The organism is Pantoea anthophila (genome assembly GCF_026104315.1).
GTDB classification, from domain to species: Bacteria; Pseudomonadota; Gammaproteobacteria; order Enterobacterales; family Enterobacteriaceae; genus Pantoea; species Pantoea anthophila.
Genome location: NZ_CP110473.1, coordinates 1607490 through 1834956 on the forward strand (window position 1 = coordinate 1607490; position 227467 = coordinate 1834956).

Genomic DNA, 227467 nt, shown 5'->3' on the forward strand with positions numbered 1-227467 from the left:
TCACGCTGCGCCATGGCGTAGCGGGTCAGGGAGTCCATAATCAGCAGCACATGCTTGCCGCGGTCGCGAAAATCTTCCGCGATACGGGTCGCGTAGGCGGCACCCTGCATACGCAGCAGCGGTGAAACGTCTGCCGGGGCGGCGATGACCACCGAACGGGCGCGACCTTCAGCCCCGAGAATGTTCTCGATAAAATCTTTAACTTCGCGACCACGTTCGCCAATCAGGCCAACCACGATCACGTCCGCTTTGGTGTAGCGCGCCATCATGCCAAGCAGCACGCTTTTACCCACGCCTGAACCGGCAAACAGGCCCATACGCTGCCCGCGACCCACCGTCAGCAGGGCATTAATGGCACGCACGCCGGTATCCAGTACGTCGGTAATCGGCGTACGCTGCAGCGGGTTAAAAGGCGGCGTGATCAGCGGGGCGCGATAGCCGGTATCCGGTGATGGCAGACCATCCAGCGGTCGGCCACTGCCGTCGAGTACGCGGCCCAGCAGTTCGGGGCCCAGCATCAGCTGTTTGCCCGCCTGCGGATTGTCGCCGCTCTGGCGCGCATAGACCCGCGCACCGGGTAAAATGCCGTCCACCTCTTCCAGTGGCATCATCAGCAGCTTCTGACCGTTGAATCCCACCACTTCGCTTTCGATTTCGCTGATGTTTTTGCCATCGTTGCGTTCAATGATGCAGGTTGCGCCCAGCGGCAGCTGTAAGCCTGTGGCTTCCAGCACCAGGCCGGTGGCGCGGGTCAGACGGCCATAACGGCGTACCGGCTGCACCTGGGAAATGCGTTTTTCAAAAGCGTCCAGCGAGCCCAGCCAGCGGTTCAGACGGGTGGTCATCAGATTTCTCCCGGTGCGGCGAGGCGGCAGAGTTCCTGCCAGCGTGTCGCGACGCTGGCATCCAGATCGCCATCTTCCGCGCTGAGTTTGCAGCCGCCAGGGTGCAGGGTGCTGTCAGCGATCAGCCGCCAGCCGTGCAGATCCAGCGTCGGACCCAGGGTCTGTTCAATGCGCTGCAGATCGTCAGGGTGGACGCGCAGCTGAGGTTTGCCGCTGAACATCGGTTCCTGTTGCAGTAAACCCTGAATCTGACGCAGCAGGGCGGTGCCATCCACCGTGGTGGCCTGGCCAATCACCGAGCGCGCGGCTTCCAGCGCCAGCTGCATCAGGCGGGCAGCGATGACGCTGTCCAGCGACTCCAGCGTGTTCTGAAACTCGGTGACCAGCTGGGACATCCGCGCCTGCAGGGGGGCCTGCTGCTGCTGAGCATCGGCCAGACCCTGCTGAAAACCGGCGTCGTAGCCCGCTTTCTGGCCTTCGGTGACGCCCTGCTGAAAGCCTTCGTTGTAACCCTGACCCTGCGCCTCTTTGCGCATCTGCTGCTGCAGACGTTCAAGCTGCTGCTGCTGCTCATCAACGCCGTCGTCAGATTCAGCGATCTCCGGCAGTGCCTCCGGTTCAGGCTCATCAAAACGACCCAGATCGGTAGGCTGCCACAGCTGCCACGGGCGGGCAGAAAATGCATCAGACATAGGTTTCCTCGCCACCACCAATCACCATCTCGCCAGATTCGGCCAGGCGGCGAACAATCAGCAGGATTGCTTTCTGTTCGTTCTCTACAGCAGACATCCGCACCGGACCGCGGTTGGCCAGATCGTCGCGCAGAATGTCGGCCGCACGGGCTGACATGTTTTTGAGGAACTTCTCGCGCAGCGGCTGTTCGGCCCCTTTCAGTGCCACCAGCAGCTGCTCGGACTCCACTTCCTGCAACAGGCGCTGGATGCTGCGGTCGTCCACTTCCACCAGGTTTTCGAACAGGAACATCTCGTCGATAATTTTCTGCGCCAGCTCGCCATCGAAGTCGCGAACGGCTTCGATAACCGCCTCTTCCTGCTGGGTTTTCATCAGGTTGATGATCTCGGCTGCGGTTCTCACGCCGCCCATCTTCGCGCGCTTGAGGTTGGTGCCATCCAGCAGGCCGTTCAGCACTTCGGTCAGTTCGGCCAGCGCGGCAGGCTGCACCCCACCAAAGGTCGCGATACGCAGCATCACATCGTGGCGCAGACGCTCGTCGAACAGCGCCAGAATATCGGCCGCCTGACCCCGTTTGAGGTGAACCAGGATGGTGGCGATGATCTGAGGATGCTCGTCGCGGATAAGGTCGGCAGCGGCCTGCGGCTCCATAAAGTTGAGCGTTTCCATCCCGCTGGTGGTTTCCCGCGTTTCGAGAATATCTTCCAGCAGACTGGCGGCGCGCTCCTCGCCCAGCGCACGGGTCAGCACCGAGCGCAGGTATTCGTTGGAGTTCAGGCTCAGCGCCGCAAACTGCTCGGCATCGGTTTCGAACTCACGCAGTATCTCGGTCAGCTGCTTGTGTGACACCTGACGCATGCTGGCCATCGCGGCGCTGAGGTGCTGCACTTCGCGCTGGTTCAGGTGTTTAAACACTTCCGCGGCGCGCTCTTCGCCAATGGTCATCATCAGGATGGCGCTTTTTTCAGTTCCGGTCAGACTCATAGCTCTTTACTCATCCATTCGCGAATCACCAGCGCAACAACGCGCGGATCGTTTTCTGACATGTCGCGGATGCGTTGACTCATCACTTCTGCGCTCATGCGGTTGTTAGACTTACGTTCCTGCTCCAGCTCATCTTTGCTGAGCTGCACACTAAAGGCTTCCTCTTCTTCCTGCTGCGTGGCGCGGGCGGCAACGGCTTCGGCGGCGGCTTTCTCGGCAGCCTGCTTACGCACCAGATGCGGACGCACCATCTTGCGGTAGAGAATGAAGGCCACCAGTGCAATCAACAGCCATTTACCCGCACTCATCAGCTGATCAAAGAAGGACTGCTGCTGCCAGAAGGGCAGGTCGGTGCTCACCGGCTCAGTCGAGTTGAACTGCGAGTTCACCACGTTGATGCTGTCGCCACGCGTCTGGGAGTAACCCATCGCTTCACGGGTCAGATCTTCAATCTGCTTCAGCTGCGCTTCGTTCAGCGCGACCGTTTTACCTTTGTCGTCGGTACGGAAGTTCACCACCACCGCAACGGAAAGCCGCTGCACGTCACCTACGTTGAGTTTGGTATGACGAATGGTGCGGTCCAGCTCGTAGTTCACGGTGTCGTCACGACGTGAGTTGGTCGGCGTCGCGCTGGCTGTGGCCGTGCTGGTGGTCTGGCCGGCGTTGTTCTGTCCGTTAGCATTCTGACCATTGGCGTTCTGGCCATTGGCCGCAGTGTTATTTGGCGTTGTGACCGGCGCTGAGTTAGCTGGCGCAGGCTGGTTAGAGAGTGCGCCCGGCACGCCACCCGGATAGGGGCTGCCCGACTGATCGCTGGTGCTGGTCTGACGCGAACGGATCGCCGTATTCGACGGATTCGCGTTAGGCTGATATTTCTCGTCAGTCTGCTCGCTGGTATCGAAATTAATCTGCGCGGTGACCTGCGCATGCACGTTGCCCTGGCCCACGATAGGGTTCAGGATCGCTTCAATACGTTGCTGATAACGCGCTTCCACTTCAGAGGCATATTTCAGCTGTGCATCATTCAGATCGCGACCAACTGAGTCGGAGCGGGTCAGCAGGCGACCGGTCTGATCAACGACCGTCACGTTGCCCGGCGGTAAACCGGCGACGCTGCTGGAGACCATGTGGACGATGGCCTGAATCTGGCCTTCATCGAGCGCACGGCCCGGCTGCAGCGTTAAGGTGACAGAGGCAGACGGGGCTTTCTGCTCACGCACGAACAGGGTCGGTTTTGGCATCGCCAGATGGACACGGGCGCTTTTGACCGGGCCGAGTGATTCGATCGTGCGGGCCAGTTCGCCTTCCAGCGCGCGCTGATAGTTAACCTGCTCGCTGAACTGGCTGATGCCGAACTTCTCTTTATCGAGCAGTTCAAACCCCACCGAGCCGCCTTTCGGCAGACCCTGCTGAGCCAGACGCAGACGCAGCTCGTGCACGTTAGCCTCAGGCACCATCAGTGCGCCGCCGTTTTCAGCGAAGCGATAGGGGATGTTCATCTGCGTCAGCTGCGTGACGATAGCCCCGCCATCTTCATCAGAGAGGTTGTTGTAAAGCACGCTGTAGCTGGGCTGCTTTGCCCACAGCACCATCGCGATGACGATCGCGATAACGGCGGCGGCGGCGACGATAAGAGGAATACGCGGATTGGCGCGCAGGCGAGCGAGCAGGTCACCGAAGCCTTTCTTTTCTTGATCTGGTGTGGCGGCTGTACTCGCATTCATGACCGATTCCTGCCTGACGTAATTGACCGGGTAAGTTGAGATGGCAAAACAGACTCCCTGACCTGCGTAGATAAAATTTCCACTTCAATGCCAGGCATTATTAGGTGATAAGCAAAATTCGATGCGTGGATAAGGTAGGTTTTTTGCTGTCATTTAGCGCCTTTGTCTCATTGACAACGTGTTAACTTTTGCCCACAGAAAAAATCCCACCCTCTTTTATAAGGTATCGTTCATGTCTATTCAGGCTATTGACGGCGTACTCCAGCAGCTTCAGGTCACCTCACTGCAGGCCAGCAACCGCAGCAGTGAAGCCACAAATCAGATCGACTTTGGTGCAACCATGAAGGCCGCACTGGATAAGATCAGCGAAACGCAGACGACCGCACGCACCCAGGCGCAGGATTTTGAGATGGGGAAACCCGGCGTGGCGCTGAATGATGTGATGGTCGATCTGCAGAAATCCTCTATCTCCATGCAGATGGGGATTCAGGTCAGGAACAAGCTGGTCTCGGCGTACAGCGAGATTATGAATATGCAGGTGTAGCAAAGCTGAACCGGCTGGACGGGTAAAAACAGCGTGTGAAGGTTGAGGTCGCATAACGGATCGCCCTCCCAGGTCTGCACAGAAGGGTGGGGCTGAGAACGGTGGCATCAGCAATCGCGCCACCCTTCGCTATACTCCTTCACATCCCGGGCGGCGAGGGAGGAAACGCGCTTTCTCCTGTATCGCTGCTCTGTTTCCATTTGCTCCAGCAGGACGCCAGCATTATGAATAAAAGAGTCACCCTGATAGCCTGTCTTTTCGCCTTGTCAGCCCCCGCCTTCTCTGCGACGCAGTGCGGGCCGTTCTATCTGAAAGCGGATAAGAATCACTGGTTCTCCGTCAATGGCGAACGTGCGAAAACGCAGAAAGTGACGTTCAGTAAGGAGAAGGGGGATTACGAAAACGCAACGGTAAAGCTGCGGGCCAAAAACGCCCGGGCGCCGGGCATGGTTGATTTAGAGCAGACAACGCGCGCGGGGAAAGCAGAGCTCAGGGCTGAAATCGTCCGAACCAGCCAGAATCAGATTCGGATACGCGGTTCGTACGATTGTGTACAGGCGGAGTAAGCCGGGCTGCCATAACCGCTTCTGTCAGCGTGTCGCCGCTTCCGGTGGTCAGCATCGAACCAGGGCAGGCCATGATTCACTGCCTGCGTGCAAACGCCGTGGTCATGGCCAGGCTATCAGACTATCGTGATGTCCGGCACGCTGTGACCATGTACGAAATCGCGGCCTGAACGTCAGACGCCTTCGGGTCAGCGTAGAAGGTGGCACTGGTCTGGTTGCGGCTAAACCTGTCAATCTCGACCCACGCGACCGTTTCGCCATCCTGTTCAAGGTTAAATCTTTTTGTTCCTCCCGGCAGCGGATCATCCTGAGCCAGGTAAAGCTGCTGATTCTGTGCCGCCTCACTCAGGCAGGACTCAAGCTGCCAGGGATGCCCGTCAAAATACGCCATTTTTACCTGAGGATGCAGTCCGACGCGTCCCATGTCCACACATCCGCTCAGCAGAATCAGGCTCAGGGCAATAACGCTTTTTTTCATTCCATATACTCTCATCGTTGCTGACGCTCTGCGTCGTGACAAAGAAATCAGTTCCCTGTCATTCCGGACAGATAATAGCGAATTACACAATGATAATCCGGCTGCATCACGATATTCGTGTGCTGTTAAGGCGTCGTAAAGAGAAGGGGGAAAGCGGGCAGCGCATCAGACGCGTTAATCTTCAGCGGTCAATTACAGTGGGGAGGGCGACAGAGAGCGTGACAGACCAGCGCGCCCGGAGGACGCGCCTCACAGGAGTTACTGCGCCTTAAAAGGATCTTTTTTATCATCCTGGCTGTCGTCATTTTTGCGCGGCACTTCCCCGTGATCTTTTGGGGCATCCGTCGCAGGGTGATCATCTTCCTCATAAGCGTTGCCCACGTGCGGCGCTGCTTCCGGCAGACTCTTGCTCACATCACCTTCATGCTTACGTTCTTCGTTCGTTTTATGCTTAAACATCATTCGCTCCTTTTGGTTCCCAGTGCTGTAAGTCTAGACCAGCGCTGAGATCTCGCCTCCGGCCCTGTCAGAGACATCGACGTGAAGGGATCTCTCTTCACTGCGGGTAACGCCAGCACCAGGCTGCCAGTGACTTCGATTAAAATATTCGATTGAACTGATTAATAAAAGGCATATAGTGAGCTGCGTTACCAGGAGATAGAGATTATGTTACGAGATCATTTAAAGATTGAAGCGGAAGACCAGTTAATCGAGCAGCGGTCGCTGAGCCTGCGAAATCGGGGGCAGGAAGAGGTCACCGAGTGGATTATTGTTAACCGCGAAGGGATTAAAAAGGGCGGCGTCACGCTGTTCGATAAACTCACAACCCGCCGTTCATGGCCGGTCAGCTACCGGATTATGCAGACCGACCTGCAGGGCAATGTGGTTGTCGATCGTCTCACCGACGCACTCTGATTTCCCGACATATTGCCGCCACGGTTAAATGCAGAACCGATAACCCGCACCCGGCGGGTTTTTTTTATGGCTGACGAAAGCGGCGCAGTTCGACCAGCGTACCAATCAGCTTCAGGTTATCGCGCCGGGAGTGCAGCTCAGGGAAATTGATATTGACCGGCGCGAGTTCAAACTGCGAGACACCCTCTTCACTGCCTCGCTGACGCCAGGTTCGCAGCAGGGCGACCTGTTGCTGTAGCGCCAGCACGCTGTCGCCAGGCTGCGGTGACAGGCTGGGATCGATAATCACCACATCATCGCGCAGAATCGCCGGTGCCATCGACTGATCCTCTACCCGAAAGGCAAAACTCTGCTGAGACAGCGCCATATCGTTATGCATCAGACGATCCTGCCGGACAGAAGCGGGATCACTCAGCCATTGCGCCACATCGCGCTGCGCCAGCAAAGGAATCTGGTGCAGTCCGGCCCAGGCGCTTTCGCTGAAAACAGGACCATCACCCTCTATCAGAAAGGCCGGTGCGCAGCCCAGTGCTTCAGAGAGCCGAAGCAGGTTTTCGCCGCGCGGCAGAGTCTCCTCTTTTTCCCATTGCGAAACGGCCACATGGGACACGTTTACCTGCTGCGCCAGCTGCTTCTGCGTTAACTGCAGTGACTTGCGTCGGAGTCGGATGCGATCACCCAGGGTTTCGTTTTTCATCTGCTTGACTTTTTGGTTAAGAGTGACTTAAGTATACTTAAACCTGGTATTTAAGCAATCTTAAATTCGTGGGGGAAAAGGTGGCTGTTAAGCATGCCGTGAGTTCCAGAGACCTTACCGGAAAAAGGGGTGTGGCATGGAAAGTAGTCTGATTACCAGTATGGGTGCGTTAGTTCTGGGTGGGGGCGCCGCAGCACTTTTCTGGAAACCGTTGTTGGCGGGTATCGCCTCAATCGTGACCAGTAATCGGGCAGGCGGCGAAATTATTACCAGTTACAAAGAGCAGGTGGTGTTGCTGAAAGAGAGCAATGCGCTGATACGGGAGGAGAATGATGAGTTACGCGAACGGCACGACAGAAATCTGCGGCGTATTGCCACGCTTGAAACCGATCTCCGGTTAATCAAAAACGCAGTGGGTATTTTACTGGCTATGACCGAAACCGATCAGAACGATAAGTTTCGTAATGAAATTGATCGGCTTATCTCAACTCTGGAGGATCGCAGCGATGACACCGATAAATAGTCCTTTGACCGTTCTGACATACCGGCGAAAAGTGATTCTCGGCGGAATTCTGCTGAGCTGTTCGATGATCTGCATCCTGATGACCATCATTTTTCTCTATGTCAGCAACACCGCAAATAAACGGGTGGAGGAGATCCGGGCGGATTACCGGGTGATCGCCGCCCGCCGTGAGGACAAAGTCGATCTGCTCACGGATCAGGTTGCGGCGTTGCAGCATAAGCTTGATGCGCTGCCCGATCGCACAGCAGATAAAACGGTCAACAAAGTCAAAGAGGTGGTAAAAGAGGGCGATTTACCTTCGGCCGAAACGGGGCAATAGCCGTAACTTCCGATTATTCTTAGAGCGGCTTCGCTATTATCAACTACGTTTAAATCTCCGGGCGACATTTTCTATCTTAAATGCAGGCCCGCTGATTGGCTGGTTGATGAACCGCAAAGCCTAATCACTTTGGAAAACTGACCAGAAGGAAAATTAGCATGAGCGATTCAACTGAAACCAAGACCAAAAATGATTATCTGCGTGACGTAGCGTCGCAGCTGAAAGAGATGCGCCACTATGCGCAGACCAACACTGAAACCCTCTCCAGCCACTGGTTAGCCTTTGATGCCGGTGAATATAAAGACAAGACCAACGCTGACCGAATCGACGCGTTGCTCAACAAACAGGGTAAACTGCTGGACGACCTGGATGCCGCCATTCAGGATATTGAGATTGAAATTAATCACAGTGAGCAGGAGAGCTGATTCCTCTCCCGCTAACTGATGCGGTGGCCGATCAGGGATTAATCGGCCACCAGCCACATTTCCGCTTCGTCAAACATCTCTTCCACGATACGCGCAACCGTCGCTTTATCGTTCTTACTCAAATCTGTGTCAATCGCATTACGCTCCATCGGTTTAACCTTAACTTCAATGTCAGGAAAGACCCGATGCACCCGCTTTTCCAGCTCCTCAAGAATCATCTCGCGAGCACCCGGTAAACCGGCAACGTTGCGCTTGTCATAAATCAATTCAACAAACATGATGGCAATCCATTCAGGGCAAAATCGCTGATCTATAATACTGTAAATAAAAACAGTAGCAAGGTTGTGCACCGGTTTTGACGCAAATTTTTATGCCGTCCGGGCCGCTATCTTCAGCTGGAAAAATGCGCGCGCATCGCGACATAATGGCGGCTTACTCTTAAGGAGGCCTGCGCGATGCGACAACTGGTAATCGATATTCTGCTTAAGCTGGCGAAAATGGATGTGGATGCGAAAGAGCTGACCGCTCAGATTGAAGCCCAGTCGCTGCTGGTTGCGGCGCTGCTGGTACAGGCAAAACAGGATAACTCCCTGACCATTACCGAAACCGTACAGGATGCGATTGTCACCGCCTCCCGCTCTTCAGCCGAATTTATGCAGTCCGATGTTGATTTGCTGCTGACCCACATTAATCGTCTGCTGGCCGTTGCCAGTTATGTTGAGGTGAAGGGCAGGACCCCCTGAACGCGCGGGCAGGGTGAAACTGACCTCTGAAGAAGATTAACCGGCACGCGTCTTCAGAGGTCGCCTCAATCAGAGTTCGTTTTTAATGCAGAACTCTTCCCAGCTCATCCCAAGTGACGCAGCATGCGATTTGAGATAAGCCTCGATAGCTTCAGCCGCCACCGCTTTATCCGGCTCAGCGAGCTGGATAGAAAAAATCATGCCATCCAGATTCTTCTGACGCAGGAAGGCCGCATAGATGCGTTCAGCATGCCATTCGCGCAGCTCTCGCAGTGAGAGATTGGCCGCGCGGGCATCGCTTTCAGTCAGTTCATCAAGGGCAGCCTGAAAGTCCGGGTGGGCGGTAAAAAACATCTCGCGTGCCTGCGCGTAGTAGGCTTCTGGGGTTTTCATCATTCTGTTCCTGAAAGTCTGTTGCAGCGCGCCAGTGTAACGGGTTGTCTTACGGTTGTCAGGCACCGTCGCGCCGGAATGTCGCGGCGGTGGCCGCCCGCAGACAGCCGCGCCGGGAACGCCAGGTAACGGATAAGGTGAGAAATAGGGTGCAATCCGGGGGGAAGCAGCAGCCCGAACCGTCAGATATCTTGCGCAGCGCGGGGAAAAAATTATAACGTAGCCGCCATTAACGCGATTTTAGGGATTAAACATGAAAAAGTGGATGCTGATTGCGGCGCTGGCACTGGGTGGCTGTGCGCAAATCAACGATTATGAAAATGCGGTGCAGACCCCGGCACCTGCCGATTTGCAGGGCAACTGGCAAACCGTCGGACCGCAGAGCGGTCTGATCAGCAGCCAGGCGACAGGCAGCATCATTATTAATGCGGATGGCAGCACGCTGGATTGCCGTCAGTGGCAGCGGGTGATCGCCAAGCCAGGCAAGCTGACCCGACTGAATGGCGACTACGTTAATGTGACACGTCAGCTGCGTGTGATGCCGCTGGATGTCGACAATGGCGAGCTTAGCTACGATGGCCTGACGCTGCGAAAAGTGGCCCGTCCGACGGTTGAGTGTCAGCAGGCGCTGGAGGAGATGGCAAAGCAACCTAAAGCCACGGTGATCCAGAATATCGAACCCCAGTTGCTGCGTACATCGATTACCGAGCACAACGCTCAGTCATAACGCCACCTGTAAAACAGCCCCGGCAGGGCAGAGCCACCCTGATGCTCTGTCTGCCGGGGCTTCATACTGAGGTCAGCAGAAAATCAGTCCGCCACTACCCAGACGCTGACGCTGCCGCCGTTGCAGGCAAACACTGCGGTGCCGTGCTCGTCGGCGGTGATTGTCTCTTCACGGTTACCCAGATAGTCGCGCCACACCTTACCGGCAAAGCCTTCACCCATGGGCACGCTTTTCTCACCCGCATCACCGTTTGACATAATCACTACGCAACCCGGCTGGGTTTCCGTGCCGCTGCGGCTGAAGGCGACACAGTTGGCATGATCAAAGTAGTCGGTCTGAACACCCCAGCCATACTGCTGCCGCGCCCGGATCAGGCCTTCGAGTTCCGGGATCACCGGCATCTCAATCTTGTGCGTTTCACCGTCGCCACCCTCATCTTCGTAGGTCGCGCCGAACAGGTCAGGATAGAAAACGGTTGGCACGCCCTGTTCACGCAGCAGGATCAGGGCATAGGCCAGCGGTTTGAACCAGGCTTCAACCGGCGCCTCCAGTGACTGCAGCGGCTGAGTATCGTGGTTCGCCACGATAGTCACGGCGTGCCACGGGTCAGCGACCACCAGGGAATTGGCAAAAATCTGGCTCATATCGTAGGCACTGCCTGCGGTTGACGCCTGATGGAAGTTCATGTGCAGCGGGGCATCAAACAGCATGGTCTTGCCCTCCACCTGATGCACATACTCCTGCAGCTTCTCGGTTTCAAACGACCAGTATTCAGCGACGATAAACATCGGCTCTTCGGCCACCTCCTGAATATGGTCGATCCACTCCTTGTAGAACCACGCCGGGATATGTTTTACCGCATCCAGGCGGAAACCGGTGCAGGGAACCTGTTCCATGACCCAGCGCGCCCAGTATTTCAGCTCCTCTCTGACCGCATTGTTTCGGAAATCGATGTTGGCCCCCATCAGATAATCGAAATTACCCAGCTCGTTATCCACCTGGTCGTTCCAGCCTTCCGCGGTGTAATCGTTGATGATTTTAAACACACCGTTTTCGTCCGGATTTTCAATGTGGTCTACGCCGCTGAAACATTTGTGATCCCAGATGAATTTCGAATACTCCCCGGCGCGCGCCGGAAAGGTGAATTTCGTCCAGGCTTCACACTCGACGACCTCATCGTCAATTTCATCGCGGTTGTCCGGATTGACGCGGTTAACGCTGATCGCCTCTTTCTCGTCCGCGCCCATTTTGTGGTTCACCACCACATCGAGCAGCACCCCGATGTTATGGCTGCGCAGCGCCTCTGTAGCGGCCAGTAATTGCTGTTTGTCGCCATATTTGGTGGCAACCCCGCCTTTCTGATCGAATTCCCCAAGGTCAAAAAGATCATAGCTGTCGTAACCGACAGAATAACCACCCGAACCCCCTTTGTAACACGGTGGTAACCACGCCATCGTAATGCCAGTTTCGCTGAGCCACGCCGCGCGATCGGCGACTTCAGGCCACAGTTTGCTGCCATCCGGGTAATACCAATGGAAAAACTGTAATAACGTTGGGTTTTGCATGTACCGCTCTCCAGGGGGATGATGAAAATCAAGTATGGAGTAAGCGGCAGAAAAGAGACGCCGCGCAGAAAAATAAATCTGGCGGCGTGATAAGGCAGGGGATCAGGAGAGGGTTTCGCGGGGCACCATCACCACACCGCCCTGGTTACCATAGGCGGACATGACAGATTTCTGGCGGCTGCTCTGACCCACCAGCGCGGCCAGCTCATCCATCCGCGCCTGCAGCAGACGTTTCACTTCACTTTCGTTATCCAGGATATGCCGCAACACCGGGCGCAGCTGCTCCTGCGTCTGCGCCGACGGCGAGGCCTTATCTGTCGACTGGGCTAAATTCTGCACCGCGCTGACATACTCCATCTCCCTGCTGATCAATTCATCCCATTCGCCCTGTGCTGCGTGACGCAGCATACCCTGGCTGAGATTGAGTAACTGTTGGTAAACGGCAATCAGATGCGGTGCAGTAGTCATTAAACGGCGTCCTGAATCAGGTTAGATTGAACCACTTCTTTCCACGCGTCCGCGATGTTGCGCAGCAGGCCTTCGACCTCCCCGACCGCTTCAACATCGTTGTGCAGGTTGGCCTGCAGCAGGCGACGCGTCATGTAGTTGTAAAGATCCAGCAGGTTATCTGCCAGTTCGTCACCACTGTTTTCAGCAAGCCCCTCTTTCAGGCCAGCTTCGATAATATTGATAGCTTTAGAAATTGAGGTGCCTTTACCTTCAATATTGCCATCCTGCATAAACAGACGGGCGCGGATCAGCGCGCTCAGTGCGCCGTCGAACAGCATCACAACCAGCTGCTGCTGGCTGGCGCTCATCACGGCGCTTTCGACGCCAATTTTTGCATAGGCTTTGGTGCCTGTAGCGGTGTACATGGTCACTCCTATGATTTATCAGAAGAACTTGACGTATCGAACTGCTGCGTCAGATAAGAACTGGTTGAGTTAAGTTTACTGATAGCCAGATCCAGCTGAGTAAACTGCGTTTTATAGCGTGCGATATCCGCGTCGATGCGGTCGCTGGTGGTGTTGTAAAGGGCGGTCAGGTTTTTCAGCGTCTTACTCACGCCATCTGTAGCAGACTGAACGATTCCTGTGGATGAGAGCCATCCGGTAACGCTAGTCGCAATTTTGGTGGTAATGCCGGTGGTCTTACCGTCACCCACAATCATCTCTTTGACGCCTGCAGCGTCTTTATCCAGTGCGGCACTCACCTTAGTGGAATCAATGACCAGAGAGCCGGTTTGAGGATCGGTGGTAATGCCAATCTGCCCCAGAGATTTATAGGCAGATGTGCTCTGCGCATTGGTCAGCATGCTCTTCAGCTGAGTCTCAATGGTCCGCAGGGTACTGTCACCCAGCAGGGCGCCATTGCTGGAGTCCTGCGAATCGGTGTTGGTATCCACCTGGGTGTATTTGGTCAGGGTATTAAACTGATCCAGCAACGTATTGTAGGCATCAACCCAGCTGCTGATGGCACTGGAGGCTTTGGACGTATCCTTGGCGATAGTTAGCGTCTGGGCGCCAGTGGTCTGCGCGGTAAGATTCAGGGTAATCCCTTCCAGCGCATCGCTGATCTGGTTGCTGCTGTTCTCAATTGCAACGTTGTTAACGGTCAGCTGGGCATTCTGCGCCGGGACGCTTTGCGTCATCGCATTGCTGCTGGCGGAGGCATCATAGCCCACGATCCCCTGCAGGGTGTCATCACCGGTCACGGCAATCTTCGTCACCGCATTGTCGCTGCCGGTTTTGTTGGCGCTCATGGAGAGGCGGAAACTGCCATCTGACACCTTGATAATTGTCGCGGTGACGCCGGCATCTGCGCCGTTAATCGCGTCACGCATGCCGGTCAGCGAAGTCTGATCGCTGCTCAGCGTCACGCTTTTGCTGGTGCCATCTTTTAAGGTGATAGCAATGCTGCGGCTGGATGCGGAGCTGTCGCCCAGTGCGGCGGTGTTGCTGCTCTGCACTGCTGATGTCAGCACCTGCGCCTGCGCCAGCTGCGTTACACTGATAGAGTATTTACCCGCCACGGTGCTGCCAGAAGTCGTGGCGCTGAATGCCGTTGAGCTGCTGGTCGCGGTGGTTGCGGTAAACAGGTCGGCACTGTTCAGCTTGGTGTTGGCAGTCTGGAAGGTCGTCAATGCGCTCTTCATGGTGGCGTAGGCACTGAGCTTGGCAGTATAAGCAGACTGCTGTGTTGAAATCGGTTTGAGCGCCGCTTTTTCAGCGGTCTGCAGGTTATCAAGCATGGTACTGAGTGGCAGGCCGGAACCCACACCGAGATTGCTAAAACTAGCCATGGTTCTTCCTTTATAAGGTCGACAGGGAAAGTGAATAGCTGGGTTATCGGCCTTGAATGCGGAAAGTTTAAAGGTATTTGCCTTAGGGTAATGAGTTAAATAAGGACTATAGAGAAGGGTAATTCAGCGGCTAGAAAATTAATGAATCAGGCCTAAAGAAGTCGGAAAGGGTGGCGATAACCTCAAACGTGACAGGCAGAAGCAAAAAATTTCGCCTGGTACTAAAAAAATTCTAAAGGTTGTTTGACGACAGACGATAACAACTTTGACGGCGCTGAAGCCGGCGGGTTGAAGCCCACACCTTAACCGAAAGACTTGATTAACAGGAAAATTTATCATGGCCCAAGTCATTAACACCAACAGCCTCTCGCTGATCACTCAGAACAACATCAACAAGAACCAGTCAGCTCTGTCTACTTCAATGGAGCGTCTGTCTTCTGGTTTACGTATCAACAGCGCGAAAGATGACGCTGCTGGTCAGGCGATTGCCAACCGTTTCACCTCTAACATCAAAGGTCTGACTCAGGCTGCCCGTAACGCCAACGACGGTATCTCTGCTGCGCAGACTACTGAAGGCGCGCTGTCAGAAATCAACAACAACTTACAGCGTGTTCGTGAACTGACCGTACAGGCTCAGAACGGCACTAACTCTGATTCTGACCTCTCTTCAATCCAGGACGAAATCAAATCCCGTCTGGACGAGATTGACCGCGTTTCTGGTCAGACTCAGTTCAACGGCGTGAACGTACTGGCTAAAGACGGCAAAATGTCTATCCAGGTTGGTTCTAACGACGGTCAGACTATCGACATCGACCTGAAGAAAATCGACTCTTCAACTCTGGGTCTGTCAGGTTTCGGCGTCTCTAAAAACGCACTGAAAACCAGCGATGCAATCACTCAGGTTGGCGCAAGCGGTTCACTGAAAGATGTTAACCTGTCAGCTGTTGCCACTGCTCTGAAAGTAGATGCAAGCTCACTGTCACTGAGAAACGTACAGACTTCAGCTGGCGCAGCCACTGCAACTTACGTTGTTTCTTCTGGCAACGACAACTACGCCGTTTCTGTTGATGACGCGACAGGTAACGTTTCACTGAACACCACTGACGTCTCTTACACCGACTCAGCTAACGGCGTGACTGCTGGTACCATGTCTGGTCAGTTCGTTAAAGTTGGTGCAGATTCAACTGGCGCAGCTCAGGGTTATGTGACTGTTCAGGGCAAAGACTACAACACCGCAGCAGGCGCAATTGTCAATGGTAGCGCAGGTGGTACTACTGGTGTTGCAAGCAACATCGGCGACATCGCTGACGCAGCTAACGCTAACGCTCACAAAGGTTCAGCGACTGCTAACCCACTGGCACTGCTGGACAAAGCTATCGCATCTGTTGATAACTTCCGTTCAAGCCTGGGTGCGGTACAGAACCGTCTGAACTCAGCGGTCACTAACCTGAACAACACCACCACCAACCTGTCTGCAGCACAGTCTCGCATTCAGGATGCTGACTACGCGACTGAAGTGTCAAACATGTCTAAAGCGCAGATCGTTCAGCAGGCTGGTAACTCCGTGCTGGGCAAAGCGAACCAGGTTCCACAGCAGGTTCTGTCTCTGCTGCAGGGCTAATCGCTTCTGTCAAAATTCAAAACCCTGCTTCGGCAGGGTTTTTTTTGATCTTTTTCTCCTGCGCCGGGCTGAAAGCCGGAGAATGCACTGAGCCTGAAGTCGCCTCTGCCGGTACTTTATTACCCCACAACTTCCCCCGCCCGTTACAGTTCCCGCCACGCTTGCCGATAACTCTTCACAGAACACTATAACTTTCGATGTTAACTTTTGTGGAGTGTCTATGCGCTTCAACTATGACCTGCTGCCGGGTGAGCGGCTGACGTTTGAAGAGATCGCCCGGCGTTATGCCCAGCAATACCCTGATGAAAAAGAGCTGACGGCACGTGCACTGCTGAGTCCCTCAACCGGGTTGCGAACCCTGAAGATACGCGCGGTCTTCGCCCAGGAAGAGAGCAACAGCCCGCTGGAGGATCTGCTGTTTATCTCCAGTGATAACGAGCGCAAGAATTACCTGCGCCGCTTCGAGCACTATCTGAAGCAGAATCTCTCTTTCCTCTATTTCCGCCGCAGTGAGAACGAAAAGCGCGACAACCTGTGGAAAGTGATGGGCAGCAGTCAGGTTTTTGCCATGATCGATCCGCAATCTGCCACGGCGCAGAATCTGCTGCAGAGTCGCGGCTATAAACTGGTGATGATGCATCAGGATGAGGATGAGGCCTACTGGCAGCTCTTTAACCCGCAGGCGAACCCCTGTTTTCCGCAGTCGCAGACTATCCAGTTTATCGTGGTGCTGAGTACGCCAGAGCACAAGGTGCCTGCGGCTGTGATGCCGGGGACGGAAGTCGGACGACGCGTCAAGGCGCGGGTGCTGCAGCGGGCCAGCCAGGCGGAGTTTATCGCCGGTGTAAAAGCCCGCTACGGTGCCTGTGTCATGACCGGCACAGAGCTGACCGAACGGCATAGCTGGCCCTGGGTCGAAGCCTGCCATATCGACACCCAGGAGAGCGACGACGGGCTGGTGGCGGACAACAGCATCGATAACGGCCTGTTTTTACGCAGTGATTTGCAGCGGTTGTTTATTAATCGATTGATTAGCATTGATGGTGAGTCGGGACAGATTACCGTGCATCCCGGCGAGGATGCACAACAACATATTTTGCCCTGGTATCAGGAGCTGGATGGCCGGATTTGCAGCCTGTGGGCTGCGGTGCCACCCGCCACGCGGCAACGGCTGCGCGCCCGTCGATAATCCCCGCTGAAGAGTGCAGAAGGATCTGCATTCTGAGGTAACAAAAGTGAAATAGCCTCGTTTTACCCCGCCTATTCCCCCAATCGAAAACGCTACAGAATTGGATAATCATGCCGATAACATCATTAACGCAGGGTAGTCAACGTGAACGATTTCTATACCGCCGAAGGCGTGATGGACAAGCATTCGCTCTGGCAGCGCTACGTGCCGCTGGTGCGCCATGAAGCGCTGCGTCTGCAGGTTCGCCTGCCGGCCAGCGTTGAACTTGACGACTTGCTGCAGGCCGGGGGGATAGGGCTGTTGAATGCCGTAGAGCGTTATGACGCGCTACAGGGAACAGCCTTTACCACCTACGCCGTGCAGCGTATTCGTGGCGCAATGCTCGACGAGCTTCGCAGTCGGGACTGGGCACCGCGCAGCGTGCGCCGCAACGCGCGTGAGGTGGCCGGAGCGATGCACAAGGTAGAACAGTCGCTGGGGCGTTCCGCCTCCGAGCAGGAAGTGGCGCAGCAGCTGAACGTTTCCATGGAGGAGTACCGGCAGATCCTGCTGGACACCAACAACAGTCAACTTTTCTCCTACGACGAGTATCGGGAAGAGCACGGCGACAGTGCGGAGCTGGTGACGGAAGGCCATGAGGAGGCTAATCCGCTTCATCAGTTGCTTGAAGGGAGTCTGCGTGAGCGCGTCATTGAAGCGATCGAAGCGTTACCCGATCGTGAAAAGATGGTGCTGACACTGTACTACCAGGAAGAACTGAACCTGAAAGAGATTGGCGCGGTGCTTGATGTGGGTGAATCCCGCGTCAGTCAGCTGCACAGTCAGGCGATTAAACGCCTGCGGGCCCGGCTTACGGGAGCGCGCTAGCAGTATCAGTTCCTGGCGATTCAAAAATATAAGAAACCGGGGACTCAGTAATGGGAGCCAAGACCAAGGCCAGACCGTTAAGTCGTTATCTTAAAGACTATAAACACAGCCAGAGCAACTGTTCGCATTGTGGCAAGGTATTAGATCGAATGGCGCTCGTTTTTCGTGGTCAGATCATCAATAAAGAGGCCATCGCTCGGATGGACCAGATGATTGATGAACAACTTTGGCTGAAGCTTCAGCCAGAGCTGACCGCGCTCTGTCGCTTCTGCAGCGATATTTTTTGCAATACTCATCCGAATTATTTCGACATTATGGCGTTTAAACAGTACCTGTTTGAACAGACAGAAATGAGCCCCAGCACGATTCGCGAATATGTGGTGCGGCTGCGTCGGCTGGATGAGATGCTCAAAGCCAAAAATTTCCCCGCCGACAGGCTTAAGGGAGAGAGCTGGCATCAGTGTCTGGAAAGCGATCTGCCGGATGCCGGAAATAATAATTACCGCATCGCGCTGCGCAAGTACGATCAATTCTTAGGCTGGCAGCAGGGGTAACCCTGGTCTGCACCGAGGACTCCCCCCGCGTGCCTGCGGCACGTTACTCTGTTATCCGCCTGCCGGGTAACGGAGAAGGGGGGAGCACGGCGCCGCTTCCTCACCGCATCGACGGTCACCTGAATCAGAGTGATCCTTTGCGCATCTTCTGCAACACTGTAAGGATAATTTGAATGCCCGAACGGAGGCAGCATTGTCTTTACATCTGTTACACCAATTCCCGCGTCTTGAACTGCTGGGCGCCCCGACACCGTTAGAACACCTGCCACGCCTCTCCGACTATCTGGGTCGCGATATTTTCATCAAACGTGATGACTTCACGCCAGTGGCGATGGGCGGCAACAAGCTGCGTAAACTCGAATTCCTGGCGGCCGATGCGCTGCGCGAAGGGGCGGATGTGCTGCTGACGGCGGGCGCGATCCAGTCCAACCATGTGCGCCAGACCGCGGCCGTGGCAGCCCGCCTCGGCCTGAAGTGCGTGGCACTGCTGGAAAACCCGATTGGTACCCACGCTGAAAACTACCTGAGCAACGGCAACCGCCTGCTGCTGGATCTGATGGATGCGGAGGTGATCGCCGTGGATGCGCTGCATAATCCCGCCGAACAGCTGGCTGAAGAGGCTACACGTCTGGAAGCGCAGGGATTCCGTCCTTATATCGTTCCGGTCGGCGGCTCAAATGCGCTGGGTGCGCTAGGCTATGTGGAGTGCGCCCAGGAGATTGCACATCAGAGCGAAGGCGTGGTGGATTTTGCCGCCGTCGTGGTGGCATCAGGCAGCGCGGGCACCCATGCGGGGCTGGCGGTCGGCCTGGAGCAGCTGCTGCCGGAAACCGAGCTGGTGGGCGTCACCGTTTCACGTCAGACCGACGCGCAGTTGCCGCTGGTTGAGCGGCTGCGTCAGTCGCTGGCAGCCTCACTGGAGGTGCAGGCAACGGCCCCGATCACGCTGTGGGATGAGTACTTTGCGCCCCGCTATGGTGAGCCCAATGAGGAGGGCATGGAGGCGGTGAAACTGCTGGCAAGGCTGGAAGGCATTTTGCTGGACCCGGTCTATACCGGCAAGGCGATGGCCGGCCTGATTGATGGCATCAGTCAGAACCGCTTCCGTCGCGAAGGCCCGCTGCTGTTTATTCATACTGGCGGCGCGCCCGCGTTATTTGCTTATCATCCTTCGATCTGAGACAAGCGAATAAAACAGTTTATACTCCGGGCGTTATCATTCTGGACTGGCAGCGACTCGCCGTGCTGCCCTTATAAAAACACACACACAATACTGTCAAAAATGGGGTAAATATGTCCTTTTCTCGTGCAGGTCGTCAGATGGTGATGGGCGTTATGGCCGTGGCGCTGATTGCTGGCGTCAACGTTAAAACCTTTGCAGCGGAAAATCTGCTGAACAAGATTAAAGAGCGCGGCACGCTGCTGGTGGGTCTGGAAGGCACCTATCCGCCGTTCAGCTTCCAGGATGAGCAGGGCAAGCTGACCGGTTTTGAAGTGGAATTTGCGCAGCAGCTGGCACAGCACATGGGCGTTAAAGCGAGTCTGAAACCGACCAAATGGGATGGCATGCTGGCTTCCCTCGACGCGAAGCGCATCGATGTGGTGATTAACCAGGTGACCATTTCCGATGAGCGCAAGAAGAAGTATGACTTCTCTACGCCTTACACCATCTCCGGTATTCAGGCGCTGACCATGAAGGCCAATGCCAGCACCATCAGCAAACCGGCTGATCTGGCGGGTAAAAAGGTTGGCGTGGGTCTCGGCACCAACTACGAGCAGTGGCTGCGTGAGAACGTCAAGGGCGTGGACGTGCGTACCTATGATGATGACCCGACTAAATATCAGGATCTGCGCTCAGGTCGTCTGAATGCCATCCTGGTTGACCGTCTGGCGGCGCTGGATCTGGTGAAGAAAACCGGCGATACCATGGCGGTAGCGGGTGACGCTTTCTCCCGTCAGGAAGCGGGCGTTGCCGTACGTAAAGGCAACGACGATCTGCTGAAGGCGATCGACCAAGCCATTGCTGATATGCAGAAAGATGGCTCGCTGAGCAAGCTGTCTCAGAAATGGTTTGGCGCGGACGTGACGAAATAATGCAGGAAAGCCTTCAACTGGTGCTGGATTCAGCACCTTTTTTATTAAAGGGCGCGCTGTTCACGCTGCAGCTCAGCATCGGCGGGATGTTCTTCGGCCTGCTGCTGGGCTTTCTGCTGGCGCTGATGCGGCTGTCTCACTTCTGGCCGTTTCGCGTGCTGTCGCGGATCTATGTCTCGATTTTTCGCGGCACCCCGCTGATCGCCCAGCTGTTTATGATCTACTACGGCCTGCCACAGTTTGGCATTGAACTGGACCCGATCCCCTCAGCGATGATTGGTCTCTCGCTCAACACCGCGGCTTACGCCTCGGAGTCCCTGCGTGGTGCCATCGCTGCGATTGAGCGCGGACAGTGGGAGGCGGCGGCGAGTATCGGCATGACGCGCTGGCAAACCCTGCGCCGGGTTATCCTGCCGCAGGCGGCGCGCACCGCACTGCCACCGCTGGGCAACAGCTTTATCAGCCTGGTAAAAGATACGTCGCTGGCCGCGACCATCCAGGTGCCGGAGCTGTTCCGTCAGGCGCAGCTGATCACCTCGCGTACACTGGAAGTCTTTACCATGTATCTGGCGGCTTCGCTGATCTACTGGGTGATGGCCACGGTGTTGTCTGCGTTGCAGAGTCGTCTGGAACAGCATGTTAACCGTCAGGATTCGGAGTCGAAATGAGTGCCATCGAAGTCAGAAAGCTGGTGAAATCATTTAATGGCCAGACGGTGCTGCACGACATCGATCTTGATGTGGCCGCCGGTGAAGTGGTGGCGATTATCGGCCCCAGCGGCTCAGGTAAAACCACGCTGCTGCGCAGTATTAACCTGCTGGAAGTGCCGGACAGCGGCACTATCCGGGTCGGCGAGATTACGGTGGATGCCGCGCTGGCGCAGAGCAAACAGAAAGAGCAGGTGCGTCGTCTGCGTCAGCAGGTCGGTTTTGTCTTCCAGAACTTCAATCTGTTTCCGCACCGTTCGGTGCTGGAGAACATTATTGAAGGACCGGTGATCGTAAAAGGCGAAGCGAAGGCGGAGGCCGTCGCACGCGCCCGCACGCTGCTGGAGAAGGTCGGCCTGCACGGCAAAGAGGGAAGCTATCCGCGCCGTCTGTCGGGTGGACAGCAGCAGCGTGTGGCCATTGCGCGTGCGCTGGCGATGCGACCGGAGGTGATCCTGTTCGATGAACCCACCTCGGCGCTGGATCCGGAGCTGGTGGGGGAGGTGCTCAGCACCATCCGCGCACTGGCCGAAGAGAAACGCACCATGGTGATCGTCACGCATGAGATGAGCTTTGCCCGCGACGTGGCAGATCGCGCCATCTTTATGGATCAGGGGCGCATTGTGGAGCAGGGCGACGCGAAAGCGTTGTTCAGTAACCCGCAGCAGCCGCGTACCCGCCAGTTCCTCGACAAGTTCCTCAGTCAGTAATTCAGTGGCCTTCTCCGGAAGGCCGCATTGCTTTTTACTCCTCTCTGTTTAATCCGGACTAGCGCGCTCTCATGCTTTTTCGGATCGCCGTACCATAATGCGCTGATAAGCGGTTAAACCTTTTGCCACATCTGACAAATCTTTTCTTTTCATCAACGTCTGACTGGTTTTTATTTCTTCCGCTTTCTCTTATTTATCCCGTCAGCATTATCAAAGATTATTTTCCTTTAATTCATCGCTGCGGATGATATCGGGCGCAGAGCAGGGAAATCAATAAGTGTAAGGAAACGTTCTGCTAAGTAAATAACGGTAACGTCAGGGCCAGATAATGGGTTTTAGGAGTTTCGCTACATTCAATGCGGCATCAATGGCGAATAATCGCTGGATAATCATAAAAGCCACAGAGATTTCCTCGCTTTCCTTTTCCGCATTCTGACCTACGCAGCAGGAGTCAATTAATGAGCCAGACGAAATCAGACCAGATATTGTGGGTAGACACCCTGAAGGGGGCCTGCATATTGCTGGTGGTCCTGTACCACACCGTGTTACCCGGTTTTGAAGGGACAATAAAATATCTCTCCGCCGGATGGGTCCCGGCCGAAATATGGATACAGTTTAATACGGTTCTGTCACCCTTAAGGATGCCAGCCTTTTTCTTTGTTTCGGGACTGCTGGCCGCCAACGGTATTCTGAACCGGCCCTGGAAACAGGTATTTACCAGTCGTATTACCAATCTTTTTTATCTCTATATTCTGTGGGGCTTTATTCAGTGGTGGTCCATTATTGGTATCTCCACGGAAATTACCGGGCAGCGTATTTCACAGAACCTGAATGCTGCGTATGCCGGTTCGCTGTTTGAGTTTCTCAAGCTGACCTTTATGGCGATGAGTACCTCCTGGTATCTCTATGGCTTAGGACTCTATTTCCTCTGCGCTAAAATTTTCCGTGAATATAAGCTGGCCCTGGTGGCGGTGGCTATCCTGCTTAATTATCTGGCGGTTGAGAAAGTGATCCCGTTCTGGGGACCACAGAGCCTGGCCCAGTATTTCCTGTTCTTCCTGTTAGGCGCGTTCTGGAGCCAGACCATGCTGCGTCTGAGTGAATGGCGTCGTGAGAACGTCATGCCCTGGGCGATACTGGCCGCCGTGGCGGGTATCCATGTGATCTTCGGTCTGGATAAGAGTCTGTTCCTGTGTGTGCTGGCGGTGTTGTTCAGCATTGCGGCCTGTCGCTGGCTGAATCAGCATTTCAGCATGCGTTATCTCAACTGGGTGGGCCGCAATACCCTGCAGATTTATGTGATTCACCGCATCTTTATCGAGTTCTTTGGTATGTCTGCGATCCTCTTCGCGCAGCGGCATCACCTGTTTGAACAGGCGTGGTTTTCATTTTTCTGGGCCTGTTTCTATCCGGTGGTGATCGTGGCGCTCTGCTCGCTCTGTTCCGTGGCGATCTGGTCGCTGACCAACCGCGGGGTGGGGCAGTCGCTGTTTCTGTTTCCGACGCTGCTTAAGCGGCAGCGGAATGCGGTTTCGCAGTAAAAGGGGAGCGCCTGGCGGCAGGGAGTTATCACCTGGCGGTGGGATGGCTTTGAGAGGGCTTCGCCTGTCGGGCGTGGGAGTTATCACCTGGCGGTGGGCTGGCTCTGAGAGGGTTTCGCCCGCAGGCGTGAGGGAGTTTCAGGTTGCCCGTGCAAGCGGTCGCGTCAAGGGGCGGACGCCCGCCCCTTAACAATCCCGGCGTCCGGCAGCCTCCGCGCCCCGCGTTGCGGGGTGCCTTCGTCACGCCCTGCGGCCGACGGACCGTCCGGACTCGCCATCCCTGGCTCGTGCCGTCCTCTCGCCGACGTCCTGTCGGCTCATCCTGGCCTCCGGTTGCTCCTCAGCGCGCCGGATGCCTCTCCCACACCCCCGCCTTTGATATCTTCGTTTCTTCTGAATGGAGCGTTGTCTGTTTGCACCGAAGCCAAAGACATTCTTTGGAACTCACCGCAATGAAGTCCTTAACAGTGAAAGAAGAGATAACAGCGGGGAGGGAGGCCGTCTGAACCGCTGAGCGGATGAGGGATTTCAGGACGAGCGACAGGGATGTCGCGAAGAGGCAGGGTCGCGCCAGGGATGGCGCGTCCTGCCGGTCCGTGAGAAATCCGGAAGAAGCGAAGGGACCGCGAAGCGGCGGTGAGGCAGGCCGGAGCCCGGGGTCAAGGGGGCGCGGCGACTGGCGCCCCCTTGTCGGTCGCCTGCAGAGGCGAAGCTGAAACTGCCCAACCTGTTGGGCGAACGAAACCTGCTCAAAGCCCGTTCGCGCAGCAAACCCCATCAGTCCCAGCGACCCGGCGCACGAAACCTTCTCAGACTCCGCCCGCGCAGCGACCTCGCCGGCAACCCGCCCCCTTACCCGATGGTCATCAGGCTGGCGTTACCGCCTGCGGCCGCGGTATTTACACTCAGTGAGCGCTCAATCAGCAGACGCTCCAGCAGCAGATTCGTCTCGCCGCGGGCGAAGCCCTGCACCGACACAATCGCGCCGTCACGCGCGGCAATCTGTTCGCACAGGGCGCGCAGCTGATCGGCATCGCCGTGATAGATCACCGCATCAAACTCCGCCGTCAGCGGGTCTCGCGCCAGCGTAATGCGCGCTTTCACCGCGTCCGGCAGCGAGGCACGCAGGGTGCGATGCAGCTCATCATCCTGCCACAGCGCCTTACTGCCGACGCTGGTCACGGCCGCCAGCTGAATCAACGCATCCTGCTCGTTGTCAGCCAGGCAGAGCACCTGATCGCGTGGCAACAGCGAGAAGGTATTGCGCTCACCTGTCGGGCCGGGCAGCAGCCGTACCACACCGGCCTGAGCCAGCTGGTCATAGCGATCACAGAGTTCAGCCAGCGCCGGTTTATCTTTGGCCCAGCTGCTGAGTGCCTGATGCGGAGCCAGCAGAGCGTGACGCAGTGTGCTGTCAGCCGGGCGCTCCGCATCCTGACGATCGAAGGTCAGACGCAGCGCGCCATCCGGACGATGTGCCAGCAGGCGGTAGAGATAGAGCGGACCGCCCGCTTTCGGACCGGTACCGGATAAGCCTTCACCCCCAAACGGCTGCACGCCAACAACGGCGCCCACCATATTGCGGTTAACGTAGAGGTTACCGACCCGGGCGCTCGCCGTGACCTGCGCAATGGTCTCATCGATACGCGTATGGACACCCAGCGTCAGGCCGTAACCGGAAGCGTTAATCTGCTCAACCAGCTGCGGCAGCGTGTTGCGGGTGAAGCGCACCACGTGCAGCACCGGTCCGAAAATCTCTTTATCCAGGTCGCTGACCTGATCCAGCTCAATCAGCGTGGGTTTGACAAAGGTGCCGCTGTTCCACTCTTTGCTGTCCTGCGGATTATCCTGCACCGCCTGATAGACCGTGAAGCCCTTGTTACGCATCGCCTGAATATGGCGGTCGATATTGGCTTTGGCTTCGGCGTCAATGACCGGGCCGATATCGGTGGAGAAGCGCTCCGGGTTACCCATGCGGCACTCTGCCATCGCACCGCGCAACATTTTCAGCGTATGGTCGGCGACATCCTCCTGGATGCAGAGCAGACGCAGGGCGGAGCAGCGCTGTCCGGCGCTGTCGAACGCCGAGGCAACGATATCAACCACCACCTGCTCGGTCAGCGCGGAGGAGTCAACGATCATCGCATTCATCCCGCCGGTTTCCGCGACCAGCGGCACTGGGCGGCCGTGCTGGTCAAGACGACCGGCGAGATTACGCTGCAGCAGGGTTGCCACGGCAGTGGAGCCGGTAAACATCACACCGCGCACCCGGTTGTCGCCGGTCAGCTGTGCGCCAACGGTTTCACCCTGGCCTGGCAGCAGCTGCAGCACGCCTGGTGGTACGCCCGCATCCAGCAGGATCTGCACCGCCTGCGCGGCAATCAGCGGCGTCTGTTCGGCAGGTTTGGCCAGCACGCTGTTGCCTGCTGCCAGTGCCGCCGCAATCTGACCGGTGAAGATCGCCAGCGGGAAGTTCCACGGACTGATGCAGACCACCGGGCCCAGCGGGCGATGGGTTTCATTGTCGAAATCGTCGCGCACCATGCCGGCGTAGTAATAGAGGAAATCGACCGCTTCGCGCACTTCCGCGATGGCGTTGTTGTAGGTCTTGCCCGCTTCACGCACCAGAATGCCCATCAGCTTCTGCATCTGGCCTTCCATAATCTGCGCCGCGCGCTCCAGAATCGCGGCACGCTCCTGCGGCGGGGTGGCAAACCAGATTGGCCCGCTGTTCACGGCGGCATCCAGCGCCACAGACACTTCCTGGTCTGTCGCTTCACGCACCTGACCCACGCGATCGCCAGGCACGGCCGGGTTCAGCACGTCGTGCAGCTCACCGGTGCCCGCTTCGCCATCGATCATCGGTTCGGCCAGGTAAGGGTGGGCGGCGCTGCTCAGCAGGGCGCTGGAGAGTGAGGCGAGGCGGTGTTCGTTGGCCATATCCAGACCCGCAGAGTTGACGCGGTTCTCGCCATAGAGGTCACGCGGCAGCGGGATCTTCGGATGCGGCAGGCCGATCGCGCCTTCGCTGGCCCCGAGTTTTTCAACGGCGAGCACCGGATCGGCAACCAGCTCGTCAATCGGCAGTGAGGTATCCGCGATGCGGTTAACAAAGGAGGTGTTGGCTCCGTTCTCCAGCAGACGACGCACCAGATAAGCCAGCAGGGTTTCATGCGTCCCCACCGGCGCATAGATGCGGCAGGGGCGATTCAGCTTCCCGTCCGCCACTTTGCCGACCACCTGCTCATAGAGCGGTTCACCCATGCCGTGCAGACACTGGAACTCATACTGTCCCGGATAGTAGTTGTTGCCCGCCAGCTGATAGATGGCGGCCAGGGTATGGGCATTGTGCGTGGCGAACTGCGGATAGATCAGGTTCGGCACGGAGAGCAGTTTACGGGCGCAGGCCAGATAGGAGATATCGGTGTAGACCTTGCGGGTGTAAACCGGATAGCCTTCCAGACCTTCCATCTGCGCGCGTTTGATTTCGCTATCCCAGTAAGCGCCTTTCACCAGACGGATCATCAGGCGGCGGCGACTGCGCTGGGCCAGGTCGATCAGCTCATCGATGACAAACGGGCAGCGTTTCATATAAGCCTGGATGACGAAGCCGATCCCGTTCCAGCCTTCCAGCTCCGGCTCGAAACAGAGTTTCTCCAGCATATCCAGCGACAGTTCCAGCCGGTCAGCCTCTTCGGCGTCGATGTTGATGCCGATGTCATAGGAGCGCGCCAGCAGCGTCAGCGATTTCAGCAGCGGGTAGAGCTCTTCCATCACCCGCTCATACTGCGCGCGGCTGTAACGGGGATGAAGGGCTGACAGTTTGATGGAGATGCCCGGGCCTTCATAGATGCCCCGGCCATTGGAGGCTTTACCAATCGCATGGATCGCCTGCTGATAGGAGAGCAGGTAGGCTTTGGCATCGCCTGCGGTCAGTGCCGCTTCGCCCAGCATGTCATAGGAGTAGCGGAAGCCTTTCTCTTCCAGTTTGCGGGCGTTCGCCAGGGCTTCGGCAATGGTTTCGCCGGTCACGAACTGCTCACCCATCAGTCGCATCGCCATATCCACACCTTTGCGGATCAGCGGCTCGCCACTCTTGCCGATAATGCGGTTCAGAGAGCGTGACAGGTTCGCTTCATTGTGGGTTGAGACCAGGCGGCCGGTAAACAGCAGACCCCAGGTGGCCGCGTTGACAAACAGGGACGGGCTGCGTCCCAGGTGTGACTGCCAGTTCCCGTTGCTGATTTTGTCGCGGATCAGCGCATCGCGGGTTGGCTTGTCGGGAATACGCAGCAGTGCTTCGGCAAGGCACATCAGCGCCACGCCTTCATGAGACGATAATGAGAACTCCTGCAGCAGGCTTTGCACCATACCGGCGCGTCCGGTTGCACCTTTTTGGTGCCGCAGCTTGTCGGCAAGTTGATAAGCGAGCTGATGGGTTTTCTCTGCCAGCGGCGCCGGCAGGCGTGCCTGCTCCAGCAGCATCGGCACTGCATCCGTCTCCGGACGACGCCAGGCGGCGGTCACGGCGGAACGGGTTACGGACTGCGGTAAAATCTGCTCTGCGAAGTCAAGGAACGGCTGATGCAGCTCCTCTGGCTGAATGTCGTCAGACTCGGCGGCGGCCTGTGCAGTGAGAGGGATCTCCGGCACGGCATCCCCGGTTTCCAGCTGGCCCAGGTAGTTAAAAATCGCCTGTTTGATCAGCCAGTGTGGCGTGCGGTCGATGCGCTGCGCAGCCAGTTTGATGCGCTCACGTGTCGCGTCATCCAGTTTTACACCCATGGTGGTTGTACCCATGACTTCCAGGCTCCTTAATAGTGGTTCGATACGGCGTGGGCTGCACTATCACTTAAGTTGCAACTTTGTGCAACCGTGTTAAATGTGAGCCAGTTAACACCCCTGTGACATCGCCAATTGTTAAATCTGACAATTCGGCACGGATATTGCTGCAAGATCCTCGCCAGGTTGGCAGACCCGATAAAATGCGGGTTTCCGGCAGGTTACACGGTGGTGCAACCGGATAACTGTGAGCGAGTGCAACCTCTGGACACTTTTTCACAACCGGTTAGTGAAATCACTGTAACGCCTGTGTTAAATCCATTGTGCGCGCCACGCCTTTCCGGCAGGATACCGCGCCGCTGGGAAATGACTGACGCCCTGACGAAAACAATCGGCCCGTCCTGCCCCGTTCCGGCAGGCGGGTAGCTGGCGATTTCTCTGGGATATCAAAAAATAAGTGGAGAGACAGATGAGTGTAAGTACACCAATGCTGGTGACCTTTGTGGTTTATATACTTGGGATGGTGTTAATCGGTTTTGTGGCCTACCGTTCGACCAAAAACTTTGATGACTACATCCTGGGTGGCCGCAGTCTGGGTAGTGTGGTCACCGCACTCTCTGCGGGTGCCTCAGATATGAGTGGCTGGCTGCTGATGGGATTGCCGGGGGCGATCTTCATCTCAGGGATCTCTGAGAGCTGGATTGCGATCGGTCTGACCATCGGTGCCTGGCTGAACTGGAAAATCGTCGCCGGCCGCCTGCGTGTTCAGACCGAACACCATAACAATGCGCTGACGCTGCCAGACTTCTTTACCAGCCGCTTTGAAGATCACAGCAAAATTCTGCGCGTGATTTCGGCCATTGTGATCCTGGTGTTTTTCACCATCTACTGCGCCTCTGGCGTGGTTGCCGGTGCGCGTCTGTTTGAAAGCACCTTTGGCATGAGCTATGAGACCGCACTGTGGGCGGGGGCGGCAGCCACCATCCTTTATACGCTGGTGGGGGGATTTCTGGCGGTGAGCTGGACGGATACCGTTCAGGCCAGCCTGATGATTTTCGCCCTGATCCTGACGCCGGTGTTTGTGATTATCGCGGTGGGCGGCTGGTCTGATTCGCTGGCGGTGATTGAGGCGAAAAGCCTGGAAAATCTCGACATGCTGAAAGGGCTGAACTTCGTTGCGGTGATCTCGCTGCTCGGCTGGGGCCTGGGGTACTTCGGCCAGCCGCATATTCTGGCGCGCTTTATGGCGGCGGATTCGCATCGCTCAATCCGCACCGCACGTCGCATCGGCATGGCGTGGATGGTGTTCTGTCTGGCGGGGGCGGTCGCTGTTGGCTTCTTTGGTATCGCCTACTTCCAGAACAACCCGTCGCTGGCGACCGGCGTCAACGACAACGCAGAGCGCGTCTTTATCGAACTGGCACGCATCCTGTTTAACCCATGGATTGCCGGTATTCTGCTGTCAGCGATTCTGGCGGCGGTGATGTCAACCCTGAGCTGTCAGCTGCTGGTCTGCTCCAGCGCCCTGACGGAAGATCTCTACAAAGGTTTCCTGCGTAAAAACGCCAGCCAGCAGGAGCTGGTATGGGTAGGGCGTCTGATGGTGCTGCTGGTGGCGCTGATCGCGATTGCACTGGCGTCTAACCCGGAAAACCGCGTACTGGGTCTTGTCAGCTACGCCTGGGCAGGCTTCGGGGCGGCCTTTGGACCGGTCGTGCTGTTTGGCGTCTGCTGGAAGCGCATGAACCGCAACGGCGCGCTGGCCGGTATGATTGTCGGTGCGCTGACCGTGCTGGTGTGGAAACAGTATGGCTGGCTGGGTCTGTATGAAATTATCCCAGGCTTCATCTTCGCCAGTATCGCGATTGTGGTTTTCAGCCTGATGGGACGTGAACCTTCAGCCGAAGCGCAGCAGCGCTTTGCCGCCGCTGAGGCGGAGTTCCAGACCAAATAAGCAGAGCGTCAGGAGTGAAGGCCCGTCCCGCAGGGGGCGGGCCTTTTTGTTACAAAGATAAAAGCCTCAAAAATGCAATTATCTCCATCGGCAACTTGTTTTTTTCGCAGCGATAATGATAATCGGTATCGTTTACACTTTACCTGAATTTACCGTTAATTGACGCTGCTTAACATTCAAGAGGCTGGCAATGTTCGTTCCCTTTCTCATCATGCTGCGCGAAGGACTTGAAGCCGCGCTGATTGTCAGCCTGATCGCCAGCTACCTCAAACGCACCCAGCGCACCCAGTGGTTTCCGGCCATGTGGGCAGGCGTCTTTGTCGCCGCGGCACTCTGCCTGGGGCTGGGTCTGTTTATCAATGCCACCACCGGCGAGTTCCCGCAAAAAGAGCAGGAGCTGTTTGAAGGCATTGTGGCGCTGATCGCCGTCGTGATCCTCACCTCTATGGTGTTCTGGATGCGCAGGGTGGCGCGCAATATCAAAGTTGAGCTGGAGCAGGCGGTCGACCAGGCACTGCAGCGTTCGGGCCGGGGCGGTCTGGCGCTGGTGCTGATGGTCTTTCTTGCCGTGGCGCGGGAAGGCCTGGAGTCAGTCTTCTTCCTGCTGGCCGCTTTTACGCAGGATGTCGGTTATGCGCCGCCGATTGGCGCGGTGCTCGGGCTGGCGACGGCGGTGGTGCTAGGTATGCTGCTCTACTGGGGCGGTATCCGCCTGAACATGGCGCACTTCTTCCGCTGGACCAGCGTCTTTATTCTGTTTGTGGCGGCCGGTCTGGCCGCAGGGGCGATTCGCGCCTTCCATGAGGCGGGTCTGTGGAATCACTATCAGGATGTGGCCTTCGATCTCAGCAATACCTTATCGACCCATTCGCTGTTTGGCACCCTGCTGGAAGGCGTGCTGGGTTATCAGGAGGCCCCCAGCGTCAGTGAAGTGACCCTTTATTTCGTCTACCTGATCCCGGCCCTGATTCTGTTTTTTATGCCTGCGCGTCCTGCTGCGTCGGCCACTGTGTAATACGACCTTTAACGGGCGCATCTTACGCCCGCAACGTGATAGGGAAAAAGAGATGACAATGCGTTTCCGCCGCAAGGCACTGCTGCTTCCTCTGCTGGCGATTTCTGCTTCTGCGGCGGCAGCCGTTCCTCAGGTTACCGTAAGCGTCAACGACAGGCAGTGTGAGCCGATGAGCTTAACGGTGAAGGCCGGTAAAACTCAGTTTCTGATTAAAAATAACAGCCAGAAAGCGCTGGAGTGGGAGATTCTGAAAGGTGTGCTGGTGGTGGAAGAGCGTGAAAACATTGCGCCGGGCTTCAGCCAGAAGCTGACCGCTAATCTGGAGGCCGGGGAATATGAGATGACCTGCGGTCTGCTGAGCAATCCAAAGGGCAAACTGATTGTGCAGGCGGGGGAGAGCGCGACGCCCGGCGCAACCTCCGCGCGGATGCAGCTGGAAGGCCCGATCACGCAATACAAAGCCTGGGTGACGGAGCAGGTGAATCAGCTGGTGAGCCAGACGCAGGCCTTCACCGATGCGGTCAAAGCCGGGGATGTCGAGAAAGCCAAAGCGCTGTTTGCCCCGACCCGCCAGTATTACGAGCGCATTGAGCCGATTGCTGAACTCTTCTCCGATCTCGATGGCAGCATTGATGCCCGTGAAGATGACTATGAAAAGAAAGCGGAGGATCCTAAGTTCACCGGCTTCCACCGTCTGGAGAAAGCGCTGTTTGCGGAGAACAGCACTAAAGGGATGACGGGCTATGCCGATCAGCTCAACAAAGATGTGAAAGATTTGCAGGTGCGCATCAGTGAACTGGCCTTCCCGCCGGCCAAAGTGGTGGGCGGCGCGGCCGGTCTGATTGAAGAGGTTGCCTCCAGCAAGATCTCCGGCGAAGAAGATCGCTACAGCCGTACCGACCTGTGGGACTTCCAGGCAAATATTGATGGAGCTCAGAAAATCGTTGATCTGCTGCGCCCGCTGGTCAGCAAAGCCAATCCGCAGCTGCTGGCGAAGGTCGATGCTAATTTCAAAAAAGTGGATGCGATCCTGAGCAAATACCGCACGAAAACCGGTTTCGAATCGTACGAGAAACTGAGCACAGCTGACCGCAATGCGCTGAAAGGGCCTGTCACCGCCCTGGCGGAAGATCTTTCCTTACTTCGTGGCACGCTGGGTCTGGATTAATCATGAGTCGTAAGCCAGAGGACGCGCAGCAGCCTGCGCGTCGTCGTTTATTAAAAGGGCTGGGCCTGCTGGGGGGCGCCGCTGCTTTCTCCGGCGGTTGCCCGTTTCATGCCGCCGCCGCCGACACGTTTTCGCCGGGTACGGTGACGCCTCAGGCGCGGCAGCAAAAGCAGCCGTTTTATGGTCAGCATCAGGCGGGGATTATCACGCCACAACAGGCATCGATGATGCTGGTGGCCTTTGACCTGCTCAGCAGTGATAAAGCCGATCTGGAGCGGCTCTTCCGGCTGCTGACCCAGCGCATCGCCTTTCTTACCGCGGGCGGGCCGGCACCGGTCGTCACCAACCCGCAGCTGCCGCCAATGGATTCGGGCATTCTCGGCCCGACGATCGCGCCGGATAATCTCACCATCACCGTGTCGGTCGGCAGCAGCCTGTTCGATGAGCGTTTTGGTCTGGCCCCGCATAAGCCGAAAAAACTGCAGCCGATGACGCGCTTCCCTAACGATTCGCTGGATGCTGCTCAGTGTCATGGCGATCTGCTGCTGCAGATCTGCGCCAACACCCAGGATACGGTGATCCATGCCCTGCGCGATATCATCAAGCACACCCCCGACCTGCTTGGGGTTCGCTGGCGACGGGAAGGCTTTATCTCTGACCACGCGGCACGCAGTCAGGGGCAGGAGACGCCGATTAACCTGCTGGGCTTTAAGGATGGCACCGCGAATCCGGATACGCACGACGCTGCCCTGATGAATCAGTTGCTGTGGGTGACGGCGGATCAGGATGAACCGGTCTGGGCGCGTCATGGCAGTTATCAGGCGGTGCGGCTGATTCGCTTCCACGTGGAGATGTGGGATCGCACCCCGCTGGGCGAGCAGCAGACCATCTTTGGTCGCGATAAGCTGAGTGGAGCTCCGCTGGGGATGCAGCATGAGCATGATGTTCCTGACTATGCCCGCGATCCGGACGGGCAGGTGATTGCGCTGGATGCGCATATTCGCCTTGCTAACCCCCGCACGCCAGAGACGGCCAGCAGTCTGATGCTGCGCCGCGGCTACAGTTACTCCGCCGGGATCTCGGCGTCAGGGCAGCTGGAGATGGGCCTGCTGTTTGTCTGCTATCAGCACGATCTGGAGCGCGGATTTCTGACGGTGCAGGGGCGACTGAACGGCGAGGCGCTGGAAGAATATATCCGTCCCTTTGGCGGCGGTTATTTCTTTGCGTTGCCGGGTGTCCCGGACGCCAGCCATTATTTAGCGCAATCCCTGCTGGAAGCCTGATTAAATTTCAACCACTGCGGACGGCCCGATTTCTGGCCGTCCGGCTTTTCTTTCCCGTAACCTGACTGACTGAGTTTTAACTGAGAATCAGCCGGGGCTTCGCCGAATTAAAATAATCTAACTGACTGAAATAGCTGATTTTTACACGCAGTGGTAAAATAAAGGCTTACCCGCGAATAGCAATTCCTTTGCCAGCAGTTAAAATTACTGTTGCAAAGGTTCAGCAAAATGATGCACTTTATTAAACAGGCGTAATCGGACGTGTCGATGTATCACACTGGAGTTCGCGCATGGGTCGAGTCTTTTATGGAAAGTCATTGTCAGTAAATAGATTGCGCCTGACCGCGAGGGCCATTCTGCCTCGTTATTTCTTCCTTCCTTCAACCAACTCTTTTGTCTTACCGTTTCCTTTTTTATCCGGTGTTCAGCCACGCTTCTGCGCTGCTGCATACCCACTATCCTGTCCTGTCATGGCTCAAAAGGAAGCCAACTGAAACCTCTAAAGCGTTCACGTAATCGTAACGGGCCACCGGCCTGACACGGGAAATGAAACCAACTGAAAGGTGCCACTATGGGAAGACAGAAAGCAGTGATCAAAGCGCGTCGTGAAGCGAGAAGAGTGCTTCGCAATGACTCACGGAGTCATCGTCAGCGCGAAGAAGAGTCGGTCACTTCGCTGGTGCATATGGGCGGACTGGATTCGATTGGCATGGCACGCGATGCGCGCGACCGGCTGCCGATTGAAGCCCGGAATGAGGCTCAGGCGCACTATCTTAATGCCATAGAGACGAAGCAGCTGATCTTCGCAACCGGTGAAGCCGGATGCGGTAAAACGTGGATCAGCGCCGCGAAAGCGGCTGAGGCCCTGATTCATAAGGATATCGACAGGATTATCGTTACGCGCCCGGTACTGCAGGCAGATGAGGATTTGGGATTCCTGCCCGGCGATATTTCTGAGAAATTCGCCCCTTATTTCCGTCCGGTTTATGACATTCTGGTTAAACGTCTTGGCGCATCCTTTATGCAATATTGTCTGCGTCCGGAAATTGCCAAAGTTGAGATTGCGCCTTTCGCCTATATGCGAGGCCGCACTTTTGAAAATGCTGTGGTGATTCTGGACGAGGCGCAGAACGTGACCGCCGCGCAGATGAAAATGTTCCTGACCCGACTGGGCGAAAACGTCACGGTCATTGTTAACGGCGATATTACCCAGTGCGACTTGCCCGCTGGGGTGCCTTCTGGTCTCGCAGACGCGCTGGCGCGGTTTGAAGAGGACGAGATGGTTGGCATTGTGCGCTTCGGCAAAGAGGATTGTGTGCGTTCAGCGCTGTGTCAGCGCACCCTGCACGCGTACAGCTAGTGTTCGATTGAGTAGAAGTGTAGCGCCCAAACCCGGCTCCGGCCGGGTTTTCTTATTATGGAGGGCAGGCTGCGCCCGCTGTCGCACCCCGGCGGGGCTTCTCACCCCCTCTCCATGCAATATGCAAAAAAAAGCCTGAACTTTCGTTCAGGCTCTTCTTCAGAATGTGGCGGTGAGAGGGGGATTGATTCGCTTCGCTCACCCTGCGGGCAGCGTCGCAGGCTCCGCTGTCCATCGGGCTGCGCCCGCTGTCGAACCCCGGCGGGGCTTCTCACCCCCTCTCCGTGCAATATGCAAAAAAAAAGCCTGAACTTTCGTTCAGGCTCTTCTTCGGAATGTGGCGGTGAGAGGGGGATTCGAACCCCCGATACGTTGCCGTATACACACTTTCCAGGCGTGCTCCTTCAGCCACTCGGACACCTCACCACATTTATTTCGCTGACCGCGCTGGGTCAACGGGGCGGTACTATAGGGAGTCGGCTGAAAACGGTCAAGCACTATTTTTTTCTTTTGATCTATTCGCTTAAGCTCTGAACGAATTGATTTATTCCGGCCTGAAACTGGCCATTTCTCCGCCTGATTTCCCGTCCTGTCCGCGCAGTGGGACAGAGCAGGGCAGCGGGCAGGACGACATCCTGAGCAACATCTCAAACCGGATGCCGTCCCGCGGATGGCTGAAATCAGCTCTTCACCCGGTTAGCGAAGCTTTTGCGCAGCTTCTGCAGCTTCGGCGGGATGACCGCCATACAGTAGCCGTTGCGCTGACCCGCGCCTTCCCAGTAATCCTGATGATAGGCTTCAGCAGGATACCACTCCTTCAGCGGCTCGATGGTCGTCACCACCGGCACATCATGGTCGGCCTGAGCTCGTTCAATGGCGGCACGCGCTTCCGCTTCCTGCTCAGCATTAGCCGGGAAAATGGCAGAGCGATACTGGGTGCCGATATCGTTACCCTGGCGGTTAAGCTGGGTTGGATCGTGCGTCACGAAGCTGATATCCAGCAGGTCGCCAAAACTCACCTGCTCCGGGTCAAACCCAATGCGGATCGCTTCCGCGTGGCCGGTCGCGCCGCTGCAGACCTGCTCATAGGTAGGATTTGGGCGAGCGCCGCCGGTATAACCACTTTCAACCGACTCTACGCCGATCACATCCTTAAAGACCGCTTCGGTACACCAGAAACAGCCACCCGCGATAACTGCGTATTCGATTGCCATAATATTTTACTCCTGTCAGGTCGAAAGAGGTGAATGGGGGCGCAGCGGAGAGCTTTCAACTAGATCAGCATCTCCGGTTTAAAATCTCCGCTCTTATCCAGCATTTTATCGCTCATCACGCTGAAGCGGCCTTCGCCGGTGTAGTGCAGGGTCGCCGGGTATTCGGGCTGTTCGGCCACATGTGCCTTAACGATCTCAAAAATAAACAGGTTGTAGTTAGCCACCATCGAGTCGTCATAGAGCTGGCACTCAAAGCTGGCAAAACATTCGGCAATCATGGGGGCGCTGACCACCTGACCCGGCTCCGGCGTCAGGCCGAACGCGGCGAACTTATCCAGCTGGTCGCCGTGGCTGTTGCCGACCGCCACCACCTCATCAATCAGTGAAGCGGCCGGGATATTGAGGACGCACTGGCCACTGTTGCGAATCAGGGCGTGGCTGTGATTCATACCGGCAATCATGCAGCCCACCAGAGAGGGCGAGAACTCCAGCACCGTATGCCAGCCGAGCGTCATGATGTCCTGCTCATTGTTGTACTGCGAACTGAGCAGCAGCACCGGACCCGGTTCGAGATATTTACGGGCTTTACTGACCGGAAAGGCATATTTGTGCATGCGTTGGCTCATGGCTTAACTCCTTTAACGGAATGTCGCCATTAAGTGTAGAGCACGCAGCGCATGCAGCAGGGGGTAAGGCAGAGGGGCGAGGGCGGGCAGCGCGGATATTTTTTCGCCCGCGCCGCGATCTTAATGTTTCCTTAATCTGCAGTCGCGATACTGGCGGCTCCTGTTGAGGAGGTTACTATGAAAACTGTGTCTGCTTCCCTGCCCGTTGCGGCTCCGCGTCCGCTGAGTGAATATGCTGCCCTGCTGATTACCGCAGCGACCCTTATTCTGTTCCTCAGTGCCTGGTTCAGCGCCTAACATTTTACCACGGCCCGGCAACCGCTTCTGTCCCGGCGGTTCTCCAGAAAAAACTGAAACCGGTGTAACTGGACGATGCGGCTGACAATGCTCAGCCCAAGTCCGATGCCGCCGTAGCGGCTGTCCATGCGGATAAACGCTTTACTCAGCTCACCACTTTTACTCTCATCAATGCCCGGCCCCTGATCTTCCACCACCAGCATCGGTTGCGGAGACGCGAGCAGCTGGACGGTGATGGTACTGTTGTCCGGGCTGTAGCGATGGGCATTCTCGACCAGGTTGCGCAGCAGCATCTTCAGCAGCGTCGCATCCCCGCGCACAAACTGCTCTTCCGGCAGATCGAGCAGCAGCGTCTGCTGATGCGCCTCCAGCATGATACTCAGCTCCGCCTCCATCGGCAGGATCACATCTGCAATCAGTCCCACGTTCTGGTAGGTGCCGGAGGTAAAGGACTGGCCGGCGCGCGCCAGACTTAAAAGCTGCGAGACGCTGTGCGTCATCTGATCCAGTCGCTGCACCAGCGGCTGCACTTTCACATCGCTGTTGCGCTCGATTAACTCCAGATGCAGCCGTAAGCCGGCCAGCGGCGTGCGCAGCTCATGCGCCACATCGGCGGTAAACAGACGTTCACGCTCCAGGCTGGTGTTAAGGCGCGCCACCAGCTGATTGATCGCCAGGGTGACCGCCTCGATTTCATGAACCTGGCTGTGGCAGGTGATGGGGTGGAGATTATCTTCACCCCGACTTTCCAGCTCACGCTGTAGCTGATAGAGCGGCCGGGTGATCCATTTCACTGCCTGGTAGCAGAGCAGCAGCGTCAGTGTAATCATCACCAGGCTCGGCACCGCCAGGCTGGCGACCGCTTCATGGACCTCGCGCTTGACGTGGCTGTCCATGTTGCGCTTCTGCAGCTGCGCTTCCACCAGAAACTGAATCTGCTCTTTACTCTCATGCCAGAGCCAGACCACGCTGATCACCTGAAAGACCAGCAGGATCAGGCCGATGGTCAGGATCAGGCGAAAGCGCATACTGCGGTGATCGAATCGTCCTGTCATGTTGCCTCGCGCGGGGTCTCCTGCGTGACCAGCGCATAACCAAATCCGCGTACGGTGCGGATGGCGGTTTTGCCGATTTTGTCGCGCAGATTATGAATATGAACTTCCAGCGTATTGGTCGACGGCTCGGTCTCCCAGTTATAGATATCCTGGTAGAGAATTTCGCGGTGAACCGGATTGCCGGCCTTCAGCATCAGCCGTGACAGGATCGCAAACTCTTTGGGGGTGAGATCCAGCAGCTCATCGCTGAGCGTGATCTGACGGTGGGTCATATCCAGCGCCAGCGCGCCCACTCTGACCTGACTGTCGCCCTGATTGACGTGGCGGCGGATCAGCGCACGGATGCGCGCCAGCAGCTCATCCAGCGAGAACGGTTTGATCAGATAATCATCGGCACCCGCGTCCAGTCCGGCAATGCGTTCGCTGATGGTGTCGCGGGCGGTGAGGATCAGGACCGGGGTCATCTTCTTCTGCCGCCGCAGACGGATCAGGAAGTGCAGTCCATCCTCGTCCGGCAGGCCGAGATCCAGCACCACCAGACTGTAGAGGCCGCTGGCATAATGCGCTTCCGCATCCCGTACGCTGGTGACGCCATCGCAGACATAACCTTCACCTTCCAGCGCCAGTATCAGACCCTGCAGCAGCAGGGCGTCATCTTCCACTATCAGTATCTTCATTCGTGTTGGCTCCGACACGACGTCAAAATATCATCCGCAGGCACATATTCGTGGGTTGCGGTGCCGGTTAATCCCAGCAGCGTTGAGAACAGATTATCCTGTGAGAAATCGTCTGTCGCCGCCAGTTTATTCAGGCAGGTGCGGTTAACCGCATAACGCTGCTGATAATCCGGGGAGAGCCAGATCAGCAGCGGCACATGCTTCTGCGTATCGGGCGCTATCGCATAGGGCAGGCCATGCAGGTAAGCCCCGTTTTCCCCCAGCGACTCGCCGTGGTCAGAGAGATAGACCAGACTGGTGGTAAAGCGATCCTGATGCGCACGCAGCACGCCAATCGCCTTATCCACGATGTGATCCACATTGAGCAGCGTATTGTCGTAGGTGTTGATCAACTGCTGCTGTGAACAGTCCTGAATCTGATTCGTGTCACAGGTCGGCTCAAACTGACGGAACTGTGGCGGGTAGCGATGGCTGTAGGTCGGGCCATGACTGCCTATGGTGTGCAGAACGATAATCGCGTTGCCCTTTAACTGGCTGATGTACTCATCCAGGCCGTGGAACAGCACGTCATCATAACATTCGCCCTCAATACACATGCCGGGCAGGTTCAGGCTGGTCATATCCTGATGCGGCACCCGATCGCAGGCTCCCTTACAGCCACCGTCATTCTCATTCCACAACACGCTGACCCCGGCGCGCTGAATGACATCCAGCACCCCCTCTTCATGGGCCGCCAGCACATCATCATAGTGAGCACGCGGCATGTTGGAAAACATGCAGGGCACGGACACCGCCGTCGCCGTTCCGCATGAGGTGGTGTGCGGGAAGTAAATCACATCATCTTTCGCCAGCAGGGGGTTGGTCAGCCGGTCATATCCGCCCAGCGAGAAATTCTGCGCGCGTGAGGTTTCACCCAGCACCACAATCGTCAGGTTCGGTTTGCCCCGGCTGTGGCTGGCGTCCAGATGGGCATCTTCACCGATCCGCACCAGCGGCACATTCTGCAACTCATGATGCTTATACCAGGAGAGCGTGGCGGCGATGCTATTAGAGGGGCTCAGCGCTTTGACCAGCTCGCGGTTGTTGCGGAACAGCGAGGCGTAATCCTTATAGAAGAGCAGGGCGATCAGCGCGATCAGCACCGCTGACAGCACAATGCTCAGCAGGCGTGCCAGCACCCCGCGCCACTGCTGCCGTTTTATCCGCGGCCAGAACATCATCAGCGCCATCAGCACGCCTGAGGTGAGCAGGGTGAGGAGCAGCTGCGGTGTCAGCAGGGCAAAAGACTCGGAGGCGGTGGTATCCATCATGTTGGTGATCATCGAGCGATCGATCACGATGTTGTAGGTATGGATAAAATACTGCGCCGACGCGGAGAGCAGAATAAAAAGCGCCGCCAGCAGGCGATCCAGCCAGAAAAATGAGGCCAGCGTAAGCACGATATTGATGACGCTGAAGGCGACCAGCGGCATGGATAAAAACACCAGCGTGGTATGCAGGCTCGTCAGCGGCATCACCGCCAGCACCTGACGGTAATAGACCAGATTAAGGAAAACCGCGATATAGATCGCCGCCAGGAGGAGCAGAGTCAGGCGGCTAATCAGCGGCCTCTTCAGTGTAAACGCCATGTGTGCAGGCACCCGAGGAAAAGAAAGTGTGCTGAGAGTGCGCTTTCAATATTAGGAATACCTTAAGAAGCTTAAGCTTCGTTTCAGGCCGCCGGATTCCTGAAGCGAAACGGCCGCAGCTCTGGCCAGCACTGGCCCGGCGGGGCAGCGGGGGAAACAGGACGCCCCCTGTCTGGGCTACTTTTCTGCTTACTTAACCGCAGCGGCTGGCATGAAAAGTGCATCTTTCTGGCATTACCCCTATTAATGACTACACTTAATCTGAAGATGTTCTCAGTGAGTCAGTATTGTCAGCAACGCGTTTGCACGTTTGAGGAGAGTGACCTATCTATTCACCCAGCTTTGCCCCTCAATCACCGCTTTATCAGAATTTCCCGCTTGCTGACCTGACTGCGTCAGGACATTCTTGTTTCAACTCAATGTTTTATTAAATCTGATTTTCAGGAGAAGTGACGTGACCCAGGTGGAAGAGACACATCCCACGTATCCGGCATTACGCAGCGGACAGTACGCCTTCTTTTTTGATGTCGACGGCACGCTGGCAGCGATACAGTCCCGTCCCGAAGCGGTATTCATTCCTCAGCAGGTCATCGCGCAACTGCAACAGCTTTCTGACCATTGTCAGGGCGCCCTCGCGCTGGTTTCCGGCAGACCCATTGCACAGCTTGATGCGCTGGCCGCGCCCTGGCACGGACCCGCTGCGGGCGTCCATGGTGCAGAGCGCCGCAATGCGCAGGGTGAGCTGCATCGTATCAGCCTGCCCGCCGAGGTCGAGCAGGCGCTCCGGCAGGAACTGCAGGATGCCATGGCAGGCTGGCCTGGTACGCAGCTGGAGGTAAAAGGCATGGCCTTTGCACTCCACTATCGCCAGGCGATGCAGCATGAGCAGGATGTGATGCGACTGGCCGAACAGTCCGTGAAGCGTTTTCCCGGACTGGCTCTGCAGCCGGGGAAATGTGTCGTTGAAATTAAACCGGCAGGCATCGATAAGGGTGCTGCGATTAGCGACCTTATGCAGCAGGCCCCGTTTGCCGGACGTACCCCCGTTTTTATCGGTGACGATTTGACCGACGAGAAGGGCTTTGTGGCGGTTAACGCGCAGCAGGGCATCTCGATTAAGGTCGGTGAAGGTCCCAGTCAGGCCCATTATCGGCTTACTGATGTCGATGCGGTTTACGGCTGGCTGGAAAAAACATTATTACTATTAGAGCAAGACAACGTCGGTAAGGAGTTTAGGTTATGAGTCGTTTAGTGGTTGTATCTAACCGTGTCGCCATGCCAGATGGGTCTAAAACCAGTGCAGGCGGTTTGGCCGTCGGCATCCTTGATGCCCTGAAAAGCACGGGTGGATTGTGGTTTGGCTGGAACGGTGAAATCAGCGAGTTTTCTGGTGAAGAAGAGGAGCAGGTCAGCGTTCAGGAACATGAGGGCATTGAGTATGCCTCCTTCCCGCTCAACCAGAACGAATATGATCTCTACTATTGCCAGTTCTCCAATACCGTCATCTGGCCCGCTTTCCATTATCGTCTCGATTTGGTGCAGTTCCAGCGTGAAGCCTGGGAAGGGTATTGTGACGTAAACGATATGGTTGCGCAGCGTCTGAAACCGCTGATTAAGCCTGATGATATTGTCTGGATCCACGATTATCACTTTTTACCATTTGCCGCCGCGCTGCGCCGCGCGGGCATTAATAACCGCATTGGTTTCTTCCTGCATATTCCGTTCCCGACTCCGGAAATTTTCAATGCCCTGCCGCCGCATAAAGAGCTGCTGGAAATGCTGTGCGAGTATGATTTGCTCGGCTTCCAGACCGAATCTGACCGCGTGGCCTTCCTCGACAGCGTCAGCCAGCTAACGCAGTTGCAGAATAAGGGCGATAAAAAGCATCGTGCCTTTGGCAATACCTTTATGACTGAGGTTTACCCTATCGGGATTGAGCCGGACAGTATTAAAGAGATGGCCGAAGGACCTCTGCCGCCTAAAATGGCGGCGATGAAAAAAGAGCTGGGCGATGCGCGCAACATTATCGCCTGTGAGCGTCTCGACTATTCCAAAGGTCTGCCGGAGCGTTTTCTGGCTTACGAAGCGCTGCTGGAGAACTTCCCGCAGCACCGCGGCAAAATCCGCTACTCGCAGATTGCACCGACTTCGCGCGGCGATGTGCAGGCGTATCAGGATATCCGTCATCAGCTGGAGACCGAAGCCGGGCGTATCAACGGTAAGTACGGTACGCTGGGCTGGACCCCGCTTTACTACCTTAACCAGCATTTTGACCGTCGCCTGCTGATGAAAATCTTCCGCCTGACTGACGTCGGCCTGGTCACGCCGCTGCGTGACGGGATGAACCTGGTCGCTAAAGAGTATGTCGCCGCCCAGGACCCGGACGATCCCGGCGTTCTGGTGCTCTCCCGCTTTGCCGGGGCCGCCAACGAGCTGACCTCAGCGTTGATCGTGAACCCTTATGACCGCGATGAAGTGGCGGCGGCACTGGATAAAGCGATTACCATGCCGCGGACGGAAAGGATCTCGCGCTACAACGACATGATGGCGGTATTGCGTAAGAACGATATTACCGCCTGGCGTGAAAACTTCCTGAAAGACCTGGAAGCCATTTCCCCGCGCAGCGCTGACCACGGCACCGATAATAAGGTCGCGACCTTCCCGAAACTCGCCTGACCTCATCAACAACGGCGGCGATATCCCTGCGATATCGCCGCCGTTTTTCGTCCCACCGCTTTTCAAACCTTTCCGCAAGCACCACAACTTGTCTGATACGCCGTTTTCGGCGCATTTCGTCTGGCAGGCCGATCAGGGCGTGAGGCTGGCCCGATAAATGCAACCCACGCAGAAATCCCGCGCTGTGGGGCTTATCCGCTTTCTTTACCTTTTTAACTCAAGTTTTAGCCCGACGTGCCGATACTCATAGTGCCATCGTATGCGTACCCCTCAACTCATTCGGCTTTCTTATGTAAACCCTTGTTACATCAGGTGCCGGTTCCTTAGCGACCCCTTGTCACTGTTAACGCCAGGTTGTCAGAAGGCCTTCTCACAGCCGTTATACCCTGACGATTTATTTACATACCCGCAGCGTTGCTCCCCTTAAGTAACTAATTTCACAGCAAATACCCGCCCTGTATTTCAGCATAAAATGCTGATTACTCATCTTTAAATGGTTCTAAATAGGGTGTTAAAACGATTAACACCCATTATTCATTCCGGACTGCGCAAACCGTCGATTAACGCTGCTTTTACCCCCTATTAAACCTTTCTCAGGACAAATTGGACTTAAAATCGCTCTTTTTTGTTCAAAAAATGACCACTCGATAAGCAATGGTAAAGGGTTGCTGAAGAAATTTGCCTTAAAAGTGTGATCTGCGTCACACTTTATCTAAAATTTCTCCTGGCTGTCGTTGTAACCCGAAATCAGACGATATAGATTTGCGTTGTTTTCGGAATAGTCCTAAAAAAAGTAAGAAGGCGTCACGGAAGATGTCCGGAACTCGAAAATAAAATGGCATGGATTTTCGACCTTCGGTGGGTCTGAAACTCACAAAAAACAGAAGGCGAAAAACAGTGACATCAAATTTATGTGAAATTTTTTTGCCATCTTTTGATTTATCAAACAGCAGCTCGAACCGCAGATCATATTCTGCGATACAGTTACGTCGCATCTCTCAGGATGGAAAATAATGGGCACCTCTGAAGTACTGAAACATATTTACGATCTCAACTTGTCTTATTTACTGCTTGCGCAGCGTTTAATTAACCAGGATAAAGCTTCTGCAATGTTTCGCCTCGGCATTGACGAAAAAATGGCGAATGCATTATCAGAATTAACATTGCCTGAAATGGTAAAAATGGCGGAAACCAATCAGCTGGTTTGCCAGTTTCGTTTTACCGACAGCAGCACGATTAATCGCCTGACGCAGGAATCCCGCGTGGATGATTTACAGCAGATTCATACCGGCATTTTATTATCCAGCCGTTTACTGCGTAATGCGTCTAAAGAAGATCTGCCTGCTAAAAAGAGAGCAATGTCATGAGTGAGAAAAGTATTGTTCAGGAAGCGCGTGACATTCAGCTCGCAATGGAGTTGATCTCGTTAGGTGCACGCTTACAGATGTTAGAGAGCGAAACCCAGCTGAGCCGGGGTCGCCTGATCAAGCTCTATAAAGAACTGCGTGGCAGCCCGCCGCCAAAAGGCATGCTGCCGTTCTCCACGGACTGGTTCATGACCTGGGAGCAGAATATCCACGCTTCCATGTTCTGTAACGCCTGGAAATTTTTGCTGAAAACCGGCCTGTGCAGTGGCGTCGATGCCGTCATCAAAGCCTACCGGTTATACCTTGAGCAGTGTCCGCAATCGGACGAGGGCCCGCTGTTGGCGCTGACCCGCGCCTGGACCCTGGTCCGATTTGTTGAAAGTGGCATGCTGGAACTGGCTGACTGCAAATGCTGCAATGGCAGCTTTATTAACCATGCACATCAGCCGGTTGGCAGCTTTACCTGCAGCCTGTGCCAGCCACCATCACGTGCCGTAAAAAGACGTAAACTTTCTGCAGAATCTGCCGATATGTTTCCACAACTGCTGGATGAACAGGTTAAACACGCCGTTTAAGTTTGTTCGCACTGTGGAAGCCATCCAGCAGCGGTTAATACCGCTGCTTTTTTTTTGCTTCCGGTTTGAGAATAACGCCTGCGGCTCTCTGGCTTAACTTCCACCAACACGTTACGGACGTAAGGATTTTTTGTGCTGATAATTATAGGTTACCTGGTTGTTTTAGGCTCCGTGTTGGGCGGATATGCACTGGTCGGTGGCCATCTGGGCGCGCTTTATCAGCCAGCCGAATTATTAATGATCGGCGGCGCGGGTGCCGGTGCTTTTTTAGTCGGCAACAACGGCAAGTCGATTAAAAAGACCATGAAAGCGCTGCCGCTGTTATTTCGCGGCTCAAAGTACAACAAAGCGGTTTACATGGATCTGATGGCGCTGCTTTATCGTCTGATGGCCAAATCGCGTCAGCAGGGCATGTTATCGCTGGAACGCGATATCGAAGATCCCAGCCAGAGTGAAATTTTTGCTAATTATCCCCGCATTCTTGCCGATAAACAGTTAGTCGATTTCATTACTGACTATCTGCGTCTGATGGTCAGCGGCAACATGAACGCCTTTGAAATTGAAGCGTTGATGGATGAAGAGATTGAGACTTACGAACATGAGTGTGACGTACCAGCGCAGAGTATAGCGGCGGTGGGTGACGGACTGCCGGCATTCGGTATCGTGGCAGCGGTCATGGGCGTGGTGCACGCACTGGCGTCGGCCGACCGTCCGGCGGCGGAACTGGGTGCACTGGTGGCCCATGCGATGGTGGGAACCTTCCTGGGCATTTTGCTGGCCTACGGATTTATCTCTCCGCTGTCGTCCGTTCTGCGTCAGAAGTGTGCGGAAACCACCAAGATGATGCAGTGCATCAAGGTGACGCTGCTGTCGAGCCTGAACGGTTATGCCCCGCAGATTGCGGTGGAGTTTGGTCGTAAGACGCTCTATTCCGCCGAGCGCCCGTCGTTCAGCGAACTGGAAGAGCATGTGCGTAACGCGAAAAACCCGGCTAAACAGACTTCGGACGAGGCTTCATGAAACACGGCAATCGCCCAATTGTGCTGATCAAAAAGCGCAAACATAAAGGCCATGAAGGCAGCCACGGTTCGTGGAAGATTGCCTACGCCGACTTTATGACGGCGATGATGGCCTTTTTTATGGTGATGTGGCTGCTGTCGATCGCAAACCCGCAGCAGCTGGTGCAGATAGCAGACTACTTTAAAACGCCACTGAAAGTGGCGATCACCGGCGGGCAGCGCAGCAGCGACAGCGAAAGCCCGATCCCCGGCGGCGGGGATGATCCGACGAAAAAGATCGGTGAAGTGAACAAAAAGGTCGATATGGATGCGCAGAAACGTCAGCTGGATGAGATCCGTCTCAACCGGCTGCGGGAGAAGCTCGATCAGATGATTGAGGCCGATCCGCGTCTGAAAACGCTGCGTCCGCATCTGATTATTAACATGGTGGAAGAGGGGCTGCGTATTCAGATTATCGACAGCCAGAATCGCCCGATGTTTAAGACCGGCAGTGCCGAGGTGGAGCCTTATATGCGCGACATTCTGCGTGCGATAGCGCCGATCCTCAATGACATCCCGAACCGCATCAGCCTGGCCGGACATACCGATGACTTCCAGTATGCCGGCGGCGACAAAGGCTACAGCAACTGGGAACTCTCGACCGACCGCGCTAACGCCTCCCGCCGTGAACTGGTGATGGGCGGCCTGGACAGCGGCAAAGTTTTGCGGGTGTTGGGTATGGCCGACACCATGCGCCTGAAAAATCGCGGCGGGAATGATGCAGTGAATCGCCGCATCAGCCTGCTGGTGTTGAACCATGACACCGAAGCGGCAATAGAAAAAGAGAACGCAGAAAGTGATGCCGTCCAGATCAGCGATCCGGCGGCCATTGAAAAAATTACCGCACCGCCAGCACCCCAGGGCAGCGCGGTGAATACAGCAGCCCCCTCACAGCCGAGGTGATTCCCGTGAGTATGGACATCAGCGATTTTTACCAGACGTTTTTTGATGAAGCCGATGAGCTATTAGCGGATATGGAACAACACCTGCTGGGCCTTGACCCGCAGGAGCCAGATTCTGAACAGCTCAACGCCATCTTCCGTGCCGCTCACTCCATTAAGGGTGGGGCCGGAACCTTTGGTTTTACGGTATTACAGGAAACGACTCACATCCTGGAAAACATTCTGGATGGTGCTCGTCGCGGCGAGATGCAGCTCAGCACCGACATCATCAACCTGTTTTTGGAAACCAAAGATATTATGCAGGAACAGCTCGATGCATATAAAACCGCGCAGGAGCCGAACGCGGAAAGCTTCAAATATATCTGTGAAGCACTGCGCCAGCTGGCGCTGGAGGCTAAAGGTCTGCCGGCAGAACTGCCGGTCAGCGTGGTGCCTGTCAGTGAAGAACCTGTCAGCACCAGCACCAGCAGCAGTGGCCTGCGTGTTCAGCTGATCGACCTCAAAGAGAAAGAAGTCGATCTGATGCTGGAAGAAATGGGCAATCTCGGCACCCTGACCAACGTGCAGAAAGGCAGCACCACGCTGGATGTCTGCATCGATGGTGTGGGCAAAGATGACATCGTGGCGGTGCTCTGCTTCGTCATCGACGAAGCACAGATCCGCTTCCCGGAGGCGGACGACGCCGTTGCCGCACCGGTGGCGGCGGTTGCCGCGCCCGTGGTGGAAGAAGTCCACACGGCCAGCGTCACCGAACTGCCGGTGGCACCAGCGAAGCGTGAAAGCAAGCGCGCCGCGGCCCCGGCCAAATCAAGCGAATCCACCAGTATCCGCGTGGCGGTAGAGAAGGTTGATCAGCTGATCAACCTGGTGGGCGAGCTGGTGATCACCCAGTCCATGCTGGCGCAGCGTTCCGGCGAGCTGGACCCGGTCGCGCATGGCGACCTGCTGAACAGCATGGGTCAGCTGGAGCGTAATGCCCGCGATCTGCAGGAATCGGTGATGTCGATTCGTATGATGCCAATGGAATATGTCTTCAGCCGCTTCCCGCGTCTGGTGCGTGACCTGGCCAGCAAGCTCGGCAAAGAGGTTGAACTGACCCTGCTGGGCAGCTCGACCGAACTCGATAAGAGCCTGATTGAGCGCATCATCGACCCGTTAACGCACCTGGTGCGTAACAGCCTGGACCACGGTATCGAAACGCCTGAGAAACGCGTGGCGGCTGGCAAGGTTGCGACCGGTAACCTGACGCTCTCCGCGGAACACCAGGGCGGCAACATCTGCATCGAAGTCTCCGATGATGGTGCCGGCCTTAACCGTGAACGTATTCTGGCTAAAGCGCTCTCATCCGGCCTGCCGGTCAGCGAGAACATGAGCGATGAAGAGGTCGGCATGCTGATCTTCGCGCCAGGCTTCTCCACTGCAGAGCAGGTGACAGATGTTTCCGGACGCGGCGTCGGTATGGACGTGGTGAAACGAAACATTCAGGAGATGGGCGGTCACGTCGAAATCGCCTCGAAGCAGGGCAAAGGCACCACCATTCGCATCCTGCTGCCTCTGACGCTGGCCATCCTCGACGGCATGTCCGTTCGTGTGGCCGACGAAGTCTTCATTCTGCCGCTGAATGCGGTGATGGAGTCGCTGCAACCGCGCGCCGAAGAGCTGAAGCCGCTGGCGGGTGGCGAGTGCGTGCTGGAAGTGCGTGGTGAATATCTGCCGCTGGTTGAACTGTGGAACGTCTTTGATGTGCAGGGCGCGAAAACGGAAGCCACGCAGGGGATCGTCGTGATCCTGCAGAGCGCGGGCAAACGCTATGCGCTGCTGGTCGATCAGCTGATTGGTCAGCATCAGGTGGTGGTGAAGAACCTGGAGAGCAACTATCGCAAGGTGCCGGGCATCTCTGCCGCGACCATTCTGGGTGACGGTAGCGTCGCGCTGATTGTCGATGTCTCCGCCCTGCAATCTCTGAACCGTGAAAAACGTGTGGCCGGCGCTGCCGCCTGATTGAAAACGAAAAGGTAAATAACATGAATGGAATGGCAACCGTGACAAAAATTGCTGGCGAAACCGTAGGTCAGGAGTTCCTGGTTTTCACGCTGGGCGACGAAGAGTACGGCATCGATATCCTTAAGGTGCAGGAGATCCGCGGTTACGATCAGGTTACCCGTATCGCAAACACCCCTGACTTTATCCGTGGTGTAACCAACCTGCGCGGCGTTATCGTACCGATCATCGATCTGCGCGTGAAGTTTGCACAGCCCGATGTGGAGTACAATGACAACACCGTGGTCATCGTGCTGAATCTGGAAAACCGCGTGGTCGGCATTGTGGTTGACGGCGTCTCTGACGTGCTGTCGCTGACCCAGGATCAGATCCGTCCTTCCCCGGAGTTCGCGGTCACCATGTCTACCGAATACCTGACCGGTCTGGGTGCGCTCGGCGAGCGTATGCTGATTCTGGTCGACATCGAGAAGCTGCTGAGCAGCGACGAGATGGCGCTGGTCGATAACCTGCGCGCGTAAGGTGTTTATCACGGGCCGGTCTTAACCGGCCCGTGATCATTCTCACCGGTAATTATCCCTTTCTGTTCAGATAATAAACACGTCTCCCCCTCTGATTTTTTGCCTCCTCCTGCCGATACTTCAGACGTCACCTCAAATCACTTACTTTTTTCAGGGTTAATCATGTTAACGAAAATCCGTGTTGTCACCAGTCTGTTGCTGGTGTTGCTGGTGTTTGGGCTTTTACAGGCCATCTCCGGTTCTGTTTTTTACTCCGCGCTGAGCCACGACAAGCAGAGTTTCGCGGTCTCCCAGCTGGCGGCCAAAAATACTGAGGCACTGAACGACGCCTATCTCAGCCTGAATCAGAGCCGGGTCCTGCTGACGCGTGTTCAGTTACGTTTCGCCACCAGCAAACTGGAGGGCAAAACTGCCGACGTCGCGGGGCTGTTTGAAGAGAGCAAAGGATTCCAGCAGTCGGCAGAGGGCTTTTACCGGCTGTTCAAAGAGACACCGGACACTCCGGGACAGAATCAGCAACTTAACAGCCAGCTCGACCAGCGCTACGCGGATTATGCCGGGGCGCTGGGTGCCATGCAGACGGCGCTGCAGGCGGGCGATCTCACCGCCGCCGGTAAAATTCCGGTCGCCCCCAGTCAGAGTGCCTTTTTAACCCTCTATCGTGAGTGGCGTGCCGATCAGAATCGCCTGGCTTCGCTGGGCGCAGAGGCGAACAGCGCGGCCTACAGCCGGATGATGTGGATCCTGGGCACGATTCTGGTCGCCGTGCTGGCGGTGATTCTGCTCTGCTGGTCCGGACTGCGTAAAATCGTTCTGACGCCGCTGAACGAGAGCATCGATCACATCCGGCATATCGCCGGGGGTGATTTAACCCATACCATCGTCGTGGAAGGGCGCAACGAGATGACGCAGCTTGCCGCCAGTCTGCATGAGATGCAGCAGTCGCTGGTGCGTACCGTCAGCCAGGTGCGCGATGGCTCAGATGCGATTTTCACCGGTGCCAGTGAGATCTCCGCCGGGAATAATGATCTCTCCGCCCGGACGGAACAGCAGGCCGCCTCACTGGAGCAGACCGCAGCCAGCATGGAGCAGCTGACTGCCACCGTGAAACAGAACGCCGAAAACGCCCGTCAGGCGTCACAGCTGGCGCTCAGTGCCTCGCAAACCGCAGAAAAAGGCGGCAGCGTGGTGGATGGCGTGGTGAAAACCATGAGTGAAATCGCCGGCAGCTCGAAGAAGATTGCCGACATCACCAGCGTGATTGATGGCATCGCTTTCCAGACCAACATTCTGGCGCTGAACGCCGCCGTGGAAGCGGCCCGCGCCGGTGAACAGGGACGCGGATTTGCGGTGGTGGCAGGGGAAGTGCGCAACCTGGCGCAGCGCAGCGCCCAGGCGGCCAAAGAGATCAAAGGGCTGATCGACGACTCGGTCAACCGGGTCAGCATTGGCTCACAGCTGGTCGGCACCGCCGGTGAAACCATGAACGATATCGTCAGCGCGGTGACCCGCGTCACCGACATCATGGGCGAAATCGCCTCGGCCTCTGATGAGCAGAGTCGGGGAATCGATCAGGTGGGGGAGGCGGTCACCGAAATGGATCGTGTCACCCAGCAGAACGCCTCGCTGGTAGAGGAGTGTGCGGCCGCGGCGGCCTCGCTGGAAGATCAGGCCAGCCGGTTAAGCCAGTCCGTATCGCTGTTTAAAATCAGACGCGACGCTGCCCCACAGACCCTGACGAAGCATGTGCCGATCGCCGCCCCCGTGACCGCGCTGCCGGCCTCACGCAAAGCCCTGACGGCACCGGTCAGTGACACCCACTGGGAAACCTTCTGACCGCTGACAGAACGCCACACGCCAGTGAAACGCACTGGCGATCCGTGCGATTTAACGCTGCGCATCCTGCGAGCTGCGCAGCGCCCTCCGTGATTTTTCTGACTAAAGTCAAACTGATAGCCCTGCACTGATAAAAATAATTACAAAAGCCATTTTCGGTCTTCAGGTGCCGAAAAGCGTTAATTAATCCCGTAATCACGCCGATATAGCCGCTGCACCTTAATCAACCTGCAGGGGAACGAGATGTTAAAAAAAATAAAAGTGGTGACCAGTTTAATCGCCGTACTGGTTATCTTTGGCGCGCTCCAGTTAATGTCTGGCAGCCTTTTCTGGTCCGCTCTGAACAATGACAAAGCGGCTTTTGCACTGTCGCAGGTCTCTAACCGCAACGTCACCTCGATGACGGATGCCTATATCTCTCTAAACAACAGCCGCACCACACTGAACCGTGCCATGCTGCGGTTGCAGACCAGCATGGCGGCGCAGATGAACGGCGGTCAGCTGGATGATCTGATGAACCGCGCTAACAGTCAGTTAGCGGAAGCCGATCGTCACTTCAAAATCTACTACGATCTGCCTGCCACGCCGGGCCTGGAAGTGGCGCTGCGTGACAGACTCGAAGCGGATTATGCGCAATATGAAAAAGGGCTGAAGGGGATGGTGGCGAGCCTGCAGGCCCGCGATCTGGAAGGGATGTTCAAACAGAACATCGAGCAGAAGCAGGTTTCCATGCAGGAGAGTTACAGCGCATGGCGTGAACGTCAGACTGAGCTTTCCGATCAGGGCATGGCGCAGAACCAGCGTGCCTTCACCCAGATGATGTGGCTGCTGGGCGCGATTGGCGTTACGGTCATTGCCGTGATCGTCGCCTGCTGGTTTGGCCTGCGTCAGGTGCTGATTCAGCCGCTGCACCAGCTGCTGACCCAGATCCGTGCTATCGCGTCTGGCGATCTGACACAGCCGATTGTGGTTGATGGCCGCAACGAGATGAGCCAGCTGGCTGCAGGCATCCATGAGATGCAGCAGTCACTGGTGATGACGGTCGGCAATGTGCGCGACGGCTCTGATGCCATCTTTACCGGCGCCAGCGAAATCGCGGCCGGTAACAACGATCTGTCGGCCCGCACCGAAGAGCAGGCCGCCTCGCTGGAGCAGACCGCAGCCAGCATGGAACAGCTGACCGCCACCGTGAAGCAGAATGCGGACAACGCCCGCCAGGCCTCTCAGCTGGCGCTGACCGCCTCGGAAACCGCGCAGCAGGGCGGAAAAGTGGTCGATGGTGTCGTCAGCACCATGAAAGAGATCGCAGGCAGCTCGAAGAAAATTGCTGACATCATCAGCGTGATTGATGGCATCGCCTTCCAGACGAACATCCTGGCGCTGAACGCCGCCGTGGAAGCGGCGCGAGCCGGTGAACAGGGTCGCGGTTTTGCGGTCGTGGCCGGTGAAGTCCGCAGCCTGGCGCAGCGCAGCGCGCAGGCCGCCAAAGAGATTAAAGGCCTGATCGAAGATTCCGTGACGCGCGTCAACAGTGGTTCACTGCAGGTGGAAAGCGCCGGCAGCACCATGAGCGAGATCGTCGGGGCAGTCACCCGCGTCACCGACATCATGGGCGAAATCGCTTCAGCATCGGATGAGCAGAGCCGCGGTATTGAGCAGGTCGGACAGGCGGTGACGGAGATGGATCGCGTCACGCAGCAGAACGCCTCCCTGGTTGAGGAGTCGGCCGCCGCTGCCGCCGCACTGGAGCAGCAGGCCAGCGTACTGATGCAGGCGGTCTCCGTTTTCAAAATCTCCCGCGCCTGATTTTCCTTCCTTTGACTCTGGTGACGGCCTAAAGCCGTCGCCATCCATAAAGTTCCCTCACGTTGCGCCGATAAACAAAACGAATCGCAACCAATGAGGTGTTTATGTTTAGTCGAGTACGCGTTGTTTCCGGCCTGCTGTGTGTGCTGGCGCTGTTTGCGCTGCTGCAGCTGTTTTCCGGCGGAATGTTCTTCAAAACTGTCAGTTCAGATAAAGATAACTTTGCCTACAACCAGCGTCTGAATACGCTGCAGCAGGCTATGGGCACCTCATGGGTTTCGCTTGTTCAGGCGCGCAACACCCTCAACCGCGCCGGTATTCGTTTTCTGCAGGATGCGCAGATGGCGGGATCGGGTGCCAGCGTGAAAGAGCTGGTGGCACTGGCGGGTGAAGAGCTGAAACAGGCGGAAATCAACTATCAGATCTTTAACGATAACCTGTCGGAGAAGGGCAAAACGGCCGAAAACGTCCTGGCACTGCAGGCGAACTACAAGGCCTATCACGATGCGCTGGCGGAGCTGATGGTCTTCTTCACCACCGGCAACTTCAAAGGCTTTGTCGATCAGCCAACCCAGAGCTATCAGGACAAGTTCCAGAAAGATTACACCGCCTGGCTTGAGTACAACCAGGTCCTGGCGAAGCAGGGTGTCGAAGCTAACCAGCAGGCCTATACCCGCTCAATCACCATCGTGGTTGCCACGCTGGCAGTCACGCTGCTGATGATTATCCTGGTCTGGAATGTGATGCGCTCGGTGCTGATCCGTCCGCTGCGTCAGAGCATGGAACATATCCAGCACATTGCGCGTGGCGATCTGACTCAGCCGATTGAGATTAGCGTTCGAAACGAAATCGGTGAGTTGCTGACCTCTCTGCAGCACATGCAGCAGGAGCTGGTGCGTACCGTACGTACCGTGCGTGATGGCTCTGACGCCATCTACACCGGTGCCAGCGAAATCGCTATCGGCAACAACGATCTCTCTTCGCGTACGGAAGAGCAGGCGGCCTCTCTGGAGCAGACCGCGGCCAGTATGGAGCAGCTGACGGCCACCGTGAAGCAGAACGCCGAAAACGCCCGTCAGGCGTCGAAGCTGGCGCTGACCGCCTCGGAAACCGCTCAGCAGGGCGGCAAAGTGGTGGATGGCGTGGTCACCACCATGAAAGAGATTGCCGGCAGCTCGAAGAAAATTGCCGATATCACCAGCGTCATCGACGGTATCGCCTTCCAGACCAACATTCTGGCGCTGAACGCGGCGGTTGAAGCCGCCCGTGCGGGTGAACAGGGGCGCGGTTTTGCCGTGGTGGCCGGTGAAGTGCGCAGCCTGGCGCAGCGCAGCGCCCAGGCCGCAAGAGAGATCAAAGGCCTGATTGAAGATTCCGTGAGTCGCGTGAACACCGGCTCAGTGCTGGTAGAAAGCGCCGGTGACACCATGAGCAACATCGTCAGCGCGGTAACCCGCGTGACCGACATCATGGGTGAAATCGCCTCTGCGTCAGACGAGCAGAGCCGCGGTATCGACCAGGTTGGCCTGGCGGTTACCGAGATGGATCGCGTGACCCAGCAGAACGCCTCGCTGGTCGAAGAGTCTGCGGCAGCCGCTGCGGCGCTCGAAGATCAGGCAAGTCACTTAAAACAGGCGGTTTCAGTGTTCAATATTGGTAAAGAATTTGTCGCTCAGGCCGTTAACAAGACAACGGCGACAAAAACCCTACAGCTTGATGCGCCGTTAGCCGTTGGCCGTCAGTCTGCTGCGCGCAGTGACGACAACTGGGAAACCTTTTAATCGCCCGTCGTCCGGCCGCCGTTTCGCGGCCGGACATCGCAGCAGAGTTAATGTATTCAGTTCGGGCCAGGTGCAGAGATGAAAAAATCGACGATATTAGATCAAAATGAGACGACAACGCTGCTGTCACAGATGGTGCAGCGCCTGCCGCTCTCCGATGCGCATTTTCGCCGTATCAGCCAGCTGATCTATCAGCGTGCCGGTATCGTACTGGCCGATCACAAGCGTGAGATGGTTTACAACCGTCTGGTTCGTCGTCTGCGCACGCTGAACATCGACGATTTTGGTCGCTACCTGGCGCTGCTGGAGTCCGACCCGAACAGTGCCGAGTGGCAGGCGTTTATTAACGCCCTGACAACCAACCTGACCGCGTTCTTCCGTGAAGCGCATCACTTCCCGATTCTGGCGGAGCATGCACGTAAGCGTCAGGGCAATTTCAGCGTCTGGAGCACCGCGGCGTCAACCGGCGAAGAACCCTATTCGATCGCCATGACGCTGGCCGAAACGCTGGGGACCGGCCCCGGCAAATTTCAGGTTCACGCCAGCGATATCGACACCCAGGTACTGGAAAAAGCGGTTTCCGGCGTCTATCGCCAGGAGGAGCTGCGCACGCTGTCACCGGCGCAGATGCAGCGCTTCTTCCTGCGCGGAACCGGGCCGCATGCGGGCATGGTGCGGGCGCGCCCTGAGCTCAGTGGCCTGGTCACGTTCGCCCAGCTTAACCTGCTGGCTAACGAGTGGGCGCTGCCGGGGCCGTTTGACGCCATATTCTGTCGCAATGTGATGATCTATTTCGATAAAGAGACGCAGGAGAAGATTCTGCGTCGGTTTGTCCCGCTGCTGAAGCCGGGCGGCATTCTGTTCGCCGGTCACTCAGAGAACTTCAGTCAGATCAGTAAAGAGTTCTGGCTGCGCGGACAAACCGTCTATGGACTGACGAAGGAAAGATGATGAGCAAAATCACCGTGATGTGCGTAGATGACTCTGCGCTGATGCGGCAACTGATGACGGAAATCATCAACAGTCATCCGGATATGGAGATGGTCGCTACGGCGCCGGATCCGCTGGTCGCCCGCGATTTGATTAAGCAGTTCAATCCGCAGGTGCTGACGCTGGATGTGGAAATGCCGCGCATGGATGGCCTCGATTTCCTGGAAAAACTGATGCGGTTACGCCCGATGCCGGTCGTGATGGTCTCCTCGCTGACCGGAAAAGGCTCCGAGATTACGCTGCGGGCGCTGGAACTGGGGGCGGTCGATTTCGTCACCAAGCCCCAGCTCGGCATCCGCGAAGGGATGCTGGCTTACAGCCAGATGATTGGCGACAAGATCCGCGCCGCGGCCCGTGCCCGTCTGCATAACCGCGCCGCGATGCCGGCCCCGGTGACGCTGAAAGCAGGGCCGCTGCTGAGTAGTGAGAAACTGATTGCGATTGGCTCCTCTACCGGCGGCACCGAGGCGATCCGTCATGTGCTGCAGCCGTTACCGGCGACCAGCCCGGCGCTGCTGATTACCCAGCACATGCCGCCAGGCTTTACCCGCTCCTTTGCCGAGCGTCTGAACAAGCTGTGTCAGATCACGGTGAAAGAGGCGGAAGATGGCGAGCGTATTCTGCCGGGTCACGCCTATATCGCGCCAGGCGCGATGCATATGGAGCTGGCCCGAAGCGGTGCCAACTATGTTGTGAAGCTCAATGACGGCCCGCCGGTTAACCGGCACAAACCGTCGGTGGATGTGCTGTTCAAATCGGTGGCGATCAACGCCGGACGAAATGCGGTGGGGGTGATCCTCACCGGCATGGGCAACGACGGCGCCGCCGGGATGCTGGAGATGAACCGGGCGGGAGCCTGGACCATCGCCCAGAGCGAGGCCAGCTGTGTGGTATTTGGCATGCCGCGTGAGGCAATTGCCACAGGCGGTGTGAATGAAGTCGTGGATTTAAGCAACATCAGCCAGCACATGCTGGCGAAAATTAGCGCCGGACAGGCATTGCGTATTTAACAGGCCCGTCCTGCCGGGCGAGACAACTCAGGAGTAGATATGGCTGATAAAAACATGCGCTTTTTGGTAGTAGACGACTTCAATACGATGCGTCGTATTGTCCGTAACCTGCTGAAAGAGCTGGGCTTCAATAACGTAGAAGAAGCAGAAGATGGTGTGGATGCCCTTGGCAAACTGAAAGCAGGCGGTTTCGACTTCGTCATTTCTGACTGGAACATGCCAAACATGGATGGCCTGCAGCTGCTGCAGACCATTCGTGCCGACGCGGCGATGAGCACGCTGCCGGTGTTGATGGTGACCGCAGAAGCGAAGAAAGAGAACATTATCGCTGCTGCTCAGGCAGGCGCCAGCGGATATGTGGTGAAGCCTTTCACCGCCGCTACCCTGGAAGAGAAGCTGGGTAAAATTTTTGAAAAACTGGGCATGTAAGGAGATGTGATGAGCGACCTTCCGAAACCAACTATGGATGCCTCGGCACACGACATCATCAGTCGCATCGGGTCTCTGACCCGCATGCTGCGCGACAGCCTGCGCGAGCTGGGGCTGGATAAAGCCATCGCCGATGCCGCTGAAGCTATTCCTGATGCCCGCGACCGTCTGGATTACGTGGTGCAGATGACGGCGCAGGCCGCCGACCGTGCGCTGAACTGTGTTGAAGCAGCTCAGCCACATCAGGATAAAATGGAAGCCGGGGCAACTCAGCTGAAAGGGCGTTGGGATGAGTGGTTTGAGAACCCGATTGAACTGGGTGATGCGCGGGAGTTGGTGACGGATACGCGCGCATTCCTCGACGCTGTGCCAGAGCATACCTCCTTCACCAACAAACAGCTGCTGGCCATCATGATGGCGCAGGATTTCCAGGATCTGACCGGTCAGGTGATCAAGCGCATGATGGATGTGATCCAGGAGATTGAGCGCCAGCTGTTGATGGTGCTGCTGGAGAACATGCCGGAAGTCAGCGCAGAGAAGCGCCAGGAGGGCACCAGCCTGCTGAACGGGCCGCAGATCCACGCCGATGCACCGGGCGTGGTGGCGAACCAGGATCAGGTTGATGACCTGCTGGACAGCTTAGGGTTCTGACCCGATGTTGTCCGCCTGCGGGCGGGCAACAGCGCTGTACTCCCCTGAAACAGGGTCACCCTCCGGTGGCCCCGTTCCCCATTGCCAGATTCATCCCCGAAAGAACGCCCTTTTTCCCCATCTTATCTCCGCTTTGACTTAAGCCAGATTTGGCATCCTATGCTCAGAATTCCTGCCAGCTGAGGTTTGTCGTGGCTGAAGAAAGCGACGAAGACAAAACAGAATCGCCCACGGCCCACCGACTTGAGAAAGCGCGTGAAGAGGGCCAGATTCCGCGTTCGCGCGAACTGACGTCATTACTGATGCTGCTGGCCGGCATCATGATCCTGTGGGTAGGCGGCAACATGATGGCGCACCGGCTGGCCGCGATGGTGGCCACCGGCCTCCGCTTTGATCATGGCATGGTCAGAGATGACAAAATCATTGTCAGCCACATCGGCGGACTGATCACGCAGGCGCTGATGGCGCTGCTGCCCCTGATGGGCGGGCTGGTGCTGGTGGCGATTGCCGCCCCCATGCTGCTGGGCGGTATCGTGTTCAGCGGCAAATCGATCAAGTTCGACCTGAAAAAACTGAGTCCGATGGCCGGTTTCAAGCGGATGTTTGCCGCTCAGGCCTGGACCGAACTGTTTAAAGGCGTGCTCAAAACCATTCTCGTCGGTGCCGTGGGCTGGTGGTACATCTGGAGCCACTGGCCGGAGATGCTGCGGCTGATCAGCGAAGCCCCGATTAACGCGCTGATCCACGGCATGGAGATGATCGCCGTCTGCTGTTCGCTGGTGATGCTGGGGCTGGTGCCGATGGTGGGGTATGACGTCTTCTGGCAGCTCTACAGCCACTTCAAAAAGCTGAAGATGTCGATGCAGGAGATCCGCGACGAGCATAAGCAGCAGGAGGGTGACCCGCACGTTAAGGGGCGTATCCGCCAGCAGATGCGTGCCGCCGCGCGCCGCCGCATGATGGCGGATGTGCCGAAAGCTGACGTGATCGTCACCAACCCGACGCACTACTCGGTGGCGCTGCAGTACAACGAGAAGAAGATGAGTGCGCCAAAAGTCGTCGCCAAAGGCGCAGGCGAGATAGCCCTGAGAATTCGTGAACTGGGCGCGGAGCACCGTATCCCGGTTCTGGAAGCACCGCCGCTGGCGCGTGCCTTGTATCGACACACTGAGATTGGTCAGCACATCCCCGGCGCGCTTTATGCTGCCGTGGCAGAGGTACTGGCATGGGTCTGGCAGTCACGCCGCTGGAAGCGTGAAGGCGGCCTGATCCCAGCCAAACCAAAAAACCTGCCGGTTCCGGCAGAGATGGACTTTGCAGGAGAGAGCAAAAACGATGGCTAACAACCTGGCCGCAAAACTACGTTTACCGGGTAACTTTAAAGAGATGCAGTGGCAGGTGCTGGCAGGTCCGGTGCTGATCCTGATGATCCTGTCGATGATGGTGCTGCCTTTACCGCCATTCATCCTCGATCTGCTGTTTACCTTTAACATTGCGCTGTCAATCATGATCCTGCTGGTGTCGATGTTCACCCAGCGGACCCTGGAGTTTGCGGCATTCCCGACCATCCTGCTCTTCTCTACGCTGCTGCGCCTGGCGCTCAACGTCGCATCGACCCGTATCATCCTGATGGAAGGACACACGGGGGCCGCGGCGGCGGGGCAGGTGGTGGAAGCGTTCGGCCACTTCCTGGTGGGCGGAAACTTCGCCATCGGTATCGTGGTGTTTATCATCCTCGTCATCATCAACTTCATGGTTATTACCAAGGGTGCCGGGCGTATCGCGGAAGTTGGCGCGCGCTTTGTGCTGGACGGGATGCCCGGTAAGCAGATGGCAATCGATGCCGACCTCAACGCCGGTCTGATCGGCGAAGATGAGGCCAAGCGTCGCCGTGCGGAAGTGACCCAGGAAGCGGACTTTTATGGCTCGATGGACGGTGCCAGTAAGTTCGTTCGCGGGGATGCCATCGCAGGCATCATGATCATGGTGATTAACGTCATCGGCGGCCTGCTGGTCGGCGTGGTGCAGCACGGTATGGATGTGGGTCATGCCGCAGAAACCTATACCCTGCTGACCATCGGTGATGGTCTGGTCGCTCAGATCCCGGCGCTGGTTATCTCCACCGCGGCTGGTGTTATCGTGACGCGCGTCGCCACCGATCAGGATGTGGGCGAGCAGATGGTCACCCAGCTGTTCAAAGATCCGCGCGTGCTGATGCTCAGCGCCGGGGTAATCGGTCTGCTGGGCCTGGTGCCGGGCATGCCTAACTTTGTCTTCCTGCTGTTTACCGCGGCCTTACTGGGTCTGGCCTGGTGGCTGCGCGGCCGCGAAATGCAGCCGAAGAAGAAAGTGGACAGTGCAGGCAGCATCAGTAACAAAGCGGCGGCGGACACGCCTGCCACTACGGAAGCCTCCTGGACCGATGTGCAGCTGGAAGACACGCTGGGCATGGAAGTGGGCTACCGCCTGATTCCGATGGTCGATCATCAGCAAAATGGCGAGCTGCTGGGGCGTATCCGCAGTATCCGTAAGAAGGTCGCTCAGGATGTGGGTTTCCTGCCGCCGGTCGTGCACATTCGCGACAATATGGAGCTGCCGCCTGCACGCTACCGCATTCTGATGAAAGGAGTGGAGATTGGCAGCGGGGATGCGTACCCTGGCCGCTGGATGGCGATCAACCCAGGCACGGCGGCTGGCTCGCTGCCGGGTGAAGCGACAGTCGATCCCGCCTTTGGCCTGGCGGCGGTCTGGATTGACAGCGCGCTGAAAGAGCAGGCGCAGATTCAGGGCTTTACCGTAGTGGAAGCCAGTACCGTCGTCGCGACCCACCTGAATCACCTGATTGGTCAGTACGCCAGCGAGCTGTTTGGTCGTCAGGAAGCGCAGCAGTTGCTGGATCGGGTGACGCAGGAGATGCCGAAGCTGACCGAAGATCTGGTGCCGGGTGTGATCACGCTGACGACACTGCATAAAGTGTTGCAGAACCTGCTGGTTGAGCGGGTGTCGATTCGCGATATGCGAACCATCATTGAGACGCTGGCGGAGCATGCGCCGGTGCAGAGCGATCCGCAGGAGCTGACCAGCGTCGTTCGTGTGGCGCTGGGCCGTGCGATTACCCAGCAGTGGTTCCCGGGTAATGATGAGGTGCAGGTGATCGGGCTGGACTCGACGCTGGAGCGGCTGTTGCTGCAGGCCCTGCAGGGCGGCGGCGGGCTGGAGCCGGGGCTGGCCGATCGGCTGTTAAGCCAGGCACAGGCGGCGTTGCAGCGTCAGGAGATGCTGGGCGCGCCACCGGTGCTGCTGGTCAATCATCCGCTGCGTGCGCTGCTGGCACGTTTCCTGCGCCGCAACCTGCCACAGCTGGTGGTAATTTCAAATCTGGAGCTGAGCGACAACCGCCAGATCCGCATGACCGCCACTATCGGAGGCAAATAATGCGCTGGCCAATCGCTCTGTTGTTGCTTCTGCCGCTGATGGCACAGGCGGCCGGCGGGGCCTGGAGTGGCAGTGCCAGCGGGCCACCGCTGGCAAACCGGGGCAGCTGGATGCGGTCGCAGCCGCTGACGCCCCCCACCGGTGTCGGCGGTGAGGTCAGCGTAATCAGCTGGCGTTATGAGCTGAGCCGGCCGGCGCCTTCCGGTCTGGAGGTTCGGCTCTGCGGCGTGCAGCGCTGCGCAACGCTGGAGGGGGCCAGCGGGGTGACGCGCGGGCTGGCCCATCTGAGTGCCGATGAACCGCTGCATATGGTGTTTGGTTTTGCCGGAAGCGGGGCGCTGCCGCCAGGTTTGCGGGTGGTCAGCAGCGAAGTGATGGTCAACTACGAGTAGGGCGGTTACCGGAGAGCCTGAAAGAAGCCTGAGATCCGGGAGATGTGATATCAGGGCGCGCTCAGCGCGGCCCTGGTGTCCGTTGAAAGATTTGCCTGTAAACGCGCCGTCAGGGCGACGTTCTTCACTTTCACGCCACCTGATTCTCTTTCTGCGCCAGAAACATCTTCAGCGGGGTCACGCGACTGATCTCCTCCTGAGCGCGTGCATCGTGCATCACTTCCCAGACATCAACACTGTTCTGCAGGTTAAGCCAGAACTCCACACTGGTCTCAAAGGCCGCAGCCAGTCTGAAAGCCATATCCGGTGTCAGCTTCCTGTTATTGTTCACCAGAGCGCTGACGGTGTTACGGTGTACCTTCAGCATCTCTGCTAAATCAAGGATTTTCAGGCCAGCTGGCTCCAGGTATTCGTAAAGTAACACGTCGCCAACAGTGGTCGGTTTTCGGGTCGCCTGATTCATATCGTTGCTCTCTTCATCTCTTTCAGCGTCTGATGATGCTGCCGGCAGGGTGGCAGCGTCCGACATCAGGATGTCTGGTGATTATCATTTGTGTCTTTTGTAGCTATGCGGGTCCAGATAGAGATCAACAGCCTTACCGTCGATCCATTTGAAAATCAGCCGGTATTGCTCATTGACTCTGATTGCTGCATATCCTTTCAGGGGTGGGTTCAGCTCCTCATAACGATTGCCTGGTGGTGATCTCAGATCCTGATAGTTTACCGCGGCATTAATAATATCGAGCTTTCTGGCCAGGGCTGATGAGAGTGTCATCGGGATTTTTCCGGAATGTTTCCCATATAAAAAAAAGTCCCTGAGCCATTCATCCCTGAAACTGTCGATGTTCCTTAACGTTGCCACATCATGACCTCCCTGTATCATGTTGAAATCAGCTTAGCGCACCGTTGCACAGTGCGCAAGTGCTAATCGGGGTCAGCCATTTACCCCCTTCATTCCCTCCTCAGAGTAGCGGCCACCTTTGACTTCGATCTGCTGATGCAGGCCATTCAGCAGCCGGACATCGGCCTCTTCCAGTTCAATCTCTGCGGCCCCGGCATTTTCATGAAGCCAGACGAGCTGCTTCGTGCCCGGGATCGGCACCACTTTTTCATACTGAGCCAGTAACCACGCCAGCGCAATCTGCCCGCTGGTGGCGTGATATTTCTCAGCCAGCGGCGCGATCGCGTTAAGAAGGCTGAGATTGTGGTTGAGATTTTGTTGCTGGAAGCGGTCATTATTTTTGCGGAAGTCGCCTTCAGTAAAATCGCTGTTGTTACGGTATTTACCAGTAAGAAAACCTCTGCCCAGCGGCGAGTAGGGCACCAGTCCGATGCCGAGCTGTTTCACCATTGGCAGGATCGCCGCCTCAATGTCCCGCGTCCAGAGTGAATACTCCGTCTGTAATGCCGCCAGAGGATGCACGGCGTGCGCCCGCTTCAGCGTGGCGGCGGAGGCTTCGCATAATCCAATCTGTGCAATCTTGCCCTGCTGCACCAGACTGCTGAGGCACGCCATGCTCTCCTCAATCGGTGTCGCCGGACTGATACGATGCAGATAGAACAGGTCGATGCGCTCAACGCCCAGCCGTTTCAGCGACGCGTGGCAGCTGCGGATAATGTAGTCCGGCTCATTATTGATGGTGCGGGCATAGGCCTCATCCGCTGGCCGGGCGATGCCACATTTGGTGGCGACGGTAAATGTCTGCCGGTCGGCCTGGCTCAGCCCGGCAAGAAACTGACCGATCAACTGCTCGTTGTGGCCACGGCCATAAAGATCGGCGGTGTCGATAAAGGTGATGCCGGTTTCGCGTAGCTGGTTAAGCAGCTGCAGTGAGTGGCGGTCGTCGGTCTGACCATAAAATTCGCTCAGCCCCATTGCACCATAACCGATCGCGCTGACCTCCAGCCCCTGAGATAACGTGCGTGTTTTCATTGTCTCTCCTCGTGAGTGAGTCGCCATTGTTTCACTCGCGCCGGCAGCCATGAATTGCTGTTCTGGCAATACCAGAAAGGTATCAGGCAGGTGAATAATTAACCGGATAAGCGGCGGGGGGGGAGGTTATTAATTGCACAACTGAAAACGGCGGGAATGGGAAATTAACGCTTCTTTTTGAGAGCAGCGTAAATATATTTTCGCCGATGAAGTGCGGCTGTTTTTAAGGGATGGCTTACTTTTGAGGGGATAATTTTTCCAGCGCTGCGAGAACCGCCTCGTTTTTTTCATCGGCACGGATAGCGGCATACACATCAATTGCCAAGTGCCGGGCCGCGCGTTCGCTCAGCGGCCGGTAGCAGAGTCCGGCCTGATTGAAGGTACATTTTGAGCGGGGCATCAGGGCGAAACCCTTGCCTCTGGCGATATGGGACAGCATCAGCAGTGAATCTTCCGGCTCCCGCTGCCGTTTCAGCGCTACGCGAAGCGTGGCGAAGTAGCGCTCACATTTGTCGTAGAACAGCGGATTGGCACTGCGCGCGAACCAGAACAGGGGCAGGTCAGCCACGGCATCAGGCGAAACCTGTTCCGCCCGTGCGGCAGGATGGGAGGCGGGCAGGACGACCAGCAGCGGCTCGCGGTAAACCCAGGCGTAGTGGACGGCCTCATCAGCCTCCGCGTCTTTTTCTCCGGTGAGGATTAAATCGAGCGTGTTACGGGCCAGGTTCTGCAGCAGCTGCGCGGAGGTCAGGCTGGGCATCTCCATCTCGTCACTGGCATGAAGTGCAACGAGCTGCTGGTTAAGCGGCGTGATAGCTTCAAAGTTCAGCGTTCGGGTTACGCCAATACGCAGGCGCGAGGCAACAGGGCCCGCGTCCTGGGTTAAGGCTTCGAGGGCGATGAGGATCGCTTCCGCTTTAGCAACCAGGGCCTGCCCGTATTCGGTGAGCGTCACCTCGTGGGGCGTCCGGCTGAAGAGGGGCTGTCCCAGCAGATCTTCCAGACTCTGAATCTGGCGGGTCAGGGGAGGCTGCGTCATTCTGAGGCGTTCAGCGGCCCGGCGAAAGTTAAGCTCATGCGCGACAGCCAGAAAGCATTGCAACTGCTTTACCGCAGGAAGGTGACGGCTGATGAGATGCGCTGCTACAGACATGAGGTCGTTCTGCCACTCAGAGAAGGGGGAATAAGGCAGGCGGGGTCAGCGACGGAGAGGGAAGGCCCTCTCCGCCGCGACGATTACATGCGCTCGACGGTGTCGATGCCCAGCGTATCCAGACCCTGCTTCAGCGTCTTCGCGGTCAGCGCAGCCAGCTGCAGCCGGCTCAGGCGGGTTGACTCTGACTCTGCCGTCAGGATCGGGCAGTGCTCGTAGAAGCCGGAGAAAAGACCGGCCAGATCGTAGAGATAGGCACACATCACATGGGGAGTGCCGTCACGGGCAACCTGAGTGATAATCTCTTCGAACTGCAGCAGGCGGGTCGCCAGCTGGGCTTCGCGCTCTTCGCTGATGACAATCTCTGCATCCAGCGAATCGGCATCAATACCCGCCTTGCGGAACACCGAGAGTACGCGGGTGTAGGCATACTGCATGTAGGGCGCCGTGTTACCCTCGAAGGCCAGCATGTTGTCCCAGTCGAAGATGTAGTCGGTGGTGCGGCTCTTGGAAAGGTCGGCATATTTCACCGCACTGATCCCGACCACTTCTGCCAGCGTTTTGACTTGCGCTTCGCTCATCTCCGGGTTCTTCTCGCGCACCAGCGTGTACGCACGCTGATAAGCTTCATCCAGAAGGTCGGAAAGCTTGATGGTGCCACCGCTGCGGGTTTTGAACGGACGGCCATCTTTGCCCAGCATCATGCCAAAGGCATGGTGTTCGAGCGGCACCGACTCCGGAACATAACCGGCTTTACGCACGATAGTCCAGGCCTGCACCAGGTGCTGATGCTGACGGGAGTCAATGTAGTAAAGAACACGGTCAGCTTTCAGGGTCTCATAACGATATTTCGCACAGGCGATATCGGTCGTGGTGTAGAGGTAGCCACCATCCTTCTTCTGGATGATGACGCCCATCGGCTCACCTTCTTTGTTCTGGAACTCATCCAGGAACACCACGGTCGCGCCTTCACTCTCGACGGCTAACCCTTTCTGCTTCAGGTCAGCCACGATGCCAGGCAGCATATCGTTGTAAAGACTCTCACCCATCACATCGTCGCGGGTCAGGGTGACGTTCATGCGGTCATAAATCTTCTGGTTCTGACTCATCGTGATGTCGACCAGCTTCTTCCACATCTCACGGCAGTAAGGATCGCCACCCTGTAATTTCACCACGTAGCTGCGTGCGCGCTCGGCAAACTCAGGATCTTCGTCATAGGTGCGCTTGGCTTCACGGTAGAAGGCTTCGAGATCGGCCAGCGCCATCTCTGCGTGATTCTCGTTCTGCTGCTTTTCCAGGAACGCGATCAGCATGCCGAACTGAGTGCCCCAGTCGCCGACGTGGTTCGCACGGATCACCCGATGGCCGAGAAACTCCAGCGTACGAACGGCGGCATCACCAATGATGGTGGAGCGGACGTGGCCTACGTGCATCTCTTTGGCGACGTTAGGCGCAGAGTAGTCGACCACGATCGTCTGAGGCTCAGCCAGCTGCACGCCCAGACGCGGCAGACTCAGGGCTTGACGGGCATGCTTCGCCAGCCAGGCGTGATCAAGGAAAATATTGATGAAGCCCGGTCCGGCGATTTCGACTTTGCTGGCGATGCCGGTCAGGTCGAGATGCTGGATCACCGCTTCCGCTAATTGTCGCGGAGCCTGTCCCAGCTTTTTCGCTACGGCCATAATACCGTTGGCCTGATAGTCTCCAAACTGGACCCTGGCGGACTGACGAACCTGCGGTTCGCAATCGGCGGGTGCGCCGGCTAAAACCATTGCCTGACTGACTTTTGCGGAAAGAAGTGCCTGAATATTCACCGAGTTACCTTCATAAGCTGAACAACGCCCGAGCCTGCTAAGCCGGACTGTCATCATCTTGCCTGACAGCATCGCGTCACGGACGGGCAGAAACGGATGAGGCAGACAAAACGGAAAAAAATGAGGGGGAAAGTATACGTGAAATGTCAGTGGGCGTCAGTAGCTGGATGAAGCGGGGAAACAGAGCCAGAGAAGATGTTTCCCGGAGGCATTAACGACGTCTCAGATGACGGCGGGGGTTCTTAACGCTTTTATCTTCACGCACCTTCCAGTGGCGGGAAATTGCAAATCCCATCAGTGCGATCAGGACAGCGACAACGATGAGCATAGACATAGAGCCATTCCTTTTGGTTGTGTTAGGTCAAATTTATAGGAAGGCAGGGAGAGCTGCAATTGATTGAGGTTGAAATGAGAGTTATCTTATTGTAATAAAGAAGTCTAATTTAATCATATATATAATATGACTTCATCAAGGAACTCATGGTCCTAAACAGGAGATAAATCCGAAATGAAAGATGTTATTATGCGGTTTTGCGTTAAATTTCCGGTCAAATAAGATGAATCTTATCATTTATTACGCTTAACTCCCGGCGGACAATAAAGCAGACTGGTCACAAAAGTTAAATAAAGAGAGAGGAATAAGGGTTGTGAAGCATACTTTTCCGGCAGAATTGGATGATTTAAAGTCAGATTTAGAGCGTTTTGAAGAATCGTTGCAAAACTTTGCGCAGCGCCTGGGTTTGTCTCTTTGCGATCATGAAATCGACCATATTGCGGTGCGCTGTCATCAGGACACCACGGCGGCACGCTGGCAGCAGGGTCTGCAGCAGATGGGCACAGAATTTTCCTCCGCCGTCATCAACGGGCGACCGATTTGTCTGTTTAAGCTCGATCAACCCTTAACCGTGGCAGGGTGTCAGATTGATGTGGTGGAACTGCCGTGGCCGGGTGAAAAGCGCTATCGCCATGAAGGCTGGGAACACGTTGAGGTCGTGTTACGTGGCGATCCTGAGTCGCTGGGCATGCGCGCAATGGCCTTGCTCTCTGACTCGGCACTGACGCAGCCGGGCATTTCGTTTAAAACCAGCGCGCCGAAGGGAGAGAATGAGCGTCTGCCCAATCCGACGCTGGCGGTGACGGATGGACAGACGACAATCAAGTTTCATCCGTGGCGACTGGAAGAGATTGTCGCCAGCGAGCAGAACTAAATCCGGGCGGCGACCGCGCGTTTCAGGCGGGCGACCGCCTCGTCAAGCAGCGCGCGCGTGCAGCCGAAATTGAGCCGGACAAACTGGTCATTGCCAAATTCCCGGCCTGCGGTTAAGCCCAGACCGTGTTTTTCGAAGTAGAGCGCCGGGCTGGCGACGCCCAGTTCGCTGGCGTCGATCCAGGCCAGGTAGGTGGCTTCCGGTGCGGCGAGTGACAGGCCGGTCATTTTATTGACCTGCGACACCAGCCAGTCGCGGTTGCTGCGCAGGTAGAGGTTCTGCGCGTCCAGCCAGGATTCACCCTCGCGCCATGCCGCCGCCGCTGCCGTAATCGCCAGAATATCGACGTCAGGCACAATGCCGCGCCGCAACCGCGTAAAACGCGCGCGCAATTCGGGGTTCGGAATAATGGCGATGGATGCGCCAAGCCCGGCAATATTAAAGGTTTTGGACGGCGACATCAGGGTTACGCTGCGCTGTGCGGCGTCTTCGCTCAGGCTGGCAAACGGGATGTGCTGAACACCCGGCTCCAGCAGCAGATCGCTGTGGATCTCGTCAGAGCAGACAATCAAATCGTGCTTCTGCGCAAAGGCGAGCTGCGCCAGCAGTTCATCACGGCGATAGACGGTGCCGCCTGGATTCTGCGGATTGCAGAGCATTAACAGCCGCTCGCTGCCCGTCATCTCACCCTCGGCTGCCGTCAGATCCAGCAGCCAGCGTCCCGCGTTCAGGGCCAGCGGCAGATTCAGCTGACCACGCTCCGCCAGTTTTGACGCCCCGCGAAACGGGGGATAAATCGGGGTCGGCGCTATCGTGCGTTCGTCTGAGGCCGTAAAGGCACGGACAGCCAGGTTCAGCCCGCTCACCACGCCGGGCAGTACCACAATCCACTCCGGATTTACGTGCCACTGATAGCGTGAGGCAAGCCAGGCGATCGCGCTGTCGATAAACTCAACGGGCGTGTCGCCGTAACCAAAAATCCCATGTTCGGCACGGGCTTTTATCGCGTTGATGATGCAATCCGGCGATCGGAAATCGGTATCCGCGACCCACAACGGCAGAATGTCCTGGTCCGCATATTTGTTCCATTTGAGACTATCGCTGTGACGGCGGTCTATCCGTTGGTCGAAATTGAATGCCATAGTTAACTTTCCCGGTAAACTCATTCCAGCAGCCAGACTAACTGATGAATCTGCCTTGAACCAGAGTCATGTAAAGGAGAAGAGAATGACCACACTGGAAATTTGCTGCTATGGCGTGGACTGCGCCGTGACCGCACAACAGGCGGGTGCCGATCGGGTTGAACTCTGTGCCGCCCCGCGCGAAGGCGGTCTGACCCCGTCTGCGGGGATGCTGAAGGCGGCCCGTCAGGCGATTTCGATTCCGGTTCATCCTATTGTCCGGCCACGCGGGGGCGATTTTTGTTACACCGCACGTGAATTCGAAGCGATGAAATCGGACGTGGCGCTAATCCGTGAACTCGGTTTCCCGGGGCTGGTGATTGGTATGCTGGATGAAGATGCCCATATTCATCAGGGGCAGATGCGTCAGATTATGGCGCTGTGTGACGGCCTGAGCGTCACCTTTCATCGGGCCTTCGATCTCTGTCACAGCCCTAAGCGCGCCCTGGAAACATTAACCGATCTGGGGGTGGCACGGATTCTGACCTCCGGGCAGCAGCAGAGCGCCGAAAACGGAATTGCATTACTCCGGGAACTTAATGAGACCAGCACGGGTCCTACTATTATGGCGGGTGCCGGGGTACGTCTCAGCAACCTGCAAAAGTTTCTCGATATGGGCATTCGCGAAGTTCACAGCTCGGCCAGCCGCCTGATGGCCTCGCCGATGCGCTACCGCAAAGCGGGTGTTTCCATGTGTTCAGAAGCCGAAACCGACGAGTTCAGCCGCTACTGCGTCGACGGCGATGTGGTTGAGGCGATGAAAAGCGTGATGCAGATGAGCAGCGTCCGGGTCGCCTGAGCTACAACAGATTTTGCCGCGCAGCACGCCGATCATTGACGTGGTGTTTGCAAGTACCAAACCCCAGTATGCTTGCTGGGGTTCTTTTTGTCTGAAATTAAGGTTTAGGATCAAATCAGCGTCGGCTCAGGTTTTGTAAAAGCCTGAGGTTTCTTTAAAACGCACTACCTGTCTCTGACTGAATAGTCTGTACAAGTAAGGCCAGGACTATGCATTACGCGTACGAATTTCTGGCTCTCTTTGCGTCTGATAAAGGCGGGTTTCAAAATTGTGTGATGATAGCTTTCACTAAAGAAATTATTAAAAAAACGGCATACAAAAACAGCGATGAAAGTGAAAGGTAATAGTAATTATCAATCCATCCAGTGAGGTTGTAGTTCATGCCTTTCAGATGCTCGGTAATAGCGACGTGTTGTCTGGGCTGAAAAATGACCTTTTTTCCTTTTCTGAGTCTTGAGAAGAAATAGGACATGCCAAACGACCCCAAAAAACCCATAGACCCATAAAACCTGTAAAGGGGTGGTAATTCAAACCTGGCATCATGGTAAAAAGATAACAAAGATTCATATTTCTCTTTGTTAATGGAAAAGATCACGAACTGTATAATGGTAATAAAGAAAGGCACAAGGGCACAGCCCATAGCGAGATAAAAAAGCCTATTTTCCATATTATTGTAACCACATATCCATAAAATAATCGTTTACTGCACTTGCAGCGGTCCCGCCGACTAGCGAACCCACTGCAGCACAGGCAACCCCCCCGGCACCAGCGGTAACTATACCTGCTGCAAAGCAAACGCCCATACCAGCAGATGCACCCAGTGTGCCTCCAGCCATGCCAGAAAATGTACCACTGGCAAATTTAGCGTATTCCTTAAATGCTATCTTACTGCATTCACCTTCTCGCCCAATCTTGCAGGCATTAGCGACTTCATTTGTGGTTCCTAAAAAGGCAAAGCCTATTCCGATATATCCTCCGGATTTGAGGAATCGCGCCGCTCTGGCTGCATTGCCTACATAGAATGAATAACCGGGAATGCCGCCCAGGCCCACCGTTGACCACTCATGCACGATTGAACGACTGGAAAGATTTAAGGCTCGCTTCAGATTTTCGTACTGTCGGAACTTAACGACAGAACGTGATAGTGATTTTAACAGTGGCTTATTGACCAGTTCTCTAAGCTGGTTTAGCAACTGATTACGCTCGAGGAAAAACTGCTGGCTGATGAGCGTTCCCTGCGAACGGAACTGATTCTGATAACTGGCCTCAATTTTCGTCAAAGTTTGCTCAATGGCTCTGAAGTATCTTTCACCGGCATCGCCTGCTGTGCTGAAAATCTTATCTCCCGCGCCAGTCAAAGCGGCAATCAGACCGTAATGCTTTTGCAGAAAACTTGCATCGTCACCATCAATCCCTGTAAAGGCGTTGTTGGTCTTGTCTTTCGCCTGCCTGAGTGAATGCAACATTTGCAGGGTGATTTGAGCGGGTGTCTCTGGATCAGCGACAATCAGAATCTGCCCAGGCTTAAGATAGCGGGTATCTGCATTAAGTTTCATAAACAGGCTGACTGCTGGAGATTGAACGTCCCTGAACAATTCTCGCGCCTGGTATTCCAGTGTTCCGGGTCTCTCCACAACACAATATCCGGGGGCAATATTACGCGCCATGATTCCTTTCTCCGTTCGTTATAAACCCGATATGATGAGTAATACAGACAGACGGCAGTACCGGTATGGATAAAAAGCTGGAGTAAATATAAATAATTCCGTTAAGCAACGCAAAAGTGTTGAGCCCTGCCAGAGGCGATTATAGCGACAGCCTGAAAATAACTGTCTGACGGTTTTCAGCCCAATACTTGCTATCCAGCTTGATACGGAATGGCTCCCTCGCTTTCCCTGCTGAATCCGGACGAGGAAAATACGTGCCGCCGCTTCAGCGTGTTTTCATATCCCTTAAAGCCGATCAGCCGGGTAGACCACCCGTACAATGCGCAGCCGTCGTTCAGATGAATTATTCACTGCCATCCAGGACTTTTACCGCAGAGAGCCACGCAAACCGCCGCGCTATCCGTTACGCTTACATCACCGCACCGCTTGAGGCATAACTCCGGGCGGCAGCTTCAATTCGTCACCGGTTGCCACTGTTTTTCACGGCAGGGTTTACACTTACAGCAACGTTGCCCGGAACTGACCCTATGAATCGCAATCAGAGTGCCGCTCTCATCCTGTTGCTGACTGCGCTGTGCAGTGGCAGCGTGGCGGCCAGCGCATGCCGGCCGCAGAGTACAACCATCACCAACAGCAATAACCTGATTCTGCTCGGCGGCAATGCCAAAGGCGCAGTGAAGCAGGTGATTGCGGGGGAATTTGGTAAGGATGTGAATTCTCAAAAGCGGGTGCTGGGCCAGTTTGACGCCTGCGGCGACCTGACCGTGGCTGACGTCAGCTATGACAAAAATGAGCGCAACGTTATCCTCAGTATGGAGCAGCACATTGCCAGAGTGCAGGGCGGCTGGGTGGCGGAATATGCCTGGCTGGTGAAAGTGCTGAAAGAGGGCAAGGAAGTCGTGGTCGACAACCGACAGGGGACGATTAACTGGCAGAAAGGGGAGCATGGCAATATCACCAGCGCCTCTGACAAATTTATCAGCATGGGAAAAAGCGGTTTTACCGACACGACCTATCGCTATGATCGCCAGTTGCGCCTGGAGAAGAGCGTGGCGCGCGGCAGCGACCCGACGACCAACGGCGAGTTTCACTATCACTGGAATCCAAAGGGACTGGTGACACGCACCACTTCCGCCCGCAGCACGGACAACTACACCTACGATCCGCAATGGCGTGAAGTGCGTCTGAACGGCACGGCCAGCACGCCGCTGAGCACGATCCGCTCGGTGGACGAGTGCCAGTCATGGGATGAGGTCGGTAACTGCACCCTGAGCTACCTGCATGAGACCGAAATCTTCACGCGCGGCACCATCGAACGCCACCTCAGTTCTGCCTATAAATATGAGTACTGGGATCAGCCTGCGGCGGAGGAGTAACGGGCGATCGGATCATCGCCCGTTGGCGGCTTATTTCACTGTCTGACTAAAGGCATCCAGCGCCAGCAGGGCGTTGGCAATATCTTCCGGTGACAGATGAGGATTCAGATTTTTCAGCGTATCCCCCTCACTGTTGGCCAGAGCGCCCACTTTCACCAGATTCTCCCAGCTTTCATTTTCAAGATGCATCTCCCGGAGCGTGGTCGGCATGTTGATAGAGCGATAGAAACGGATGTAGCGCGCAATTTCCTCGTCCGGACGCTGCTCCAGCACCATCTGCGTCAGTGTGCCATAGGCAACTTTTTCGCCGTGGGTCAGATGATGAATGTCACCATCAATGGCGGTAAAACCATTGTGAATGGCGTGAGCGGCTGCCAGCCCGCCGTTTTCAAAGCCCAGTCCTGAGAGCAGCGTATTCGCCTCAACCACCGCTTCCACGGCGGGCGTGACCCGTTTTTCGCTCACGGCGATATAGGCGCTGTAACCCCACTTGAGCAGTGTTTCTTCGCAGGCACGGGCAATCGCCAGTCCGGCAAGGGTCGGATCGCCGTTGACCATGGATTTTGCATGGGAACGCGCCACGGCCTGCGCTTCAACCCAGGTGGCCAGCCCATCGGCAATGCCAGAGGCAAAGAGTCGCGCAGGCGCACTGGCGCAGACAGCCGTATCCACCAGCACCAAATCAGGGTTTTTGCTGTAGAAGCGATAGCTCTCAAAGACGCCACTGTCAGAGTAGATGACCGACAGGGCGCTGCAGGGGGCATCGGTAGAGGCAATGGTCGGCACGATGGCTACCGGCTGCTGAAGTTCGTCCGCCACCGCCTTAACCGTGTCCAGCGTTTTGCCGCCGCCCAGCCCGACAATCACGTTACAACCCTGGCGCTTCGCCAGCGCACTGAGACGGGTGATCTCATTGCTGGAGGCCTCGCCGTTAAATTGCTGCCAGCTGAATTTCACTCCCGCGGACTGCAACGTCTGTTGCGTCCGTTCACCAATCAGCTTCCAGACAACCTCATCCGCCACCAGAAAAGCCTGATCGCCCAGTTCAGTCAGCAACGTTCCCAGCTCGTCCAGTACACCTGCGCCCTGCACATATTTACGGGGTGATGAAAAAATAAATTTACTCATAATCACGTCTCCTTAATATGAATAGCCCGACCCGATCCAGCCTGGCACAATCCGCCCGGGGTGGCAGGTGATCCCGCACATTACGCTGTCAGGGCTGTTAAGCTGCCTGAACCCCCCTTACCGGGAGAAACAACGGAGAATTATCATGAGCGCCACGCTCTTTTCATTTCTGTTTGCGATAACCATTCTGACGCTCACGCCTGGGTTTGACACCGCGCTGGTGCTGCGAACGGCCATTGCGCAGGGCTGGCAGCGCGCCTGGGCGACAGCGCTGGGTGTGACGCTGGGTTGTCTGCTCTGGGGGATCGCCGTCGGGCTGGGGCTGGGGGCGCTGCTGATGGCGTCTGAGATTGCCTATAACCTGCTGAAATGGCTCGGCGCGGCCTGGCTCTGCTATCTGGGCGTCAGGTTGCTGGTCACCCCGCGCAAGCAGTCGCCTGCTGTAGCTCAGCCCGCGGTTCGGCAGCAGGGCTATCTGGCCTGCTTCAGTCGGGGATTGATGGGCAACCTGCTGAATCCGAAAGTGGGGGTCTTTTACGTCACCTTTCTGCCTCAGTTCATCCCGGCCGGAGCGTCAGTGGCGCTATGGTGCAGCCTGATGGCGCTGGCTCACATGCTGCTGGGGCTGGTCTGGAATGCGGTGCTGATTGGCAGCAGCCACTTTTTCGCCGGTCATCTGCAAAAACCTGCGGTGCTGAAGGTGATGGATCGTTTGACCGGCTGCGTGTTTATTGGATTTGCGGCGAAACTGGCCTTGTCCCGCCGCTGAGACGTCAGGGTTTGGTGGCGACCAGCACGGCACGCAGGGGAGCGGGGTAACCCTCAATCGTTTTGCTGGCGTCATCGGGGTCGAGAAACTCTGCCAGGGATTCGCTGGTCATCCAGTCGGTCCGGCGCTGCTCTTCCGTAGTGGTGCGGGCAAAATCAACGATCCGCACATCCACAAACCCGCTTTTCTCCAGCCAGCTCTTCAGGGCCTCGGCTGACGGAATAAAGAAGACATTGCGCATCTGGGCATAGCGCTCGCCGGGCACCAGAACCTGATTCACATCGCCCTCAATCACCAGCGTTTCCAGCACCAGTTCGCCGCCGCTGACCAGCTGGTTTTTGAGCTGTAACAGGTGATCCAGCGGGGAGCGACGATGATAGAGCACGCCCATAGAGAAGACGGTATCAAACGCCTGCAGTGCCGGTAACTGCTCGATCCCCAGCGGCAGCATGTGCGCCCGGCGATCGTCATTGAGCAGCTTGCGCACGGCTTCAAACTGCACCAGGAAGAGCTGCATCGGATCGATGCCGACCACCAGATGCGCACCGGCACCGATCATGCGCCACATGTGATAGCCGCTGCCACAGCCCACATCCAGCACGGTGCGGCCCGCCAGGGGGGAGATGTGCGGCAACACGCGCTCCCACTTCCAGTCAGAACGCCACTCGGTGTTGATGTGCGTGCCATAGAGGGAGTAAGGCCCTTTGCGCCACGGCATCAGGTTACGCAGTAATTTTTCAATGCCCTGGCGATGACGATCGCTGATGTCATCACGGTCGGCGGTGACGCTGTGCAGCAGGTCCAGCTTCTGGGGCGCGAGCAGCGGCAGATACTCCAGCGACTTGTACCAGTCCCGGAAGTGACCGTGCAGGTTTTCCCGCTGCCATTCGCTGATTTGAGCCGGTAATACTTCCAGCCACTTCGCCAGCGGGCCTACCGCAATTTGCTGATAAAAACGGCCAAAGTCGATCATTTCAACGCCACCAGTGAACCAAAATTAAAGCACTGGAACCAGAGTTCGGCGTGCGGGAAACCAGCCTGCTTCAGGCGGGCTTTGTGGGCTTCAACGCTGTCGGTCAGCATCACGTTTTCCAGCATGCTGCGCTTCTGGCTGATTTCCAGTTCGCTGTACCCGTTGGCGCGCTTGAAGTCGTGATGCATGTTAAATAACAGCTCACCAACTTCCGCATCTTCAAAGCTGAACTTCTCAGACAGCACCAGCGCGCCACCCGGTTTCAGTCCCTGCCAGATTTTCGTCAGCAGCGCCAGGCGCGCAGGCGGCTCCAGAAACTGTAACGTGAAGTTGAGCACCACCAGCGAGGCGTTCTCAATCTCAATATCGCGGATATCCGCTTCCAGCACCGTCACCGGCGTATCGGCGCGGAAGGCATCCAGATGACGACGGCAGCGCTCCACCATCGCGGGCGAGTTATCCACCGCGATGATCTCACAACCCGGCACATGAATGTTGCGGCGCACCGACAGGGTGGCTGCGCCCAGTGAGCAGCCCAGGTCATACACCCGGCTCTGCGGGGTAACAAAACGTTCTGCCAGCATGCCAATCATCGAAATGATGTTGGAGTAGCCAGGCACCGAGCGCTGAATCATGTCAGGAAAGACTTCAGCCACGCGCTCGTCAAAAGTCCAGTCGCCCAGTTTTGCAATGGGCGCTGAGAAGAGTTGATCGCGGTCAGACATATCGAAAATCCGAAGAGACGACGGAAAGGGCGCTATTCTGGCAGAAAGTGGGGCAGGCTGCACCCCTTAACCCCGCCCCGCTTAATGGAGCGACAGCACCAGATCCCAGGGGAGATAGATCAGGTTAAAAATAACCATGCCGCAGAGGGAAAAGAGCGTCAGCATCATGCCATATTTGCGGCCGGTCATTGCGCTGTTGCGTAATCCCCAGGCGTGCAGAAACCGGCCGATGAAAAACAGCAGCGCGGTGAGATGCACCATCCAGATATCCGCGCCGTTCATCTCCATCACGATCAGCAGCAGCAGCGCCAGGGGGATGGTTTCGATGGCGTTACCGTGAATGCGAATCGCCATTTTCAGGTCGTGATAGCCGCCGTCGCCATAGGCCACGCGATAAAAACGGCGGAAACGCACGACGTCCAGCGTGAATTTCATGATCAGTAAGGCACCCAGTACCACGTATAACGCGCTTATCATTGTCACTCCGGTACGCATTCAGAAGAGGGGCTATTCTATCCAGCGTTCGGCACGCTGTCCCGTATGGCGTTTAAAACAGTGATGCCTGCTGCGGCCAGTCTGGCCCGTCACCGATGGCCGGATCGATCTGTTGCAGCTGCGGCCACAGCGCCTGCACCAGTGGAAAAACCTGGCCCATATCGGGCGTGTGCAGAAACAGCATGGCGTCACCCTGCTGCTGCCACTCGGCCAGTTTGCTGCGCCAGATCTGAAACAGCGGCACACTCTCTTCCACGCTGTCGCTGCCGATAAAGCGCACCATCGGCTGTGAACCGGTGCGCAGCGCGTGGGGCGGCACCCGCGGCTTCTGCGCGCGGGCGGCCAGCGCGGCCGGACTCTGTGAGGTGGAAGCATGCACCGGACGGCTGTCGAGCATCACGCGATTGATGCCGCGTGCCAGCAGGCCGCGGTTCAGCGCCCGCTCCGCCTCGCCTTTGGCAAAGAACGCGGGATGGCGCACCTCTACCCCGTAGTGAAAACGGCGCGGCAGGCTGTCGAGAAAACGCCACAGGTCATCGAGCTGCGGCGGGGAGAAGCTGGCAGGCAGCTGCAGCCAGTACTGACCGATGCGATCGGCCAGCGGCTCCATCAGGCGCAGAAAATCGGTCAGCAGATCGTCGCTGTGCTGCAGCGCCGCCTGATGGCTGATGGTGTTGGGAAACTTAAAGCAGAAGCGAAATGCCTCGTGCGTCATGTCGCGCCAGCGCATCACCGTTTCGGCATTCGGCAGCGCATACAGCGTGGTGTTTCCCTCCACACAATGGAAATAGCGGGCATAGTCCGCCAGGCTTTCAATGCCCCAGCGTTTCCAGTGTGAGTGCTGCCACTGGGGCAGGCCAATAAGCAGTGTCACGCGCGCTCCTCGCGGCCGGTTAAGATACCCTATTATCTGTCAGGCTCAGGCAGGGGGGCAAATGCACAGAGGAAATCGGTGCTTTGGCGCGGATATGTTTATCCTGCCTGGCTTTTTCCATTATAATGGCCGCCATTTTTGCGACAGCATCGCATCAGGTAACGCGGCCGGATGCTGTCAGCTGCAGCGGCGAAGTTAAAAGGATAGTGTTATGCGTACAGAATATTGCGGACAGCTCAATCTGTCTCATGTGGGTCAGCAAGTCACGCTTTGCGGCTGGGTAAACCGCCGTCGCGATCTGGGCAGTCTGATTTTTATCGACATGCGCGACCGTGAAGGCATCGTACAGGTGTTCTTCGATCCCGATCGTCAGGACGCGTTTAAGCTGGCTTCTGAACTGCGTAACGAATTCTGCATCCAGATTACCGGAACCGTGCGTGCGCGTGATGAGAAGAACAAAAACAGCGACATGGCAACCGGTGAAGTGGAAGTGTTCGCCCAGGAACTGACCATCATCAACCGCTCTGAACCCCTGCCGCTGGACTCTAATCAGACCAACAGCGAAGAAGCGCGCCTGAAGTATCGCTATCTGGATCTGCGTCGCCCGGAGATGGTGGCTCGTCTGAAAACCCGCGCCCGCATCACCAGCTTTGTGCGTCGCTTTATGGATGACGAAGGCTTCCTGGATATTGAAACCCCGATGCTGACCAAAGCGACACCGGAAGGTGCGCGTGACTATCTGGTGCCAAGCCGGGTTCACAAAGGTAAATTCTATGCGCTGCCGCAGTCACCGCAGCTGTTCAAACAGCTGCTGATGATGTCCGGTTTTGACCGCTACTATCAGATCGTGAAATGCTTCCGCGATGAAGATTTACGTGCCGATCGTCAGCCTGAATTTACCCAGATCGATGTTGAAACCTCATTCATGACCGCGCCACAGGTGCGTGAAACCATGGAGCGTCTGATTCGCAACCTGTGGCTGGACGTCAAGGGTGTGGATCTCGGTGAGTTCCCGCAGATGACCTTTGCGGAAGCGATGCACCGCTACGGCTCCGACAAGCCAGACCTGCGTAACCCGATGGAGCTGGTGGACGTAGGCGACCTGCTGAAAAACGTCGAATTCCAGGTCTTCTCTGGCCCGGCCAACGATGAAAAAGGCCGTGTCGCCGCGCTGCGCGTGCCGACCGGTGCACAGCTGAGCCGTAAGCAGATTGATGAGTATGGCAAGTTTGTCGAAATATACGGCGCGAAAGGCCTGGCGTGGATGAAGGTCAATGTCCGTGCCGATGGACTGGAAGGCGTGCAGAGCCCGGTTGCCAAATTCCTGAATGCGGAGATCGTTGAGGGCATCCTGAGCCGTACCGGCGCGCAGGATGGCGACATCATCTTCTTTGGTGCTGACCGCGCCAGAGTGGTGGCTGACGCACTGGGTGCCCTGCGCCTGAAGGTAGGTCGCGAGCTGAACCTCACCGACGAGAACGCCTGGGCACCGCTGTGGGTAATCGACTTCCCGATGTTCGAAGAGGACGAAGAGGGCGGTCTGGCCGCGATGCACCATCCGTTCACGGCGCCAAAAGAGATGAGCGCCGAAGAGCTGGCGGCCGATCCGACCCGTGCCGTGGCGAACGCCTACGACATGGTGATCAACGGTTACGAAGTGGGCGGCGGTTCTGTGCGTATCCACAACGGCAACATGCAGCAGACGGTGTTCAGCATTCTGGGTATTGAAGAGCACGAGCAGCGTGAGAAGTTTGGCTTCCTGCTGGACGCGCTGAAGTTCGGTACGCCGCCGCATGCAGGCCTGGCATTTGGTCTGGACCGCCTGACCATGCTGCTGACCGGCACCGACAACATCCGTGACGTGATCGCCTTCCCGAAAACCACTGCAGCCGCCTGTATGATGACCGAGGCGCCAAGCGAAGCGAACCCGGCTTCCCTGCTGGAGCTGGGCATTCAGGTGGTTAAAAAAGAAAAGCCTGAGAATAAATAATGGGCTATAAACACCCGGTTTCAGTGCTGGTAGTGATTTCGGCGCGTGATACTGGCCGGGTGTTGATGCTGCAGCGGCGTGACGATCCCGCGTTCTGGCAGTCGGTCACCGGCAGCCTGGAGCCGGGTGAGTCTCCGCTGGCGACCGCCTGTCGCGAAGTGAATGAAGAGGTCGGTATTGATGTGCTGGCTGAGCGTCTGGAGATGGAAGATTGTCAGCGTCAAATCGACTTTGAAATCTTTCCCCATTTCCGCCATCGCTATGCACCGGATGTCACCCATAATCACGAGCACTGGTTTCGCCTGCAACTGCCAGCGGAGCGCGATGTGAGGCTGACCGAGCATCTGGCCTTTCGCTGGCTGGCAGCGGCGGAGGCGGCAGCATTGACCCGTTCATGGAGTAACCGCCAGGCAATCGAAGAGTTCGCCTGAAAACCTGTCGCCGCACGCTATTCCGGCGACGGAGAGATGATAAGTTGAATCGGGTGAGTGTTAACACAACGACACCACACTATTAAACAGTCGGGCGTCATCGCCGCCGCGACAATGTTCCCCGCCAGCAAGAGGGCACCCGCGTCAGGTTGACCGCGAGGATGACGCGCAGGCTCGCCCGTCACGGGCTGACAGGTTACGACCTGTCTGAGCTACGCCGGAGGACAGGATCGCAGCCAGATCGCCCGCACCCTGTAAAAGATCGGAGAGAAGAGAAAATGGCAGGACACAGTAAGTGGGCTAACACCAAACACCGTAAGGCGGCGCAGGACGCGAAGCGCGGCAAAATCTTCACCAAAATCATTCGTGAACTGGTGACGGCAGCCAAGCTGGGCGGCGGCGATCCGGGGTCTAACCCCCGTCTGCGTGCGGCGATGGATAAAGCGCTGTCTAACAACATGACGCGTGACACCATGGATCGCGCCATCGCGCGCGGTGTGGGCGGCGATGACAACGCCAACATGGAAACCATCATCTATGAAGGTTACGGTCCGGGTGGCTCCGCCATTATGATTGAATGCCTCAGTGACAACCGCAACCGTACCGTTGGCGAAGTGCGTCACGCCTTCACCAAAACCGGCGGCAACCTGGGAACTGACGGCTCCGTGGCCTACCTGTTTAACAAAAAAGGCGTCATCTCCTATGCGCCAGGCCAGGATGAAGATGCGGTCATGGAAGCGGCGCTGGAAGCGGGTGCTGAAGACGTGCTCAGCTACGACGATGGCGCGATTGATGTCTTCACCGCATGGGAAGAGATGGGCAGCGTGCGTGATGCACTGGAAGCCGTCGGCCTGAAAGCGGATACCGCAGAAGTGTCGATGATCCCGACCACCAAAGCGGAAATGGATGCGGAAACCGCACCGAAACTGCTGCGTCTGATCGACATGCTGGAAGACTGCGACGATGTGCAGGAGGTTTATCACAACGGTGAAATCTCCGACGAGGTGGCGGAAACGCTGTAATGGCGTTGGCCATCACCGCTTCAACCGGAGAGGCGTAATGTCGATTATCCTGGGTATCGATCCCGGCTCACGCATCACCGGTTATGGGGTTATTCGTCAGACTGGCCGCCAGCTCACCTACCTGGGCAGCGGCTGTATCCGCACCAACACCGCCGAGCTTCCCGCCCGCCTGAAGCTGATTTATGCGGGCGTCTGCGAAATCATCACGCAGTTCGCACCCGATTACTTCGCCATTGAACAGGTGTTTATGGCGAAGAATGCTGACTCCGCGCTGAAGCTGGGTCAGGCTCGCGGTGCGGCGATTGTTGCTGCGGTCAACCACGACCTGCCGGTGTTTGAATATGCCGCCCGTCAGGTTAAGCAGACGGTGGTAGGCATCGGCAGCGCCGAGAAAAGCCAGGTGCAGCACATGGTGCGGACCCTGCTGAAGTTACCGGCAAACCCGCAGGCGGATGCCGCTGATGCCCTGGCCATTGCGATTACGCACTGTCACGTGGCACAGAATGCGACGCGGATGAGTGACAGCAAGCTGGTACTCACGCGCGGACGATTGCGATCCGGTTAACGGCCGCGGCACCGTCTCACTCTCAGGCTGGATATTCATCCAGCCTTTTTTATGTTATAAAATCCGCCACATTCGTAAGTTAAGGAAGCATTCAGGTGATAGGTCGTTTACGGGGCAACATTCTGGAAAAGCAGCCGCCACTGGTGCTGCTTGAGGCACACGGCGTCGGCTATGAAATTTACATGCCTATGACCTGTTTTTATGAGCTGCCTGAACTTCAGCATGAAGCGGTGATTTTTACCCACTTTGTGGTGCGCGAAGATGCCCAGCTGCTGTTTGGTTTTAACAGCAAGCAGGAGCGCACGCTGTTCCGCGAACTCATCAAAGTGAATGGCGTCGGGCCAAAACTGGCGCTGGCGATCCTCTCCGGCATGTCGGCGCAGCAGTTTGTGACCGCGGTGGAAAAAGAGGAGATCGCGTCGCTGGTGAAACTGCCCGGCGTGGGTAAAAAGACCGCCGAGCGTCTGGTGGTGGAGATGAAGGACCGCTTTAAAGGGATGCACGGCGACCTGTTTGGCGGTGATTCAGCCTTTACACTCACCACGCCAGGGCCGGAAGCGGATACCAACGATGCGGAAGCGGAAGCGGTTGCAGCGCTGGTATCACTGGGTTATAAACCGCAGGAAGCGAGCCGTATGATCAGTAAAGTCGGTCGACCGGATGCGGATTGTGAAACCCTGATCCGCGAAGCGCTACGCGCCGCCATTTGAGGTAAGTGATGATAGAAGCCGACCGTCTGGTCTCCGCTGCCAGCGTTAACGAAGAAGAGATTATCGATCGCGCCATCCGGCCAAAGCTGCTGAATGAGTATGTCGGACAGCCACAGGTGCGTGAGCAGATGGAGATTTTCATCAAGGCCGCGCAGCTGCGCGGTGATGCGCTTGATCATCTGCTGATCTTCGGTCCGCCGGGGCTGGGTAAAACCACCCTGGCGAACATCGTCGCTAATGAGATGGGCGTTAACCTGCGCACCACCTCGGGCCCGGTACTGGAAAAAGCCGGGGATCTGGCGGCGATGCTGACCAACCTTGAGCCGCACGACGTGCTGTTCATTGATGAAATCCACCGCCTCTCGCCGGTCGTGGAAGAGGTACTCTATCCGGCGATGGAAGATTATCAGCTGGATATCATGATTGGTGAAGGCCCGGCAGCGCGTTCGATTAAGCTCGACCTGCCGCCGTTTACCCTGATTGGTGCTACTACCCGTGCCGGCTCACTGACCTCGCCACTGCGCGACCGCTTTGGCATTGTGCAGCGGCTGGAGTTCTATCAGGTTAAGGATCTGCAGCACATCGTGGGCCGCAGCGCCGCCTGTCTCGGTCTGGCGCTGAGTGACGACGGTGCGTTAGAGATCGCCCGCCGCGCCCGCGGCACGCCGCGTATCGCCAACCGTCTGCTGCGCCGGGTTCGTGACTTCGCCGAAGTCCGGGCCAACGGTGAGATGAGCGGTGAAGTCTCCTGCAGTGCGCTTGATATGCTCAATGTGGACAGTGAAGGCTTCGACTATATGGACCGCAAGCTGCTGCTGGCCATTATCGATAAGTTTATGGGTGGGCCGGTCGGACTGGACAACCTGGCGGCGGCCATCGGTGAAGAGCGCGAAACCATCGAAGATGTGATTGAACCCTTCCTGATTCAGCAGGGCTTCATTCAGCGCACACCGCGTGGCCGTCTCGCCACGCAGCATGCTTATCGTCACTTCGGCATCACGCGCGAAGATTAAACGGCGGGCTTGCGCACCATGCTGAAGATAAACAGGATGGCGGCGCACAGCACCACTGACGGGCCGGCTGGCGTATCATAGAACGCGGAGAAGGTCAGCCCGCCGGTCACAGCGATGACCCCGATCACCACCGCGACGGCTGCCATGCCTTCCGGCGAACGAACAAAACGCCGGGCGGTCGCCGCCGGTATGATCAGCAGCGACGTGATAATCAGCGCCCCCACGAACTTCATCGCGACACCGATGGTCAGTGCGGTGATCAGCATCAGGATCAGCCGGGTGCGCTGAATATTGACGCCATCCACCTGCGCCAGCTCCGGGCTGATGGTCATCGACAGCAGCGATCGCCACTGCCATGCCATCACCAGCAGCACAACCACCACGCCACCGCCCATCATCCAGAGATCGTCTGGCGTCACCGCCAGCAGATCGCCGAACAGATAGGCCATCAGATCGACGCGCACATTCTTCATCAGGCTGACGACCACCAGACCCAGTGACAGCGCGCTGTGCGCCATGATCCCCAGCAGCGTGTCGATCGCCAGATGGGGGCGCCGTTCCAGCCAGACCAGACCCAGCGCCAGGCAGACCGTCACCAGAATGACCGCATAGTAAGGATTAACGTTAAACAGCAGGCCAAACGCGACGCCGAGCAGGGAGGCGTGTGCCAGAGTGTCACCGAAGTAGGACATCTTGCGCCAGACGACAAACGAACCCAGCGGGCCGGCAGCCAGCGCTAACATCACGCCGCCTATCCAGCCCGGTAATAACAACTCAATCATGATGAACTCTGTCCTTTGCGTAAAACGATACGTCCCTGAAGGTCGTGACGGTGATTATGATGGTGACGGTAAATCGCCAGCTCCTGCGCACCGCGCGGACCAAACATGGCGATAAATTCGGGATGCTGTGACACCGCTTCGGGGGTACCGGAACAGCAGATGTGGTGATTCAGGCAGAGCACTTCATCAGTTTTAGCCATCACCAGGTGGAGGTCGTGAGAGACCATCATCACGCCGCAGTTCAGTTCAACGCGCAGCTGATTGATCAGATCATAGAGGGCGACCTGACCGTTGACATCCACCCCCTGCGTCGGCTCGTCCAGCACCAGCAGCTGAGGCTGGTTGAGCAGGGCGCGCGCCAGCAGCACACGCTGCGTTTCACCGCCCGAGAGTTTCTGCAGCGGCGCATTAAGTAAGTGGCCCGCCTGCACGCGTTTCAGGGCGGGGAGGATCTCCGCCTGTTTACTGCCGCGGGTCAGACGCATAAAACGTTCGACGGTCACCGGCAGCGTCGGATCGATATGCAGTTTCTGTGGCACATAGCCAATACGCAGATCGGCATGGCGCTGAACCGTCCCGCTGGTGGGGGCGAGCAAACCCAGCACCACACGGACGAGCGTAGACTTACCGGCGCCGTTAGGCCCGAGCAGGGTGAGAATACGGCCAGGCTGCAACGCCAGGCTGACGCCCGATAAGACGTTGCGCTGGTTAAATTTTATCGAAACGTTATCAAGTGTGACAAGTGAGGTCATAGTATTTACAGGTTGCACAGAATTTCGAATGTTATAATATCACATTCCACTTCATGGTCACGATGGAATGACGCAATATGTTACATAATAAAAAAGGCGCAATTTTCGCCTTATCGGCCTTCGCTGTTTCAGCTTCGTTAACCCTTCCTGCAGAGGCCAACGTCGTCGCCTCATTAAAACCGGTCGGTTTTATCGCCGCAGCCATTGCCGATGGTGTTACCCCGGTTGATGTTCTGCTGCCAGATGGTGCCTCTGAACACGATTATGCCCTGCGCCCCTCTGATGCAAAACGCTTAAAAAACGCGGACTTAGTCGTCTGGGTTGGCCCTGAAATGGAAGCGTTTATGGCGAAGTCTGCATCTGAACTTCCGGCCAAAAAAAATCTCGCTATGGTCGACATCGACGGCGTAAAACCGTTATTGATTAGCGGCGGTGAAGATGAAGATGAACACGCAGCGGAAAATTCTGAAGAACAGGATGCCGATGCACATCACCATCATCACGGTGAGTTTAATATGCACCTGTGGTTGTCGCCAGAGATCGCGCGCAAGACCGCGGTTGCAATCCATGGAAAATTATTGGAACTTATGCCGCAAGATAAAGCCAAACTTGACGCCAACCTCCAGCAGTTTGAGGTAGCGTTGGCAGACACGGACAAACGCGTTAGCGCACAACTTGCTCCGGTCAGAAATAAAGGATATTTCGTTTTTCACGACGCTTACACGTACTTTGAAAAGCACTACGGTCTCTCGCCTGCCGGGCATTTTACCGTTAATCCTGAAATTCAGCCGGGCGCACAGCGTTTACACCAGATACGAACACAGTTGGTTGAGCAAAAGGCGGTCTGCGTCTTTGCTGAGCCACAATTCAGGCCAGCAGTCATCGATGCTGTTGCCCGCGGAACGCAGGTGCATAAAGGCACGCTCGACCCGCTGGGGACAGACATCAGTCTGGCAAAAGACAGCTATGTGAAATTCCTCTCACAGCTGTCGGGCCAGTATGAAAGCTGCCTGAAAGGAGCATGAGGAATAGGTAAAAGTGCAGCAGATAGCCCGCTCTGTCGCCCTCGCATTTAATAATTTGCCGCGCCCCCACCGCGTAATGCTGGGTTCTTTAACTGTAGTCACTCTGGCCGTCGCTGTCTGGCGGCCTTATGTTTACCATCCCACCGATGACGTGACGCCTATCGTCAAAACGATTGAGCTGGACAAAAGTGAACTTCGTACGCTGCTGCCAGAAGCCAGTGAGCCTATCGATCAGAGCACACCGGAACCGGACGAAGAGCTGCCTGCAGACGATGTCGACACCGACGTGCCGGATACGGCAGGCGTGCATGACTACACCGTCTCTTCCGGCGATACGCTGAGCAGCGCCCTGAATCAGTATGGCATCGATATCGCTGACATCAATGCGCTGGTGGTGAGCGACCGCGATCTGCGAAATCTGCAGGTGGGTCAGCAGCTGAGCTGGACGCTGGATGATGATGGCGGTCTGAAAACCCTGAGCTGGGAAATCTCCCGTCGTGAAACCCGCACCTATGAGCGCACCCCGAAGGGTGGCTTCAAGATGGAAGCGGAGATGCAGAAGGGCGAATGGCGCAACAGTGTCATGCAGGGCGAAGTGCGTGGCAGTTTTGCTGCCAGTGCCATGCGGGCCGGACTGAGCGGCGCTGAAGCAAGCGCCGTCATCAAAGCGATGCAGTGGCAGATGGACTTCCGCAAGCTGCGTGCCGGTGATCAGTTCAGCGTTCTCATGTCGCGCGAAATGCTGGACGGTAAAAGTGCACAGAGCCAGTTGCTGGGCGTGCGCCTGCGCAGCGGGGGCAAAGACTATTACGCGTTCCGTGCCGAAGATGGCAAGTTCTACGATCGCAGCGGCTCCGGCCTGGCGCGCGGCTTTATGCGCTTCCCGACGGTTAAGCAGTATCGTGTCTCCTCTAACTTTAATCCGCGCCGTCTGAACCCTGTGACGGGGCGTATTGCGCCGCACAAGGGCGTCGACTTTGCACTGCCGATCGGCACGCCGGTACTGGCTGTCGGAGATGGCGAGATCGTCGTGGCGAAAAATGGCGGTGCCGCCGGTAACTATGTTGCCATTCGTCATGGCCGTCAGTATATGACGCGTTATATGCACATGAAGAAAGTGCTGGTGAAGCCGGGTCAGAAAGTGAAGCGCGGTGACCGTATCGGCTTGTCCGGTAATACCGGACGTTCAACCGGGCCGCACCTGCATTTTGAAATCTGGATCAATAATCAGGCGGTCAATCCATTAACGGCGAAACTGCCGCGCATGGAAGGCCTGACCGGTAAAGAGCGCAGCGAGTATCTGGCGCAGGTGAAATCCTGGCTGCCGCAGCTGGGCCTTAAGTAGCGATTTTCATCAGGTTGCACAAAAACCGACGGTTTCCCCGTCGGTTTTTTGTTATCCGGACCGTGATGATTGCAAATTTGTTTGCCGCCACTATCATTAGCCGGTCATTGCTTGAGGCGAGTGCATGGAAACCCGTAAAAAAAATAACACTGAATTCATTCCCGTTTTTGAACGATCTTTTCTCAAACCGAAATACTGGGGCAGCTGGCTGGCGATTGGCGCACTGGCCGGTCTGGCTTATTTACCGCCAAAAGTGCGCGATCCGCTATTAAGCCGCTTAGGCCGGTTCGCCGGTAAGCTGGCAAAAGGTGCGCGTCGTCGTGCGCTGATTAACCTCTATTACTGCCTGCCGGAACTCAGCGAAGCGCAACGCGCCACGCTGGTGGACGAAATGTTTGCGACTGCACCGCAGGCGATGACGATGATGACCGAGCTGGTGCTGCGCGATCCGGCCCGCATTCGTCAGCGTGTCGAATGGCATGGTCGTGAAATTATCGACCAGATGAAAGCCGCGCAGGAGAATGTGATTTTTCTGGTACCCCACGGCTGGGCGGTGGATATTCCGGCCATGCTGCTGGCGTCAGAAGGGCAGAAGATGGCGGCGATGTTCCATAATCAGAGCGATCCGCTGCTCGATTATGCCTGGAACACCGCGCGTCGTCGTTTCGGTGGCCGGATGCATGCCCGAAATGATGGCATTAAGCCGTTTATCAGTTCGGTGCGCCAGGGCTACTGGGGCTACTATCTGCCCGATCAGGACCATGGCGCCGAGCACAGCGAGTTTGTTGACTTCTTCGCGACCTACAAAGCAACGCTGCCCGCAGTCGGGCGGCTGATGAAAGTGTGTCGGGCCCGCGTGGTGCCGCTGTTCCCGGTCTATAACAGTGAGCGGCATATTCTTGAAATCTATGTGCGTCCGCCGATGGATGATCTGCTCGAAGCGGATGATCATCAGCTGGCTCGCCGGATGAATGAAGAGGTGGAAATTTTTGTCCGCCCGCATCCCGAGCAGTACACGTGGATCCTCAAGCTGCTGAAGACCCGCAAAGAGGGTGACATCGAACCCTACTCGCGCAAAGAGCTCTATCCACGCAAATAGTCAGAAGGCCGCGCAAGCGGCCTTTTTTATAACGCTTCCAGTTTGCTGCGACGCTTTCGCTCGCGCATAAACAGGATCACCAGACCAAACCACAGCACGCCGCTGATAAAGTTGATCAGGCAGAACCAGAGTGTGCCACCGCTGAAGTAGCTACTCTTCGCCAGCTCAATCCCCACTGCCAGCGTCAGAATACTGATCATCCCCAGCATCGCCGCCACGCTGCCTTTACCCTCATTGCTGGCGTACAGCGTCAGGCGGTAGAGCCCGGCGTTCACCATGCCTGCACCAAAAGCGTAGAGGCTGAGACCGGCCGTAATCAGCAGATAGCCATGGCTGTTCAGCAGGCTCGCCACCAGCGCCAGGCTCAGACCGGTCAGAATCGGCCAGGCAGCAAACTTCACCGGCTGCTCAATCGGCACACGTCCCGCCAGCTTACTCAGCGTCAGGTTACCGGCGATCATCGCCATAAAGACCGGAAGCTGCAGCAGGGCATACTGCATCCGCGACAGGCCTTCGTCATGCATCAGGATCACCGGCGAGAGGGCAACCCAGGTGAGGATCGGGATAAAGACCATGCCGATGGCAAAAGAACCGGACATCACCAGCCGATCCTTCATCAGCCGGCCATAGTTGCGCGCCAGACTGGGCAGGGCGACAGAGTGGCTGCGGTCGCCCGCGGTTTCGGGCATGACCCGCCACAGCACCGCGAACGCCACCAGGCTGCAGGCGGCAAACAGCCAGAACATGCTGCGCCAGCTGCCGACGGTCAGCCAGGCAGCACCGGCCAGCGGGCCGGCCAGGGGAGCCAGCAGCGCCACGTTGGCCATCAGCGCCATCATGCGCACCGCCAGCGCCTCATCAAAGGCTTCCTGAATCGCGGCATAACCCACTGCGCCAATAAAGCAGAGGCTGATGCCCTGAACAAAGCGCAGGCTGACAAATTCCTCAATGGAGCTGACCCAGTTGGTCAGGATACAGGCGATGGCAAAAAACAGGATGCCGGCAAGCATCACCGGGCGGCGGCCAAACTTATCGGAGAGCGGGCCAAGCAGCCATTGCAGTACCACGCCGCCAATCAGGTAGGCGGTCAGTGAGGTGGAGACCCACTCCGGGCCGACAGCAAATTCGCTGGTGACGATCAGCATGCCCGGCTGGATCATGTCGTGAGCAATATAGGTGGCAAACTCAAACAGCACTAATGCCAGAGGGAAAAGCAGAATCCGGCCGGTCAGCTGGCTGATGGGGTGAAAACGGGCCATCTGGCCTCCTTGTCAGAAAAGAAAACGCGACTGGCTGGCAGTCGCGTTACTGATTCTACACTGACAATGTCAATCCGGGCTTAATTAATCCACGCGCAGCACGCGGCTGGTATTGGTCGTGCCGGTGGCACCCATCACATCACCCTGCGTCACGATGACCAGATCGCCTGATACCAGGAAACCTTTGTCACGCAGCAGATTGACGGCATCGTATGCCGCAGCCACACCGTCGTTGTTGCTGTCGAAGTAGACCGGGGTGACGCCGCGATAGAGCGCGGTGAGGTTCAGCGTGCGCTCATGGCGTGACATGGCAAAAATCGGCAGGCCTGAGGTGATGCGCGAGGTCATCAGCGGCGTACGGCCCGACTCGGTCATGGTGATGATCGCGGTAACGCCCTGCAGATGGTTCGCGGCGTACATGGATGACATCGCAATCGCTTCTTCGATGTTATCGAACTGCACGTCCAGACGGTGTTTGGAGACGTTAACGCTCGGGATTTTTTCCGCGCCCAGGCAGACTTTCGCCATCGCCGAGACGGTTTCAGCCGGATACTGGCCTGCGGCGGTCTCCGCGGAGAGCATCACGGCGTCGGTGCCATCCAGTACGGCGTTCGCCACGTCCATAACTTCGGCACGGGTCGGCATCGGATTGGTGATCATCGACTCCATCATCTGTGTCGCGGTGATGATGGTGCGGTTAAGCTGGCGGGCGCGGCGAATCAACGCCTTCTGAATGCCGACCAGTTCCGGGTCGCCAATTTCGACGCCCAGGTCGCCACGGGCTACCATCACCACGTCAGAGGCGAGAATGATGTCATCCATCGCTTCCTGGCTGGCGACCGCCTCAGCACGCTCCACCTTCGCGACCAAACGGGCATCACAACCCGCTTCACGCGCCAGACGACGCGCCAGGTTCATATCCTCGCCACAGCGCGGGAAGGAGACGGCCAGATAATCGACCTTGATTCTGGCGGCGGTAATAATGTCCGCCTTATCTTTTTCAGTCAGGGCTTCCGCCGACAGGCCGCCGCCCAGCTTGTTGATGCCTTTATTGTTCGACAGCGGGCCACCCACGGTGACTTCGGTAAAGACTTTCATGCCCTGAACTTCCAGCACTTTGAGCTGCACGCGGCCATCATCCAGCAGCAGGATATCGCCTGGCACCACATCTTCCGGCAGGCCTTTATAGTCGATGCCCACCCGCTCTTTGTCGCCTTCGCCTTTACCCAGGGTGGCATCCAGCAGGAAGCGGTCGCCGATATTCAGGAAAACTTTGCCTTCTTTAAAAGTCGAAACACGAATTTTTGGCCCCTGGAGGTCGCCAAGGATCGCAACGTGGCGGCCCAGTTTAGCGGCAATCTCACGCACTTTATCCGCACGAAGCTGGTGATCTTCTGGCGTGCCGTGAGAGAAATTGAGTCGTACAACGTTCGCGCCCGCCGCGATGATTTTTTCAAGATTATTGTCGCGATCGGTGGCCGGACCGAGGGTAGTAACGATTTTGGTTCTTCTGAGACGTCTTGACATCGGGGACTCCGTAAACATTTAAGCGTGTCCGGATCAGTGGACACAGCATGGTTATCTATTCTATATGATCGACAGCGTGTGATACGACTCACATTGTAAATGTGATGTTAATTTTTTTGCGGTGCATCCTCTTTCCCTGGAGACTGCTTTTCGTAACGCGACGCTTTCAGCGCTTCTTTCACGCGCTTCAGGTTTTCGCGGAACGGCGCACCCCGTTCAAGGGTAAAGCCGGTCGCTAACACATCGATCACGGTCAACTGCGCCAGGCGCGATACCATCGGCAAATAGACATCAGTATCTTCCGGGACATCAAGCACTAAAGCGATGGCGGCTTCATCGGCAAGGGGTGAATCGGGAGAGGTGATGGCAATAACGGTGGAACCGTTTACACGGGCCAGGCGAGCCAGTTCTACCATATTTTTTGTGCGCCCAGTATGTGAAATGAGAACAAAAACGTCACCGGCTCGACTATTTATGCAACTCATGCGCTGGATCACAATATCGTCAGACCAGATGACAGGAATATTAAAGCGCAGGAATTTGGTAAAGGCGTCATGGGCCACCACGGCGGAGGCGCCCAGACCGAAAAAGGCGACTTTATCGGCCTGCGCAAGCTGAGTGACCGCCTGCTGCAGCCGCGAACTCTCCAGCTGATCCCGAACCCGCTGCAGACCTGCCAGCGCGGAGTCAAAGATTTTGTGGCTGTAGTTCTCCACGCTGTCATCCTCCTCCACACCCCGGCTCACCCAGTTGCTGCTCTGTACCAGGCTTTGCGCCAGCTGCAGTTTAAAGTCGGGAAAACCGCGTGCGCCTAAACGGTGGCAGAAGCGGTTTACCGTAGGCTCACTGACGCAGGCTTCGCGTGCCAGAGTGGCAATGCTGGCGTGCATCGCCGCCTGCGGCGCCGCCAGAATCTGCCGGGCGACTTTCTGTTCCGCTTTACTCAGCGAAACGAGCTGCACCTCAATTTTTTCCAGCATGTTCATAAGCCGATGACCATTATCATTTTTAGCAATTTCAGAAATCCCTGTCGTCAGAGCTGATTAACAGAGACTATATCGCGTCAGCGGGGGGCGGGCGCAGTGACGGACAAGCCGATTTGCATTTTTTTTGGGATACTTTGACCCCGGGCAAATTTCACTGACACCCCCGGATACAGAAAAAACCGACAATCCGCACGCGTCATCACACCGGTTTTGCTTATCCGGTACAGAGTTAATGCGGTTAGCCCGGCGAGTCGGTTTACCTGGCGCAGGGAAAAAAGTACATTGTGCGGAAAGAAAATAATAACCTGGACCCGGTGGCAGAGGATGCATCACCACCGGACTATCCTGCAACGAGGAGAGGAAAATGGCGGTAACACAAACAGCCCAGGCATGCGATCTGGTGATTTTCGGTGCCAAAGGCGATCTTGCACGCCGTAAACTGTTGCCTTCACTGTACCAGTTAGAGAAAGCGGGTCAGATCCATGAGGAAACCCGCATTATTGGTGTCGGACGTGCTGAGTGGGACAAAGCGGAATACACCAAAGTGGTACGTGAAGCGCTGGAAACCTTCATGAAGGAGAAAGTTGACGAAGCGCTGTGGGATAAACTCAGCAACCGTCTCGACTTCTGCAACCTCGATGTCAACGACACCACGCACTTCCCTAAACTGGGCAAGATGCTCGATCAGAAAAACCGCACCACCATCAACTATTTCGCCATGCCGCCGAGCACCTTCGGTGCCATCTGTCAGGGACTGGGCACGGCGAAACTGAACGCCAAACCGGCGCGTGTTGTGATGGAGAAGCCGCTCGGCACCTCACTGGAAACCTCACAGGAGATCAACGACAGCGTTGGCGAATACTTCGATGAGAGCCAGGTGTTCCGTATTGACCATTATCTGGGCAAAGAGACGGTGCTTAACCTGCTGGCGCTGCGCTTCGCGAACTCCATCTTCGTGAACAACTGGGACAATCGCACCATTGACCACGTGCAGATCACCGTGGCCGAAGAGGTGGGTATCGAAGGCCGCTGGGGTTACTTCGACAAAGCGGGCCAGATGCGTGACATGATCCAGAACCATCTGTTGCAGATCCTGACCATGATCGCCATGTCGCCGCCGTCCGATCTCAGCGCAGACAGCATCCGCGATGAGAAAGTTAAAGTGCTGCGCTCGCTGCGCCGTATCGACCAGACCAACGTGCGTGAGAAAACCGTGCGCGGTCAGTACACCTCTGGCTTTGTACAGGGTAAAAAAGTCCCCGGCTATCTGGAGGAAGAGGGCGCCAACAAATCGAGCGCGACCGAGACTTTCGTGGCGATTCGCGTCGATATCGACAACTGGCGCTGGGCGGGTGTTCCGTTCTACCTGCGTACCGGTAAGCGTCTGCCAACCAAATGTTCTGAAGTCGTGGTCTATTTCAAAAACCCTGAGATGAACCTGTTTAAAGACTCTTACTCAGAGCTGCCGCAGAACAAGCTGACCATTCGTCTGCAGCCGGACGAAGGGGTGGATATCGAAATCCTCAACAAAGTGCCAGGTCTCGACCACAAGCATAAGCTGCAGACCACCAAGCTGGATCTGAGCTACTCTGAGACGTTTAACCAGTCGCACCTGGCCGATGCTTATGAGCGTCTGCTGCTGGAGAGCATGCGCGGGATTCAGGCGCTGTTTGTGCGTCGCGATGAAGTTGAAGCGGCATGGACCTATGTCGACTCCATCATCAACGCCTGGGCTGCGGATGGTGACTCGTCTAAACCGTATCAGGCTGGCACCTGGGGTCCGGTGGCCTCCGTCGCGATGATTACCCGCGATGGCCGTTCCTGGAACGAGTTCGAATAACCGTCGTCATGAAGAAGCCCGCAACGCGGGCTTTTTTTTTGCCCCTCACCCGACTGGCGGAGGCAGATAAAACTGAACTGCCGTTTCAAAATGAGAGCAGGGTAATGGACGCTCCGGAAGCCGATCATGTATGGTAGTGTCATCATTACAGGGCAGGAGCCGAGGCTCCGTGACCGGGCTGCTATCCCGGTGTTATTAATCAAGGGGAACTGATGAAAAACTGGAAGATGAGTGCTGAACAGATTCTGACCACCGGACCTGTGGTGCCGGTCATCGTCGTGAATAAGCTGGAACATGCCGTGCCGATGGCAAAAGCGCTGGTGGCGGGCGGTGTCCAGGTGCTAGAAGTGACGCTGCGCACGCCCGTCGCGATGGAGGCGTTGCGTGCGATGATCAAAGAGGTGCCGGAGGCGATTGTGGGGGCGGGAACCGTCATCAATCCGCAGCAGCTTCAGCAGGTGACCGATGCCGGTGCGCAGTTTGTTATCAGTCCGGGGATTACGGAATCACTGCTGAAGGCCGCGGTGGAAGGGCCGGTTCCCCTGATTCCGGGTATCAGCACCGTCTCTGAACTCATGACCGGAATGGACTACGGTCTGCGCGAATTTAAGTTTTTCCCGGCCGAGGCGAATGGCGGTGTCAAAGCGCTGCAGGCCATTGGCGGGCCTTTCCCGCAGGTCCGTTTCTGCCCGACTGGCGGGATCTCTCCGGCAAACTACCGTGACTATCTGGCGCTGAAAAGCGTGCTCTGCATCGGCGGCTCCTGGCTGGTGCCGAATGATGCACTGGAAGCGGGCGACTGGGATCGCATCACCCGCCTGGCGCGTGAAGCCGTTGAAGGCGCGAAGTAAGCTGAAGCGGTGAGCGTCTGCTCACCGCACGCTGTTACCCCTGAACCGTCACCGCTGCTGCGCTGGCAACGGCACGCGAAATTGCCTCATCCGTCGTCTCACCGCTCGCCAGCGCCACGCCTAAACGACGCTGACCGCTGATCTCCGGCTTACCGAACAGGCGCAGTTGCAGACCGGCACCCAGCGCCGCTTCGACGTTGACGAACTGCACATTCTGGCTGGTCAGTTGCGGCAGGATAACGGCCGAGGCGGACGGACCATACTGACGAATTGCGCCAACCGGCAGACCCAGGAATGCCCGCACGTGCAGCGCAAACTCTGACAGATCCTGCGAAATCAGCGTGACCATGCCGGTATCATGGGGACGCGGTGACACTTCACTGAACACCACCTCATCGCCACAGACAAACAGCTCGACGCCGAACAGACCATAGCCACCCAGCGCCTTGACCACCTGCGCGGCAACCTCCTGGGCCCGCTGCAGCGCCACATCACTCATCTGCTGCGGCTGCCAGGATTCGCGGTAGTCGCCATCTTCCTGACGATGACCAATCGGCGCACAGAAATGGATGCCGTCAACGGCACTGATGGTGAGCAGGGTGATTTCAAAATCGAAGTTAACCACGCCCTCTACGATGACGCGACCGGCTCCGGCGCGGCCACCCTGCTGCGCATAGTCCCAGGCGCTGTCAAGCTGGCTGGCGTCACGAATAAAGCTCTGGCCTTTGCCGGAGGAGCTCATGACCGGTTTTACGATGCACGGAAAGCCAATCTCTGCAGCGGCTTCGTCAAAGCGCGCTTTACTGTCGGCAAAGCGATAGCGTGAGGTCGGCAGGGATAACTCTTCCGCGGCGAGGCGACGAATCCCTTCACGGTTCATGGTCAGCCGTGCGGCACGGGCTGTAGGGACCACGCGCTGGCCCTGCTGCTCCAGCTCAACCAGGGTATCCGTGGCGATAGCCTCAATTTCCGGCACCACAAAGTCAGGTTTCTCCTGCGCGATTAACGCAGCCAGGGCCGCACCATCCAGCATGTTGATCACATGGCTGCGATGCGCCACGTGCATGGCCGGGGCATCCGGGTAGCGATCGACCGCAATCACTTCCACACCCAGACGCTGACACTCCAGCGCCACCTCTTTACCCAGTTCACCCGAACCCAAAAGCATCACACGTGTTGCCGCCGGACGCAGCGCCGTTCCGAGAGTTGTCATACATTCACCTAAGCAGTCAAAATTCGCGCGCAAGTATAAACGAAAACGTTTGCGTTCTCACCCTTCGTCCATACAACGCCGCCATTTGCCTTACTTTTCCCGCTCTGACGTTTCCTGACAACCCTTTCGCCAGGATAGCAGGCTGACATCGTGAACAGGAGCGGATGATGAACAACTGGTTGCAACAGATTCAGTCGGTACTGGCGAAGAAGGGCGGTGACGGTAAATCGGGCGGAGGCCTGAGCGATATGCTGGCACCAGGCGCGCTGGGGGGGCTGGCCGCAATGCTGATCAGCAGTAAGTCTTCCCGCAAACTGCTGACGAAATATGGCGGCCAGGCGCTGATTATCGGCGGCGGGGCGGCGGCGGGTGCGGTACTGTGGAACAAATACAAACAGCGGGTCAGCGACGCGCATCAGAATGAACCGGACTTCGGCGTGTCGCAGACACCGGTAGATCTGCGCGCTGAGCGTCTGGTCACGGCGCTGGTGTTTGCCGCCAAAAGCGACGGACACATCGACGATCAGGAGCGTGCCGCTATTGAGCAGAATATTCATCAGTCCGGCTACGGTCAGGATGCGGAAAAGCTGATCCAGAAAGCGATGAATCGCCCGCTGGATCCGCAGTGGCTGGCCGCTGACGTGAAGAACGAGGAAGAGGCGCTGGAGCTCTATTTCCTCAGCTGCGCCGCCATTGACGTCGATCATTTCATGGAACGCAGCTACCTCTCTGCGCTGGGTGACGCGCTGAAAATCCCTCAGGATGTCCGCGACGGCATTCAGCAGGATATCCAGGCCGAAAAAGCCCGTCTTCCGGCCAGTTAACTTCTCCTGGCGGGCCTCAGAAGAGGCCCCGCCTGCCGCCGCTTCCTCGCTGCCCCCTGGCTTCCCGCCACTTAAGTGTTACGCTTACAGATCATGACGTTCACGGAGACGGATGGATGAAAGCTCCCATTGCAAAAAAAATTCCTCATGAAATGACGCTGCATGGCGAGACGCGCGTCGACAACTATTACTGGCTGCGCGACGATAAGCGCGAAAACAGTGAAGTGCTTGATTACCTGCGTGCCGAAAATAATTACGGCAAAAAAGTCATGTCGTCGCAGCAGCCGCTGCAGGACCGGGTATTAAAAGAGATCATCGACCGGCTGCCACCGGAAGATCACTCAGTGCCCTATGTCAAAAACGGCTACCGCTATCAGAGTCGCTATCAGAGCGGCAATGAGTATCCGGCCTATTACCGGCAGCCTGCGGCGAGCGAGGAGTCGGCGGAGTGGACCCTGCTGCTGGATGCCAACCAGCGCGCGTCACACAGCGACTTTTACACCATGGGCGCGCTGCATATCAGCCCCGACAACCGCGTGATGGCGCTGGCCGAGGACTTTCTCTCGCGCCGCCAGTATGGCATCCGCTTCCGCAACCTTGAGAGCGGCAGCTGGTATCCTGAAGTGCTGAGCAACGCCTCCTCCAGCTTCGCCTGGGGTAACGACTCCCGCACGCTCTACTACGTGCGGAAACACCCGCAGACGCTGCTCTCTTATCAGGTCTGGCGACACGAGCTGGGATCGCCGCAGTCTGATGATCAGCTGGTTTATGAAGAGCAGGATGACACCTATCATCTGAGCGTCCACAAGACCACCTCAAAGCAGTTCATCATGATTGCGCTCTACAGCACCAACACGAGCGAGATTCAGCTGATCGATGCTGATTTCCCCGATGCGCAGCCGCATGTGTTTCTGCCGCGCCGCCGCGATCATGAATACAGCATCGATCACTACGAGCATCAGTTCTTTATCCGGTCTAACCGGGAAGGCGAAAACTTCGGGCTCTATCGCAGCCGTTATCTGGATGAATCCCGCTGGGAGACCCTCATCCCGGCGCGTGAAAATGTGGTGATGGAAGATTTCCAGCTGTTCCGCGACTGGCTGGTGGTTGAAGAGCGCCAGCGCGGCCTGACCAGCCTGCGCCAGATTAACTGGGCCAGCGGCGAAACCAGTGGCATCGCCTTTGACGATCCCACTTACGTCACCTGGCTGGCTTACAATCCGACGCCGCGCACCAGCAAACTGCGCTACGGCTACTCCTCAATGACCACACCGACCACGCTGTTTGAGCTGGATATGGACACGGGCGAGCGCCGCATCCTGAAGCAGAGCGCGGTGAAAGGGTTCAACGCCGATGATTACAAAAGCGAGCACCACTGGATAAAAGTCAGCGATGGTACCGAAGTGCCGGTGTCGCTGGTCTATCATCGCAGACACTATCAGCCCGGCCAGAATCCTATGCTGGTCTATGGCTACGGCGCCTATGGCAGCAGCATGGATGCCGATTTCAGCGTCAGCCGTCTGAGCCTGCTGGATCGCGGCTTTGTGTTTGCCCTGATTCAGGTGCGCGGCGGCGGGGAGCTGGGGCAGCAGTGGTATGACGGCGGTCGCCTGCTGAACAAAATGAACAGCTTCACGGATTTCATCGACGTGACCAATGCGCTGGTGGCGCGCGGGATAGGGAATCCGGAACGTCTCTACGCCATGGGCGGCAGCGCAGGCGGCTTACTGATGGGCGGGGTGATCAACATGGCACCGCAGCGCTTCCATGGCGTTGTAGCGCAGGTTCCTTTTGTGGACGTGCTCACCACCATGCTCGATGAGTCGATCCCGCTGACGACCGGTGAATATGATGAGTGGGGCAATCCCGGCGATCCGGAGTACTACCACTACATCCGCCAGTACAGCCCCTATGACAACATTGAGGCAAAAGCCTATCCGCATCTGCTGGTCACCACCGGCCTGCACGATTCGCAGGTTCAGTACTGGGAACCGGCCAAATGGGTAGCGAAACTGAGGTCGATGAAAACCGATAATAATCTGCTGCTGCTCTGCACCGATATGGATGCCGGACACGGTGGCAAGTCGGGGCGCTTTAAAGCCTATGAAGGGATCGCGATGGAGTATGCCTTCCTGCTGGGGCTGGCGCAGGGCACCCTGCCCCCGGCAGAGGATTATTGAGGCTCAGTCAGGTATTTACGCAGCGCCTGCCGCAGTGGCGGGCGCAGATCGCTGACGTTGTCCAGCATCCACTTCAGATAGCCCGGATCCTTGCGCGCCACCACCGCAATCGCCTGACCACGGTATTTGCCGAATGGCAGAATGTCGTCGCGCTGGGCCGCCGGTTGTGAGCGCACAATCATCTCGGAGGCGTTCCAGCCCGAAGTCTCCATAATGCGGATCAGCAGGGCCGCCGTCACATAGCAGTCATAGAGCGCGCGATGCGCATGCAGATCGGCTGGAGGAGTAACATCCAGCTTCAGGGAATGACGCAGGGCCTGGTTGCCATATTTGATGCCCGGCCAGAGCTGACGCGCCAGCTGCATGGTGCAGATCCACTCGCCAAACATCTCCGGTAGCATCCGGCGGTCAAAGCTGGCGTTATGTGCCACATAGAAGGCACTGCCGTAGTAGCGCGGGATCGCCTCTTCGATGGTCGGTTTTCCGGCCACCATCGCTTCGGTGATGCGGTGCACGGCCATCGCCTGACGGCTGATGGGGCGGTCAGGCAGGATGAGATCGCTCATCGGATTCACAATCTGACCATCAACCACATCGACGGAGGCCACTTCCACCACGCCACCCTGCAGGCCGCAGGTTTCGGTATCTATGACGCGAAACATCATTGCTTCATCTTCGGTTCGTAAGGGAGGCGTGACAGGCTGAGTGACGCCTGGCGGTAATGCATCAGACGCTGACGAAACCAGTCACGCAGCGCTTCGGGCTGCTCCTGCACTACCATCTCGGCAACGACCGGCATGTTATAGCGCTCTTTAAACGCCACGCCCGCAGCCGCTAAATCGACATTTAACTTATCTTTCTCGTCCTGGGACAGCAGGGCAAGGTTATGGCTCATAATATTCTCCTGATGACAGGGGGCAAAAGTAATGTTTTCGCCGGTCTGAATCAAGGATTAAGGATCGCATTGCTGGCCTCGACAGTGCAAATGCAGCAGCGTATCCTTTTGCCTCGTTTATCGCCCTGGCGGCGGCTAAAAGGATGATCTGATGCAGAAAAAACACATTTCCCGCATGGTTATTACGCTGGTGGCTGCCGGTGCGATGGCATTCAGCTCGCTGGCAGCTGCGCATGCGCATCTCCGCGCCTCCACGCCGGCGGCCAAAGCAGAAGTAACAACCGCTACCGATGCGCTGACGCTGACTTTCACTGAAGAGATTGAACCCGCGTTCAGCGGCGTTACGCTGCTTGACGATCATCAGAAGCCTGTTGCGACGGAGAAGGCGCGCGTAGCGTCCGGCCACAAAGATCGGCTGATTGTCAGCCTGCCTCAGCCACTGAAAGCGGGGCGCTATCAGGTTAACTGGCATGTCCTGTCGGTGGATGGACACAAAACCGCAGGAAGCTACCGCTTCAGCGTGCAGTAAGCGTTGTGACGACCCTCTGGCCAGCGCTGCGCGCGCTCCATTTTGCTGCCGTGATGCTGCTGACCGCCAGTGCCTGCTACAGCGCACTGCTGGCACCAGAACGTTATCGACTACAACTGGCGCGGCGACTTAATCCGCTGCTAAACGGAAGTGCGTGGCTGGCCCTGCTCAGCGCGCTGGCGATGCTGGCCTGCCAGAATGTGCTGATGAGTGGCGACAGCGCCAATCTGCTTCAGCCTGACATCTGGCTGGCGGTGCTGGGCACCCATTTCGGTGCGGTGTGGCAGTGGGAAATCGTGTTCAGCGTGCTCGCCGTGTCGGCGTTGTTACTGACCGCGCAATTGCGCCAGCAGGCCTTACTGCTGGCAGGCGTGCTGCAACTGGCCTGTATGGCCCTGACGGGGCATGCCGCGATGCGGGAAGGCTGGCCTGGCCTGCTGCATCAGATCAACCATGCGCTGCACCTGATTGCGGCAGCGTTCTGGGTGGGGGGACTTGTTCCGCTTCTGCTGCTGATGCGTGAAGCGCGCCGGATCGATCGCCGCACCGATGCGATCCGTACCATGATGCGCTTTTCGCGCTACGGTCATCTGGCGGTCGCGTTAACGCTGCTGACCGGCGGGGTGAATAGCCTGATGATCCTGGGCTGGCCGCTGACATGGCATGAATCCCGCTATAGTCTGTTGTTGCTGGGGAAAGTGCTGCTGGTGACCCTGATGGTGGGAGTGGCGCTGATTAACCGCTACTGGCTGGTGCCGCGTTTCCGCGTCGCGGGTAGCGGCACCCAGCAAAAATTTATCCGCATGACACAGCTCGAACTGCTGCTGGCGTGTGGCGTGGTTGGGCTGGTCAGCGTGTTTGCCACGCTGTCGCCAGCCTGAATGTGATTTAAGAGAGAAAAGGGCAGTTATGTTGCTGAAGAAAGTGGTCCCCGCAATCCTGTTATTATCTGTATGCGGCCAGGCGCTGGCGGCACAAATCATTACCGTCAGCCGCTTTGAGATCGGTAAAGATAAGTGGCCGTTTAATCGTGAAGAGGTGATGCTGACCTGCGAGAAAGACGGTGCCATGTTTGCCATCAACCCGAGCACGCTGATGCAATACCCGCTGAACGACAAAGCAGATGCGCTGTTTAAGAGTAATCAGGTGAAAGCGCAGCCGATCAGCGTGATCCAGAGTGAGGATAAAGCGCATCCGGGCCAGATGATGAGCCTGCAGCCGATTGTTGAGCGCACTCAGGCGCTGTGCGGTAAGTAAGCCTGCCGGGTGCAGCATCACGCTGCGCCCGACTGTTTTTTGCCGTTGCGATCACAAACTGATCCTGTTTATGGCCCTGTGCCGTGCCTCAGCTGGCAATTCCTCCGCGCTGTTCTAATCTTAAGTTGCAAGGCGTTATCGCCTTCATAAATGCCAACTTTTAGCGCACGGCTCCTTGAGAGCCATTTCCCTGGACCGAATATAGGAATCGTATTCGGTCTTTTTTTAGCGTTTTGATTTGTATGGCATTTTTGTTGGTGGTAACGAAATTTCCCGAAATCACCATATCCAATTTAAACCATCACATATTCCTGACCGCGTGAATCGAGATACTTTTTAGTCATAGAAAGGCTTTTATGACCGAGTAGTCGTTGCGCAAAATCCTCTCCATTCTCCACCTCATATAGTCTGCTGGCAAGGCTTCTTATCTCATGAAACGTTGGCGGGTTAGGGCCAAATTTAATTCCGCTCATTTCACGCGCCTCTGCAAATGCACCTGTGAGCGCATCTGGTAAAACCGCCCCAGGCTTTCTGCCTCCGCGGCGGACTGATGAGTAAATCAGGCTGTCTGATGGGTTGCCCTCAGCCCCTCCTGAATCGCGAGGGGTAATTTAAAAATCTTTGGATTTGCCGAGGCTGAAATACAGCCATTCGAAAGCGGCACCTTCTTCCCCGCCTCAGAAATACAAAATTCAGACCAGCTCGCAGCCTAAATTACTGCCTGTTCCATTTGCGGACGCAGGCTCCAAACAGAATATCCCAAACGATTCCCAGATTGGCATAACAGCAGGCCGGGCATCATATACCGGTTGGCTTCCGTCAGACAATTATGGAACTACGGCTATTATAGGGCTATCTGGTTCAAGCATTACCCTGCCCATTCTTTAGATATCAAAGTAACGCATTACTTAAGCGGGTACCTTGCTGCCAAAATTAATGTCAATATTATAGTTTCTGCTGAAGAAAGAAGTGGACCGTAGTTAACAACTGCACTGGCGCATTTCTGTAACCGTGAAAACGCCATCTGTAACAGGTGTAGCGATTGAAACATTCTTGACTGCCCACGTCATTGTTGATGGCACTAATATTATTCAGGATAGTGCCATTCAGGAAATTTCCTGGTCGCCTTATCAACGTCATCACTATTACTTCCTCTGGAACATGTACCCTAAGCGCTGGCGCCAAAGGCATTATTGTTAAAGTTCAGGGTGCTGGAGGAGGAGTTGATGGTGGCGGCGCTACATCTGCCTCGACTTTTGCAATTGGCTCAGGTGGTACGTATGCAAAATCTTACATCACAAGTTTGGCTGCATCTTATGCAGTGACAATTGGTGGTCATGATGCAGGTGGCGTAAATGGCCCTGGAGGTAATGCAAATTCCACTACGTTCGGGTCAATTATAACTTGAGGTGGTGGGTTTGGTGGAGGATCCGGGACATCTGCGCCGCATATTATCCAGAACTCCACAGGGATACCAACTGCATCTGGAGGGGATATTGAAAACATCTCTGATCAGGGGGCTGTTATTGGCATGGCCATTTAATTGAATGGAATGAAATCAGGCGGTAGAGCCAACTCATATGCCAGCAATTTAAGGCAATATAATGGCGCAGCAGGTTAAAATGGCATCGTTATCTTATGGAAATATGCTTAATGGTTATGAAAGCTTGGGGGGAAATTGAAGGTGTTAAGGTAGTAAATACTATTCTTAGAATGGGGTTGATGATATCTTCGTAGGGAAAGTGATGGTTGATATTACAGAATTAGAAGTGGTTGAAGTAGATAATTCCGCATCAGAAATTAAAGGTATGTGGGGTTTCAAAAATAATGAAACCCACTCACTATAGTTAAATATTTTTCTCAAGCTCGATGCTATATCTCTTACCCTTATCTCTTAAAGGTGTTTCAATGACGTTATGAGTAAACTCAGCAAAAATGAAAGCTAGCGCAATAGCCAAAATCCAATATGGTAAATAATTACCATATACGGCGTTATTATAATGCTCGTTTACGCGATACATTAACTCATAAGATATGTAGTAAGCTGGAATGTGTGCAAGGTATAATGAATAGGATCTTGAACCGAGATAATTGGTCAGCGTCCTAATTCCAGGAATGATGTATCCATTGCCATAACTTGCAATCCATACGAGGATACCGGATATGATGGCAACAACACCGGTATTGAAAGGAACCACCACTATCTTCCATGTTCCGACAAGCCCAAGTAGCCCTATCAAAATCATTGTGGTCATCCACGAATAAGGCGTTTTAGCCAAAGCTATTGGGTTGAGTTTGGCGTACCAACTTTGATTGCATGCCATTCCTATAAGCACTCCGATCGCAAGCGCGTCAGTCCTGATGAAGCCGATGAATTGACCACCGCGATCCAATGGAATTTGTATCAAGGCCACAGCTGTTAATAGAATCGCCAATTTCCGTCCTCTTATAAAGAAAAGGATAAATGGAAGTATCCAGTAAAATTGCTCTTCCAGGGACAGACTCCAGTAGACCTGGTTAACACCGCAACTTGTTGTCTTTGTGCACTCAAAACCATAAATGTTTGCCATGTTTAGCATGGCGTATACCTGATACATTATGGCATTGATTGGTTTGCCAAACACTCCACTATGATTCAATAATTGAGAAGCCAGTACAGTGAAAGTGAGCCAAAACCAAGAGGCAGGCCATAGTCGATAAATTCTCTTTAGCCAAAATGGAGCGGAAAATCTAATAAATTCAGTGGTGCTTGTATCTTTAGGCGTTTGTTGCAATAGGCTCTTTGAAATAATAAAACCTGATACGCAAAAAAACAGATCTACGCCTGTCCACCAACCGAAATAAACGTAGATATTGCTTAATCCGCCCGTGTCAAACTTGAACCAGGGGAATATTTTATAAGTATGAGCAATCAGAACAAAAACTATCCCGATTGCCCTCAGTGCTTCTATATCTTCATTCCTACCTGAACGGTTATTCATATCAAGCCTCGCAAAAAAACCTGAAAGCATTCTACTGTTTAGAGTGTGCTATAGAAAGTCATAAGACCTGATATCAGTAATAATCCCGACGAAATTCGGGTGTAAAAAAGCCCGGCGACCGAGCAATGACTCAGCCGCGTTTCTCTCAGCAGGCTGCGGGGTGGGTGAGGTAAAGGGGGGTGCTGAGATATTCAGGCAAAAAAAGCCCGCTCGGTGACGGGCTCTTAGCTATTAAATATCAATCTGAGTATTTGAGGGAGTTCATGGCTGGCTTTCCGGATGTAGTCCTGAGTGTCGCCATCACAATCGGGTGTCATTTCTCCCTCTACCTGAAAGTACCATAACCTGAAGTGTATCTCTGGGATTTCGTCCCGACTACATTTAGCGGCGATCCGGTGAAGACCCTCAAGAGGAATCGGCTCCCAAGGCCTTAGGTTTAGTAGTTCTCGCTTGAATGACTGTGCGAGTTTTTTTGTTCACAAGGGGGAGCGTAATAAGCCGCTAAGTGGCGGACTATTGCGCATGATGTTGTAAACATTTTAGCGCGATAATAGGGCCAGATAAAACTATTTGATGTAATGCATTGACAGTACATTAATTAGAACTGCTATGACTAATGAAACAATGATTTTTCAAGTTTGCGTGTAAAGGTCTTTATGCTGTTCAGTTTTAACTGGCAGTACATCTTCTTTTGACGCCGAGTTATCTTTAATAATGACTACGTCCGTATCAGGAGTGGCAATTTTGACCTCAAGATCCTTCATTCTTTGAAGCATGTCGTCACCCTTGCTACTGCCATCACTATAAGAAGAAGTATAAGGCCTAAGGTTACTTATATCACGTATAGATGTACCTATCTAATTCGTCTTGCTCCTTCTGAGCATTAAAATCTTGCCGATTTTGATTGGTTTTTGCTCGAAAATTCGGTAAGAGATATCTGATGCTATGGATGTTAACACAATGAACAAGCTTAGCATGATTATTGTTCCTGATGTTGAGTTATAGAATTCAACTGATGTATTAATAAATACAAATTTTGAGATTAGATGTATAATTGCGTAATGACACAGATATACTGAATAGGATCTCTCTCCAATCCATACTAGCAACCTACCTATAACCCCGTTGCTTAAGATGGGGTTTCCTATCGCAGATACAAGTATTAATGCTGAAAGTACACTAATCACAGGTATCACATAGTGATCTTCAAACAGATAAGGAGTAAATAGAATAATTAGCCAGCTTGTAGTTATGCATGGCAATCTTAAGTTGTCAACTATTTTTATCTTATCTAGATGATAGTAAGCGATAGCCCCCAACATAAATGCTCCAGGCCTAAACCACCAAATATACTCAGTGTTTTGCCTTTCGTTGGTTGGCATTAATAATGATGCCAGAAATATGAAAACAAAAGCAATTTGTGATTTATTTTTACTGAGAATGAAAATTGATAGGGAAATGATAAGATAAAGTTGCCATTCAAGGGACAAGGACCAAGTAACAGCGAACATGTCGGACATATCCTGCGGTCCAAGCGAAATTCTGTTTACTACACCATGAGACCAGTATATGTTTGCATATCCTAATAATGTAGATTTTATTAAAGGTGTTAGGTTTTCGGGGTTCGGATACCACCTCTCATTAGCATAAGATGTTACAAGGATATAAATCAGCACCCAAAAAATTAAAGCTGGCATCAATCTGCATATACGCCTAATCCAAAAATTAAAATACGTACTTAGAGCATTACCATTTTTTGAAATGTCTCTGTTTAAAGTCACGCACATCAAAAAACCAGATATAGCAAGAAATATATCAACCCCTGACCATACGGTGATATACTTGAACGATTCCTCATAAAATGACGGCATTGGAAATCTGCCTTTAATATGGGCATATATGACCATTAAAATGGCAATCCCTCTCAATGCCTGAATATCCATGTTCTTTTTTTTATTTGCAAGCATTGAATATTTCCACTTTATCTGACATCCCAAGTTTGAGTTTATATTTGACTTAAAGGCCATGATATCCCACATCATCGTTATGTAATAGCCTGAGTTATAGTCATCTTGCTACCTAAATTCCTTTTCCCGCCAATCCCTGCACACATCCCGCACGCCTTCCACTTAATCAGTATCACATATTAATAATGCTATAGATCATAAATTCAGCACCAGTCGCAGCTTTACAATTTTGCCCCGCGTTCCACCTTGATCAAACCCATCGATCGATATTTCTGTTTATCCATACAGTACTTACTAGAGGAGGATTTGTCATGCCGCGTGACTACGAAATCATGATTGCTTTCCGGCAGGCTATAAAGCGCGATGCTGCCGGTCGCTACACCATCAGCACACTGGACTTCATCAGAGAGCTTGACCGCATGAACTGGCATTGCACGCTAAAGGCGGCGAACAAGTGGATCGATATGCACACCACAGCATTCCGCGACATCTCGACCAGTAACGGTGAAGAGCGCCTGTTTCAGGTGTTCAACCCGAATGGTATTTTGTGATGTTTGCCCTGGTCGATGTAAATTCTTTCTATGCAAGATGCGAAACAGTATTCAGGCCCGATTTGCGGGGAAAGCCGGTCGTCGTACTGAGCAACAATGATGGATGCGTCATCGCCCGTTCAGCAGAGGCTAAAACGCTTGGGATCCCTATGGGGGCGCCGTACTTCAAGCTGAAAAATGAGTTTCGCAGGCACAGGGTGCAGGTTTTCAGCACTAACTATGCGCTTTATGCCGATATAGTAACAGGGTAATGACGACGCTGGAGCAGATGGCGCCGAGCGTGGAAGTCTATTCGATTGATGAGGCCTTTCTGGACCTGAGCGGTGTTCGCAATTGCATGGTTCTTGAAAACTTCGGCAGGGAGGTGCGGGAAACGGTTAAACGTAATACGCATCTGACCGTTGGCGTTGGGATAGCCCAGACCAAGACACTCGCCAACTGGCTAAGCATGGTGCAAAAAAATGGAAGCAGACAGGCGGAGTCGTTGACCTGTCGAATGTTGAACGTCAGTGCAAGTTTATGGCGCTGGTGCCGGTTGAGGATGTCTGGGGGTTACGGACGTCGCATAAGTAAGTAGTTGAATGCGATGGGGATCCTTACCGCCAAAGATCTGTCAGAGCAAAGCACCTACACCATACGCAAACACTTTAATGTCGTGCTGGAAAGAACCGTGAGAGAGTTACGCGGTGAGCCATGCCTGCAGCTGGAAGAGTTCGCGCCCACAAAACAGCACATCGTCTGCTCCTGTTCATTTGGTTCCACAATTACGCAGTACGACGACATGCGCGAAGCTGTGTGCACTTTTGCAGCGCGAGCCGCAGGTAAATTACGCGGAGAGCGTCAGTATTGCAGTCAGATAGCAGTATTCGTCAGGAGCAGCCCGTACACGGTGGGTGAGGTGTTTTACGGCAACCAGTCCACCGGCAAGGTACTTACGCCAACTAATGACACGCACGATATTGTTCGGGTAGCCATTGAGGCGCTTGATCGTATCTGGGTCAATGGACACCGCTACATGAAGGCAGGCGTGATGCTGGGTGATTTCTACAGCCAGGGTGTATCACAACTGAACCTGTTTTTGATGAAAACAAACCACAGGCCAACAGCGAGGCGCTGATGCGTTTAATGGATGGTATAAACCTGAGCGGGAAAGGTAAGCTGTGGTTTGGAGGGCAGGGAATTCAGAATACCTGGACGATGAAGCAGGAAATGCTTTCACCGGCTTATATCACAAAATTCTCTGACCGGGCGGTGGTGTTTTGAACGCCCGGCTTTAAGAGTGAGAGATAAAAGATGGGGGCTGGCTTGAAGAATTGTCGAGCAGGAAAAAGTCACAGTTAAAGTTATTGCACTGTACGAGCCTTACCGGCCGACAATTTAGTAGTAACGAAGAATTTCCCGAATCTCAAATGAAATATCTTGCAAGCGTTTCATCTTACACGGGTGCACTGGTAAGTATCGCAACCATGAAAAGGGGTGCTTTTGTTATTCAATGCATTGTTAAATAACTGAAAAAACCTATGTATCGCAAGCAGCATTCTGTCATTTTTTGTATGATTCATGATGAACTTTTTATGGGTGCGCAAATATCCCGGACCTGGCCTGTCGTCTTATTCTCATCGCTTATTCCTGCCCCTGCATATTAAGACGCTGTTCAATAAGAAATTTTATTATCAAAAGGTCTTTACGCGAAATATTTCCATTTGCCACCTCATATCCTCGCCTGACAAACCTTGGTATTTCATGAAATGATTGAATGGCAGAATTAGGCTGGTTATTCATTACCTCTGTTTCCTCTCATGCGAGAGAACTATCACACTGAATACTGCAGGCGACGGGCTGATGCGTGATGCACAGCACCGGCGTCCTTTTTCGGCTACGGATGCTCGCCAGCAGGAGTCACTGCATTCTTAATCTGTCTGGTTCACGATGACCCGTTCGCTCATTTGCCGCTTTTTGCTGATTTTATTGCGCAGGTCATTAATCACTCCCCCTTTTCAGAATAATGATATTTTCACCATATCCGCAGAATTATAAAATGCTGGTTTAACAGGGAGATATACCATGAAGAATGTTGTGCTAAGTATGCTTGCCAAGATTTCACAAATAGATGCAAGCACCAAACAACTCACCGCGCGCGTTGAGGCGCAGTCTCTGTTGATCAGTGCGCTGGTGCTCGCGGTAAGTAAGCAGGGCGGCGTAACGGAGATGATCGAGGGCGCGAACAAGGCGATCAACACGGTAATCGACTCCGCAGACTCAGATGAAATGCTCAAGTCTGATGCGGCGCTTCTTCTAAGCGAACTTCAGGATTTACTGATTATCTCCCGCGCGGTTGATGGCGCAGATGAAGAAATCAATCATGAGGCACTCAATGAACTGGCCGGGGTGACCTCACCCGCACAGCTTCTTCAGGAAGATAACTGATTCGTTGCCTCTGGCCCGCCGCGCGCGGGCTTTTCAGTTCCATTTCTCTTTGAGCAACGCTCTCAGATGCCTTTCAGACAGGCCTTCCCCCAGGGTAAGAGATTTCCAGTGCAGGGCAGGGCGTTAAATGAAGCGACAGGACAAAAAAGGCTCTGTCATTATCAAAGGAACGTTATGCAGCGCAATCAGAGACACCCATGAAACGTGCATTATTGTGGCTGCTTCACTCTTTTTCAGATTGGATTGCTATTGCCGTTATTGTGGCGGGCATCTATCTCTTCATTAGCTTTGTGCCGCAGCATGCAACGCTGCTCAGTGTTGCATGGGTTGTCACCATTTCTTATCTCTATATCCGATACAGTCGCGGATAGTGATAACGTCCTGCGTGTAATCCGCCCTGATTCTTAGCCCGGGAACCACCCGGAGAGGACACATTGTCGTAACGTAGCAGGGTCAGAAGCACCGCAAAATCTCATCCGTAATCGCTTCACGTTGACCATAGTCAATGTACTCTGCGAGCCTCCGCAAACGCGTAAAGGCGTTTATCCCGCGTATAAAAAAGCAGACTTACCCTGAGGCGGTGATATTCAACCAGGATGCGTTATGTTTTTGAAAAAAGTTATACCCTGTCTGATTTTAGCGCTGGCAAGTTCAGCTATGTCCGGCTGTGTGATGGCGGAAGGTGGTCGTCATCATTATGGTCACGCTTCTGAATGGCATCATCATGGCCGACCGGCTATGCCAGATGCGTCGCAGCACATGGGGCCGCCGCCTGCGCCTGCGGCATCCCGGCATATGGGCCCCCCGCCTGTCCGGAACCCCTCTCAGCATATGGGCCCGCCGCCGGCACCGTCCTCTGACAGCGGCATCCATCGCTGGCATGCATAAGCGCCACGCATGTGGCACCGCCTTCACAGAATGCAACACAACCTCACTGGCTCGCACCCAAAGCTCAACGGTCAGCTTGTTATCACGGCCGTTTGGCTTATTCTGAACGTTCAATCAAATGGAGGAACGTTTATGAAAGCGGCAATAGCAAATAGTGAACACCAGGTTGAAGTTGTTGAGAAGACACTGCGTCCTCTCAAAACCGGCGAAGCTCGGCTCAGGATGGAATGCTGTGGTGTATGCCATACCGATTTGCATGTGAAGAACGGGGACTTCGGCGATAAAACCGGTGTCACGCTGGGTCACGAAGGTATCGGGATTGTTGAGGAGGTTGCGCCGGATGTGACCTCTCTCAAGCCGGGCGAACGCGCCAGCGTGGCCTGGTTCTTCAAGGGCTGCGGTCACTGTGAATACTGTAACTCCGGTAATGAAACGCTCTGCCGGGAGGTAGTTAATGCGGGTTATACCGCCGATGGTGGTATGGCTGAAGAGTGTATCGTGGTTGCAGATTACTCGGTCAAGGTTCCCGAGGGGCTGGACCCTTTTGCCGCCAGCAGCGTGACCTGCGCCGGCGTCACCACCTATAAAGCGGTGAAGGTCTCTGAGGTCAAACCGGGCCAGTGGCTGGCGATTTATGGTCTCGGCGGGTTAGGTAATCTCGCTCTGCAGTATGCCAAAAATGTTTTTAACGCCAAAGTGATCGCCATTGATGTGAGCGACGGCCAGCTGGCGCTGGCGAAAGAGATGGGTGCCGACCTGGTGGTGAACTCCGCCAGTGAAGACGCGGCGCGCTTTATTCAGGAAAAAACCGGCGGGGCGCACGCGGCCGTCGTGACCGCCGTGGCCAAAGCGGCCTTTAACTCGGCGGTAGATGCGGTCAGAGCCGGGGGACGGGTGGTGGCAGTCGGACTTCCGCCGGAAGCGATGAGCCTGAATATCCCGCGTCTGGTACTCGATGGCATTCAGGTGGTGGGATCACTGGTCGGCACCCGCAACGATCTGGCGGAAGCTTTCCAGTTTGCGGCGGAAGGAAAAGTGGTGCCTAAAGTCACCAAAAGAAAGATTGGCGAGGTGAACGACATCTTCGATGAGATGATTCACGGCAAAATTCGCGGCAGGATGGTGATCGACTTCACCGGTCACTCTGCCTGATCAGACGCACCTTACCTGATGCTGAAGCCCGCCCCGAGCGGGCTTTTTTGTGACTGAAGTGTTAAATGCCACGGGTTACGCAGTTACCGCCAGGGTTAAAACATTAATAAGCACTGCTTTATGTTTCATGATGTTTTTTTGGCTTGCACTTTACCGGTAACATTATAGTTTAAGAGGTGATGTCGGATTACACACAACTGAAGGAGGGTTATTTATGGCGAAACATCATCTGCTTAAATCCATTGAAATTGCAGCCATTGTGCTGTTTGTCCTGATACTGGCGTATCTGGCGATCACCGGGATTTTGTCCTCAACAGGTATGGACCACGCCTGGCCTTACCCCACTAAGTAACTGAATGCAGCACCAGGGAAAATCATCAATATTATAAACAGATAACCCCCAGCCCACACCTGTGAGGCGGAATACCGGGTTACACCAGACTGACCGAAAGCAGCGTGAGCTCTTCCGTGTCCAGTGACAGACTTTTTTTCGTTTCGAACATAAACTGTTCCAGCGCCTCTTCCACATCATCCCCTTCGATAAAGGCGTGCGTGGTGACATGATGTTCACCTTCCGGCTTAATGACGTAAGACACAAACCACTTTTTCTTCTGCATGATGCTTCTCCTTCTGATGCTATAACGCGTTAAGAGCGGGCAATCGGTCGCGTGCTGTCCGGCATGGCGAACAGCGTGCTGCCGCGCTTGTCAGGGCTGATGACAGGGTTTAATCCAGCGGTGCGGGATGGAGCAGGTCGATCACATCATCGATCTCGTTACTGGCCGCATGACGATCGAGGGCGACAGCGTAGTAACGTCCTTTGCAGTAGTGCCGGGTCACCGCAACGCGGTGGCCGGTATCGCTGTCCGCTTCGCCGCCGGTGGCGGTCTGCAGATGGGGCGGGATCACCAGCTCACTTTCAAGTTGATCGGCTTCAATGATTAACGCGCCACCGTCGCTGGACAACAACAGATGCTGAATGCGCATAGATTTTCCTCTCCGTCGGATTGCTGACCGGGAAAGTGTAGTTCACTCCGGCAGGAGTGCAGGGCGTAAGACGTGGTTCCCTGCTGGTCGCGACATCGCAGGCCATAAAAAAGCCCCGCGAACGGGGCTTCTGAATCCATCTGTCACTCAGCTGGTCTGGTCAGCCAGCTTCGGGGCCAGAACGCGTTTACCCATGCGGATGCCGGGCTTCTCAACATATTTGTAGAGCAGCGACGCCAGCGCATAGGTCACCGGGATGGCAGAGACGCAGACAATCAGAAAGCGCGTCAGATCGCTTTTGAATTCGATATCCGTGTGATTCAGCAGCAGCGCGATCAATGGAATGACAATCAGCAGGTGCAGCAGGTAGACCGAGAACGAGACGTCGCCCAGCCAGGTGCTGAGACGGTTGTTCAGCAGCTTACGCGGCAGAGCAATCAGCTGCGCCATCCGGCTGCCCTGTGGATACTGCCAGAGAATGGCTGTCATACCGACGATCATCAGCGCTTCCATAATCACCTGCAGCTTGATGAACCCCAGACCCATTGCCACGCTGGCAACCGGTCCCAGCAGCGCAAAGGCGACGTAAAGCAGCGATTTGCGGCGGATGGCTTCTGCCAGCAGCATGCCCGACAGGAACATGTTCAGCTTGATCAGAATCATCGAAGGCATCTCAAATGCCTCATAATAATCGGCCAGCAGATAGCGTCCGGCGCAGCAGAGCACCATGATAGCGATCAGGGAGGCGGCATAGCCAAACCGCATCGTCACCAGCATGATGAACGGGAACAGCAGATAGAACTGCATCTCCAGTCCGATGCTCCAGTCAGGCAGTACGGTGTTAAAGCCGTACTCGGGCAGCATGCCGAACAGGAAACTGAAGTGGGTCAGCACATTTGCCAGCGACTGGTCGGTGTAACGTGACGACTCGGTTGCCGTGCCGGAGTAGAAATGCGCGATGGTGTCACGCATCTCGCCAAACCACGGCCCGTAAATCAGGGCGATGATTAACAGCAGATAGTAGAGCGGCGCGATGCGGAAAAAGCGACGGATCCAGAACTTTTTGATCGTTGCGGCGCTTTGCCATGGCTCTTTCTGCTGTCGCTCGACATAGTTTTTCGCCATCAGGTAGCCCGAAAGCAGAATAAACAGATCGACACCGATGCCAGGGGATGAAATCAGTGTGATATGGCAGTGAATCAGCAGGCTGATATGACCTACCAGTACCCAGAGAGAGGCGATGCCGCGTAATCCCTCAAGCTCAGTTGACCAACCTCGTGTTGCAGACATAACTCTTCCTCGTTTTTATCCGACCTTCGGCGCTCACTAAGCCTCAAGGCAACAGATATGTAAACGGCCCTTTACAAAAGTAAGAGGAATCTGAAGAAGAGAATGCTGAAAAAATCAACTTGAAAAGGGTAAAAACGCACAGAAAGTTAAGGGCGCGCAGCCGCACACCCTTAACCATTATTACAGCCCGGGACCTCTGTCAGGCCAGTTTTAACAGGAGCATACCGGCCAGCAGCAGGCTCAGGCCAGCCCAGCCTTTGCGGTTCAGTCGCTGACCAAACAGTACCCAGCCCGCAGCGACGGTGGCGATAATGCCAAAGCCACCCCAGACCGCATAGGCTATCGACAGGTCGATCCCTTTCACCGCCTGAGCAAGCGCGCTGAACGCGAGTAGCACACAGCAGAGCGAAAGCAGCCCGAATAGACGTTTTTTGAATCCATCAGAATATTTAAGGAATATATTGGCGGCAATCTCCAGCAGGATGGCGAGTGCCAGCCAGGCCGCATGGACAAAATCAGTGATGACCATGGTTAACCTCCGCTGATGATTCGGTGCCGGTTTTGATCAGGACGATTCCAGCAATTAGTGTCATCAGGCCGCCAATTTTCAGCGGTGACAGCGACTCGCCAAACAGCTGCACGCTGAACAGCGTAATCAGCAGGATGCCGATACCTTCCCACAGGGCATAAGCCACGCCCAGGGCGATATGTTTGATGGCGAAACTCAGCAGAATATAAGAACAGGCAATCATAGCCAGCATCATCAGGTAGCCATACTGGCTGCCGCTGAGGCTGGACCATTTCATAAACAGCGTACCGATTATTTCAGTCACGATAGCAAGTGATAATAAAACCCAGGCGTACATGGGGATCTCCAGCAACGAATAAATGACGACCTGCCACGCGCGATTGCGCGCAGACTCAGAACCATATCGAAGCGGAAGGGGACTACAGGGCGTTACGCCAGTGCTTATCAGCGACGTTCCGGGCGGAAAGGAAAGCAGGGGAAATCAGGGAATAAAACACAAAAAGTTTGCGCATAAAGTTTACAACGCATCCACATTGTTGCTTCTCATCAGTGGACGGAAAGTGCCTCCGGTTATCTACACGCAGGATTTATAGCATCCGGCATATCGTGAAATCAACAGCAGATGCTGCTTTGTTTGATTTTGATTAAGGTTTGATGATTTGCAGATGCAGGTTAACGGAAAACAATGTGTGGAATGGGGTGGGGAATAAAAAAAGCCGGGCAATAAGATGCCCGGCGAGGTTTAAAGTGACACTGTCACGATTTAGTCGCTGCGCTGTGGGGTGGTGCGCACAGGCGCCTCTCCGGCCACGTAGTAGGCTGCGGTGCTGCGCGGCAGCGGCTCGCGTCCACGGATCTTATCGGCAATCTTCTCACCGATCATAATGGTGGTGGCATTCAGGTTACCGGTGATGATCAGCGGCATGATGGACGCATCCACAACGCGTAATCCCTGCAGGCCATGCACCCGGCCTTCGCCATCGACGACCGCCATCGGGTCGTTGCCCATTTTACAGGTGCCGCACGGGTGATAAGCGGTTTCGCCGTGGTTACGCACGAACTCGTCCAGCTCCTCATCCGTCTGACATTCAATGCCCGGGCTGATTTCGCGGCCGCGATACTTATCCAGCGCGGGCTGGTTGATGATCTCGCGGGTGATGCGAATCGCATCGCGGAATTCATGCCAGTCCTGCTCATGCGACATGTAGTTAAACAGAATGGCCGGATGGCGGCGCGGATCGCGTGATTTCAGGCGCACATGACCGCGGCTGGGCGAACGCATCGAACCGACGTGACACTGGAAGCCGTGGGCATCAACGGCATTGGAACCGTTGTAGTTAATCGCCACCGGCAGGAAGTGATACTGAATGTTCGGCCAGCTGAACTCTTCACGGCTGCGGATAAAGCCACCGGCTTCAAACTGGTTACTGGCGCCGACACCGGTGCCATTGAACATCCACTCGGCACCGATTTTAGGCTGATTCCACCACTTCAGCGCCGGATAGAGGGAGACCGGTTCTTTACACTCATACTGCAGATACATCTCCAGATGGTCCTGCAGGTTTTCACCCACGCCTGGCAGGTCGTGAACCAGCGGAATATCAAACTGCTTCAGCAGTTCGGGCGAACCGACGCCGGAGCGTTGCAGGATCTGCGGCGAGGCGATAGCCCCGGCACAGAGCAGTACTTCACGGCGTGCGGTCGCTTTGTTCAGGGTGTTGCTGTCGCCCTGCAGAAACTCCACGCCCACCGCACGCTTACCGTCAAACAGGATACGGTCGGTGGTGGCATGCGTAATGATCTTCAGGTTGGCGCGGCCTTTAGCCTGATCGAGATAGCCGCGCGCGGTGCTGGAGCGGCGTCCCTGCGGCGTCACAGTGCGGTCCATCGGACCAAATCCTTCCTGCTGATAGCCATTGAGGTCATCCGTGCGCGGATAGCCCGCCTGCACGCCCGCCTCAATCATCGCTTCAAACAGCACGTTGTTGCCCGCTTTTGGCGTTGCGACGCAGACCGGGCCGTCACCGCCGTGGAAATCGTTCGGACCGATATCGCGGGTCTCCGCTTTGCGGTAGTAGGGCAGGCAGTCCAGATAACTCCAGTCCTCTAACCCTGGCGCGCTGGCCCAGTTATCGAGATCCATGGCGTTACCACGGATGTAACACATCCCGTTTATCAGCGACGAGCCGCCCAGGCCTTTACCACGGCCACACTCCATGCGGCGATTGTTCATGTAAGGCTCAGGTTCCGTTTCATAGGCCCAGTTGTAGCGTTTGCCCTGTAACGGATAGGCGAGGGCGGCAGGCATCTGGGTGCGGAAATCAAAACGATAATCCGGGCCGCCCGCTTCCAGCAGCAGGACGCTGACGTTGCTCTCTTCGGTCAGACGGGTAGCCAGAACGTTTCCTGCGGATCCGGCGCCGATAATAATGTAATCAAATTCCATTCATCGTTCCTCAGGTTAAGGGTGATTAAAAGACTGACTGAAAACGCGTCAGCTCAACCTGCACTGACTTCACCTGGGTGTAACTCTGTAAGGTCATCAGGCCATTCTCACGGCCAATACCGGAGTGCTTGTAGCCTCCGACCGGCATCTCTGCGGCCGATTCACCCCAGGTATTGATCCAGCAGATGCCGGCTTCAATCTGGTGGATGACGCGGTGCGCACGGTTGAGATCCTGCGTCACTACTCCGGCAGCCAGGCCATATTCGGTGTCATTGGCACGGCGGATCACTTCCTCTTCGCTGTCATAGCTCAGGATCGACATCACCGGTCCGAAGATCTCTTCACGCACAATCTTCATCTCATCACGGCAGTCGGTGAAGACAGTGGGTGCCACCCAGGCCCCCTGATCGAAGTCGCCGCCGGTCAGGCGTTTGCCGCCGCACAGCACACGTGCGCCTTCAGCGATGCCCGATTCGATGTAACGCATCACGTTGTCGCGATGAGTGAAGCTGACCAGCGGACCAAAATTGGTGGCCGGGTCGCGCAGATCGCCAGCCCTGATGCGGGCAACGCGCTCGCTGATTTTTTCCTCGAAAGCCGCTTTCAGCGACGCGGGAACAAAGACGCGCGTGCCGTTGGTGCAGACCTGACCGGAGCTGTAGAAATTCGCCATCATGGCGATGTCGGCGGCCAGATCGAGGTCGGCATCATCAAAGACGATCAGCGGAGATTTACCGCCCAGCTCCATGGTGACCTCTTTCAGGGTTGATCCTGCGGCATTGGCCATCACCTTTTTGCCGCTGACGATGCCACCGGTGAAGGAGACTTTGTCGATACCCGGATGTTCGGTCAGCAGCTGACCGGTAACTGCGCCAAGGCCTGGCAGCACATTGAATACCCCATCCGGCAGGCCCGCTTCGCTGTAGATTTCCGCCAGTTTCAGTGCGGTGAGCGGGGTCACTTCACTCGGTTTGAAAATCATCGCGTTACCCGCGGCCAGCGCAGGCGCAGATTTCCACAGGGCGATCTGAATCGGGTAGTTCCAGGCGCCAATCCCGGCCACCACGCCCAGTGGTTCGCGGCGGGTGTAGACAAAAGAGGTGTCGCGCAGGGGGATCTGCTGGCCTTCGATGGCGGGGATCAGCCCGGCGTAATATTCCAGTACGTCTGCACCGGTGACGATATCGACAGCGGAGGTTTCGCTGTAAGGTTTACCGGTGTCGAGCATCTCCAGCTCTGCCAGCTCATCGTTACGCTGACGCAGAATATCGACGGCGCGGCGCAGAATGCGCGAACGCTCCATCGCGGTCATCGCGGCCCAGACCTTCTGGCCTTTTCTGGCGGCAGCAACGGCGCGATCGACATCTTCCTGGCCGGCGGCATGAACCTCTGCCAGTACGTCGCCGTTGACCGGATTGATCGTCTGGAACGTTTCGCCAGACGCTGCGGCCACATAAGCGCCATCAATGTAGAGTTTCTGCTCGTTGAATCGGGACATGTTTTCTCCTTCCGTTATTCGTGCTCGCCAGCCAGTTGCTGACGGATGAACTGGGTGGTCAGTGTGCGGGCGATGACCGGGTCAAAAGGCTTACCGCTCAGCGCTGCGCGCAGCCACAGACCATCTATCAGGGCGGCCAGGCCATGCGCGGCAAGACGCGCTTTTTCCAGCGGCAGCTGACGCCGGAACTCCACCGCCAGGGTGGAGTAGAGCCGCCGGCTGCTGACCCGCTCCAGGCGGTTGAGCTGGGGCTGATGCATGCTGCTTGACCAGAAGTCGAGCCAGGCTTTCATCGCAGCGCTGTGCACCTGGGTTTCATCAAAATTCCCGTCAACGATGGCACACAGTCGCTGTTCAGCCGGGGCATCGGCCAGCGGCCGTAACCGCGTCAGAACCGCTTCGCGCAGCTGCCGCGTCACATCACGCATTGTGGCTTCCAGCAGGCCGTTCTTATCTTTGAAGTAGTGACTGATGATGCCGGTCGAGACCCCCGCCCGCCGGGCGATCTGGGCGATAGTGGCATCATTAATTCCAACTTCGTTAATCGTACTCAGGGTCGCATCAATCAGTTGCCGACGTCGTATCGGCTGCATCCCTACTTTTGGCATAGCTCCGCTCCGGCTCCGCCCTCAAATTGAACCCCTATTTAAACTTTTTTTGATTGCACGTTCAATATAAAAAGAAATTTTGTTAGGGTAGTGTTCTTTAAATGTAGCGTAAGCGAAACGGCAATGAGTGCTAAGCTCACTGTCAGCCGTTACGCTTAAACAGGAAGTAACAGAACGATAGGAGGCCGCACGGCCTGAAAACCCCGTGAGCGGCAAATGTTATCCATTGCGTATTTTCAGGATATTAACCAGAGGTAATCGATGAATAATCCACCTGCCGGTGAAAAAGACAGACTCAATCCCGTTGTATTTTATACCTCTGCCGGATTGATTCTGACGTTTTCACTTGTGACGATTCTCTACAGTGAACTGGCCGCGAGCTGGATCCTCAAGGCGGTTAACTGGGTCTCCGCCACCTTCGGCTGGTACTACATGCTGGCTGCCACGCTCTACATTGTCTTTGTGCTCTACATGGCCTGTTCGCGCTTTGGCTCGATCAAGCTGGGGCCGGAGCACGCCAAACCGGAATTCAGCATCCTCAGCTGGTCCGCCATGCTGTTTGCCGCCGGGATCGGGATCGACCTGATGTTCTTCTCGGTGGCTGAACCGGTGACGCAATATATGCAGCCGCCGGAAGGGGCGGGGCAGACGCTGGAGGCGGCCCGTCAGGCGATGGTCTGGACGCTGTTTCACTATGGCCTGACCGGCTGGTCAATGTATGCGCTGATGGGGATAGCGCTGGGCTACTTCAGCTATCGCTATAACCTGCCGCTGACCATCCGCTCCGCGCTCTATCCCATCTTCGGCAAACGCATCAATGGCCCGATTGGTCACACCGTCGATATCGCCGCCGTAGTGGGTACGATCTTCGGTATTGCGACCACGCTCGGCATCGGGGTGGTGCAGCTTAACTATGGCCTGAAGGTGCTGTTTGATATCCCGGAAGGACTGACCGCGCAGACCGCGCTGATCATCCTCTCGGTGGTGATCGCCACCATTTCGGTGACATCCGGCGTGGATAAAGGTATCCGTATCCTCTCCGAGCTCAACGTGGTGATGGCGCTGGGGCTGATCCTCTTCGTGCTCTTCTTCGGCAACACCGAATTTCTGCTGAATGCGCTGGTGCTGAACGTGGGGGACTACATCAACCGCTTTATGGGCATGACGCTCAACACCTTTGCCTTTGATCGTCCGACGCAATGGATGAACAGCTGGACGCTCTTCTTCTGGGCATGGTGGGTGGCCTGGTCGCCTTTTGTCGGCCTCTTCCTGGCGCGTATTTCACGCGGTCGTACCATCCGCGAGTTCGTGCTCGGCACCCTGATCATTCCCTTCACCTTTACGCTGCTGTGGCTGTCGGTGTTTGGTAACGCCGCGCTCTATCAGATTATTCATGGCAATGCGGGCTTCGCTCAGGAGGTGATGAATCATGCGGAGCGTGGCTTCTACAGCCTGCTGGCGCAGTATCCGGCCTTTAAACTCAGCGCTTCTGTCGCGACGATCACCGGTATGCTCTTCTACGTCACCTCTGCCGACTCCGGATCGCTGGTGCTGGGGAACTTCACCTCACGTCTCAAAGACATCAACAGCGATGCGCCCAACTGGCTGCGTATCTTCTGGTCGGTAGCGATCGGGGTCCTGACCCTGAGTATGCTGATGGCGAACGGCATCTCGGCCCTGCAGAACACCACCGTGATCATGGGTCTGCCGTTCAGCTTTGTGATCTTCTTTGTGATGGCGGGGCTCTATAAATCGCTGAAGATTGAAGATCACCGTCGCGCCAGCGCCACGCGTGACACCGCGCCCTATCTGGCCCACGCTACGGATCGCCGCACCTGGAAAAAGCGCCTGTCGCGGCTGATGAACTATCCGGGGTCGCGTTATACCCAGCAGATGATGGAAAAAACCATCTATCCGGCGATGGAAGAGGTTGCGAAAGAGCTGGAGTTGCGGGGTGGCCGGGTGTCGCTGGAGAGCGTCGCGCCGGATGCGGCCAACCCGATCGGCTATCTGGATCTGCGCGTGCATCTGGGCGAGGAGCAGGACTTCATCTATCAGGTCTGGCCGCAGCAGTACTCGATTCCGGGCTTTACCTATCGCGCCCGCAGCGGTAAATCGACTTACTACCGGCTGGAAACCTTCCTGATGGAGGGCAGCCAGGGTAACGACCTGATGGACTACAGCAAAGAGCAGGTGATCATCGACATTCTGGATCAGTACGAGCGGCACCTGAACTTCATCCATCTCAACCGTGAGGCACCGGGCAGCAATATCAGTTTCCCGAGCGCCTGACGCCAGGCCCGTCCGCACACTGCGGGCGGGCTTTTTTTTTGCCGTCAGCGGCAGGCAATGCCGCGCCGGACACGGATATCGACTATCTTTAGGGCTTAACTGGCCTGATGCCTGAAGGTGTAGACAGGGAGTCATATGGGAAAAATATTCAGTACGTTTCTGCCGCTCTACACCACCACGCTGCTGATGCTGCTGGGCTCCGGTCTGCTGACCACCTATGTTTCACTCCGGCTGGCGAGCGAGCAGGTGAACGGGGCACTTATCGGTGCCATCATCGCGGCAAACTATATTGGTCTGGTGATTGGAGGCAAAGTCGGGCACAACCTGATCGCCCGCGTCGGCCATATCCGCGCCTATGTCGCCTGTGCCGGGATCATTACCGCCTCGGTGATTGGCCACGGGCTGACCGACTTTATTCCGCTATGGGTGTTTCTGCGTCTGATCATCGGGCTCTGCATGATGTGCCAGTACATGGTGCTGGAGAGCTGGCTCAACGACCAGGCGGAATCCTCTCAGCGCGGCATGATTTTCGGCTTATATATGGTCGCGACCTATCTGGGGCTGAGCGGCGGTCAGGTGGTGCTGAGCCTGCAGAGTGGCTTTGGCGTGAGCACGCTGCTGATCGTGGCACTCTGCTTCGCGCTCTGTCTGGTGCCGATTGCGCTGACTACCCGTACCCATGTCAGGCCTATGACCCCCGCGCCGATGGAGCTGGGCTACTTTATCCGCACCATTCCCAAACTGCTCGGCACCACGCTGGTAACCGGCATGGTGATCGGGGCGTTTTACGGGCTGGCGCCGGTTTACGGCAGCAGCAAAGGCTTCACCACCAGTCAGACCGGCTACTTTATGAGCCTGACGATTTTTGCCGGTCTGGTTTCACAGTTCCCGCTGAGCTGGCTTTCCGACCGCTACGACCGTCAGCGGCTGTTATTTATCATCGCGCTGCTGTTTGCCGTCTCCTGCGTGCCGCTGATTATGCTGCCGCATCTTACCTTCCACTGGATGATAGGCATCGCCTTTGTGGCCAGTATGATGCAGTTCGCGCTCTATCCGCTGCAGGTTGCGCTGGCGAACGATCAGGTTGCCGCCGAGCGACGGGTGTCGTTAACCGCCTGTCTGCTGATGGCGTTTGGGATTGGTGCCAGCATCGGGCCGCTGGTGGTAGGGGCGCTGATGCAGCCGCTGGGCAGCAATATGCTCTATCTCTTTTTCGCCGTCTGCGCGCTGGTGACGGGCGGGCTGAGCTATGTGCGAACGCCACGTCCGTTGCCGACAACCGAAGTGCCGCTGCCGCATGTGGTGATGCCTGATAGCCTGGCAACCTCACCGCTGGGTGCGGCCCTGAACCCGACGCTTGAAGAGGAGGTGATCCAGGCGTCAATGGGCGGTCAGGAGCCGGAAGAGGAGAGCGATGAATCTGAAGAGCAGCCAGAAGCCGGGGAAGAGCCGGACGACCGCGCCACGGATAAGACGCAACTCTAAAGCCGGGCCGCGGTCTGCACCCTTGAGGCAGAATGTCCCGATCTGACCCGACTTTGTCTCTCCGCTGACTCGACAGCCGGGACGCCACGCGCGAAGCTGACGCATCATCCTGACAGGAGTGCCGCCATGCTTGAACTTCGCCCCCGCTGTGAACGCTGTGACTGTGACCTGCCGCCATCTTCCCTGGCGGCACGGATCTGCTCATTTGAATGCACCTTCTGCGCGGAGTGTGCCGAACACCTGCAGCACCGTTGCCCCAACTGCGGCGGAGAGATGGTGCGCCGCCCGGTGCGTCCGGCGGAGAAGCTGGAGGCGTATCCGGCGAAAACGCGCCCCTGATCTGCCACGGGGCCTGCCCGCTTTCCCACTGCGCTGCCGTTGCTTGTGTCGGTGCAGAGGCGGATCTGGCTATACTGTGCAGAGGCTTAAGCGACGCAGGCGGAGGATCAATGTCTTACCAGTTTCTCGAGGGGTCAGCGTGGCGACATATCTGGGTCGTGGGCGATCTGCACGGCTGCCGCGCTGAACTGGATGCGCGGTTACAGCAGCATCAGTTTGATCCGCAGCAGGACTTGCTGATTGCCGTGGGTGACCTCATCGATCGCGGGCCCGACAGCCTGGGGTGCCTGGCGCTGCTGAAGCAGCCCTGGTTTCGCAGCGTGAAGGGCAACCATGAGGAGATGGCCCTGTTGGCGTTACAGGGTCACGAAAAGCAGCGCTGGCAGATGAACGGCGGCGACTGGTTCTGGCGGCTGCGCGGCAGTGCCATCGTTTCGGCGCGTCACGCGCTGCTGCGCTGTCGCGATCTGCCGCTGATCGTGCATTTACAGCTGGGGGCGCGTACCGTGGTGATTGCCCATGCGGATTACCCCGCCGCGGAGTACGCCCTGGATAAACCGCTGGACTGGGAGCAGGTGGTCTGGAGCCGTCAGCGGCTGGAGGGGCTTCAGGCCGGCGCAGAAAGCGGCATCCGCGGGGCAGATGCCTTTTATTTTGGTCATACTCCGCTGAAGGAGCCGCTGACGGTGGCCAACCTGCACTATATCGATACCGGTGCGGTGTTTTGCCATCATCTGACGATGGTTCAGCTGCAGTAATTTCAGCGGAACAGACGCCCGTCCCGCACCAGCTCGCGGGGGTAGCTGTTCTTGATACGGCTGCCGACTTTCTTTGCCAGCCCCAGCGGCTGCTGCTGATAAGTGACAATCATCTCATTACCGGCGGGTTCGCTTTCCGGATAGATATCCCGCCCGCGATACCACTCTTCTGCCTCGGCTGCCGTCAGTTCGAAGGCGTGCTTCGCATCCGGTTGCGCCAGCGCGATGACCGCCTCATGCTGCCAGCGATAGCCTTTCGCGAAGGTTTCAGCCAGCTTGAGGCCAATTCTTGAGAAACGCACTCTGCCCAGCAGCGGGGTGACGGCCTCCGGGAACAGCCAGATCTCTTTATCACGCTGCCACAGCACCAGCGAATCGTCCCAGCGTAGTGAGACGGCGGCGGCGGCCTGAATGATGTCGCTCTCCAGCTTGCGGCTGACGTGCGAGAAGGGCAGCTTGCCGACTTTATAGCCCGGTGCAGGCAGCGGATCGACCGACGCGGTTTTGCGCAACCGGGCCACAAAAAAGCCTTCGCTGTCGAACATCTGCGGGAAAACGTGCAGATAACCCTCTGGCGTGGCGGCCTGCTCCGCCCCCGCAAACAGTTCGTTGAGCGGCAGGATCTCCACGGCGTCGGGGTAACGCTGCAGCAGCCAGGCGATGACCTGCTGATTCTCAATCTGATTCAGGGTGCAGGTCGAGTAGACCAGCGTGCCGCCCGGTTTAAGGGCATGGAAGGCGCTGTCGAGCAGGTCGCGCTGGGTGGCGGCAATCTCTTCTGTACTGGCCAGCGACCAGTTTCTCAGGGCATCGGGATCTTTCCGCATCACCCCTTCGCCTGAGCAGGGGGCGTCAAGCAGGATGGCGTCAAACTGTTCCGGCAGCGCAGGACCGAAAACCCGGGCGTCGAAATGTGTCAGCGCACTGTTGGTGACGCCGCAGCGGGTAATATTGGCGTGCAGGACTTTCACCCGGCTGGAGGAGAACTCATTGGCCAGAATGATACCCTGATTGCCCATCCTGGCCGCAATCTGGGTGGTTTTTGAACCCGGTGCCGCCGCCATATCCATCACGGCGCTGACCGCGGTCTGCGCGTCAAACAGGGCAGTGACCGGCAGCATGGAGCTGGCTTCCTGAATATAGAACAGGCCGCTGAGGTGTTCCGCGACGCTGCCCAGCGGCAGGCTCTCATCTTCCCGGCTGATCCAGAATCCCTCTTCGCACCACGGCACCGGCGTAAGCTGCCACTCATAGTCTGCGGTGAGACGCAGGAAGTCAGCCACGCTGATCTTCAGGGTATTCACCCGCAGCGTGCGGCGCAGCGGCTGCTGACTGATGGCGAGGAACTGCGCGAAGCTGGCCTCATCGGGCAGGCTCTGACGCATTAAAGAGAGAAAATCGGCGGGGAAAAGCGAAGCAGCATCTGACACGGGCACATTCCAGTTAAGGCAAAGGCGGCAGTGTACCATGCAGAAAGGAAACGGGCAGCCAGGCTGCCCGTCTCAGGAGGAATAAGTCTGGCGCGGTTTTGAGCAGAGGCATACAGGCCGCTGAAAACGTGAAGCGATGGGAGCATACGCCCGGAGTAAAGCATAGCGGGCCAGGGATGGTCCGCGCTGAGCCCGCCAGGGATGGCGGTTTTTGCGTCTTTGCGGAGGGCGTATGCTCCCTGAGCCTGCTCGATGCAAAGCAACCAGGCGGGCAGCATCAGACTGCCCGCCTGACCTGACTTAGCGCGGAGACGGAATCGCCGTTCCCCAGTTGCGCCAATCCTTCGGCGCTTCATCCTGCAGCAGGAAGTGTTTATCCGGCGTCGCCTGCGGAGCCAGCGGCACCGTTGGCGGGGTGGCAAACTGGATGCCGCCGCGAATAAACTGCTGGAAGGTGCCGGTTTTCACCACGCCGCCAATCAGACCGAAGTCGAGGTTGTAGCCGGACGCCAGCCAGAACACCGAGTTATTCCGCACCAGATGCTGATACTTCTTGCTGATACGCAGGGCAATCTGCACGCGATCCGCCATATTGCCCAGCGACGTGCCGGTCACGGTGCCCACTTCCACGCCGCGGAACAGCACCGGGGTGCCCAGCGACAGGGAACCGGCTTCGGTGGCATCAACGTAAATATTCAGGCCATTCAGGTAGCGCGAATCGGTAATGGTGCTCTCCTGCAGCTCAAAGGTGCGCACGGCACCGCCTTTGCCCGGGTCCACGTTAACGTAAGGCTGCAACAGCGTTTCAAGATGATTCACCCCCGTTGCGGAAATCTCTGGAGAGACCACCGAGAAACGGCTGCCGAGGCGGGCAAAATCATCCACATATTCGGGATAGAGCACCGCTTTGGCGACGACCTGATTGTTATCTTTACTGAGCGAAAGCGACTCCACCTGGCCGACATTGATGCCCAGGTAACGAATCGGCATCCCGGCTGAAAGCTTGCTGGCGTCATAGGTGTGCAGGGTAATCTGACTGCCCACCGCGCGGGCGGCGGTTTCAGACGGGTAGAGCACACGCTTGACCCCTTTGGCCGACTTCGCACCGGTCATGTTGTCGAAGCTGATTGCACCTTTCAGCGCCCGGTTTAGCGGCGATGCCTGAACTGTCAGGCCGCTGCCGTTAAGACTGACGCGGGCGCCGCCCTCGGCCCAGAAGACGCTTTCGCTGGTCAGCAGCTTGCGATACTCCGGCTGGATGTGCACCGCGATATCAAAGGCGTCAGCGCGCGGCGTGACTTTCACAATCTCACCGACCTGAAACTTGCGGTACAGCACCACCGACCCCGCCTGCACGTCAGGCAGACTGTTGGCGGTCAGTGTCAGGGTGGTGGAGGGGCCATCACCGGTAATGCCTTCTTCCGCTTTTTCCGCATCGGCAAACAGCGGATAGGCGGTTTTCGGCTCGCCTTTCCTGCCCGGCTCCAGCCGGATGCCGCCATCGACCCATTCACGGGCGCTGGCACCTAACACCTGCATTCCGTCGAGACCAAATTTCACATCGAGCCGGCTGTTGACGATAAATTTGCTGTCCCCGTGCACCAGGCTGCGATTCTCAGGATTCACCGCGACCACGAAATTGACGCCATTCTCATCCAGAGAGCGCGACATCACCTGACCAATCTGCATGCCGTGCAGCATCAGCGGCTGCCCCTGATCGATACCGTAGCTCTCCGGCGCACTCAGTCTGACCGTCAGCACGTTGGGTTTCTGCAGCAGCGTCTCATTTGATGCCAGCACGGTGTAGTGCTGCTGCGGCTCACCTTCGCCGGGAACCAGTTCCAGCGTGTTACCGGTCAGCAGCGCACTGAGGCTGGTATCGGTCAGGCTGATTTTCGGGCTGTGCATCTCAATGCGGGTGCCGCTGCGCATCAGACCGACCACCGACGGATCAATCGTCAGCTCGCCGGTCACCTTGCCGCCATCCTGTAGGTTGAGCTTAGTCAGCGTGCCAACCTCCAGTCCCTGATAGATCAGCGGCGTGCTGCCCGCTTTAAGGTTATTGCCGTTGGGCAGATCCAGGGTAATCAGCACGCCGCGCTGACTGTGCGCCAGGTCAGGGTAGAGCCGGTAGTTCTGCTCCGCTTTAGCCTCTCCGGCATTTTCCGGGGAGTCAAAGGCAATCGCGCCATTCACCAGCGCCGCCAGGCTCTCCAGCTGCACTTTGGCACCGCTCAGGCTGACATCAGCATTGACGCCGGAGACGTTCCAGAAGCGACTGTTGGTTTTCACCAGATGGGTGAAGCGACGGTCAATCAGCACATCAATCGCTACCCCGTCGGATTTGCTGTTGATGTTGTAGTCATAGACCCGGCCAACCGGAATCTTGCGGTAGTAGACCAGCGAACCGGTATTGAGCGAGCCGAGATCGGGGGCATGCAGATGGATCAGCAGTTCGCCGGTGTTCACCCGATATTTCGGCTGGGTATCGAGCGCGGTAAAGGCCTCGCTGGGTTTCCCTTTGCCGGGCATCATCCCGATATAGTTACCGCCGACCAGCGCATCCAGTCCCGACACGCCAGCCAGTGAGGCTTTCGGCGTCACCAGCCAGAACTGGGTGTCTTCGCGCAGCGCGTCGCGCATATCGCTCTTGATGCTGGCTTTGATCTGAATACGGCGATAGTCGTCGCTGAGATTAATGCCCTGCACGGTGCCCACTTCCACACCCTGATAACGGATCGGGGTACGGCCCGGCACAATCCCATCCGCCGTCTGGAAATTGATGGTGATGGTGGTGCCGCGCTCCTGGTAGTTGGTCCAGAGCAGCCAGCAGGCGATCAGCATCGCAATTATCGGCAGCAGCCAGAAGGGCGAAACTTTACGCTTATTGCGCAGCGTGGCGTTAGTCGGTGTAGTCGGCGTTTCCTGTTGCATGTGCATCCCAGAGCAGGCGGCTGTCCAGCCACTCAACAGACATAATGGTCAGGATAACGGCGGCGCCAAAAAAGAGCGCCGCCGGTCCCATGGTAAAAGCCAGCAGCTGATCGCGATTGACCAGCGACATGGTTAACGAAATGACAAACAGATCCAGCATTGACCAGCGGCCAACCCAGGTGACAAACCGCAGTAACCGGATGCGGGTGCGCAGCCCCTGTTCACAGCGGAAATGGATGCTGAGCAGCAGAGTCAGCATCACCAGCACTTTGGTAAAGGGCACCAGAATACTGGCGATAAACACAATCGCGGCGACCGGCACATTACCTTCACCCAGCGACAGAATGCCCGAGAAGATGGTGTCCTCACGCCGTGAACCGTTGAGGTACACCACGGAAATAGGCAGCAGGTTCGCCGGGATCAGCAGCACAATCGAGGCAATCAGCGCCGCCCAGGATTTTTGCAGGCTGTGGCGGCGACGGAAGTCGAGCGGTGTGTGGCAGCGCGGGCAGCGCCCCCGTTCGTCCGGCAGGCCGGTATGGTGACAGTTCAGGCAGACCTGCATCTCGTCACGCGCCATATTGCCGGGCTGCTGCGGGTAGAAATGCTCCCACAGCTGCTCCATGTTGAGATGGATCAGCGTCAGCACGCTCAGCACCGTCAGGGCGATGTAAGCCGCCAGCCCATACCCAATCTCCAGCGAAGCATAGTCCTGCACCTTAATCGACGCCACGGCAATGCCGATCAGGTAGATATCGAGCATCACCCACTCTTTCAGCTTTTCCAGCATCAGCAGCACGGGCCGCAGGTTCATGCCCAGCCGGTGACCGATACCGAGATAGCAGATGCCGGCCACCAGGGTGATCGGCGCGCCCAGGGTGCAGAAGGCCACCATTGACGCCGTCAGGACATCTCCCTGCTGCGTCATCTGAATCACGCCTTCCAGCACGCTGGCATTGATGCGCATCCCCAGCAGACGGATATCCACCAGCGGCAGGGAAAACGCAAACGGCATCAGCACCATCATGGTGGCGGCCATGGCCATCAGACGTGTCATCGACCAGTCGTGACCGCTGACTATCCGGGCGTTGCAGCGCGGACAGTAGGCCGCCTGATGCGATTTCACATCCGGTAAGGAAAAAAGGGTATCGCATTGCGGGCAACGCTGATAACGTGCGTGAGGCAATGTCTGGCTGATAGCGTGAATTTTCATAGGGTGGTGCAATTTTCGCTCGTCAGAAGTAACAGATATCGGTCATTAAGACATTGTCTGTGTGCCTGTCTCGGGCATCACGCTTCGATCCACAGAATGCTAAGGTTATAGTAACTAACGCTATGATTCACCTTGTCGCTCTGGATAATTAAAACTTATTTTTAACGAACGGTCTCAATAAACCCGTTCAGATGTCATTGGTAACGGTTGAATAATGAACAAAACTGCCTTTTACGCCGATCTAAATCGCGATATGCGAGCCCTGCTGGCGGGCGAAACGGCGTTTCTCGCCGCGATGGGAAACTTTAGCGCGCTGCTGTATGAACGTCTCGATGGCGTGAACTGGGCAGGTTTCTACCTGCTGACGGAAGCCGATACGCTGGTGCTGGGCCCGTTCCAGGGCAAAATCGCCTGTGTGCGCATTCCGGTCGGTAAAGGTGTGTGTGGCACGGCGCTGGCAGAAGAGAAAGTGCAACGCGTGGATGATGTGCATGCCTTCCCGGGCCACATCGCCTGCGACGCTGCCAGCAACGCTGAGATTGTGATTCCTCTGAAAGTGAATGGCACTGTGGTTGGGGTGCTGGACATCGACAGCGTGGATTACAATCGTTTTGACAGCGATGACGAATCAGGGCTGGTCACACTGACTGATGGGCTTTGTGAAGTGCTTGCGAACAGCGACTTAGAAAAATATCTGCAGCTGACGCGCAGCTAATCGACTGGATCACATGGCATTTAGCGATGTTGTCATTATAATGTCGCCTGTTCATGCCTGCGCTGGTCGGCAAACCCGTTGTAATCAGGAAATTTCATGGAAAATCAACCTAAGTTGAATAGCAGTAAAGAAGTCATCACTTTTCTGGCGGAGCGCTTTCCGCACTGCTTTAGCGCTGAAGGTGAAGCGCGTCCGCTCAAAATCGGTATCTTTCAGGATCTGGTCGAGCGTGTTCAGGGCGAAATGAGCCTGAGCAAAACACAGCTGCGTTCCGCGCTGCGTCTTTATACGTCGAGCTGGCGTTATCTCTACGGCATCAAAGCCGGTGCTATCCGTGTCGATCTCGACGGTAACGCCTGTGGCGTGCTGGATGAGCAGCACGTCGAGCATGCGCGTAAGCAGCTTGAAGAAGCGAAAGCGCGTGTTCAGGCACAGCGCGATCAGCAGCGTGCCGCCCGTCGTGAAGCGGGTGAAAGCGAAGAGGGCGCGGCACCGCGTCGCGCGCGCAAGCCTGCTGCACGTAAGCCTGCCGAGGGCGACGCCGCACGCAAACCGCGTCCGCAGACTGCTGCACCGCGTGCGACCGCCTCACAGCATCGCAAACCAGCCCCACGTCCGGAGCAGGAAGCCCGACCCATCACTGATACCTCAACTTTGCAACCCGGCCAGAGTATTAAAGTTAAAGCAGGCAAAAGTGCGATGGACGCTACCGTTCTTGAAGTATCGAAAGACGGCGTTCGGGTCCAGCTCGCTTCCGGCATGGCAATGATTGTGCGCGCAGAACACTTGCAGTTCTGAAACGGAGGCTAACCCCGGCATGAACACCCTTTTCAAAGTTGGACTTATTGCGGGCCTGCTGTTAGCAGGCCCAACGTTCGGCGCGGAGAATATCACCCGCGCCGATCAGATCCCCCAGCTTCACGAAGACCCGCAGGACCCGACGGTCAGTGAGCGTGTCACCTCACGCTTCACCCGTTCCCACTACCGCCAGTTCGACCTGGATCAGAACTTTTCAGCGAAGATTTTCGATCGCTATCTGAACATGCTCGACTACAGCCACAATGTGCTGCTGGCGTCGGATGTGGCGCAGTTTGCCAGCAAAAAAACCACCGTCGGCGATGAGCTGCGCAGTGGCAAGCTGGACCTCTTTTACGACCTCTATAATCTGGCGCAGAAACGCCGTTTTGAGCGCTATCAGTATGCGCTGACGGTGCTGGCGCGTCCGATGAACTTCAGCGGCAATGACACTATCGACATTGACCGCGGCAAGGCTCCCTGGCCGAAAGATGAAGCCGAGCTGAATGCTCTGTGGGATGCCAAGGTCAAATATGACCAGCTGAGCCTGAAGCTGGCGGGTAAAACCGACCAGGAGATTCGCGACGTTCTGACCAAGCGTTATAACTTCGCGATTCGCCGTCTCGCCCAGAGCAACGGTGAGGACGTTTTCCAGCTGGTAATGAACGCCTTTGCCCGCGAAATCGATCCGCACACCAGCTACCTGTCGCCACGTAACACCGAGCAGTTCAACACCGAGATGAGCCTGTCTCTGGAAGGGATTGGTGCCGTGCTGCAGATGGATGACGACTACACCGTCATCAACTCGATGGTTGCGGGTGGACCGGCAGCGAAAAGTAAATCCATCACGGTGGGCGATCGCATCGTCGGCGTCGGTCAGCCCGGCAAGCCGATGGAAGATGTGATTGGCTGGCGTCTGGATGACGTGGTGGCGAAAATCAAAGGACCGAAAGGCAGCAAAGTGCGCCTTGAGATCCTGCCAGCCGGTAAGGGCACCAAAACCCGCACCGTGACGCTGACGCGTGAGAAAATCCGTCTGGAAGATCGCGCCGTCAAAATGAGCATCAAGAATGTCGGTAAACAGAAAGTGGGCGTGCTCGACATTCCTGGTTTCTATGTCGGTCTCACCGATGACGTGAAGGTTCAGCTGCAGAAGCTGCAGAAGCAGAACGTTGACAGCGTCGTGATCGATCTGCGGACCAACGGCGGCGGTGCGCTGACCGAAGCGGTATCGCTCTCCGGTCTGTTTATTCCGAGTGGTCCGGTTGTTCAGGTGCGCGACAACAATGGTCGGGTGCGTGAAGACAGCGACAACGACGGCGTGGTCTACTACAAAGGACCGCTGGTGGTGCTGGTTGACCGTTTCAGCGCCTCCGCCTCTGAGATCTTCGCTGCTGCGATGCAGGATTACGGACGTGCAGTGATCGTCGGCGAGCCGACCTTCGGGAAGGGCACCGTGCAGCAGTATCGCTCTCTGAACCGCATCTACGATCAGATGCTGCGTCCGGAGTGGCCGGCGTTAGGCTCCGTTTCCTATACCATTCAGAAGTTCTACCGGATTAACGGTGGCAGTACTCAGCGTAAAGGCGTCACGCCCGATCTGCTGATGCCAACCGGGGTGGAAGCGGCTGAAACCGGTGAGAAGTTCGAAGATAACGCACTGCCGTGGGACAGCATCAAAGCGGCGACCTACGTCAAAACCGGCGATGTCAAACCGCTGGTGGCGCAGCTGACGAAGCAGCACGCTGAACGTATTGCCCAGGATCGTGAGTTCCAGTACATCATGAAGGACATTGCGCGTTTCAATGCCCTGAAAGATAAACGCAACATTGTGTCGCTCAACCTCGCTCAGCGCGAGAAAGAGAATCACGAAGATGATGCGTTACGTCTGGAGCGTATCAACGCGCGTTATCAGGCCGAAGGCAAAAAACCGCTGAAAAACCTGGACGAGCTGCCGAAAGATTATAAAGAGCCCGATCCTTACCTCGATGAGACGGTGAAGATTGCGAACGATCTGGCGCAGCTGGAGAAATCCCAGCCGGAAGCGCCCGCGGCGAAATAAGCCGCGGCTATGAGAAAAAGCACCGCCTGGCGGTGCTTTTTTTTGCCTGCGGGAGGGTCATTCCGCCGTAATCATTAGCCGCCGTAATCGTGCCAGCGTGACGGTCGGCGCAGCAGGCGTGACAAAATGTAAAGTTATGTCTTTTTAGGCACTTAAACGTTAAGGTCGCTTGAAAAGCGCCCCAATGCACATAGGATATCTATCCGCGTATAGGCGCGTGAACTACTGAGGAAGATTAACGATTATGATGCGTATTGCTCTTTTCCTGATGACCAACCTGGCTGTGATGTTGGTATTCGGGCTGATTCTCAGCCTGACAGGGATCCAGTCAAGCAGTGTCCAGGGCCTGATGATCATGGCAGGCCTGTTTGGCTTCGGCGGTGCGTTTGTTTCACTGCTGATGTCGAAGTGGATGGCACTGCGATCGGTGGGTGGTGAAGTGATTGAACAGCCGCGCAATGAAACGGAGCGCTGGCTGATGGAGACGATCGGCCGTCAGGCCCAACAGGCGGGCATTGCGATGCCACAGGTCGCGATTTATCACGCGCCTGACATCAACGCCTTTGCCACGGGTGCACGTCGTAACGCCTCGCTGGTAGCGGTTTCAACCGGTCTGCTGCAGAACATGAGCCGCGATGAGGCTGAAGCGGTTCTGGCGCACGAAGTGTCGCATATCGCGAACGGCGACATGATCACTATGACCCTGATTCAGGGTGTGGTGAACACCTTCGTGATTTTCGTGTCCCGTATTCTGGCGCAGATCGCGGCGGGCTTCATGTCCGGCAACCGTGACGATGGCGAAGAGAGCAGCAACGGCAACCCGCTGGTCTATTTTGCGGTGTCGATGGTGCTGGAGCTGGTGTTTGGTATTCTTGCCAGCATTATCACCATGTGGTTCTCCCGTCACCGCGAGTTCCACGCCGATGCCGGTTCAGCGAAGCTGGTCGGCCGTGAGAAGATGATTGCGGCGCTGCAGCGTCTGAAAACCAGCTACGAACCGCAGGAGCCGAGCAGCATGATGGCGTTCTGCATCAACGGCAAAGGCAAGTCGTTCAGCGAGCTGTTTATGTCGCATCCCCCGCTGGACAAACGTATTGAAGCCCTGCGCAGCGGCCAGTATCTGAAATAGCCCTAAGCGGCATAAAAAAGGCGACCCTCGGGTCGCCTTTTCTTTTTCGTCCCTCAGGCGCGATTCTGCGTCATGCGTGACACGCTGACCAGCGCCGCCACCGCGGCAAAACTGCCCGCCAGCAGCAGCGAGGCGTGCGTGCCTTGCTCATCAAACAGATTAAACATCAGCGCAACCAGCGCGGCTCCCGCACTCTGACCCAGCAGACGCGCGGTACCCAGCATGCCGCTGGCACCGCCGCTGCGATGGCGGGGCGCTGAGGTGACAATGGTATGGTTGTTGGGCGACTGAAACAGCCCGAAACCGGCACCGCACAGCATCATGCGCCAGATGATATCGCCGTCGCCGGGATTCGCCGGTAGCCAGGCAAGCAGAAACAGCCCCAGCGCGAACATCGCCAGACCGATGCCCCCCAGCAGCCCGGCGTGCACCCGCCCAATCAGCCGGCCGGCAATCGGCGCAAACACCATGGTGGCCAGCGGCCAGGGTGTCAGGAGTAAACCGGTGGCCACCTCATCACGCTGCAGGACGTTTTGCAGAAAGAAGGGCAGCGACACCATGGCGAGCATCTGCGCGCAGAACGAACAGACCGACGTCCCCATCGACAGGCTGAAAATCGGGATACGCAGCAGGTCAACCGGTAACAGCGGCACGGTCATCGCGAGCTGGCGACGGATGAAGAACCACCCGACAACCAGCAGTCCGATCACTTCTGACAGCACCAGCAGGTGACTCTGACCCTGCGCAAAACCGCTCAATGCGGAGATGATCAGCCCAAAGAACAGGGCGTTCATGATGGCGCTGGGCACATCAAATTTCTGCGTAGTGGCTTTCTGCGGATTATCAGGCAGCGTCCGCAGCGCCAGCCAGAGTGCTACGGCACCCAGCGGGACGTTAATCAGAAACAGCCATTTCCAGCTCGCCACCGACAGAATGGCGGCCGCCACCGTCGGGCCCGCCGCCGTCGAAACCGCCACCACCAGCGAGTTGATGGCCATACCGCGCCCCAGATAGCGCTGCGGATAGATAATGCGTATCAGGGCGGTATTGACGCTCATCAGCGCCGCGCCGCCCAGCCCCTGCAGAACACGGGCGCAGGTCAGCATGGTGAGTGAGGTGGAGAAGGCGCAGAAGACCGACGTCACAATAAACAGCGCCAGACCTGTCTGATACACGCGACGATAGCCCAGCATGTCACCGAGGAAGGAGAGCGACAGCAGCGAGACGATAATTGCAATCTGATAGGCGTTCACTATCCAGATGGACTGCGCCGGGCTGGCGTTCAGTTCACGTGAGATGGTGGGCAGCGCCACGTTGGCGATCGCGCCATCTAATACCGCCATCGTGAGTCCGAGCGCGATGGTGATAATCGCCATATAGCGCTGAGCGCCAGGTAAACCATCCTGAGGAGGGGAGAGTGTCATAGGTTAATTACTAAAGAGGGTGAATATCATCATGCTAATGAAGTTGACGCGAAATTGCAGTGTCCGGAGGTGAAAAAGATCGCGTGACCGGCGACACCGGGGTGAAACCATTGCCGCTTTCCGCTGCGTCACTCTATACTGGCGTTCTGTCTTATTTTTGTAACTGATTGAACAAGGTGCGCGATGTCCTCTGCTGAAAATGGCAAACAGCCCGATTCCGTCTCCTCCGTGCTGAAAGTGTTTGGCATTTTGCAGGCGCTGGGTGAAGAGCGCGACCACAGCATCACTGAGCTGGCGCAGCGCGTGATGATGTCAAAAAGCACGGTCTACCGTTTTCTGCAAACCATGAAAACGCTGGGCTATGTCACCCAGGAAGGTGAGAGCGAAAAGTACTCCCTGACGCTCAAACTGTTCGAGCTGGGGGCGAAGGCGCTGCAGAATGTCGATTTGATCCGTAGCGCGGATCTGCAGATGCGGGAGCTGTCGCGTCTGACCCGTGAGACCGTGCATCTGGGCGCGCTGGAAGAGGAGAGCATTGTCTACATCCATAAAATCGACTCGCTCTATAACCTGCGCATGTATTCGCGCATTGGTCGCCGCAATCCGCTCTATTCCACCGCGATTGGCAAGGTGCTGCTCGCCTGGCGCGACCGCGAGGAAACGGAAGAGATTCTGCGGCACGTAGAGTTCAGACGCAGCACGCCGAATACGCTGATGAGCGCGGACGCCCTGCTGGCGGCGCTGGACGAGGTGAAGGCGCAGGGTTATGGCGAAGATAATGAAGAGCAGGAGGAGGGGTTACGCTGCCTCGCTGTGCCGGTCTTTGATCGCTTCGGGGTGGTGATTGCCGGCCTCAGCCTCTCTTTCCCCACGATCCGTTTTTCAGAAGAGGCGCGTCAGGATTATGTGGAGATGCTGCAGCGGGCGGCGCGTACGATCTCCTCGGAAATGGGCTTTCACGCCTATCCTTTCTGAACAGCGCGGGCCATGCGGCCCGCGCTTTCATCAGTTATCGATCACTTCTCCGCTTTTCTTCAGCAGCGGACAATCGGTTACGCCGACCACGCCGCTGTCCGTGTGCAGATACTGGGCGTTAATCACACCGCGCGCGGTAAGATAGCTGCACTGCAGGCCCAGTCCCGCTGCATTCTTAGTGCTGCCGGTTAACACGCCATAACCGGTAAAGAGCATCGCCAGCCAGATCACCGCCAGCAAGCCTACCATGCGAATAAACAGTTTCATTGTATCTCCTTGTGAAAGGTAACTCAGCGCTCCACCTGGTGCTGCCGGTCAGAATGATAGCAGCATGCCTGGCTTTTCGGCGGGAATCGATCAGAGATAACTGAAACGGCAAATTCTGCTTTGCCGTTAACCCCATTATCTTTTGTGATGGCGACAGGTAGAATACGCGGTTGTCGTGTTCTGGCGTTTTCACTTTGTTTTATGAGGCAGTTATGAATGAGTTAGCCGCAAATCCGGGCCCCCTGGTCAGCTATGGCCTGCTGGTCATCATTTTGATTGTGGCGTTTATCGCCTGGTTCTTTGTTAATCGTGCCAGCGTTCGAGCCGGTGAGCAGATCCGTTTGCTGGAATCGCTGCTGGAAGAGCAGAAAAAACAGAATCAGCTGCTGCGTCGTCTGATTGAGCTGCAGCCTGGCGCGGAGAGTAAAAAACCCGAAGATGAGCGGGAGAAGCGCGACTTTATCCGGTTAATCCCGGAACGTTAATCAGAACAGAGAGGCGGGATGAGCGGGAAGAATCCGTGGTATGACAGCAGCAAAGCGCACCATACGCCAGAGGGCTTCCGTAACCCTGAGCCGGAAGCGCGTCAGCCTGGCGATCTCCGGCGCTGGCGTCGGGAGCGAAAAGCGCAGAGTCTTCCGATGCCACCGCAACAGGGCTATGACGCTTTTGTTGAAGAGTGGTGGCAACCCGCCGATCTCAGCGGCAGTGACGATCGCCTCTGGTGGCTGGGCCATGCCGCCGTGCTGTTGCGGCTCAATCAGCGTTACATTCTGATCGATCCCGCCCTCTCATCCCGCGCCTCGCCGTTCTCTTTTGCCGGACCGCAGCGCAAAACCCCCGCGCCGCTCAGCATTGCCGACCTGCCGCATCTGGATGCCGTGCTGATTTCTCACAATCATTACGACCATCTGGATCGGCCGACGGTCAAAGCGATTGTCCGGCGTTTCCCGCAGGCCACCTTTGTTGTGCCGCTGGGCCTGGCGGCGTGGTGCCGCGCCCGGGGAGTGCAGCAGGTACATCAGGCTGACTGGTGGCAGCAGGTCAGGGTGGGCGATCTCTGTTTTGATGCGGTTCCGGCGCGTCACTGGAGTATGCGGTCGCCCCGCGATCGCAACCGTTCGCTCTGGTGCGGCTGGGTCGTGCGTTCATCCTCCGTGCGCTTCTGGTTCTCCGGTGACAGTGGCTACAGCGACAGCCTGCTGGCGATCCCCACCCGGCTTGGCCCCTTCAGCGTGACAGCCTTACCGATTGGTGCCTATGCACCGAAATGGTTCATGGCAGGCCAGCATATGGACCCCGATCAGGCCGTGGCACTCTGGCAGGCGGCGGGCAGACCGCTGACGCTGCCTATCCACTGGGGCGTATTTGAACTGGCTGATGAGGCACTGGATGCGCCTCCGCAGGAACTGGCTGCGGCACTGCGGCGGGCAGAGGAGGAGCAGGGCAGCTTCGCACCCTGGCGAATAGGGGAAAGCCGCAGCCTGAATAATCCACCCCAGGAATAATCCTGGAGCCGGGGAAGACGGTTACACCGGCTTTTTTTAACAGAAATCATTTTTTATCACATTAATGGTTAAATTTTTAATAAGCCGGATTCGCGCGGCTGCTTTTATTTGGAGCAGGGCTCATGGCAGTTTCCTGTTTTTGGTGCAGGAGAGAAGATACCTGTACCAAATAAAAAGTGTCGTACAGGATTAACGTCAGGTTATTGCTGCTTCGCTTTCCTGTCGCTTCGCTTATCAATTCGCTTACTGCCATATTTGTGAAATATTAATTTCTTATGGTATCCATTGAGTTAGCCCGGACGAGAAGGCATCCGGAGGAAATGAACCTGCGGGTTCATTATATTTATGCCGGGTTTTAGCGCCGCGACAGAACAGGCTGTGTGAGCCTTCTGGCAATTGTGCGTGCTGCCTCTCTGAGACTTTAAAAATGGCTTGCCATTGTTTTTAGGATATGTGATAACAATTCGTGGGTTAAACGAGGTACAGTTCTGTTTATGCATGGCATCTTCAGTGAAGAAGTACGAGTAAAGACGTTGACGTTGAATACCGCTTCCTTGCCGAACCTTAATTAGTGCCTCATGCAGTAACGTCTCTGGTTTTTCTGTAAGACAGCCTTCGGGCTAAATAAACATCTAAAGGAATTTGCAAAATGGCAAAGATTAAAGGTCAGGTTAAGTGGTTCAACGAGTCTAAAGGTTTTGGTTTTATCACCCCTGCAGACGGCAGCAAAGATGTGTTCGTACACTTCTCTGCCATCCAGGGCAATGGTTTCAAAACCCTGGCTGAAGGCCAGAGCGTTGAGTTCGAAATTCAGGATGGCCAGAAAGGTCCGGCAGCTGTTAACGTCACTGCTATCTGATTCGACTCCGCCTCGGTGCATCGCACCCTGATATGGATTCTCAAAGCCCTGGCCGGTCGGCCGGGGCTTTCTTTATGCTTCCGATGCGTAAACGATAAGGTTACACTGCGCCGCGTTATCTGATGCCGGAGTCCCCTATGTCGTTGATTTGCCCGCTTTGCCACTCTCCTCTGACTTTCCATGCCCGCAGCTGGTCCTGCGAGAATCGCCATCAGTTTGATCAGGCGAAAGAGGGGTATGTCAATCTGCTGCCCGTTCAGCATAAACGGTCGCGTGAGCCAGGTGACAGTGCAGAGATGATGCAGGCTCGACGGGAATTTCTGCAGGCGGGCTATTATCAGCCGCTGCGTGAGCAGGTCGTCGCGCTGCTGCAACCGGTGCTGAACCTGCCGGAGAGCCAGATTCTGGATATCGGCTGTGGCGAAGGCTACTACACCGCTGCGCTGGCAGAGGCGGCAGGGGAAGGCGGACAGGTGTATGGCCTGGATGTGGCCAGAATGGCTATCCGCCTCGCCGCTAAGCGTTATCCCGCGGTGCGGTTCTGCGTAGCCTCCAGCCAGCGTCTGCCTTTTGCCGATGGCTCGCTGGATGCCGTGGTGCGGATTTACGCGCCCTGCAATGAAGCGGAACTGGCCCGCGTCCTGAAGCCCGGCGGCACGGTACTGACGGTAACGCCCGGACCGCATCATCTGCAGCAGTTTAAAGCCCTGATCTATCGCGACGTGCAGCTGCATACGGCAGAGCAGAAAACCTACCCGGGCTTCCGGCAGGTGGCGCAGCATACGCTGCGTTATCCGATGGCGCTGACGGGCGGGGCCGCAACGACCCTGCTGCAGATGACGCCTTTTGCGTGGCGGGCGCGGGAAGCGGTCTGGGAGACGCTGCAGCAGAGCGAGTCGTTCAGTTGTGATGCCGACTTTACCCTGACGCAGTGGCAGCGCGACTAGCGCGCCTCAACCAGCGTATTATAGATGCGCTCCAGATCGTCGAGCTGCTGCACCGCAATCAGCAGCCGGCGCTGCTCCAGCTGAATGACCAGAATGCCATCCTCAGAGAGATTCATGCCCTGAATCCGCCGGTAATCAATCCAGACACCGGCATAAAATAACCCTTCGGCTTTCATCAGCAGCGTGGGCCTGCGCAGCCAGAAAAGCCAGAACGCCAGAAAGCTCAGCACCATCAGCAGGGTGGTGGTGAGCTGCGGGCCGTGATGGGTGATGTTGTTTCCCAGCAGAATCAGCAGCAGCCCGATGAAAATCAGGCTGTCGATTTTGTGCCGTCGCTGCAGGGCGACCCGTAAGCGGACAGGCCCGCGTCGACGCGGCAGAATCACCTCGTCATAAAGGGCGAACAGCAGCAGGGCGGCAATGCAGAGCGCGATAAGCGCATCAGTTAATGACATAACATCTGGCCTCAAACGGGGTGAGCTCAGCCGGTTGTGGCTCAGCTCACTACGCTTAAAAGCCGGGCGCCAGCGCGCCCGGCCGGTTGAGATTACAGACCGAGCAGGCCGATCCAGTAACCAAAAATACCGATGGCAAAGAAGCCGACGATAATCCACAGCGCGTTGACCTTACGGCGCAACAGCCACATACAGCCGAAGGTCAGCAGCAGCGGCACGATGCCTGGCATCAGCTGATCGAGGATCGACTGCACCGTGGTGACGGTGGTCTTACCGGTGGAGTCGGTGATACGCGACACCACCAGCGGGATGTTGACGTGCGTCCACTTGTTTACCAGCGCGCCCATCACAAACAGGCCGAGAATCGAGGCGCCCTCCGTGAGTTTCTGCAGAAATCCGCCGCCCATATCGCTGACGATATCGATCCCTTTGCGATAGCCATACGCCACGCCGTAGTAGCGGGTCAGCAGGCGCGCCAGGTTAAACAGCACAAAGAACAGCAGAGGGCCCAGCAGGCTGCCGCTCATCGCGATGCCGGCACCCAGCGCGGCAAACACCGGACGCACGGTGCCCCAGAAGATCGGGTCGCCGACACCCGCCAGCGGGCCCATCAGACCGACTTTCAGGCCGTTGATGGCACCGTCGTCGATAGGCGCGCCGTTGGCACGCTGCTCCTCCATCGCCATGGTAACGCCGAGCACCGGCGCGGCCACATAAGGATGGGTGTTGAAGAACTCCAGATGGCGCTTGATTGCCTGCCTGCGCTCATCATTATTCTCCGGATAGAGACGGCGGATCACCGGCACCATTGAGAAGCAGAAGCCCAGCGCCTGCATACGTTCAAAATTCCACGATCCCTGAAACAGGTTCGAGCGCATAAAGACGGCGCGGACGTCACCGGGTGTCAGTTTCTTTTCGACTTTCGTAATATCAACCATGTGATCACCTGTTCCTTAATCGAGTTCGTTATCAAGATCGTTCGCGGTCGCCGGGCCGGAAGGGGCCCCCGCTACACGGTTGTATTTCGGGCTGAGCTGAATGTAGAGCACCGCCATCACCACACCAATGACCCCCAGCGCCACCAGGTTAAAGTTGGTAAAGGCCGCGGTGACAAAGCCGAGATAGAAGAAGGGCATCAGGTAGCCCGCGCGCATCATGTTGATGACCATCGCGTAACCGACCACCACAATCATGCCGCCCGCGATATTCAGACCATTGGTGACCACCTCAGGGATCGAACTGAGCAGGGCGTGAACCGCACTGGTGCCGACGGAGATCGCCACAATCAGCGCCGGGATAGCGATACGCATCGCCTGCAGCAGCAGGGCAGAGACATGGATCCAGGAGATAGCGGTGAGGTTGCCTTTCTCTGCGGCTTTGTCCGCGGCATGCTGGAAGGCGACGGTCAGGGTTCGCACGATGATGGTCAGCACCTGTCCGGCGGCGGCCAGCGGGATGGCCAGCGCAATACCGGCTCCCACACTCTGACCGCCCGCGATCACCAGAATGGTAGAGATGATGGAGGCGAGAGCGGCATCGGGGGCCACGGCGGCACCGATGTTCATCCAGCCCAGCGCAATCATCTCCAGCGTTCCGCCGATGATAATGCCGGTTTTCATATCCCCCAGCACGATACCAATCAGGGTACAGGCCACCAGCGGACGGTGAAACTGGAACTCATCCAGAATCGACCCCATGCCGGCAATACAGGCAACAATAAAAATCAGAATAATTTGTAGCGAGGTTATTTCCATCATACTTCTTGTCCTCAGCAGGATAGCGAAAATGAGCCCGGAAACGCAGGCGCAGCAGCTCTTCTGTTATGCGTTTACTTTCGCAATCAGATCCATCATTTTCAGTTTCTGATCGCTGGAAACCTTACGCACTTCCAGTTCGATATGGCGTTCATTCAGTTTGCGGAAGGCGGCGATATCTTTTTCATCCACCGAAACCGCATTGTTGACCTGGGTTTTTCCCTGACGGAACGCCATCCCGCCGATGTTGACGGTCCTGATATCGACACCCTGTTCCACCACGCGCAGAACGTCGGTGGGGTTGGTAAACAGCAGCATCACCCGATCCTGACCATACTTTGGGTTATTCCACACCCGAACCATCTTATCGACATCGACCACATGCGCCGTCACGCCGGGCGGCGCGACCTGCGTCAGCAGGGTTTTGCGGACGTGATCCTTTGCCACCTCATCGCTGACCACAATAATGCGCTGAACGTTTGTCTCTTTGGTCCAGCGCGTCGCGACCTGGCCGTGGATCAGGCGATCATCGATACGTGCCAGCCCGATCTTCATATGGTCGCCGGGAGCCATCGGCTTAGCCGGTTGCGCGGGCGCAGCCGGTTTCACGGCGGCGGGCGCGGGCACCTCCTCTTTGGCTTTCAGCGCTTTAACGCCTTCACGGCCGGTCTCAACCGCCACTGCCACCAGCTCGTCGAGCGTCGGGTTGTCATCGCGCGCCATCAGCGTTTCGACCAGCATCGGGATATTGACCCCGGCGATGACCTCATACTGCGGTTTATCCACCACGATACGGCTGGCCGCATTAAACGGACTGCCACCCCAGGTATCGACTAAAAAGAGTACCCCCTGCGTCGTATCCAGTTTTGCCAGCTGCGTTTCATATTTTTCGATCAGTGTTTCTGCATTTTCACCCGGCACAAAGTCTATCCAGCCGACGTTCTCCTGCTCACCTAACAGCATTTCTGCCGTTTTAAGCAGTTGTTCCGCTGCCCAGCCGTGAGTACCAATTACAATCGCAATGGTCACGTGCTACCTCCGTTCACTAAAGAAGCTCATCTGAGTAAATGGCCCTGTCAGAATCGTTTCGGTTATTTTTACCAGGGTGCTGGCGATGACTGGCTGAGCGCCAGAAATCATCGGTTAACACCGTTAAGGCGGTTAGGTCGCGATTTATTTTAGTGATCGAAAAAATAAATTTTGTGACATTGGTCAGTTATTTACCCCACGGCAGAACGAGTGAATCGTTTTATGCATACGATCAACCTCATTGCAGATTGTAAAAATAAGAAAATTTTTTGACGCCATTTACCGACCTGATACATTAGCCTTCTGTTTATTACTCAGGAGTGTCGGGCTTCAGCCCACCTTTATGGATCGTCACCGACGTCGCTTAATCTGTTCTTTGCGCCTGCTGGCGCGTCACCTTTCGCCTGACGGCGTTTTCTCTGTTTTCCCGACGACCCGGATGTCACGCCTCGCTGCGCCGACAGCCACCGGCTTACTCTTTTCCCTGTTCAGGAGTCATAAATAATGGAATTTTTATTCGACCCCTCAATCTGGGCGGGTTTACTGACGCTTGTCGTACTGGAAATCGTCCTGGGCATCGACAACCTGGTGTTTATTGCCATTCTGGCCGACAAACTGCCGCCGAAGCAGCGTGATAAAGCGCGCCTGATCGGCCTGTCGCTGGCGCTGGTGATGCGTCTGGGTCTGCTCTCGCTGATCTCCTGGATGGTTACGCTCACCACGCCGCTCTTCAGCGTCGGCGGTTTCAGCTTTGCCGGTCGTGATTTAATCCTGCTGGCCGGGGGCCTGTTCCTGCTGTTCAAAGCGACCATGGAACTGCACGAAAGGCTGGAGAACCGTCAGCTCGAGGGCGGCGGGAACCGCGGTTATGCCAGTTTCTGGGCCGTGGTGACACAGATTGTGGTACTGGACGCGGTGTTCTCACTGGATGCCGTTATCACCGCCGTGGGTATGGTGAACCACCTGCCGGTAATGATGACCGCCGTGGTGATTGCGATGGGTGTGATGCTGCTGGCGTCCAAGCCATTAACCAACTTCGTTAACGCGCACCCGACGGTGGTGGTGCTCTGCCTGAGCTTCCTGCTGATGATCGGCCTGTCGCTGGTGGCAGAAGGCTTTGGTTTCCATATTCCGAAAGGTTACCTCTATGCGGCGATTGGCTTCTCAATCCTGATTGAGCTGTTCAACCAGATTGCACGCCGAAACTTTATCCGCCATCAGTCAAACCGGCCGATGCGTGAGCGCACCGCAGAGGCGATTCTGCGCCTGATGGGCGGTCGCAACCGCGCGCAGACGGCGAGCAACAGCAATGCAGGCAGCAGCGAAGAGTCTGCGCTGGCCGAGGCGATGCCGCAGGAAGCCTTTAAAGATGAAGAGCGCTTCATGATTAATGGCGTACTGACGCTGGCGTCCCGCTCCATCCGCAGCATCATGACGCCGCGCGGCGAGATCTCCTGGGTCGATGCGAACCGTCCGCTGGATGAGATTCGCGATCAGCTGCTGGATACGCCTCACAGCCTCTTCCCGGTCTGCCGGGGCGAGCTGGATGAAATTATCGGTGTGGTGCGGGCGAAAGAGTTGCTGGTGGCGCTGGAGCATGGCGTGGATGTGGCGACGTTTGCAGCGAATACGCCTACCATCGTGGTGCCTGAAACGCTGGACCCGATTAACCTGCTTGGCGTGCTGCGTCGTGCACGTGGCAGCTTCGTCATCGTCACCAATGAGTTTGGCGTCGTGCAGGGGCTGATTACGCCGCTGGACGTGCTGGAAGCGATTGCGGGTGAATTCCCGGATGAAGATGAAACGCCGGAGATCGTGGCTGATGGGGATGGCTGGTTAGTGAAGGGCGGCACCGATCTGCACTCGCTGCAGCAGCTGCTCGACTTCCATGAACTGGTCGATCCGACCGAAGATCACGCCTCGCTGGCGGGTCTGCTGATTGCGCAGAAAGGGCAGTTGCCGCTTCCGGGCGACGTGATCGATATCAGCCCGCTGCACTTTCAGATTATCGAAGCGACCGACTACCGTATCGATCTGGTGCGCGTTACCAAAGATAAGCCACACGATGAGGATGAAGAGGCGTAACGCTTTTCGATGCGCGGTCCGTTACTGAGGCCGCGCTGACTCTCTCCGACAGCCGCTGCCTGACCGCCGCGGCTGTTTTTTTATCGGTGGCGGCAAAGCGCCAGGGCACATCGCTTCCGACGCGTCCGGTTATGAGGGCTGCCGCACCTCCAGCCGGTGCTGCGTCAGCCAGGCCGGAAAGTCCTCCAGCGGCATCGGGCGGGCGAAATAGTAGCCCTGCAGATGATCCACCCCGCGTTCGCACAGGTAGGCGGCCTGCTCAGCCGTTTCTACTCCCTCGGCCACCAGGCTGATGTTCAGGCGCTGTGCCAGGGAAATCACCATATCCGTCACCGTCGCGTTGATCGCGTCCGTGCCGATGGCCGCCGTGAATATCTTGTCGATCTTCAGCACGTCAGGCTGCAAATCCTTCAGATAGGAGAGCGAGCTGTGACCGGTGCCGAAGTCGTCAATTGCCAGCCGCACGCCGATCTCGTGCAGTTGCGCAATTACCGACTGATCGACCACCGGCAGGGCATCCCGCTCGGTCAGCTCGACCACCAGCTTCGGCACCGGATTTGCGGGCCACCAGAGGTTCTGCAGATCCTGCAGGATGGCACGGTCCCGGAAATGGCTGGCAGCGACGTTGATGGCGATATGGAAGTCGCGGTCATCCGGTAGCTGGGGTAACTGCCTGACCACCTCATTCAGCACAAAGCGGGTCAGCGGCTTAATCAGGTTCTGACGTTCGGCCAGCGGGATGAAAACATCCGGTGCAATCCAGCCCTGGCGGGGGTTATGCCAGCGCAGCAGCAGCTCGATGCCGTCGCACTCGCCGCTGCTGCTGTTGATTAGCGGCTGACAGTAGACCATAAACTCATTAGCCGTGATGCCATAACTGATTTGCCAGCTCAGGCTCATCCGGTTTGCGGTCGCCAGCCAGACAATGTAGCCCATCAGCAGACTGAGCAGCAGCGCCAGCGGCAGTTGCGAGGGCAGGGTTGCCAGCGCCAGTCGGGTCGGTGAGGGGCCATAGAGCGTCAGAGTAAAGGGGTAACGCAGCGAGCCCTGCTCATAGCTCACCTCCTCTTCCGAGGGTACGGTCGGCTCAATAAGGGGATTACCATACTCCAGACTCTGGCCGTTGACGTTGAACACGGCACGTTCCACCCAGGGCAGCTGCGGTTCGAGCACATAGTTGCTCATCATCTCGATGTTAATTACCTGCAGAATCCCGGCGCGGTTATCGAGGCTTCTGGGGGTCCACAGCAGCAGAACCGGCGAGCCTTTCAGCAGGTATTGGTCGGTGGACAGGGTCATGCGCTGGTTATTAAAAGCTAAATCGGGGTAGGTCTGGCTGAAGGGGATGGCGCGAGGCCCGTAAATACTGGAGCAGTAGATGCTGTCGTTATCCACCAGCAGAATCGCCCGGACGGTCTGCAGGGAAGAGATTTTTTCAATCAGCGGAAAGCGAACGTCCTGACAGGGGACGCCGACCAGACCCAGCGTGTTATTGGCGGATACCTCCAGCGGCGAGAACATCCGATCAAAGCGCATAATCGCTTTGTCGGCAAAATCCATTGCCTGCTGCTCAATACGTGACTTCTCTTCGATATAGCGAAAGGCCAGCGTGAGTATCAGCACTACGGTGGCGATTGACAGTGCAATAAGCAAACGCTTTCGTCTGAATTGTCCAACAAATTGCTGGGCCATATACATCAGTATCCACCTTCCCTAAAGCCAGAAAAAAGCAAAAAATATCGGGGTTAATATCGGCACGGCCCCATTAAAATTGAGGCCGGAATGCAGAAAAGCGGGTCTGGATAGCTGCGCAGGCCGGACGGCTGCGCGGAAAATACTCTACCGTGTAAACCTGCGCTGAGATAGCGCAGGATGCGGATTTGATTACGTTTGCACGTTATTTGAACGTTTAAACGTTTCGCTTAATCACACTGTACTTTAATGGCCAGACCGCCGCGGGAGGTTTCACGATACTTGGCATTCATGTCTTTGCCGGTTTCATACATCGTCTCGATAACCTTATCCAGAGAGACGCGCGGCTCACTGGTGCGGCGCAGGGCCATACGCGCGGCGTTAATCGCTTTGACAGAGGCGATAGCATTACGCTCAATGCAGGGCACCTGCACCTGTCCGGCGACCGGGTCACAGGTCAGACCCAGGTTATGCTCCATGCCGATCTCAGCCGCCACGCAGACCTGCTCCGGGCTGCCGCCCAGCAGCTCTGCCAGCCCGGCCGCCGCCATGGAGCAGGCAACGCCGACTTCACCCTGGCAGCCCACTTCTGCGCCCGAGATGGAGGCGTTCATCTTATAGAGCACGCCAATCGCCCCCGAGGCGAGGAAGTAACGCAGGAAGATATCGGGCGTTACGGGTTCGATAAAATGATCATAGTAGGCGAGCACCGCAGGCACGATACCGCAGGCACCGTTCGTCGGGGCGGTCACCACCCGGCCGCCCGCCGCGTTCTCTTCATTGACGGCCAGCGCAAACATATTGATCCAGTCGATCACAATCATCGGGTCGCTGGAGTGTTTGGTTGAGGAGGTGAGCAGGCGACGCAGCGACGCGGCGCGGCGTGGCACACGCAGAGGACCGGGCAGGACGCCCTCGGTGTTCAGACCGCGATCGATACAGGCCTGCATCGTCTGCCAGATCGTGGCGAAGTAGGCATGGATCTCGTCGCGGCTGTGCAGCGCCAGCTCATTTTTCATCACCAGGCCGGAGAGTGACAGGCCGGTTTCACGGCAGTGCGCCAGCAGATCTTTGGCAGAGTGGAACGGCCACGGAACCGAGACCTCATCCAGCGCCGACTGGCCGAAATGCTCTTCATCAACAATGAACCCGCCACCCACGGAATAGTAGGTTTTTGACAGGATCAGCAGGTCGCCGGCAAAAGCCAGCAGGCGCAGGCCATTTTCATGCAGCGAGAGATTCTCACTGCGAAATACCATGCCGCCTTCGCGCGGGAAGTCGACTTCGTGTGCCCCTTTCGCCACCAGCAGTCGCTCACGCTGCTCGACGTCTTTGATAAAGGCGGGGATCGCATCAATATCGACGGTGTCCGGCGATTCGCCCGCCAGACCCATAATGATGGCGATGTCGGTGTGGTGACCCTTGCCGGTCAGCGACAGGGAACCGTAGACATCCACAGCGATTCGGGTGACCTCCTGCAGCTTTCCCTGTTCGCACAGCAAGTCCACAAACTGTTTACCCGCTTTCATCGGGCCGACAGTATGCGAACTCGAGGGGCCGATGCCCACTTTGAACATGTCGAAAACACTAATCACAGGTGACACTCCTCACAATTATTCTCACTCTGCCGGGGCAGTTTATGGCGCTAATAGTAATGGTCATGCACCGGAAAAGAGCAGCTTTTCGCATGAAATAAACTTATCAAAACCGATAGAAAATATTATAGCGGGGCCCGGCAGGGAGTTGACGGGCTTCCATGAGGTTCGTGCGGGAAAAGGGGGTCAGAAGGCGATCTGCGTGCTCAGTGCGCGGATTATTCCGGCGGTCATCCCCCACACCAGATAATCCTGATAGCGTGACAGCCAGACCGGGTGCCGGACACCGGCCCGATGAACCTCCAGCGAACTGTAGCGGCTGAGCTGTAACGCCTCAGCCAGCGGCATCTCAAAGGCGCTGTGCACCTCATCCGGGTTGAGGGTTAAACGCAGACTGGCCGGAATGATCCCCAGCACCGGCGTCACCTGAAAACCGGTACTGCTGGTCACCGCAGGCAGCGAACCGAGTATCTCGACCTGCTGCGGTTCGATGCCCACTTCTTCATGAGCCTCGCGTAGTGCTGTGGCGATCAGCGAGGCGTCGTCGTCATCCTGCATTCCGCCGGGAAAGGCGACCTGTCCGGCATGTTTGCGCAGGGCGTGCGAGCGCTGTGTCAGCAACAGGCCCGGCTCAGGCCGCGCCACGATGGGTACGAGGACTGCCGCGTGCCGGCCAGAGAGGCGCTGCGTCGTGCGCGCCGGCTGCTGCAACAGAAAGCGGCAGCGAAAAGTCTCAAGCGTCAGAGCCAACTGAACCTCCCGATTGTTCCAGTGCCGGTAAGATCCGGCTCACTTTGTCCAGCGTCTCCTGATATTCCGCGTGCGGATCGCTGTCTGCCACCAGACCGCCACCGGCTGCACAGTAGAGCTGCTGGCCCTCGGCAATCAGGGTGCGAATGGTGATGCTGCTATCCATCCGCCCACAGAGGCTGAGATAGCCAATGCTGCCGCACCAGGCATTGCGCCGCTGGGGCTCCAGTTCATCGATGATCTCCATGGCCCGGATCTTGGGCGCGCCGGTAATCGAGCCTCCCGGAAAACAGGCCCGCAGCAGGTCGGTGGCCTGCAGAGAGGCGGGCAGCCGCGCACGAACCGTACTCACCAGATGATGCACGGCGGGGAAGGGTTCCACCTCAAACAGTGCCGGCACGGTAACGGAGCCGGGCTGCGCCACGCGGCCAATGTCATTGCGCAGTAGGTCGACGATCATCAGGTTCTCGGCCCGATCTTTCTCCGCATGGCGCAGCGCCTCCGCCTGTTGGGCATCCGCTATCGGATCCGCGCAGCGTGGCCGGGTTCCCTTGATCGGGCGGGTTTCGATCTGCCGGTTATTCAGCGAGAGGAAACGCTCCGGCGACAGGCTGAGGATGGCACTCTCCGGCAGGCGAAGAAAAGCGCTGAACGGCGCACGGTTAGCATCATTCAGCTGACAGAACGCCTGCCACTCATCTCCCTGATAAGCCGCCTGGAAACGCTGTGCCAGATTAACCTGGTAGCAGTCACCGGCCTGGATATAGTCCTGAACCGCCGCGAAGCGGGCGGCATAGTCGGCGTAGCTCAGATTAGAACGCCAGCCGCTGGTCAGTGAAAAGGGCAGCGCCTCACGCGCGGGCCACTGTGTCAGCCAGGCGAGCCGCGCCTGCGCCGCCTCCAGCGCCACCAGGGTCAGGGTCTGCTGATGGTGATCGGCAATAAGCGCCCAGTCATAGATCCCTACGGCCATATCGGGCGTGATGAGGTCGGCCTCGGCCCTGGCGGGCAGCGTTTCAAACCGGCGGCCCAGGTCGTAGCCAAACAGACCCAGCGCGCCGCCCTGAAACGGCAGCGTCTCACTGGCGGCAGGCGTCACGCCCAGCGCATCGCACTGCTGCTGCACCAGCAGCAGAGGGTCGGCGGCCGATTCACGGGTGCCGCTGCGATCGCTGATCGAGGTGATCGCCCCGCGGGTCACCAGGGTGGCGCGGGGATTAGCCGTCAGAATATCAAAGCGGTTATCGCTGTGGCTGGCCTGGGCGGAGGAGAGCAGCATCGCCCAGGGCAGATGGGCAATGGGGGCAAAACGCCGGGTCAGCGCATCCGGGGTATAATCAAGCGTGAGGGTTTCAACAATCATCGGGCAGAAAAATCAGCAAGCAAAGAGGCGGTCAGACTGACATATTTTTTCCTGACTGGCACCTGTTAGTTCCGCGTGGGATACTGTCTGACCCAACACAGGAGCAGAACATGTTTACAGGATTACCGGCGCTCTCTCATGAGCAGCAGCAGCAGGCCGTCGAGCGTATTCAGGAATTGATGGCAGGGGGTTTATCGAGTGGTCAGGCTATCGCCCAGGTGGCGCAGGAGATCCGGCAGACTCACTCGGGCGAACAGATCCGGGCGCTCTTCGACGACGAAGATGACGAAAACGAAGAAGAATAACGCCCGCTCTGCTTAACGTGCAGCGATAATTTTTATCTCAATTTTGTACTTTGGATTTAACAGCCCGGCCTGAACCGTACAGCGCACCGGTGCATTACCGGGAGAGACCCAGGCGTCCCAGGCGCGGTTCATGGCAGGGAAATCAGCCTTATCCACCAGAAACAGCGTGGCATCAAGAATTTTGCTCTTGTCACTGCCGAGACGCGTCAGCATCGCATCAATCACCGCCAGCGCATTGGCCGTCTGCGCTTCGACGTCGGCGTCCAGGTTTTCCGGCACGCTGGTGTAGTAGATCGTGTCATTGTGAATCACGGCTTCGGACATACGGTGTTCCGGGTCAATACGGGTAATACTCATCGGCTTCTCCCTGAATAAAGTGGGAGGTAGCCTGCCATATTCCCCGCATCGCTGTCACCCCTCACAGGCAGCGCTTAACAATCGCCTGCCTGTCTGCCATCACCTGAGGTGCCATCCGGAAGGTGGTAAAATATTTGACCTCTGCCCCTCGCCCGTAAGGCGAGACATCCGCAAAGATAGAATCCTCCCAGGTAAAGACGCTGATCGCACTGCCGCTGGGCCGGGTATGGGTCGTGTCATCGCGGGCAACCACGCTGGTCGTGGACCAGCCGCGATAAATGCAGTCGCTGAGTTGAGGAACGGTGCGGGTGCTCTGGCCCTGAAAGAGGGGTTCCTGCAGACGCGCCTGATCGGGGGTGGGGGCCTGACAGCTGCAGAGCAGCAGCACGCCAGTCAGAGAGCCGATGCGGAAAGTATTCATAGCAATCCTCCGCCTGAGTCAGGCAGTCGGGTTAAGGCCATCTGCTTAACGCAGCCTGAAGACATCGTTAAGCCAGTCTCAGCACGTCAGCTTACGGTTGCCACATCCCAACGGTAAGCCGATTTAATCATTATAATCCGGGTGGTTATTTCCTGCTGTTATCCTCTGCATTTGCTGACTGCGTCACAGGCTTTAGCGCGCAGGCAGGGACGGAATGCGGCAGCGGCCGGCTGGCGAGGCGCGGGAATGCAGGACAGGCCAGGCGTAAAAATGGTATAAATCAGCGAAATATCGCGCCACAGGATGAGGATGAGCACATGGCGAATACGCAGTATCTGTTTTGGGTGATGGCGGGCGCACTGACGCTGCTGTTTATTGTAATTTCGGCCTTTGTCGGTCTCTCTAAAGGCAGTAAGCAGGGTTTTATAACCTTTGCTCTGCTGTTTATTGCCATGCTGGCGGGCGCGTTTTATATCCGGCACTAGCACAGCGCGGCGTCACCTCGCGATCGTTTTCAATCTGTTACAACGATCTTACGCCTGGCTCACAGTTCACAAGGAAACTCAGCGGCCTCCGGCGCCGGTTAACTATGATCAGATCAAATAGCAGTGCTGCTATTTATCACCGGAGGTAATTATGTCTGAACGTCCAGATTACGATGAGCCATTGCCAGATGATGCTGAGATCTACCCGGAAGATGAAGAAGAGGATGAGGAAGACGATCCGACCGTAAGGGATGTCTGACACCGGTCGCTCCCTCTGCTAGCACCGCAAAACCGCCTGTGCGCCGTTTTGCGGTTCTTTATTTCCGCAGCAGATTCATGTGCGATGAAAATAGCGTTCAATCCCTGCTTAAATCATCCTGCGCACGCACAACGTTAATGAAACCCGCCTCTCTTCCGTCGTTACTGGGTTATTTCCTCTCCGTTTCTTACCCGCATTCACGGACACCGCGAATTAAACGTTCACTGGATGTGACTTTATGCCGCAGGGGAAGCACTAACAGCACGTTCAGGAGGACATGCAGGCTGTCGGAGAACTGACCGATCCTGCATAACTCATTGATAAGCCTCCGTTTTGCTTTGTCTGAGCAATACTGACATAATTACAGTGTTTTTGCCGTTCTTAGTGAGGGTATGTGGCAGACGATTTTGCAGTGGATGGCGCGCTGGCGCTGGGTATCCCGGGTTTTAAGCCGCGGGAAGCACAACGCGAGATGGCGCAGGCGGTCTCTGAAGCCGTAAAAGAGCAGGGTGAACTGGTCGTCGAAGCCGGTACCGGTACCGGTAAAACTTACGCTTACCTGGCACCCGCCTTACGGGCCAATAAAAAAGTGATTGTCTCGACCGGATCCAAAGCGCTGCAGGATCAGCTCTATGGGCGCGATCTGCCCACCATGGTCAGGGCGCTGAAGTTCAAAGGCAAAACCGCGCTGCTGAAAGGCCGCTCCAACTACCTCTGTCTGGAACGCATGGAACAGCAGTCGATGGCGGGTGGCGATCTCACCGCGCAGGCGCTCACCGATCTGGTGACGCTGCGCAGCTGGTCATCACAGACCGAAGATGGCGACATCAGCAGCTGCGCGGGCGTGACCGAAGACAGCCCGGTCTGGCCGCTGGTCACCAGCACCAACGATAACTGCCTGGGCACCGACTGCCCGCGTTACAAAGAGTGCTTTGTGGTGAAGGCGCGAAAGCGCGCCATGGACGCGGATGTGGTGGTGGTGAACCACCATCTTTTTCTCGCCGACCTGGTGGTTAAAGAGGGCGGTTTTGGGGAACTGATCCCTGAAGCGGATGTGATGATCTTCGACGAAGCCCATCAGCTGCCCGACATCGCCAGCCAGTATTTTGGCCAGCAGCTCTCCAGCCGTCAGTTGCTCGACCTCGCCAAAGATATCATCATCGCCTACCGCACCGAGGTGCGCGATGCCCAGCAGCTGCAGAAATCCGCTGACCGTCTGGCGCAGTGCGCGCAGGACTTTCGCCTGTCACTGGGCGATCCCGGCTATCGCGGGAATCTGCGTGAGCTGCTGAGTGACAACGCCATTCTGCGGATGTTTACGCTGCTGGATGATGCACTCGAACTCTGTTACGACGTCATCAAGCTCTCTCTGGGACGTTCAGCCCTGCTGGATGCCACTTTTGAGCGCGCCGCGCTCTATCGTACCCGGCTGAAACGGCTGCGGGCCATCAACGAGCCGGGCTACAGCTACTGGTATGAATGTACCTCACGTCACTTTATCCTGGCGCTGACGCCGCTCTCCGTCGCGGAGCGTTTTCGTGAAGTGATGGATAACCGTAAAGCCGCGTGGATCTTTACCTCAGCCACCCTGGCAGTGGATGAGAAGATGGCGCACTTCTCGGAACGGCTGGGTGTCAATGCGGCAAAAAGCCTGATCCTCAACAGCCCGTTCGACTTTGCGAAGCAGGCGCTGCTCTGCGTGCCGCGCAATCTGCCGGAGCCTAACCGTCCGGGGGGCGCCCGCCAGCTGGCCACGATGATGAAGCCGCTGATTGACGCCAACAAAGGTCGCTGCTTTTTCCTCTGTACTTCACACCTGATGATGCGTGAGCTGGCGGCCGAATTTCGCGCCTCCATGACGCTGCCGGTGCTGGTGCAAGGTGAAACCAGCAAAGGCCAGTTGCTGCAGCAGTTTATTGAGAAGGGGAATGCGCTGCTGGTCGCGACCAGCAGTTTCTGGGAAGGGGTGGATGTGCGCGGGGATGCCCTGTCGCTGGTGATCATCGACAAGCTGCCTTTCACCTCACCGGAAGATCCGCTGCTGAAAGCCCGGATGGAAGATTGCCGGATTCGCGGCGGCGATCCCTTTGCGGATGTGCAGTTGCCGGATGCGGTGATCACCCTGAAGCAGGGCGTGGGACGGTTAATCCGTGATACCGACGATCGCGGCGTGCTGGTGATTTGCGATCAACGGCTGGTATCACGCCCTTACGGCGCGCTGTTCCTGAACAGTCTGCCGCCGACGCCGCGCACCCGGGACATCCGTCGCGCCATCGCCTTTATCCGCCAGCAACCCGAACCAGACGCATAATTCTGTGCTAAGATGCGCGCCGTTTTCTTTCTTCTGAGGTAGTCATGTCAGCCCGAATTTTAGCGCTGGATACGGCGACAGAAGCCTGTTCAGCCGCCTTGCTGAATCAGCAACAGATCGATGCCCGATTCGAAATCGCCCCGCGCGATCACACCCAGCGTATTTTGCCGCTGGTTGAAGAGCTCCTGCTCGCCGGTCAGCTGGAACTGACCGATCTGGATGCGCTGGCCTTTGGGCGCGGCCCCGGCAGCTTTACCGGCGTCCGTATCGGTATTGGTATTGCGCAGGGCCTGGCACTGGGCGCAGCCCTGCCGATGATCGCGGTCTCGACGCTGGCGACGATGGCGGAAGGGGCGTGGCGTCTGCACGGCACCCGTCGGGTACTGACCGCCATTGATGCGCGAATGGGTGAAGTCTATTGGGCAGAGTATCAGCGGGATGAGCAGGGGCGCTGGCAGGGTGAAGCCAGCGAAAGCGTGCTGACGCCCGAGGCGGCGGTGGCCAGAATGCAGGCGCTTACCGGTGAGTGGATGACCGCCGGTACCGGCTGGGAAGCCTTCCCGGCATTGCAGCAGGGGCACGCACTGACGCTGACCGCCAGTGAGGTGACCCTGCCTGCCGCACAGGATATGCTGCCGCTGGCGACGCTGGCGCTGGCGGACGGGGATACCCTGCTGCCGGAAACGGCGGAGCCGACCTACCTGCGCAATGAAGTTGCCTGGAAAAAGTTACCTGGCCGCTAAGTCGCACGCAACTTATTGTTATGCGTCCAGTCTAAGACTTTACCTAACGGGAGAGCGTCTATGTCGTCAATGTGTGGTAAAGGGCTTTCAGGTCTGCTGCTGACCTGTGTGCTGGTGTTAACGGGTTGTGTCTCTATTCCTGACACGCTGCAGGGCAGTTCCCCTCAGCCTCAGCAGGATCTGCTGCGGGTGATGAATGACCCTGCTATCTATGTCGGCCAGGAGTCGCGTTTTGGCGGTAAGGTGGTGAACGTCACCAACCTGAACGGCAAAACCCGTCTGGAGATTGCGGCACAGCCGCTGGATGAGAGCGCCAGACCGCGTCTGGGCGCGGCGTCAGTCGGCCGGATCTATGCTGACATCCACGGTTTTGTTGACCCGGTGGATGTCAGAAATCAGTACGTCACGGTGCTGGGCACGCTGAAAGGCACGGAGCAGGGCAAAATCGGCGAGGCAGATTACAAATTTGCCGTCATCGATGTGCGTGGTTATCAGCGCTGGCGTCTCGCCCAGCAGGTGACCGCCCCGCCACAGCCGATGGACCCCTGGATCTGGTACGGTCCGACCCGCCATCGCGGGGGATACTGGGGACCCAATCCCTACTGGGGCATGGTTAACAGTGGCCCGACCGAGGTGCAGACCATACTGACCGAGTAACATTAAGACCTGCTATTCAGCCCGGTCGCGGTGCTCGCTGCCGGGCTTTTTATTTGTCTGTTTTCACAGCACGAAATTTAGTGATGGACTTCGCAACCTCAACATGCCGAAACAGGCAAACTGGTACAATCAGTTAAAATATTGTTAACAAACCAGATTGGCTGAGGCGGCGATGGAAATACAACATAATTATCGGGGTGGATCCTTGAATAAGGTTTGGCTGAAACGCTACCCGGCAGATGTGCCTGCCGAAATAAGTGCAGATCGTTATACCTCTCTGGTGGATCTGTTTGAGCAGGCCGCAAAACGCTACGCCGATCAACCCGCGTTCCTGAACATGGGTCAGAAAATGAGTTATCGCCAGCTGGAGGAGAAGAGCCGCGCCTTTGCCGCCTATCTCCAGCATGAACTGGGCCTGAAAGCGGGTGACCGGGTGGCGTTAATGATGCCTAACCTGCTCCAGTATCCGGTGGCCCTGTTTGGCGTGCTGCGCGCGGGAATGGTGGTGGTCAATGTCAATCCGCTCTACACGCCGCGAGAGCTGAAACATCAGCTTAACGACAGCGGCGCCAGCGCCATCGTTATCGTCTCCAACTTCGCGCACACGCTGGAAAAGGTGGTGGCAGAAACCGCGGTTCGTCACGTCATCCTGACCCGGATGGGTGACCAGCTCGCCCCCATTAAGGCGACGCTGGTGAATTTCGTCGTCAAGTATGTCAAAAAGCTGGTGCCGAAATACCATCTGCCGGGCGCTATCTCATTCCGTCAGGTTCTGGACGTGGGGGCGACGCTCAATTATCGCCGTCCGACCGTGTCGAATGACGATCTCGCCTTCCTGCAATATACCGGCGGCACCACCGGGGTGGCCAAAGGGGCGATGCTGACGCATCGCAACATGCAGGCGAATCTCGAGCAGACGAAAGCGACCTACGGCAAACTGCTGCGTGACGGCAAAGAGTGCGTCGTCACCGCGCTGCCGCTCTATCACATCTTTGCATTAACGGTGAACGGGCTGCTTTTCCTTGAGCTGGGCGGCCAGAACCTGCTGATCACCAATCCGCGCGATATTCCTGGCTTCGTTAAAGAGCTGAGCAGGTTTCCGTTTACCGCCATCACCGGGGTCAACACGCTGTTTAATGCGCTGCTGAACGATGAGCAGTTTACGAAACTCGATTTCTCCACGCTGCGGCTCTCTGCGGGCGGCGGGATGGCGGTGCAGAAAGTCGTGGCTGAACGCTGGGAAAAGCTGACCGGGCACTATCTGCTGGAGGGCTACGGCCTGACGGAGTGTTCGCCGCTGGTTTCGGTCAATCCCTACGACATCAGCTGTCATACCGGCAGCATCGGCCTGCCGGTGCCCTCGACCGATGTGCTGATCCTGGATGAAGCGGGAAATGAAGTGGCAGCGGGCGAGCCGGGTGAGCTCTGCATCAGCGGCCCGCAGGTGATGCTGGGTTACTGGCAGCATCCGGAAGCGACGGCGGAAGTCCTGAAAAATGGCTGGCTCCATAGCGGTGATATTGTTACCGTTGATCAGGAAGGCTTTATTCGCATCGTCGACCGTAAAAAAGATATGATTCTGGTGTCAGGCTTTAATGTCTATCCGAATGAAATCGAAGATGTGCTGATGCAGCACCCGAAAGTGCGTGAAGCCGCGGCCATCGGGGTTCCCAGCGATCTCTCCGGTGAGGCGGTCAAAGTCTGCATCGTGAAAAAAGAGGCGTCGCTGACGAAGGAGGAGGTGCTCGATCACTGTCGCCGTCAGCTGACCGGCTACAAGGTGCCCAAAATCATTGAGTTTCGTGATGAGCTCCCCAAGACCAACGTTGGCAAGATCCTGCGGCGTGAGCTGCGCGATGAGGTGAAATCCGGCACCCGCTGAATCCGGATAAGAATTGAGGTTGAACGCCGGCATGTCCGGCGTTTTTATTGTTTTTAACATGGAGCGCCGCGCGGAGTCTGCTGCGGTGGAAATCAGACGTGAACTATTCCCTTATCGACCAGGACGATCAACTGGCAGACGTGTGCCAGAAAGCGCGCCAGCACGCGGCGGTGGCACTGGATACCGAGTTTGTGCGTACCCGCACTTATTACCCTCAGCTTGGCCTGATCCAGCTGTATGACGACGAACAACTGGTGCTGATAGACCCGCTCAACATCCGCGACTGGTCACCCTTTGTGGCGCTGCTGACCGACACCGCCGTGACCAAATTCCTGCATGCGGGCGGCGAAGATCTGGAGGTGTTCCTGCACCGTTTTGGCGTGCTGCCGACACCGATGATCGACACCCAGATTCTGGCGGCCTTCTCCGGCCAGCCACTCTCCTGGGGCTTCGCCGCGATGGTGGCGCACTTCACTCAGGTTGAACTCGATAAAAGCGAATCGCGCACCGACTGGTTAGCCCGCCCGCTGACGGAGCGCCAGTGTGTCTATGCAGCAGCCGACGTTCACTACCTGCTGCCGATTGCCCGTCAGCTGATGGTCAATACGGAAGAGGCGGGCAACATGGCCGCCGCACTCAGCGAGTGCGACAACCTCTGTCAGCGCCGTCTGGATAGTCTGGCCCCGGAAGAGGCCTGGCGCGATATCACCAACGCCTGGCAACTGCGTCCGCGTCAGCTGGCGGCGCTGCAGCGCCTGGCGGCCTGGCGTCTGACGCTGGCGCGTGAAAAGGATATGGCGGTTAACTTTGTGGTGCGCGAAGAAAACCTGTGGAAGGTGGCGCGCTTTATGCCGGGCTCGCTGGGTGAACTTGATCATCTGGGGCTGTCAGGACACGAAATTCGTTTTCACGGCAAAACGCTGGTCGCGCTGGTGGCGGAAGCGGCGGCACTGGAGGAGAGTGAATTACCGGCTCCGCTGGGAAATCTGATCGACCATCCGAATTACAAATCGGTCTTCAAAGCGATGAAGGCGCTGGTGCAGCAGGTCAGTGAGCAGAGTGGCTTCAGTCAGGAATTGCTGGCGTCACGCCGTCAGATTAATCAGGTGCTGAGTCAGCACTGGGGCATTAAGCCGCAGGGGCGTCCACCGGAGTTACTGACCGGATGGCGGGGCGAACTGCTGAAACCCGGCATCGATGAGATCCTGGCGGGTTGCTGACCGGATAAATTTCCCCTGCCACTGCGCAGGGGAAATTCAGGCGGCGGTCAGAATCATTTAGTCGCGTCTTCCGTTTCCGGAAGCGTCACGTTCAGCTCCAGAATCGAGATATCATCACCTTTCTGATCGAGCTGCACCGTGACCATCTCTGGATCGATCTTCACATATTTGCAAATCACTTCCAGAATGTCGCGCTTAAGTTGCGGAAGATAGTGGGGCTCACTGTCGCCCCTTCTCCGTTCTGCCACGATAATCTGCAGCCTTTCCTTGGCTATGTTGGCAGTGTTCTTCTTCCGGGATAAAAAGAAATCAAGTAATGCCATGGTTTATCCCCCGAACAGGCGTTTCAGGAAACCCTTCTTCTCTTCTTCAATAAAGCGGAAGGGGCGTACTTCACCGAGCAACCGTTCAACGGTATCGGCATAGGCTTTGCCAGCATCAGATTCACCGTCCAGGATCACCGGTTCGCCCTGGTTGGAGGCACGTAATACCGACTGATCTTCCGGAATGACGCCGACCAGAGGAATGCGCAGGATTTCAAGCACATCTTCCATGCTCAGCATATCGCCACGGCTGACGCGACCCGGGTTGTAGCGGGTCAGCAGCAGGTGCTCTTTTACCGGCTCCTGACTGTTTTCTGCGCGACGGGATTTAGAGGAGATGATGCCGAGGATACGGTCGGAGTCACGGACTGAAGAGACTTCCGGGTTGGTGGTGATGATGGCTTCATCGGCAAAGTAGAGCGCCATCAGGGCGCCGGTTTCAATCCCTGCCGGTGAGTCGCAGACGATGAAATCGAACTCCATCGCGGCCAGATCGTTCAGGACTTTTTCAACGCCTTCACGGGTCAGCGCATCTTTGTCGCGGGTCTGTGACGCAGGCAGAATATAGAGCTGCTCGGTGCGTTTGTCGCGGATCAGCGCCTGGTTCAGGGTGGCATCGCCCTGAATGACGTTGACGAAATCGTAGACCACACGGCGCTCACAGCCCATGATCAAATCCAGATTACGCAGACCGATATCGAAGTCGATCACGACCGTTTTCTTGCCTTTCTGCGCTAAACCGGTGGCGATGGCCGCGCTTGACGTGGTCTTACCAACGCCCCCTTTACCGGATGTAACTACAATAATGCGTGCCATAAATGTTGATTTCCTTAACAAAAGAAAAGGGGCCTAATTAAGTGTCTGGATAGTCAGCGCGCCATCCTGCAGGCACAGGCGCGCAGCTTTACCAAAAAATTCTTGCGGGATCTGATCCATGATCCAGTACTCCCCGGCAATCGAAACCAGCTCAGCGGCCAGGTTAGTACAGAATATCTGGCAGTTTCGGTCACCGCTGGCACCCGCCAGGGCGCGACCGCGCATCATGCCGTAAATGTGAATATTGCCATCAGCAACCAGTTCGGCACCGGCGCTGACGCTGCTGGTGATGATCAAATCGGCATCACGTGCATAAATCTGCTGGCCTGAGCGCACAGGGGTGTTCACGATGCGCGTTTTCGCGGCCACCGCTTCCGCTGCCACCGGCTGCGGTTCAGGCACAGCGGCAGGGGCAGGGGCTTGCACCTGCGGCCTGGCCTCTTTACCTTCTGCCAGCACCGGCAAACCGGCACGGGCGATCATGCGTTTCAGCGCCTCATCCTTGCAGCCGCTTACGCCAACAATGCGTAAGCCGGTGGCAAGAATCGCCTGCTGCAACTGCTTCCAGTTAACATCGGCACTCAGGGTGGCAACGTTAAGCACCACCGGGGCGTTTTTCAGGAAGTCCGGAGCCTGGTCAATCTTGTCCTGAAGTGCCTTGCGAATCACCGCCGGGTCATGGTGATGCAAATGGACGACAGACAGGGTGAAACTGCTACCTTTGAATTCGATTGGCGTTTGCGACATCTGTCCCGACTCAGTCCTGTTTTCACTACCGTCAGCCAGGCGATGATAAAATCGTCACTGAAGCGCTAACGGTGAATATTCGAAGTTCTGCAAGCATGTTATAGTTACAGCTATATTCAGACAAGCCTCAACCCCGGTTAATTCGAGTAAAAAATATGTTTTGTGTGATCTACAGAAGCCCGTTACGTGACCAGACTTATCTCTATGTTGAAAAAAAGGACGATTTCTCCCGCGTGCCGGAGGAATTGCTGAAAGGGTTTGGCAAGCCGCAGCTGGCGATGGTGCTAAAGCTGGCGGGGCGCGACAGGCTGGCAAATGCGGATATCAATAAAGTTAAGCAGGGATTGAGCGAGCAGGGCTATTATTTGCAGATTCCACCGCCGATCGAAAGTCTGCTGAAAATTCATTTAGAGGCCGATAAAAAAGTTTAACTCGGATTCTTCTGTAAATATAAATCCTGCCGTCGCGATTTTGTCAGGATAATATTGCTCTGAAGCTGCGCAGAATTAACGGCGCAGCTTATCTGTTTTCACTCTCATTAAATTTCCTGCCCGGCTTTTTGTCCTTATTTGTACGATTATTCAGCACTTCGGCGGTGCTGTTTACGCTTTTTGACAAATTCCGCACCCCGGACCGTTAAAAGGATCTTATTATCTCGCCATGAGGCTGGCACATCGACCAGCGCAAAAGCAAACATCAACCCGCCAGCAGTGCTGGCATCACACCTAACCTGAACAGGGGATGAGCATGTATCAGCATCGTAACTGGCAAGGCGCTCTGTTAGATTTTCCGGTCAGCAAAGTGTTTTGCGTCGGCAGTAACTACGCAAAACACATCAAAGAGATGGGGAGCGCCACCCCAACAGAACCGGTGATCTTCATCAAGCCGGAAACGGCGCTCTGTGATCTGCGCCAGCCGCTCTCTATCCCGGATGCGTTTGGCGAAGTGCATCATGAAGTTGAACTGGCCGTGCTGATTGGCGCAACCCTGAAACAGGCAACCGAAGAGCATGTGGCGAAGGCCATTGCAGGCTATGGTGTGGCGCTGGATCTGACGCTGCGTGACCTGCAGGCCGGGCTGAAAAAAGCGGGCCAGCCGTGGGAAAAATCGAAAGGCTTCGACAATGCCTGCCCCATCTCCGGTTTTATCCCGGTCGCGGAGTTCAGCGACGATCCGCAGAATGTGGAGCTTAAGCTGCTGGTGAATGGTGAAGTGCGTCAGCAGGGCAGCACGGCAGATATGATTCATAAAATTCTGCCGCTGATTGCCCACATGAGTCGTTACTTCACGCTGCGCGCCGGCGATGTGATTCTGACCGGTACGCCGGAAGGGGTGGGTCCGATGCGGGCGGGCGATCAGCTCGAAGTCTCTCTGGCGGGGCATGGGATCAGCACGCGCGTGCTCTAAAGACTTGCATCACCACCGCATAGGCTTTATAAGGTGCGGTTTAGGCACACTGCGGACAATCATCATGACTGACACCCCTTTCTGGCAACATAAACGCCTGGCACAAATGAGCGATGAGGAATGGGAATCCTTATGTGATGGATGCGGCCAGTGCTGCCTGAACAAGTTGCAGGACGCCGACACGGATGAGATCTATTTCACTAACGTCGCCTGCAACCAGCTCAATATCAAAACCTGCCAGTGCCGCAACTATGAGCGCCGCTTCGAGTTAGAAGAGGATTGCATCAAGCTGACGCGTGAAAACCTGACCACCTTCAACTGGCTGCCGCGCACCTGCGCCTACCGGTTACTGGGCGAGGGCAAGGGCTTACCGGCCTGGCATCCGCTGCGCGCCGGTTCGAAAGCGCAGATGCACGCACAGCGTATTTCGGTGCGCTACATTGCGGTTCGCGAGAGTGAAGTGCGGGACTGGGAAGATCACATCATCGATCGGCCCGATCGCAACGGCTGAGTGCGGCTGTCCCGGACAGATGTAAAAAAGGCTGCCACGGGCAGCCTTTTTTCTTTTCAGCGACCAAACAGGTCGCGCCGTTTTGCTTTGAAAGGCTGGGCAATCAGCACCAGCACCGCCACCAGCAGATAAGCGGCAAATACTCCAATCATCCATTGCGGCATACTGAGTGTCAGAAAGGTCCAGCTGCGCTCGGCGCAGTCACCGCTGGCGAGAAACACCGACGGCAGCCACTTATCCAGCGGCAGACCGCTGGGGAAGCGGGCGGCAAAGTCACAGGTGGTAAAGGGGTTAGGGTGCAGCTGAATCATGGTGTGTTCCCAGGAGAGACGCAGACCTTCCCAGGCACTGTAGATCCATAACGCCAGCGCCGCCAGACGCAACGGCGATTTTGGCGCAATCGCGCCGACCAGACCCGCGCCCATCACACCAAACAGCGCGTTGCGCTCGTAGATACACATGACGCAGGGCTTCAGGCCCATCACATGCTGAAACCATAATGCCGTGAGCTCCAGCGCCAGCGCAGTCAGTGCCAGTAATAACCAGGCTCCGCGGCCCCGGGAACAGTGATTCAGATATCGCAACATATTGCATTCCCTGTAAACGTTAATGCCACGCAGTGTAAACCAAAAGCGGGGGCAAACCAGCCCGGGCCAGGGAAAAATCGTATCCGGACATGACCTCAGACTGATCCAGAACAGGTTATGTGAAAATAAGCCGCGTGTTTTGCGATTATGGGGCGTCTGGCATTTTGCTGCGCAATCAGCTTTACTCCGTTAGCCCCCAGGAGCACGGGAGAGGCAACCTGAAATATGCGCTGCGCCCGGTTTTAATGGTTGCGCAGGCTATATCCGCTATAGGGCGTCTGGTATGATGAGTGCCCATCACGATTAGAAAAGCAACGAGAACACATTGCTATGGTTATAAAGGCGCAGAGTCCAGCGGGATTTGCTGAAGAGTACATTATTGAAAGCATCTGGAACAGCCGCTTTCCCCCGGGGTCGATTCTTCCTGCTGAGCGTGAGCTTTCTGAATTGATCGGGGTGACACGTACGACCCTGCGTGAAGTACTGCAGCGCCTGGCGCGTGATGGCTGGCTGACGATTCAGCACGGTAAACCGACCCGGGTGAACGATTTCTGGGAGACCTCTGGCCTGAATATCCTCGAAACCCTGGCGCGTCTCGACCACGACAGCGTGCCGGTGCTGATCGACAACCTGCTGTCAGTGCGCAGCAATATCTCTTCCATCTTTATCAGCCGTGCACTGCGTCATCATCCTGACAAGGCGCGTGAGGTGCTGGAGACGGTCGATGCGACGGCCGACCAGGCGGATGCCTATACCGAACTCGACTACCGCGTCTTCCGCGGTCTGGCATTTGCTTCCGGCAACCCGATTTATGGTCTGATCCTTAACGGCCTGAAAGGGCTCTACACCCGCGTGGGACGTCACTACTTCTCAAATCCCGAAGCCCGTCAGGTGGCGCGTGATTTTTATCTGACGCTGCTGGCGCTGTGTGACACATCGCCGGGACAGGATGAGATTGTGGAGGTGGTGCGCAACTACGGTCGCCGCAGCGGTGAAATCTGGCACAGCATGCAGAAGAATCTGCCTGACGATCTCGGCAATAAACGATAAAAAAAACCGGACATCGCGTCCGGTTTTTTATGCGGTCAGAGTGAGGTATTTCGCGGCGGGTTACGGTCCAGCAGCTCAACGCTGCCATCCTCATTCTGTTGCTCCAGAATCACATCAAATCCCCACAGCCGATGCACGTGCTTCAGCACTTCGCGGCGGCTCTTGTCCAGCGGCGTGCGGCTCTGCGGTACATAGCGCAGGGTCAGCGAACGGTCACCACGCAGATCGACATTATAAACCTGAATATTGGGTTCGAGATTACTCAGGTTGTACTGGGCAGAGAGCTGCTGGCGAATCGCCCGATAGCCGGCCTCATCGTGAATGGCGGCGATTTCGAGATAGTTGTTGCGGTCATCATCCAGCACGGTAAACAGCCGGAAGTCGCGCATCACCTTCGGCGACAGGAACTGGCTGATGAAGCTCTCATCCTTAAACTCACGCATCGCAAAATGGAGCGTATCCAGCCAGTCAGAACCCGCAATATCCGGGAACCAGTAGCGATCCTCTTCGGTAGGGGACTGACAGATACGCTTGATATCCTGCATCATCGCGAAGCCCAGAGCATAGGGGTTAATGCCGTTATACCACTGGCTGTTATAGGGCGGCTGATAGACCACATTGGTATGGCTGTGCAGAAACTCCATCATGAAGCGTTCCGACACTTTGCCTTCATCATAGAGGTGATTAAGGATGGTGTAGTGCCAGAAGGTTGCCCAGCCCTCATTCATCACCTGAGTCTGCTTCTGCGGATAGAAATACTGGCTCACCTTGCGCACAATGCGCAGGATCTCACGCTGCCACGGCTCCAGCAGCGGCGCATTCTTCTCCATGAAATAGAGCAGGTTCTCCTGCGGCTCAGAAGGATAGCGTGCGGCTTCGAACGTGACCGCCTCTTTTTCACGCCGCGGCAGCGTGCGCCAGAGCGTGTTCACCTGACTCTGCAGATACTCTTCCCGGCTTTTCTGGCGGGCTTTCTCCTGCTGCAGGGAGATCTTCTGCGGGCGTTTATAGCGATCCACGCCATAATTCATTAAGGCGTGGCAGGAGTCGAGCAGCCGCTCCACCTCTTCAACGCCATAGCGCTCTTCGCAGTCACTGATATAGTTTTTGGCAAACAGCAGGTAATCGACAATCGATCCGGCATCCGTCCAGCTGCGGAACAGGTAGTTATTTTTGAAGAAAGAGTTATGACCATAACAGGCATGTGCCATCACCAGCGCCTGCATGGTCATGGTGTTCTCTTCCATCAGGTAGGCGATGCAGGGATTGGAGTTGATGACAATCTCATAGGCCAGGCCCTGCTGACCGTGCTTATAGCGCTGCTCGGTTTCGATAAACTTTTTGCCGAATGACCAGTGTGAATAGTTGATTGGCATGCCGACGCTGGAATAGGCATCCATCATCTGTTCAGAGGTAATCACTTCGATTTGGTGCGGGTAGGTATCCAGACGGTAGAGCTTCGCGACGCGGTCGATCTCCGCTAAGTAGACATCAAGCAGTTCGAATGTCCAGTCTGGTCCGTCATTGAGTCGTTTGCTGTCTCTGATGGCTTCGTCAAAGATTGTCGTCATAGCGCACCTCTTTGTGGCAAACCGGCTGACCCGAAAGACAACCCGTTCTGGTTATTTAAGGCTTCATCCTGAAAAAGGGAACCCGAAAAAAACTGAGCGAACACAACAATGATAGCCCACTGTCGCCTATCCGAAATGCGAACTCAAATGAAATCTTTGGCACAAAATCATTAAGTGTGAGGCAACAGGGAATTTAACCGTTTTTAATTCGACCAATGCGCCAGATGGCAGGATAAAATCCTGTTTATAAGTGGAATGTATGAGGTTGAATGATTCTCCTGCCATGCGCAGATTTAACTGCCTTTGTTGTCATTTATTTCTGCGTTTAAGGAATAAGGCGCATAAAGCGCTGAAATTCATCGTGCAGCAAGATTTTAGTTACCTGAAAAGTGAAAAAGATGTGAAATGGATGCTGTGATTTCGGGGTGGTGTCCGCTGCGGTGATCCGCTGACTATCATCTTCTGAACAGTGAATTATGCTTTTAGACGTTGGATGGGGAAACTATGCACGTAGTGATTCTTGGAAGTGGGGTTGTCGGCGTAGCCAGTGCCTGGTATCTGGCGCGAGCCGGACATCAGGTCACCGTCATCGATCGTCAGCCTGCCGCGGCGATGGAAACCAGCGCGGGCAATGCCGGTCAGATCTCGCCAGGTTATGCCGCCCCCTGGGCCGCGCCAGGCGTGCCGCTGAAAGCGGTCAAGTGGATGTTCCAGCGCCACGCGCCGCTGGCTATCCGGCTGGATGGCAGCAGCTTTCAGCTGGAGTGGATGTGGCACATGCTGCGCAACTGCGACATCAACCACTATCAGCAGAATAAAAGCCGCATGGTGCGGATTGCCGAATACAGCCGGGACTGCCTGAAAGCGCTGCGGAGTGAAACCGGCATCGCCTATGAAGGCCGGCAGGGCGGAACGCTGCAGCTGTTCCGCACCCAGCAACAGTTCGACAGCGCCAGCAAGGATATTGCGGTGCTGCGTGACGCGGGGGTGCCTTATGAACTGCTGCAGGCCGATGAGCTGTCACGTGTGGAACCTGCACTGGCGGCAACCCGGCATAAACTCACCGGCGGATTACGTCTCCCCAACGATGAAACCGGCGACTGTCAGCTCTTTACCCAGCGGCTGGCCAAAATGGCTGAAGAGGCGGGCGTGGTATTCCGCTTCAACACCCCGGTCGATCATCTGCTGCGCGACGGAAATCGCATTTATGGCGTGAAGTGCGGTGATGAGATCATCAAAGCAGACAGCTATGTGGTGGCCTTTGGCTCTTACTCCACGGCGCTGCTGAAGAACGTTCTGAGCATCCCGGTCTACCCGCTCAAGGGTTATTCACTCACCATTCCAATCAAAAATCCCGACGCCGCACCGGTTTCCACCATCCTCGATGAAACCTACAAAGTGGCGGTGACCCGGTTTGACGATCGTATCCGCGTTGGCGGGATGGCAGAGATTGTTGGTTTTAACACCAAACTGACCGAAGCGCGGCGGGAAACGCTGGAGATGGTAGTCAGTGATCTCTATCCTGAGGGCGGTCATCTTGCACAGGCGAGTTTCTGGACCGGTTTACGTCCGATGACGCCAGACGGTACGCCAATTGTCGGCGCCACCCCCATCTCTAATCTCTGGCTCAACACCGGTCACGGAACGCTGGGCTGGACGATGGCGTGTGGTTCAGGACAGTTACTGGCCGATCTGATCTCCGGTAAAACGCCGGCGATTGCGGCGGATGACTTAGCGGTATTCCGCTACTTACCTGGTTTCGCGGCGACCTCATCGCCGCTGCGTAACGCCAGCGCAACTCGTTAAGTATTCAGGGAGAGAGAGGATGTCACGTCCGATTGTCGCGACCATCAACCCGGAGGCGTTACGTCATAACCTGGCTATCGTGCGCCAGGCCGCCCCCGCATCCCGCGTCTGGTCAGTGGTTAAAGCCAACGCTTACGGCCACGGTATAGATCGGGTACGCGAGCCGCTATCTGACACCGATGGCTTCGCGCTGCTCAATATGGAAGAGGCGATCCTGCTGCGCGAGCGCGGCTGGAACAAACCGATTCTGCTGCTGGAAGGCTTTTTCAGGCCGGAAGATTTGCAGTTGATCGACCGCTATCGCCTGACCACCAGCGTTCACAGTAACTGGCAGATCAAAGCGCTGGCGAACGCCAGACTCTCAGCGCCGGTGGATATCTATCTTAAGGTCAACAGCGGGATGAACCGGCTCGGTTTTCGCCCGGAGCAGGTCAGCGGGGCCTGGCAGAGCCTGCGTGCGCTGAGCAACACAGGCGAGATGACGCTGATGGCGCATTTTGCCGACGCCGAAAACCCCGAGGGACTGATTGCGCCCATGCAGCGCATTGAGCAGGCGGCAGAAGGACTCAACTGTCCGCGGTCGCTCTCCAACTCCGCCTGTACGCTGTGGCATCCCGAAGCGCATTTCGACTGGGTTCGCCCGGGTATCGTGCTCTATGGTGCGTCACCCAGCGGCGACTGGCAGGATATCGCGGGCAGCGGCCTGAAACCGGTGATGACGTTAAGTAGTGAGATTATCGCCGTGCAGCAGCTGCAGGCGGGCGCCGGGGTCGGCTACGGCTACCGCTATCATGCCAGCGCCGCGCAGCGGATTGGCGTGGTCGCCTGTGGTTATGCCGACGGCTATCCACGGCATGCCCCGACCGGCACCCCCGTCTGCGTTGACGGCGTGATGACCCAGGTCGTCGGCGCGGTGTCGATGGATATGATCACGGTGGATCTGACCCCCTGTCCCCAGGCGGGAATCGGCTCAGCGGTTGAGCTGTGGGGCGAGCAGGTGAAAATCGATCAGGTGGCGGAAGCAGCCGGAACGGTAGGGTACGAGCTGATGTGTGCGCTGGCACCCCGCGTTCCGGTCACCCTCAGCTAAGCGCGGTCAGACTGCCGCGCATTTTTCTGCTGCAGCGCCAGGCGATAAAGGCCAGCGCTGCACCCAGCAGCATCATCAGACTCAGTGACAGCTTCTCCGCCACCGGCAGTGTGACAACAATCAGGCTGCCTGCGGCACCGCCCGCCATCTGAATAAATCCCTGTAACGCCGACGCCACACCCGCCTGCTGCTGGTAAGGCTCCAGCGCATAGCTGGTGGCCGGGCCAACGGTGAAGGCCAGACCAGCAACAGAAACCGCCACCGGAAACATGTAGAGCGCCCAGTGCGTCTGCATCGCCGCCGGGAAGATCTGCATCCCGGCAACCAGCAGCACCGCGCCCAGCAGCATGGTGAAGAATCCCATCGCCAGGCAGAAAGGCCGGCCCGCTTTACGAATCGCTTTATTGACGAACATGCTGACAAACATGATCCAGAAACCATTTGCGCCAAAAGCAAAGGAGAACTGGATCGGCGTCAGCCCGCCTTCGGTCATCAGCACCTGAGGTGCCAGCGATACGTAGGTCAGCACCATGCCCAGTGCACCGGCATTGGCGAACGCAAACGCCAGAAAGCGTGGCTGACGCAGGATAGCGGCGTACTGCTTCACCGGTAAGCCTTTTACCCGCAGGGTATCTGCCGGACGCGTCTCGGGCAGGCCGATCAGCACCAGTAGCGTAATCACCACACCATAGGCGCAGAGGAACCAGAAGGGCGCGCGCCAGCCGAAGGCGCTGGCCAGCAGGCCGCCCAGCAGCGGGGCCAGCGCCGGGACAATGTTCAGTGCGCCATTCAGAAAGCCGTAAGCGCGGGCAGCGGCATCGCCACTGAGGCGGTCACGCACGCCGCTGAAGGCGACCACCGCGCTACAGCAGACGCCGCAGCCCTGCACCAGACGGGCAATCACGAACAGCGGGAAGGAGGTGGCGGTGGCGGCAATCACACTGCCGGCGATGTAGAGCGCCAGCCCCAGCAGGGCGATGGGCTTACGGCCATAATTGTCCACCAGCGGCCCGGTCACCAGTTGTCCCAGCCCCATTACCAGCAGAAAGAGAGGAATGGTGGTCTGCACCAGACTGACCGGGGTATTCAGCCCTTCAGCAATCTGCGGCAGCGTGGGCAAATAGAGGTCGATGCCTAAGGGTGCCAGCAGCACCAGGCTCAATAACAATAAAGTAAATTTTTGCATAACAACCAGAGGGTAAACGTTCTGTTAAAAAACGAGCCGAAGAGGGTAATGATTCAGAGGGGAAAAAGAAAGCGTAAGCTGTGCGGAAAGTGCGATGCCTGCTTTTTACAGGCATCGCGGCTTTAACTCAGTAAGCGCCGTCGCGACGTAACACGACGCCTGCGGTTTTAAACAGAATGGCAATATCGGTCCAGAGTGCCCAGTTTTTCACATACCAGGAGTCAAAGTAGACGCGGGTATCGTAGTCGATATCGTTGCGTCCGCTGACCTGCCACAGGCCGGTCATGCCGGGCTTGGCCATCAGGTAGTAATCCACATCGCCGGCGTAACGCTCCAGCTCCGCCTCAATCACCGGGCGCGGGCCGACCAGGCTCATCTCACCGCGGATCACGTTCCACAGCTGCGGTAACTCGTCGAGGCTGGTTTTACGCAGGAAGCCACCGATACGGGTAATGCGCGGGTCATTCTTCAGTTTAAAATCTTTGTCCCACTCCATTCGGGCTTCTTCACTGGTCGCCAGCAGCTTCTCCAGCACCTCTTTAGAGTTGGTCACCATGGAACGGAATTTCAGACATTTGAATTTTTTGCCATCCTGACCCACGCGCTCATGCCCATAAATCGCATTGCCGCCATCGCGCTTCACCATAAAGCAGAGCAGGGCGAAGATCGGGCCGAGGAACAGCAGCAGCATGGAGGCGACGACAATATCAAAGGTCCGCTTCAGGAAGCGCGAAGAGTGCTTCGCCAGGTTGTTGCTGACACGCAGGATCATCACTTCATGACTGAAGATAAAGGACATGTCGGTGCCGTAGAGCGGCACGCCGCGCAGTGTCGGGATAACGGAAACCGAACGGCAGTTCATCTTCGACAGGAATTTCAGCCAGCGGTCACGCATCGGCTGCTGCTCATACTCCATGGCCACAATAAACTGCACGTTGTCGCGGTCAATGGTCTGCCAGTTAATGTCTTTCCAGGTGATCACTGGCACGCCATTGACGCTCTGCTGAGAGGGCTCATCGTCGACAGAGATAAAGGCCTGTACGTTGTAGCCCAGGATCTCCTCACTCTGCAGGGCGGCATAGGCTTCGGTAGCGTTGCGGCCGGAGCCGATGATGATGGTCTCTTTCTGCCACTGGCCCGCCCGGTTAATGGCGCGTTTGACCAGCGTTCGCATCAGCGGCAGCAGCAGCAGGGCATATGTCCAGCTGAAAACCCACACCATGCGGGAGAAGTCCCATTTCGAAAACGCGATCAGCGCGAGGTCGAGCAGTGAGAAAACAAACAGCGTTTTCACAATCTCCTTCAGCTCGAACCAGAAGGGTTTGCGATAGGTGTAGTGACGCAGACGAACCCAGAACCAGCCGGTGCACATCACGGACATAATAAACTGCGCCACAAAACGGTATTCGATCTGATGCGGGGGAATAAACGTATCCAGCTCGCCCCAAATACCCTGAATGGTTGCGGCGGATAAAAATAATGCGAGGTTGAGTGCAATCAGATCGGAAAAGCTCAGGGCGAATTTCACGATGATATTTTTACGCGTGCCGCTCCATGAGCGGCTCGGGCTATTCATTATCAATGTACTTGCCATAAAACCTGCTCTCTTTCTTAAGTAAAAGATGGCCTGACCAGAATCAGGGACGCGCTCAGGAGTGAGCCACCGAAAAATTAAAAAATAATTTTCAGTCTGTTGCAGTCAGTAAAGCCAGTACAGCTGCAAAAAAGATGAAGATTAAAGCGTGATGGTACTCACGAAATGTTGCAGCATTGAGAATGAGTATGCAGGAGATATTTGACGGCGTTAATACGGAAAAAATCTGAAAACAACAAAAGTGATTAAAGTTTTAAACGGCTAACGCCATGTAATATAAGGATAAAATAAGCAGGGGTGCAGTTATAACTAAACTGTTTAAGACGCTTTTTAGGAATTACCGCCAAATCTCGCGACTGGCGGTAGTGATAAGGCATCAGGCGGGTCTTTTTAAAATCCAGCGGTCCTGCTCTTTATCATAATGACCAATCTGCAGATCCACCGGTTTTCCATCAATCCACGCCGGTACGCTGGTATCGCGATCCCAGCCGTCGAGTTGGGTAATTAAGCCGGGATTGGTGTGACAGGGAATACTGACGGTGTCAGGGTGCTCACCGTCAAGATCGGCATCAACAATCTCATAACGACCAATTTTAACCACGTGTCCCATTCATTTCTCCCGTTTTTTTGGCACAGAGCTGTAAGCTTAGCGTATCAACAGAAAATAACGTGGCTGAATGATTAGGATTATTCCTTCTCTTCTGCCGGCCGGACACCAATTTTCACGATACGATTATCCTCTTTTTCCGCCACGGTCCAGGTCAGCTCATTCCATTCAACCTGATCCCCGACCACCGGCGCGCCACCCAGCATGCCCAGCATCAGCTGCCCCAGCGACTGCTGATCGTTGGTGCTCTCATCCAGTTCCAGTCCGTAGATCTGCGCGACGTCGCGCAGGCGTGCTTCTGCATCCAGAATAAAGTCACCAAAGAACCGCTGGTCGAGCGAAACCGGCGGCGACTGACTGAACATTTTGCCCAGGGCTGGCAGATCGCGCTCACGGCCAATCACGCAGATCACATCGTTCTCTCTGAGGCGTGTCCCGCCGTTGGGATGCATCAGCACATTGTCACGAAACAGGGCAGCGATGCGGGTCTCGCGCGGCATCTTCAGATCGCGCAGCGCAGCTCCAATACACCACTTGTCGGCGCTGAGCTGATAAACAAATTGCTCCCACGGATTCTCCGGATGGATATCCAGACCGATACGGCTGATGGGGGAGGCCGTCGGCGGCACCACCACCTTGGCTTTTTTTGCCGCAAAGCCCAGCGAGGTTCCCTGCAACATCAGCGAGACCAGCACCACAAAGAAGGCGATGTTGAAATAGAGCGAGGCGTTTTCTAATCCGGCCATCATCGGGAACACCGCCAGAATAATCGGCACCGCTCCACGTAATCCGACCCAGCTGATAAAGAAGCGTTCACGGGTGGTAAAACTGCGGAACGGCAGCAGGCCAACAAACACCGACAGGGGGCGCGCCACCAGAATCAGCCACAGTGAGAGGATCATCGCCGGCACGGCGATGTGCCACAAGTCGGAAGGGGTGACCAGCAGCCCCAGCACAATGAACATGCCAATCTGGCTCAGCCATGCCATACCATCAAAGGTCTGCAGAATACCGTGGCGGTTGCGAATCGGACTGTTGCCGAGTAAAAAGCCGCACAGATAGACCGCCAGGATGCCGCTGCCCTCCAGTACGGTGGTCAGCGCAAACACCAGAATGCCGCCACTCAGCGCCAGCAGCGGATAGAGGCCACCCGCCAGGCTGATGCGGTTAATCAGCTGCTGCAGCGCCCAGCCACCGCCCAGGCCCAGCACGATCCCCAGGCCGAACTGCTGCACCAGGTGCACCAGAAACATCCAGTCAAGTCCGCTGCGGCCCTGTTCGATCATCTCAATCAGGGTGATGGTCAGAAACACCGCCATCGGGTCGTTGCTGCCGGACTCGATTTCCAGTGTCGAGCTGACGCGCTCGTTCAGGCCCTTATCACCCAGCAGGGAGAAGACCGCGGCGGCATCCGTGGAGCCGATAATCGCGCCAATCAGGAATCCCTGCATCATATCCAGCTTAAACAACCAGGCGGCAACCACACCGGTTAAGCCGGCGGTGATCATGACGCCGATGGTGGCCAGTGACAGCGCGGGCCCCAGCGCGACCTTAAACGAGCTGGCTTTGGTGCGCATACCACCATCCAGCAGGATAATGGCCAGCGCCAGGTTGGAAATCAGATAGGCCGCCGGATAGTTATCAAAGGCGATGCCTCCGATACCATCGACCCCGGTCAGCATACCCAGCGCAAGGAAGATGACCAGAATAGGAATGCCCAGCCTGGATGAGAAAGAGCTGAGCAGAATGCTCGATGCGACCAGCACGGAACCGATGATAAACAGACTGTAGACGATAGTGTGGTTCAAACCCGGTCTCCTGAGATATGACGGTGCGATGCCCAAGCGGTGATAAATGTCCATGCTATCTCTGAAAGATAATGGTTTATCAAGGAGTTGTCATTGTGAAAATGCACATTATACGAATTGCTTAAACGTATACGGTATCAGATTAATGTGAAGAATGAGGGGGTTGGCAGGCAAGGGGAGGAAAACAGGTTGTTTTAACAGGTTATTCAGCTGATAAAAAAAAGCCGGTGGTTAACCGGCTTCGCGTAAAAAAGAGCGTCACTCTGCAATGTCTGCGAATCAGGCTTCCGTGGCCTGTTTGTGAAACAGTGAACGAAACACCGGATAGATATCTTCCGGTTCACGGATGTGCTCAATCGCAAAGTTGTCGAACATCGCCTGCAGATGCTCATATTCACGCCACAGCGTCTGATGGGCACGGCGGGTGATTTCGATATAACTGTAATAGCGCACCACCGGCAGAATGTGCTTCGCCAGAATCTCATGACAGAGGGGCGAATCGTCGGCCCAGTTATCACCATCGGACGCCTGCGCCGCATAGATGTTCCACTGCGCCGGGTCATAGCGATCCTTCACCACCTCATCCATCAGTTTCAGCGCACTGGAGACGATGGTTCCGCCCGTCTCCTGCGAGTAGAAGAACTCCTGCTCGTCCACCTCTTTGGCCTGGGTGTGGTGACGGATATAGACTACATCGACATTCTTGTAGGTGCGGCTCAGGAACAGGTAGAGCAGGATATAGAAGCGTTTCGCCATATCCTTGGTTGCCTGATCCATGGAGCCGGAGACATCCATCAGACAGAACATCACCGCCTGGCTGGAGGGCTCCGGGCGCTTCTCAAAGTTTTTGTAGCGCAGGTCGAAGGTGTCGATAAAGGGCACCCGCTCAATGCGGGCCCGCAATTCGGCAATCTCTTTGCGCAGCCGCTCCTCCTCCAGCAGCTGTGCCGGTTCGGTGTTCTCCACCTGCAGAAGCGTCTCTTCCAGTTCGTGCAGCATCCGGCGTTTGCCCGCCGTCATCGCCGTACGCCGCGCCAGCGAGTTCTGCAGCGAGCGCACCACGCTGATATTGGCGGGTACGCCGTTAGAGGTAAAACCCGCCCGGTGGGTCTTATACTCGTTCAGCTGACGATGCTGGTTGCGGCGCAGGTTAGGCAGGGCGAGGTCTTCAAACAGCAGGTCGAGATACTCATCTTTCGAGATCTGAAAGACAAACTCATCCTGACCTTCACCATCCTGACTGGCATTGCCCTGACCACTGCCGCCACCGCCTCCACCACCCTGAGGCCGTTCGATGCGGTCATTCTGCACAAAATGGTCGTTACCCGGATGGACCCGATGGCGATTTCCGCCCCGTCCCTGATGGAAGATCGGCTCATTGATGTCGTCAATCGGGATTGAGACAGACTCACCGCTGCTGACGTCGGTCACCGAGCGTTTATTGATGGCCTCGGAGATCGACTGCTTGATTTGTGACTTGTAACGGCGCAAGAAGCGCTGGCGGTTGACCGCGCTCTTGTTTTTGCCGTTCAGCCGGCGATCGATGAAATAGGCCATGGTATTCCTCCAAACTGCATTGTAAGCAGGCCGGGCGAACCCGACCTGTGGTGCCGGTCTGACAACCCGGCATGCTTACAGACTCTTATCAGGACGACTTGCGCACTCGCAGATACCACTCACAGAGCAGGCGAACCTGTTTGCGGGTATAGCCTTTTTCCATCATGCGATCGACAAAATCATCATGCTTTTTCTGCTCATCGGTAGAGGTCTTGGTGTTGAACGAGATGACCGGCAGTAACTCTTCCGTGTTCGAGAACATCTTTTTCTCGATGACGGTGCGTAATTTCTCATAACTGGTCCAGTTCGGATTACGACCGTTATTGTGTGCCCTGGCACGCAGCACGAAGTTCACGATCTCGTTACGGAAATCTTTCGGGTTACTGATCCCGGCGGGCTTCTCAATCTTCTCCAGCTCCGCGTTGAGCGATTCACGATCGAACAGCTGTCCGGTATCGGGATCGCGGTACTCCTGATCCTGAATCCAGAAGTCGGCGTAAGTAACGTAGCGGTCAAAGATGTTCTGACCATATTCAGAGTAGGATTCCAGATAGGCGGTCTGAATCTCCTTGCCGATGAACTCAGCATACTTAGGAATCAGATAGCCTTTAAGGTGCTCAAGGTACTTCTCAGCCTGCTCCTGCGGGAACTGCTCACGTTCAATCTGCTGCTCCAGCACATAGAAGAGATGGACCGGGTTAGCCGCCACTTCTGTGTGGTCAAAGTTAAACACCCGCGACAGAATCTTAAAGGCAAAGCGGGTCGACAGGCCGTTCATTCCCTCATCCACACCAGCGTAATCGTGATACTCCTGCCACGACTTCGCTTTCGGGTCGGTATCTTTCAGGCTTTCACCATCGTAGACCCGCATTTTGGAGTAGATGCTGGAGTTCTCCGGATCTTTCAGACGCGACAGGATGGAGAAGCGGGCCAGCGTTTCCAGCGTGCCAGGCGCACAGGGCGAGGTAGCCAGCTCACTGTGGTTCAGCAGCTTGTCATAAATCTTGATCTCTTCAGAGACGCGCAGGCAGTAAGGCACCTTAACGATGTAGACACGGTCAAGGAACGCCTCGTTGTTTTTGTTGTTGCGGAAGGTGACCCATTCGGATTCGTTAGAGTGCGCCAGAATGATGCCGTTGAAGGGCAGCGCCGAAATTCCTTCGGTGCCGTTGTAGTTCCCCTCCTGAGTGGCGGTCAGTAACGGATGCAGCACCTTGATCGGCGCTTTAAACATCTCCACGAACTCCATAATCCCCTGGTTGGCGCGGCAGAGGGCACCGGAGTAACCATAAGCATCCGGATCGTTCTGCGCGTGGTTCTCCAGTTTACGGATGTCCACTTTACCCACCAGTGCGGAGATATCCTGGTTGTTCTCATCACCCGGTTCGGTTTTCGCGATGGCCAGCTGTTCCAGGATGGATGGCCAGACTTTTACCACCTTAAAGCGGGAGATATCGCCACCGAAATCGTGTAGCCGTTTAGCGGCCCACGGCGACATGATGGTGCCCAGGTAACGACGCGGAACGCCATACTCTTTCTCAAGGATGTGCGCATCTTCCTGCGGATTAAACAGGCAGAGGGGGTGATCGTTCACTGGACTGCGCTCGCCGTCAGCGCTCAGCACATAGATGGGCACCCGCTGCATCAGCGACTTGAGTCGCTCCGCCAGTGACGATTTACCGCCACCGACCGGGCCGAGCAGATAGAGAATCTGTTTCTTCTCTTCCAGACCCTGGGCGGCATGTTTCAGATAGGAGACAATCTGTTCAATTGCCTCCTCCATACCGTAAAACTCCTCAAACGCCGGATAGCGTCCCATCACACGATTGGAGAATATTCTGGAAAGGCGTGGCTCCTGAGCAGTGTCGACCATTACCGGCTCTCCGATAGCCATTAACAGTCGTTCTGCAGCGTTGGCGTATGCACTGCGATCCTGCTTACAGATGGCAAGAAATTCCTGCAGTGTGAACTCTTCGTCCTTGGCAGCTTCATAACGCTGACGATAGTGATCGAATATATTCATAGCGATGCCCGTCCTTTCGTTTTTAGCACAGGTAAGGAGCGTAATTAGAGGCTTGTAGCAGCTCCCGGAAGATATTCTCTGTTGAGTACAGCAACCCTTATGCCAACCTGATCTTTTTTATCGGGATACACAACGTTTGTGGTTACTCTGCTCGTCCAAACTCTTTGCTGTTACTTCTAACTGTAGATGGCTTCTAAGAAATTTCCTCCGTGGGTTTGCGTGAATGCGGGGAAGATCAACGGCAATTTTGATTTGTTGTGAGATGGGTTCAACTGACTGAAGCATTAACTTAACGTACTTTTAACCTTTAATGCCACCTGCATCGGTAACTGACTTAAAGGATTTTGATATAAGTTAATCCAGCGGTAAAAAACCGTTAGACTTAGGGTTTGATTGTTATATTTATGGAATGAATAAATTGTGAACCAATTCAAATTTAAGACGCTTGTTGCCCTTCTGCCCTGTTATTTACTCACCGGGCAGGCGAGTGCCGATCCGCTTTCTCTGGGGGCATCGGTCATCTATGCAGAGTCACCGTATCGCGGCGGACAGGACCGGTATCTTCCGGTTCCGGTGATCAACTACGAAGGTGAAAACTTCTGGTTCCGCAGCCTGCAGGGCGGTTACTACCTGTGGAAAGATCCGCAGAATCAGCTGTCGCTGACCCTGTTGGGGTCACCGCAGGAGTACAAACCCAGCGACAACGATCTGGGCGATATGAAAGGACTGGATAAGCGCCGCATGACGCTGATGGGCGGTGCCACTTACCGTCACACGGCGGACTGGGGGATTGTCCGCACCGCGTTGCTGGGTGATGTGCTGAACAACAGCAACGGTGTCATCTGGGACCTGACCTATCTCTATCGCTTCCAGATGGGCGACTTCAGCCTGACGCCAGGCATCGGTGCTATGTGGAACAGTGCCAATCAGAACCGTTATTACTACGGTGTCTCCGGTCATGAGAGCGCCCGGACCGGCATCAGTCGTTATAATCCGGATGACAGCTGGTCACCTTATGTTGAGTTGAGCGCCAGCTATCAGATTGACACGCAGTGGAACGTCGGAGTAGTAGGGCGTTACACCCGCTTCGACAGCGAAATCAAAGACAGCCCGATGATTGATAAAAGCGGGCAGGCGACGGTCTGGACCGGCGTCAGCTACAGCTTCTGATTATGCACTAAAAGAGGGCGTTTACCGCCCTCTGTTCTTTTACAGGGCCCCTTAATGGGGTAAGGGAAGAGAATGCGCAACAGAATGACGTTTGCCGGCCATGCCTCGCTGCCGGTTATCGGTCAGGGCAGCTGGTTTATGGGTGAAAATCCGTCGCAGCGTGCCCGTGAAGTCGCTGCCCTGCAGGCCGGACTCGAATGCGGGTTACGGCTCATCGATACGGCCGAAATGTATGCGGATGGCGGCGCGGAAGAGGTCGTCGGTGAGGCGCTGCGCGGCCGCCGCGATCAGGCCCTGCTGGTCTCCAAAGTCTATCCCTGGAATGCTGGTCACTCGGATGCGATTGAAGCCTGCGAGCGCAGTCTGCGCCGGTTACAGACAGATTACCTCGACCTCTACCTGCTGCACTGGCGCGGAAATATTCCACTGGAAGAGACACTGCGCGCGATGGAAACGCTGCAGCAGCAGGGCAAGATTCGTTTCTGGGGGGTGTCAAACTTCGATACAGATGACATGGCCGAACTGTGGGACGAACCCAATGGGGAGCACTGTTCGACCAATCAGGTTCTCTACCATCTGGCGTCACGCGGTATTGAGTTTGATCTGTTGCCAGCCTGTCAGCAGCGGGGCGTGCCGGTGATGGCCTACTGTCCCCTGGCGCAGGCGGGTCGGCTGCGGGATACGCTCTTTACCGATCCTCTGCTGACTCAGATTGCACAGCAGAAGGGCATCAGCGTGGCGCAGCTTCTGCTGGCGTGGGTGATTCGTCAGCCTGGCGTGATCGCTATCCCTAAAGCCAGCTCTGTGGCCCACGTGCAGGAGAATGCTGCGGCGCTGGAGGTGGTGCTGACCGACGAAGAGCTGCAGCTTATCGATCGCGCCTGGCCTGCACCGCAGCATAAATTACCGCTGGATATCGTTTAGCCGATAGCCTTGTCGCTGGCGGCGGCTTTCTTTTTCAGACGGAACGTCGTGGCCAGCCGTGCCGGTTTCTCGCCCGCACTGCGTAGCGGTTTACTGATGCGCGCGGTTTCCACGCAGACCATCGTTTTATAACCCTCATTCGCCATATCGGCCATGCTACAGGAGAGTTCTACGCCGGGGTTCCAGGTGACAACGTCACTATGATGGTGATGATAAACCTCGACCTGACGCTGACCCGCTGTGTCATGAATCACCGAGCAATCTTCCGGCGCGGTGAAGATGCGGTCGATGCGGCCTGGATAACGCTGTCTGCCGCCGCTGCTGCCGGTCTCGCCGTTGTTCACTTTATCGATATAGCTGTTGCCGAGACCGGAGACCTCTACACCGCTGATATCGCTCACGCTGAAGTAGCTGTGCAACGCCGCCGTGGCCTCATAATCACCATAGGCTTCAAGCTCAATTTCGCAATGCTCACCCAGACGGAAGCGGGCAATCAGCGTGAACTCATGTGGCCAGAGTTTCAGCGTCTGGGGATTGCTCTCCAGCACCAGCGTCAGCATCACCCCCTCGTCATTTTCGTCATGCGCGGTCAGCTTCCACGGCTGAACCCGGGCAAAACCGTGTGCCGGTTCACCAGCGGGGCCAAACCAGGGCCAGCAGATCGGCACGCCGCCGCGAATGGCTTTACCCGGTGAGAAGAGGCTCTTATCACTCAGCCAGAGCACCGGCTTTTCACCGCTGGGTTGCCAGGCGATCAGGTGTGCGCCCTGCAGCGTAATCGCCGCCCGGACTTTAGGATGGCTGACAACAATGGTCGGTAATTCACCCACCTGGCGCTGCGAGAGGTAAGGGGAGATCTGCGTGACCACCGGCAGAGAAAACAGTTTGTCTTGCATGTTCGATTCCTTCCTGTGCGGATCAAAAAAAGGGCGACCGAAGTCGCCCTTATTCTCACTGAGGTCTGGCTGTCTTATTTAGCAGAAACCAGTGCAATCAGGTCGAGAACTTTGTTTGAGTAGCCAGTTTCGTTGTCATACCAGGAAACCAGTTTCACAAAGTTGTCGTTCAGCGCGATACCCGCTTTAGCGTCAAACACAGAAGTCAGGACTTCGCCGTTGAAGTCGGTAGAAACCACGTCATCTTCAACGTAGCCCAGAACGTCTTTCATCTCGCCTTCTGCAGCAGCTTTAATCGCAGCACAGATTTCTTTGTAAGATGCCGCTTTTTCCAGACGCACGGTCAGGTCAACAACGGAAACGTTAGGGGTTGGAACGCGGAACGCCATACCGGTCAGTTTGCCGTTCAGCTCTGGCAGAACTTTACCAACGGCTTTCGCTGCGCCAGTTGATGAAGGGATGATGTTCTGCGATGCGCCGCGGCCGCCGCGCCAGTCTTTATGAGACGGGCCATCAACGGTTTTCTGCGTAGCAGTGGTCGCGTGAACGGTGGTCATCAGGCCTTCAACGATACCAAACTTGTCGTTGATGACTTTTGCCAGCGGTGCCAGGCAGTTAGTGGTACAGGATGCGTTAGAAACGATATCCTGGCCTTCATATTTGTCGAAGTTTGCACCACGAACAAACATTGGGGTGTCATCTTTAGATGGACCGGTCAGAACGACTTTCTTAGCACCTGCGGTGATGTGTTTGCGTGCGGTTTCGTCGGTCAGGAAGATACCGGTTGCTTCTGCAACAACGTCAACGCCTGCTTCATCCCACTTCAGGTTAGCCGGGTCACGCTCAGCAGTAACACGGATTTTTTTACCGTTTACGATCAGTGCGCCATCCTGAACCTCTACGGTGCCGTCGAAACGACCGTGAGTAGAGTCATACTTCAGCATATACGCCATGTAATCCGCGTCCAGCAGGTCGTTGATAGCAACGATTTCGATGTCAGAACGCTTCTGTGCAGCACGGAAAACGATGCGACCGATACGGCCGAAACCGTTGATACCTACTTTGATAGTCATATATTCCACCAGCTATTTGTTAGTGAATAAAAGGTTGCCTGTAAAATTACAAAAACCTTACCAGGCGTCAAGCGGAATCGTGTCAATTGTTGCGACAAATCAATTCGCCTGAGAGGAATTATTCGGTGCGCAACCGCTTGCGCGCCGCCAATGATATCGCGCTTCATTGAATCAATCGCCGAATATATAGGGATGCTCCGGATAAAAGGTGATCGAAGTCACAAATCCGCTTTGCGAAGGGCAGACTGAAAGGGTGAGCACAAAAAAAGACCCGGGTTATGTTGATCATTTGTTAGAATAATAGACGAAATTTTCAGAATGGCACTGCCCGGAATCCTAAAATGGCTAAAGAGACCGCACCCGAAGCAAAAATTGCGCAGCTGACTGAAATGCAGCGCTACGTTACTCAGCATCGCGGAACGGAACCGCCTTACAGCGGCGCCCTGTTGCACAACAAGCAGGAGGGCATCTATCACTGTCTGGTGTGTGAAGCGCCCCTTTTTCTGTCAGAAACCAAATATGACTCAGGCTGTGGCTGGCCCAGTTTCTATCAGCCGGTCAGTGATGAGGCGATTCGCTATATCGAAGACAACTCTCACGGTATGCAGCGCGTGGAGATCCGCTGCGGCAGCTGTGACGCGCACCTCGGGCATGTTTTCCCGGATGGTCCGCAGCCTACCGGCGAACGCTACTGTGTAAACTCCGCCTCGCTGAATTTCACCGATGAGCAGGGCGAACAGACCAGAGGGTAAAGGCGATGAAGGAACAACTGGAAGCCATGCTGGCGTCAATGACGCCTGAAGTCTATCAGCGTCTGGCAACGGCGGTGGAGATCGGTAAGTGGCCCGACGGCGTGGCCCTGACCCAGGAACAGCGTGACAACTGCCTGCAGCTGGTCATGATGTGGCAGGCGAGACACAACGATGCGCCGCAGCATATGACCATCGGCAAAGGGGGTGAGATGGTGATGAAGTCAAAAAAAGAGCTGAAGGAAGAGTTCGGCATTGAATCGGATGTGACCCGTATTCATCTGCACTAAAAAAAAGCTGGCGTCCTGCCAGCTCTGTTTTAAATCAGAACCGCGCCCTGCGCGGTCATCTGCGCAAAGGCGATCTCGCTGTCTTCAGGATTCAGATTCACGCCGCGGCAGCCCTCTTTGACCACCTCAACGTGATAACCCAGCTCCAATGCATCCAGCACGCTGTATTTAACGCAGTAGTCGGTCGCCAGCCCCAGCATCACCAGATGAGTGATGCCACGCTCGCGCAGCCAGCTGTCCAGCTCGGTTTTACGGCGATGACCATTGTCAAAAAAGGCGCTGTAACTGTCGACATCCTGGTCCTGACCCTTGTGGAAGGTTGCATCGAACAGCGAACGATCCAGGCCGGGGTGAAAGTCTGCGCCGGCCGAGCCCTGTATGCCGTGATCGGGCCACCAGATCTGTGCCAGACCGTTCAGCTCACCCAGGGTATAGACCGGCTCACCGGAGACCGAGGCGAAACTCCCATGGTCGGCCGGATGCCAGTCCTGCAGGGCCAGCACGCATTCCCCGTTCTCGCGAAAGGCTCGCGCATAGCGATTTGCCACGTCGACCGTCTGGTCTCCCTCATGGACTGCCATCGGGCCGCCGGGGCAAAAATCGTTCTGTATATCAATAATGATGAGTGCCCGCTTCATTCTGATTCGCTCCGTAGTCAGTCTTCGGTCAGTTCGCCGCGCAGATTCTGCTGCATCCGGGCGCGGATTTGATCGGCAGAGAGATCCTGGCTGAGTAAAAAGTGTAGTTTGGTCAGTGCCGCTTCCACGGTCAGATCCGATCCGCTGATCACGCCCGCATGCTCCAGCGCATTGCCGGTGGCGTAGCCGCCCATATTGACCTTGCCTGAAATACACTGGGTGAGGTTCACCACGACGATGCCACGTTCGCTGGCCTGTTGCAGTTCAGCCAGAAACTCTTTGTTCTGTGGCGCATTACCTACGCCATAGGAGCGGAGGATCAGCGCTTTCACCGGCTGACGCAGGAAGTTACGCACCACATCCGCAGAGATGCCCGGATAGATAGTGACCACGCCAATCGGCTGCGGGGTAATGGTGTGAACTTTCAGCTCTCCCTGACCGGCAGGGGCTGGCGGCGTGTTAAGGCGGCGGATATGAATGCCCGCTTCCAGCAGCGCCGGAAGGTTAGGCGAGGCAAAGGCGTTAAAGCCATCGGCATGCGCCTTGGTGGTCCGGTTACCGCGATAGAGCGTGTTGTTGAAAAACAGCGACACTTCGCTAATCGGATAGTTGGCCGCCACATAAAGGGAGTTAAGCAGATTCTGCTGACCGTCCGAGCGTAATTCCGCTAGCGGAATCTGTGAGCCGGTGACGATAACCGGCTTGGCCAGATTCTCCAGCATAAATGAGAGCGCGGAGGCGGTGAAGGCCATGGTGTCTGTGCCATGCAGGATCACAAAGCCGTCATAGCGATCGTAGTTCTGGCGGATATCTTCAGCGATAGACTGCCAGTCCTCCGGCGTCATGTCAGAGGAGTCGATCAGCGGCTGATATTCGTGAATCGTGAAATCAGGCATTTCAGGGCGGTGGAACTCCGGCATGTCTGCCAGCTGTTGTTGCAGGTGGCCGGAAACCGGAATATAGCCCTGCGCCGAACGCTGCATACCGATTGTCCCGCCCGTGTAGGCTACATAGATATTTTTCTTTTGCATGAAAACACTCAGACTTGCCGTAAAACGCGCAGTATAAGGGGAATAGCGGGGAAAAGCAGCCCGACCAGCGGCCGGGCTGCGAGGTTTATCGCACTTCGCCGCAGTTGAGGCAGAATGCGTAACGGTTCTGCGGATCGTTGAGATGGTCCAGCAGACCCGGCTGGGCTTTCATCGCACTCATCACATCCAGCATAGGGGCGGGCAGCCAGGCCTTAAGCGTGGCAGGCAGCACGGCCTGCACTGAGGCATTCATCTGACCCAGGATCAGATCCAGGAAGCCCGGCTCATCCTGATACCAGCTCAGCTGCGGCTTGCTGACTTTGGCCAGCTCACCCGCTTTCTTCACCGCATCGTCAAAGTCACCCAGCGCATCCACCAGACCATTGGCTTTCGCATCGCTGCCGGTCCAGACGTGGCCCTGAGCAATCGCATCGATCTGTTCCGGCGTTTTATGGCGGGACTTCGCCACCAGGCCAACGAAGTTGCGGTAGCCATTTTCGATGGTCAGCTGCATCAGCTGCTGCACTTCAGCAGGCAGCGCCTTGGTGGTGGAAATATCCGCCAGCGGCGAGGTTGCGACACCATCGGTGTGAACCCCGATGCTATCCAGGCTGTTTTCCAGGGTATTGATGACCCCGAAGATGCCAATCGAGCCGGTGAGCGTGCTGGGGTTCGCCACGATATAACTGGCAGGCGTTGAGATCCAGTAGCCGCCGGATGCGGCCATACCGCCCATCGAAACCACAATCGGTTTGCCCGCTGCCTGCGCCGCCGCCAGCTCTTCGCGAATCGCTTCAGAGGCGGTGACGCTGCCGCCCGGGCTGTTCACCCGCAGAATAATCGCTTTGATTTTGGGATCGAGACGCGCATCACGGATCTGCGCCGCCGTGGTGTCGCCACCGACGTTGCCCGGCGTCTCTTCACCATCCATGATGGCACCGCTGGCCAGCACCACGGCGATGTTGCCATCCTGCTGTGCTGAGGCGGACTTCACGCTGTAGTCATAGATGCTGACGCTGCGGTAATCGTTAGTCTGCTTATCCAGACCAAAGGTTTTAACCAGCTCCTGATCGGCCGCCGCGCGCGAGTCCAGAACATCGACCAGCTTGTTATCCAGCGCATATTGCGCGGTGTCACCTTTGACTGCATTCAACCCGGCAATAATCGCCGCCGCACCCGGGAACAGCTGTTCCGGCGTAATCTGACGATTCGCCGACACGGTGTTCAGGTAGTTCTGCCACAGCTGACCAATCCAGCGGCTGTCTGCGTCACGGGCAGCAGGGGACATATCATCACGCAGGAAAGGTTCGACCGCCGATTTGTAGGTGCCGACGCGGAAAACGTGCGAGGTCACTTTCAGCTTCTCCAGCAGGGTTTTGTAATAAAGCCCGTTGGTGGCGAAACCGTGCAGATCCACGGTGCCCTGCGGTGAGAGATAGATTCTGGTGGCGTAGCTGGCAAGGTAGTACTGCGCCTGGCTGTAGCTGTCGCCCAGGGCATAAATCGGCTTGCCGCTGTCACGAAATTCCCGCAGCGCTTTACCCACATATTGCAGTGACGGCTGATCGCCGCCCGCAAACTCACGTAAATCGAGCACCATCCCTTTGATGTTGCTGTCATCTTTCGCCTGGCGAATGGCATCGACCACATCAAACAGGGAGTTTTCCTGCAAACGGTCGCTGCTGGCGCCCAGTAACTGACGGCCAATTTTGCTGAGGCGGTTGCTCACTGAGGGTTTATCGACCAGCACACCGCTGAGATCGACTTTCAGTGCGCCCTGCTGAATGGGGGCTGAACTGCTGCCAGAGCCACTGACCTGCAGCCAGATCCCTACACCCACCACAATCAACAAAATCAGGAAAATATTCAGAATGAATTCCCTGATAAAATTTAATACCCGCCAGCTCCAGCGGAACAGACCTGCGATTATTCGCCACAATGTGCGCATCAGACTCTCCATAAATATGTAGCAGGAAGTGGCCGCCGCGCGGCCCCGGCTTCCCCGACGAGCTCATCCTAAAGAGCGCCGTGTTAAAAGTCAGCAGGAAATCACCGCGCACTGTTACAAAAAATCTGGCTGTGCCAAGATGAAGGCAACAATACAGAGATCGGGAGAGAAACATGGACGCCCTTGAATTACTGGTAAATCGTCGTTCGGCCTCACGCCTGAGTGAACCTGCCCCGGCGGGTGAGATCCTTGAAAATATCCTGCGGGCGGGCATGCGCGCCCCGGATCATGGCACCCTGCAACCCTGGCGCTTCGTCATTGTGGAAAAAGAGGGGCGCGACCGGATGAGCCAGCTGCTGGAGCGGGCGGCACGGGAAAAACAGCTGGATGAAAAGGCGATTAACAAAGCAAGTCAGTCGCCGTTTCGCGCCCCGATGATCATCACGGTGGTGGCCCACTGCGAGGAGCATCATAAAGTGCCGCGCTGGGAGCAGATTGCCTCAGCCAGCTGTGCGGTCATGGCAATGCAGATGGCCGCCGTCGCGCAGGGTTACAACGGCATCTGGCGCAGCGGTCCCTGGACCGATGACGAGCAGGTGCGGCAGGCATTTGGCTGCCGGGAGCAGGATGCCATTGTCGGCTTCCTCTATCTGGGCACGCCACAACTGAAATCAAGCACCACGGTTCTCCCGCCTGACACCACGCCTTTCGTGCGTTATTTCTGATCCTCTTTATCCGCTGGCAGCAGGGCGTTCTCAGCCCTGCTTTTTGCACGGTTCCTGTGCGAACGATCGCTAACACTGCGCGTCATGCTTACGCCAGCAGGCCTGCCAGGCTAACATAGCCCTGAATTTACACCGACAGCCGAGCCGGTTACTCTCCGTTTCCCTGATGTTAAGGAATAGCTGATTCAATGCGTTTGTTTATTGCGGAAAAACCGAGCCTGGGACGTGCGATTGCCGATGTACTGCCGAAACCGCATCGACGGGGTGATGGATTTATTGCCTGCGGCAACGATCAGATTGTCACCTGGTGCGTAGGGCACCTGCTGGAGCAGGCGCAGCCCGACACTTATGACAGCCGCTATGCACGCTGGTCGCTGGCGGATCTGCCGATTATTCCCGAAAAATGGCAGCTGCAACCGCGCCCGTCGGTCGCGAAACAGCTGAAGGTGGTCGAGGGACTGCTGGCACAGGCGACAGAAGTGGTGCATGCCGGTGACCCGGATCGCGAAGGGCAGCTGCTGGTCGATGAAGTGCTCGACTATCTGAAACTGCCCGCGGAAAAACGCAGCAAAGTGCAGCGCTGCCTGATCAACGATCTCAATCCGCAGGCGGTGGATCGGGCGGTCAACCGTCTGCGTGAGAATCGCGAATTTATTCCGCTGTGTGTTTCGGCGCTGGCTCGCGCCCGGGCAGACTGGCTCTATGGCATTAACATGACCCGCGCCTGGACACTACTGGGGCGAAATGCAGGCTATGATGGCGTGCTGTCGGTTGGCCGGGTGCAGACCCCGGTGCTCGGGCTGGTGGTGCGGCGTGATGAAGAGATTGAAAACTTCCTGCCGAAAGAGTATTTCGAAGTTAAAGCCCATATCGTCACGCCTGATGGCACCCGGTTTGTGGCCAGCTGGATCCCCAGCGAAGCCTGTGAGCCGTGGCAGGATGAAGAGGGCCGTCTGCTCAGACGCGCCCTGGCAGATCATGTGGTGGCCCGGATTACCGGTCAGCCAGCGACGGTCACGGCCTACAGCGATAAACGGGAAAATGAGGGGGCACCACTGCCATTCTCCCTCTCCAGCCTGCAGATTGAGGCGGCAAAACGTTACGGGCTGAGTGCGCAGACGGTACTGGATACCTGTCAGCGGCTGTATGAAACCCACAAGCTGATTACCTATCCCCGTTCGGACAGCCGCTATCTGCCCGAAGAGCATTTTGCCGGGCGTCATGCAGTACTTAAGGCGATTCAGGCGCATCAGTCACAGCTGACCCCGCCCGCTGATTTCGATGCGGATCGGCGCAACCGCTGCTGGGATGATAAAAAGGTGGACGCCCACCACGCCATTATTCCGACGGCCCGCGCCGGTGCGGTAAAGCTTACGGAAAACGAGCAGCATATTTATGAGCTGGTGGCGCGCCAGTATCTGATGCAGTTCTGCCCGGATGCGGTGTTCCGTAAGTGCGTCATCGACCTCGAAATTGCCGGGGGAAAATTTGTTGCGAAAGCGCGTTTCCTGGCAGAGGCGGGCTGGCGTGCACTGCTGGGCAGCAAAGAGCGTGACGAGGAGAATGACGGCATGCCGCTGCCGGTGGTGGCGAAAGGGGATACGCTGTTGTGCGAGCGCGGCGAGGTGCTGGCGAAGCAAACCCAGCCGCCGCGTCCGTTCACCGATGCCACGCTTCTCTCTGCGATGACCGGGATTGCCCGGTTCGTTCAGGATAAAGAATTAAAGAAAGTGCTGCGTGCGACCGATGGTTTAGGAACGGAAGCGACGCGGGCTGGCATTATTGAACTGCTGTTTCGTCGTGGTTTCCTGGTGAAGAAAGGGCGATATATCAACGCGACCGAGGCCGGACGTGCCCTGATTCACTCGTTGCCCGATCTGGCTGCCCGCCCGGATATGACGGCGCAGTGGGAGTCGGCACTGACCCGTATCAGCGAAAAGGCCTGTCGTTATGAGGAGTTTATGCAACCCCTGGTCCAGACCTTAACCGGTCTGATCCACCAGGCGCGACAGCAGCCTGCGGCACATGCCTTTCGGGGATTACCCTCCACCGGACAGAAGCGTCCGGTGCGCAAAACCAGACGTAAAGTGAAGGAGACGGAATGAGGCGTTACTCAGTATTGATGGTGCTGGCCCTGTCGCTGGCAACCAGCGCAGTTCAGGCCAACGGTCGCTATCAGTCGATGCCACCCGGTAATAACGGTGTGAACACCGATGTGGTAGTGGATATGCCGCCGGAAGCCTGGACGCAGGCAGAGCGACGTCAGCCAGACTGCCTGCGCTGCTGTATTTTTGAAAACCGTAACTACAGTGAAGGCGCGGTGGTGAAGTCGGAAGGGGTGCTGCTGCAGTGCGCCCGGGATGAACACTCCATCGGCACCAACAACCTGATCTGGAAGATAGTGAAATAAGTGTCGCGTGACGCTCTGCCACGCGACCATCAGTTAAAAGCGGAACAGCGACCAGATGGGAGCGTGATCAGAGGGCTTTTCCATGCCACGGATCTCATAATCAATGCCGGTCTCAACGCAGTGTGCTGCCAGATTTCTGCTTGCCAGCACCAGATCGATGCGCAGGCCGCGATTATCATCGAAACCTTTTGAACGGTAATCAAACCAGGAGAAGCGATCGGCGACCTCCGGGTTATGTTCACGCCAGGTATCAACCAGGCCCCAGCCCAGCAGCCGATCCATCCACTCGCGCTCTTCCGGCAGGAAGGAGCATTTACCGGTTCGCAGCCAGCGCTTGCGGCTATCCTCGCCAATTCCAATATCCCGGTCGGTGCTGCTGATGTTCATGTCACCCATGATCAGAACCGGTTTATCGGCAGGCAGATCTTCGGTCAGCAGACGCTGCAGGTCGCGATAGAACTTCTCTTTTGCCGGAAACTTGGTGGGATGGTCGCGGCTTTCACCCTGCGGGAAATAGCCGTTAATGACCGTGATGTCGCCGATCGGGCTGGGAATTTCCGCCATGATCAACCGGCGCTGTGCCTCTTCATCCTCTCCCGGAAAGCCCCGGCTCACTGAAACCGGCTGCATTCTGGTGAGCAGTGCCACGCCGTAGTGGCCTTTCTGACCGTGATAGAAAACGTGATAACCCAGCTTTGAGACCTCTTCCAGCGGGAACATTTCGTCATGGACTTTGGTTTCCTGTAAGCCAATGACATCGGGCTGATGCTGTTCAACCAGCGCCTGAAGCTGATGAGGTCGGGCGCGCAACCCATTGATGTTGAATGAAACAAATTTCATGAGGTCAACCATGGTTCAGAAAATGAGAGGCGGTGATGGTAGCGATTTTTACTGAAAAAGTCATGGCAGAAGAGGGGGCAGAACGTTTGAAAACGTGGAGATGCTCTGTCAGCAGGGGGTTCTCATCCCTCTCCCCGCAGAACAGGAAGCTGAAGTATCGATTTGGGGGAAATGTGCTGAATGCAGGATGGTGGTGGGAGAAGGATGATTCGGCGCGTTGCGCCTCACCCTGCGGGCCGCGCTGAAGCGCGTTGTCTCGCGATGCTCGACCCGAACCTTAGTCGAAGGTTCTCATCCCTCTCCCCGCAGAGCAGGAAGCTGATGTATCGATTTGGGGAAAGTGTGCTGAATGCAGGATGGTGGTGGGAGAAGGATTCGAACCTTCGAAGTCTGTGACGGCAGATTTACAGTCTGCTCCCTTTGGCCGCTCGGGAATCCCACCGGGGATAATGCTGGCTTGAGGCGTATTCAGATTCAGATGGTGGTGGGAGAAGGATTCGAACCTTCGAAGTCTGTGACGGCAGATTTACAGTCTGCTCCCTTTGGCCGCTCGGGAATCCCACCATGGCCTGAATCTTTCACTCTCAAAGCGGGGCGCATCATACCAAATGCGATAAGGGTGTAAAGCGCCCACTGGCAAAACAGGAACTGTTTGCCCACTTTTTACGCGTAGCGCTGAATCCGCAGTCAATTCAGCGCGCTGGCTGATTAAAGAATAATCGTACGGTTGCCGTAAACGAAGACGCGCTGCCCCAGCACTTTATAGAGGGCGTTGCTCAGTACGTTTTTTTCGACGTCACGACCCGCACGCATCATCTCGTCAGCGGTATAGCTGTGATCGACATTAATCACATCCTGCATGATGATCGGGCCTTCATCGAGATTGTCATTCACGTAATGCGCGGTGGCACCAATGATCTTCACGCCACGCTCGTAGGCCTGATGATAAGGCCGGGCACCGATAAAGGCAGGCAGGAAAGAGTGGTGAATGTTAATAATCTGGTTCGGGAAGCGCTGCACAAAGGCAGGGGTCAGAACGCGCATATATTTCGCCAGCACCACATAATCGGGCTGATAGCGGTCAATCTCTTCCACCATGCGGTTATCGTGCTCTTCCCGCGTCAGTCCCTCGTGACTCACCAGAACGAAAGGAATATCAAACCGCTCAACCAGCGAACGCAGCGTGTCATGGTTACCAATGACCGCGGCAATCTCCATATCCAGACCGCCAAACGCGCTCTTCATTAACAGGTCACCCAGGCAGTGCGCCTCTTTGGTGACCAGAATCACCACGCGACGGCGACCGGCGCTGTGCAATTCACGCACTGACCCCTGGGGCAGGGCGCTGTCGAGATCGGCCAGCAGGGTGTTGTCGTTGAAGATGCCTTCCAGCTCGGTACGCATGAAAAAACGCCCGGTGCGATGATCAACAAACTCATTGTTCTGCACGATATTGAGTTCGTGCTTGTAACAAATATTGGTGATTTTGGCGATCAGACCTTTTGCATCGGGACAAATGGTTCGTAAAACTTTTCTTTGCATGGTTTGCGCTTGCATCTCAATCAGAGTCCTGTCAAAGCATTAGGGGTTAAACTGCGGGCTCAGCCTTCAGCTCAACCACAACATTTTTTGTATTTCTTATCACTGCCGCACGGGCAACGATCGTTGCGCCCAACGGGCGGCACGGAACCGTCAACATAGTACCAGCGTTGATCCTCGCGAAGAAAGCGGGAACACTCATGAATGGCATGAATGTTCGTTTTCTCGCGGTATCGCGCAAAAAAAGTCACGAACGCTTCATTATCATGGCTTCCATGATTACAACGGGTTACATTCAGGCTAAGCCAATCGGTACCGGAAAAACTTTCAGATAAAAGCCCTGACATCTCCGGATGACGTTTGTCAGGATGCCAGGTCGCGACCAGATATTCGGCATTGTGCTTAACATAGGCACAGTAGCGGGAGCGCATAAGTTGTTCAGCCGTAACAGGAATCTGGTTACCCTGCAGAAAGGGCTCGCAACATACGCTATACTGCTGTCCGCTACAACATGGGCAGGTTTCTGACACATTAGCTCCCGAAAATGATGAGTCGGTTTCATAAGCGCGCTATGTTAGCTGACCCCACGCTGTGACGCTACGTATTGACGGCAGGACCAGATACAAATGAGAAAGGTAAAAATAGGATTGGCGCTGGGGGCCGGCGCAGCGAAAGGATGGGCGCACATTGGCGTGATCAACGCACTGGAGCGTGCGGGTATCGGGATCGACGTCGTGGCGGGTTGCTCTGTCGGCGCGCTAGTCGGGTCAGCCTATGTGAATAACCGGCTGCCGCTGATGGAAAAGTGGGTCAGTGCGTTTCGCTACTGGGATGTGATCCGGCTGATGGATGTCTCCTGGCAACGGGGCGGACTGCTGCGCGGTGAGCGGGTCTTTAACCATGTGCGTCAGCTGATCCCCAATGATGCGATAGAGCAGTGCAGTAAACCTTTCGGCGTGGTGGCCACCAATCTCAGCACGGGGCGGGAGCTCTGGCTGACGGAGGGCGATCTGCATCAGGCGGTTCGCGCTTCCTGTAGTATGCCAGGTTTATTACCGCCGGTGGGCTACAATGGGTATTGGCTGGTGGATGGTGCCGTCGTCAATCCGGTGCCGATCTCACTGACCCGCGCGCTGGGTGCAGACATTGTGATTGCGGTTGACCTGCAGCATGACGCGCATTTAATGCAGCAGGATCTGTTTTCCGTTACGCCTAAAAATAGTGAAGAAGAAGCCGCTGCAGCGGCATTGAGTTGGGGTGGAAAGCTGCGTCAGCGACTGGTGAGTTTCACCCAGCGTCGTGCGTCTCAGTCACCGGGTGCGATGGAGATTATGTCAACCTCTATCCAGGTGCTGGAAAATCGCCTGAAGCGCAACCGTATGGCAGGCGATCCACCCGATGTTTTAATACAGCCGGTCTGTCCGCAGATTTCAACGCTGGACTTTCATCGGGCTGAAGAGGCCATTGAGGCAGGCAGGGCCGCCGTGGAAAAGAAAATGGATGAACTGTTACCACTGGTCCGTGGCAGATAATCAGGTTGTTCATTCAAAACGGTGACTTTACGCAATTCTGAAGGCGCAACTGCGTTTTATGAACCACTATTGAATTATCTGGCAGGCAGGGGGAAAGAATGGAAAAACCACTACTCGGCAAAAAGATACTCATTGTCGAAGATGAGGCTGTTTTCCGTTCGTTGCTGGACCAATTTTTGTTATCGATGGGTGCTGTAACGTTAAAAGCGGAAGATGGACTGGAAGCAATTGCACAACTACAACAGCATACTGTCGACCTGATCATCAGCGATCTCGAAATGCCCCGTATGAGCGGCATTCAGTTTGTTGAGCACATTCGTACCCGCGGTAACGTTGTGCCGATTTTGATTATCTCAGCGACAGAAAATATGTCTGACATCGCACATGTGCTGCGCCTTGGCGTGCAGGATGTGCTGCTTAAGCCACTGAAAAATCTGGAACGCTTCCGCGAAGCGGTCTATGAATGTCTCTATCCCTCCATGTTCACCTCAAAGGTGGAAGAGGATGAGCAGCTGTTTCAGGACTGGGATGCCCTGGTCCGCGACCCGAAAGCGGCTGCCAAACTGCTCAAACAACTCCAGCCGCCGGTGCAACAGACCGTCGCCAACTGCCGGGTCAACTATCGTCAGCTGACGATGGCCGAACAGCCGGGCCTGGTGCTCGACATTGCGGCGCTCTCTGAAAAGGACCTGGCCTTCTACTGTCTGGACGTCACCCGTGCGGGTGATAATGGCGTGCTGGCCGCTCTGCTGCTGCGTGCGCTGTTTAACGGCCTGCTTCAGGAGCAGCTCTCCGGGCAAAAACAGCGTCTGCCGGAACTTAACGGGCTGCTCAGACAGGTCAATCTGCTGCTGCGCCAGGCGAACCTCAGCGGCCAGTTCCCTCTGCTGGTGGGTTACTATCATCGTGGTCTGAAAAATCTGATCCTGGTCTCGGCCGGATTAAACGCCACGCTTCACGTTGATACCCATCAGATTCAGCTCAGTAATGGTGTTCCCCTTGGCACTATGGGTAGCACCCATCTCAATCAAATCAGTCAGCGCGCAGACAACTGGCAGTGCCACGTCTGGGGCGCGGGTGGTCGCATTCGGCTGATGCTGTCAGCGGAAGAATAAACTGTAATAATGGAAAGATTCTGGCGCTGAGGACAGGGCCAGAACTTAGCTTTACAGTTGGGTAATAGTCTTAATTTCGACGGATTGATGCCTTCCAGGATAAATCCGTTCGATACTAACTGATATACTCATTTTCGATTTTAAACCGACATATCAAGTATTAACTTGAACGGCCTATGAGAGAGGTAACTTAATGTCTGCCAATAATACCAAAGTAAAAAAAGCGGTAATCCCGGTCGCGGGTTTGGGTACGCGTATGCTCCCGGCCACCAAAGCGATTCCAAAAGAGATGTTACCGCTGGTTGATAAGCCGTTAATCCAGTATGTCGTTAACGAGTGTATCGCTGCAGGCATCAACGAGATTGTGCTGGTTACGCATTCATCTAAAAATGCCATCGAAAACCATTTTGATACCAGCTTCGAACTGGAATCTATGCTGGAAAAACGTGTTAAGCGTCAGCTGCTGGATGAAATCCAGTCAATCTGCCCGCCACACGTGACCATCATGCAGGTTCGTCAGGGTATCGCGAAAGGCCTGGGCCACGCAGTGATGTGTGCACACCCACTGATCGGTAACGAGCCGTTTGCCGTTATCCTGCCAGACGTCATCATCGACGAATATGAATCTAACCCAACCAAAGATAACCTGGCCGAGATGCTGACCCGTTATGAAGAGTCAGGCCGCAGCCAGATTATGGTTGAGCCGGTTGCCGATGTAACCGCTTACGGTGTTGTCGATTGCCAGGGCGCAGAACTGAACCCAGGCGACAGCGCACCAATGGTGGGTGTGGTTGAGAAACCAAAAGCGACCGAAGCGCCATCTAACCTGGCGGTCGTAGGTCGTTATGTTCTGTCTGCAGACATCTGGCCTCTGCTGGCGAAGACGCCTCCGGGTGCGGGCGGCGAAGTTCAGCTGACCGACTCTATCGCCATGCTGATGGAAAAAGAGACCGTTGAAGCTTATCACCTGAAAGGCGTAAGCCATGACTGTGGTAACAAACTGGGCTACATGCAGGCTTTCGTTGAGTACGGTGTTCGTCATCCGGTATTGGGCAAAGATTTCTCTGAATGGCTCGATAGCGCAGTTGGCAACAAAAAGTAATTTATAAACACAGGATAACTCGATGAAAGTCACTGTATTTGGTATCGGCTATGTCGGTCTGGTTCAGGCTGCGGTGTTAGCCGAAGTCGGACATGACGTTCTCTGCATTGATGTCGACGCAAACAAAGTCGAAAATCTGAAAAAAGGCATCATTCCTATTTTCGAACCAGGTTTAACCCCGCTGGTAATGTCCAATTACGAAGCGGGTCGTCTGAAGTTCAGCACTGATGCTGCACAGGGCGTAAACCATGGTGTTATGCAGTTTATTGCAGTAGGTACACCACCGGATGAAGACGGCTCTGCCGATCTGAAATATGTGACCGCCGTAGCGCGCACCATTGCGCAGCATATGAACGATCACAAAGTGGTTATCGACAAATCAACCGTACCGGTTGGCACAGCAGACAAAGTTCGTGCGGTGATGGCGGAAACGCTGAAATCGCGTGACGCCAACATCACCTTTGATGTGGTGTCGAACCCGGAATTCCTGAAAGAAGGTGCGGCAGTGAATGACTGCATGCGTCCTGAGCGCATCGTTGTCGGTACCGACAACGATGAGGTGGTCGAGCTGTTACGCGAGCTTTATGAGCCGTTTAACCGCAACCACGATCGCATGATCATGATGGATATCCGCAGCGCAGAGCTGACCAAGTATGCAGCAAACTGCATGCTGGCGACCAAAATCAGCTTTATGAATGAGATGTCCAACCTGGCTGAACGTTTAGGCGCGGATATTGAAAAAGTACGCCAGGGCATCGGTTCCGATCCCCGTATCGGCTACCACTTCATCTATCCTGGCTGTGGCTACGGTGGCTCCTGCTTCCCGAAAGATGTGCAGGCGTTAATCCGTACAGCGGAGTCTATTGGCTATCAGCCACGTCTGTTGCAGGCCGTGGAAGATGTCAATGACAACCAGAAAAACAAGCTGCCAACCTTCATTAAACGCCACTTTGGCGACGATCTGAAGGGCAAGACGTTTGCTCTCTGGGGCCTGTCATTCAAGCCGAACACTGACGACATGCGTGAAGCCTCCAGCCGTGTGCTGATGGAAACGCTGTGGGAAGCAGGCGCATCTGTTCAGGCGTTTGACCCGGAAGCGATGGATGAAGCGCAGCGTATCTACGGTCACCGCAGCGATCTTAAGCTGATGGGAACCAAAGAAGCGGCACTGCAGGGCGCAGACGGTCTGGTCATCTGTACGGAGTGGCAGAACTTCCGTGCGCCAGACTTCGATGTTATCAAAAATGCGCTGAAAGAAGCCGTGATTTTTGATGGTCGTAACCTGTATGATCCAGAGCGTATCAGCAAACGCGGTTTCGTTTATTATGCAATCGGCCGCGGAGCGTCTATTCAAACTGCATAATTAACGAGGGATTTATGAACTTTCTGGTCACCGGCGCCGCAGGCTTTATTGGTTTTCATGTCAGTCAGCGTCTGCTGGCCGCCGGTCACCAGGTTGTCGGTATCGACAACCTGAATGATTATTACGACGTAAATCTCAAGCGTGCCCGTCTCGATTTAATTAATGCTGAACCTGGCTTTACTTTTATCGAGCGGGATCTGGCCGACCGTGACGCGATAGCGTCACTGTTCGGGCAGTATAATTTTCAGCGCGTTATTCATCTTGGCGCGCAGGCTGGCGTCCGCTACTCCATCGAAAATCCCCATGCTTATGCAGATTCCAATCTGACAGGTCACCTCAATATTCTTGAAGGCTGCCGTCATCATAAAATTGAACATCTGCTCTACGCGTCGTCGAGTTCCGTTTATGGCCTGAATCGTAAGATGCCATTCTCAACGGACGACAGTGTGGATCATCCTGTCTCTTTATATGCAGCGACGAAGAAAGCGAACGAGTTAATGTCTCATACTTACTCGCACCTTTATCAGCTGCCGACCACTGGATTACGCTTCTTCACCGTCTATGGCCCGTGGGGCCGTCCGGATATGGCACTCTTTAAATTCACCCGCGCAATGATTGCCGGTGAGGCGATTGATGTCTATAACCAGGGCCAGATGAAGCGCGACTTTACCTATATTGATGACATTGCTGAAGCGATTGTGCGTCTGCAGGATGTCATTCCGCAGCAGGACGATCACTGGACGGTTGAATCGGGATCGCCAGCAACCAGTTCAGCACCGTATCGTGTTTATAATATCGGTAACAGTCAGCCGGTAACGCTGATGAGCTATATTGAGGCGATTGAGAAAGCACTGGGGATGACCGCGAAGAAAAATCTGATGCCGATGCAGCCCGGTGATGTGCTGGAAACCAGTGCCGACACCGAAGCCCTGTTTAAGGCGATTGGTTTTAAACCTCAGACCAGTGTGGAGGAGGGCGTAAAGCGCTTCGTTGACTGGTATCGTGATTTCTATCGCGTCTGAATAAAAAAGGAAGCGTACGCTTCCTTTTTTTTATTCCACCTCAGGCTGCCCGTCGGGCAGCAAAATAACGCGCCGTTACAGTAAAAAATCGTCCAGCTTTTTACCCTCTTCTTCCAGCGCTTTTTTAATTATGGCTGGCGTGCGGCCCTGACCGGTCCAGGTCTTTGACTCACCTTTTTCATCGGTATAACCATATTTAGCCGGACGCACCGAACGTTTGCTTTTTGCTGTCGCGCGTGTTTCAGTCAGCATGCTGACCAGCTCAGAAGGGTCAATACCATCAGCCAGCAGCATTTCACGATACTGATTCAGCTTGCGCGCGCGCTCTTCATTTTCAGCCTGGAAATGCGACTCTTCTTCGCGACGTTCTTTTACCACTACGTCCAGTTTTTCCAGCATCTCTTCCAGTGTTTCAATGGAATACTCTCTGGCCTGGGCGCGCAGCGTACGAATATTATTAAGAACTTTTAGTGCTTCGCTCATTGTCCTGGTCTCTGAATAAGGGAGAAGTTGTGTTGCCCGCTAATAGTAGTGGTGACATTAAATAACTTCAATCACAAACGTATTTCTTCAGCGAATAAAATGAAAATTAAAAAATAATGTTGATCATAAAAAATCAAAGCGATGCCCGGAAGAAATAATCTCCCCTCTGTCGTTATGAAATAAATTTAATGTATTTAAGTTGCTGCGAATAATGTCATCTCTTTTATTGCGGTTAAAATAAGAAAAACCTATTTCACTCTGCGACAGAGCCCATCGGCACTGGAAACGGTTCCTGATGAAAATTCCGGCTATCTGTCAGGCATTCTCCCTCTCTCAGCAGCAATGCATGGGCTGTGCTTTGTGATAATATGCGCACCATTCTGTTCAGTCCTGATGAAGATACGCTCCTATGGCCCAACTCTATTTCTATTACTCTGCAATGAACGCAGGGAAATCGACCGCACTGTTACAATCCTCCTATAACTATCAGGAGCGGGGCATGCGCTCGCTGGTCTACACTGCCGAAATCGACAACCGTTTTGGTGCCGGTCAGGTAAGCTCACGTATCGGACTCTCGTCACCAGCCTTGCTCTATAATGCCGATACCGCGCTGTTCAGCGACATTGCGGCGGAACATGCCGCACAGCCTATTCACTGCGTGCTGGTCGATGAGAGCCAGTTTCTCACCCGTGAGCAGGTCAAAGCGCTCTCTGATGTGGTCGACGATCTTGATATTCCGGTGCTCTGCTATGGCCTGCGTACCGATTTTCGCGGCGAACTCTTTGTTGGCAGTCAGTATCTGCTGGCGTGGGCCGATAAGCTGGTCGAACTCAAAACCATCTGTCACTGTGGCCGCAAGGCCAGCATGGTGCTGCGACTGGACAGCGAAGGGAAGCCTTTCAGTGAAGGTGAGCAGGTAGTCATCGGGGGGAATGAACGCTACATCTCGGTCTGCCGTAAGCACTATAAACAGGCCATAGAGCAGGGCTCGCTGCAGGCGATTCACGGCGCACATACGCCCGTCATCTGACACGTTTTTCAGCCAGTAAAAAACCCGCCGCGGCGGGTTTTTTTATCAGGTTATCAGAACGGTACTATCAGACTTTCTTCGCTTTCTTCTCCGCTTTAACTTCTTTTACCGGCTGTTCAGCGACCGCTTCGGCAACGCTTGAGAAAGGTTCGACAAACTCACGGCCGTAGTAGGTGTCGAGCATAATCTGTTTCAGCTCGGCAATCAGCGGATAGCGTGGGTTTGCGCCGGTACACTGGTCATCAAACGCATCATCGGCCAGCTTATCGACTTTGGCCAGGAAGTCCGCTTCCTGCACGCCAGCTTCGCGGATAGAGGTCGGAATGCCAAGCTCGGTTTTGATCTCATCCAGCCAGGCCAGCAGCTTCTCAATTTTCTGCGCGGTACGATCGCCAGGGGCGCTCAGGCCCAGGTGGTCAGCAACTTCCGCGTAGCGACGGCGCGCCTGTGGGCGGTCATACTGGCTGAACGCGGTCTGCTTGGTCGGGTTGTCATTTGCGTTGTAGCGGATGACGTTCGAGATTAACAGGGCGTTAGCCAGACCGTGCGGAATATGAAACTCTGAACCCAGCTTATGCGCCATGGAGTGACAGACTCCAAGGAAGGCGTTGGCAAAGGCGATACCGGCGATAGTGGCCGCATTGTGAACACGTTCGCGCGCCACCGGATTTCTGGCACCTTCCGCATAGCTGGCGGGCAGGTTCTCTTTCAGCAGTTTCAGTGCCTGCAGTGCCTGGCCGTCTGAGTATTCATTCGCCAGCACAGACACATAGGCTTCCAGCGCATGGGTCACCGCATCCAGGCCGCCGAAGGCACAGAGTGAGCGGGGCATTTCCATCACCAGGTTGGCATCGACAATCGCCATATCCGGGGTCAGCGCATAGTCAGCGAGAGGATATTTCTGGCCGGTCGCATCATCGGTGACGACGGCAAACGGTGTCACTTCTGAACCGGTGCCGGATGTGGTAGTGATGGCCACCATGCGCGCCTTGACGCCCATTTTCGGGAACTTGTAGATACGTTTACGGATATCCATGAAGCGCAGCGCCAGCTCTTCAAAGTGGGTTTCCGGATGTTCATACATGACCCACATGATTTTCGCTGCGTCCATCGGGGAGCCGCCACCCAGCGCGATGATCACGTCCGGTTTAAAGCTGTTCATCTGCTCGGCACCCTTACGCACAATGCTCAGCGTCGGATCGGCTTCCACTTCAAAGAAGACTTCCGTTTCAATACCGTGCGATTTCAGGACGCGGGTGACCTGATCGGCATAACCGTTATTGAACAGGAAGCGGTCAGTCACGATAAAGGCCCGTTTCGCGCCGTCCGTTGCCACCTCTTCCAGCGCAATGGGCAGGGAACCGCGACGGAAGTAGATAGATTTAGGAAGTTTATGCCACAACATATTCTCAGCTCGCTTGGCGACAGTTTTGGTGTTGATAAGGTGTTTCGGACCGACGTTCTCTGAAATCGAGTTGCCGCCCCAGGAACCACAACCCAGCGTCAGAGAGGGGGCCAGTTTGAAGTTGTAGAGGTCCCCGATACCGCCCTGAGAAGCGGGCGTATTGATCAGAATACGCGCGGTTTTCATCCTGTCGCCAAAGTAGTGCACACGTTCGGTCTGGTTATCCTGGTCGGTATAGAGGCACGAGGTGTGGCCGATACCGCCCATGGCGACCAGTTTTTCTGCTTTATCTACCGCGTCGTTGAAATCTTTCGCCCGGTACATTGCCAGGGTTGGCGAAAGTTTTTCATGGGCAAAGGGTTCAGATTCGTCCACCAGCTTCACTTCGCCAATCAGGATTTTGGTGCTGGGTGGCACGCTGATGCCTGCCATCTCCGCAATTTTGAACGCGGGCTGGCCGACGATGGCGGCGTTCAGACCGCCGTTTTTCAGAATGATATTCTGCACCGCGCTCAGCTCCGCGCCCTGCAGCAGGTAACCGCCGTGGCTGGCAAAACGCTCACGCACTGCGTCGTAGACCGCATCAACCACGATGACCGACTGTTCCGAGGCGCAGATCACCCCGTTATCAAAGGTCTTGGACATCAGAATCGAGGCGACGGCCCGTTTCAGGTCGGCGGTTTCATCAATCACCACTGGCGTATTACCGGCACCGACGCCGATGGCGGGTTTACCGGAGCTGTAGGCCGCTTTCACCATGCCCGGACCGCCAGTGGCGAGGATCAGGTTAATGTCAGGGTGGTGCATCAGCTGGTTTGACAGCTCAACGGAGGGGGCATCGATCCAGCCGATAATATCTTTTGGCGCACCGGCTGCAATGGCAGCCTGCAGCACGATGTCCGCCGCTTTGTTGGTGGCATCTTTGGCGCGGGGGTGTGGCGAGAAGATAATACCGTTGCGGGTTTTCAGGCTGATTAACGCTTTAAAGATGGCGGTAGAGGTGGGGTTAGTGGTCGGCACAATGCCGCAAATCAGACCAATAGGTTCGGCGATAGTGATGGTGCCGAAGGTGTCATCGGTGGCTAACACACCGCAGGTCTTTTCATCTTTATAGGCGTTGTAGATATATTCTGACGCAAAATGGTTTTTAATGACTTTGTCTTCGACAATGCCCATGCCGGATTCGGCAACGGCCATTCTGGCGAGAGGAATACGAGCGTCTGCGGCGGCGAGGGCGGCGGCACGGAAAATGGCGTCGACCTGCTGTTGAGAAAAATTGGCATATTCACGCTGGGCTTTTTTTACACGTTCAACCAGTGCATTGAGTTCAGCGACATTCGTAACGGCCATGGTGTTCTCCTGAGGAAGTTAAACTTTTTTAGTAAACAATCCTGCGCCCTGAGTATAGTCACGCTGTCACAACGCGTCCTATCGGCCCGAAATGCATGGATTTTCAACTGTTTACTGAAAGAGTCTTGTCAGGCAGTCCGTCAGATTTTCATTGAGACTGCTAATACTTCCGTTACGAAAAGATTACCTGGTTTGGGGTAGGGTAATTTTGATGCAGATCAATTTAACCCCAAGCTGACACCTTTCAGCCGGGCTTTTTGCGCCACCTTGTTTCGAATCTGTTTGCACCATGTAAGCCGGCTTGCCATAGCGACAAAATCCAGTCTCATTCGGAACGCTGGGGGAATCCGCTATGGGTTCCGCCTTAAGTGGCATAAATAGCGGCGTATGCATCTGGCGTCTGTGCCGCTTTTCACTTACATTAGGCGCGATTTCCCCCCCTGCGTTACGGAGCCATGTCGTGAACCCTGCACTGTTAGATCTTTCAGGCTATATAAAATTCTTTGTCGGGCTGTTCGCGCTGGTTAATCCGGTCGGCATTATTCCGGTGTTCATCAGTATGACCCGCTATCAGGCGGCAGCTGAACGCAATAAAACGAATCTAACCGCCAACCTGGCGGTGGCTATTATCCTCTGGACCTCGCTGTTCCTCGGCGATGCAATTCTGCGGGTGTTTGGCATCTCGATTGACTCGTTCCGCATTGCGGGCGGGATTCTGGTCGTGACCATTGCGATGTCGATGATCAGTGGCAAGCTGGGCGAGGATAAGCAGAACAAACAGGAGAAGTCAGAAACGGCCATTCGTGAAAGCGTTGGCGTAGTGCCTCTGGCGCTTCCCCTGATGGCCGGTCCGGGTGCCATCAGTTCGACGATTGTCTGGAGCACCCGCTATCACAGCTGGCTTAACCTGCTGGGCTTTACGCTGGCGATTGCCATTTTTGCCTTGTGTTGCTGGCTGCTGTTTCGGGCCGCGCCTTTAATGGTGCGGATACTGGGACAGACCGGCATTAACGTGATTACCCGTATCATGGGACTGTTACTGATGGCCCTGGGTATTGAGTTTGTTGTTACCGGCCTGAAGTCTATATTTCCCGGATTGCTCAATTAACGCCTCACTTATTTCAGGCAGCGAAGCGTAAATCTGATCCGTAATGGTGCAATCGACGGTTTTATTGCACCATTACAATGCAATTATTCGTCACGCTTAAAAGATTCAGTCGATTATAAATTTCATTACTGCTGGCCGGTTCACAGACTTTTGTCAGCGAAATAATGTCACGATTTTCACACCATATTCTTCTGTCCTGTTTCTTCCCTCCCTCATAAACACCCGCCTGAGAGCAATAAAGCTGGATTTTTCTCACGCCAGATGCCGACTTTGGAAGATAAGTGCCAAAAACCGTGCGTATTCATGATGCAAAGCACGTCTGCACAGGGTTTCCGACTAAAACGCCTATTTTTCATATCGATATGATATTTTCAGGTCGAAAATTAACACTTCCGCTGCGTGACAACTCGTGATAAAAGAGAATTAGTTAACATTTTAGCTATTTTACTTTGGCGCCCTCTGATGGCTTCTGATAATTTCTGGCCCAGCGTGAATTTTTTTCTCCGAAAGTGCAAAGTGAGAACGCTTTTTGCTTAAGCCTGTCGGGATACTTAAAAAAGGTTGGCGTTTCGGATGACTGGGATGATGAATGTGCAGCAACAGCGGCTGACTCTCGCCGCACTGTTAATAGCGTTTCCGCCGGCTTATGCCGCCACGGTTCCTCCCGGAACGACGCTGGCCGCGCAGCAACAGATTGTGATTAACAATGGCAACGAAGTCTCTTCGCTGGATCCCCATAAAACCGAAGGTGTGCCGGAATCCAATATTATTCACAACCTGCTGGACGGTCTGGTTAACACCGATAATTTCGGTAAGGTCGTTCCCGGCGTTGCCCTGAGCTGGGAGAATCCGCAGCCCACCGTCTGGATCTTTAACCTGCGGGATGATGCTAAGTGGAGTAATGGTAAGCCGGTGACCGCCGCAGATTTTGTCTACAGCTGGCGTCGGCTGGTGGACCCTGCCACCGCATCCCCTTACTCCAGCTATCTGCAGGCCGCCCATGTTGCCGGGATCGATGCGATTTTGGCTGGTAAAGCGTCACCCGATCAGCTGGGCGTGAAAGCGCTCGATGACCACCGGCTGCAGATTATGCTGACTGAACCGGTGCCTTATCTGGTAGCCATGCTGGCGCACACAGCGCTGAAGCCGGTTTATGCACCCGCTATCAAAGAGTGGGGCGACGCCTGGACCCGGCCGGGTCACTATATCGGTAACGGTGCTTATACCTTAAGCGACTGGGTAGTGAATGAAAAAATTGTTCTGAAGCGCAATCCTCACTACTGGGACAATGCCCATACGGTGATTGAGCAGGGGACCTTCCTGCCCATCGCCTCTGAAAACAGCGATATCAACCGCTACCGCAGTGGCGGAACGGACATCACCAACAGCGCCCTGCCGCCGGAGATGTTTGGCAAGCTGCGCAGGGATCTCGGCGATGAGGTGAAGATCAGTCCGCTGCTCTGCACGTTTTATTATGAAATCAATAACAAAAAGGCGCCGTTCACCGATCCACGGGTGCGCGCCGCCCTAAAGATGACCCTCGACCGTGAGGTGATTGCCAGAAAAATTATGGGGCAGGGACAGATTCCGGCTTACAGCCTGACGCCGCCCTTTACCGCTGGTATTAAGCTGACACCGCCAGCCTGGTTTACCTGGACGCAGGCGCAACGCAATGAGGCGGCGAAAAAGCTGCTGGCAGAGGCGGGATTCAACGCCGCCAATCCGCTGACCTTCACGCTGCTCTATAACACTTCCGATCAGAATAAACGGCAGGCGATTGCGGCCGCTTCAATGTGGCAGAAAAATCTCGGCGCAAAAGTCACCCTGCAGAATCAGGAGTGGAAGACGATGCTGGAGACCCGTCATCAGGCCCAGTATGACGTGGTGCGAGCCACCTGGTGCGCCGATTACAATGAGCCTTCAACCTTTCTCAACATGCTGATCAGCAACGCCTCGATCAATACCGCCTTTTACAGCAGTGCGGCCTTTGACGAGCTGATGGCGAAGAGCCTGACGGCGGGCAGTGAGGCGCAGCGCGCGGAGCTCTATCAGCAGGCTGAAACACAACTCGACAAAGACTCACCCATTGTGCCAGTTTACTACCGCGTCAGTGTGCGCCTGGTGAAGCCCTGGGTTGGCGGTTTCACGGGCAAAGACCCGCAGGATATGACAGACCTGAAGTACTATTTTATTAAAAAACACTGATCTGCTCGCCATCCTGGCGAGACAGACGGGAAGCGCATCAGCAAACAGACCAATTTTTTGGGTCACTCTCCCGGGTTAAGGGAGCCCGGAAACGGGGGACGCCGCGGCAGAACAGCGCTGCGGTGACGATAATAAAACTGGAGTGTAATAATGAACAACATCACGAAAAAAAGCCTGATAGCAGCGGGCGTCTTCGCCGCAATAAGTGCCCTGGCAGGGAATGCGGCTTTCGCGGCGACCGTGCCTGCAGGCGTTGAACTGGCAGCCAAACAGGAGCTCGTTCGCGGCAATGGCGATGAAGTGCAGTCGCTCGACCCGCACAAAATCGAGGGCGTGCCGGAAGACAACGTGGCGCGCGATCTCTATGAAGGTCTGCTGGTCAATGACAGCAACGGCAAACCGATCCCGGGCGTGGCGGAAAGCTATGAAAATAAAGATTTCAAAGTGTGGACTTTCCACCTGCGTAAAAATGCCAAATGGTCTAACGGCGAGCCGGTAACCGCGCAGGACTTCGTCTACAGCTGGGAGCGTCTGGTTGACCCGAAAACGGCTTCACCCTACGCCAGCTATCCTCAGTATGGTCATATCCTGAACGTTGATGACATCATCGCAGGTAAAAAGCCCATTACCGATCTGGGCGTGAAAGCGATTGATGACCACACGCTGGAAGTGACCCTGAGTGAGCCGGTTCCCTATTTTGATAAGCTGCTGATCAACTCCGTGATGTCACCGGTTTATAAACCGGCGATTGAGAAGTTCGGCGAACAGTGGACTCAGCCGCAAAACTGGGTCGGCAACGGTGCCTTTAAGCTCGACGCACACGTCATCAACGAACGCATCACGCTGGTGCGTAACCCGAACTACTGGGACAACGAGCACACCGTGCTGAACAAGGTTACCTACCTGCCAATCAGTTCTGAAGTCAGTGACGTCAACCGTTACTTCTCCGAGAACGGCAGCGACATGACCTATAACAACCTGCCGATCGAGCTGTTCAAAAAGCTGCAGCGCGAGAACGGCAAAGAGCTGCATGTCGATCCTTATCTCTGCACCTACTACTACGAAATCAATAACCAGAAAGCGCCATTTACCGATCCGCGCGTTCGTGCCGCCCTGAAGCTGGGTCTGGACCGTGACATCATGGTGAATAAAGTGCTGGCCCAGGGTCAGAAGCCGGCCTACAGCTTCACACCGCCAGCCACCGATGGTATGGAAATCCTGCCGCCAGACTGGTTCAAGTGGTCACAGGATAAACGTAACGCCGAAGCGAAAAAACTGCTGGCTGAAGCGGGCTACACGGCGGATAAACCGCTGACCTTCAACCTGCTCTACAACACCTCCGATCTGCACAAGAAGCTGGCGATTGCCGCCTCGTCGATCTGGAAGAAAAACATCGGTGTGAATATCAAGCTGGAAAACCAGGAGTGGAAAACCTTCCTGGACACCCGTCATCAGGGTAACTTCGATGTGGCGCGTGCGGCCTGGTGTGCGGACTACAACGAACCGACTTCCTTCCTGAACATCATGCTCTCTAACAGCAGCAGTAACACCTCGCACTATAAGAGCGATGCGTTTGACAAAGTGGTGCGTGACGCGATTAAAGCGCCGGATGCTAAAGGCCGTGCAGCGGACTATCAGCAGGCCGAGCAGATCCTGGATAAAGACAGCACCATCGTACCGGTTTACTACTACGTGAATACGCGTCTGGTGAAACCTTACGTTGGTGGGTATACCGGTAAAGATCCGCTGGATAAAACGCTGTCTAAAGACTTCTACATCATTAAACACTAATAGCGTTCAGGCTATCAGCAGTGGCGGCGCCTCTCGCGCCGCCTTTTTACTATTTTTTATATGTTGTGAAGCAACAGCCTGGTAGGTACGGCAATGTTAAAATTCATCCTGCGTCGCTTGCTTGAAGCGATTCCGACGCTGTTCGTCCTGATTACCATCTCCTTCTTTATGATGCGACTGGCACCCGGCAGCCCCTTTACCGGCGAGCGCACCCTGGCACCGGAAGTGATGGCCAACATTGAGGCGAAATATCACCTCAACGATCCTATCGGTAAGCAGTATGTCGATTACCTGGTCCAGCTGGCCCACGGCGATTTCGGCCCATCCTTTAAATACAAAGATTATTCGGTTAACTATCTGGTCGCGCACGCGTTCCCGGTCTCGGCAAAACTGGGTCTGGCCGCGTTCCTGCTGGCGATCGTGCTCGGCGTCACGGCCGGGGTCATCGCCGCGCTGAAACAGAACACCCTGTGGGACTTCGCGGTAATGGGGGTGGCAATGACCGGCGTGGTGATACCCAGCTTTGTGGTCGCGCCGCTGCTGGTTCTGCTGTTCGCGATCAGCCTGAAATGGCTGCCGGGCGGGGGCTGGAATGGCGGGCAGTGGAACTACATGCTGCTGCCGATGGTGGCACTCTCACTGGCTTACATTGCCAGCATTGCCCGTATCACCCGTGGATCGATGATTGAAGTTATGCACTCCAACTTTATCCGCACGGCTCGCGCCAAAGGCTTACCGCTGCGCCGCATTGTGCTGCGTCATGCGCTGAAACCGGCTCTGCTGCCGGTCATCTCCTATATGGGACCCGCCTTTGTCGGCATCATCACCGGTTCGATGGTGATCGAATCGATCTATGGTCTGCCGGGCATCGGTCAGCTGTTTGTTAACGGCGCACTGAACCGCGACTACTCGCTGGTGATGAGCCTGACGATTCTGGTCGGTCTGCTGACTATCCTGTTTAACGCGATTGTCGATGTGCTCTATGCCGTCATCGATCCCAAAATTCGTTACTGATTGCGGAGTTCGCCATGATGTTAAGTAAGAAAAACAGCGAAGCTCTTGATGCGTTCAGTGAGAAGCTGGAAGTAGAAGGGCGCAGTCTCTGGCAGGACGCGCGTCGTCGTTTTATCCATAACCGGGCAGCCCTGATCAGCCTGCTGGTGCTGCTGGTCATTACGCTGTTTGTGATTATCGCGCCGATGGTGGCGCAGTTCACCTACGACGATACCGACTGGGCGATGATGTCTTCACCGCCGGATACCACTTCCGGTCACTGGTTCGGCACCGACTCGTCGGGGCGTGACCTGCTGGTGCGTGTGGCCATCGGCGGCCGTATCTCCCTGATGGTCGGCGTCGCCTCCGCCCTGATCGCCGTGGTGGTCGGTACCCTGTATGGCTCCATTGCCGGTTACCTGGGCGGCAAAACCGACTCGGCCATGATGCGTGTTCTGGAAATCCTCAACTCCTTCCCGTTCATGTTCTTCGTGATCCTGCTGGTGACCTTCTTTGGTCGTAACATCCTGCTGATCTTTGCCGCCATCGGCATGGTTTCATGGCTGGATATGGCGCGTATTGTGCGCGGCCAGACGCTGAGCCTGAAGCGCAAAGAGTTTATCGAAGCCGCCCATGTGGGTGGGGTATCGACCTGGAAAATTGTGGTGCGCCATATCGTGCCCAACGTGCTGGGGGTGGTGGTGGTTTACGCCTCACTGCTGGTGCCCAGTATGATCCTGTTTGAATCCTTCCTGAGCTTCCTGGGTCTGGGCACGCAGGAACCTCTGAGCAGCTGGGGCGCACTGCTGAGCGACGGAGCCAACTCCATGGAAGTGTCGCCGTGGCTGTTGCTGTTCCCGGCGGGCTTCCTGGTGGTCACGCTGTTCTGTTTCAACTTTATCGGCGATGGCCTGCGTGATGCCCTCGACCCGAAAGATCGTTAAGGAGTTTCCCGATGACTATTCATGAATTTCAGCCAGCGATGGCGGCCCGCGCGGGAAGCGAACAGCTACTTACGGTCAAAGATTTACGCGTCACCTTTGGCACGCACGATGGTGATGTCACCGCGGTGAACAATCTGAACTTCTCGCTGCGCGCAGGGGAGACGCTGGGCATTGTCGGTGAGTCCGGTTCGGGCAAGTCACAGACCGCCTTTGCCCTGATGGGGTTGCTGGCGAAAAACGGGCGCATTGGCGGTTCTGCGCTGTTCAACGGCAAAGAGATCCTGAATCTGCCGGAAAGCCAGCTTAACCGGCTGCGCGCTGAGCAGATCGCGATGATCTTCCAGGACCCGATGACCTCGCTCAATCCCTATATGCGGGTCGGCGAGCAGCTGATGGAAGTGCTGAAACTGCACAAGGGGATGAGCAGCGCACAGGCTTTCGAAGAGTCGGTGAGAATGCTGGATGCGGTGAAGATGCCGGAAGCGCGCAAGCGAATGAAAATGTATCCGCATGAGTTCTCCGGTGGGATGCGCCAGCGCGTGATGATCGCCATGGCGCTGCTCTGTCGTCCAAAGCTGCTGATTGCCGATGAACCGACCACGGCGCTGGATGTGACGGTGCAGGCGCAGATCATGACGCTGCTCAATGAACTGAAGCGCGAGTTCAACACCGCCATCATCATGATCACCCACGATCTCGGCGTGGTGGCGGGGATCTGCGACAAAGTGCTGGTGATGTACGCCGGACGCACCATGGAGTATGGCCGCGCCCGCGATGTCTTTTACCAGCCCGCCCATCCTTATTCGATCGGCCTGCTCAATGCCGTACCACGCCTGGATGCCGAGGGCGAGAGCCTCACGACCATTCCGGGGAATCCACCCAATCTGCTGCGTCTGCCGCAGGGCTGTCCGTTCCAGCCGCGCTGCCCGCACGCGATGGATATCTGCACCCAGTCGCCGCCGCTGGAGCCGTTTGGCGATGGCCGTCTGCGTGCCTGCTTTAAGCCGGTGGAGGAGTTAGTATGAGCACCGTAGCTGAAAAGAAAGTGTTACTGGAAATCGCCGACCTGAAGGTGCATTTCGACATTAAAGATGGCAAGCAGTGGTTCTGGCAGCCTTCAAAGACCCTGAAAGCGGTGGACGGGGTCAGCCTGCGTCTCTATGAAGGGGAAACCCTGGGCGTGGTGGGCGAGTCCGGCTGCGGCAAATCGACGCTGGCACGCGCCATTATCGGGCTGGTCAAAGCCACAGAAGGGCGTGTCGCCTGGTTAGGCCGCGATCTGCTCGGTCAGAGCGAAGAGGAGTGGCGCAAGGCGCGTAGCGACATTCAGATGATCTTCCAGGACCCGCTGGCCTCTCTGAATCCGCGTATGACTATCGGCGATATCATCGCCGAGCCGCTGCGCACCTATCATCCGAAGATGGCGCGTCAGGAAGTGAAAGATCGCGTCAAAAATATGATGATGAAGGTGGGCCTGCTGCCGAACCTGATTAACCGCTATCCGCATGAGTTTTCGGGTGGCCAGTGTCAGCGTATCGGCATCGCCCGTGCGCTGATTCTGGAGCCAAAGCTCATTATCTGTGATGAGCCGGTTTCGGCGCTCGACGTGTCGATTCAGGCGCAGGTGGTGAATCTGCTGCAGCAGCTGCAGCGTGAAATGGGACTGTCACTGATCTTCATCGCGCACGATCTGGCCGTGGTGAAACATATCTCTGATCGCGTGCTGGTGATGTATCTGGGACATGCGGTGGAGCTGGGCACCTACAGCGAGGTCTATGGCAATCCGCAGCACCCTTACACCCGGGCGCTGATGTCTGCCGTGCCGATTCCCGATCCCGATCTGGAGAAGAACAAGCAGATTCAGCTACTGGAAGGGGAGCTGCCGTCGCCGATCAATCCGCCGTCAGGCTGCGTGTTCCGCACCCGCTGTCCGATTGCCGGACCGGAGTGTGCGAAAACCCGTCCGCTGCTGGAAGGCAGCTTCCACCATGCGGTCTCCTGTCTCAAGGTCGACCCGCTCTGAAGCAAAACGCCGGGCAATTGCCCGGCGTTTTCTGTTGTGGGATGCTGCGCCACGACGACATTCACGTCACCGCGCATCTACGGTCTATTCACGCCACAGGATATGACACAGCTTGTGATCTTTTTCACGGCACAGCAGCACGCGCGCAAAGACGTCGGTGATCGGCTCACCGTCCGCTTCACCCAGCCCAATCACCACCTCGGCGAAAAAGTCAGGGTTTAGATCGAAATCAACATGATCTTTCCAGTCTTCAGACGGGTCGAACAGCTCTGCGCCACCGCGCTCCTCAAACTGCAGATTGAAGAGAATGATGTCTGCCGGATCGAGATTGTCACCTGCCAGTTCGAGAAAAATATCGTAGGCCTGTTCCAGCGTTTCATCTTCGGTAAGGCGATTATTTAAATCCATAGTCTGTCCTGTCTGCCTGCGGCCATTTACACAATCTGGCTCGTTTTACAGTAAAGGGCTGAAGAAGTAAAACAGTCGTTCAACAATGCGCTGCCACCAGGCACGTTTTGCCCAGCGCTTACCCTCCAGCAGGCGCGACCGCGCGATATAGTCATCCTGTACGCAGGCCAGGTCACTGCCGAAGCCCGCATCATCCACTACCAGCGTCACCTCGAAATTAAGCCATAAACTGCGCATATCGAGATTCACGGTGCCGACCAGGCTCAGCTGTCCGTCCACCAGCACGCTCTTGGTATGCAGCAGACCATCTTCAAACTGGTAAATCTTCACGCCCGCCTCCAGCAATTCACTGAAGAAGGCGCGGCTGGCCCAGCCGACCAGCAGCGAGTCATTGTGACGCGGCAGGATCAGGCTGACGCTGACGCCACGCTGCGCCGCCGTACAGATCGCATGCAGCAGATCGTCGCTGGGCACAAAGTAGGGGGTCGTCATGATCAGTTGCTCACGCGCCGAATAGACGGCGGTCAGCAGGGCCTGATGGATCATATCTTCCGGAAAACCGGGACCGGAGGCGATCACCTGCACGGTGTGGCCGCTCTCCTGTTCAAACGGCATGATGTTGCGATCGGGCGGGGGCGGCAGAATGCGCTTACCGGTCTCTATTTCCCAGTCGCAGCTGAAAACGATCCCCATCGCGGTCGCGACCGGGCCTTCCATACGCGCCATCAGATCTATCCACTGACCCACACCGGCACTCTGTTTAAAGAAGCGGGGGTCGACCAGATTCATACTGCCGGTGTAGGCGATGTAGTTATCAATCAGCACGATTTTACGATGCTGGCGCAGATCCATCCGCCGCAGGAAGACGCGCAGCAGGCTCACCTGTAACGCTTCCACTACGTCAATGCCGGCGTTGCGCATCATGCCCGCCCAGGGGCTGCGGAAAAAGTTTACGCTGCCCGCAGAGTCCAGCAGCAGACGGCAGTGGACGCCACGGCGCGACGCCGCCATCAGCGATTCGGCAACTTCATCTGCCAGACCACCGGGGTGCCAGATGTAAAATACCATCTCGATATTATGGCGGGCCAGCTGGATGTCACGAATCAGTGCCTGCATCACATCATCGGCGCTGGTTAACAGTTGCAGCTGATTTCCCTTTACCCCGGCAATGCCCTGACGATGGTAGCAAAGCTCAAATAACGAGCGCGCGACGTCGCTGTGTTCCGTCGCGAAAATCTCGCGGCACTGCTTCAGATCATTCAGCCAGCGGGCCGTTGACGGCCACATGGTGCGGGCGCGCTCCGCGCGACGTTTACCCAGGTGCAGTTCGCCAAAGGAGAGATAAGCGATAATGCCGACCAGCGGCAGAATATAGATAACCAGCAGCCAGGCCATCGCCGACGTGACAGCCCGGCGCTTTATCAGGATGCGCAGTGTGACACCGGCAATCAGCAGCCAGTAACCAAACAGCAGCAACCAGCTGATCAGCGTATAAAAAGTGGTCATAAAGTGGACATCCCGTTCGCGCTTCCGTCTGGCAAGTTTACGTGCAGATGACGGCTAACGAAACCTTTATCCCTGACGAGAATAATGAGAGAACAGATTGGGTATTGTCGCAGAGATCTCTATAATGCGGCGGCGTAGACGATGGCAGAGAGGAAGTGATGAAACGAAGCAGAAATGAAGTGGCACGCTGGAGAATGTTACGACAGGTTCACCGTCGCCGTTCACGCTGGCTGGAAGGGCAGTCACGCCGTTATAAACGCATCCATTGTATCCGCCACCAGCTGGCGCAGCAGCAGCGTCGATCGATTCTGTTCATCACGCAGATGGTTTAATCCCGTACCTCTTCAGCCCGCCCTGTAAGCCGATACCCTTTGAGGCAGCAGGCGGGCTGCGCATTGTCCGGGGCACCCTCAGGCTTCAAAAAAGCCCTGCTCGGCCAGTAACCGGCGCGCCTGAGCCTGCTCCTGAAGCGACGCTCCCCGATCGTTAACCTCGAGCATCAGACAGGGCATTGCGCTGCCCAGCGCCGCTGGCCGGCGATAACCCTCCCGATCATACCATTCGTAACTCCACCGGCCTGATTTGCGCTGATAGTAGATCGTCAGCCAGGCAGAGCAGTTCGCCGGATAACCACTTAATACTTCTATTTTAGGATCGGCCAGCGCGGCAAGCCGGGATAAAAGCGTGTCAGCCAGAGTGAGAACCGGAACAGGATAGGTTTTATTCATAGTGAGCTCGCGACAGTGCGGTGCATCCATTCAGAGGTGTAAATCACGAATAGTAAATGTAGACAGAGGTAACAGATAAATCCTCTCGCCGGTCAAAAAAAGCCGTAAGTTAAAAGGATCAGGCGAAAAAGGGGCGGGTCTGAGGAGGCTGACAGGGGATGTGTACAAAGCGAGAAGAAACTTGTACAACTTTACATTGTTTTAAGTCTATGTATTAAATGAATTTAATGGAAAATGTCACGCTTTGGGTGATTTTTCGCGCTAAATACCTGTACAGGAGGGGTGTTTTTGTATAACTTTACCGCATCGCTTAGTAACTTTAACGACACCTTTAAGGGACAATCATGCAGACTAACGTACATATTCCCGCTTCAGTTTCAGACATTACCGCCTATCTGCACAGTGCTGCACAGCCTTCACAGCAGGCGATCCTGGGGTCGGTTGTCACGGAAATTATTCGTTCCGGTCGCAGCCTGAACCGCAAAGCGATCTGCTCAAAACTGATTAGCCGCCTGCAGCATGTTACCAGCCCGGAAGAAGAACAGCACTATCACGCGCTGATTGGTCTGATTCTGGATCGCGGCTGATATAAAGATAACAGAGTATGAAGAACAGGACAGTCAATCAGCTGTCCTGATCTTTAATGCCTTTTACCCCAGTGGCTTTATGGTCAGCCGGGATGAAGCGGCTTCGTCATCATCAGCGTGACATTTACCAGCTGCAACGCTGCTGCCAGCACAATCAGCATCACGATCGTCTGTTTCTTCCTGCGCCAGCCCTGCGTCCGCCAGAGATAAATAGCCCTGCCAAGCAGTAAAGCGATGACCAGCAGCAGCGCCAGAATAACAATCTGCATATTCCCTCTCTCTACGAAAAAAAATGGCTTCTGCGCCAGGCACAGAAGCCATTTTTAATACTCAGATGCAATCAGAAGACACGTTTGAACGGCTTAACCGCGACCTGACTATAGACGCCCGCCGCAATATAGGGATCATCCTGCGCCCAGGATTGCGCCGCTTCCAGCGACGGGAACTCCGCAATGACGGTGGAACCGGTAAAGCCCGCCACGCCGGGATCGTTACTGTCCACGGCAGGCATCGGGCCAGCGATAATCAGGCGTCCCTCTTCGTGAAGCAGTTTGAGCCGTGCCAGATGGGCAGGGCGCACGGCGTTACGCTTTTCCAGTGAATCTGCAGTATCTTCTGCATAAATGACGTAAAGCACTCAGGAACTCCCATTAACCAGAATTTTGCACACGTTAAGGGATTGCCCTTCAGAGTGCAAACGAAAACTCCGGCGGCTGGGAGGCGCAGCATAAAGGGCTAAATGCGCTTTTCTGATGGCCTGAAGGCGGGAGTTATTGAAACTGATTGCTATTTGCATTTAAAATCGCTGCTTCATTCAATCACTGCGACTGTTATGACCACGCTGACTATGCCCTTACCCAAACGCACGCCACTCTCCATGTTGCTGTCTGTTGTTCTGCATGGGGCCGTCATTGCCGGAATTCTGTATGCGTCATTCCAGCAGGTGACGGAAGTGCCAAAGGCCTCTCAGCCCATCAGCGTCACCATGGTTGCCCCGGAAGTTCAGCCCGAGCCTGCTCCGGCTGTTGTGCAGCCGCCTGCGCCTGAGCCGCAGCCAGAACCTCAGCCAGAACCTCAGCCACAACCGGAACCTCAGCCCGCGCCGGAACCGCCGAAAGCGGAACCGGTGCCGATACCCAAACCTGAGCCGAAGCCCAAACCAAAACCCAAACCCAAAACCGAGCACAAGCGGGAGAAACCTCTACGCGACGTGAAGCCGCGTCAGGAGAGTAAACCGCAGGATAATCCGTTCCGGCAGGAGACGCCGGCGACCCAGACCCGTCCAGCCACTGCGCCAAAAGCGACTCCGTCATCGACACCATCGGTATCAACCGGCCCAAAAGCGCTGAGCGTCAGTAAGCCAGGCTATCCTCAGCGCGCGTTTGCACTGCGGGTTGAAGGGCGCGTGCGGGTGAAGTTTGACGTGGACAGTGACGGTCGGGTAGAGAACATCCAGATCCTCTCTGCGGAACCGCGCAATATGTTTGAGCGCAACGTAAAGCAGGCGATGAAAAAGTGGCGTTACCAGAGCGGTCGCCCGGGTCAGGGACTCACAATGAATATCGTCTTCAAAATTAAAGGCGGGGCCAGCATAGAGTAAGAGGCCGGGTCAGGCGGAGATGCCTGACCCGTTTTTTATTCGCCGGGCTGCTGATTGGCGCGGCCGGCTGGCAGCGGACGGGAATTGCCCGCACTGTCCACGGCCACATAGATAAAGACCGCTTCGGTGGCACAATAAGTCTGTCCAATCGGCTCAGACGACACTTTCTTGATCCACACCTCGACGTTAATGGTCATCGAACTGTTGCCGGTCCGGATACAGCGCGCATGACAGCTCACGACATCCCCTACCGCCACCGGCTTCAGAAATGACATGCCGTCGACGCGTACCGTTACCACGCGGCCTTCCGCGATCTCTTTAGCCAGAATCGCGCCGCCCATATCCATCTGTGACATCAGCCAGCCACCAAAGATATCGCCGTTAGCGTTGGTGTCTGCCGGCATGGCGAGCGTACGCAGCACCATTTCACCTTGCGGTAATTTATGTTTTTCGCCCATTGCTTCCCGTTCTTATGCAGATGAATGCTGAAAAAAAGCCCGGCGAACCGGGCGGATGATTATTTTTGTTCCTGCTGCGGCATCTGTCGCCAGATATAGAGCCCGCTAAGCAGGGTAAACAGTAAGGTCAGACCGGTGAGACCAAACACTTTAAAGTTAACCCAAAACGCCTGGGATAACCAAAAGGCGACGTAGATGTTCACCAGGCCGCAAATCAGAAAGAAGAGTGCCCAGGCGACGTTAAGTCGACGCCAGACCGCGTCCGGCAGCTGCAGCTCTTTACCCAGCATGCTCTGGATCAGCGGCTGTTTCATAAACCACTGGCTGTAGAGCAGGGCGAGCGCGAACAGGCTGTAGATGACCGTCACTTTCCACTTAATAAACTCATCGTTGTGGAACACCAGCGTCAGGGTGCCAAAGACCGCGACCAGCACAAAGGTGAAAATGGTCATCTTTTCCAGTCTGCGATAGAGCACCCAGCTGACGACCAGCGCCAGACCGGTCGCGACAATCAGTGCGCCCGAGGCGACAAAGATGTCATAGAGCTTATAGAAGATGAAAAAGACTACCAGGGGGAGAAAGTCGAGTAACTGCTTCATAGTGATTCCCGTCAGGGTTGCATGCCAGTGCGCCCGCAGGCGCACCGTCCGTCAACGTAACAGCATATAGAGCCGATAGAGATAGATGATCAACAGGGCTGAAACCAGATTGCCGGCCGCGGTAAAAATGACCGACGAAACATTCAGCGGCAGCACGGTCAGCGAAGCGAAAAAGAGCATCACGACCACTTTCGCCAGCAGCCAGAGCAAGATGGCGGGGGCGATCAGCTTCACGTTCTTCCAGGCCATGCGCATGCTGGCGCGCATGGCGGCAAACACGCCCATCTTCTCACTGGCAAGCATCACCGGCGCCAGTGACAGCAGGATCGTCAGCAGAATACCGGGGACCACCAGCACCATAAAGCCAAGCTGGGCCACCAGCGTCATCAGAAAGGTCAGCAGCAGCAGTCTGGGCAGCAGCGGCGCAGAAGTCCCGATAGCCCGCAAAGCGCTGACCCGCTGACCGGAAGAGACCATCGGAATCAGGCAGAGCATGCCGCCCAGCAGCAGCGTGTTACCCAATAGCGCAGCGAAGGTGCTGGCAGCCGAAGCCCGCAGCAGAACCTGCTGCTGTTCCGGCGACATGCTCTGCACTATCTCAAACAACGATCTGGCACTGTCGTCACCCTGCTGCAGAATGGCCATCTCATCGACACCAGGCGTCAGCACATGCACCAGCATGACAGTGATAAAAGCGGTCAGCAGCGACAGCAGCAGCAGGGTAGCCAGCTGATGTCGCGCAAAATTTCCAGTGTCACGGTATAACGAGCTTGCCGTGATAGACATGTACACTCCTTGGAGGAACCGGGTTAATTAACCCGGCGATTGTACATGTTCTGGCAGCTCACGGGCACCCGCTGTGGCATAACTTTCTGTCACGACAGGTAAAGATGGCGAAAAAAGCGGGGGAAGGCCATAGCGGGCGCGGGCCCGATCGCAGGCTTCGTTATGAATGCCGCCTTCTCCTGACAGCGAGAACTCCCTACAGGGGGAGGGACGCTGCTCATAGATTCCGCATGAAACGCATCCGCCGATCTCTCCCTGCAGGGCGACACAGCGCGGGGTGCGATCGTTGGTGCCCCGCATGTTACGCATGAGCAGGCTGAGCGGCTCGGTCAGGTCGGTCGGCACCAGACCGCCCGCATCGTCGGCTTCCGCCCAGTAAAATGAGACGCGAAAATGGGCGCAGCAGGCGCCACAGCTGATACAAGGATTTAATGTGTCACTCATTTGATCACCCGCCCCTCCCGAGGCATCGAACCAAAATCAACCAGGAAGAGAAGCAAAATAGGGCCGCCGGAATTTTTCAGCAAGGGGAATTTGCGGGTGCCGAAGCGTGCCGAAATTGATCTAAATCAATCCATTGTTTTATAAGCAATTTATCTGAAGCGTTCAGAGTGCAATTTCCTGTAAATCGCGTTAAATAACTGCCAGCAAAAAAAATGATAATCCCCCGCGACATCAACATTAAGCAAAGGAGTGATAATGAAACTGGCAAAATGCGCGATGCTGCTGGCGCTGGCTTTACCCCAGCTGGCGATGGCCCACGAAGCAGGCGACTTCTTTATGCGTGCCGGCAGTGCAACCGTACGCCCCACCGAAGGCTCCGATAATGTGTTAGGCATGGGGGAGTTCAGCGCCTCCAACGACACGCAGCTCGGCCTGACCTTTACCTATATGGCAACGGACAATATCGGGGTGGAACTTCTCGCCGCCACGCCGTTCCGTCACAAAGTGGGTCTTGGCCCGACCGGTACGCTGGCTACCGTGCGCCAGTTACCGCCGACGCTGATGGCGCAGTACTACTTCTTCGACAGCAAAAGCAAAGCCCGTCCCTACGTGGGCGTGGGCGTCAACTACACCACCTTCTATGATGCCGATTTCAACCAGACCGGTCGCGATGCAGGCCTGACCGATCTCAGCGTCAAGGATTCGTGGGGCGTGGCGGGTCAGGTCGGCCTGGATTATCAGATCAACCGCGACTGGATGCTGAATGCGTCGGTGTGGTACATGGATATCGACACGGAAGTGAAGTTTAAAGCGGGAGGCGAGCAGCAGAACATCAATATGCGCATCGATCCGTGGGTCTTCTTCTTCGGGGCAGGTTACCGCTTCTGATGAGAAAAAGGCCGCTGATTCAGCGGCCTTTTTTGTGTCTGTGTAACGTTATTTAATCTGCATATTGTTCACGACAGATTTCACGCCCGGTACGCTGCGCGTTACCTGAACAGCACGATTAGCCATTTGTGGCGATGACACAAAACCGCTCAGCTGAACTTTACCCTTAAAGGTTTCTACGTTGATTTCAGTCGATTTCAGCGAGTCATCCTTCAGCAGTTCACCTTTCACTTTCGTGGTCACAACGGTGTCATCGATGTAGCCACCGGTTCCCTCTTTGGTTGCGGTTGGCGCACAGGCGCTCAGTGTCAGCGCAACCACACCCGCCAGTACAGCACCTGTCAGCAGTTTAACGAATTTCATTGCTTTCTCTCCCTGTCACAAAATGGATGCGACGTTACCGTAACGGCGCTTTGTCATTGTGGTGCAGATTCTGAAAAAAGGGCAAATGGCGGAATGAAAAAAAAGGAAACAAATCATGCCTTATCGCGTGATAAGGCATGCTGACAGGATTAACGACTGGCGGCTTTCAGGCGACTGACAAAGTTCTTCAGTTCGCTCAGCATCACGTCCGGCTCGGCGTGATGCTTCTCAATGATCCTGACAATGGCGGAACCGGAGATGGCTCCGGCGGCACCGGCGGCAATCGCTTCCTTCACCTGCTCAGGTTCTGAGATACCAAAGCCCTGCAGTGGCGGAGCGGCATGATATTCGCGCAGCTTGTCGATCAGGTGCTGTAGCGGCAGGCTGGCACGGTTTTCAGCCCCGGTCACCCCGGCACGCGACAGCAGGTAGGTGTAGCCCCGGCCGTGCGACGCGATCTCACGCAGCAGCGCATCGCTGGCATTGGGTGGACAGATAAAGATAGGGGCCACGCCGTGACGCATCGCCGCCTGGCGGAACGGCGCCGACTCTTCAACCGGCACATCGGCGACCAGAACCGAATCGACACCGGCTTCGGCACAGCGTGCATAGAACGCATCCACGCCGTTGGTGAAGACCAGGTTGGCATACATCAGCAGGCCAATCGGCAGGTCAGGATATTTACGGCGGATTGTCGCCAGCATTTCAAAGCACTGGCTGGTGGTGGTGCCTGCGGCAAACGCACGTAAGGTCGCATTCTGAATGGTCGGGCCATCCGCCAGCGGGTCGGAGAAAGGAATGCCCAGCTCCAGCGCGTCCGCACCGCCCTCAACCAGCGCGTCAATCACGCGCAGGGAGAGCTCAGGTGAAGGATCGCCCAGCGTGACAAAGGGGACGAAAGCGCCTTCGTTGCTGGCTGACAGGCGCGAAAACAGTTGATTATAACGTTCCATCAGATTTCTCCCTGCGCAGTCAGAATGTCGTGAACGGTGAAAATATCTTTATCGCCGCGGCCGGAAAGGTTAACCACAAGCAGCTGCTCTTTCTCCGGCTCGTCCTGAATCATCTTCAGGGCGTGCGCCAGGGCGTGAGAGGATTCCAGCGCCGGAATAATCCCTTCCGCCCGGCAGAGCTGTTTGAAGGCAGCCAGCGCTTCGTTATCGGTAACCGAGACGTAATCCGCCCGACCCGTGCTGTTCAGGTGCGCATGCTGAGGCCCGACCGACGGGAAGTCGAGACCGGCAGAGATGGAGTAGGACTCTTCAATCTGGCCATCTTCAGTCTGCATCATCGGCGCTTTCATGCCGAAGTAGATACCGACGCGACCATGCTTCAGCGGTGCGCCATGCTCGCCGGTTTCGATGCCGTGACCCGCAGGCTCAACGCCGATCAGCTTCACGCTGGTTTCATCAATAAAGTCAGCGAACATCCCGATAGCGTTGGAGCCCCCGCCCACGCAGGCGAGAATAGCGTCGGGCAGGCGACCCTCTCTTTCCAGAATCTGTTTTTTCGTCTCTTCGCCGATCATGCGCTGGAACTCACGCACGATAGTCGGGAAGGGGTGCGGACCCGCGGCGGTGCCAAGCATGTAGTGCGCCGTTTCATAGCTGCCAGACCAGTCGCGAAGCGCCTCATTACAGGCATCTTTCAGCGTGGCAGAGCCGCTGTGAACCGGGATCACCTCCGCGCCCATCAGTCGCATACGGAAGACGTTAGGCGACTGACGCTCCACATCTTTCGCGCCCATGTAGATACGGCATTTCATGCCCAGCAGCGCACAGGCCAGCGCCGAGGCTACACCATGCTGACCGGCGCCGGTCTCGGCGATAATTTCGTTTTTACCCATGCGCTTAGCCAGCAGTGCCTGACCAAGCACCTGGTTAGTTTTGTGCGCACCGCCGTGCAGCAGATCTTCACGCTTAAGGTAGAGGCGCGTTTTGGTGCCTTTGGTCAGGTTTTTGCACAGCGTCAGCGCGGTCGGACGACCCGCATAGTTCTTCAGCAGTTCGGTAAACTCTTCCTGGAAGGCAGGATCTTTCTGCGCGTCGACAAACGCCTCTTCGAGCTGGCGCAGGGCAGGCATCAGGATCTGCGGAACATACATTCCGCCAAATTCGCCAAAGTAGGGATTCAGTAACGTCATCTTTTCTCTTCCTTTCTCAGGCCCGCCGTCGGGCAGGCCAGGCAAATCAGTACGCGCGCAGTGTCTGGAACACGGCGGCAATTTTACGGGCATCTTTGATGCCGGGCGCGCTTTCCACGCCAGAGTTGAAGTCAAGTCCGGCACAGCCCAGCTGCGCGGCTTCAACACAGTTGTCCGCACCGAGGCCACCGGCCAGCAGCACATTATTCAGCGTCTGACCCTGCAACAGGGACCAGTCGAAACGCTGACCGGTACCACCGTTACCATTGTCAAACACATAACGGTCAACGTGTGGCCAGTCGCGCGCCGGGAGATGGCCTTCGATGCGCAGTGCCTTCCAGATCTGCACGGTGGCAGGCAGGGCGGCGCGCAGTTCAGCGACAAACGCCGGCGTTTCATCGCCATGCAGCTGAACCGCAGAGAGAGAAAGGGCGCTGACCCGCGTGACAATGTCACTCACGCTGGCGTTGCGGAACACGCCAACGTAACGCAGCGGGGCCGCGGCCATCACGCTCTGCGCCGTGGCGGTATCAATCTGACGCGGCGATCCTTCTGCAAAGATCAGACCACCAAAGAGTGCACCCGCTTCATAGGCGGCACGCGCATCTTCGGCACGGGTCAGGCCGCACACTTTGTTGCTGCCCAGGGTAACCCGACGCACCGCGGCTGTCAGATCGGTCTCTTCCATCAGGGAGGAGCCGATCAGGAAACCATTGGCGAAGTGGCTCAGCTCGCGAATGTCCGCATAGCTGTTGATACCCGATTCGCTGATCACCGTCACGCCATGCGACAGGCGAGGCGCCAGCTGGCGGGTGCGGTTAAGGTCGATAGAGAGGTCGCGCAGATCGCGGTTGTTGATGCCCACCACTTTCGCCTGCAGGGCGATAGCACGCTCCAGCTCCTCTTCATTACTGACCTCAGTCAGAATGCCCATCTTCAGGCTGTGTGCTACCGCGGCCAGTTGACGATACTGCTCATCATCCAGAACCGACAGCATCAGCAGAATCGCATCCGCCTGATAGTAACGCGCCAGATAGATCTGGTAAGGATCGATAATAAAATCTTTGCACAGCACCGGCTGCGTGATGGCTGCGCTGACAATCGGCAGGAAAGCGAAGTCACCCTGAAAATATTTTTCATCGGTCAGCACAGAGACAGCTGACGCATAGTGGCGGTAGACCCCGGCAATTGCGGCCGGATCGAAGTCCTCGCGAATCACGCCTTTCGACGGAGAGGCCTTTTTACACTCCAGGATAAACGCGGTTCTGGCCCCCTGCAGCGCGTCGTAAAAATGACGGCTGGAAGGCTCAATGCTGTTCTGAAAGGTGGAGAGAGGCTGCTGCTGCTGACGGGCTTCAACCCAGATCGCTTTGTCCTGAACAATTTTTTCTAACACGGTGCCTTTCATGATTACCCTCTTGCTGCCAGTGCGACAACGCGCTCATAAGCCTGTCCGCTGCGGATGGCGTTAAGCGCCTGCTGTGCGTTTTCACGCAGGTCTTCCTGACCAAATACTTTAAGCAACATCGCCACGTTAACGGCGACGGCTTCCTCATGAGCCTGCTGGCCATTACCCTGGAGTAAAGCTGTCAGAATGTCACGGTTTTCTTCCGGGGTGCCGCCCGCCAGCGCCTCTTTCGGGTGGAAGCCAAAGCCAAAGTCTTCAGGAGAGAGCTGATAACGGGTGATTTCCCCCTCGCGCAGCTCGGCGACGTGCGTCACATCGTGCAGAGCCACCTCATCCATGCCGCCGCCATGGACCACAGCTGCACGTTGGTAGCCCAGCACTTTCAGGGTCTGAGCAATCGGCATCACCAGTTCCGGGCTGTAAACACCAATCACCGCCAGCGGAGGACGCGCTGGGTTGATCAGCGGACCCAGCACATTGAACAGCGTGCGGGTCTTCAGCTGCTGGCGCACCGGCATCGCGTGGCGGAATCCGGTGTGATACTGCGGCGCAAACAGAAAGCAGACGTTAAGATCGTCCAGCGCCTTGCGCGCCCGGTCAGCAGGCATATCCAGATTGATGCCAAATGCCGCCAGCAGGTCGGAGGAGCCCGATTTGCTGGAGACGCTGCGGTTGCCGTGCTTCGCTACTTTCAGACCGCAGGTCGCCGCGACCAGGGCGCTGGCAGTGGAGATATTGATGCTGTTGCTGCCGTCGCCGCCGGTGCCCACGATGTCGGCAAAGGTATAATCCGGGCGCGGGAAGGGGCGGGCATCTTCCAGCAGCGCGGTCGCGGCCCCGGCAATCTCTTCCGGCGTTTCGCCCCGCACCTTCATGGCGATTAAGGCGGCGGCGAGCTGCGTCGGTTCCAGCTGGCCGGTGATAATGGCGCTGAAAAGCTGATGACTCTCAGCCTGATTCAGCGTCTGCGCCTGGTAAAGTTTTTCCAGTGTCTGTTGCATAGTCATTCTCCCTGTTACTTCGCCAGCGCCCAGGCCAGCGTCTGCTCAAGCAGACGCGCACCCTGAGAAGTCAGAATGGATTCAGGATGGAACTGGAACCCGCACACCCGGTCGGTCTCATGACGCACCGCCATCACCATCCCGTTGAAACTGGCGTTGACCGTCAGCTCATCCGGCGTGTTGCTGCCCACCAGTGAGTGATAGCGCGCCACCGGCAGCGGATTGCTCAGGCCGGCAAACATCGCCTCGCCGTCGTGGTCAATAGAGGAGGCCTTGCCGTGCAGGATCTCACCGGCCTGACCCACGTGGCCGCCGTAGGCTTCAACGATCGCCTGATGCCCCAGGCAGATGCCGATAATCGGCAACCGTCCCCGCAACACCCGCAGTAACTCCGGCATACAACCGGCATCTTTTGGCGCGCCGGGGCCGGGCGAGAGCATCAGCACCGGGTCTTCCATCCGCTGCAGCTGCTCAATTAAGAGCTCCGCAGGCAGGTTGTTCCGGTAGATCACCACGTTGTGACCAAACGTCCGCAGCTGATCAACCAGGTTATAGGTAAATGAATCGATGTTATCGAGCAGCAGAATATCGGCCATCAGAAGATCTCCTTGCAGTGATGGGCAGTCGCGATAGCGCGCAGAACGGCGCGGGCTTTGTTACGGCTCTCATCCGCTTCAGCCTGCGGATTGGAGTCCAGCACCACACCGGCGCCCGCCTGGACGGTGGCCACGCCTTCTTCAACGTAGGCCGAACGGATCACGATGCAGGTATCGAGATCGCCGTGAGCCGTGAAGTAGCCCACCGCACCGCCGTAGCTGCCGCGGCGGGTGCGTTCCGCCCCGGCTATCAACTGCATGGCGCGCACCTTAGGCGCCCCGCTCAGGGTGCCCATATTCATACAGGCGCGATAGGCATGCAGCACGTCAAGGTCGTCACGCAGCGTGCCCACAACGCGGGAGACCAGATGCATGACGAAGGAGTAACGGTCTACTTTGGTCAGGTCTGCCACGTAACGGCTGCCCGGCACGCAGATACGCGCCAGATCGTTGCGCGCCAGATCCACCAGCATCAGGTGTTCCGCCAGCTCTTTATGGTCGGTTCGCATCTCCAGCTCAATACGGCTGTCAAGATCGCGATCCAGCGAGCCATCCGCATGGCGGCCACGCGGGCGGGTACCGGCAATCGGGTAGATCTCAATCTGACGCGAGATGGCGTCATACTTCAGTGAACTCTCCGGCGAGGCACCAAACAGCGAGAAATCCTGATCCTGCATAAAGAACATGTAGGGGCTGGGATTGCTGTTCTTCAGCGTGTCATATGCCGCCAGCGGTGAAGGGCATGGCAGCGAGAAACGGCGTGAAGGGACGACCTGGAAAATTTCGCCGATGCGAATCGCCTGCTGCATGCTGCGCACCACGTCGCAATACTCTTCATCACTCTGGCTGGTGGTCAGCGTCATCTGCTCCACCTTTTGTACCGGCAGGGCTGGCGCGGGCTGAAGCATCTGGCCATGCAGCTGCTCAATGCGGCGCTGCAGGCGCTGGAATTCGCTGGTGGACGGACAGAACAGGCTGGCCTGCAGACGTGCGCTGCGGCTCTGGTGATCGATCACCAGTAAGGTCTCGGCCAGGTAGAAGCAGTAGTCGGGGCAGCGCTGCTGATTATCCAGCGCTGGCAGGGTTTCAAAACCGGCAACCAGATCATAAGCAAATAGACCGCCCAGCAGCACCGCTTCCCGTTCGTCGGCAGGGGCGTTAACCAGTTGCGGAATCAGACGCAGCGCGTCAAACACCGACAGGGCCTTGAGGCGGGAATCTTCATCCTGCTGCTGATCGCTGCTCTGCGGGAAGGTCAGGACACGGCCATCGGGACGCACCTGATTCATCACTGACGCGGGCAGGGCTTCATCCAGCAGCGGCAGCAGGGCGCGGCCATTTTCTGACAA

217 protein-coding genes, 3 tRNA genes, 1 other RNA gene and 2 pseudogenes (2 of these 223 only partly in view) are annotated in these 227467 nt (G+C 56.1%); 117 read left to right on the forward strand and 106 right to left on the reverse strand.

Translation table 11 applies throughout. The annotated features are described in order from the left end of the window. The 4 genes in view from fliI to fliF are tightly spaced (each overlapping or abutting the next) and all read right to left on the reverse strand, a layout consistent with a single transcriptional unit that may run on beyond the window. On the reverse strand, positions 1-845 hold the 5' portion of the coding sequence (gene fliI / locus OJ965_RS09950; protein WP_009089558.1) for a flagellar protein export ATPase FliI. 526 nt of this gene lie to the left of the window's left edge; the window shows 845 of its 1371 coding nt (coding positions 1-845); it begins with the start codon at positions 843-845; its stop codon lies off the left edge, out of view. Further along, positions 845-1537 (reverse strand): flagellar assembly protein FliH, encoded by a 693-nt coding sequence (fliH, locus tag OJ965_RS09955; RefSeq protein ID WP_046102078.1) that lies wholly within the window; start codon positions 1535-1537, stop codon positions 845-847. The genes fliI and fliH overlap by 1 nt, the downstream gene beginning before the upstream one ends. Beyond that, entirely contained in the window at positions 1530-2522 is a 993-nt protein-coding gene (fliG, locus tag OJ965_RS09960; protein WP_009089561.1) for a flagellar motor switch protein FliG, read from the reverse strand. Before fliG ends, fliH begins: the two co-directional genes overlap by 8 nt. Continuing rightward, positions 2519-4246, reverse strand: a complete 1728-nt coding sequence (fliF, locus tag OJ965_RS09965; protein WP_111208693.1) for a flagellar basal-body MS-ring/collar protein FliF — start codon at positions 4244-4246, stop codon at positions 2519-2521. The genes fliG and fliF overlap by 4 nt, the downstream gene beginning before the upstream one ends. A 232-nt stretch (positions 4247-4478) precedes the next feature. Here fliF and fliE point away from each other — a divergent pair, with 232 nt between their 5' ends. Both fliE and OJ965_RS09975 read left to right on the forward strand, forming a co-directional pair. Next, positions 4479-4790, forward strand: coding sequence for a flagellar hook-basal body complex protein FliE (fliE, locus tag OJ965_RS09970; RefSeq protein ID WP_009089566.1), 312 nt, complete (start codon positions 4479-4481; stop codon positions 4788-4790). A 224-nt stretch (positions 4791-5014) separates the two neighbouring features. Next, positions 5015-5356 carry a hypothetical protein gene (locus OJ965_RS09975; RefSeq protein ID WP_265139109.1) on the forward strand — a complete coding sequence of 114 codons (342 nt, stop codon included), beginning with the start codon at positions 5015-5017 and terminating at the stop codon, positions 5354-5356. A 121-nt stretch (positions 5357-5477) separates the two neighbouring features. On the opposite strand, the gene OJ965_RS09980 is transcribed toward OJ965_RS09975, so the two are convergent. Continuing rightward, positions 5478-5834, reverse strand: a complete 357-nt coding sequence (locus tag OJ965_RS09980; RefSeq protein WP_140028903.1) for a hypothetical protein — start codon at positions 5832-5834, stop codon at positions 5478-5480. Positions 5835-6092: 258 nt separating this feature from the next. After that, a complete protein-coding gene (locus tag OJ965_RS09985; RefSeq protein ID WP_046102075.1) occupies positions 6093-6293 on the reverse strand; it encodes a hypothetical protein in 201 nt (66 codons plus the stop codon). 207 nt (positions 6294-6500) lie between these two features. Here OJ965_RS09985 and OJ965_RS09990 point away from each other — a divergent pair, with 207 nt between their 5' ends. After that, a complete protein-coding gene (locus tag OJ965_RS09990) occupies positions 6501-6749 on the forward strand; it encodes a hypothetical protein (RefSeq protein WP_009089591.1) in 249 nt (82 codons plus the stop codon). A gap of 64 nt (positions 6750-6813) precedes the next feature. Here the strand turns inward: OJ965_RS09990 and OJ965_RS09995 are convergent, their stop codons facing one another. After that, entirely contained in the window at positions 6814-7446 is a 633-nt protein-coding gene (locus tag OJ965_RS09995) for a helix-turn-helix domain-containing protein (protein WP_265139111.1), read from the reverse strand. 136 nt (positions 7447-7582) lie between these two features. Between OJ965_RS09995 and OJ965_RS10000 the strand changes: the two genes are divergently transcribed. The 3 genes from OJ965_RS10000 to OJ965_RS10010 all read left to right on the forward strand — a co-directional run bounded on the left by OJ965_RS10000 (position 7583) and on the right by OJ965_RS10010 (position 8713). Then, complete coding sequence (locus tag OJ965_RS10000; protein ID WP_009089595.1) at positions 7583-7969, forward strand: hypothetical protein; 387 nt, start codon at positions 7583-7585, stop codon at positions 7967-7969. After that, a complete protein-coding gene (locus tag OJ965_RS10005; protein ID WP_033736205.1) occupies positions 7953-8288 on the forward strand; it encodes a hypothetical protein in 336 nt (111 codons plus the stop codon). Before OJ965_RS10000 ends, OJ965_RS10005 begins: the two co-directional genes overlap by 17 nt. Before the next feature lie 158 nt (positions 8289-8446). After that, complete coding sequence (locus OJ965_RS10010) at positions 8447-8713, forward strand: hypothetical protein (RefSeq protein WP_009089598.1); 267 nt, start codon at positions 8447-8449, stop codon at positions 8711-8713. A gap of 38 nt (positions 8714-8751) precedes the next feature. Here OJ965_RS10010 and OJ965_RS10015 read toward each other — a convergent pair whose 3' ends face one another. Beyond that, entirely contained in the window at positions 8752-8991 is a 240-nt protein-coding gene (locus tag OJ965_RS10015; RefSeq protein WP_009089600.1) for a DinI-like family protein, read from the reverse strand. A 177-nt stretch (positions 8992-9168) separates the two neighbouring features. On the opposite strand from OJ965_RS10015, the gene iraP (OJ965_RS10020) reads away from it, so the two are divergent. Then, positions 9169-9456, forward strand: a complete 288-nt coding sequence (gene iraP, locus OJ965_RS10020) for an anti-adapter protein IraP (RefSeq protein ID WP_009089602.1) — start codon at positions 9169-9171, stop codon at positions 9454-9456. 69 nt (positions 9457-9525) lie between these two features. On the opposite strand, the gene OJ965_RS10025 is transcribed toward iraP (OJ965_RS10020), so the two are convergent. Then, the gene (locus tag OJ965_RS10025) at positions 9526-9849 is read right to left on the reverse strand and encodes a DUF6388 family protein (protein ID WP_009089604.1); all 324 of its coding nucleotides are present in this window, start codon (positions 9847-9849) and stop codon (positions 9526-9528) included. A 253-nt stretch (positions 9850-10102) separates the two neighbouring features. On the opposite strand from OJ965_RS10025, the gene yedD reads away from it, so the two are divergent. After that, entirely contained in the window at positions 10103-10576 is a 474-nt protein-coding gene (gene yedD, locus OJ965_RS10030) for a lipoprotein YedD (RefSeq protein WP_058958303.1), read from the forward strand. Between the two features lie 83 nt (positions 10577-10659). On the opposite strand, the gene amyA is transcribed toward yedD, so the two are convergent. The 4 genes from amyA to fliD form a co-directional block, all read right to left on the reverse strand. Continuing rightward, complete coding sequence (amyA, locus tag OJ965_RS10035) at positions 10660-12141, reverse strand: alpha-amylase (RefSeq protein ID WP_265139115.1); 1482 nt, start codon at positions 12139-12141, stop codon at positions 10660-10662. Positions 12142-12243: 102 nt separating this feature from the next. Further along, complete coding sequence (gene fliT, locus OJ965_RS10040) at positions 12244-12609, reverse strand: flagella biosynthesis regulatory protein FliT (protein ID WP_154927802.1); 366 nt, start codon at positions 12607-12609, stop codon at positions 12244-12246. Then, entirely contained in the window at positions 12609-13016 is a 408-nt protein-coding gene (gene fliS / locus OJ965_RS10045) for a flagellar export chaperone FliS (protein ID WP_009089611.1), read from the reverse strand. Before fliS ends, fliT begins: the two co-directional genes overlap by 1 nt. A gap of 8 nt (positions 13017-13024) precedes the next feature. Further along, positions 13025-14443 carry a flagellar filament capping protein FliD gene (fliD, locus tag OJ965_RS10050; RefSeq protein WP_111208688.1) on the reverse strand — a complete coding sequence of 473 codons (1419 nt, stop codon included), beginning with the start codon at positions 14441-14443 and terminating at the stop codon, positions 13025-13027. Between the two features lie 337 nt (positions 14444-14780). Between fliD and OJ965_RS10055 the strand changes: the two genes are divergently transcribed. From OJ965_RS10055 to OJ965_RS10095, 9 genes are all read left to right on the forward strand, one after another. Further along, positions 14781-16064 (forward strand): FliC/FljB family flagellin, encoded by a 1284-nt coding sequence (locus tag OJ965_RS10055; protein ID WP_111208687.1) that lies wholly within the window; start codon positions 14781-14783, stop codon positions 16062-16064. 220 nt (positions 16065-16284) lie between these two features. Beyond that, entirely contained in the window at positions 16285-17253 is a 969-nt protein-coding gene (locus OJ965_RS10060; RefSeq protein WP_058958306.1) for an HNH endonuclease signature motif containing protein, read from the forward strand. Positions 17254-17397: 144 nt separating this feature from the next. Next, positions 17398-18120: an RNA polymerase sigma factor FliA gene (locus OJ965_RS10065; RefSeq protein WP_058958307.1), complete on the forward strand. Its 723-nt coding sequence runs from the start codon at positions 17398-17400 to the stop codon at positions 18118-18120. 50 nt (positions 18121-18170) lie between these two features. Further along, positions 18171-18674, forward strand: coding sequence for a flagella biosynthesis regulatory protein FliZ (gene fliZ / locus OJ965_RS10070; protein ID WP_009089624.1), 504 nt, complete (start codon positions 18171-18173; stop codon positions 18672-18674). Between the two features lie 193 nt (positions 18675-18867). Then, positions 18868-19854: a D-cysteine desulfhydrase gene (locus tag OJ965_RS10075; RefSeq protein WP_046102064.1), complete on the forward strand. Its 987-nt coding sequence runs from the start codon at positions 18868-18870 to the stop codon at positions 19852-19854. A 113-nt stretch (positions 19855-19967) separates the two neighbouring features. After that, complete coding sequence (gene tcyJ / locus OJ965_RS10080) at positions 19968-20768, forward strand: cystine ABC transporter substrate-binding protein (protein ID WP_009089627.1); 801 nt, start codon at positions 19968-19970, stop codon at positions 20766-20768. Further along, the gene (gene tcyL / locus OJ965_RS10085) at positions 20768-21436 is read left to right on the forward strand and encodes a cystine ABC transporter permease (protein ID WP_009089629.1); all 669 of its coding nucleotides are present in this window, start codon (positions 20768-20770) and stop codon (positions 21434-21436) included. The genes tcyJ and tcyL overlap by 1 nt, the downstream gene beginning before the upstream one ends. Continuing rightward, complete coding sequence (gene tcyN / locus OJ965_RS10090; RefSeq protein ID WP_009089631.1) at positions 21433-22185, forward strand: L-cystine ABC transporter ATP-binding protein TcyN; 753 nt, start codon at positions 21433-21435, stop codon at positions 22183-22185. The genes tcyL and tcyN overlap by 4 nt, the downstream gene beginning before the upstream one ends. A 458-nt stretch (positions 22186-22643) precedes the next feature. Next, the gene (locus OJ965_RS10095; protein WP_009089633.1) at positions 22644-23726 is read left to right on the forward strand and encodes an acyltransferase family protein; all 1083 of its coding nucleotides are present in this window, start codon (positions 22644-22646) and stop codon (positions 23724-23726) included. Between the two features lie 852 nt (positions 23727-24578). On the opposite strand, the gene putA is transcribed toward OJ965_RS10095, so the two are convergent. Next, on the reverse strand, positions 24579-28526 hold the full coding sequence (gene putA, locus OJ965_RS10100) for a trifunctional transcriptional regulator/proline dehydrogenase/L-glutamate gamma-semialdehyde dehydrogenase (RefSeq protein WP_265139118.1): 3948 nt from the start codon (positions 28524-28526) through the stop codon (positions 24579-24581). A 451-nt stretch (positions 28527-28977) separates the two neighbouring features. Here putA and putP point away from each other — a divergent pair, with 451 nt between their 5' ends. From putP to phoH, 5 genes are all read left to right on the forward strand, one after another. Further along, on the forward strand, positions 28978-30462 hold the full coding sequence (gene putP, locus OJ965_RS10105; protein ID WP_154928328.1) for a sodium/proline symporter PutP: 1485 nt from the start codon (positions 28978-28980) through the stop codon (positions 30460-30462). A gap of 190 nt (positions 30463-30652) precedes the next feature. After that, a complete protein-coding gene (efeU, locus tag OJ965_RS10110) occupies positions 30653-31477 on the forward strand; it encodes an iron uptake transporter permease EfeU (RefSeq protein WP_058958334.1) in 825 nt (274 codons plus the stop codon). Positions 31478-31529: 52 nt separating this feature from the next. After that, complete coding sequence (gene efeO, locus OJ965_RS10115; protein ID WP_046102060.1) at positions 31530-32645, forward strand: iron uptake system protein EfeO; 1116 nt, start codon at positions 31530-31532, stop codon at positions 32643-32645. Between the two features lie 2 nt (positions 32646-32647). Beyond that, on the forward strand, positions 32648-33928 hold the full coding sequence (gene efeB, locus OJ965_RS10120) for an iron uptake transporter deferrochelatase/peroxidase subunit (protein WP_140923184.1): 1281 nt from the start codon (positions 32648-32650) through the stop codon (positions 33926-33928). A gap of 571 nt (positions 33929-34499) precedes the next feature. Beyond that, positions 34500-35288, forward strand: a complete 789-nt coding sequence (phoH, locus tag OJ965_RS10125; protein ID WP_009089645.1) for a phosphate starvation-inducible protein PhoH — start codon at positions 34500-34502, stop codon at positions 35286-35288. Positions 35289-35626: 338 nt separating this feature from the next. Here phoH and OJ965_RS10130 read toward each other — a convergent pair. The 6 genes from OJ965_RS10130 to eptA all read right to left on the reverse strand — a co-directional run bounded on the left by OJ965_RS10130 (position 35627) and on the right by eptA (position 40785). Continuing rightward, positions 35627-35714: transfer RNA gene (locus OJ965_RS10130), tRNA-Ser, on the reverse strand. Positions 35715-35968: 254 nt separating this feature from the next. After that, positions 35969-36502 (reverse strand): peptide-methionine (S)-S-oxide reductase MsrA, encoded by a 534-nt coding sequence (msrA, locus tag OJ965_RS10135; protein ID WP_111207736.1) that lies wholly within the window; start codon positions 36500-36502, stop codon positions 35969-35971. Between the two features lie 59 nt (positions 36503-36561). Then, positions 36562-37128, reverse strand: coding sequence for a flavin reductase family protein (locus tag OJ965_RS10140; RefSeq protein ID WP_181161902.1), 567 nt, complete (start codon positions 37126-37128; stop codon positions 36562-36564). A 293-nt stretch (positions 37129-37421) separates the two neighbouring features. Continuing rightward, a complete protein-coding gene (gene pmrB, locus OJ965_RS10145; protein WP_046102014.1) occupies positions 37422-38480 on the reverse strand; it encodes a two-component system sensor histidine kinase PmrB in 1059 nt (352 codons plus the stop codon). After that, a complete protein-coding gene (gene pmrA / locus OJ965_RS10150) occupies positions 38477-39157 on the reverse strand; it encodes a two-component system response regulator PmrA (RefSeq protein WP_265139125.1) in 681 nt (226 codons plus the stop codon). The genes pmrB and pmrA overlap by 4 nt, the downstream gene beginning before the upstream one ends. Beyond that, complete coding sequence (gene eptA, locus OJ965_RS10155) at positions 39154-40785, reverse strand: phosphoethanolamine transferase EptA (protein ID WP_265139126.1); 1632 nt, start codon at positions 40783-40785, stop codon at positions 39154-39156. Before eptA ends, pmrA begins: the two co-directional genes overlap by 4 nt. A gap of 454 nt (positions 40786-41239) precedes the next feature. Between eptA and otsB the strand changes: the two genes are divergently transcribed. From otsB to flhE, 18 genes are all read left to right on the forward strand, one after another. Then, positions 41240-42028: a trehalose-phosphatase gene (otsB, locus tag OJ965_RS10160; protein WP_265139127.1), complete on the forward strand. Its 789-nt coding sequence runs from the start codon at positions 41240-41242 to the stop codon at positions 42026-42028. Then, positions 42025-43461: an alpha,alpha-trehalose-phosphate synthase gene (gene otsA, locus OJ965_RS10165; RefSeq protein ID WP_009089660.1), complete on the forward strand. Its 1437-nt coding sequence runs from the start codon at positions 42025-42027 to the stop codon at positions 43459-43461. Before otsB ends, otsA begins: the two co-directional genes overlap by 4 nt. Before the next feature lie 1013 nt (positions 43462-44474). Continuing rightward, the gene (flhD, locus tag OJ965_RS10170) at positions 44475-44828 is read left to right on the forward strand and encodes a flagellar transcriptional regulator FlhD (RefSeq protein WP_009089661.1); all 354 of its coding nucleotides are present in this window, start codon (positions 44475-44477) and stop codon (positions 44826-44828) included. Then, the gene (flhC, locus tag OJ965_RS10175) at positions 44825-45403 is read left to right on the forward strand and encodes a flagellar transcriptional regulator FlhC (RefSeq protein ID WP_009089663.1); all 579 of its coding nucleotides are present in this window, start codon (positions 44825-44827) and stop codon (positions 45401-45403) included. Before flhD ends, flhC begins: the two co-directional genes overlap by 4 nt. Before the next feature lie 132 nt (positions 45404-45535). Beyond that, positions 45536-46423 carry a flagellar motor stator protein MotA gene (gene motA / locus OJ965_RS10180; protein WP_009089665.1) on the forward strand — a complete coding sequence of 296 codons (888 nt, stop codon included), beginning with the start codon at positions 45536-45538 and terminating at the stop codon, positions 46421-46423. Beyond that, on the forward strand, positions 46420-47364 hold the full coding sequence (motB, locus tag OJ965_RS10185) for a flagellar motor protein MotB (protein ID WP_009089667.1): 945 nt from the start codon (positions 46420-46422) through the stop codon (positions 47362-47364). The genes motA and motB overlap by 4 nt, the downstream gene beginning before the upstream one ends. A gap of 11 nt (positions 47365-47375) precedes the next feature. Beyond that, positions 47376-49364, forward strand: coding sequence for a chemotaxis protein CheA (gene cheA / locus OJ965_RS10190; protein WP_190311354.1), 1989 nt, complete (start codon positions 47376-47378; stop codon positions 49362-49364). A 23-nt stretch (positions 49365-49387) separates the two neighbouring features. Next, a complete protein-coding gene (cheW, locus tag OJ965_RS10195) occupies positions 49388-49882 on the forward strand; it encodes a chemotaxis protein CheW (RefSeq protein WP_009089670.1) in 495 nt (164 codons plus the stop codon). Positions 49883-50044: 162 nt separating this feature from the next. Continuing rightward, positions 50045-51718, forward strand: a complete 1674-nt coding sequence (locus OJ965_RS10200) for a methyl-accepting chemotaxis protein (protein ID WP_265139133.1) — start codon at positions 50045-50047, stop codon at positions 51716-51718. 243 nt (positions 51719-51961) lie between these two features. After that, positions 51962-53524, forward strand: coding sequence for a methyl-accepting chemotaxis protein (locus OJ965_RS10205; RefSeq protein ID WP_265139134.1), 1563 nt, complete (start codon positions 51962-51964; stop codon positions 53522-53524). Positions 53525-53628: 104 nt separating this feature from the next. Then, the gene (locus OJ965_RS10210) at positions 53629-55305 is read left to right on the forward strand and encodes a methyl-accepting chemotaxis protein (protein WP_046102009.1); all 1677 of its coding nucleotides are present in this window, start codon (positions 53629-53631) and stop codon (positions 55303-55305) included. Between the two features lie 78 nt (positions 55306-55383). Continuing rightward, positions 55384-56256 (forward strand): protein-glutamate O-methyltransferase CheR, encoded by an 873-nt coding sequence (cheR, locus tag OJ965_RS10215; protein WP_009089677.1) that lies wholly within the window; start codon positions 55384-55386, stop codon positions 56254-56256. Further along, positions 56256-57305, forward strand: a complete 1050-nt coding sequence (locus tag OJ965_RS10220; protein WP_009089678.1) for a protein-glutamate methylesterase/protein-glutamine glutaminase — start codon at positions 56256-56258, stop codon at positions 57303-57305. Before cheR ends, OJ965_RS10220 begins: the two co-directional genes overlap by 1 nt. A gap of 39 nt (positions 57306-57344) precedes the next feature. Then, the gene (cheY, locus tag OJ965_RS10225) at positions 57345-57734 is read left to right on the forward strand and encodes a chemotaxis response regulator CheY (protein ID WP_003849158.1); all 390 of its coding nucleotides are present in this window, start codon (positions 57345-57347) and stop codon (positions 57732-57734) included. Positions 57735-57743: 9 nt separating this feature from the next. Then, complete coding sequence (gene cheZ, locus OJ965_RS10230) at positions 57744-58385, forward strand: protein phosphatase CheZ (RefSeq protein ID WP_009089682.1); 642 nt, start codon at positions 57744-57746, stop codon at positions 58383-58385. Positions 58386-58576: 191 nt separating this feature from the next. Beyond that, positions 58577-59728, forward strand: coding sequence for a flagellar biosynthesis protein FlhB (gene flhB, locus OJ965_RS10235; protein WP_046102008.1), 1152 nt, complete (start codon positions 58577-58579; stop codon positions 59726-59728). Then, positions 59721-61820, forward strand: coding sequence for a flagellar biosynthesis protein FlhA (gene flhA, locus OJ965_RS10240; RefSeq protein ID WP_046102007.1), 2100 nt, complete (start codon positions 59721-59723; stop codon positions 61818-61820). Before flhB ends, flhA begins: the two co-directional genes overlap by 8 nt. Continuing rightward, positions 61820-62212 (forward strand): flagellar protein FlhE, encoded by a 393-nt coding sequence (gene flhE, locus OJ965_RS10245; protein WP_009089686.1) that lies wholly within the window; start codon positions 61820-61822, stop codon positions 62210-62212. The genes flhA and flhE overlap by 1 nt, the downstream gene beginning before the upstream one ends. Before the next feature lie 130 nt (positions 62213-62342). On the opposite strand, the gene OJ965_RS10250 is transcribed toward flhE, so the two are convergent. The 6 genes from OJ965_RS10250 to OJ965_RS10275 form a co-directional block, all read right to left on the reverse strand. Then, a complete protein-coding gene (locus tag OJ965_RS10250; RefSeq protein WP_140028698.1) occupies positions 62343-62675 on the reverse strand; it encodes a HigA family addiction module antitoxin in 333 nt (110 codons plus the stop codon). An 84-nt stretch (positions 62676-62759) separates the two neighbouring features. Further along, positions 62760-63095 (reverse strand): type II toxin-antitoxin system RelE/ParE family toxin, encoded by a 336-nt coding sequence (locus OJ965_RS10255; RefSeq protein WP_072052719.1) that lies wholly within the window; start codon positions 63093-63095, stop codon positions 62760-62762. Positions 63096-63146: 51 nt separating this feature from the next. Further along, on the reverse strand, positions 63147-64145 hold the full coding sequence (locus OJ965_RS10260) for an aldo/keto reductase (RefSeq protein WP_265139137.1): 999 nt from the start codon (positions 64143-64145) through the stop codon (positions 63147-63149). 235 nt (positions 64146-64380) lie between these two features. After that, positions 64381-65298: a LysR family transcriptional regulator gene (locus OJ965_RS10265; RefSeq protein ID WP_265139138.1), complete on the reverse strand. Its 918-nt coding sequence runs from the start codon at positions 65296-65298 to the stop codon at positions 64381-64383. Positions 65299-65381: 83 nt separating this feature from the next. After that, positions 65382-67112, reverse strand: coding sequence for an arginine--tRNA ligase (gene argS, locus OJ965_RS10270; RefSeq protein ID WP_265139139.1), 1731 nt, complete (start codon positions 67110-67112; stop codon positions 65382-65384). Positions 67113-67323: 211 nt separating this feature from the next. Then, positions 67324-67446, reverse strand: a complete 123-nt coding sequence (locus OJ965_RS10275) for a hypothetical protein (protein ID WP_009089698.1) — start codon at positions 67444-67446, stop codon at positions 67324-67326. Between the two features lie 313 nt (positions 67447-67759). Between OJ965_RS10275 and OJ965_RS10280 the strand changes: the two genes are divergently transcribed. Further along, positions 67760-68320 (forward strand): VOC family protein, encoded by a 561-nt coding sequence (locus tag OJ965_RS10280; RefSeq protein WP_265139140.1) that lies wholly within the window; start codon positions 67760-67762, stop codon positions 68318-68320. On the opposite strand, the gene OJ965_RS10285 is transcribed toward OJ965_RS10280, so the two are convergent. Then, complete coding sequence (locus OJ965_RS10285) at positions 68317-69462, reverse strand: MalY/PatB family protein (protein WP_265139141.1); 1146 nt, start codon at positions 69460-69462, stop codon at positions 68317-68319. The two genes, OJ965_RS10280 and OJ965_RS10285, sit on opposite strands and share 4 nt — an antisense overlap. 85 nt (positions 69463-69547) lie before the next feature. Here OJ965_RS10285 and cutC point away from each other — a divergent pair, with 85 nt between their 5' ends. Then, complete coding sequence (cutC, locus tag OJ965_RS10290) at positions 69548-70300, forward strand: copper homeostasis protein CutC (RefSeq protein ID WP_265139142.1); 753 nt, start codon at positions 69548-69550, stop codon at positions 70298-70300. 668 nt (positions 70301-70968) lie between these two features. Here cutC and OJ965_RS10295 read toward each other — a convergent pair. Then, a complete protein-coding gene (locus OJ965_RS10295) occupies positions 70969-71967 on the reverse strand; it encodes a hypothetical protein (protein ID WP_265139143.1) in 999 nt (332 codons plus the stop codon). A 527-nt stretch (positions 71968-72494) separates the two neighbouring features. On the opposite strand from OJ965_RS10295, the gene OJ965_RS10300 reads away from it, so the two are divergent. Beyond that, entirely contained in the window at positions 72495-73343 is an 849-nt protein-coding gene (locus OJ965_RS10300; RefSeq protein WP_154928298.1) for a hypothetical protein, read from the forward strand. A 30-nt stretch (positions 73344-73373) separates the two neighbouring features. Here the strand turns inward: OJ965_RS10300 and OJ965_RS10305 are convergent, their stop codons facing one another. Continuing rightward, on the reverse strand, positions 73374-74471 hold the full coding sequence (locus OJ965_RS10305) for a glycerol dehydrogenase (protein ID WP_046101995.1): 1098 nt from the start codon (positions 74469-74471) through the stop codon (positions 73374-73376). 145 nt (positions 74472-74616) lie between these two features. On the opposite strand from OJ965_RS10305, the gene OJ965_RS10310 reads away from it, so the two are divergent. Next, complete coding sequence (locus tag OJ965_RS10310) at positions 74617-75240, forward strand: LysE family translocator (RefSeq protein ID WP_154928296.1); 624 nt, start codon at positions 74617-74619, stop codon at positions 75238-75240. 4 nt (positions 75241-75244) lie between these two features. Here OJ965_RS10310 and cmoB read toward each other — a convergent pair whose 3' ends face one another. The 4 genes from cmoB to OJ965_RS10330 form a co-directional block, all read right to left on the reverse strand. Continuing rightward, positions 75245-76213, reverse strand: coding sequence for a tRNA 5-methoxyuridine(34)/uridine 5-oxyacetic acid(34) synthase CmoB (cmoB, locus tag OJ965_RS10315; RefSeq protein ID WP_058957334.1), 969 nt, complete (start codon positions 76211-76213; stop codon positions 75245-75247). Continuing rightward, a complete protein-coding gene (gene cmoA / locus OJ965_RS10320; protein WP_009089712.1) occupies positions 76210-76938 on the reverse strand; it encodes a carboxy-S-adenosyl-L-methionine synthase CmoA in 729 nt (242 codons plus the stop codon). Before cmoA ends, cmoB begins: the two co-directional genes overlap by 4 nt. Before the next feature lie 81 nt (positions 76939-77019). Next, the gene (locus OJ965_RS10325; RefSeq protein WP_154928295.1) at positions 77020-77415 is read right to left on the reverse strand and encodes an MAPEG family protein; all 396 of its coding nucleotides are present in this window, start codon (positions 77413-77415) and stop codon (positions 77020-77022) included. A gap of 70 nt (positions 77416-77485) precedes the next feature. Beyond that, complete coding sequence (locus OJ965_RS10330) at positions 77486-78307, reverse strand: DUF72 domain-containing protein (protein ID WP_265139144.1); 822 nt, start codon at positions 78305-78307, stop codon at positions 77486-77488. A 211-nt stretch (positions 78308-78518) separates the two neighbouring features. Between OJ965_RS10330 and aspS the strand changes: the two genes are divergently transcribed. The 6 genes from aspS to ruvB all read left to right on the forward strand — a co-directional run bounded on the left by aspS (position 78519) and on the right by ruvB (position 84038). Further along, positions 78519-80297, forward strand: coding sequence for an aspartate--tRNA ligase (gene aspS / locus OJ965_RS10335; RefSeq protein WP_154928266.1), 1779 nt, complete (start codon positions 78519-78521; stop codon positions 80295-80297). Beyond that, a complete protein-coding gene (gene nudB, locus OJ965_RS10340; RefSeq protein ID WP_111207755.1) occupies positions 80297-80728 on the forward strand; it encodes a dihydroneopterin triphosphate diphosphatase in 432 nt (143 codons plus the stop codon). Before aspS ends, nudB begins: the two co-directional genes overlap by 1 nt. A 278-nt stretch (positions 80729-81006) precedes the next feature. Next, positions 81007-81750, forward strand: coding sequence for a YebC/PmpR family DNA-binding transcriptional regulator (locus tag OJ965_RS10345; RefSeq protein ID WP_265139145.1), 744 nt, complete (start codon positions 81007-81009; stop codon positions 81748-81750). Positions 81751-81787: 37 nt separating this feature from the next. Beyond that, complete coding sequence (gene ruvC, locus OJ965_RS10350; protein WP_009089725.1) at positions 81788-82315, forward strand: crossover junction endodeoxyribonuclease RuvC; 528 nt, start codon at positions 81788-81790, stop codon at positions 82313-82315. A gap of 95 nt (positions 82316-82410) precedes the next feature. After that, on the forward strand, positions 82411-83025 hold the full coding sequence (gene ruvA, locus OJ965_RS10355) for a Holliday junction branch migration protein RuvA (RefSeq protein ID WP_009089727.1): 615 nt from the start codon (positions 82411-82413) through the stop codon (positions 83023-83025). 8 nt (positions 83026-83033) lie between these two features. After that, positions 83034-84038 (forward strand): Holliday junction branch migration DNA helicase RuvB, encoded by a 1005-nt coding sequence (gene ruvB / locus OJ965_RS10360; RefSeq protein ID WP_009089728.1) that lies wholly within the window; start codon positions 83034-83036, stop codon positions 84036-84038. Here ruvB and znuB read toward each other — a convergent pair. Together znuB and znuC are read right to left on the reverse strand one after the other, a co-directional pair. Beyond that, complete coding sequence (znuB, locus tag OJ965_RS10365; RefSeq protein ID WP_009089730.1) at positions 84035-84820, reverse strand: zinc ABC transporter permease subunit ZnuB; 786 nt, start codon at positions 84818-84820, stop codon at positions 84035-84037. The two genes, ruvB and znuB, sit on opposite strands and share 4 nt — an antisense overlap. Next, positions 84817-85572: a zinc ABC transporter ATP-binding protein ZnuC gene (gene znuC, locus OJ965_RS10370; protein WP_009089732.1), complete on the reverse strand. Its 756-nt coding sequence runs from the start codon at positions 85570-85572 to the stop codon at positions 84817-84819. The genes znuB and znuC overlap by 4 nt, the downstream gene beginning before the upstream one ends. A gap of 77 nt (positions 85573-85649) precedes the next feature. Here znuC and znuA point away from each other — a divergent pair, with 77 nt between their 5' ends. The 3 genes from znuA (at position 85650) to lpxM (ending at position 89041) form a co-directional block, all read left to right on the forward strand. Further along, the gene (gene znuA / locus OJ965_RS10375; RefSeq protein WP_009089734.1) at positions 85650-86597 is read left to right on the forward strand and encodes a zinc ABC transporter substrate-binding protein ZnuA; all 948 of its coding nucleotides are present in this window, start codon (positions 85650-85652) and stop codon (positions 86595-86597) included. A 13-nt stretch (positions 86598-86610) separates the two neighbouring features. Continuing rightward, positions 86611-87942 (forward strand): murein DD-endopeptidase MepM, encoded by a 1332-nt coding sequence (mepM, locus tag OJ965_RS10380; protein WP_046101985.1) that lies wholly within the window; start codon positions 86611-86613, stop codon positions 87940-87942. A 124-nt stretch (positions 87943-88066) separates the two neighbouring features. Further along, positions 88067-89041, forward strand: a complete 975-nt coding sequence (lpxM, locus tag OJ965_RS10385; protein WP_111207757.1) for a lauroyl-Kdo(2)-lipid IV(A) myristoyltransferase — start codon at positions 88067-88069, stop codon at positions 89039-89041. 26 nt (positions 89042-89067) lie between these two features. Here lpxM and OJ965_RS10390 read toward each other — a convergent pair whose 3' ends face one another. The 3 genes from OJ965_RS10390 to OJ965_RS10400 all read right to left on the reverse strand — a co-directional run bounded on the left by OJ965_RS10390 (position 89068) and on the right by OJ965_RS10400 (position 92813). After that, entirely contained in the window at positions 89068-90300 is a 1233-nt protein-coding gene (locus OJ965_RS10390; RefSeq protein WP_265139146.1) for an MFS transporter, read from the reverse strand. 84 nt (positions 90301-90384) lie between these two features. Continuing rightward, entirely contained in the window at positions 90385-91827 is a 1443-nt protein-coding gene (gene pyk / locus OJ965_RS10395) for a pyruvate kinase (RefSeq protein ID WP_265139147.1), read from the reverse strand. Positions 91828-91934: 107 nt separating this feature from the next. After that, complete coding sequence (locus OJ965_RS10400; protein WP_009089743.1) at positions 91935-92813, reverse strand: MurR/RpiR family transcriptional regulator; 879 nt, start codon at positions 92811-92813, stop codon at positions 91935-91937. A 364-nt stretch (positions 92814-93177) separates the two neighbouring features. Between OJ965_RS10400 and zwf the strand changes: the two genes are divergently transcribed. Next, positions 93178-94653, forward strand: a complete 1476-nt coding sequence (zwf, locus tag OJ965_RS10405) for a glucose-6-phosphate dehydrogenase (protein ID WP_009089746.1) — start codon at positions 93178-93180, stop codon at positions 94651-94653. Positions 94654-94865: 212 nt separating this feature from the next. Further along, on the forward strand, positions 94866-95504 hold the full coding sequence (locus tag OJ965_RS10410) for a bifunctional 4-hydroxy-2-oxoglutarate aldolase/2-dehydro-3-deoxy-phosphogluconate aldolase (protein ID WP_265139148.1): 639 nt from the start codon (positions 94866-94868) through the stop codon (positions 95502-95504). A gap of 34 nt (positions 95505-95538) precedes the next feature. On the opposite strand, the gene purT is transcribed toward OJ965_RS10410, so the two are convergent. Further along, on the reverse strand, positions 95539-96717 hold the full coding sequence (gene purT / locus OJ965_RS10415) for a formate-dependent phosphoribosylglycinamide formyltransferase (RefSeq protein ID WP_046101980.1): 1179 nt from the start codon (positions 96715-96717) through the stop codon (positions 95539-95541). A gap of 167 nt (positions 96718-96884) precedes the next feature. On the opposite strand from purT, the gene OJ965_RS10420 reads away from it, so the two are divergent. Both OJ965_RS10420 and OJ965_RS10425 read left to right on the forward strand, forming a co-directional pair. After that, positions 96885-97541 carry a tellurite resistance TerB family protein gene (locus OJ965_RS10420; protein WP_154928366.1) on the forward strand — a complete coding sequence of 219 codons (657 nt, stop codon included), beginning with the start codon at positions 96885-96887 and terminating at the stop codon, positions 97539-97541. A gap of 116 nt (positions 97542-97657) precedes the next feature. Further along, positions 97658-99721 (forward strand): prolyl oligopeptidase family serine peptidase, encoded by a 2064-nt coding sequence (locus OJ965_RS10425; RefSeq protein WP_154928257.1) that lies wholly within the window; start codon positions 97658-97660, stop codon positions 99719-99721. Here OJ965_RS10425 and exoX read toward each other — a convergent pair. Both exoX and OJ965_RS10435 read right to left on the reverse strand, forming a co-directional pair. Continuing rightward, positions 99715-100386 (reverse strand): exodeoxyribonuclease X, encoded by a 672-nt coding sequence (gene exoX / locus OJ965_RS10430; RefSeq protein ID WP_181161900.1) that lies wholly within the window; start codon positions 100384-100386, stop codon positions 99715-99717. The two genes, OJ965_RS10425 and exoX, sit on opposite strands and share 7 nt — an antisense overlap. Beyond that, positions 100383-100616, reverse strand: coding sequence for a DNA polymerase III subunit theta (locus OJ965_RS10435; RefSeq protein ID WP_009089756.1), 234 nt, complete (start codon positions 100614-100616; stop codon positions 100383-100385). The genes exoX and OJ965_RS10435 overlap by 4 nt, the downstream gene beginning before the upstream one ends. Before the next feature lie 151 nt (positions 100617-100767). On the opposite strand from OJ965_RS10435, the gene copC reads away from it, so the two are divergent. From copC to OJ965_RS10450, 3 genes are read left to right on the forward strand one after another with little or no spacing between them, the layout of a single operon-like run. Then, entirely contained in the window at positions 100768-101145 is a 378-nt protein-coding gene (gene copC, locus OJ965_RS10440; protein ID WP_154928255.1) for a copper homeostasis periplasmic binding protein CopC, read from the forward strand. Between the two features lie 5 nt (positions 101146-101150). Beyond that, the gene (gene copD, locus OJ965_RS10445; protein WP_265139150.1) at positions 101151-102026 is read left to right on the forward strand and encodes a copper homeostasis membrane protein CopD; all 876 of its coding nucleotides are present in this window, start codon (positions 101151-101153) and stop codon (positions 102024-102026) included. Positions 102027-102054: 28 nt separating this feature from the next. Then, positions 102055-102402 (forward strand): YebY family protein, encoded by a 348-nt coding sequence (locus tag OJ965_RS10450; RefSeq protein ID WP_009089760.1) that lies wholly within the window; start codon positions 102055-102057, stop codon positions 102400-102402. A 293-nt stretch (positions 102403-102695) separates the two neighbouring features. Here the strand turns inward: OJ965_RS10450 and OJ965_RS10455 are convergent, their stop codons facing one another. From OJ965_RS10455 to OJ965_RS10465, 3 genes are all read right to left on the reverse strand, one after another. Next, positions 102696-103013, reverse strand: a complete 318-nt coding sequence (locus OJ965_RS10455) for a tyrosine-type recombinase/integrase (protein WP_337039010.1) — start codon at positions 103011-103013, stop codon at positions 102696-102698. Positions 103014-104249: 1236 nt separating this feature from the next. After that, a complete protein-coding gene (locus tag OJ965_RS10460; protein WP_265139153.1) occupies positions 104250-105383 on the reverse strand; it encodes an acyltransferase family protein in 1134 nt (377 codons plus the stop codon). An 857-nt stretch (positions 105384-106240) separates the two neighbouring features. Continuing rightward, the gene (locus OJ965_RS10465) at positions 106241-107350 is read right to left on the reverse strand and encodes an acyltransferase family protein (protein ID WP_265139155.1); all 1110 of its coding nucleotides are present in this window, start codon (positions 107348-107350) and stop codon (positions 106241-106243) included. Positions 107351-107661: 311 nt separating this feature from the next. Here OJ965_RS10465 and OJ965_RS10470 point away from each other — a divergent pair, with 311 nt between their 5' ends. The 6 genes and pseudogenes from OJ965_RS10470 (at position 107662) to OJ965_RS10495 (ending at position 112720) form a co-directional block, all read left to right on the forward strand. Continuing rightward, on the forward strand, positions 107662-107901 hold the full coding sequence (locus OJ965_RS10470) for a DNA polymerase V (RefSeq protein ID WP_265139157.1): 240 nt from the start codon (positions 107662-107664) through the stop codon (positions 107899-107901). Continuing rightward, positions 107901-109164: pseudogene (umuC, locus tag OJ965_RS10475) on the forward strand (translesion error-prone DNA polymerase V subunit UmuC). Before OJ965_RS10470 ends, umuC begins: the two are co-directional and overlap by 1 nt. An 801-nt stretch (positions 109165-109965) precedes the next feature. Further along, positions 109966-110328 (forward strand): anti-adapter protein IraP, encoded by a 363-nt coding sequence (gene iraP, locus OJ965_RS10480; RefSeq protein WP_033736214.1) that lies wholly within the window; start codon positions 109966-109968, stop codon positions 110326-110328. Positions 110329-110525: 197 nt separating this feature from the next. After that, positions 110526-110699 carry a hypothetical protein gene (locus OJ965_RS10485; protein WP_009089766.1) on the forward strand — a complete coding sequence of 58 codons (174 nt, stop codon included), beginning with the start codon at positions 110526-110528 and terminating at the stop codon, positions 110697-110699. A 649-nt stretch (positions 110700-111348) separates the two neighbouring features. Next, complete coding sequence (gene adhP / locus OJ965_RS10490) at positions 111349-112368, forward strand: alcohol dehydrogenase AdhP (RefSeq protein ID WP_265139161.1); 1020 nt, start codon at positions 111349-111351, stop codon at positions 112366-112368. A gap of 214 nt (positions 112369-112582) precedes the next feature. Beyond that, positions 112583-112720, forward strand: a complete 138-nt coding sequence (locus OJ965_RS10495; protein WP_009089769.1) for a hypothetical protein — start codon at positions 112583-112585, stop codon at positions 112718-112720. Between the two features lie 79 nt (positions 112721-112799). On the opposite strand, the gene OJ965_RS10500 is transcribed toward OJ965_RS10495, so the two are convergent. The 8 genes from OJ965_RS10500 to betI all read right to left on the reverse strand — a co-directional run bounded on the left by OJ965_RS10500 (position 112800) and on the right by betI (position 119726). Beyond that, on the reverse strand, positions 112800-112985 hold the full coding sequence (locus OJ965_RS10500; protein ID WP_009089771.1) for a hypothetical protein: 186 nt from the start codon (positions 112983-112985) through the stop codon (positions 112800-112802). A gap of 109 nt (positions 112986-113094) precedes the next feature. After that, the gene (locus tag OJ965_RS10505; protein WP_009089772.1) at positions 113095-113355 is read right to left on the reverse strand and encodes a hypothetical protein; all 261 of its coding nucleotides are present in this window, start codon (positions 113353-113355) and stop codon (positions 113095-113097) included. A 147-nt stretch (positions 113356-113502) separates the two neighbouring features. Continuing rightward, positions 113503-114645 carry an acyltransferase family protein gene (locus OJ965_RS10510; protein ID WP_150029498.1) on the reverse strand — a complete coding sequence of 381 codons (1143 nt, stop codon included), beginning with the start codon at positions 114643-114645 and terminating at the stop codon, positions 113503-113505. Between the two features lie 199 nt (positions 114646-114844). Next, positions 114845-115174, reverse strand: a complete 330-nt coding sequence (gene mdtI, locus OJ965_RS10515; RefSeq protein ID WP_009089775.1) for a multidrug/spermidine efflux SMR transporter subunit MdtI — start codon at positions 115172-115174, stop codon at positions 114845-114847. Then, a complete protein-coding gene (mdtJ, locus tag OJ965_RS10520) occupies positions 115161-115511 on the reverse strand; it encodes a multidrug/spermidine efflux SMR transporter subunit MdtJ (RefSeq protein ID WP_009089777.1) in 351 nt (116 codons plus the stop codon). Before mdtJ ends, mdtI begins: the two co-directional genes overlap by 14 nt. A 426-nt stretch (positions 115512-115937) precedes the next feature. Further along, positions 115938-117620: a choline dehydrogenase gene (gene betA / locus OJ965_RS10525; RefSeq protein ID WP_009089779.1), complete on the reverse strand. Its 1683-nt coding sequence runs from the start codon at positions 117618-117620 to the stop codon at positions 115938-115940. 25 nt (positions 117621-117645) lie between these two features. Then, positions 117646-119118: a betaine-aldehyde dehydrogenase gene (betB, locus tag OJ965_RS10530; RefSeq protein WP_265139166.1), complete on the reverse strand. Its 1473-nt coding sequence runs from the start codon at positions 119116-119118 to the stop codon at positions 117646-117648. A 14-nt stretch (positions 119119-119132) separates the two neighbouring features. Continuing rightward, positions 119133-119726, reverse strand: coding sequence for a transcriptional regulator BetI (betI, locus tag OJ965_RS10535; protein WP_009089782.1), 594 nt, complete (start codon positions 119724-119726; stop codon positions 119133-119135). A 261-nt stretch (positions 119727-119987) separates the two neighbouring features. On the opposite strand from betI, the gene OJ965_RS10540 reads away from it, so the two are divergent. The 4 genes from OJ965_RS10540 (at position 119988) to OJ965_RS10555 (ending at position 124600) form a co-directional block, all read left to right on the forward strand. After that, a complete protein-coding gene (locus tag OJ965_RS10540; RefSeq protein WP_009089785.1) occupies positions 119988-122018 on the forward strand; it encodes a choline transporter in 2031 nt (676 codons plus the stop codon). A 135-nt stretch (positions 122019-122153) separates the two neighbouring features. Beyond that, positions 122154-123503, forward strand: coding sequence for an MFS transporter (locus OJ965_RS10545; protein ID WP_150041118.1), 1350 nt, complete (start codon positions 122154-122156; stop codon positions 123501-123503). Between the two features lie 126 nt (positions 123504-123629). Next, positions 123630-123842 (forward strand): DUF1272 domain-containing protein, encoded by a 213-nt coding sequence (locus OJ965_RS10550; protein WP_167430751.1) that lies wholly within the window; start codon positions 123630-123632, stop codon positions 123840-123842. A gap of 110 nt (positions 123843-123952) precedes the next feature. Further along, positions 123953-124600: a metallophosphoesterase gene (locus OJ965_RS10555; protein WP_265139172.1), complete on the forward strand. Its 648-nt coding sequence runs from the start codon at positions 123953-123955 to the stop codon at positions 124598-124600. A gap of 2 nt (positions 124601-124602) precedes the next feature. Here OJ965_RS10555 and rsmF read toward each other — a convergent pair whose 3' ends face one another. The 3 genes from rsmF to yebS all read right to left on the reverse strand — a co-directional run bounded on the left by rsmF (position 124603) and on the right by yebS (position 130177). After that, positions 124603-126069 (reverse strand): 16S rRNA (cytosine(1407)-C(5))-methyltransferase RsmF, encoded by a 1467-nt coding sequence (gene rsmF / locus OJ965_RS10560; protein WP_420874792.1) that lies wholly within the window; start codon positions 126067-126069, stop codon positions 124603-124605. 261 nt (positions 126070-126330) lie between these two features. After that, entirely contained in the window at positions 126331-128964 is a 2634-nt protein-coding gene (locus OJ965_RS10565; RefSeq protein ID WP_009089795.1) for a PqiB family protein, read from the reverse strand. Further along, positions 128933-130177 carry a membrane integrity lipid transport subunit YebS gene (gene yebS / locus OJ965_RS10570; RefSeq protein WP_009089797.1) on the reverse strand — a complete coding sequence of 415 codons (1245 nt, stop codon included), beginning with the start codon at positions 130175-130177 and terminating at the stop codon, positions 128933-128935. Before yebS ends, OJ965_RS10565 begins: the two co-directional genes overlap by 32 nt. A 214-nt stretch (positions 130178-130391) precedes the next feature. On the opposite strand from yebS, the gene OJ965_RS10575 reads away from it, so the two are divergent. The 4 genes from OJ965_RS10575 (at position 130392) to htpX (ending at position 134878) form a co-directional block, all read left to right on the forward strand. After that, positions 130392-130892, forward strand: a complete 501-nt coding sequence (locus OJ965_RS10575) for a GAF domain-containing protein (protein ID WP_009089799.1) — start codon at positions 130392-130394, stop codon at positions 130890-130892. Between the two features lie 96 nt (positions 130893-130988). After that, positions 130989-131690, forward strand: coding sequence for an RNA chaperone ProQ (proQ, locus tag OJ965_RS10580; RefSeq protein ID WP_009089801.1), 702 nt, complete (start codon positions 130989-130991; stop codon positions 131688-131690). A 19-nt stretch (positions 131691-131709) separates the two neighbouring features. Beyond that, the gene (prc, locus tag OJ965_RS10585; protein WP_009089803.1) at positions 131710-133749 is read left to right on the forward strand and encodes a carboxy terminal-processing peptidase; all 2040 of its coding nucleotides are present in this window, start codon (positions 131710-131712) and stop codon (positions 133747-133749) included. A 244-nt stretch (positions 133750-133993) separates the two neighbouring features. After that, positions 133994-134878, forward strand: a complete 885-nt coding sequence (gene htpX, locus OJ965_RS10590; protein WP_009089804.1) for a protease HtpX — start codon at positions 133994-133996, stop codon at positions 134876-134878. A 53-nt stretch (positions 134879-134931) separates the two neighbouring features. Here htpX and OJ965_RS10595 read toward each other — a convergent pair whose 3' ends face one another. Then, a complete protein-coding gene (locus OJ965_RS10595; RefSeq protein ID WP_058957305.1) occupies positions 134932-136302 on the reverse strand; it encodes an MFS transporter in 1371 nt (456 codons plus the stop codon). 183 nt (positions 136303-136485) lie between these two features. On the opposite strand from OJ965_RS10595, the gene kdgR reads away from it, so the two are divergent. Further along, the gene (gene kdgR / locus OJ965_RS10600; protein WP_265139181.1) at positions 136486-137277 is read left to right on the forward strand and encodes a DNA-binding transcriptional regulator KdgR; all 792 of its coding nucleotides are present in this window, start codon (positions 136486-136488) and stop codon (positions 137275-137277) included. A 30-nt stretch (positions 137278-137307) separates the two neighbouring features. Here kdgR and OJ965_RS10605 read toward each other — a convergent pair whose 3' ends face one another. Then, on the reverse strand, positions 137308-137544 hold the full coding sequence (locus tag OJ965_RS10605; protein WP_009089809.1) for a YobH family protein: 237 nt from the start codon (positions 137542-137544) through the stop codon (positions 137308-137310). 212 nt (positions 137545-137756) lie between these two features. On the opposite strand from OJ965_RS10605, the gene OJ965_RS10610 reads away from it, so the two are divergent. The 4 genes from OJ965_RS10610 (at position 137757) to rlmA (ending at position 140858) form a co-directional block, all read left to right on the forward strand. After that, complete coding sequence (locus OJ965_RS10610) at positions 137757-138029, forward strand: YebO family protein (protein ID WP_009089811.1); 273 nt, start codon at positions 137757-137759, stop codon at positions 138027-138029. Between the two features lie 18 nt (positions 138030-138047). Further along, positions 138048-139052 (forward strand): MBL fold metallo-hydrolase, encoded by a 1005-nt coding sequence (locus tag OJ965_RS10615; protein WP_265139184.1) that lies wholly within the window; start codon positions 138048-138050, stop codon positions 139050-139052. Between the two features lie 649 nt (positions 139053-139701). After that, entirely contained in the window at positions 139702-139911 is a 210-nt protein-coding gene (gene cspE / locus OJ965_RS10620) for a transcription antiterminator/RNA stability regulator CspE (protein WP_003852684.1), read from the forward strand. Between the two features lie 137 nt (positions 139912-140048). Then, positions 140049-140858: a 23S rRNA (guanine(745)-N(1))-methyltransferase gene (gene rlmA, locus OJ965_RS10625; protein WP_265139193.1), complete on the forward strand. Its 810-nt coding sequence runs from the start codon at positions 140049-140051 to the stop codon at positions 140856-140858. Here rlmA and OJ965_RS10630 read toward each other — a convergent pair. The 4 genes from OJ965_RS10630 to manX all read right to left on the reverse strand — a co-directional run bounded on the left by OJ965_RS10630 (position 140855) and on the right by manX (position 144096). Beyond that, on the reverse strand, positions 140855-141313 hold the full coding sequence (locus OJ965_RS10630) for a DUF986 family protein (protein ID WP_265139194.1): 459 nt from the start codon (positions 141311-141313) through the stop codon (positions 140855-140857). The two genes, rlmA and OJ965_RS10630, sit on opposite strands and share 4 nt — an antisense overlap. Positions 141314-141405: 92 nt before the next feature. Next, the gene (locus OJ965_RS10635; RefSeq protein ID WP_009089819.1) at positions 141406-142251 is read right to left on the reverse strand and encodes a PTS mannose transporter subunit IID; all 846 of its coding nucleotides are present in this window, start codon (positions 142249-142251) and stop codon (positions 141406-141408) included. Positions 142252-142266: 15 nt separating this feature from the next. After that, positions 142267-143067 (reverse strand): PTS mannose/fructose/sorbose transporter subunit IIC, encoded by an 801-nt coding sequence (locus OJ965_RS10640; RefSeq protein WP_009089820.1) that lies wholly within the window; start codon positions 143065-143067, stop codon positions 142267-142269. A 66-nt stretch (positions 143068-143133) separates the two neighbouring features. Further along, positions 143134-144096, reverse strand: a complete 963-nt coding sequence (manX, locus tag OJ965_RS10645) for a PTS mannose transporter subunit IIAB (RefSeq protein WP_154928240.1) — start codon at positions 144094-144096, stop codon at positions 143134-143136. A gap of 504 nt (positions 144097-144600) precedes the next feature. Here manX and OJ965_RS10650 point away from each other — a divergent pair. After that, positions 144601-146181, forward strand: a complete 1581-nt coding sequence (locus OJ965_RS10650) for a TerC family protein (protein WP_265139195.1) — start codon at positions 144601-144603, stop codon at positions 146179-146181. 129 nt (positions 146182-146310) lie between these two features. Here OJ965_RS10650 and OJ965_RS10655 read toward each other — a convergent pair whose 3' ends face one another. The 4 genes from OJ965_RS10655 to pabB form a co-directional block, all read right to left on the reverse strand. Beyond that, entirely contained in the window at positions 146311-147879 is a 1569-nt protein-coding gene (locus OJ965_RS10655; protein ID WP_265139196.1) for an EAL domain-containing protein, read from the reverse strand. Between the two features lie 224 nt (positions 147880-148103). Further along, complete coding sequence (locus OJ965_RS10660; protein ID WP_046101949.1) at positions 148104-149468, reverse strand: L-serine ammonia-lyase; 1365 nt, start codon at positions 149466-149468, stop codon at positions 148104-148106. Positions 149469-149654: 186 nt separating this feature from the next. Further along, positions 149655-150218: a CoA pyrophosphatase gene (locus OJ965_RS10665; RefSeq protein WP_140028624.1), complete on the reverse strand. Its 564-nt coding sequence runs from the start codon at positions 150216-150218 to the stop codon at positions 149655-149657. Next, positions 150202-151581, reverse strand: coding sequence for an aminodeoxychorismate synthase component 1 (pabB, locus tag OJ965_RS10670; RefSeq protein WP_150029512.1), 1380 nt, complete (start codon positions 151579-151581; stop codon positions 150202-150204). Before pabB ends, OJ965_RS10665 begins: the two co-directional genes overlap by 17 nt. 110 nt (positions 151582-151691) lie before the next feature. Here pabB and OJ965_RS10675 point away from each other — a divergent pair, with 110 nt between their 5' ends. Beyond that, complete coding sequence (locus OJ965_RS10675; protein WP_009089830.1) at positions 151692-151886, forward strand: YoaH family protein; 195 nt, start codon at positions 151692-151694, stop codon at positions 151884-151886. 12 nt (positions 151887-151898) lie between these two features. Here the strand turns inward: OJ965_RS10675 and OJ965_RS10680 are convergent, their stop codons facing one another. Beyond that, a complete protein-coding gene (locus OJ965_RS10680; protein ID WP_265139197.1) occupies positions 151899-152243 on the reverse strand; it encodes a RidA family protein in 345 nt (114 codons plus the stop codon). A 61-nt stretch (positions 152244-152304) separates the two neighbouring features. Next, on the reverse strand, positions 152305-152664 hold the full coding sequence (locus OJ965_RS10685) for a hypothetical protein (RefSeq protein ID WP_265139198.1): 360 nt from the start codon (positions 152662-152664) through the stop codon (positions 152305-152307). A gap of 317 nt (positions 152665-152981) precedes the next feature. Between OJ965_RS10685 and OJ965_RS10690 the strand changes: the two genes are divergently transcribed. The 6 genes from OJ965_RS10690 to rnd all read left to right on the forward strand — a co-directional run bounded on the left by OJ965_RS10690 (position 152982) and on the right by rnd (position 160221). After that, a complete protein-coding gene (locus OJ965_RS10690) occupies positions 152982-153149 on the forward strand; it encodes a hypothetical protein (protein ID WP_009089835.1) in 168 nt (55 codons plus the stop codon). 653 nt (positions 153150-153802) lie between these two features. Next, a complete protein-coding gene (locus OJ965_RS10695; RefSeq protein ID WP_265139199.1) occupies positions 153803-155719 on the forward strand; it encodes a DNA repair helicase YoaA in 1917 nt (638 codons plus the stop codon). Between the two features lie 44 nt (positions 155720-155763). After that, positions 155764-156462, forward strand: a complete 699-nt coding sequence (gene tsaB, locus OJ965_RS10700; protein ID WP_265139200.1) for a tRNA (adenosine(37)-N6)-threonylcarbamoyltransferase complex dimerization subunit type 1 TsaB — start codon at positions 155764-155766, stop codon at positions 156460-156462. A gap of 60 nt (positions 156463-156522) precedes the next feature. Then, on the forward strand, positions 156523-157119 hold the full coding sequence (locus OJ965_RS10705; RefSeq protein WP_033736224.1) for a Slp family lipoprotein: 597 nt from the start codon (positions 156523-156525) through the stop codon (positions 157117-157119). A gap of 205 nt (positions 157120-157324) precedes the next feature. Then, complete coding sequence (gene fadD / locus OJ965_RS10710) at positions 157325-159001, forward strand: long-chain-fatty-acid--CoA ligase FadD (RefSeq protein ID WP_265139201.1); 1677 nt, start codon at positions 157325-157327, stop codon at positions 158999-159001. Positions 159002-159099: 98 nt separating this feature from the next. Next, entirely contained in the window at positions 159100-160221 is a 1122-nt protein-coding gene (gene rnd, locus OJ965_RS10715; protein ID WP_058957296.1) for a ribonuclease D, read from the forward strand. A 53-nt stretch (positions 160222-160274) separates the two neighbouring features. Here rnd and minE read toward each other — a convergent pair whose 3' ends face one another. The 3 genes from minE to minC are packed head-to-tail and all read right to left on the reverse strand — an operon-like array spanning position 160275 to position 162107. Continuing rightward, a complete protein-coding gene (gene minE, locus OJ965_RS10720; protein ID WP_009089844.1) occupies positions 160275-160544 on the reverse strand; it encodes a cell division topological specificity factor MinE in 270 nt (89 codons plus the stop codon). 3 nt (positions 160545-160547) lie between these two features. Next, positions 160548-161360, reverse strand: coding sequence for a septum site-determining protein MinD (minD, locus tag OJ965_RS10725; RefSeq protein WP_046101942.1), 813 nt, complete (start codon positions 161358-161360; stop codon positions 160548-160550). 33 nt (positions 161361-161393) lie between these two features. Next, positions 161394-162107, reverse strand: coding sequence for a septum site-determining protein MinC (minC, locus tag OJ965_RS10730; protein WP_009089848.1), 714 nt, complete (start codon positions 162105-162107; stop codon positions 161394-161396). A gap of 155 nt (positions 162108-162262) precedes the next feature. On the opposite strand from minC, the gene OJ965_RS10735 reads away from it, so the two are divergent. From OJ965_RS10735 to OJ965_RS10745, 3 genes are all read left to right on the forward strand, one after another. After that, positions 162263-162538, forward strand: a complete 276-nt coding sequence (locus OJ965_RS10735; protein ID WP_009089851.1) for a YcgL domain-containing protein — start codon at positions 162263-162265, stop codon at positions 162536-162538. 316 nt (positions 162539-162854) lie between these two features. Further along, positions 162855-163514, forward strand: a complete 660-nt coding sequence (locus OJ965_RS10740) for a fumarylacetoacetate hydrolase family protein (protein ID WP_265139202.1) — start codon at positions 162855-162857, stop codon at positions 163512-163514. A gap of 64 nt (positions 163515-163578) precedes the next feature. After that, the gene (locus OJ965_RS10745) at positions 163579-164025 is read left to right on the forward strand and encodes a YcgN family cysteine cluster protein (protein ID WP_009089856.1); all 447 of its coding nucleotides are present in this window, start codon (positions 163579-163581) and stop codon (positions 164023-164025) included. Positions 164026-164081: 56 nt separating this feature from the next. On the opposite strand, the gene dsbB is transcribed toward OJ965_RS10745, so the two are convergent. Then, positions 164082-164612 carry a disulfide bond formation protein DsbB gene (gene dsbB, locus OJ965_RS10750; RefSeq protein WP_009089859.1) on the reverse strand — a complete coding sequence of 177 codons (531 nt, stop codon included), beginning with the start codon at positions 164610-164612 and terminating at the stop codon, positions 164082-164084. Between the two features lie 330 nt (positions 164613-164942). Between dsbB and fadR the strand changes: the two genes are divergently transcribed. Further along, the gene (gene fadR, locus OJ965_RS10755) at positions 164943-165662 is read left to right on the forward strand and encodes a fatty acid metabolism transcriptional regulator FadR (RefSeq protein WP_009089861.1); all 720 of its coding nucleotides are present in this window, start codon (positions 164943-164945) and stop codon (positions 165660-165662) included. A 35-nt stretch (positions 165663-165697) separates the two neighbouring features. On the opposite strand, the gene OJ965_RS10760 is transcribed toward fadR, so the two are convergent. Next, positions 165698-167233 carry a SpoVR family protein gene (locus tag OJ965_RS10760; protein ID WP_265139203.1) on the reverse strand — a complete coding sequence of 512 codons (1536 nt, stop codon included), beginning with the start codon at positions 167231-167233 and terminating at the stop codon, positions 165698-165700. A 504-nt stretch (positions 167234-167737) separates the two neighbouring features. Here OJ965_RS10760 and OJ965_RS10765 point away from each other — a divergent pair. Together OJ965_RS10765 and dadX are read left to right on the forward strand one after the other, a co-directional pair. Beyond that, complete coding sequence (locus OJ965_RS10765; protein WP_009089864.1) at positions 167738-169039, forward strand: D-amino acid dehydrogenase; 1302 nt, start codon at positions 167738-167740, stop codon at positions 169037-169039. A gap of 19 nt (positions 169040-169058) precedes the next feature. Further along, complete coding sequence (gene dadX / locus OJ965_RS10770) at positions 169059-170129, forward strand: catabolic alanine racemase DadX (protein ID WP_265139204.1); 1071 nt, start codon at positions 169059-169061, stop codon at positions 170127-170129. On the opposite strand, the gene OJ965_RS10775 is transcribed toward dadX, so the two are convergent. The 6 genes from OJ965_RS10775 to yeaG form a co-directional block, all read right to left on the reverse strand. Then, complete coding sequence (locus OJ965_RS10775) at positions 170122-171315, reverse strand: multidrug effflux MFS transporter (RefSeq protein WP_111207571.1); 1194 nt, start codon at positions 171313-171315, stop codon at positions 170122-170124. The genes dadX and OJ965_RS10775 overlap by 8 nt on opposite strands. A 127-nt stretch (positions 171316-171442) precedes the next feature. After that, on the reverse strand, positions 171443-172909 hold the full coding sequence (gene wbaP, locus OJ965_RS10780; RefSeq protein ID WP_033736229.1) for an undecaprenyl-phosphate galactose phosphotransferase WbaP: 1467 nt from the start codon (positions 172907-172909) through the stop codon (positions 171443-171445). Between the two features lie 376 nt (positions 172910-173285). After that, a complete protein-coding gene (locus OJ965_RS10785; RefSeq protein WP_009089872.1) occupies positions 173286-173519 on the reverse strand; it encodes a DUF1480 family protein in 234 nt (77 codons plus the stop codon). A gap of 77 nt (positions 173520-173596) precedes the next feature. After that, positions 173597-175324 carry a potassium/proton antiporter gene (locus tag OJ965_RS10790; protein ID WP_009089874.1) on the reverse strand — a complete coding sequence of 576 codons (1728 nt, stop codon included), beginning with the start codon at positions 175322-175324 and terminating at the stop codon, positions 173597-173599. 279 nt (positions 175325-175603) lie between these two features. Next, complete coding sequence (locus OJ965_RS10795; protein ID WP_111207572.1) at positions 175604-176881, reverse strand: YeaH/YhbH family protein; 1278 nt, start codon at positions 176879-176881, stop codon at positions 175604-175606. Positions 176882-176969: 88 nt separating this feature from the next. Continuing rightward, the gene (yeaG, locus tag OJ965_RS10800) at positions 176970-178904 is read right to left on the reverse strand and encodes a protein kinase YeaG (RefSeq protein WP_009089877.1); all 1935 of its coding nucleotides are present in this window, start codon (positions 178902-178904) and stop codon (positions 176970-176972) included. Between the two features lie 420 nt (positions 178905-179324). Here yeaG and OJ965_RS10805 point away from each other — a divergent pair, with 420 nt between their 5' ends. Together OJ965_RS10805 and OJ965_RS10810 are read left to right on the forward strand one after the other, a co-directional pair. Continuing rightward, positions 179325-180074 carry a MipA/OmpV family protein gene (locus tag OJ965_RS10805; protein ID WP_009089879.1) on the forward strand — a complete coding sequence of 250 codons (750 nt, stop codon included), beginning with the start codon at positions 179325-179327 and terminating at the stop codon, positions 180072-180074. Positions 180075-180146: 72 nt separating this feature from the next. Then, positions 180147-180998 carry an aldo/keto reductase gene (locus tag OJ965_RS10810; RefSeq protein WP_265139205.1) on the forward strand — a complete coding sequence of 284 codons (852 nt, stop codon included), beginning with the start codon at positions 180147-180149 and terminating at the stop codon, positions 180996-180998. On the opposite strand, the gene OJ965_RS10815 is transcribed toward OJ965_RS10810, so the two are convergent. Together OJ965_RS10815 and gapA are read right to left on the reverse strand one after the other, a co-directional pair. After that, positions 180995-181894: a D-hexose-6-phosphate mutarotase gene (locus OJ965_RS10815; protein WP_265139206.1), complete on the reverse strand. Its 900-nt coding sequence runs from the start codon at positions 181892-181894 to the stop codon at positions 180995-180997. The two genes, OJ965_RS10810 and OJ965_RS10815, sit on opposite strands and share 4 nt — an antisense overlap. A 74-nt stretch (positions 181895-181968) precedes the next feature. Continuing rightward, on the reverse strand, positions 181969-182967 hold the full coding sequence (gapA, locus tag OJ965_RS10820; RefSeq protein WP_046101933.1) for a glyceraldehyde-3-phosphate dehydrogenase: 999 nt from the start codon (positions 182965-182967) through the stop codon (positions 181969-181971). Positions 182968-183308: 341 nt separating this feature from the next. Between gapA and msrB the strand changes: the two genes are divergently transcribed. Together msrB and OJ965_RS10830 are read left to right on the forward strand one after the other, a co-directional pair. Next, positions 183309-183719 carry a peptide-methionine (R)-S-oxide reductase MsrB gene (msrB, locus tag OJ965_RS10825; protein ID WP_046101932.1) on the forward strand — a complete coding sequence of 137 codons (411 nt, stop codon included), beginning with the start codon at positions 183309-183311 and terminating at the stop codon, positions 183717-183719. A 5-nt stretch (positions 183720-183724) separates the two neighbouring features. Further along, positions 183725-184006 carry a YeaC family protein gene (locus OJ965_RS10830; protein WP_009089887.1) on the forward strand — a complete coding sequence of 94 codons (282 nt, stop codon included), beginning with the start codon at positions 183725-183727 and terminating at the stop codon, positions 184004-184006. A gap of 29 nt (positions 184007-184035) precedes the next feature. Here OJ965_RS10830 and pncA read toward each other — a convergent pair whose 3' ends face one another. The 3 genes from pncA to sppA form a co-directional block, all read right to left on the reverse strand. Beyond that, on the reverse strand, positions 184036-184644 hold the full coding sequence (gene pncA / locus OJ965_RS10835; RefSeq protein ID WP_058957288.1) for a bifunctional nicotinamidase/pyrazinamidase: 609 nt from the start codon (positions 184642-184644) through the stop codon (positions 184036-184038). Positions 184645-184661: 17 nt separating this feature from the next. Beyond that, a complete protein-coding gene (gene ansA, locus OJ965_RS10840) occupies positions 184662-185675 on the reverse strand; it encodes an asparaginase (RefSeq protein WP_009089890.1) in 1014 nt (337 codons plus the stop codon). Between the two features lie 85 nt (positions 185676-185760). Continuing rightward, complete coding sequence (sppA, locus tag OJ965_RS10845) at positions 185761-187623, reverse strand: signal peptide peptidase SppA (protein ID WP_009089892.1); 1863 nt, start codon at positions 187621-187623, stop codon at positions 185761-185763. Between the two features lie 173 nt (positions 187624-187796). Between sppA and OJ965_RS10850 the strand changes: the two genes are divergently transcribed. From OJ965_RS10850 to OJ965_RS10860, 3 genes are all read left to right on the forward strand, one after another. After that, a complete protein-coding gene (locus tag OJ965_RS10850) occupies positions 187797-188348 on the forward strand; it encodes an NAD(P)H nitroreductase (protein WP_009089893.1) in 552 nt (183 codons plus the stop codon). 188 nt (positions 188349-188536) lie between these two features. Beyond that, positions 188537-190453, forward strand: coding sequence for a DNA topoisomerase III (locus tag OJ965_RS10855; protein WP_265139207.1), 1917 nt, complete (start codon positions 188537-188539; stop codon positions 190451-190453). Continuing rightward, the gene (locus tag OJ965_RS10860; RefSeq protein WP_009089895.1) at positions 190450-190758 is read left to right on the forward strand and encodes a YnjH family protein; all 309 of its coding nucleotides are present in this window, start codon (positions 190450-190452) and stop codon (positions 190756-190758) included. Before OJ965_RS10855 ends, OJ965_RS10860 begins: the two co-directional genes overlap by 4 nt. A gap of 33 nt (positions 190759-190791) precedes the next feature. On the opposite strand, the gene xthA is transcribed toward OJ965_RS10860, so the two are convergent. The 6 genes from xthA to OJ965_RS10890 all read right to left on the reverse strand — a co-directional run bounded on the left by xthA (position 190792) and on the right by OJ965_RS10890 (position 193667). Continuing rightward, a complete protein-coding gene (gene xthA / locus OJ965_RS10865) occupies positions 190792-191598 on the reverse strand; it encodes an exodeoxyribonuclease III (RefSeq protein ID WP_265139208.1) in 807 nt (268 codons plus the stop codon). A gap of 188 nt (positions 191599-191786) precedes the next feature. Next, positions 191787-191914: non-coding RNA, RtT sRNA (locus tag OJ965_RS10870), on the reverse strand. A 41-nt stretch (positions 191915-191955) separates the two neighbouring features. After that, positions 191956-192040, reverse strand: a tRNA-Tyr gene (locus OJ965_RS10875). A 37-nt stretch (positions 192041-192077) separates the two neighbouring features. Further along, positions 192078-192162, reverse strand: a tRNA-Tyr gene (locus OJ965_RS10880). 144 nt (positions 192163-192306) lie between these two features. Further along, positions 192307-193155 carry a formyltetrahydrofolate deformylase gene (gene purU, locus OJ965_RS10885; RefSeq protein WP_009089897.1) on the reverse strand — a complete coding sequence of 283 codons (849 nt, stop codon included), beginning with the start codon at positions 193153-193155 and terminating at the stop codon, positions 192307-192309. 56 nt (positions 193156-193211) lie between these two features. Continuing rightward, positions 193212-193667, reverse strand: a complete 456-nt coding sequence (locus OJ965_RS10890; protein ID WP_072052716.1) for a YchJ family protein — start codon at positions 193665-193667, stop codon at positions 193212-193214. Positions 193668-193763: 96 nt separating this feature from the next. On the opposite strand from OJ965_RS10890, the gene rssA reads away from it, so the two are divergent. The 5 genes from rssA to OJ965_RS10915 all read left to right on the forward strand — a co-directional run bounded on the left by rssA (position 193764) and on the right by OJ965_RS10915 (position 199271). Then, positions 193764-194669: a patatin-like phospholipase RssA gene (rssA, locus tag OJ965_RS10895; RefSeq protein WP_009089899.1), complete on the forward strand. Its 906-nt coding sequence runs from the start codon at positions 193764-193766 to the stop codon at positions 194667-194669. A 98-nt stretch (positions 194670-194767) separates the two neighbouring features. Next, the gene (gene rssB / locus OJ965_RS10900; RefSeq protein ID WP_009089900.1) at positions 194768-195784 is read left to right on the forward strand and encodes a two-component system response regulator RssB; all 1017 of its coding nucleotides are present in this window, start codon (positions 194768-194770) and stop codon (positions 195782-195784) included. 193 nt (positions 195785-195977) lie between these two features. After that, positions 195978-196886, forward strand: coding sequence for a UTP--glucose-1-phosphate uridylyltransferase GalU (gene galU / locus OJ965_RS10905; protein ID WP_009089901.1), 909 nt, complete (start codon positions 195978-195980; stop codon positions 196884-196886). 22 nt (positions 196887-196908) lie between these two features. Continuing rightward, on the forward strand, positions 196909-198249 hold the full coding sequence (locus OJ965_RS10910) for a UDP-glucose dehydrogenase family protein (protein WP_009089902.1): 1341 nt from the start codon (positions 196909-196911) through the stop codon (positions 198247-198249). 14 nt (positions 198250-198263) lie between these two features. Continuing rightward, positions 198264-199271, forward strand: a complete 1008-nt coding sequence (locus OJ965_RS10915; protein ID WP_009089903.1) for an NAD-dependent epimerase — start codon at positions 198264-198266, stop codon at positions 199269-199271. 75 nt (positions 199272-199346) lie between these two features. On the opposite strand, the gene hns is transcribed toward OJ965_RS10915, so the two are convergent. Beyond that, positions 199347-199754: a histone-like nucleoid-structuring protein H-NS gene (hns, locus tag OJ965_RS10920; protein WP_009089904.1), complete on the reverse strand. Its 408-nt coding sequence runs from the start codon at positions 199752-199754 to the stop codon at positions 199347-199349. A gap of 409 nt (positions 199755-200163) precedes the next feature. On the opposite strand from hns, the gene tdk reads away from it, so the two are divergent. Beyond that, positions 200164-200784, forward strand: a complete 621-nt coding sequence (gene tdk / locus OJ965_RS10925; RefSeq protein ID WP_009089905.1) for a thymidine kinase — start codon at positions 200164-200166, stop codon at positions 200782-200784. A 67-nt stretch (positions 200785-200851) separates the two neighbouring features. Here the strand turns inward: tdk and adhE are convergent, their stop codons facing one another. Continuing rightward, a complete protein-coding gene (gene adhE / locus OJ965_RS10930; RefSeq protein ID WP_009089906.1) occupies positions 200852-203539 on the reverse strand; it encodes a bifunctional acetaldehyde-CoA/alcohol dehydrogenase in 2688 nt (895 codons plus the stop codon). Positions 203540-203999: 460 nt separating this feature from the next. On the opposite strand from adhE, the gene OJ965_RS10935 reads away from it, so the two are divergent. The 7 genes from OJ965_RS10935 (at position 204000) to oppF (ending at position 212603) form a co-directional block, all read left to right on the forward strand. Further along, a complete protein-coding gene (locus tag OJ965_RS10935) occupies positions 204000-204647 on the forward strand; it encodes a YchE family NAAT transporter (RefSeq protein ID WP_009089907.1) in 648 nt (215 codons plus the stop codon). A gap of 582 nt (positions 204648-205229) precedes the next feature. Further along, entirely contained in the window at positions 205230-206852 is a 1623-nt protein-coding gene (locus tag OJ965_RS10940; protein ID WP_265139265.1) for an ABC transporter substrate-binding protein, read from the forward strand. 150 nt (positions 206853-207002) lie between these two features. After that, positions 207003-208643, forward strand: coding sequence for an oligopeptide ABC transporter substrate-binding protein OppA (gene oppA, locus OJ965_RS10945; protein WP_058958172.1), 1641 nt, complete (start codon positions 207003-207005; stop codon positions 208641-208643). A gap of 93 nt (positions 208644-208736) precedes the next feature. Then, positions 208737-209657, forward strand: coding sequence for an oligopeptide ABC transporter permease OppB (oppB, locus tag OJ965_RS10950; RefSeq protein ID WP_009089910.1), 921 nt, complete (start codon positions 208737-208739; stop codon positions 209655-209657). A gap of 14 nt (positions 209658-209671) precedes the next feature. Further along, positions 209672-210580, forward strand: a complete 909-nt coding sequence (gene oppC, locus OJ965_RS10955; RefSeq protein ID WP_046101922.1) for an oligopeptide ABC transporter permease OppC — start codon at positions 209672-209674, stop codon at positions 210578-210580. Positions 210581-210591: 11 nt separating this feature from the next. Further along, a complete protein-coding gene (gene oppD / locus OJ965_RS10960) occupies positions 210592-211605 on the forward strand; it encodes an ABC transporter ATP-binding protein (protein ID WP_154928223.1) in 1014 nt (337 codons plus the stop codon). Further along, positions 211602-212603 carry a murein tripeptide/oligopeptide ABC transporter ATP binding protein OppF gene (oppF, locus tag OJ965_RS10965; protein WP_009089913.1) on the forward strand — a complete coding sequence of 334 codons (1002 nt, stop codon included), beginning with the start codon at positions 211602-211604 and terminating at the stop codon, positions 212601-212603. Before oppD ends, oppF begins: the two co-directional genes overlap by 4 nt. A gap of 84 nt (positions 212604-212687) precedes the next feature. Here oppF and OJ965_RS10970 read toward each other — a convergent pair whose 3' ends face one another. Both OJ965_RS10970 and cls read right to left on the reverse strand, forming a co-directional pair. After that, positions 212688-213011: an HI1450 family dsDNA-mimic protein gene (locus OJ965_RS10970; RefSeq protein WP_009089915.1), complete on the reverse strand. Its 324-nt coding sequence runs from the start codon at positions 213009-213011 to the stop codon at positions 212688-212690. Between the two features lie 45 nt (positions 213012-213056). Continuing rightward, positions 213057-214517, reverse strand: coding sequence for a cardiolipin synthase (gene cls, locus OJ965_RS10975; RefSeq protein WP_009089916.1), 1461 nt, complete (start codon positions 214515-214517; stop codon positions 213057-213059). A 158-nt stretch (positions 214518-214675) separates the two neighbouring features. On the opposite strand from cls, the gene OJ965_RS10980 reads away from it, so the two are divergent. Next, positions 214676-214849, forward strand: coding sequence for a YciY family protein (locus tag OJ965_RS10980; protein WP_128084052.1), 174 nt, complete (start codon positions 214676-214678; stop codon positions 214847-214849). A gap of 78 nt (positions 214850-214927) precedes the next feature. Here the strand turns inward: OJ965_RS10980 and OJ965_RS10985 are convergent, their stop codons facing one another. Beyond that, positions 214928-215245 carry a hypothetical protein gene (locus tag OJ965_RS10985; protein WP_265139209.1) on the reverse strand — a complete coding sequence of 106 codons (318 nt, stop codon included), beginning with the start codon at positions 215243-215245 and terminating at the stop codon, positions 214928-214930. Positions 215246-215589: 344 nt separating this feature from the next. Here OJ965_RS10985 and ycgZ point away from each other — a divergent pair, with 344 nt between their 5' ends. Continuing rightward, complete coding sequence (gene ycgZ / locus OJ965_RS10990) at positions 215590-215832, forward strand: regulatory protein YcgZ (RefSeq protein ID WP_009089921.1); 243 nt, start codon at positions 215590-215592, stop codon at positions 215830-215832. An 83-nt stretch (positions 215833-215915) separates the two neighbouring features. Here the strand turns inward: ycgZ and OJ965_RS10995 are convergent, their stop codons facing one another. Together OJ965_RS10995 and OJ965_RS11000 are read right to left on the reverse strand one after the other, a co-directional pair. After that, entirely contained in the window at positions 215916-216101 is a 186-nt protein-coding gene (locus OJ965_RS10995) for a hypothetical protein (RefSeq protein ID WP_058958173.1), read from the reverse strand. 71 nt (positions 216102-216172) lie between these two features. Further along, positions 216173-216469 (reverse strand): YciI family protein, encoded by a 297-nt coding sequence (locus OJ965_RS11000; RefSeq protein WP_009089924.1) that lies wholly within the window; start codon positions 216467-216469, stop codon positions 216173-216175. 195 nt (positions 216470-216664) lie between these two features. Between OJ965_RS11000 and tonB the strand changes: the two genes are divergently transcribed. Continuing rightward, entirely contained in the window at positions 216665-217432 is a 768-nt protein-coding gene (gene tonB / locus OJ965_RS11005) for a TonB system transport protein TonB (protein WP_265139210.1), read from the forward strand. Positions 217433-217467: 35 nt separating this feature from the next. On the opposite strand, the gene yciA is transcribed toward tonB, so the two are convergent. The 4 genes from yciA to OJ965_RS11025 are packed head-to-tail and all read right to left on the reverse strand — an operon-like array spanning position 217468 to position 219719. After that, the gene (yciA, locus tag OJ965_RS11010) at positions 217468-217890 is read right to left on the reverse strand and encodes an acyl-CoA thioester hydrolase YciA (protein ID WP_009089928.1); all 423 of its coding nucleotides are present in this window, start codon (positions 217888-217890) and stop codon (positions 217468-217470) included. A gap of 59 nt (positions 217891-217949) precedes the next feature. Then, positions 217950-218489, reverse strand: coding sequence for a septation protein A (locus OJ965_RS11015; protein ID WP_046101919.1), 540 nt, complete (start codon positions 218487-218489; stop codon positions 217950-217952). Positions 218490-218540: 51 nt separating this feature from the next. Then, positions 218541-219275 carry a YciC family protein gene (locus OJ965_RS11020; RefSeq protein ID WP_009089932.1) on the reverse strand — a complete coding sequence of 245 codons (735 nt, stop codon included), beginning with the start codon at positions 219273-219275 and terminating at the stop codon, positions 218541-218543. A gap of 27 nt (positions 219276-219302) precedes the next feature. Then, a complete protein-coding gene (locus OJ965_RS11025; RefSeq protein WP_265139211.1) occupies positions 219303-219719 on the reverse strand; it encodes a YkgJ family cysteine cluster protein in 417 nt (138 codons plus the stop codon). A 255-nt stretch (positions 219720-219974) separates the two neighbouring features. Here OJ965_RS11025 and ompW point away from each other — a divergent pair, with 255 nt between their 5' ends. Beyond that, on the forward strand, positions 219975-220607 hold the full coding sequence (gene ompW, locus OJ965_RS11030) for an outer membrane protein OmpW (protein ID WP_009089935.1): 633 nt from the start codon (positions 219975-219977) through the stop codon (positions 220605-220607). A 48-nt stretch (positions 220608-220655) separates the two neighbouring features. Here the strand turns inward: ompW and OJ965_RS11035 are convergent, their stop codons facing one another. The 6 genes and pseudogenes from OJ965_RS11035 to OJ965_RS11060 form a co-directional block, all read right to left on the reverse strand. Further along, positions 220656-220970 (reverse strand): BON domain-containing protein, encoded by a 315-nt coding sequence (locus OJ965_RS11035; protein WP_009089937.1) that lies wholly within the window; start codon positions 220968-220970, stop codon positions 220656-220658. Between the two features lie 149 nt (positions 220971-221119). Further along, a complete protein-coding gene (gene trpA, locus OJ965_RS11040; protein WP_009089939.1) occupies positions 221120-221923 on the reverse strand; it encodes a tryptophan synthase subunit alpha in 804 nt (267 codons plus the stop codon). Beyond that, positions 221923-223113 (reverse strand): tryptophan synthase subunit beta, encoded by a 1191-nt coding sequence (gene trpB / locus OJ965_RS11045; protein ID WP_046101917.1) that lies wholly within the window; start codon positions 223111-223113, stop codon positions 221923-221925. The genes trpA and trpB overlap by 1 nt, the downstream gene beginning before the upstream one ends. 46 nt (positions 223114-223159) lie before the next feature. Continuing rightward, entirely contained in the window at positions 223160-224521 is a 1362-nt protein-coding gene (trpCF, locus tag OJ965_RS11050; RefSeq protein WP_265139212.1) for a bifunctional indole-3-glycerol-phosphate synthase TrpC/phosphoribosylanthranilate isomerase TrpF, read from the reverse strand. 2 nt (positions 224522-224523) lie between these two features. Further along, positions 224524-226118: pseudogene (gene trpD, locus OJ965_RS11055) on the reverse strand (bifunctional anthranilate synthase glutamate amidotransferase component TrpG/anthranilate phosphoribosyltransferase TrpD). After that, on the reverse strand, positions 226118-227467 hold the 3' portion of the coding sequence (locus OJ965_RS11060) for an anthranilate synthase component 1 (RefSeq protein ID WP_154928221.1). 216 nt of this gene lie beyond the right edge of the window; the window shows 1350 of its 1566 coding nt (coding positions 217-1566); its start codon lies off the right edge, out of view; the stop codon is at positions 226118-226120. The pseudogene trpD and the gene OJ965_RS11060 overlap by 1 nt, the downstream one beginning before the upstream one ends.

Bases quoted from the DNA above. Each gene is read 5' to 3' on its own strand.
- oppB (WP_009089910.1), top strand. From the start codon at position 208,737: ATGTTAAAATTCATCCTGCGTCGCTTGCTTGAAGCGATTCCGACGCTG.
- OJ965_RS10095 (WP_009089633.1), top strand. From the start codon at position 22,644: ATGAGCCAGACGAAATCAGACCAGATATTGTGGGTAGACACCCTGAAG.
- fliD (WP_111208688.1), bottom strand. From the start codon at position 14,443: ATGGCTAGTTTTAGCAATCTCGGTGTGGGTTCCGGCCTGCCACTCAGT.
- OJ965_RS10745 (WP_009089856.1), top strand. From the start codon at position 163,579: ATGACTGACACCCCTTTCTGGCAACATAAACGCCTGGCACAAATGAGC.
- OJ965_RS10705 (WP_033736224.1), top strand. From the start codon at position 156,523: ATGTCGTCAATGTGTGGTAAAGGGCTTTCAGGTCTGCTGCTGACCTGT.
- cmoA (WP_009089712.1), bottom strand. From the start codon at position 76,938: ATGTCTGACCGCGATCAACTCTTCTCAGCGCCCATTGCAAAACTGGGC.
- OJ965_RS10000 (WP_009089595.1), top strand. From the start codon at position 7,583: ATGGAAAGTAGTCTGATTACCAGTATGGGTGCGTTAGTTCTGGGTGGG.
- msrA (WP_111207736.1), bottom strand. From the start codon at position 36,502: ATGGCAATCGAATACGCAGTTATCGCGGGTGGCTGTTTCTGGTGTACC.
- OJ965_RS10675 (WP_009089830.1), top strand. From the start codon at position 151,692: ATGTTTACAGGATTACCGGCGCTCTCTCATGAGCAGCAGCAGCAGGCC.
- efeO (WP_046102060.1), top strand. From the start codon at position 31,530: ATGACAATGCGTTTCCGCCGCAAGGCACTGCTGCTTCCTCTGCTGGCG.
- OJ965_RS10025 (WP_009089604.1), bottom strand. From the start codon at position 9,849: ATGAAAACCCCAGAAGCCTACTACGCGCAGGCACGCGAGATGTTTTTT.
- fliE (WP_009089566.1), top strand. From the start codon at position 4,479: ATGTCTATTCAGGCTATTGACGGCGTACTCCAGCAGCTTCAGGTCACC.
- phoH (WP_009089645.1), top strand. From the start codon at position 34,500: ATGGGAAGACAGAAAGCAGTGATCAAAGCGCGTCGTGAAGCGAGAAGA.
- OJ965_RS10765 (WP_009089864.1), top strand. From the start codon at position 167,738: ATGCACGTAGTGATTCTTGGAAGTGGGGTTGTCGGCGTAGCCAGTGCC.
- tcyL (WP_009089629.1), top strand. From the start codon at position 20,768: ATGCAGGAAAGCCTTCAACTGGTGCTGGATTCAGCACCTTTTTTATTA.
- OJ965_RS10460 (WP_265139153.1), bottom strand. From the start codon at position 105,383: ATGAATAACCGTTCAGGTAGGAATGAAGATATAGAAGCACTGAGGGCA.
- galU (WP_009089901.1), top strand. From the start codon at position 195,978: ATGTCTGCCAATAATACCAAAGTAAAAAAAGCGGTAATCCCGGTCGCG.
- pmrB (WP_046102014.1), bottom strand. From the start codon at position 38,480: ATGACAGGACGATTCGATCACCGCAGTATGCGCTTTCGCCTGATCCTG.
- oppD (WP_154928223.1), top strand. From the start codon at position 210,592: ATGACTATTCATGAATTTCAGCCAGCGATGGCGGCCCGCGCGGGAAGC.
- OJ965_RS10550 (WP_167430751.1), top strand. From the start codon at position 123,630: ATGCTTGAACTTCGCCCCCGCTGTGAACGCTGTGACTGTGACCTGCCG.
- OJ965_RS10205 (WP_265139134.1), top strand. From the start codon at position 51,962: ATGTTAAAAAAAATAAAAGTGGTGACCAGTTTAATCGCCGTACTGGTT.
- fliT (WP_154927802.1), bottom strand. From the start codon at position 12,609: ATGACTACTGCACCGCATCTGATTGCCGTTTACCAACAGTTACTCAAT.
- OJ965_RS10470 (WP_265139157.1), top strand. From the start codon at position 107,662: ATGCCGCGTGACTACGAAATCATGATTGCTTTCCGGCAGGCTATAAAG.
- iraP (WP_033736214.1), top strand. From the start codon at position 109,966: ATGAAGAATGTTGTGCTAAGTATGCTTGCCAAGATTTCACAAATAGAT.
- OJ965_RS10605 (WP_009089809.1), bottom strand. From the start codon at position 137,544: ATGAAACTGTTTATTCGCATGGTAGGCTTGCTGGCGGTGATCTGGCTG.
- minD (WP_046101942.1), bottom strand. From the start codon at position 161,360: ATGGCACGCATTATTGTAGTTACATCCGGTAAAGGGGGCGTTGGTAAG.
- fliS (WP_009089611.1), bottom strand. From the start codon at position 13,016: ATGTACACCGCTACAGGCACCAAAGCCTATGCAAAAATTGGCGTCGAA.
- znuB (WP_009089730.1), bottom strand. From the start codon at position 84,820: ATGATTGAGTTGTTATTACCGGGCTGGATAGGCGGCGTGATGTTAGCG.
- ruvC (WP_009089725.1), top strand. From the start codon at position 81,788: ATGTCGATTATCCTGGGTATCGATCCCGGCTCACGCATCACCGGTTAT.
- mdtI (WP_009089775.1), bottom strand. From the start codon at position 115,174: ATGGTCATCACTGATTTTGTCCATGCGGCCTGGCTGGCACTCGCCATC.
- OJ965_RS10775 (WP_111207571.1), bottom strand. From the start codon at position 171,315: ATGCAAAAATTTACTTTATTGTTATTGAGCCTGGTGCTGCTGGCACCC.
- oppC (WP_046101922.1), top strand. From the start codon at position 209,672: ATGATGTTAAGTAAGAAAAACAGCGAAGCTCTTGATGCGTTCAGTGAG.
- OJ965_RS10575 (WP_009089799.1), top strand. From the start codon at position 130,392: ATGAACAAAACTGCCTTTTACGCCGATCTAAATCGCGATATGCGAGCC.
- fadR (WP_009089861.1), top strand. From the start codon at position 164,943: ATGGTTATAAAGGCGCAGAGTCCAGCGGGATTTGCTGAAGAGTACATT.
- fliH (WP_046102078.1), bottom strand. From the start codon at position 1,537: ATGTCTGATGCATTTTCTGCCCGCCCGTGGCAGCTGTGGCAGCCTACC.
- OJ965_RS10630 (WP_265139194.1), bottom strand. From the start codon at position 141,313: ATGTCATTAACTGATGCGCTTATCGCGCTCTGCATTGCCGCCCTGCTG.
- OJ965_RS10760 (WP_265139203.1), bottom strand. From the start codon at position 167,233: ATGACGACAATCTTTGACGAAGCCATCAGAGACAGCAAACGACTCAAT.
- OJ965_RS10685 (WP_265139198.1), bottom strand. From the start codon at position 152,664: ATGAATACTTTCCGCATCGGCTCTCTGACTGGCGTGCTGCTGCTCTGC.
- cutC (WP_265139142.1), top strand. From the start codon at position 69,548: ATGACCACACTGGAAATTTGCTGCTATGGCGTGGACTGCGCCGTGACC.
- OJ965_RS10210 (WP_046102009.1), top strand. From the start codon at position 53,629: ATGTTTAGTCGAGTACGCGTTGTTTCCGGCCTGCTGTGTGTGCTGGCG.
- fliG (WP_009089561.1), bottom strand. From the start codon at position 2,522: ATGAGTCTGACCGGAACTGAAAAAAGCGCCATCCTGATGATGACCATT.
- ruvB (WP_009089728.1), top strand. From the start codon at position 83,034: ATGATAGAAGCCGACCGTCTGGTCTCCGCTGCCAGCGTTAACGAAGAA.
- OJ965_RS10690 (WP_009089835.1), top strand. From the start codon at position 152,982: ATGGCGAATACGCAGTATCTGTTTTGGGTGATGGCGGGCGCACTGACG.
- OJ965_RS10255 (WP_072052719.1), bottom strand. From the start codon at position 63,095: ATGATACAGGGAGGTCATGATGTGGCAACGTTAAGGAACATCGACAGT.
- OJ965_RS10295 (WP_265139143.1), bottom strand. From the start codon at position 71,967: ATGGCGCGTAATATTGCCCCCGGATATTGTGTTGTGGAGAGACCCGGA.
- OJ965_RS10940 (WP_265139265.1), top strand. From the start codon at position 205,230: ATGATGAATGTGCAGCAACAGCGGCTGACTCTCGCCGCACTGTTAATA.
- trpCF (WP_265139212.1), bottom strand. From the start codon at position 224,521: ATGAAAGGCACCGTGTTAGAAAAAATTGTTCAGGACAAAGCGATCTGG.
- msrB (WP_046101932.1), top strand. From the start codon at position 183,309: ATGGCTAAAGAGACCGCACCCGAAGCAAAAATTGCGCAGCTGACTGAA.
- oppF (WP_009089913.1), top strand. From the start codon at position 211,602: ATGAGCACCGTAGCTGAAAAGAAAGTGTTACTGGAAATCGCCGACCTG.
- OJ965_RS09985 (WP_046102075.1), bottom strand. From the start codon at position 6,293: ATGTTTAAGCATAAAACGAACGAAGAACGTAAGCATGAAGGTGATGTG.
- rssA (WP_009089899.1), top strand. From the start codon at position 193,764: ATGAGAAAGGTAAAAATAGGATTGGCGCTGGGGGCCGGCGCAGCGAAA.
- OJ965_RS10015 (WP_009089600.1), bottom strand. From the start codon at position 8,991: ATGTTTGTTGAATTGATTTATGACAAGCGCAACGTTGCCGGTTTACCG.
- mdtJ (WP_009089777.1), bottom strand. From the start codon at position 115,511: ATGTACGCCTGGGTTTTATTATCACTTGCTATCGTGACTGAAATAATC.
- adhE (WP_009089906.1), bottom strand. From the start codon at position 203,539: ATGGCCGTTACGAATGTCGCTGAACTCAATGCACTGGTTGAACGTGTA.
- OJ965_RS10610 (WP_009089811.1), top strand. From the start codon at position 137,757: ATGAATGAGTTAGCCGCAAATCCGGGCCCCCTGGTCAGCTATGGCCTG.
- minC (WP_009089848.1), bottom strand. From the start codon at position 162,107: ATGTCGCAAACGCCAATCGAATTCAAAGGTAGCAGTTTCACCCTGTCT.
- OJ965_RS09980 (WP_140028903.1), bottom strand. From the start codon at position 5,834: ATGAAAAAAAGCGTTATTGCCCTGAGCCTGATTCTGCTGAGCGGATGT.
- yedD (WP_058958303.1), top strand. From the start codon at position 10,103: ATGAAAAAGTGGATGCTGATTGCGGCGCTGGCACTGGGTGGCTGTGCG.
- yciA (WP_009089928.1), bottom strand. From the start codon at position 217,890: ATGGGCGAAAAACATAAATTACCGCAAGGTGAAATGGTGCTGCGTACG.
- znuA (WP_009089734.1), top strand. From the start codon at position 85,650: ATGTTACATAATAAAAAAGGCGCAATTTTCGCCTTATCGGCCTTCGCT.
- OJ965_RS10450 (WP_009089760.1), top strand. From the start codon at position 102,055: ATGTTGCTGAAGAAAGTGGTCCCCGCAATCCTGTTATTATCTGTATGC.
- fliZ (WP_009089624.1), top strand. From the start codon at position 18,171: ATGGGAGCCAAGACCAAGGCCAGACCGTTAAGTCGTTATCTTAAAGAC.
- OJ965_RS10410 (WP_265139148.1), top strand. From the start codon at position 94,866: ATGAAAAACTGGAAGATGAGTGCTGAACAGATTCTGACCACCGGACCT.
- putP (WP_154928328.1), top strand. From the start codon at position 28,978: ATGAGTGTAAGTACACCAATGCTGGTGACCTTTGTGGTTTATATACTT.
- OJ965_RS10910 (WP_009089902.1), top strand. From the start codon at position 196,909: ATGAAAGTCACTGTATTTGGTATCGGCTATGTCGGTCTGGTTCAGGCT.
- flhD (WP_009089661.1), top strand. From the start codon at position 44,475: ATGGGCACCTCTGAAGTACTGAAACATATTTACGATCTCAACTTGTCT.
- yebS (WP_009089797.1), bottom strand. From the start codon at position 130,177: ATGAAAATTCACGCTATCAGCCAGACATTGCCTCACGCACGTTATCAG.
- yeaG (WP_009089877.1), bottom strand. From the start codon at position 178,904: ATGAATATATTCGATCACTATCGTCAGCGTTATGAAGCTGCCAAGGAC.
- OJ965_RS10305 (WP_046101995.1), bottom strand. From the start codon at position 74,471: ATGAGTAAATTTATTTTTTCATCACCCCGTAAATATGTGCAGGGCGCA.
- rssB (WP_009089900.1), top strand. From the start codon at position 194,768: ATGGAAAAACCACTACTCGGCAAAAAGATACTCATTGTCGAAGATGAG.
- OJ965_RS10970 (WP_009089915.1), bottom strand. From the start codon at position 213,011: ATGGATTTAAATAATCGCCTTACCGAAGATGAAACGCTGGAACAGGCC.
- ompW (WP_009089935.1), top strand. From the start codon at position 219,975: ATGAAACTGGCAAAATGCGCGATGCTGCTGGCGCTGGCTTTACCCCAG.
- wbaP (WP_033736229.1), bottom strand. From the start codon at position 172,909: ATGGCAAGTACATTGATAATGAATAGCCCGAGCCGCTCATGGAGCGGC.
- OJ965_RS10140 (WP_181161902.1), bottom strand. From the start codon at position 37,128: ATGAGCCAACGCATGCACAAATATGCCTTTCCGGTCAGTAAAGCCCGT.
- OJ965_RS10300 (WP_154928298.1), top strand. From the start codon at position 72,495: ATGAATCGCAATCAGAGTGCCGCTCTCATCCTGTTGCTGACTGCGCTG.
- OJ965_RS10510 (WP_150029498.1), bottom strand. From the start codon at position 114,645: ATGTCTGCAACACGAGGTTGGTCAACTGAGCTTGAGGGATTACGCGGC.
- znuC (WP_009089732.1), bottom strand. From the start codon at position 85,572: ATGACCTCACTTGTCACACTTGATAACGTTTCGATAAAATTTAACCAG.
- cheY (WP_003849158.1), top strand. From the start codon at position 57,345: ATGGCTGATAAAAACATGCGCTTTTTGGTAGTAGACGACTTCAATACG.
- proQ (WP_009089801.1), top strand. From the start codon at position 130,989: ATGGAAAATCAACCTAAGTTGAATAGCAGTAAAGAAGTCATCACTTTT.
- OJ965_RS10495 (WP_009089769.1), top strand. From the start codon at position 112,583: ATGGCGAAACATCATCTGCTTAAATCCATTGAAATTGCAGCCATTGTG.
- oppA (WP_058958172.1), top strand. From the start codon at position 207,003: ATGAACAACATCACGAAAAAAAGCCTGATAGCAGCGGGCGTCTTCGCC.
- betI (WP_009089782.1), bottom strand. From the start codon at position 119,726: ATGCCAAAAGTAGGGATGCAGCCGATACGACGTCGGCAACTGATTGAT.
- OJ965_RS10655 (WP_265139196.1), bottom strand. From the start codon at position 147,879: ATGTATATGGCCCAGCAATTTGTTGGACAATTCAGACGAAAGCGTTTG.
- OJ965_RS10285 (WP_265139141.1), bottom strand. From the start codon at position 69,462: ATGGCATTCAATTTCGACCAACGGATAGACCGCCGTCACAGCGATAGT.
- OJ965_RS10540 (WP_009089785.1), top strand. From the start codon at position 119,988: ATGAATAATCCACCTGCCGGTGAAAAAGACAGACTCAATCCCGTTGTA.
- OJ965_RS10680 (WP_265139197.1), bottom strand. From the start codon at position 152,243: ATGAGTATTACCCGTATTGACCCGGAACACCGTATGTCCGAAGCCGTG.
- OJ965_RS11015 (WP_046101919.1), bottom strand. From the start codon at position 218,489: ATGAAGCAGTTACTCGACTTTCTCCCCCTGGTAGTCTTTTTCATCTTC.
- motB (WP_009089667.1), top strand. From the start codon at position 46,420: ATGAAACACGGCAATCGCCCAATTGTGCTGATCAAAAAGCGCAAACAT.
- sppA (WP_009089892.1), bottom strand. From the start codon at position 187,623: ATGCGCACATTGTGGCGAATAATCGCAGGTCTGTTCCGCTGGAGCTGG.
- fliF (WP_111208693.1), bottom strand. From the start codon at position 4,246: ATGAATGCGAGTACAGCCGCCACACCAGATCAAGAAAAGAAAGGCTTC.
- OJ965_RS11035 (WP_009089937.1), bottom strand. From the start codon at position 220,970: ATGAAATTCGTTAAACTGCTGACAGGTGCTGTACTGGCGGGTGTGGTT.
- betB (WP_265139166.1), bottom strand. From the start codon at position 119,118: ATGTCCCGATTCAACGAGCAGAAACTCTACATTGATGGCGCTTATGTG.
- OJ965_RS10390 (WP_265139146.1), bottom strand. From the start codon at position 90,300: ATGGCCCGTTTTCACCCCATCAGCCAGCTGACCGGCCGGATTCTGCTT.
- prc (WP_009089803.1), top strand. From the start codon at position 131,710: ATGAACACCCTTTTCAAAGTTGGACTTATTGCGGGCCTGCTGTTAGCA.
- tonB (WP_265139210.1), top strand. From the start codon at position 216,665: ATGACCACGCTGACTATGCCCTTACCCAAACGCACGCCACTCTCCATG.
- OJ965_RS10310 (WP_154928296.1), top strand. From the start codon at position 74,617: ATGAGCGCCACGCTCTTTTCATTTCTGTTTGCGATAACCATTCTGACG.
- OJ965_RS10435 (WP_009089756.1), bottom strand. From the start codon at position 100,616: ATGAGCCATAACCTTGCCCTGCTGTCCCAGGACGAGAAAGATAAGTTA.
- zwf (WP_009089746.1), top strand. From the start codon at position 93,178: ATGGCGGTAACACAAACAGCCCAGGCATGCGATCTGGTGATTTTCGGT.
- efeB (WP_140923184.1), top strand. From the start codon at position 32,648: ATGAGTCGTAAGCCAGAGGACGCGCAGCAGCCTGCGCGTCGTCGTTTA.
- tdk (WP_009089905.1), top strand. From the start codon at position 200,164: ATGGCCCAACTCTATTTCTATTACTCTGCAATGAACGCAGGGAAATCG.
- OJ965_RS10615 (WP_265139184.1), top strand. From the start codon at position 138,048: ATGAGCGGGAAGAATCCGTGGTATGACAGCAGCAAAGCGCACCATACG.
- OJ965_RS10055 (WP_111208687.1), top strand. From the start codon at position 14,781: ATGGCCCAAGTCATTAACACCAACAGCCTCTCGCTGATCACTCAGAAC.
- OJ965_RS11025 (WP_265139211.1), bottom strand. From the start codon at position 219,719: ATGAGTGACACATTAAATCCTTGTATCAGCTGTGGCGCCTGCTGCGCC.
- cspE (WP_003852684.1), top strand. From the start codon at position 139,702: ATGGCAAAGATTAAAGGTCAGGTTAAGTGGTTCAACGAGTCTAAAGGT.
- OJ965_RS10815 (WP_265139206.1), bottom strand. From the start codon at position 181,894: ATGCAAGACAAACTGTTTTCTCTGCCGGTGGTCACGCAGATCTCCCCT.
- ycgZ (WP_009089921.1), top strand. From the start codon at position 215,590: ATGCAGACTAACGTACATATTCCCGCTTCAGTTTCAGACATTACCGCC.
- OJ965_RS10850 (WP_009089893.1), top strand. From the start codon at position 187,797: ATGGACGCCCTTGAATTACTGGTAAATCGTCGTTCGGCCTCACGCCTG.
- tcyN (WP_009089631.1), top strand. From the start codon at position 21,433: ATGAGTGCCATCGAAGTCAGAAAGCTGGTGAAATCATTTAATGGCCAG.
- OJ965_RS10060 (WP_058958306.1), top strand. From the start codon at position 16,285: ATGCGCTTCAACTATGACCTGCTGCCGGGTGAGCGGCTGACGTTTGAA.
- tcyJ (WP_009089627.1), top strand. From the start codon at position 19,968: ATGTCCTTTTCTCGTGCAGGTCGTCAGATGGTGATGGGCGTTATGGCC.
- OJ965_RS10545 (WP_150041118.1), top strand. From the start codon at position 122,154: ATGGGAAAAATATTCAGTACGTTTCTGCCGCTCTACACCACCACGCTG.
- cheA (WP_190311354.1), top strand. From the start codon at position 47,376: ATGGACATCAGCGATTTTTACCAGACGTTTTTTGATGAAGCCGATGAG.
- rsmF (WP_420874792.1), bottom strand. From the start codon at position 126,069: ATGGTACACTGCCGCCTTTGCCTTAACTGGAATGTGCCCGTGTCAGAT.
- OJ965_RS10565 (WP_009089795.1), bottom strand. From the start codon at position 128,964: ATGCAACAGGAAACGCCGACTACACCGACTAACGCCACGCTGCGCAAT.
- ansA (WP_009089890.1), bottom strand. From the start codon at position 185,675: ATGCAAAAGAAAAATATCTATGTAGCCTACACGGGCGGGACAATCGGT.
- gapA (WP_046101933.1), bottom strand. From the start codon at position 182,967: ATGACTATCAAAGTAGGTATCAACGGTTTCGGCCGTATCGGTCGCATC.
- flhC (WP_009089663.1), top strand. From the start codon at position 44,825: ATGAGTGAGAAAAGTATTGTTCAGGAAGCGCGTGACATTCAGCTCGCA.
- OJ965_RS10915 (WP_009089903.1), top strand. From the start codon at position 198,264: ATGAACTTTCTGGTCACCGGCGCCGCAGGCTTTATTGGTTTTCATGTC.
- flhA (WP_046102007.1), top strand. From the start codon at position 59,721: ATGGCTAACAACCTGGCCGCAAAACTACGTTTACCGGGTAACTTTAAA.
- OJ965_RS10220 (WP_009089678.1), top strand. From the start codon at position 56,256: ATGAGCAAAATCACCGTGATGTGCGTAGATGACTCTGCGCTGATGCGG.
- OJ965_RS11020 (WP_009089932.1), bottom strand. From the start codon at position 219,275: ATGTCTATCACGGCAAGCTCGTTATACCGTGACACTGGAAATTTTGCG.
- OJ965_RS09975 (WP_265139109.1), top strand. From the start codon at position 5,015: ATGAATAAAAGAGTCACCCTGATAGCCTGTCTTTTCGCCTTGTCAGCC.
- OJ965_RS10860 (WP_009089895.1), top strand. From the start codon at position 190,450: ATGAGGCGTTACTCAGTATTGATGGTGCTGGCCCTGTCGCTGGCAACC.
- exoX (WP_181161900.1), bottom strand. From the start codon at position 100,386: ATGATGTTTCGCGTCATAGATACCGAAACCTGCGGCCTGCAGGGTGGC.
- OJ965_RS10005 (WP_033736205.1), top strand. From the start codon at position 7,953: ATGACACCGATAAATAGTCCTTTGACCGTTCTGACATACCGGCGAAAA.
- purT (WP_046101980.1), bottom strand. From the start codon at position 96,717: ATGACAACTCTCGGAACGGCGCTGCGTCCGGCGGCAACACGTGTGATG.
- OJ965_RS10465 (WP_265139155.1), bottom strand. From the start codon at position 107,350: ATGCTTGCAAATAAAAAAAAGAACATGGATATTCAGGCATTGAGAGGG.
- adhP (WP_265139161.1), top strand. From the start codon at position 111,349: ATGAAAGCGGCAATAGCAAATAGTGAACACCAGGTTGAAGTTGTTGAG.
- OJ965_RS10980 (WP_128084052.1), top strand. From the start codon at position 214,676: ATGAAACGAAGCAGAAATGAAGTGGCACGCTGGAGAATGTTACGACAG.
- OJ965_RS10810 (WP_265139205.1), top strand. From the start codon at position 180,147: ATGCGCAACAGAATGACGTTTGCCGGCCATGCCTCGCTGCCGGTTATC.
- xthA (WP_265139208.1), bottom strand. From the start codon at position 191,598: ATGAAATTTGTTTCATTCAACATCAATGGGTTGCGCGCCCGACCTCAT.
- OJ965_RS10265 (WP_265139138.1), bottom strand. From the start codon at position 65,298: ATGTCTGTAGCAGCGCATCTCATCAGCCGTCACCTTCCTGCGGTAAAG.
- pncA (WP_058957288.1), bottom strand. From the start codon at position 184,644: ATGAAGCGGGCACTCATCATTATTGATATACAGAACGATTTTTGCCCC.
- OJ965_RS10425 (WP_154928257.1), top strand. From the start codon at position 97,658: ATGAAAGCTCCCATTGCAAAAAAAATTCCTCATGAAATGACGCTGCAT.
- OJ965_RS10420 (WP_154928366.1), top strand. From the start codon at position 96,885: ATGAACAACTGGTTGCAACAGATTCAGTCGGTACTGGCGAAGAAGGGC.
- OJ965_RS10995 (WP_058958173.1), bottom strand. From the start codon at position 216,101: ATGCAGATTGTTATTCTGGCGCTGCTGCTGGTCATCGCTTTACTGCTT.
- OJ965_RS10795 (WP_111207572.1), bottom strand. From the start codon at position 176,881: ATGGCCTATTTCATCGATCGCCGGCTGAACGGCAAAAACAAGAGCGCG.
- efeU (WP_058958334.1), top strand. From the start codon at position 30,653: ATGTTCGTTCCCTTTCTCATCATGCTGCGCGAAGGACTTGAAGCCGCG.
- putA (WP_265139118.1), bottom strand. From the start codon at position 28,526: ATGGGTACAACCACCATGGGTGTAAAACTGGATGACGCGACACGTGAG.
- nudB (WP_111207755.1), top strand. From the start codon at position 80,297: ATGGGCTATAAACACCCGGTTTCAGTGCTGGTAGTGATTTCGGCGCGT.
- aspS (WP_154928266.1), top strand. From the start codon at position 78,519: ATGCGTACAGAATATTGCGGACAGCTCAATCTGTCTCATGTGGGTCAG.
- OJ965_RS10200 (WP_265139133.1), top strand. From the start codon at position 50,045: ATGTTAACGAAAATCCGTGTTGTCACCAGTCTGTTGCTGGTGTTGCTG.
- pyk (WP_265139147.1), bottom strand. From the start codon at position 91,827: ATGTCAAGACGTCTCAGAAGAACCAAAATCGTTACTACCCTCGGTCCG.
- amyA (WP_265139115.1), bottom strand. From the start codon at position 12,141: ATGCAAAACCCAACGTTATTACAGTTTTTCCATTGGTATTACCCGGAT.
- OJ965_RS10010 (WP_009089598.1), top strand. From the start codon at position 8,447: ATGAGCGATTCAACTGAAACCAAGACCAAAAATGATTATCTGCGTGAC.
- OJ965_RS10505 (WP_009089772.1), bottom strand. From the start codon at position 113,355: ATGCGCATTCAGCATCTGTTGTTGTCCAGCGACGGTGGCGCGTTAATC.
- OJ965_RS10275 (WP_009089698.1), bottom strand. From the start codon at position 67,446: ATGTCTATGCTCATCGTTGTCGCTGTCCTGATCGCACTGATGGGATTT.
- OJ965_RS10785 (WP_009089872.1), bottom strand. From the start codon at position 173,519: ATGGGACACGTGGTTAAAATTGGTCGTTATGAGATTGTTGATGCCGAT.
- OJ965_RS10740 (WP_265139202.1), top strand. From the start codon at position 162,855: ATGTATCAGCATCGTAACTGGCAAGGCGCTCTGTTAGATTTTCCGGTC.
- trpA (WP_009089939.1), bottom strand. From the start codon at position 221,923: ATGGAACGTTATAATCAACTGTTTTCGCGCCTGTCAGCCAGCAACGAA.
- kdgR (WP_265139181.1), top strand. From the start codon at position 136,486: ATGTCCTCTGCTGAAAATGGCAAACAGCCCGATTCCGTCTCCTCCGTG.
- rlmA (WP_265139193.1), top strand. From the start codon at position 140,049: ATGTCGTTGATTTGCCCGCTTTGCCACTCTCCTCTGACTTTCCATGCC.
- OJ965_RS10325 (WP_154928295.1), bottom strand. From the start codon at position 77,415: ATGATAAGCGCGTTATACGTGGTACTGGGTGCCTTACTGATCATGAAA.
- OJ965_RS10735 (WP_009089851.1), top strand. From the start codon at position 162,263: ATGTTTTGTGTGATCTACAGAAGCCCGTTACGTGACCAGACTTATCTC.
- OJ965_RS10595 (WP_058957305.1), bottom strand. From the start codon at position 136,302: ATGACACTCTCCCCTCCTCAGGATGGTTTACCTGGCGCTCAGCGCTAT.
- OJ965_RS10830 (WP_009089887.1), top strand. From the start codon at position 183,725: ATGAAGGAACAACTGGAAGCCATGCTGGCGTCAATGACGCCTGAAGTC.
- OJ965_RS09995 (WP_265139111.1), bottom strand. From the start codon at position 7,446: ATGAAAAACGAAACCCTGGGTGATCGCATCCGACTCCGACGCAAGTCA.
- eptA (WP_265139126.1), bottom strand. From the start codon at position 40,785: ATGGCGTTTACACTGAAGAGGCCGCTGATTAGCCGCCTGACTCTGCTC.
- pabB (WP_150029512.1), bottom strand. From the start codon at position 151,581: ATGATTGTTGAAACCCTCACGCTTGATTATACCCCGGATGCGCTGACC.
- flhE (WP_009089686.1), top strand. From the start codon at position 61,820: ATGCGCTGGCCAATCGCTCTGTTGTTGCTTCTGCCGCTGATGGCACAG.
- cheW (WP_009089670.1), top strand. From the start codon at position 49,388: ATGAATGGAATGGCAACCGTGACAAAAATTGCTGGCGAAACCGTAGGT.
- tsaB (WP_265139200.1), top strand. From the start codon at position 155,764: ATGTCAGCCCGAATTTTAGCGCTGGATACGGCGACAGAAGCCTGTTCA.
- copC (WP_154928255.1), top strand. From the start codon at position 100,768: ATGCAGAAAAAACACATTTCCCGCATGGTTATTACGCTGGTGGCTGCC.
- cheZ (WP_009089682.1), top strand. From the start codon at position 57,744: ATGAGCGACCTTCCGAAACCAACTATGGATGCCTCGGCACACGACATC.
- OJ965_RS10400 (WP_009089743.1), bottom strand. From the start codon at position 92,813: ATGAACATGCTGGAAAAAATTGAGGTGCAGCTCGTTTCGCTGAGTAAA.
- hns (WP_009089904.1), bottom strand. From the start codon at position 199,754: ATGAGCGAAGCACTAAAAGTTCTTAATAATATTCGTACGCTGCGCGCC.
- purU (WP_009089897.1), bottom strand. From the start codon at position 193,155: ATGCAAGCGCAAACCATGCAAAGAAAAGTTTTACGAACCATTTGTCCC.
- OJ965_RS10635 (WP_009089819.1), bottom strand. From the start codon at position 142,251: ATGGTTGATATTACGAAAGTCGAAAAGAAACTGACACCCGGTGACGTC.
- OJ965_RS10260 (WP_265139137.1), bottom strand. From the start codon at position 64,145: ATGAAAACACGCACGTTATCTCAGGGGCTGGAGGTCAGCGCGATCGGT.
- betA (WP_009089779.1), bottom strand. From the start codon at position 117,620: ATGGAATTTGATTACATTATTATCGGCGCCGGATCCGCAGGAAACGTT.
- minE (WP_009089844.1), bottom strand. From the start codon at position 160,544: ATGGCATTACTTGATTTCTTTTTATCCCGGAAGAAGAACACTGCCAAC.
- cls (WP_009089916.1), bottom strand. From the start codon at position 214,517: ATGACCACTTTTTATACGCTGATCAGCTGGTTGCTGCTGTTTGGTTAC.
- otsA (WP_009089660.1), top strand. From the start codon at position 42,025: ATGAGTCGTTTAGTGGTTGTATCTAACCGTGTCGCCATGCCAGATGGG.
- lpxM (WP_111207757.1), top strand. From the start codon at position 88,067: ATGGAAACCCGTAAAAAAAATAACACTGAATTCATTCCCGTTTTTGAA.
- pmrA (WP_265139125.1), bottom strand. From the start codon at position 39,157: ATGAAGATACTGATAGTGGAAGATGACGCCCTGCTGCTGCAGGGTCTG.
- OJ965_RS09990 (WP_009089591.1), top strand. From the start codon at position 6,501: ATGTTACGAGATCATTTAAAGATTGAAGCGGAAGACCAGTTAATCGAG.
- dadX (WP_265139204.1), top strand. From the start codon at position 169,059: ATGTCACGTCCGATTGTCGCGACCATCAACCCGGAGGCGTTACGTCAT.
- dsbB (WP_009089859.1), bottom strand. From the start codon at position 164,612: ATGTTGCGATATCTGAATCACTGTTCCCGGGGCCGCGGAGCCTGGTTA.
- cmoB (WP_058957334.1), bottom strand. From the start codon at position 76,213: ATGATCGACTTTGGCCGTTTTTATCAGCAAATTGCGGTAGGCCCGCTG.
- trpB (WP_046101917.1), bottom strand. From the start codon at position 223,113: ATGACGTTACTGAATCCCTACTTTGGCGAATTTGGCGGAATGTATGTT.
- cheR (WP_009089677.1), top strand. From the start codon at position 55,384: ATGAAAAAATCGACGATATTAGATCAAAATGAGACGACAACGCTGCTG.
- OJ965_RS10485 (WP_009089766.1), top strand. From the start codon at position 110,526: ATGAAACGTGCATTATTGTGGCTGCTTCACTCTTTTTCAGATTGGATT.
- iraP (WP_009089602.1), top strand. From the start codon at position 9,169: ATGCGACAACTGGTAATCGATATTCTGCTTAAGCTGGCGAAAATGGAT.
- OJ965_RS10650 (WP_265139195.1), top strand. From the start codon at position 144,601: ATGGAATTTTTATTCGACCCCTCAATCTGGGCGGGTTTACTGACGCTT.
- OJ965_RS10855 (WP_265139207.1), top strand. From the start codon at position 188,537: ATGCGTTTGTTTATTGCGGAAAAACCGAGCCTGGGACGTGCGATTGCC.
- OJ965_RS10640 (WP_009089820.1), bottom strand. From the start codon at position 143,067: ATGGAAATAACCTCGCTACAAATTATTCTGATTTTTATTGTTGCCTGT.
- OJ965_RS10500 (WP_009089771.1), bottom strand. From the start codon at position 112,985: ATGCAGAAGAAAAAGTGGTTTGTGTCTTACGTCATTAAGCCGGAAGGT.
- htpX (WP_009089804.1), top strand. From the start codon at position 133,994: ATGATGCGTATTGCTCTTTTCCTGATGACCAACCTGGCTGTGATGTTG.
- OJ965_RS10345 (WP_265139145.1), top strand. From the start codon at position 81,007: ATGGCAGGACACAGTAAGTGGGCTAACACCAAACACCGTAAGGCGGCG.
- OJ965_RS10250 (WP_140028698.1), bottom strand. From the start codon at position 62,675: ATGAATCAGGCGACCCGAAAACCGACCACTGTTGGCGACGTGTTACTT.
- OJ965_RS10555 (WP_265139172.1), top strand. From the start codon at position 123,953: ATGTCTTACCAGTTTCTCGAGGGGTCAGCGTGGCGACATATCTGGGTC.
- OJ965_RS10985 (WP_265139209.1), bottom strand. From the start codon at position 215,245: ATGAATAAAACCTATCCTGTTCCGGTTCTCACTCTGGCTGACACGCTT.